Annotated in this window: 192 protein-coding genes, 1 tRNA gene, 2 pseudogenes and 7 riboswitches; of the genes and pseudogenes, 74 read left to right on the plus strand and 121 right to left on the minus strand. The window is 37.3% G+C overall.

The window, feature by feature from the left end:
- Positions 1-531 precede the first annotated feature (531 nt).
- Together ACHABU_RS09675 and nfsA are read left to right on the plus strand one after the other, a co-directional pair.
- On the plus strand, positions 532-1,254 hold the full coding sequence (locus tag ACHABU_RS09675; RefSeq protein WP_435764629.1) for a hypothetical protein: 723 nt from the start codon (positions 532-534) through the stop codon (positions 1,252-1,254).
- A 22-nt stretch (positions 1,255-1,276) separates the two neighbouring features.
- Positions 1,277-2,023 (plus strand): oxygen-insensitive NADPH nitroreductase, encoded by a 747-nt coding sequence (gene nfsA / locus ACHABU_RS09680; RefSeq protein ID WP_435764630.1) that lies wholly within the window; start codon positions 1,277-1,279, stop codon positions 2,021-2,023.
- 36 nt (positions 2,024-2,059) lie between these two features.
- Here nfsA and ACHABU_RS09685 read toward each other — a convergent pair whose 3' ends face one another.
- Entirely contained in the window at positions 2,060-2,554 is a 495-nt protein-coding gene (locus ACHABU_RS09685) for a hypothetical protein (protein ID WP_435764631.1), read from the minus strand.
- Between the two features lie 120 nt (positions 2,555-2,674).
- Here ACHABU_RS09685 and ACHABU_RS09690 point away from each other — a divergent pair, with 120 nt between their 5' ends.
- The 8 genes from ACHABU_RS09690 to ACHABU_RS09725 all read left to right on the plus strand — a co-directional run bounded on the left by ACHABU_RS09690 (position 2,675) and on the right by ACHABU_RS09725 (position 7,697).
- Positions 2,675-2,878: a DUF1657 domain-containing protein gene (locus tag ACHABU_RS09690; protein ID WP_379496778.1), complete on the plus strand. Its 204-nt coding sequence runs from the start codon at positions 2,675-2,677 to the stop codon at positions 2,876-2,878.
- Positions 2,879-2,970: 92 nt separating this feature from the next.
- Positions 2,971-3,438 (plus strand): YhcN/YlaJ family sporulation lipoprotein, encoded by a 468-nt coding sequence (locus tag ACHABU_RS09695; protein ID WP_435764632.1) that lies wholly within the window; start codon positions 2,971-2,973, stop codon positions 3,436-3,438.
- A gap of 19 nt (positions 3,439-3,457) precedes the next feature.
- Positions 3,458-3,937, plus strand: a complete 480-nt coding sequence (gene spoVAC / locus ACHABU_RS09700) for a stage V sporulation protein AC (RefSeq protein ID WP_435764633.1) — start codon at positions 3,458-3,460, stop codon at positions 3,935-3,937.
- Positions 3,938-4,954, plus strand: a complete 1,017-nt coding sequence (gene spoVAD / locus ACHABU_RS09705) for a stage V sporulation protein AD (protein WP_435764634.1) — start codon at positions 3,938-3,940, stop codon at positions 4,952-4,954.
- The gene (gene spoVAE, locus ACHABU_RS09710; RefSeq protein ID WP_379496782.1) at positions 4,951-5,301 is read left to right on the plus strand and encodes a stage V sporulation protein AE; all 351 of its coding nucleotides are present in this window, start codon (positions 4,951-4,953) and stop codon (positions 5,299-5,301) included. The genes spoVAD and spoVAE overlap by 4 nt, the downstream gene beginning before the upstream one ends.
- A gap of 15 nt (positions 5,302-5,316) precedes the next feature.
- On the plus strand, positions 5,317-5,517 hold the full coding sequence (locus ACHABU_RS09715) for a DUF1657 domain-containing protein (RefSeq protein WP_435764635.1): 201 nt from the start codon (positions 5,317-5,319) through the stop codon (positions 5,515-5,517).
- A gap of 15 nt (positions 5,518-5,532) precedes the next feature.
- Complete coding sequence (locus tag ACHABU_RS09720) at positions 5,533-6,390, plus strand: DUF421 domain-containing protein (protein WP_435764636.1); 858 nt, start codon at positions 5,533-5,535, stop codon at positions 6,388-6,390.
- A 77-nt stretch (positions 6,391-6,467) separates the two neighbouring features.
- Complete coding sequence (locus ACHABU_RS09725; RefSeq protein ID WP_435764637.1) at positions 6,468-7,697, plus strand: dicarboxylate/amino acid:cation symporter; 1,230 nt, start codon at positions 6,468-6,470, stop codon at positions 7,695-7,697.
- A 64-nt stretch (positions 7,698-7,761) separates the two neighbouring features.
- On the opposite strand, the gene ACHABU_RS09730 is transcribed toward ACHABU_RS09725, so the two are convergent.
- The 5 genes from ACHABU_RS09730 to ACHABU_RS09750 form a co-directional block, all read right to left on the minus strand.
- Positions 7,762-8,739 (minus strand): zinc-binding dehydrogenase, encoded by a 978-nt coding sequence (locus ACHABU_RS09730; RefSeq protein ID WP_435764638.1) that lies wholly within the window; start codon positions 8,737-8,739, stop codon positions 7,762-7,764.
- Positions 8,740-8,744: 5 nt separating this feature from the next.
- Positions 8,745-9,677 carry an ArsA family ATPase gene (locus ACHABU_RS09735; protein ID WP_435764639.1) on the minus strand — a complete coding sequence of 311 codons (933 nt, stop codon included), beginning with the start codon at positions 9,675-9,677 and terminating at the stop codon, positions 8,745-8,747.
- 29 nt (positions 9,678-9,706) lie between these two features.
- A complete protein-coding gene (locus ACHABU_RS09740) occupies positions 9,707-9,964 on the minus strand; it encodes a cory-CC-star protein (RefSeq protein WP_435764640.1) in 258 nt (85 codons plus the stop codon).
- Positions 9,965-10,037: 73 nt separating this feature from the next.
- Entirely contained in the window at positions 10,038-11,774 is a 1,737-nt protein-coding gene (locus tag ACHABU_RS09745; RefSeq protein WP_435764641.1) for a carbon starvation CstA family protein, read from the minus strand.
- Positions 11,775-11,962: 188 nt separating this feature from the next.
- Positions 11,963-13,378 (minus strand): hypothetical protein, encoded by a 1,416-nt coding sequence (locus tag ACHABU_RS09750; RefSeq protein ID WP_435764642.1) that lies wholly within the window; start codon positions 13,376-13,378, stop codon positions 11,963-11,965.
- 138 nt (positions 13,379-13,516) lie between these two features.
- Between ACHABU_RS09750 and ACHABU_RS09755 the strand changes: the two genes are divergently transcribed.
- The gene (locus ACHABU_RS09755) at positions 13,517-13,867 is read left to right on the plus strand and encodes a general stress protein (protein ID WP_435764643.1); all 351 of its coding nucleotides are present in this window, start codon (positions 13,517-13,519) and stop codon (positions 13,865-13,867) included.
- A gap of 1,009 nt (positions 13,868-14,876) precedes the next feature.
- On the opposite strand, the gene thiT is transcribed toward ACHABU_RS09755, so the two are convergent.
- A complete protein-coding gene (thiT, locus tag ACHABU_RS09760; protein ID WP_435764644.1) occupies positions 14,877-15,446 on the minus strand; it encodes an energy-coupled thiamine transporter ThiT in 570 nt (189 codons plus the stop codon).
- 94 nt (positions 15,447-15,540) lie between these two features.
- Positions 15,541-15,642, minus strand: a riboswitch (TPP riboswitch).
- Between the two features lie 299 nt (positions 15,643-15,941).
- On the opposite strand from thiT, the gene ACHABU_RS09765 reads away from it, so the two are divergent.
- On the plus strand, positions 15,942-16,478 hold the full coding sequence (locus tag ACHABU_RS09765; protein ID WP_435764645.1) for a YceI family protein: 537 nt from the start codon (positions 15,942-15,944) through the stop codon (positions 16,476-16,478).
- A 90-nt stretch (positions 16,479-16,568) separates the two neighbouring features.
- On the plus strand, positions 16,569-16,931 hold the full coding sequence (locus ACHABU_RS09770) for a thiol-disulfide oxidoreductase DCC family protein (protein WP_435764646.1): 363 nt from the start codon (positions 16,569-16,571) through the stop codon (positions 16,929-16,931).
- Here the strand turns inward: ACHABU_RS09770 and ACHABU_RS09775 are convergent.
- From ACHABU_RS09775 to ACHABU_RS09810, 8 genes are all read right to left on the minus strand, one after another.
- Positions 16,912-17,787 (minus strand): VanW family protein, encoded by an 876-nt coding sequence (locus ACHABU_RS09775; RefSeq protein ID WP_435764647.1) that lies wholly within the window; start codon positions 17,785-17,787, stop codon positions 16,912-16,914. The genes ACHABU_RS09770 and ACHABU_RS09775 overlap by 20 nt on opposite strands.
- A gap of 271 nt (positions 17,788-18,058) precedes the next feature.
- Positions 18,059-19,267, minus strand: a complete 1,209-nt coding sequence (locus ACHABU_RS09780) for an NAD(P)/FAD-dependent oxidoreductase (protein WP_435764648.1) — start codon at positions 19,265-19,267, stop codon at positions 18,059-18,061.
- Between the two features lie 244 nt (positions 19,268-19,511).
- On the minus strand, positions 19,512-20,216 hold the full coding sequence (locus tag ACHABU_RS09785; RefSeq protein ID WP_435764649.1) for an SDR family oxidoreductase: 705 nt from the start codon (positions 20,214-20,216) through the stop codon (positions 19,512-19,514).
- Between the two features lie 38 nt (positions 20,217-20,254).
- Entirely contained in the window at positions 20,255-21,004 is a 750-nt protein-coding gene (locus ACHABU_RS09790) for a hypothetical protein (RefSeq protein ID WP_435764650.1), read from the minus strand.
- Positions 21,005-21,185: 181 nt separating this feature from the next.
- On the minus strand, positions 21,186-21,617 hold the full coding sequence (locus ACHABU_RS09795; RefSeq protein WP_435764651.1) for a hypothetical protein: 432 nt from the start codon (positions 21,615-21,617) through the stop codon (positions 21,186-21,188).
- Between the two features lie 151 nt (positions 21,618-21,768).
- Positions 21,769-23,931 carry a DNA topoisomerase gene (locus tag ACHABU_RS09800; RefSeq protein ID WP_435764652.1) on the minus strand — a complete coding sequence of 721 codons (2,163 nt, stop codon included), beginning with the start codon at positions 23,929-23,931 and terminating at the stop codon, positions 21,769-21,771.
- A 178-nt stretch (positions 23,932-24,109) separates the two neighbouring features.
- Positions 24,110-25,099, minus strand: a complete 990-nt coding sequence (locus ACHABU_RS09805) for an LLM class flavin-dependent oxidoreductase (RefSeq protein WP_435764653.1) — start codon at positions 25,097-25,099, stop codon at positions 24,110-24,112.
- Between the two features lie 352 nt (positions 25,100-25,451).
- The gene (locus ACHABU_RS09810; RefSeq protein ID WP_435764654.1) at positions 25,452-26,312 is read right to left on the minus strand and encodes a manganese catalase family protein; all 861 of its coding nucleotides are present in this window, start codon (positions 26,310-26,312) and stop codon (positions 25,452-25,454) included.
- Positions 26,313-26,537: 225 nt separating this feature from the next.
- Positions 26,538-26,649, plus strand: a riboswitch (SAM riboswitch).
- A gap of 68 nt (positions 26,650-26,717) precedes the next feature.
- On the opposite strand from ACHABU_RS09810, the gene ACHABU_RS09815 reads away from it, so the two are divergent.
- Together ACHABU_RS09815 and metC are read left to right on the plus strand one after the other, a co-directional pair.
- Complete coding sequence (locus tag ACHABU_RS09815; RefSeq protein WP_435764655.1) at positions 26,718-27,821, plus strand: methionine biosynthesis PLP-dependent protein; 1,104 nt, start codon at positions 26,718-26,720, stop codon at positions 27,819-27,821.
- Between the two features lie 13 nt (positions 27,822-27,834).
- Complete coding sequence (gene metC / locus ACHABU_RS09820) at positions 27,835-29,022, plus strand: cystathionine beta-lyase (RefSeq protein WP_435764656.1); 1,188 nt, start codon at positions 27,835-27,837, stop codon at positions 29,020-29,022.
- Between the two features lie 61 nt (positions 29,023-29,083).
- On the opposite strand, the gene ACHABU_RS09825 is transcribed toward metC, so the two are convergent.
- The 4 genes from ACHABU_RS09825 to dacB all read right to left on the minus strand — a co-directional run bounded on the left by ACHABU_RS09825 (position 29,084) and on the right by dacB (position 33,120).
- Complete coding sequence (locus tag ACHABU_RS09825) at positions 29,084-30,028, minus strand: ATP-grasp domain-containing protein (RefSeq protein ID WP_435764657.1); 945 nt, start codon at positions 30,026-30,028, stop codon at positions 29,084-29,086.
- A 268-nt stretch (positions 30,029-30,296) separates the two neighbouring features.
- Positions 30,297-30,707 (minus strand): Spx/MgsR family RNA polymerase-binding regulatory protein, encoded by a 411-nt coding sequence (locus tag ACHABU_RS09830; RefSeq protein ID WP_435764658.1) that lies wholly within the window; start codon positions 30,705-30,707, stop codon positions 30,297-30,299.
- Between the two features lie 59 nt (positions 30,708-30,766).
- A complete protein-coding gene (locus tag ACHABU_RS09835) occupies positions 30,767-31,384 on the minus strand; it encodes a TetR/AcrR family transcriptional regulator (protein ID WP_435764659.1) in 618 nt (205 codons plus the stop codon).
- Positions 31,385-31,758: 374 nt separating this feature from the next.
- Positions 31,759-33,120 carry a D-alanyl-D-alanine carboxypeptidase/D-alanyl-D-alanine endopeptidase gene (gene dacB / locus ACHABU_RS09840; protein ID WP_435764660.1) on the minus strand — a complete coding sequence of 454 codons (1,362 nt, stop codon included), beginning with the start codon at positions 33,118-33,120 and terminating at the stop codon, positions 31,759-31,761.
- Positions 33,121-33,303: 183 nt separating this feature from the next.
- On the opposite strand from dacB, the gene ACHABU_RS09845 reads away from it, so the two are divergent.
- The 4 genes from ACHABU_RS09845 (at position 33,304) to ACHABU_RS09860 (ending at position 37,572) form a co-directional block, all read left to right on the plus strand.
- Entirely contained in the window at positions 33,304-33,423 is a 120-nt protein-coding gene (locus ACHABU_RS09845) for a YjcZ family sporulation protein (protein ID WP_435764661.1), read from the plus strand.
- Positions 33,424-33,651: 228 nt separating this feature from the next.
- Positions 33,652-34,902 (plus strand): DNA polymerase IV, encoded by a 1,251-nt coding sequence (locus tag ACHABU_RS09850; RefSeq protein ID WP_435764662.1) that lies wholly within the window; start codon positions 33,652-33,654, stop codon positions 34,900-34,902.
- A 116-nt stretch (positions 34,903-35,018) separates the two neighbouring features.
- On the plus strand, positions 35,019-35,687 hold the full coding sequence (locus ACHABU_RS09855; RefSeq protein ID WP_435764663.1) for a peptidylprolyl isomerase: 669 nt from the start codon (positions 35,019-35,021) through the stop codon (positions 35,685-35,687).
- A 190-nt stretch (positions 35,688-35,877) separates the two neighbouring features.
- Positions 35,878-37,572, plus strand: coding sequence for a sensor domain-containing protein (locus ACHABU_RS09860; RefSeq protein WP_435764664.1), 1,695 nt, complete (start codon positions 35,878-35,880; stop codon positions 37,570-37,572).
- Positions 37,573-37,618: 46 nt separating this feature from the next.
- Here ACHABU_RS09860 and tatA read toward each other — a convergent pair whose 3' ends face one another.
- Entirely contained in the window at positions 37,619-37,840 is a 222-nt protein-coding gene (tatA, locus tag ACHABU_RS09865) for a twin-arginine translocase TatA/TatE family subunit (protein ID WP_435764665.1), read from the minus strand.
- A gap of 281 nt (positions 37,841-38,121) precedes the next feature.
- On the opposite strand from tatA, the gene ACHABU_RS09870 reads away from it, so the two are divergent.
- Positions 38,122-39,489: an FAD-binding oxidoreductase gene (locus ACHABU_RS09870; protein ID WP_435764821.1), complete on the plus strand. Its 1,368-nt coding sequence runs from the start codon at positions 38,122-38,124 to the stop codon at positions 39,487-39,489.
- A gap of 61 nt (positions 39,490-39,550) precedes the next feature.
- Here the strand turns inward: ACHABU_RS09870 and cysC are convergent, their stop codons facing one another.
- The 10 genes from cysC to ACHABU_RS09920 all read right to left on the minus strand — a co-directional run bounded on the left by cysC (position 39,551) and on the right by ACHABU_RS09920 (position 51,888).
- A complete protein-coding gene (gene cysC, locus ACHABU_RS09875) occupies positions 39,551-40,162 on the minus strand; it encodes an adenylyl-sulfate kinase (protein WP_435764666.1) in 612 nt (203 codons plus the stop codon).
- Positions 40,163-40,172: 10 nt separating this feature from the next.
- Positions 40,173-41,951, minus strand: coding sequence for an SLC13 family permease (locus tag ACHABU_RS09880; RefSeq protein WP_435764667.1), 1,779 nt, complete (start codon positions 41,949-41,951; stop codon positions 40,173-40,175).
- A 93-nt stretch (positions 41,952-42,044) separates the two neighbouring features.
- Positions 42,045-43,223, minus strand: a complete 1,179-nt coding sequence (gene sat / locus ACHABU_RS09885) for a sulfate adenylyltransferase (RefSeq protein ID WP_435764668.1) — start codon at positions 43,221-43,223, stop codon at positions 42,045-42,047.
- Between the two features lie 26 nt (positions 43,224-43,249).
- A complete protein-coding gene (locus ACHABU_RS09890; RefSeq protein ID WP_435764669.1) occupies positions 43,250-43,879 on the minus strand; it encodes an NAD(P)-binding protein in 630 nt (209 codons plus the stop codon).
- A 51-nt stretch (positions 43,880-43,930) separates the two neighbouring features.
- Complete coding sequence (locus tag ACHABU_RS09895) at positions 43,931-44,659, minus strand: sirohydrochlorin chelatase (protein ID WP_435764670.1); 729 nt, start codon at positions 44,657-44,659, stop codon at positions 43,931-43,933.
- Between the two features lie 18 nt (positions 44,660-44,677).
- Positions 44,678-45,454, minus strand: a complete 777-nt coding sequence (gene cobA / locus ACHABU_RS09900) for a uroporphyrinogen-III C-methyltransferase (protein WP_435764671.1) — start codon at positions 45,452-45,454, stop codon at positions 44,678-44,680.
- Between the two features lie 29 nt (positions 45,455-45,483).
- Positions 45,484-47,211, minus strand: a complete 1,728-nt coding sequence (cysI, locus tag ACHABU_RS09905) for an assimilatory sulfite reductase (NADPH) hemoprotein subunit (RefSeq protein ID WP_435764672.1) — start codon at positions 47,209-47,211, stop codon at positions 45,484-45,486.
- Positions 47,212-47,245: 34 nt separating this feature from the next.
- Complete coding sequence (locus ACHABU_RS09910; protein ID WP_435764673.1) at positions 47,246-49,081, minus strand: assimilatory sulfite reductase (NADPH) flavoprotein subunit; 1,836 nt, start codon at positions 49,079-49,081, stop codon at positions 47,246-47,248.
- A gap of 147 nt (positions 49,082-49,228) precedes the next feature.
- Positions 49,229-49,948 carry a phosphoadenylyl-sulfate reductase gene (locus ACHABU_RS09915; protein WP_435764674.1) on the minus strand — a complete coding sequence of 240 codons (720 nt, stop codon included), beginning with the start codon at positions 49,946-49,948 and terminating at the stop codon, positions 49,229-49,231.
- A 111-nt stretch (positions 49,949-50,059) separates the two neighbouring features.
- A riboswitch (SAM riboswitch) is annotated at positions 50,060-50,163 on the minus strand.
- 114 nt (positions 50,164-50,277) lie between these two features.
- On the minus strand, positions 50,278-51,888 hold the full coding sequence (locus tag ACHABU_RS09920) for a M20/M25/M40 family metallo-hydrolase (protein WP_435764675.1): 1,611 nt from the start codon (positions 51,886-51,888) through the stop codon (positions 50,278-50,280).
- Between the two features lie 226 nt (positions 51,889-52,114).
- Between ACHABU_RS09920 and ACHABU_RS09925 the strand changes: the two genes are divergently transcribed.
- Positions 52,115-52,690, plus strand: coding sequence for a sigma-70 family RNA polymerase sigma factor (locus ACHABU_RS09925; RefSeq protein WP_435764676.1), 576 nt, complete (start codon positions 52,115-52,117; stop codon positions 52,688-52,690).
- A 67-nt stretch (positions 52,691-52,757) separates the two neighbouring features.
- On the opposite strand, the gene ACHABU_RS09930 is transcribed toward ACHABU_RS09925, so the two are convergent.
- Positions 52,758-53,618 (minus strand): DUF421 domain-containing protein, encoded by an 861-nt coding sequence (locus ACHABU_RS09930; RefSeq protein WP_435764677.1) that lies wholly within the window; start codon positions 53,616-53,618, stop codon positions 52,758-52,760.
- 93 nt (positions 53,619-53,711) lie between these two features.
- On the opposite strand from ACHABU_RS09930, the gene ACHABU_RS09935 reads away from it, so the two are divergent.
- Positions 53,712-54,050, plus strand: coding sequence for a DUF4363 family protein (locus tag ACHABU_RS09935; protein ID WP_435764678.1), 339 nt, complete (start codon positions 53,712-53,714; stop codon positions 54,048-54,050).
- 119 nt (positions 54,051-54,169) lie between these two features.
- Here the strand turns inward: ACHABU_RS09935 and ACHABU_RS09940 are convergent, their stop codons facing one another.
- Positions 54,170-54,676 carry a hypothetical protein gene (locus ACHABU_RS09940; RefSeq protein ID WP_435764679.1) on the minus strand — a complete coding sequence of 169 codons (507 nt, stop codon included), beginning with the start codon at positions 54,674-54,676 and terminating at the stop codon, positions 54,170-54,172.
- 321 nt (positions 54,677-54,997) lie between these two features.
- Between ACHABU_RS09940 and ACHABU_RS09945 the strand changes: the two genes are divergently transcribed.
- On the plus strand, positions 54,998-55,918 hold the full coding sequence (locus ACHABU_RS09945) for an ABC transporter ATP-binding protein (RefSeq protein WP_435764680.1): 921 nt from the start codon (positions 54,998-55,000) through the stop codon (positions 55,916-55,918).
- On the plus strand, positions 55,911-56,864 hold the full coding sequence (locus ACHABU_RS09950; protein ID WP_435764681.1) for an ABC transporter permease: 954 nt from the start codon (positions 55,911-55,913) through the stop codon (positions 56,862-56,864). Before ACHABU_RS09945 ends, ACHABU_RS09950 begins: the two co-directional genes overlap by 8 nt.
- Before the next feature lie 82 nt (positions 56,865-56,946).
- Here ACHABU_RS09950 and ACHABU_RS09955 read toward each other — a convergent pair whose 3' ends face one another.
- Positions 56,947-57,963, minus strand: a complete 1,017-nt coding sequence (locus ACHABU_RS09955; protein ID WP_435764682.1) for a proline dehydrogenase family protein — start codon at positions 57,961-57,963, stop codon at positions 56,947-56,949.
- A 118-nt stretch (positions 57,964-58,081) separates the two neighbouring features.
- Entirely contained in the window at positions 58,082-59,629 is a 1,548-nt protein-coding gene (gene pruA, locus ACHABU_RS09960) for an L-glutamate gamma-semialdehyde dehydrogenase (RefSeq protein ID WP_435764683.1), read from the minus strand.
- A gap of 280 nt (positions 59,630-59,909) precedes the next feature.
- On the opposite strand from pruA, the gene ACHABU_RS09965 reads away from it, so the two are divergent.
- Positions 59,910-61,283: a sigma-54 interaction domain-containing protein gene (locus tag ACHABU_RS09965; RefSeq protein ID WP_435764684.1), complete on the plus strand. Its 1,374-nt coding sequence runs from the start codon at positions 59,910-59,912 to the stop codon at positions 61,281-61,283.
- 122 nt (positions 61,284-61,405) lie between these two features.
- Here ACHABU_RS09965 and ACHABU_RS09970 read toward each other — a convergent pair whose 3' ends face one another.
- Complete coding sequence (locus ACHABU_RS09970) at positions 61,406-62,155, minus strand: hypothetical protein (RefSeq protein WP_435764685.1); 750 nt, start codon at positions 62,153-62,155, stop codon at positions 61,406-61,408.
- 255 nt (positions 62,156-62,410) lie between these two features.
- Between ACHABU_RS09970 and ACHABU_RS09975 the strand changes: the two genes are divergently transcribed.
- Together ACHABU_RS09975 and ACHABU_RS09980 are read left to right on the plus strand one after the other, a co-directional pair.
- Positions 62,411-62,956, plus strand: coding sequence for a hypothetical protein (locus ACHABU_RS09975; RefSeq protein ID WP_435764686.1), 546 nt, complete (start codon positions 62,411-62,413; stop codon positions 62,954-62,956).
- 55 nt (positions 62,957-63,011) lie between these two features.
- Positions 63,012-64,541, plus strand: a complete 1,530-nt coding sequence (locus tag ACHABU_RS09980) for a flotillin family protein (protein WP_435764687.1) — start codon at positions 63,012-63,014, stop codon at positions 64,539-64,541.
- Positions 64,542-64,582: 41 nt separating this feature from the next.
- Here the strand turns inward: ACHABU_RS09980 and cyoE are convergent, their stop codons facing one another.
- The 4 genes and pseudogenes from cyoE to ACHABU_RS10000 all read right to left on the minus strand — a co-directional run bounded on the left by cyoE (position 64,583) and on the right by ACHABU_RS10000 (position 67,721).
- Positions 64,583-65,521 (minus strand): heme o synthase, encoded by a 939-nt coding sequence (gene cyoE, locus ACHABU_RS09985; protein WP_435764688.1) that lies wholly within the window; start codon positions 65,519-65,521, stop codon positions 64,583-64,585.
- Positions 65,522-65,723: 202 nt separating this feature from the next.
- Positions 65,724-66,850 (minus strand): annotated as a pseudogene (locus ACHABU_RS09990) (TIGR04053 family radical SAM/SPASM domain-containing protein).
- Between the two features lie 129 nt (positions 66,851-66,979).
- The gene (locus ACHABU_RS09995; protein ID WP_435764689.1) at positions 66,980-67,219 is read right to left on the minus strand and encodes a DUF2249 domain-containing protein; all 240 of its coding nucleotides are present in this window, start codon (positions 67,217-67,219) and stop codon (positions 66,980-66,982) included.
- 79 nt (positions 67,220-67,298) lie between these two features.
- Positions 67,299-67,721 (minus strand): cytochrome C oxidase subunit II, encoded by a 423-nt coding sequence (locus tag ACHABU_RS10000; RefSeq protein WP_435764690.1) that lies wholly within the window; start codon positions 67,719-67,721, stop codon positions 67,299-67,301.
- Positions 67,722-67,894: 173 nt separating this feature from the next.
- Between ACHABU_RS10000 and ACHABU_RS10005 the strand changes: the two genes are divergently transcribed.
- A complete protein-coding gene (locus ACHABU_RS10005) occupies positions 67,895-68,587 on the plus strand; it encodes a Crp/Fnr family transcriptional regulator (RefSeq protein ID WP_435764691.1) in 693 nt (230 codons plus the stop codon).
- 564 nt (positions 68,588-69,151) lie between these two features.
- On the opposite strand, the gene ACHABU_RS10010 is transcribed toward ACHABU_RS10005, so the two are convergent.
- From ACHABU_RS10010 to ACHABU_RS10050, 9 genes and pseudogenes are all read right to left on the minus strand, one after another.
- Positions 69,152-69,709, minus strand: a complete 558-nt coding sequence (locus ACHABU_RS10010; RefSeq protein ID WP_435764692.1) for a hypothetical protein — start codon at positions 69,707-69,709, stop codon at positions 69,152-69,154.
- A 3-nt stretch (positions 69,710-69,712) separates the two neighbouring features.
- Positions 69,713-70,345 carry an SCO family protein gene (locus ACHABU_RS10015; RefSeq protein WP_435764693.1) on the minus strand — a complete coding sequence of 211 codons (633 nt, stop codon included), beginning with the start codon at positions 70,343-70,345 and terminating at the stop codon, positions 69,713-69,715.
- A 112-nt stretch (positions 70,346-70,457) separates the two neighbouring features.
- Positions 70,458-72,134, minus strand: a complete 1,677-nt coding sequence (locus ACHABU_RS10020; RefSeq protein ID WP_435764694.1) for a cbb3-type cytochrome c oxidase subunit I — start codon at positions 72,132-72,134, stop codon at positions 70,458-70,460.
- A gap of 17 nt (positions 72,135-72,151) precedes the next feature.
- A complete protein-coding gene (locus ACHABU_RS10025) occupies positions 72,152-72,619 on the minus strand; it encodes a cytochrome c oxidase subunit II (RefSeq protein WP_435764695.1) in 468 nt (155 codons plus the stop codon).
- A gap of 13 nt (positions 72,620-72,632) precedes the next feature.
- Positions 72,633-72,788, minus strand: coding sequence for a hypothetical protein (locus tag ACHABU_RS10030; RefSeq protein ID WP_435764696.1), 156 nt, complete (start codon positions 72,786-72,788; stop codon positions 72,633-72,635).
- 231 nt (positions 72,789-73,019) lie between these two features.
- The gene (locus ACHABU_RS10035; RefSeq protein WP_435764697.1) at positions 73,020-73,391 is read right to left on the minus strand and encodes a cupin domain-containing protein; all 372 of its coding nucleotides are present in this window, start codon (positions 73,389-73,391) and stop codon (positions 73,020-73,022) included.
- 3 nt (positions 73,392-73,394) lie between these two features.
- A pseudogene (locus ACHABU_RS10040) lies at positions 73,395-73,580 on the minus strand (helix-turn-helix domain-containing protein); the annotation flags it as partial.
- Positions 73,581-73,789: 209 nt separating this feature from the next.
- Positions 73,790-74,695, minus strand: coding sequence for a hydroxymethylglutaryl-CoA lyase (locus tag ACHABU_RS10045; RefSeq protein WP_435764698.1), 906 nt, complete (start codon positions 74,693-74,695; stop codon positions 73,790-73,792).
- Between the two features lie 336 nt (positions 74,696-75,031).
- Positions 75,032-76,243 carry a D-alanyl-D-alanine carboxypeptidase family protein gene (locus ACHABU_RS10050; protein WP_435764699.1) on the minus strand — a complete coding sequence of 404 codons (1,212 nt, stop codon included), beginning with the start codon at positions 76,241-76,243 and terminating at the stop codon, positions 75,032-75,034.
- Positions 76,244-76,519: 276 nt separating this feature from the next.
- Here ACHABU_RS10050 and ACHABU_RS10055 point away from each other — a divergent pair, with 276 nt between their 5' ends.
- The 3 genes from ACHABU_RS10055 to ACHABU_RS10065 all read left to right on the plus strand — a co-directional run bounded on the left by ACHABU_RS10055 (position 76,520) and on the right by ACHABU_RS10065 (position 80,770).
- A complete protein-coding gene (locus ACHABU_RS10055) occupies positions 76,520-77,092 on the plus strand; it encodes a hypothetical protein (protein ID WP_435764700.1) in 573 nt (190 codons plus the stop codon).
- Positions 77,093-77,223: 131 nt separating this feature from the next.
- Positions 77,224-77,401: riboswitch (Lysine riboswitch) on the plus strand.
- A gap of 276 nt (positions 77,402-77,677) precedes the next feature.
- Complete coding sequence (locus tag ACHABU_RS10060; RefSeq protein WP_435764701.1) at positions 77,678-79,276, plus strand: amidohydrolase; 1,599 nt, start codon at positions 77,678-77,680, stop codon at positions 79,274-79,276.
- Between the two features lie 27 nt (positions 79,277-79,303).
- On the plus strand, positions 79,304-80,770 hold the full coding sequence (locus tag ACHABU_RS10065; protein ID WP_435764702.1) for an alanine/glycine:cation symporter family protein: 1,467 nt from the start codon (positions 79,304-79,306) through the stop codon (positions 80,768-80,770).
- A 67-nt stretch (positions 80,771-80,837) separates the two neighbouring features.
- On the opposite strand, the gene ACHABU_RS10070 is transcribed toward ACHABU_RS10065, so the two are convergent.
- The 5 genes from ACHABU_RS10070 to ACHABU_RS10090 all read right to left on the minus strand — a co-directional run bounded on the left by ACHABU_RS10070 (position 80,838) and on the right by ACHABU_RS10090 (position 86,597).
- Positions 80,838-82,853, minus strand: a complete 2,016-nt coding sequence (locus ACHABU_RS10070) for an iron ABC transporter permease (RefSeq protein ID WP_435764703.1) — start codon at positions 82,851-82,853, stop codon at positions 80,838-80,840.
- 14 nt (positions 82,854-82,867) lie between these two features.
- Positions 82,868-83,854 (minus strand): ABC transporter substrate-binding protein, encoded by a 987-nt coding sequence (locus ACHABU_RS10075; RefSeq protein WP_435764704.1) that lies wholly within the window; start codon positions 83,852-83,854, stop codon positions 82,868-82,870.
- Between the two features lie 11 nt (positions 83,855-83,865).
- A complete protein-coding gene (locus tag ACHABU_RS10080) occupies positions 83,866-84,441 on the minus strand; it encodes a nitroreductase family protein (protein WP_435764705.1) in 576 nt (191 codons plus the stop codon).
- A gap of 175 nt (positions 84,442-84,616) precedes the next feature.
- On the minus strand, positions 84,617-85,441 hold the full coding sequence (locus ACHABU_RS10085) for an ABC transporter ATP-binding protein (protein WP_435764706.1): 825 nt from the start codon (positions 85,439-85,441) through the stop codon (positions 84,617-84,619).
- 196 nt (positions 85,442-85,637) lie between these two features.
- Entirely contained in the window at positions 85,638-86,597 is a 960-nt protein-coding gene (locus ACHABU_RS10090) for an MBL fold metallo-hydrolase (RefSeq protein ID WP_435764707.1), read from the minus strand.
- Positions 86,598-86,954: 357 nt separating this feature from the next.
- Between ACHABU_RS10090 and guaC the strand changes: the two genes are divergently transcribed.
- A complete protein-coding gene (gene guaC, locus ACHABU_RS10095) occupies positions 86,955-87,938 on the plus strand; it encodes a GMP reductase (RefSeq protein WP_435764708.1) in 984 nt (327 codons plus the stop codon).
- Positions 87,939-88,439: 501 nt separating this feature from the next.
- Positions 88,440-90,014, plus strand: a complete 1,575-nt coding sequence (locus ACHABU_RS10100; RefSeq protein ID WP_435764709.1) for an alkaline phosphatase family protein — start codon at positions 88,440-88,442, stop codon at positions 90,012-90,014.
- 147 nt (positions 90,015-90,161) lie between these two features.
- On the opposite strand, the gene ACHABU_RS10105 is transcribed toward ACHABU_RS10100, so the two are convergent.
- A complete protein-coding gene (locus ACHABU_RS10105) occupies positions 90,162-91,202 on the minus strand; it encodes a M14 family zinc carboxypeptidase (RefSeq protein WP_435764710.1) in 1,041 nt (346 codons plus the stop codon).
- Between the two features lie 228 nt (positions 91,203-91,430).
- Between ACHABU_RS10105 and ACHABU_RS10110 the strand changes: the two genes are divergently transcribed.
- Positions 91,431-92,150, plus strand: a complete 720-nt coding sequence (locus ACHABU_RS10110) for a PRC-barrel domain-containing protein (RefSeq protein ID WP_435764711.1) — start codon at positions 91,431-91,433, stop codon at positions 92,148-92,150.
- Between the two features lie 71 nt (positions 92,151-92,221).
- Here the strand turns inward: ACHABU_RS10110 and ACHABU_RS10115 are convergent, their stop codons facing one another.
- The 3 genes from ACHABU_RS10115 to ectA are packed head-to-tail and all read right to left on the minus strand — an operon-like array spanning position 92,222 to position 94,452.
- Complete coding sequence (locus tag ACHABU_RS10115; RefSeq protein WP_435764712.1) at positions 92,222-92,608, minus strand: ectoine synthase; 387 nt, start codon at positions 92,606-92,608, stop codon at positions 92,222-92,224.
- Positions 92,609-92,646: 38 nt separating this feature from the next.
- Positions 92,647-93,924, minus strand: a complete 1,278-nt coding sequence (ectB, locus tag ACHABU_RS10120; RefSeq protein WP_435764713.1) for a diaminobutyrate--2-oxoglutarate transaminase — start codon at positions 93,922-93,924, stop codon at positions 92,647-92,649.
- Positions 93,925-93,945: 21 nt separating this feature from the next.
- Entirely contained in the window at positions 93,946-94,452 is a 507-nt protein-coding gene (gene ectA / locus ACHABU_RS10125; protein WP_435764714.1) for a diaminobutyrate acetyltransferase, read from the minus strand.
- 518 nt (positions 94,453-94,970) lie between these two features.
- Here ectA and ACHABU_RS10130 point away from each other — a divergent pair.
- Positions 94,971-95,630, plus strand: a complete 660-nt coding sequence (locus tag ACHABU_RS10130) for a DUF3889 domain-containing protein (protein WP_435764715.1) — start codon at positions 94,971-94,973, stop codon at positions 95,628-95,630.
- Between the two features lie 180 nt (positions 95,631-95,810).
- Here ACHABU_RS10130 and ACHABU_RS10135 read toward each other — a convergent pair whose 3' ends face one another.
- The 8 genes from ACHABU_RS10135 to serC form a co-directional block, all read right to left on the minus strand.
- Positions 95,811-96,695: a hypothetical protein gene (locus ACHABU_RS10135; protein WP_435764716.1), complete on the minus strand. Its 885-nt coding sequence runs from the start codon at positions 96,693-96,695 to the stop codon at positions 95,811-95,813.
- 56 nt (positions 96,696-96,751) lie between these two features.
- Positions 96,752-97,054, minus strand: a complete 303-nt coding sequence (locus tag ACHABU_RS10140; protein WP_435764717.1) for a hypothetical protein — start codon at positions 97,052-97,054, stop codon at positions 96,752-96,754.
- Between the two features lie 239 nt (positions 97,055-97,293).
- Positions 97,294-97,614, minus strand: a complete 321-nt coding sequence (locus tag ACHABU_RS10145; RefSeq protein WP_435764718.1) for a YolD-like family protein — start codon at positions 97,612-97,614, stop codon at positions 97,294-97,296.
- 1 nt (position 97,615) lies between these two features.
- Positions 97,616-97,831, minus strand: coding sequence for a hypothetical protein (locus ACHABU_RS10150; RefSeq protein ID WP_435764719.1), 216 nt, complete (start codon positions 97,829-97,831; stop codon positions 97,616-97,618).
- A 93-nt stretch (positions 97,832-97,924) separates the two neighbouring features.
- Positions 97,925-98,179 carry a hypothetical protein gene (locus tag ACHABU_RS10155; protein WP_435764720.1) on the minus strand — a complete coding sequence of 85 codons (255 nt, stop codon included), beginning with the start codon at positions 98,177-98,179 and terminating at the stop codon, positions 97,925-97,927.
- A gap of 126 nt (positions 98,180-98,305) precedes the next feature.
- A complete protein-coding gene (locus tag ACHABU_RS10160) occupies positions 98,306-98,629 on the minus strand; it encodes a hypothetical protein (protein WP_435764721.1) in 324 nt (107 codons plus the stop codon).
- Between the two features lie 254 nt (positions 98,630-98,883).
- Positions 98,884-100,083, minus strand: a complete 1,200-nt coding sequence (locus ACHABU_RS10165) for a phosphoglycerate dehydrogenase (protein WP_435764722.1) — start codon at positions 100,081-100,083, stop codon at positions 98,884-98,886.
- Positions 100,080-101,180, minus strand: a complete 1,101-nt coding sequence (gene serC, locus ACHABU_RS10170; RefSeq protein ID WP_435764723.1) for a 3-phosphoserine/phosphohydroxythreonine transaminase — start codon at positions 101,178-101,180, stop codon at positions 100,080-100,082. The genes ACHABU_RS10165 and serC overlap by 4 nt, the downstream gene beginning before the upstream one ends.
- A gap of 97 nt (positions 101,181-101,277) precedes the next feature.
- A riboswitch (glycine riboswitch) is annotated at positions 101,278-101,359 on the minus strand.
- A gap of 105 nt (positions 101,360-101,464) precedes the next feature.
- Positions 101,465-101,545, minus strand: a riboswitch (ZMP/ZTP riboswitch).
- A gap of 423 nt (positions 101,546-101,968) precedes the next feature.
- Between serC and ACHABU_RS10175 the strand changes: the two genes are divergently transcribed.
- Positions 101,969-102,949 carry a TIGR00341 family protein gene (locus ACHABU_RS10175; RefSeq protein WP_435764724.1) on the plus strand — a complete coding sequence of 327 codons (981 nt, stop codon included), beginning with the start codon at positions 101,969-101,971 and terminating at the stop codon, positions 102,947-102,949.
- 70 nt (positions 102,950-103,019) lie between these two features.
- On the opposite strand, the gene ACHABU_RS10180 is transcribed toward ACHABU_RS10175, so the two are convergent.
- The 11 genes from ACHABU_RS10180 to ACHABU_RS10230 form a co-directional block, all read right to left on the minus strand.
- Positions 103,020-103,199: a hypothetical protein gene (locus ACHABU_RS10180; RefSeq protein WP_435764725.1), complete on the minus strand. Its 180-nt coding sequence runs from the start codon at positions 103,197-103,199 to the stop codon at positions 103,020-103,022.
- A 45-nt stretch (positions 103,200-103,244) separates the two neighbouring features.
- Positions 103,245-104,222, minus strand: a complete 978-nt coding sequence (locus ACHABU_RS10185) for a TRM11 family SAM-dependent methyltransferase (protein WP_435764726.1) — start codon at positions 104,220-104,222, stop codon at positions 103,245-103,247.
- 108 nt (positions 104,223-104,330) lie between these two features.
- Positions 104,331-104,693: a nucleotide excision repair endonuclease gene (locus ACHABU_RS10190; protein ID WP_435764727.1), complete on the minus strand. Its 363-nt coding sequence runs from the start codon at positions 104,691-104,693 to the stop codon at positions 104,331-104,333.
- Between the two features lie 102 nt (positions 104,694-104,795).
- Complete coding sequence (locus tag ACHABU_RS10195) at positions 104,796-105,236, minus strand: small multi-drug export protein (RefSeq protein ID WP_435764728.1); 441 nt, start codon at positions 105,234-105,236, stop codon at positions 104,796-104,798.
- A 421-nt stretch (positions 105,237-105,657) separates the two neighbouring features.
- The gene (locus ACHABU_RS10200; RefSeq protein WP_435764729.1) at positions 105,658-105,891 is read right to left on the minus strand and encodes an indolepyruvate ferredoxin oxidoreductase subunit alpha; all 234 of its coding nucleotides are present in this window, start codon (positions 105,889-105,891) and stop codon (positions 105,658-105,660) included.
- Between the two features lie 15 nt (positions 105,892-105,906).
- Complete coding sequence (locus ACHABU_RS10205) at positions 105,907-106,941, minus strand: amidohydrolase family protein (protein ID WP_435764730.1); 1,035 nt, start codon at positions 106,939-106,941, stop codon at positions 105,907-105,909.
- Between the two features lie 119 nt (positions 106,942-107,060).
- Positions 107,061-108,071: a VOC family protein gene (locus ACHABU_RS10210; protein WP_435764731.1), complete on the minus strand. Its 1,011-nt coding sequence runs from the start codon at positions 108,069-108,071 to the stop codon at positions 107,061-107,063.
- 76 nt (positions 108,072-108,147) lie between these two features.
- A complete protein-coding gene (locus tag ACHABU_RS10215) occupies positions 108,148-109,176 on the minus strand; it encodes an NAD(P)/FAD-dependent oxidoreductase (protein ID WP_435764732.1) in 1,029 nt (342 codons plus the stop codon).
- A gap of 34 nt (positions 109,177-109,210) precedes the next feature.
- The gene (locus ACHABU_RS10220; RefSeq protein WP_435764733.1) at positions 109,211-109,699 is read right to left on the minus strand and encodes an aromatic-ring-hydroxylating dioxygenase subunit beta; all 489 of its coding nucleotides are present in this window, start codon (positions 109,697-109,699) and stop codon (positions 109,211-109,213) included.
- Positions 109,696-110,973 carry an aromatic ring-hydroxylating oxygenase subunit alpha gene (locus tag ACHABU_RS10225; protein ID WP_435764734.1) on the minus strand — a complete coding sequence of 426 codons (1,278 nt, stop codon included), beginning with the start codon at positions 110,971-110,973 and terminating at the stop codon, positions 109,696-109,698. The genes ACHABU_RS10220 and ACHABU_RS10225 overlap by 4 nt, the downstream gene beginning before the upstream one ends.
- Positions 110,974-111,015: 42 nt before the next feature.
- Complete coding sequence (locus ACHABU_RS10230; RefSeq protein WP_435764735.1) at positions 111,016-111,777, minus strand: SDR family NAD(P)-dependent oxidoreductase; 762 nt, start codon at positions 111,775-111,777, stop codon at positions 111,016-111,018.
- Positions 111,778-112,148: 371 nt separating this feature from the next.
- Between ACHABU_RS10230 and ACHABU_RS10235 the strand changes: the two genes are divergently transcribed.
- Positions 112,149-113,030 carry a LysR family transcriptional regulator gene (locus tag ACHABU_RS10235; protein WP_435764736.1) on the plus strand — a complete coding sequence of 294 codons (882 nt, stop codon included), beginning with the start codon at positions 112,149-112,151 and terminating at the stop codon, positions 113,028-113,030.
- Between the two features lie 77 nt (positions 113,031-113,107).
- On the opposite strand, the gene ACHABU_RS10240 is transcribed toward ACHABU_RS10235, so the two are convergent.
- The 6 genes from ACHABU_RS10240 to ACHABU_RS10265 form a co-directional block, all read right to left on the minus strand.
- Positions 113,108-113,299 (minus strand): 4-oxalocrotonate tautomerase, encoded by a 192-nt coding sequence (locus tag ACHABU_RS10240; protein ID WP_435764737.1) that lies wholly within the window; start codon positions 113,297-113,299, stop codon positions 113,108-113,110.
- A gap of 43 nt (positions 113,300-113,342) precedes the next feature.
- Positions 113,343-114,131 (minus strand): 2-keto-4-pentenoate hydratase, encoded by a 789-nt coding sequence (locus tag ACHABU_RS10245; protein WP_435764738.1) that lies wholly within the window; start codon positions 114,129-114,131, stop codon positions 113,343-113,345.
- 78 nt (positions 114,132-114,209) lie between these two features.
- Positions 114,210-115,235 (minus strand): 4-hydroxy-2-oxovalerate aldolase, encoded by a 1,026-nt coding sequence (gene dmpG / locus ACHABU_RS10250; protein WP_435764739.1) that lies wholly within the window; start codon positions 115,233-115,235, stop codon positions 114,210-114,212.
- A 15-nt stretch (positions 115,236-115,250) separates the two neighbouring features.
- Positions 115,251-116,141 (minus strand): acetaldehyde dehydrogenase (acetylating), encoded by an 891-nt coding sequence (locus ACHABU_RS10255; RefSeq protein WP_435764740.1) that lies wholly within the window; start codon positions 116,139-116,141, stop codon positions 115,251-115,253.
- A gap of 16 nt (positions 116,142-116,157) precedes the next feature.
- Positions 116,158-116,952: a 2-keto-4-pentenoate hydratase gene (locus tag ACHABU_RS10260; protein ID WP_435764741.1), complete on the minus strand. Its 795-nt coding sequence runs from the start codon at positions 116,950-116,952 to the stop codon at positions 116,158-116,160.
- A 10-nt stretch (positions 116,953-116,962) separates the two neighbouring features.
- Positions 116,963-118,423, minus strand: a complete 1,461-nt coding sequence (locus tag ACHABU_RS10265) for an aldehyde dehydrogenase (protein ID WP_435764742.1) — start codon at positions 118,421-118,423, stop codon at positions 116,963-116,965.
- Between the two features lie 300 nt (positions 118,424-118,723).
- Between ACHABU_RS10265 and ACHABU_RS10270 the strand changes: the two genes are divergently transcribed.
- Positions 118,724-119,539 carry an IclR family transcriptional regulator gene (locus ACHABU_RS10270; protein ID WP_435764743.1) on the plus strand — a complete coding sequence of 272 codons (816 nt, stop codon included), beginning with the start codon at positions 118,724-118,726 and terminating at the stop codon, positions 119,537-119,539.
- 69 nt (positions 119,540-119,608) lie between these two features.
- Here ACHABU_RS10270 and ACHABU_RS10275 read toward each other — a convergent pair whose 3' ends face one another.
- The 3 genes from ACHABU_RS10275 to ACHABU_RS10285 all read right to left on the minus strand — a co-directional run bounded on the left by ACHABU_RS10275 (position 119,609) and on the right by ACHABU_RS10285 (position 121,853).
- The gene (locus ACHABU_RS10275; RefSeq protein ID WP_435764744.1) at positions 119,609-120,448 is read right to left on the minus strand and encodes an endonuclease I family protein; all 840 of its coding nucleotides are present in this window, start codon (positions 120,446-120,448) and stop codon (positions 119,609-119,611) included.
- Between the two features lie 248 nt (positions 120,449-120,696).
- Positions 120,697-121,227, minus strand: coding sequence for a nitroreductase family protein (locus tag ACHABU_RS10280; RefSeq protein ID WP_435764745.1), 531 nt, complete (start codon positions 121,225-121,227; stop codon positions 120,697-120,699).
- A gap of 47 nt (positions 121,228-121,274) precedes the next feature.
- Entirely contained in the window at positions 121,275-121,853 is a 579-nt protein-coding gene (locus tag ACHABU_RS10285) for a histidine phosphatase family protein (protein ID WP_435764746.1), read from the minus strand.
- Positions 121,854-122,093: 240 nt separating this feature from the next.
- Here ACHABU_RS10285 and ACHABU_RS10290 point away from each other — a divergent pair, with 240 nt between their 5' ends.
- Complete coding sequence (locus ACHABU_RS10290) at positions 122,094-122,558, plus strand: hypothetical protein (protein ID WP_435764747.1); 465 nt, start codon at positions 122,094-122,096, stop codon at positions 122,556-122,558.
- A gap of 154 nt (positions 122,559-122,712) precedes the next feature.
- On the opposite strand, the gene gdhA is transcribed toward ACHABU_RS10290, so the two are convergent.
- Entirely contained in the window at positions 122,713-124,095 is a 1,383-nt protein-coding gene (gene gdhA / locus ACHABU_RS10295) for an NADP-specific glutamate dehydrogenase (protein WP_435764748.1), read from the minus strand.
- Between the two features lie 139 nt (positions 124,096-124,234).
- Between gdhA and ACHABU_RS10300 the strand changes: the two genes are divergently transcribed.
- Positions 124,235-125,146 (plus strand): LysR family transcriptional regulator, encoded by a 912-nt coding sequence (locus ACHABU_RS10300; RefSeq protein WP_435764749.1) that lies wholly within the window; start codon positions 124,235-124,237, stop codon positions 125,144-125,146.
- Between the two features lie 50 nt (positions 125,147-125,196).
- Here the strand turns inward: ACHABU_RS10300 and ACHABU_RS10305 are convergent, their stop codons facing one another.
- Positions 125,197-125,670, minus strand: a complete 474-nt coding sequence (locus ACHABU_RS10305) for an SRPBCC family protein (RefSeq protein WP_435764750.1) — start codon at positions 125,668-125,670, stop codon at positions 125,197-125,199.
- Between the two features lie 376 nt (positions 125,671-126,046).
- On the opposite strand from ACHABU_RS10305, the gene panB reads away from it, so the two are divergent.
- Positions 126,047-126,841 (plus strand): 3-methyl-2-oxobutanoate hydroxymethyltransferase, encoded by a 795-nt coding sequence (gene panB / locus ACHABU_RS10310; protein WP_435764751.1) that lies wholly within the window; start codon positions 126,047-126,049, stop codon positions 126,839-126,841.
- 121 nt (positions 126,842-126,962) lie between these two features.
- Here the strand turns inward: panB and ACHABU_RS10315 are convergent, their stop codons facing one another.
- The 3 genes from ACHABU_RS10315 to ACHABU_RS10325 all read right to left on the minus strand — a co-directional run bounded on the left by ACHABU_RS10315 (position 126,963) and on the right by ACHABU_RS10325 (position 128,804).
- Positions 126,963-127,679: an HAD family hydrolase gene (locus ACHABU_RS10315; RefSeq protein WP_435764752.1), complete on the minus strand. Its 717-nt coding sequence runs from the start codon at positions 127,677-127,679 to the stop codon at positions 126,963-126,965.
- A gap of 83 nt (positions 127,680-127,762) precedes the next feature.
- The gene (locus ACHABU_RS10320; protein ID WP_435764753.1) at positions 127,763-128,509 is read right to left on the minus strand and encodes a pirin family protein; all 747 of its coding nucleotides are present in this window, start codon (positions 128,507-128,509) and stop codon (positions 127,763-127,765) included.
- 193 nt (positions 128,510-128,702) lie between these two features.
- On the minus strand, positions 128,703-128,804 hold the full coding sequence (locus ACHABU_RS10325; RefSeq protein ID WP_435764822.1) for a TetR-like C-terminal domain-containing protein: 102 nt from the start codon (positions 128,802-128,804) through the stop codon (positions 128,703-128,705).
- Between the two features lie 160 nt (positions 128,805-128,964).
- On the opposite strand from ACHABU_RS10325, the gene ACHABU_RS10330 reads away from it, so the two are divergent.
- Positions 128,965-130,365, plus strand: coding sequence for a purine-cytosine permease family protein (locus tag ACHABU_RS10330; RefSeq protein WP_435764754.1), 1,401 nt, complete (start codon positions 128,965-128,967; stop codon positions 130,363-130,365).
- A gap of 131 nt (positions 130,366-130,496) precedes the next feature.
- Here the strand turns inward: ACHABU_RS10330 and ACHABU_RS10335 are convergent, their stop codons facing one another.
- Complete coding sequence (locus ACHABU_RS10335) at positions 130,497-131,411, minus strand: LysR family transcriptional regulator (RefSeq protein WP_435764755.1); 915 nt, start codon at positions 131,409-131,411, stop codon at positions 130,497-130,499.
- 190 nt (positions 131,412-131,601) lie between these two features.
- Between ACHABU_RS10335 and ACHABU_RS10340 the strand changes: the two genes are divergently transcribed.
- From ACHABU_RS10340 to ACHABU_RS10350, 3 genes are all read left to right on the plus strand, one after another.
- Entirely contained in the window at positions 131,602-132,192 is a 591-nt protein-coding gene (locus tag ACHABU_RS10340) for a Maf family protein (protein ID WP_435764756.1), read from the plus strand.
- Between the two features lie 33 nt (positions 132,193-132,225).
- Entirely contained in the window at positions 132,226-133,197 is a 972-nt protein-coding gene (locus tag ACHABU_RS10345) for an AEC family transporter (RefSeq protein WP_435764757.1), read from the plus strand.
- Positions 133,198-133,840: 643 nt separating this feature from the next.
- Positions 133,841-134,119: a hypothetical protein gene (locus tag ACHABU_RS10350; RefSeq protein WP_435764758.1), complete on the plus strand. Its 279-nt coding sequence runs from the start codon at positions 133,841-133,843 to the stop codon at positions 134,117-134,119.
- A gap of 191 nt (positions 134,120-134,310) precedes the next feature.
- Here ACHABU_RS10350 and ACHABU_RS10355 read toward each other — a convergent pair whose 3' ends face one another.
- Positions 134,311-135,159, minus strand: a complete 849-nt coding sequence (locus ACHABU_RS10355; RefSeq protein WP_435764759.1) for a pyridoxamine kinase — start codon at positions 135,157-135,159, stop codon at positions 134,311-134,313.
- Between the two features lie 204 nt (positions 135,160-135,363).
- Between ACHABU_RS10355 and ACHABU_RS10360 the strand changes: the two genes are divergently transcribed.
- Positions 135,364-135,906 carry an ECF transporter S component gene (locus ACHABU_RS10360; protein WP_435764760.1) on the plus strand — a complete coding sequence of 181 codons (543 nt, stop codon included), beginning with the start codon at positions 135,364-135,366 and terminating at the stop codon, positions 135,904-135,906.
- 129 nt (positions 135,907-136,035) lie between these two features.
- Here ACHABU_RS10360 and ACHABU_RS10365 read toward each other — a convergent pair whose 3' ends face one another.
- From ACHABU_RS10365 to ACHABU_RS10390, 6 genes are all read right to left on the minus strand, one after another.
- Entirely contained in the window at positions 136,036-136,338 is a 303-nt protein-coding gene (locus ACHABU_RS10365) for a small nuclear ribonucleoprotein (RefSeq protein ID WP_435764761.1), read from the minus strand.
- A 313-nt stretch (positions 136,339-136,651) separates the two neighbouring features.
- Positions 136,652-136,825: an aspartyl-phosphate phosphatase Spo0E family protein gene (locus tag ACHABU_RS10370; protein WP_435764762.1), complete on the minus strand. Its 174-nt coding sequence runs from the start codon at positions 136,823-136,825 to the stop codon at positions 136,652-136,654.
- A gap of 920 nt (positions 136,826-137,745) precedes the next feature.
- A complete protein-coding gene (locus tag ACHABU_RS10375; protein WP_435764763.1) occupies positions 137,746-138,300 on the minus strand; it encodes a GNAT family N-acetyltransferase in 555 nt (184 codons plus the stop codon).
- Between the two features lie 59 nt (positions 138,301-138,359).
- Positions 138,360-138,623 (minus strand): hypothetical protein, encoded by a 264-nt coding sequence (locus ACHABU_RS10380; protein ID WP_435764764.1) that lies wholly within the window; start codon positions 138,621-138,623, stop codon positions 138,360-138,362.
- A 188-nt stretch (positions 138,624-138,811) separates the two neighbouring features.
- Complete coding sequence (locus ACHABU_RS10385; protein ID WP_435764765.1) at positions 138,812-138,952, minus strand: hypothetical protein; 141 nt, start codon at positions 138,950-138,952, stop codon at positions 138,812-138,814.
- A gap of 237 nt (positions 138,953-139,189) precedes the next feature.
- Complete coding sequence (locus ACHABU_RS10390; protein WP_435764766.1) at positions 139,190-139,384, minus strand: signal peptidase II; 195 nt, start codon at positions 139,382-139,384, stop codon at positions 139,190-139,192.
- A 125-nt stretch (positions 139,385-139,509) separates the two neighbouring features.
- On the opposite strand from ACHABU_RS10390, the gene ACHABU_RS10395 reads away from it, so the two are divergent.
- Complete coding sequence (locus ACHABU_RS10395) at positions 139,510-140,013, plus strand: peroxiredoxin family protein (RefSeq protein ID WP_435764767.1); 504 nt, start codon at positions 139,510-139,512, stop codon at positions 140,011-140,013.
- Positions 140,014-140,092: 79 nt separating this feature from the next.
- Here the strand turns inward: ACHABU_RS10395 and ACHABU_RS10400 are convergent, their stop codons facing one another.
- The gene (locus tag ACHABU_RS10400; RefSeq protein WP_435764768.1) at positions 140,093-140,527 is read right to left on the minus strand and encodes a glutamate synthase-related protein; all 435 of its coding nucleotides are present in this window, start codon (positions 140,525-140,527) and stop codon (positions 140,093-140,095) included.
- 347 nt (positions 140,528-140,874) lie between these two features.
- Complete coding sequence (locus ACHABU_RS10405; RefSeq protein ID WP_435764769.1) at positions 140,875-141,048, minus strand: aspartyl-phosphate phosphatase Spo0E family protein; 174 nt, start codon at positions 141,046-141,048, stop codon at positions 140,875-140,877.
- Between the two features lie 288 nt (positions 141,049-141,336).
- Here ACHABU_RS10405 and ACHABU_RS10410 point away from each other — a divergent pair, with 288 nt between their 5' ends.
- Entirely contained in the window at positions 141,337-141,546 is a 210-nt protein-coding gene (locus tag ACHABU_RS10410; protein WP_435764770.1) for a hypothetical protein, read from the plus strand.
- A 78-nt stretch (positions 141,547-141,624) separates the two neighbouring features.
- Positions 141,625-142,071 carry a nucleoside deaminase gene (locus ACHABU_RS10415; protein ID WP_435764771.1) on the plus strand — a complete coding sequence of 149 codons (447 nt, stop codon included), beginning with the start codon at positions 141,625-141,627 and terminating at the stop codon, positions 142,069-142,071.
- A gap of 297 nt (positions 142,072-142,368) precedes the next feature.
- Here ACHABU_RS10415 and ACHABU_RS10420 read toward each other — a convergent pair whose 3' ends face one another.
- Positions 142,369-142,497, minus strand: coding sequence for a hypothetical protein (locus ACHABU_RS10420; RefSeq protein ID WP_435764772.1), 129 nt, complete (start codon positions 142,495-142,497; stop codon positions 142,369-142,371).
- Positions 142,498-142,718: 221 nt separating this feature from the next.
- Between ACHABU_RS10420 and ACHABU_RS10425 the strand changes: the two genes are divergently transcribed.
- The 4 genes from ACHABU_RS10425 to ACHABU_RS10440 all read left to right on the plus strand — a co-directional run bounded on the left by ACHABU_RS10425 (position 142,719) and on the right by ACHABU_RS10440 (position 146,493).
- Positions 142,719-143,171, plus strand: a complete 453-nt coding sequence (locus ACHABU_RS10425) for a hemerythrin domain-containing protein (protein ID WP_435764773.1) — start codon at positions 142,719-142,721, stop codon at positions 143,169-143,171.
- 129 nt (positions 143,172-143,300) lie between these two features.
- Positions 143,301-144,467, plus strand: coding sequence for an AI-2E family transporter (locus tag ACHABU_RS10430; protein WP_435764774.1), 1,167 nt, complete (start codon positions 143,301-143,303; stop codon positions 144,465-144,467).
- Between the two features lie 478 nt (positions 144,468-144,945).
- The gene (locus tag ACHABU_RS10435; RefSeq protein WP_435764775.1) at positions 144,946-145,797 is read left to right on the plus strand and encodes a VOC family protein; all 852 of its coding nucleotides are present in this window, start codon (positions 144,946-144,948) and stop codon (positions 145,795-145,797) included.
- Positions 145,798-145,854: 57 nt separating this feature from the next.
- Positions 145,855-146,493 (plus strand): NAD(P)-dependent oxidoreductase, encoded by a 639-nt coding sequence (locus tag ACHABU_RS10440; protein WP_435764777.1) that lies wholly within the window; start codon positions 145,855-145,857, stop codon positions 146,491-146,493.
- A 50-nt stretch (positions 146,494-146,543) separates the two neighbouring features.
- Here ACHABU_RS10440 and ACHABU_RS10445 read toward each other — a convergent pair whose 3' ends face one another.
- The 4 genes from ACHABU_RS10445 to ACHABU_RS10460 form a co-directional block, all read right to left on the minus strand.
- Positions 146,544-147,473 (minus strand): hypothetical protein, encoded by a 930-nt coding sequence (locus ACHABU_RS10445; RefSeq protein WP_435764778.1) that lies wholly within the window; start codon positions 147,471-147,473, stop codon positions 146,544-146,546.
- Positions 147,474-147,724: 251 nt separating this feature from the next.
- On the minus strand, positions 147,725-148,252 hold the full coding sequence (locus tag ACHABU_RS10450; RefSeq protein ID WP_435764779.1) for a DUF1456 family protein: 528 nt from the start codon (positions 148,250-148,252) through the stop codon (positions 147,725-147,727).
- Positions 148,253-148,289: 37 nt separating this feature from the next.
- Entirely contained in the window at positions 148,290-148,637 is a 348-nt protein-coding gene (locus tag ACHABU_RS10455) for a zinc ribbon domain-containing protein YjdM (RefSeq protein ID WP_435764780.1), read from the minus strand.
- 133 nt (positions 148,638-148,770) lie between these two features.
- A complete protein-coding gene (locus ACHABU_RS10460; protein WP_435764781.1) occupies positions 148,771-149,331 on the minus strand; it encodes a DUF6155 family protein in 561 nt (186 codons plus the stop codon).
- Between the two features lie 206 nt (positions 149,332-149,537).
- Here ACHABU_RS10460 and ACHABU_RS10465 point away from each other — a divergent pair, with 206 nt between their 5' ends.
- From ACHABU_RS10465 to ACHABU_RS10475, 3 genes are all read left to right on the plus strand, one after another.
- Positions 149,538-151,289 carry a class I adenylate-forming enzyme family protein gene (locus tag ACHABU_RS10465; protein ID WP_435764782.1) on the plus strand — a complete coding sequence of 584 codons (1,752 nt, stop codon included), beginning with the start codon at positions 149,538-149,540 and terminating at the stop codon, positions 151,287-151,289.
- Positions 151,290-151,383: 94 nt separating this feature from the next.
- Positions 151,384-151,866: an acyl-CoA thioesterase gene (locus tag ACHABU_RS10470; RefSeq protein ID WP_435764783.1), complete on the plus strand. Its 483-nt coding sequence runs from the start codon at positions 151,384-151,386 to the stop codon at positions 151,864-151,866.
- A gap of 23 nt (positions 151,867-151,889) precedes the next feature.
- A complete protein-coding gene (locus ACHABU_RS10475) occupies positions 151,890-153,155 on the plus strand; it encodes a beta-ketoacyl-[acyl-carrier-protein] synthase family protein (protein ID WP_435764784.1) in 1,266 nt (421 codons plus the stop codon).
- Between the two features lie 105 nt (positions 153,156-153,260).
- On the opposite strand, the gene ACHABU_RS10480 is transcribed toward ACHABU_RS10475, so the two are convergent.
- Together ACHABU_RS10480 and ACHABU_RS10485 are read right to left on the minus strand one after the other, a co-directional pair.
- A complete protein-coding gene (locus ACHABU_RS10480; RefSeq protein ID WP_435764785.1) occupies positions 153,261-153,926 on the minus strand; it encodes a hypothetical protein in 666 nt (221 codons plus the stop codon).
- Positions 153,927-154,167: 241 nt separating this feature from the next.
- A complete protein-coding gene (locus tag ACHABU_RS10485; protein WP_435764786.1) occupies positions 154,168-154,809 on the minus strand; it encodes a hypothetical protein in 642 nt (213 codons plus the stop codon).
- Positions 154,810-155,408: 599 nt separating this feature from the next.
- Between ACHABU_RS10485 and ACHABU_RS10490 the strand changes: the two genes are divergently transcribed.
- Both ACHABU_RS10490 and ACHABU_RS10495 read left to right on the plus strand, forming a co-directional pair.
- The gene (locus ACHABU_RS10490; RefSeq protein WP_435764787.1) at positions 155,409-155,825 is read left to right on the plus strand and encodes a helix-turn-helix domain-containing protein; all 417 of its coding nucleotides are present in this window, start codon (positions 155,409-155,411) and stop codon (positions 155,823-155,825) included.
- A 175-nt stretch (positions 155,826-156,000) separates the two neighbouring features.
- The gene (locus ACHABU_RS10495) at positions 156,001-156,081 is read left to right on the plus strand and encodes a putative holin-like toxin (protein ID WP_435764823.1); all 81 of its coding nucleotides are present in this window, start codon (positions 156,001-156,003) and stop codon (positions 156,079-156,081) included.
- Here the strand turns inward: ACHABU_RS10495 and ACHABU_RS10500 are convergent.
- The 3 genes from ACHABU_RS10500 to queF form a co-directional block, all read right to left on the minus strand.
- A complete protein-coding gene (locus ACHABU_RS10500) occupies positions 156,069-156,461 on the minus strand; it encodes a recombinase family protein (protein ID WP_435764788.1) in 393 nt (130 codons plus the stop codon). The two genes, ACHABU_RS10495 and ACHABU_RS10500, sit on opposite strands and share 13 nt — an antisense overlap.
- 176 nt (positions 156,462-156,637) lie before the next feature.
- Positions 156,638-157,666 carry a hypothetical protein gene (locus ACHABU_RS10505; protein ID WP_435764789.1) on the minus strand — a complete coding sequence of 343 codons (1,029 nt, stop codon included), beginning with the start codon at positions 157,664-157,666 and terminating at the stop codon, positions 156,638-156,640.
- A gap of 88 nt (positions 157,667-157,754) precedes the next feature.
- Positions 157,755-158,255, minus strand: coding sequence for a preQ(1) synthase (queF, locus tag ACHABU_RS10510; protein WP_435764790.1), 501 nt, complete (start codon positions 158,253-158,255; stop codon positions 157,755-157,757).
- A 125-nt stretch (positions 158,256-158,380) separates the two neighbouring features.
- A riboswitch (PreQ1 riboswitch) is annotated at positions 158,381-158,427 on the minus strand.
- 211 nt (positions 158,428-158,638) lie between these two features.
- Here queF and ACHABU_RS10515 point away from each other — a divergent pair.
- The gene (locus tag ACHABU_RS10515) at positions 158,639-158,851 is read left to right on the plus strand and encodes a hypothetical protein (RefSeq protein WP_435764791.1); all 213 of its coding nucleotides are present in this window, start codon (positions 158,639-158,641) and stop codon (positions 158,849-158,851) included.
- Between the two features lie 169 nt (positions 158,852-159,020).
- Here ACHABU_RS10515 and ACHABU_RS10520 read toward each other — a convergent pair.
- Positions 159,021-159,093, minus strand: a tRNA-Val gene (locus ACHABU_RS10520).
- A 246-nt stretch (positions 159,094-159,339) separates the two neighbouring features.
- Between ACHABU_RS10520 and ACHABU_RS10525 the strand changes: the two genes are divergently transcribed.
- The 7 genes from ACHABU_RS10525 (at position 159,340) to ACHABU_RS10555 (ending at position 167,021) form a co-directional block, all read left to right on the plus strand.
- A complete protein-coding gene (locus ACHABU_RS10525) occupies positions 159,340-160,560 on the plus strand; it encodes a hemolysin family protein (RefSeq protein WP_435764792.1) in 1,221 nt (406 codons plus the stop codon).
- A gap of 173 nt (positions 160,561-160,733) precedes the next feature.
- Positions 160,734-162,464, plus strand: a complete 1,731-nt coding sequence (locus ACHABU_RS10530; RefSeq protein ID WP_435764793.1) for an ABC transporter ATP-binding protein — start codon at positions 160,734-160,736, stop codon at positions 162,462-162,464.
- The gene (locus ACHABU_RS10535) at positions 162,454-164,271 is read left to right on the plus strand and encodes an ABC transporter ATP-binding protein (protein WP_435764794.1); all 1,818 of its coding nucleotides are present in this window, start codon (positions 162,454-162,456) and stop codon (positions 164,269-164,271) included. Before ACHABU_RS10530 ends, ACHABU_RS10535 begins: the two co-directional genes overlap by 11 nt.
- Before the next feature lie 155 nt (positions 164,272-164,426).
- The gene (locus ACHABU_RS10540; protein WP_435764796.1) at positions 164,427-165,155 is read left to right on the plus strand and encodes an alpha/beta hydrolase; all 729 of its coding nucleotides are present in this window, start codon (positions 164,427-164,429) and stop codon (positions 165,153-165,155) included.
- A 67-nt stretch (positions 165,156-165,222) separates the two neighbouring features.
- On the plus strand, positions 165,223-165,735 hold the full coding sequence (locus tag ACHABU_RS10545; RefSeq protein ID WP_435764798.1) for a YjcG family protein: 513 nt from the start codon (positions 165,223-165,225) through the stop codon (positions 165,733-165,735).
- A gap of 7 nt (positions 165,736-165,742) precedes the next feature.
- A complete protein-coding gene (locus tag ACHABU_RS10550; protein ID WP_435764799.1) occupies positions 165,743-166,165 on the plus strand; it encodes a GNAT family N-acetyltransferase in 423 nt (140 codons plus the stop codon).
- Positions 166,166-166,310: 145 nt separating this feature from the next.
- Complete coding sequence (locus tag ACHABU_RS10555) at positions 166,311-167,021, plus strand: YetF domain-containing protein (protein WP_435764800.1); 711 nt, start codon at positions 166,311-166,313, stop codon at positions 167,019-167,021.
- 57 nt (positions 167,022-167,078) lie between these two features.
- On the opposite strand, the gene ACHABU_RS10560 is transcribed toward ACHABU_RS10555, so the two are convergent.
- Positions 167,079-167,330, minus strand: a complete 252-nt coding sequence (locus ACHABU_RS10560) for a hypothetical protein (protein ID WP_435764801.1) — start codon at positions 167,328-167,330, stop codon at positions 167,079-167,081.
- 276 nt (positions 167,331-167,606) lie between these two features.
- Here ACHABU_RS10560 and ACHABU_RS10565 point away from each other — a divergent pair, with 276 nt between their 5' ends.
- A complete protein-coding gene (locus ACHABU_RS10565; RefSeq protein ID WP_435764802.1) occupies positions 167,607-168,077 on the plus strand; it encodes a CotY/CotZ family spore coat protein in 471 nt (156 codons plus the stop codon).
- A 116-nt stretch (positions 168,078-168,193) separates the two neighbouring features.
- Here ACHABU_RS10565 and ACHABU_RS10570 read toward each other — a convergent pair whose 3' ends face one another.
- Positions 168,194-168,667, minus strand: coding sequence for a CotO family spore coat protein (locus ACHABU_RS10570; RefSeq protein WP_435764803.1), 474 nt, complete (start codon positions 168,665-168,667; stop codon positions 168,194-168,196).
- Positions 168,668-168,799: 132 nt separating this feature from the next.
- A complete protein-coding gene (gene mgtE / locus ACHABU_RS10575; RefSeq protein WP_435764804.1) occupies positions 168,800-170,179 on the minus strand; it encodes a magnesium transporter in 1,380 nt (459 codons plus the stop codon).
- A gap of 229 nt (positions 170,180-170,408) precedes the next feature.
- Between mgtE and prpE the strand changes: the two genes are divergently transcribed.
- On the plus strand, positions 170,409-171,149 hold the full coding sequence (gene prpE, locus ACHABU_RS10580; protein ID WP_435764805.1) for a bis(5'-nucleosyl)-tetraphosphatase PrpE: 741 nt from the start codon (positions 170,409-170,411) through the stop codon (positions 171,147-171,149).
- On the opposite strand, the gene ACHABU_RS10585 is transcribed toward prpE, so the two are convergent.
- The 3 genes from ACHABU_RS10585 to ACHABU_RS10595 are packed head-to-tail and all read right to left on the minus strand — an operon-like array spanning position 171,133 to position 173,498.
- On the minus strand, positions 171,133-172,035 hold the full coding sequence (locus tag ACHABU_RS10585; RefSeq protein WP_435764807.1) for an RluA family pseudouridine synthase: 903 nt from the start codon (positions 172,033-172,035) through the stop codon (positions 171,133-171,135). The two genes, prpE and ACHABU_RS10585, sit on opposite strands and share 17 nt — an antisense overlap.
- 19 nt (positions 172,036-172,054) lie before the next feature.
- Positions 172,055-172,861: an NAD kinase gene (locus tag ACHABU_RS10590; RefSeq protein ID WP_435764808.1), complete on the minus strand. Its 807-nt coding sequence runs from the start codon at positions 172,859-172,861 to the stop codon at positions 172,055-172,057.
- A gap of 28 nt (positions 172,862-172,889) precedes the next feature.
- A complete protein-coding gene (locus ACHABU_RS10595) occupies positions 172,890-173,498 on the minus strand; it encodes a GTP pyrophosphokinase (protein ID WP_435764809.1) in 609 nt (202 codons plus the stop codon).
- A 139-nt stretch (positions 173,499-173,637) separates the two neighbouring features.
- Between ACHABU_RS10595 and ACHABU_RS10600 the strand changes: the two genes are divergently transcribed.
- From ACHABU_RS10600 to ACHABU_RS10615, 4 genes are all read left to right on the plus strand, one after another.
- Positions 173,638-174,210, plus strand: coding sequence for a CYTH domain-containing protein (locus tag ACHABU_RS10600; protein WP_435764810.1), 573 nt, complete (start codon positions 173,638-173,640; stop codon positions 174,208-174,210).
- Positions 174,211-174,292: 82 nt separating this feature from the next.
- Positions 174,293-174,679 carry a globin gene (locus ACHABU_RS10605; RefSeq protein ID WP_435764811.1) on the plus strand — a complete coding sequence of 129 codons (387 nt, stop codon included), beginning with the start codon at positions 174,293-174,295 and terminating at the stop codon, positions 174,677-174,679.
- An 18-nt stretch (positions 174,680-174,697) separates the two neighbouring features.
- On the plus strand, positions 174,698-175,591 hold the full coding sequence (locus ACHABU_RS10610) for a ClpXP adapter SpxH family protein (protein ID WP_435764812.1): 894 nt from the start codon (positions 174,698-174,700) through the stop codon (positions 175,589-175,591).
- 578 nt (positions 175,592-176,169) lie between these two features.
- Positions 176,170-176,346, plus strand: coding sequence for a hypothetical protein (locus ACHABU_RS10615; RefSeq protein WP_435764813.1), 177 nt, complete (start codon positions 176,170-176,172; stop codon positions 176,344-176,346).
- Between the two features lie 50 nt (positions 176,347-176,396).
- Here ACHABU_RS10615 and pepF read toward each other — a convergent pair whose 3' ends face one another.
- From pepF to spxA, 4 genes are all read right to left on the minus strand, one after another.
- Positions 176,397-178,208 carry an oligoendopeptidase F gene (gene pepF / locus ACHABU_RS10620; protein WP_435764814.1) on the minus strand — a complete coding sequence of 604 codons (1,812 nt, stop codon included), beginning with the start codon at positions 178,206-178,208 and terminating at the stop codon, positions 176,397-176,399.
- 102 nt (positions 178,209-178,310) lie between these two features.
- Positions 178,311-179,504, minus strand: coding sequence for a competence protein CoiA (locus tag ACHABU_RS10625; RefSeq protein WP_435764815.1), 1,194 nt, complete (start codon positions 179,502-179,504; stop codon positions 178,311-178,313).
- Between the two features lie 83 nt (positions 179,505-179,587).
- Positions 179,588-180,280, minus strand: coding sequence for an adaptor protein MecA (mecA, locus tag ACHABU_RS10630; RefSeq protein WP_435764816.1), 693 nt, complete (start codon positions 180,278-180,280; stop codon positions 179,588-179,590).
- Between the two features lie 446 nt (positions 180,281-180,726).
- Entirely contained in the window at positions 180,727-181,122 is a 396-nt protein-coding gene (gene spxA / locus ACHABU_RS10635; RefSeq protein WP_087973298.1) for a transcriptional regulator SpxA, read from the minus strand.
- 394 nt (positions 181,123-181,516) lie between these two features.
- Between spxA and ACHABU_RS10640 the strand changes: the two genes are divergently transcribed.
- Both ACHABU_RS10640 and ACHABU_RS10645 read left to right on the plus strand, forming a co-directional pair.
- Positions 181,517-181,858: a P-II family nitrogen regulator gene (locus ACHABU_RS10640; RefSeq protein WP_435764818.1), complete on the plus strand. Its 342-nt coding sequence runs from the start codon at positions 181,517-181,519 to the stop codon at positions 181,856-181,858.
- 21 nt (positions 181,859-181,879) lie between these two features.
- Complete coding sequence (locus ACHABU_RS10645; protein WP_435764819.1) at positions 181,880-183,253, plus strand: ammonium transporter; 1,374 nt, start codon at positions 181,880-181,882, stop codon at positions 183,251-183,253.
- The last annotated feature ends 196 nt before the right edge of the window (positions 183,254-183,449 follow it).

Genomic DNA, 183,449 nt, shown 5'->3' on the forward strand with positions numbered 1-183,449 from the left:
TCTTTTCTATTTTATCCTTCAAAATGTTTAGTACTTATTTACCCAGGGTATTTATTAGCAAATAATAAAAAATAAAAACTGGGGTGTTCGTATGGATATAATTGAATCCTATAAAATTCAACTCAACGATACGTTGCATATGAAAGAAATTATGGATTTCCATCAGCTTGCTTCCGACTGTAAAGCTAAATATTTATTTATACCGTAAACATATGATAGCAGATGCACAAAATCTTCCCAAACTATTATCCTTTTTTTAACTACTAAAAGAGAAGAAACTTTCACAATAATTAATGATCGGGATCCAGAAGAACAAAATAATCTAACTACTTTTCTCCAACAAAAACCTGTACACGTGTTGCTAAAAGTTGATTATAATACAAGTCAAAACGAATCTTTTGTAATCTAAATCTATATTTTTAACGAAAGAGATCGATGGGGTCTCTTTTTATTTTGTGAAAAAATGAAAATATCTGCTAAATTATTGTATAATTAGATGTATTCACAAAAAAATAATTTGGAGACTTATATATGATTAAAAAATTTATCCTGATTAGTACACTCCTCCTTATTACAGGGTGCTCGAATTCTTCATCAAACGTTATTGAAAAATTGGATACGGATTTAAATGAAGTAAACCAGCAACCGACACTGTTTGAGCAAAAGAAGGAAGAAAAAGTTGAACAATTCATCGAATTTCCCCTAGAGGATGAACAAGTTCTCATTAATTTAGAAATGGTTCCTATCCTGAGAGAATATCTCAATGGAGTTAAAAGTCGCAACGATTCCATAAATGAAATGAAATTGGAAAAGTTGCCATTGAATAATCATCAAATTTATCTGCTTGAGTTTTCCTGCTTTCATGATGCTTGTTCCTATTTAGTATTTAATCAAACTGGTGAAAATCCTGCTTACTTAGTTGCCGATTTAGCTAAGTCAACAAATTTATTTGTTTCTCCGGACCAATCTAAAGTCGCACTGCAGTTTAGTCGTTTAAACGGGCAGAACATGCAATTAAATCACCTTGTTGTAATTGATTTAACGAATTGGCAAGTTCTCTCTTTGAAAAATGAAACAAGTGATGCTAATATCTTAAATTATACATGGCCATATGTTACAGTTGAATGGATCGATGAAGAGAAATTGACAATAAGTACACCAGATATACTTGAACCAACCAACCAGCATATTTCAGAGTGGTATGGAATGGATACTAAAATACGATTCCATACGACTTTATCTGTTGGGAATTAAAATAAGGAGGGCCTTCATAGCAATGAACCAAGTTATTCAAACATTACTTAATCACCGTTCTATACGAAAATTCACAGACCGAAAGCTTTCTCAGGAACAAATTCATACAATTGTAAAATCAGCACAGCAAGCTTCCACCTCCAGTAATGTTATGGCATATTCTATTATCGGAGTAACAGATCAAAATTTAAAAAACGAGCTTTATAAAGTGTCTGGACATACGCATGTTAAAAATAATGCACATATGCTTTTATTTTGTGGGGATTTGCATCGCATCAATCAACTCGCTAATACCGAAGAAAAACAATACATGGAAAGCAATTTGGAGAGTACCGAGCAATTAATAGTCGCAACCATCGATGCAGCTCTTGCAGCCCAGAATGCCACTATTGCTGCGGAATCAATGGGGCTAGGTATTTGTTATATTGGAAGCCTCCGAAATGACATTAATCGGGTAAATGAACTGCTAGAACTTCCGGGTCATGTTATTCCATTATTTGGACTCGTTATAGGCTATCCAGATCATAATCCTGAAATCAAACCGAGACTTCCAATCGATTCCATTTATCATGAAAATAAATACAAACCATTTGCTGAACAGGAACAATTTATTGAAGCATATGATAACGAAATGAGAAGCTATTATGGAAATCGCTCTTCTAATACAAAAGTAGATACTTGGACAGACCAAATGATTCGCAAATTCAGTACACCAACACGCATGGATGTAACCCCATTTGTAAAAAGTAAAAATCTGAATAAGAGATGATAAAAACTGGCGCCTATTGTAAATAGGCGCCAGTTTTTATTGAAATGACAATTCTTCATTATGATCTATATGTATTTGGTTTCCATTCGCTTTAAATGTCGCATTAATATAGATATTCGTATCACCAGCTTCGGGAAAAGGCAATATTTCTGTTGGCAGATAATAAATACCCCCACTCCCCAATTCCTGTGAAATAAAACGATTACCTTCTTTAAAATTATGATTCGTATTTGTATAAGATACAGATACGAATGGTAATTGATGTTCAATTAAAGTTCTGTCTTCACCAATATATTGGAGCGAACATTTTACTTGAACGCCCTGGTTAGATTCTTCAATTCTTATATGAAGTAAAAAATCCTCTACTTTACTTAGCGTGGACGTTGCAGTTACTAGCGACTCCTGCCCCCTATCAAAATAAACACTAAACCCAACAAAAATTAGAAATAAAATAAAAACAGACCCGACTACTTTTAATTTGATGGTTGCCCCTCCCCACTTTTTTAATCGATATCTATAAGACGAATTCATTTTAAAAAAGTTTCATATTTACCATATATTTATTTTTATTACAATTAATGGTAATGGCTATACCGTATATTTACCTCTTTTTTCTGCAAAATAATTAATGTATTTATGAGGAGGGATGAAATGACAGTAGCCACTCAGGTCAAACAAACGATAGCAGGATTAAAAAGTGCTCAGGCAAGTTTCGAACAATTCGCACTCGAAACTGAAAATAAACAAGCTAAACAACTATATCAAGATGCTGCACAACAAACAATGGCAATACTAAACAACGTTGAACCAAGAGTTACCCAAATAGAACAAGAAGAACCACAATACAAACAATAATCAGAAGTGAAGGCAACCAGTTAGATACAGGTGAAGGGGCGGATTTTAATGCCCCCCTTACATACCTCAAACGATAGAGATGGGTGTGAGATATGCGAAAAACCACAATGATTTTTTACTGTTGCATTGCTCTTATCTTGACCGCTTGTGGTAATGCACCACCAACGGAACAAGGAAAAATAAATAATGATGATTCCATTGATATTACAAAGATTTCTAATAATAAACTAGTGAGTCAGCAGCCATCGAACCAGGCGAAAGATATTTTAAGCAATCATGAAGAAATTACTGCCGTAAAAGCTGTGAATACGGAGGACACCCTATTTGTCGCAATAGAAGTTGAACATCATGAACGATTTACATTGTCACAGCTCGAAAAGAAATACAAAAAAGAAATGAAAGATAAATTTAAAGACTTGAAGGTCGAATTTTCAACTGACAAAAAGATTGTCCTTGAACTGAATAAGCTTGAGCAAGACATCAATAATAACAATATCTCAAAAAAAGAAATGGAGAAAAAATTAAAACAGCTTGTTAAATTGGCAAAGGAACAGACCTAAGAGAAAGAGTGAATACGTTATGGCTGATCAGAAAAAGAAAAACTTACCACCCGAAGCACAGAAATATCAAGAATTCCAGTCAAAGCGCGAAGTAAAAAGACCCTTGCTGAAAAACTGCATAAAAGCTTTTTTAGTTGGCGGAATCATTTGCTTTATTGGACAAATCATTACTACATTCTATATATACAATTTTAATTTCACTGAACAAACAGCCGGCAACCCTACAGTGGCAACACTTATTTTCATTACCATGCTTTTAACAGGTTTTGGTGTTTATGACCGAATCGGCCAGTTTGCTGGAGCAGGTTCGGCAGTTCCCGTAACAGGATTTGGGAATGCCGTCATAGCATCTGCAATCGAGTACCGTACAGAGGGATTTGTACTTGGAGTTGGCAGTAATATGCTTAAATTAGCGGGTCCCGTTATTGTGTATGGTGTATTTTCAGCTTTCGTAGTTGCTTTAATAAAAACAATTCTCGTTCAATGGGGTGGCTTATAAATGCTAGCAGGACATCAAACTTGGATATTTAATAAAAAGCCAGTTATTCTAACCACTGGTACTGTCGGTGGTCCCTTTGAAGCTAATGGTAATATCCCAGAAGCATTCGATACACTGCATGATGATATGTGGTTGAAACAAGCTTCCTTTGAAAAGGCCCAGCAGAAAATGATGGAAGAAGCTTGTCAGATAGCTATTAAAAAAAGTGCGATTGAAAAAGAACAAGTCGAATTTTTTATTAGTGGGGACCTAATTAATCAAATCACTCCGACTAGTTTTGCAGCAAGTACAATGGGTCTTCCCTATTTCGGATTATTTAGTGCTTGTGCCACCTCTATGGAAAGTCTGGCTTTATCTGCTGCTATTATTAATGGGGATGGTGCCAATTATATATTAAGTGGATCTTCCAGTCACAATGCTGCCACAGAAAAGCAGTTTCGTTATCCTACTGAGTATGGTGGCCAGAAACCTCCAACCTCCCAGTGGACTGTAACGGGTGCTGGCTGTGCATTGGTAGCCAAAGAAGGTGTTGGTCCAAAAGTAACTTCAGCTACCATCGGAAAAGTTGTCGATATGGGTATGACTGACCCTTTCAATATGGGTGGCGCGATGGCTGCTGCAGCTGCCGATACAATCGAAATTCATTTAAGAGAAAGAAATGTTGATCCCTCTTACTATGATCTAATTATAACCGGAGACCTCGGTCATATCGGCAGAGAGGTCTCATTGGATTATATGCATAAGCAAAATATTCCGATAGACGAAAAAAAATATGTGGATTGCGGACTTACGATATATCGAGAAGGTCAGCCAGTTCTTGCAGGTGCAAGTGGTTCTGCTTGTTCTGCAGTAGTAACTTATGGACACTTTCTCAAACAAATGGCGCAAGGCGAAATTAAGAAAATACTAGTAGTTGCCACTGGATCTTTACACTCAACATTAAGTGTACAGCAAACTGATCCTATACCGTGCATCGCACATGCTGTATCAATTGAATCGGGAAGTGATACGATATGATATTTTTCTGGGCATTCGTCGTAGGGGGACTTATTTGTGTTATCGGCCAAATTATGTTTGATGTTTTCAAACTGTCCCCCGCACATACATTGACGATTTTAGTTGTCAGTGGCGCCATACTCGATGGATTTGGCTTGTATGAACCCCTTATTGACTTTGCAGGAGCAGGCGCCACCGTACCGATTACAAGCTTCGGAAATTCGCTTGTTCATGGTGCAATGCAGGAAGCAGAGAAACATGGGATTATTGGGGTGGTCACTGGGATGTTTGAAGTAACAAGTTCCGGTATTTCTTCCGCTATTATTTTTGGTGTAATAGGAGCCTTAATTTTCAAACCAAAAGGATAAATGGAGTTGATTTGTATGACTGTCGGGTCACAGGTTAAAGGATGTTATTCATCGATTAAAAGTATAGAAGCAAGTCTCGAGATTTTAACAAACAAAGCACAGGAAGTAGAGTCTAAACAAGCATTTGAAAATGTTGGACAAATTATGGAAGAAATTAAGAATGACCTTCAAAAACAAGTGGTAGAGCTTTCAAAAGAAGAGCCCCAATATAAATAGAGAGGAAGATTTGCTGTGCCGGATTGGATTAATGTTGTACTCAGATCTTTAACATTAATAGCCTTGTTATTTTTCCTCGTCAAATGGCTGGGTACAAAACAACTATCACAATTAAATATTTTTGAGACTATATCCGGAATTGTCCTAGGTGGCATTGCGGCCATCCATACGATTGATCCGAATTCTAATTTCAGCTATGCCCTTATAGCTATGGTCATTTGGTTCGTTATTCCTTTCGGAGTGGAAAAAATATCATTAAAAAGTAAAACATTTCGGGATTTTACAGAAGGAAAAAGCACCGTATTTATTCAGGACGGGAAAATTATGGAAGATAATTTGAAGAAAGAAGGATATTCGACAGATGACCTTCTGGAAAAACTTCGTGATAATAATGTATTTCTTGCGTCAGATGTTGAGTTTGCTGTCCTTGAACCATCTGGTACATTAAGCGTACTGCCTAAACGGGAAAATCGTCCACTTACTGCGAAAGATTTAGGCATTAAGCTTGCCCCTGCAAAGGAACCACAAACAGTCGTAATGGATGGCAATGTATTACTGGAACCATTAGCAAACCTATCTCTGAATCCGAATTGGTTGGAAACAGAACTTGATAAAATGAACGTCAGTATTGAAAATGTCTTTCTGGCACAGGCAGATAGTGATGGCCAGCTGACTATTGACTTATATGATGACATGATTGCAGTTCCTGAACCGACAGAAAAGCCATTGCTTCTGGCAACGATGAAGAAGTGCCAAGCTGATTTGGAACTATTTGCTCTTTCTACGGAAAATCCACAATCAAAGGGTATGTACCAACGAAATAGCAAAAAAATGCAAAATGCCATTGATACGGTCTCCCCTTATTTAAGTTAATTTTCTTTTTTATCATTCACCTTTCGTGTACTATAATAGAGTCATTATAAATTAAACACGAAAAGGACTGAATACATGTGAAAGAAAAATTAAAAGCATATCGATTTCCTATTATTCTTCTCTCATCCATTATTATTGGCTCCATTATTGGCCTTATTTTTGGTGAAGAAGCCACCGTTATCAAACCGTTAGGCGATATCTTTATTAATCTGTTATTTATGATTGTTGTACCACTGGTTTTCTTTACAATTTCTTCGGCTATTGCCAGCATGAACAGTATGAAAAGGCTTGGAAAAATTATGGGATCCATGATGACCGTATTTATTGTCACAGCTATTATATCTTCCGTATTTATGTTAGTAGCAACGGTTATTTTCCAACCTGGCTCAGGAGTTGATATTCCATTGACTACTCCTGAGGAAGTCGAGGAGGTTAGTCTTGGAGATCAGCTTGTAAATACATTTACAGTTCCTGATTTTGTTGATTTGTTTTCCAAATCTAACATGCTCGCATTAATCATTTTTTCGGTATTAGTAGGTGTTGCAACGGGCTTAACTGGTGAACAAGGCCGGCCATTTGCAAGATTTTTGACTAGCGCTTCCGACGTATTCATGAAAATTATTCAGCTTATTATGTATTACGCACCAATCGGACTAGGAGCTTATTTTGCATCATTAATTGGTGAATTTGGTACAGCACTTATCGGTGATTATGCAAAAGCCATAATCATTTATTACCCGGTTGCTGTTTTATACTTTGCAATCGGTTTTACATTGTATGCATTTATAGCTGGTGGAAAAGAAGGGGTTACCCGCTTTTGGAAAAACATTCTCTCGCCTGCCGCTACCGCGCTTGGGACGGGCAGTAGTGTAGCTTCTCTTCCTGTCAATTTACAAGCTGCAAAAAGAATTGGAGTTCCAAAAGATATCCGGGAAACCGTGTTGCCACTTGGAGCAACGATTCATATGGATGGTTCCTGCCTCTCTGCTATGTTGAAAATTGCTTTTGTATTCGGGGTATTCAATATGGACTTCAGTGGAATTGACACATTCTTAACAGCGATTGTTGTTTGCTTACTATCTGGTATCGTAATGAGTGGTGTCCCTGGTGGAGGCTTTATTGGTGAATTGATGATTGTTACATTATATGGATTACCAATCGAAGCCTTGCCTATCATAACTGCAATTGGGGTTGTCGTTGACCCACCTGCTACAATGATTAACGCAACAGGGGATACAGTTTCCAGCATGCTTGTTACCAGGCAGATAGAAGGTAAAGATTGGATGAAAACAACTGAAGTTAACTAACTATTAACGTAAGATCTAGATCTTCGTAATAGCAAGAGCCAGCAGATATCTGCTGGCTCTTGTCTTATATTCGAAGTGCAACCTTTCCAAATTGCGCTCCTTCTTTTAAATAATCCATTGCCGCCTGTGCATCATCAAGTGAAAAGGTCTTGTCGACAACCGGTTTCATATCAAAATTAACAACATGATCCAAAGCAGCCTGGAGTTCCTGTCTACTTCCCATTGTTGTACCAATCAGTTGATACTGGCCATAAAAAAAGCGACGTAAATCGAATTCTACCTGATCATCTGTAGTGGCGCCAAAGATTACGATGCGTCCACCTTTCTTTAATACATCCAAGGATCGATTGAATGTCGCCTCTCCAACACTATCAATCACAAGATCCACAGTTTCATTCGCTAATGCTTCTTCCCAGTTACTATTCGTATCAAGTACGACATCTGCTCCTAGTTCTCTCGCCTTATTTCGTTTATCTTCACTGCGAGAAGTAACGATAACTCGGGCCCCTACATTTTTAGCAAAAGAAATTAAATATGTTGCGACACCACTTCCAGCCCCAGGTATAAATATAGTCTCTCCACTTTTAATCTGACCTTTTGTAAAAAGAGCACGGTAACCGGTTAATGCCGCAAGAGCAAATACACCGGCTTCATCCCAGGTGAAGTTTTCCGGTTTTCTTTCTACTTGTTGCTCAGACAAAACTATTTTTTCAGCAAAGGTACCATTTCCTGGCATTCCTAATATATCAAAACCTTTTGGAGGAGCATCACTATTTTCGTACCAGCGAAGCGCAGGATTAATAATTACCTCGTCACCTACGTTAAATCGGGTAACACCTTGCCCAACGGATTCAATAATACCTGCACCGTCCGATCCTAGAATTAATGCTTCTTTATCATTACCTCTTCGATTTGGAATAGACAAATCCCTTCTATTCAGTCCTGCAGCACGTATCGCCACAACAACCTCCTGTTTCCCTGCAGAAGGCTCATCCATTTCTTTCACTTCTAATTTACCATTTTCCAGTACAAATGCTTTCATTTTTTTCATCCTTTCGAGTAATACATACTCATAGATTCCAATTCCTGTTTACTAGTAATATCCCCAGAAAAGAGAGGCACATAAATTAGCTCCTGTTTCCTAAATGTTTCTTCAATCATTACGATATATCTTTTTTCATGGGCTTTTCTTTTGTCGAAGAATTCTCCAGCAGCATCGTCCGGCAATATTTTATTTACAATTAAAGTTTTAACATGTAAATGATATTTATCAAGTAATTCAATTGCTTTTTTTGTTTCTAGTATAGGCAGCCTCTCCGGGTTCAATACGAAAATAAAACCTGTTTGATGATGATCAAGAAGCACTTCTCTAGCTCTGGAGAACTTTTCCTGTCTTTCTTTTAAAACATCATAAATAGGATCTTCTATCGGTTCTCCGTCATTTAATAATTGTGTGTAATTTTCATTGGTTTTCTGTCTCTTCTGCAAAAGCCCCTCTATCCAGATACCCATTAATTCAGGAAGCGTCAAAAGTCTAATCGTATGACCTGTTGGAGCAGTATCAAATATAAGTCTATCAAAATTACTTCGCTCTTCCAAAATAATAGCTATTAATTTATCAAATAACGCAGCCTCATCTGCACCAGGTGATGCTTTTGCAGTATCCAATTGGCGATGTACTTCCTCCATCATACTCGAATGTACAATTCCCTTGATGTTTTCTTTTACACCATTCATATATTTCTCTGTTTCCGTATCAGGGTCGATTTCAAGAGCGAACAGATTCTCCGCTACTTGTTTCGTCTTTCCACCAATATTTTGATCAAATATATCTCCAATATTATGTGCCGGATCTGTTGAGATTAATAATGTCTTAAGACCAGTCTGGGCAGATTTCCAAGCTATTGCTGCAGCAGTAGTAGACTTACCAACGCCTCCCTTACCACCTATAAAAAGAATTTTTTTATCTATATCCTGCATTATTTTACTTCCTTTCCTATCAGTTTCACTTAACAGCAGCGAATCCCTGTCATTGGGGACTTTTCCATTCCCATACGTAAATGCCAATCGTGGAAGCTTTCTATCATATATGGATATAATTCAAGCGTATAATAATATACTGGATTTGGAATACCAATCATTTCGGAATAGAGTAATAAAAGGAAGAAATCATCTTCATTCCTCAGTTCCCTAGCTACTTCCTGACGATGCGGCATACTTAATACTTCTTCATAAAATGCGATTAGTTGCTTAATTCTAGCCAACATATTTTCTCTCCCCTTCTCTATCAGACTATGTAGAGAAGGGGCCATCAAATACATGACCCCTTCTATTACCTATTTATTTATCTTTATCAAGTGGGTCTTCATACTTCTTTGTTAGCGCCGAGAACGCTGTTAGACTAATCCAAATTGCAAATACAAATATAATTGCTCCAAGGACGAATAATAGTGTACTGGAGTTATTCCCAAACCACGACCATTCGAATATGACCTGCTGGAACATGGCATACATGGTCATAAACATCAGGAAGATCATCGGGATTAACGCAACTGCATAATTTCTTCCTAATCGTTTAAGCCAAATTGCAATTAACATTAAACTGATTCCTGCAAGTAACTGATTCGCAGTACCAAAGAGTGGCCAGATTAAGTATCCACCGGAGCCAAATCCATTTGGCCCTTCAGGTATTAATACGAGTGCTGCACTCGAAACAACTGCAATCGTTGTTGCTACATGTGTTTTAGTAAGCGCAGGCACCTTGTATTCCACTCCTAGTTCAGCAATAATATAACGCATTAAACGAACGGATGTATCAAGTGTCGTAGCCGCAAAGCTAACAACAATAATTGAAACGATTGTTGTAGCTATGTCTGGGGGAATAGCAATTCCTTCTGCCAATTTTGCTGCGCCTTCTACAAAGGTGCCAAGCCCAACAGCATTTGCTTGTGTGAAACTTGAGTATGTTGCCATAAACGCATCTGTGTTGGCAAAAAACGTTGCTACAGCAATTATAGATACCAAAGCTAAGATACCTTCACCAACAGCTCCAAAATATCCAACAAATCTGGCATCCGTTTCTTTATCCAACTGTTTGGAAGTTGTACCTGATGATACTAATCCGTGGAACCCGGAAATTGCACCACAGGCAATGGTTATAAATAAAAGCGGGAGCCAATTCCGATCTGGGTTTTCATTTACCAAAGGAGCTGTCATTTCAGGATTCAAGAAAATTAAACCTAAATATAAAATTCCAAGTCCGACGACAAGCTGATGGGAGTTAATGAAATCCCTTGGTTGAAGCAGCTTCCATACCGGCAGTGTTGATGCTATATATACATAGACCATTAAAATTACAATCCAAATTAAAAATGCAGTGGATACCGCACCTAAACCAAATAAACCTGCAGCCTCCTCACCGCCCATATACTGCACCAGATTAATTTGTAAAAACTCAAACCTGCTCGCAAAAATAGCAGTAATATACATGATTGCCAAGGCAATCAATGAAGGAATAAGCATTTTCGTATTACGTTTATAGGCAGCATATCCAATCCAGATTGCCAATGGAATCTGAATAAATACTGGAATTACACTTGCTGGATAATTAATGAATAAATTAGAAATGACCCATGCGAAAACAGCATTTACCATGAGTACTAATATTAAAATAATAAATAGAAACAATACTTTTGCTCGGTTTCCAATTAATTTATCAGCTATTGTACCAACGGATTGCCCTTTATTCCTAACAGACAATGCAAGTGTTCCAAAATCATGAACACCCGCAGCGAAGACTGTTCCTAGAATTACCCAAAGAAAAGCTGGCAGCCATCCCCAATACACAGCTATTGCAGGCCCAAGAATCGGTGCTGCTCCTGCAACTGAAGTAAAATGATGTCCCCATAGTACAAATTTGTTCGTTGGCACAAAATCAACACCATCTTTGTACTTATGAGCGGGTGTTACATAATTTGGATCAAGTCTAAAGATTTTTTCTGCTATAAATTTTGAATAATATCGATAACCCAATGCAAATACGACCATCCCAATCAGTGCTACCAAAATACCACTCATCTTTTCTACCTCCTCTTATATAATGGAATAATGATTTCTCTTACAAGCTATGTAAAAACGCTTTAAATTAGTACAATTACATTCTATCTACTGTTTATGAAAAAGTAAAATATTAAGAATTTTATATTAACATTTCATAAATAAAAAGAAGAGAGACAAATTGTCCCTCTTCTTTTTATTTATTTCGTTTAGAGAAAAAATACAGCAATAAGCGTTGCAATAATTAAACCTGATATTACTGGAAGAAAATTCTTTCTCACTAAATCCATAACCGATACACCACAGAAACCTGCTATTGCAATCAAGGATGACCAGGCAACAAGGGTACCTCCACCTGTCCAGATAGCCCCCATTTGACCAATTGCAGCGAGGGTTGCAGCATCAATAGATGTTGTTTCCAATGAAGCAGCAAGTGCGCCTGTAAGTGGTAATCCGGAAAAACCAGAGCCATCAAGCCCCGTAATAACACCAATAATTAGTACACTTAAAGCTGCAAGCAATGCACTTTGTGGCAAGTAGTCCTGCGTGGATGCAACGAGATCGAATAATAATGCAGGTCCCTCTTCTACCCCTAAAATAATTCCGGAGAAATCAGGACTCCCTAAAAAGAAGAAGCCAGCAATTGGTATTACAGGTCCCATTGCTTTAAATGCAAATACAAATCCATCTGTTATGTGATTCGTAACATAATCCAGAGCATGATGTTTACCAAAAGCGATGGTGGAGAGTAATAATAAGATTACTGCAACACCACCGACAAATGCTGCTCCATCCCCTCCAACCAGACCACCGTCTCCAGAAAAGAGCTTACTGTACATCATGAAAATTACAACACCAAGTAGTGAGATTGGGACAGCAATTGCAAAGACTTTGCTCCAAGTATTAAGATGAGCCGTTTGTACTTTATTTTTTGATCCTTCAGCAGTCTGGAGCGTTTGTAGTTCGATTTCATTTAGAGGATCATTTATTGAACGAATCGATTTCCGATAGAATAGATAGGCTAAAAGAATAGCCACCCCTCCGGCAATCAAGGATAGTACCAATGCTTTATCAGCAACAGAACCAACATCGATTCCAGCCGATGCAGCAGACAAGCTCGGCGCAACCTGGACAATATAATCTGATGACAGCGCCATTCCTTGTCCTGCTATTGCAATTGCAACTGCTGCGGTCATTGCTGGTAATCCTGCTCTTACTGCTGCAGGTACAAGCAATGCACAAATCAATGGAACTGCTGGTGTCGGCCAGAAAAACAAGGAAATAACATACGTTACAATGATTAGGATAAAAAAGGACACATGCCCATTTACCATCATCTTTTGGATAGGTTGAATCATTCTGACATCTGCCCCTAAATCACGTAGCGAATGCAAGAGTGCCAGCATAAACGTTATGATTAAAAAGATACTGAATAATTCTTGAGCAGCAACTAAATTCGCATTAAATATTGCGGTAAAACCATCAATAATATTTCCTTTATATACAAAAGCGATTACGAATGTGCCAAGTAATGTTGGTAAAACAACTCCTTTGCGGAAGACCATTGTAACAATAATAATTAAAGTAAATAATCCATACAACAGATGGGGTATTGTTAAATCCATTCATCCTCTTCCTTTCTTCGGTTGTGCTATAGCCTATGCATAATCGAAGAGGAACGCTACCAGATTCCAAAGCCGTATGATGTTTATTTCTATAAGGAGCGGGAATAAGACTAGTAACAACAAAGGAGGAATTACTTTATGAAACCTTTTATTAGAGAATATATAAATGAAGAACAATTAAAAACGGATGTAAACAAACTACAAGTTCGTGGAGTAAAGAAGGATGACATCTATCTACTCACACATGATGATGAGCGAACTGGCCGTTTAGCCGACGGATCAGAAACAAATACGATCGGCATGAAAGAAATGGATTTTAGTAGTGCTGTAGGAAATATGTTCAACAGCCAAGGGGACGAATTACGAACAAAACTAGAAGAAATGGGCTTCTCCAAAGCAGAGGCGGAGAATTACGAAGAGGACCTGGACGACGGAAAGATTCTGTTAATGGTTACTAATCATGACAACGTAGAAAACTTTATATTATAATGCCACAGGGATAACCTAATCAACAAGGTTGTCCCTTTCTCATGTATTCAAAAATAAGATACTCAACTTTCGCACCATTAAAATAAGTTCGAACAGTAAACTGGGTTAAACTTAGAATGTTTCTAATAATCCCCTTGCTAAACTTGATTAAAACAAGGCTGTTTTTCGTACTGTTTATAGCCTTTTAATCGTCGCAGAGTTGAGATAAACTGCGAAGTAACTTATCTCGCCGTCCGAGATCGCTCTGGGCGGAAGCTTTCCGCGGGCACGGCCTCAGCCCTGAAGAGAAAACCACTCTTCTGGTCTTCGGACACGTGCTGTTCCCGCAGGAGTCACCGCCCGCCGCTCACCCGGACTGGTGAAGCTGTTTGATGAGATTTTTATAGCAATCACTAATGCAGTTAATAGTTTGTAAACGTCTAATCAGCTCTGGGAAATACACGGAGACTTCTGCGGGAGGAAAGGCATAGGTGAGACTCTGAAATGCGTCAGCATGAAGAGGCTCAACAGCCGCCCGCGAAAAGCGCAGTGTATTTCCCAGAGCGGTCGCCGAAGTTTCTGCATACCGATAGAAACCACCAGCAGTTACTTCGTAGTTTATATAAAATCGGACGATAAAAGAGGGAAATTAACGAAAAAATCCTTGAGTATAGATGTATCCAGACTGCTCAGCGCAAACAGTTAATCCAAACCAAAGTCAACTTAAACAGTGTAGCTCCAGTCCTCCTAATTCTATCAAGGCTTATTTATCCATTTCATTCTGCGAAAGTTGAATAAGATAGAAAACAAGAATTGGAAGACTATTTCTTTTCTTTCCTATTCACACAGTCATTACATATTAACTTCCCATTTTCTTGAATACCATTAAAAAAACCACTTTCACAATATATATTTTTCTTACATGATGTACACTTCCCTATTAATTCACGTATACGATCAGCCTCCAATAAATATAAGGTAACCTCATTGATTATGAGGTTACCTTATTGTGAGCGAATATACAATACTTCTAAGCTACGTTCAATAACGTTCTAGGTTGTTTATGGAACAAGAAGAACACAATAACCGTACATAAAATAAAGGATGGAACCATGTAAGAACCATTATAAATTAATGAATATAACCATGCAGGTTGCCCCTCAATTGCGGAGCCAAAGAACACGAGCCCTGCTACATAGTGAGCAATAAATCGTAATGTAGACCCTAATAATACCCCAAGCGTGATATAAGTAAGATATTTCTTTGTTTCACCTGACTTTACTGCCTGTTGAATTCGATTGGCAAAAATACCGGCAAAGCCTATGACTGTAAAGGCTAACGCGTAATCAATAAATCCTTGTAATGGTGTTAAAACATATGCTGTTCCGGTTGCAACCTGTAATACTCCCCACAAAAACCCAGAAAGCAGACCACCTTTTAACCCCCAGCGAAATGCAACTATAAATACGGGAATCATCGCAAAGGAAATCGATCCACCCTGAGCCCATATTTTAAATGATAATGGTAAAATATCCAAAAGTAATGCCAACGCAGTAAAAATTGATACTTCAACTAAGAATAAAATTCGTTTTGACCTCAACTGTATTACCTCCCTTTTTAAATTTCCACGCAAAAAAAGCAATGCCGAGGGGAAGCTTCCTGATGGGGGAATCCGCTCACATTGCTTTTTAATCCATCAAAAAAACCACCAATCCCTACGCTAGTACTAACTAACAGGTTCAAAGGGTCTGAACAAAATGTTCACTCTCAGCCAAATGGCTCCCCCTGTAGGCTTTTATTCTATATGCTTCATTTGTTATGTGTATTGTACCTTATTATAAAGAAAATAACAATCTCTTATAACCCAAAAAACTTTTGGTTCAGCATTTTATTCCTTGCATCTCGGAATGGAAAATTTATGTTTCAATTCGAAGAGTAAGGGAACATTAAAGTAGTCCTACCTTTTATTAAATTAAATTTAAACTTAATTCATTTATTTTTAATTAAAAACACTTGACTTTAAACACGTATCAATTTATACTAGGTAACAGAAAGTAACTACCGGGTTACAGAAAATTATTTGGAGGGATTTATAATGACAAAAACAGTTTGGACAGTTGACCAAGTACACAGTGAAGTCGGTTTCTCAGTAAAACACATGATGATTTCAAAAGCTAAAGGCACATTCGATTCATTTGATGCTGTAATTGAAGCAGACGTAGAAGATCTAACAGATTCTAAAGTAGAATTAACTGTAGATATAGCAAGTGTGAATACACGTAATGAAGATCGCGATAATCATTTACGCTCAGGAGATTTCTTTGATGCAGAAAACTACCCTAAAATGACTTTCGTCGCTACAGATATCAAGAAAAAATCATCTCATGACTATGAAGTAATTGGTGATTTAACGATTAAAGAAACTACGAAGCCTGTTACACTTGATGTTACATTTGAAGGTCAAAGTAAAGATCCGATGGGCGGAGCTACTGTAGCTGGTTTCAGTGGCAATACATCCATTAACCGTAAAGATTTCGGCCTTACTTGGAACGCAGCAGTTGAAACTGGTGGCGTACTTGTTGGTGAAGATGTTAAAATCAATTTTGAGCTTGAGCTTCATAAACAAGCGTAATAACCGACCATATCAAAAAGCTGTATTTCCTTTGTGAAATACAGCTTTTTGTATAGAATTGACTTAAATTATTAGTGGAGGTATATGAATATGATTGTCTATTATGATAGTTACTGCAAAATTTGTACAAATTCTTCAACCATTTGGAAAAGACTCGATTGGCGAAATAAGCTTACATTCGATTCATTTCGGAATATGAAAGATTATCCACTTGAAATGGAAAAGAGTCTTCATGTTAAATATAATAATCGATGGTACAAAGGTTATTCAGCAATTATTCAAATAGCAAAAGTGCTCCCACTCTTATGGATTCTCGTTCCATTCATGTATATTTTCAAGTTCATAGGACTCGGAGACACTATTTATAAACTGGTTGCTAATAATAGAAAACTTGTCCCTGTTAATCAGTGTGCAGACGGAGAATCGTGTCAAATCAATCCTCACTCCCGTTAAAGTACTCCACAGTATCTGAGGAGTGTACTGTAACATTCATTTGGCCATTCTCTGATTTGGCACGAATTAAAATCGGCTCGTTATACAGGTTCTTAAAAACAAAATCAGGCCCCCACCAGCTTACGGTTGCGTCTCTTCCTGGTGGAACATAGGGAACTTGTCTGCTATGGGCATATCTTTCCACTATTTGAACTCCTTTTAGATCTACTGCATTATAAAGCGTAGAAGAAACCTGACAAATACCACCACCAATATCCTCGGACAGTTCTCCCTTTACAATGACCGGCGCTTGTTTATATCCTCTTTCTGTTGTTCTTTCACCTACTACACCATTAAAGGAAAATGTCTCCCCTGGAAATACAACCGTGTTATTAATAGCTTCTGCAGCTAAAGCTATATTGTGAGACCTTTCTGAATTGCTTTGTTTATAGAAGGTGACATATCTCCCAAGCTCTTTCATACTAATTTCTCTTAAGAGTCCCTGATCTACTTTTGGATAAACAGAGGTTTTCGGAACTTTTAGCTTTCCTTTGTTATCACTATAATATAATTCTCTGAATAAACGATTGAATTCTCTCCTATCTAAAGTAACTCCCAATTTTTCCTTTATTATTGTACCGTCTTTATTAAATTGCGCATCCTGTGCTTCTTGATAGATGACTTCATCCAGGCTGTCCATTAAATTTATTAGTTTATATTCATCAATTAAAGCGTGATCAATCAAATCTAATCCGTATTGTTGAATTTCGACGGTATCCAATGTAATTTCATTATTATTAATATTAACATTGGCATCTTCGACATTCACCGTAAGGCTTGCTACCAGTATAACTGACAAAAAAGTAAGCACGTTCACACCTCCTACCAATAGTATGAAACAAACCTGATAATTCCATTCTAGAGTAGATAAAATTCGTTAATTCTACCCTAATTAAAAATAAACACCATCCATATTGGATGATGTTTATTCTTTATCTGAAATCTCTATTGTCTTCTAAATAATCACTTGCAAGACGGTATCCTACGAGAGATGCCAGTACAAGTATTAATCCGTATAAAGTCTTTTTCATTAATTAGTTACCTCCTTAGTTCTGGAGCTTATTTAAATTCTAATTTACTTCAATTTCTTAGAAAGGACGGAATTTTCCTTTTTTAAGTACTGCTTTCGCTCCGCCGACCATAAATAGGGAACGATCATCAACTACTTTCTTCATTGCTGCTGCTGATTTTCCTCGTATTTTATTACCATCAAGGATATTTCCAATTCCATCCGTAAATCCAAGAGATGCAACCGTTCCTTTGTTTTGGAATACAAAATCTTGTAAAGGTTGATTGCGTATTAATGCTGCAATATTATCCGCAGCTACTGCACCTTCTTGTGTAGCCAATTGGCCTGTTGGTGGATATGGACGACCCGACTCTTTATCCATAACCCATGAACAGTCTCCGAGAATGAAGATATTTTCTTCTCCTGATACTCTTAAATCTGCATCTACATTTACTTTACCTTTAACTAATTCGAAACCGGATTTAGCCAGAACTGGGTTACCAGTAACACCGCCAGTCCAAATAACGGTACCAGCCTTAATTAACTCTTTATCATCTCCAACAATAAAACCTTCTGGAGTAGCTTCTTTAATCGGTGTTCCAATTCTGAACTCCACACCACGATCTTCAAGCGATTTTTTCGCATATGTAACAAGATCTTCGTCAAACATCGGTAAAATAGATGGTGCTGCTTCGACATTGATGATACGTGCTTTACTGCGGTCAATATCATACTTTTTGCAAAGTTGAGGAACTTTTTCAGCTAATTCCCCTGCGAATTCGATACCAGTGAAACCACCGCCACCAACAAGAATGGTCAGATCATCATCATTTGGGTTTTCTTCTGAAGCATACTTGGCAAATTGATATTCAATATGCTCAGCAATTAAGCGACTTGAATCAATATCAGTGATTGCAAATGCATGTTCATCCATTCCTGGGATACCAAACGTATTCGATACGAACCCAAGAGCAATTACTAAATAATCATATGAAACTTCACTATTTTCCAGCACTACACGTTGCTCGTCTCTTTTCACTTCAAGTACACTATCATAAATTAAACGAACCTTTTTCGGATTAACCGCATCCGTAAGCATAAAACGCGCCTGATTTGGATTGATTGTTCCTGCAGCCACTTCATGTAACCAAGTACTTTCATAGTGATAATTATGTTTGTTAATTAATACAATTTCTGCTTCTTCCGGTGATAGTTTTTGTGATAAACGTCTGGATGTAACAAGGCCAGCATAACCAGCACCGAGTACAACTATTTTTGGTTTACTCATAAATATTTTCCATCCTTTCTTTTCCCCTTGAAATCCAGGGATTACAAGCGCTTTCAACAATTAATCATACTATAAAGTCATAAATCGCTTAAGCCAATTAAAATTTTAGTCATTACTTCATTATAATATCAAACTTTTTGTGAATACGCTAATAAACGAAACTTTTTTCATCAAAAATTTTTTTGAACTTTGCCCCTAGCCGCTACCCTTTTCTCTGAACACGTAAAAACTCCGCATAATTCGACTAAATAGGCCTAACCGTTATTTCATTTACATTCACATAACTTGGTTGGGTAGCTGCATAAACAACTGCTCTAGCTATATCGTCTGTTTGTAAGGGTTCCCGATCTGTAGGAAGTCTTTCCGAATTACGCTCCGTTTCAACCATACCTGGTGATATATTTGTTATTCTCACACCTGTTCTAGCCAATTCTTTTTCAAGACCAGATGAAATTGCCCGTACTGCGAATTTCGTAGCACTGTAGACCGTACTTTTCTTTGTAACTTCATGACCAGAAACCGAGGAAATATTAACAATGTGACCAGTAGACTTTTCAATCATACCCGGCAATACTGCATGTATACCATACAATACACCTTTAATATTAACATCAATCATTTGATCCCATTCTTCTACGTTCGCTTCTCTTACAACACCATTACCTACTAATCCTGCATTATTCACATAAATATCGATGTCCCCAAAAGCTTCTCTTGCTTTCTTCACCATGGATTCAACGTCTTCTTGATTGGAAACATCGGTAGGAACACTAACTGCTTTCCCTTTGCCGCCATTGTTTATCTGATTTACTATTGCATCTAGCTTGTCCTTTCTGCGTGCCGCAACAACGACATTTGCACCTTCTTCCGCCAAATGCTTGGCAATTGCTGTTCCAATTCCACTGCTTGCTCCGGTTACGATTGCATTTTTCCCTTTAAGTTTTAACAATGAGCATCCTCCTTCAATCTATTTAATTTAAGTTTAAGTTACCCTTGAGGTGGTAATTCTGCTTTCGCCTGTTCTTTAGATCTATTTTCAGGTCCTGGTTTCTGCTTTGTTTCTGATTCTTCATCTGGATCGGGTTCTGGATTTGGATCTGGATCTGGTTCTGGATCCGGTTCTGGATTTGGTTCCGGATTTGGCTCTGGTTCTAAATCTGGTTCTGGAGCTGATTCTTGTTTCTCTTCTTCCTCTTTTTGATTTTCTTCTTTGACTTGTTCAACTGGCTCTTCTTTAGTTTTGTCTTCCTTCTTACTTTCCTTAGGTTGTGTAGTTATTACCTGCTTTTTTTCAACCTTTTTAATTTCATTATTTCCAGTTGATTTGCTGCTTGACTTCCATGTGCTGCTTTCAGAACTTTCTGTAGAAAAATGGGTAGTGTTTTCTTCTTCATTTTCCACTACTTCCGTCAATTCCTCTTCTTTCTCTTCTGACACTTCCACCGATTCTTCTTGAATGGAAAACCGATCCATATTCTGCAATGCGATAGATCCCGCATTTTCTCTTTTTACAAAAACTGTTGGAGTAAATATCTCCACATTTTCATTATTGGGGCTGAGCTCCTGTACTTCCGTTTCCGTCTCAGTGATAACAACATTCCTTATTTCTTCGTCTTCCTTGTCGCTTTTTTCATATTCATTTTTTGTAGCTTCAGCACGATGAATACCGGCACTCACAACTATAAAGAAAGCAACCAATGTCAACACATTAATGATTATCAGTTTTTTATTCTTCATTTTTCAGCTCCTATATCGTTTTTGTCTGTTATTACCGATATTTAGTATTTATCCTATTGTAAGCCTTAATTGGTATATTTTTCAAACCTTTTCAGCTATTTAATCCCATTTAAAGTTTAGTAAAATAAAAAAACTGCCCAATGCAGGTTCAAGACCTACTGGGACAGTTCTTTTATAAGCTTTATATCGTTTTTTTCTTGCTGGAAAAAGCTTTTCCTCTTTCCATCCACTTTTGTTTTGCTTCAATTTTGTTATTTTGTCGAGTTTCAGCAAGGACTGGGAAATCATTTTCAGCAAATTCCTGAACATCTTCCCAGTTTGGGAAAAATAAAACCTTTACATCTTTTGACCCATTATCAAGACGTCGATTATTTAAACAAACACCGAAAATTCTATCTGATTTTGCAAGCATACGGTTAAAAAGTGCGGGTTGCTTTTCCTGATTTCGATAAAGCTCGTGGACTTTCCCCATATAATGTGAATCGTAATCACTGAATGCTGCATCACCATCAATGCACCTACTGCTGTGATATACTTTTTTATTACTCGCATAGATCCATATAAGTGTGCCGTAAACTAGGTTTTCCTTCGTACTTACGATAACTTTTTTCATGTGTATCATCCTTCTGTTTCGAGGAAAATTAGCATCGTAAATATAATTCTTCAAGATATCCGTTTAATGAATTATGCTACCTCTACTTCTTAGTATACACCATTTGGCAACTAAAAGCTTGAAAAAATATTCCATGCGCTCATACCCTTTATTATTTTGAGAAATCCATTTTCCAACTGTAATAGTCATTTTCTGCATTCTCTTCATAGCTTAAATAAGCATTGAATTTTTTTCCGTTTTTGCTTGTTAGTCCCCTTACGTGGGTTTTATTATTCTTCAGCAAATCCTTTACCATTGTTTTGGTTGGTTTCTTTTTCATTGTTGCTAAAAACTTATCATTTTTCCAAATGACAAATTTACAGCCCTTTTTCCAATTACTGCAACCAAAGCTTTTATATCCGTCTGTTATTTTCCCACCACATTGTGGGCAAATCCCTAATACTTCATTAGTAGCTCTAGATGAGCTTACTTCTTTAATAATAATTGCTTCCCCATTTTTAATCGTTTCTACTGAATTATTCGTAAAATGAAAAACATGATTAAGGAATTCCTTTTTGCTTGCTTTTCCTTTTTGAATATCCGACAATGCTTTCTCCAGTCGCCCGGTAAATTCCAGGTCAAACAAATCATGTACAGGGAAAGTTTCAACAAGTCGCTTGCCAAGATCAGAGCATAGCAGATTTTTACTATCTGTCGTAATATAACCAACGTCTTTTAGTTTCTTGATTGTTTCTGCCCTTGTTGCCGGTGTTCCTATACTAAACCCTGTTAAAATGCTTCCCATTAATTCTTCACTGTCATCTTCTTCTTTGAAGCTTTTTCCACATGTTTCCATTACACGTAGTAAGGTTTGCTCTGTATGGTGTTTTGGCGGCTTGGTAACATGAGAAGTCACCTCGGAATCTATTAAACGAACACGGTCTTTCTCTTCAACCAATGGTAATAATGTATCCTTGGATTGGATCTTCTCGACTTTTTTCCAACCCTCCACAAGCTGTACCTTCCCTTTGGAAACAAAAACTCCACGCAGATCATTTCCATCGATTTTCGTGATTAGCTTCGTTTCTTCATATTCGGCAATTGGCATAAATTGCATGATAAAACGGTTTTTAATTGCTGTATAAACAATATTTTCATCCGCAGAAAGTCGTTTTGGCTTTAAGTAAGTTGGAATAATGGCACTATGGCTTTCCACTTTTGCATTATTAAAGACTCTTTTTGATTTTATAAACTTTATTTCGTTCCTATATGGCAAATCTTCGGAATGCGTCTTTAATACAGTAGCTGTTTTACCAACAATACTTTCTTCCAAGGCCATACTGGATGTTCGTGGATATGTAATATATTTTTTTTCATAAAGCGCTTGGGCCACTTTCAATACTTTATCCGATGTCCAGCCTCTGAATTTATTCGTGATATACCCTTGAAGATTGGAAAGGTTGAATAAGAATGGAGGAAACTCTTTCTTTTTCTCCACCTGTTTATCAATGATTTCAGCTTGCTTATTTTGTATAGCATCATGAATCGCATTCAAAGTTTCCCTTTTCTTAAATTTTTCCTCCTTGCCTTCCATATATGTACCTTCATATTCATGATTATTCTGGGTCTGAAATGTTGCTTTCAGCTTAAAATAATCTTCCGGCTTAAAATTTTCAATTTCTTTATCACGATCATAGATTATTTTGAGTGTGGGTAATAAGACCCTGCCAATGTTTAATGCTTTCCCTTTTCCTTTTTGATATTTTAAGGTTGCTACAGAAGTTAAATTAATGCCAATCACCCAGTCGGCCCACTGCCTGCTGATTCCAGCATCCCGAAGCGGCTTCATAGCAGTATTTGGTTTTATTGTTTCCAAACCATGTAAAACTTCATTTTGCGTCCATTCATTTAACAAAAGACGATAAACTTCAGCTTTTGGCTTCACACCACCGCGGTAAATAATACTGTCTCCGATTAACTGACCTTCTCGATCATAATCACATGCAGAAATAATTGCATCTACATCCTGTCGTTTCATTAGAGATTGAATTGTTTTGAGCTGCTTGGCTGCTCCAGCATCAGACTTTGCTCTATTTAGCGGACTGCTCTTCACTTTATATTTAAAATCAGATGGGATAAAAGGAAAGTTATCCATTTTCCAGCTTTTCATCTTACTGTCATAATCCTTAGCATCATAAAGTTCAACGAGATGACCGAAAGCCCATGTAATAATATGGCCGTTTCCTTCAAAATAGCCGTCTTTTTTCGTTTTAATTTTTAATGCGTCTGCAATGTTTTTTGCAACGGATGGTTTTTCAGCTAGTATTAATTTCATAAGTCAACCTCCAAATAAAAACACACGTTCGTTCATTTCATTATAAACGATGGCGTGTGTTTTTGAAATAGCATTTCCCTATATTTCTTACTAAGGCTACAAAGGAACACTGTGTGAATAAACATTGCGCAGATGAAAAAAGAATTGATCTAAGTCAATTCTTTTTTCTTTTTCCTATTTAAAACAGTTCCCTTGCCAATAAACGATAAACTTCCAATCGTTTTTCCTGCGAGTGCGGGATACTGCAAATCATTGCTTCATCAAATCCGTATTGTGCTTGTTCTTCTTGTAATTGTGTTGCCACTTCTTTAGCTGATCCTACTAAATGCAATTTGCGATCTTTTTGGATGGTCATTCGATCGATTTCAGTCAACGGGTAGTCTTCGGCGGCTTCAGGTGTTAATGTTTGTCCTATGCGCCCTTTCGAAAGCCATAATCGGGATATATCTTGTGGTAGCGCCTCAAATTCAGCTTCTTCTTTTGTTTCAGCAGTGGTAACCATGTATGCCACATTAATTTCCGGTTTCTCCATAAATACGGATGGCTGAAAATGATGCTTGTATGTGTCTAAAATCTCTTTTGACATCTCCCCATTAAAAAATTGCGCAAAAGAATAGCCAACACCCATTTGTGCCGTTTTTAATGCACTGTTACCGCTTGATCCCAGCATCCATGCTTCTGGCAAGGTTATTTGGGATGGTGTTGCAACCATTTTGTACAAGCTATCTTCCGGTACTTCATCATTGATTAATTTTAATGTTGTCGCAAATTTTTCATACATATTGTTTAACATCGGCTGACGCCCTTCGGATAGCGCATATATAGCATCTCTATCGCCACCCGGTGCACGACCGACGCCAAAATCAATCCGCCCAGGAGAAAAGGCACTAAGTGTTTTGAACACCTCGGCTAGTTTTAAAGGCGAATAATGCATCATCATAATGCCACCAGTTCCGATGCGTATACTTTTTGTTTTAGCAGCCAAACGGGCAATCGTTACTTCTGGCGCTGAGCTAACATGAGTTTCTGTCCCATGGTGCTCAGCCATCCACAATCGGTGATAGCCTAACTCATCTGCCAAGATAGCCAATTCTTCTGCTTTTCTCAATGCATCTACAGCTGTATTTCCACTCGTTACAGGTGCTTGATCGAGTACACTTAATTTCATATGTAACCATCCCTTTCTTCTATTCTAATTTACTCTTTATATGCTTTTTGATCTTTCCGGATTTTTAAAACACGATTTGAATAATTCTACAACAGTCGATTTTTATGGGAATATATTCATTGTAAGGTGAATTTTTTCACTTGTCTATTCAGACCAAGCAGTGTTGTGGGGAAACTAGTACAATTGTTTAAATAGAGGAACTAAAGGAGTATTATTCTATCATTATATCTCATCAAATGATTTCATCCGATTGTAGTTATAACAAGAATTAATCTGGTAACAGTCTCCTTCCCTTACCTTGGGGTAAAATGAAAGTGGACTGTCTATAATAATAGACAGTCCACTTTGTATGTTATTTCATATCCGGTTCCGGCAGATCGTCGGACTTTCTCAACGCCCATAATGGTGTATCAAAAATGTACGGTGGAGCTGGGGGAAGTTTCGGTGCTGGTGCCAATGGAACTGGGTCCTCAACATAATTAAACGTTCCACAGCCATCCATACTTGGGCCGTGCGCCCATCTTCCAGTAGCACTTTCATTCCCCATGGAAAAGTTGAATAATGTGTAGGCTACTTCCTCCTTTTCCAATTCCCTTGGGAACGTACTCGGCACAACGATATTTTCTTTTTCTTCCAGTTCTCTGATTGCGGCATACCACTGATTTTGATGCATGGTATCTCTTGCAAGTAACCAGGAAAGCATATCTTTGACACCACGATCATTTGTCATCTCATATAGACGTGCAACTTGAAGACGTCCTTGTGATTCAGCAGTCAGATTCATTCGAAAATCTGCAAGCAGGTTTCCACTTGCAATAATATAATTTGCTGTCCAGCGATTCCCCATACTATCCGCCGGCATGGCACCTAAACCGGACACAATTGCATGTTGTGGATTCATTCCTCCTAAAATTGCTGCCACCATCGGATCCTTTGCAGCATCTTCCAATTCAATATCAGGAGCACCGTCCAAAAGTCTTGCAATCATGGTTGCAAGCATTTCCACATGGGCAAGTTCTTCTGCACCGGTATCCATCAATAAATCTTTATATTTTCCATCGCCGCGCGTGTTCCAACCCTGGAATAAATATTGCATAGCTACTGACATCTCACCCCATTGACCCCCGAGTACTTCTTGCAGTCTCCCAGCAAACACGGGATCTGGACGTTCCGGCTTTGCGTGGTATTGCAATTCTTTGACATGATAAAACAATAGAGTCACTTCCTTTAAATTAATTGCATATCTGGTAAGTCTATAGGCAATAAACCACCCTCTTTATTAGGTATTCATATAGCATCCTAAAAGTGCTTGCTTCTTTCCTTTACCTTTCCATATATGCAATATATTCAGGAGAAATATTATATTCTTCTTGCTTTTTTTAATTTTATATTGTAAGCTGAAAGTATTATTTAGAAAAATTACATAAATTAGTTTAATCTCTTATCAAGAGAGACGGAGGGACTGGCCCTTTGATGTCTCAGCAACCAAACCATGCAGGTTAAGGTGCTAATTCCAGTAGGCGTTTGTATTTCTGCCTAGAAGATAAGAAGAATGCATACATATTAGGGCCTTCTTCTTAGTTGAAGAAGGCCCTTATTTACATTTGGAGGTTGAAAAATGTCAAACAAAAGTATTGAAACAAAATTAGCTCAGTTAGGAAATAAAAGCGATGAGAAAACCGGAGCAATCAATCCACCCATTTATTTATCAACAGCTTATCAGCATAAGGGACTTGGACAATCCACTGGCTATGACTATACGCGAACAAAAAATCCTACTCGTAACATTTTGGAAGCAGGGATTGCTGAATTAGAAGCCGGTGATACAGGTTACGCCTGTAGCTCCGGGATGGCAGCTATCCAATTAGTCCTCTCCCTTTTCCGGTCTGGTGACCATTTAATTGCACCCGAGGATTTATATGGTGGAACATACCGTATGCTGGAACAATATGCAGATATCTATGATATTAAAACAACCTATGATACATTTGACGATATTGAAAAAACAGAGCAACTAATAACACCCAATACGAAGGCAATATTTATCGAAACGCCAACAAATCCATCGATGCAGGAAATCAATATCAGCCTGTATGCAACGTTGGCAAAACAACATGATCTACTATTAATTGTGGACAATACATTTTTAACGCCTTACTTGCAGCAGCCAATCAGTCTCGGTGCTGATATTGTCATTCACAGTGCCACAAAATATATTGGGGGTCACAATGATGTTTTAGCAGGGTTAGTCGTGGCTAAAGGTGAAGCGATTTGTGCAAAATTATCTCTGAATCATAACGCAAATGGTGCCGTTCTCTCCCCATTTGATTCCTGGTTGCTAATCCGGGGCTTAAAAACATTGTCCCTCCGAATGGATAGACATGAGGAAAATGCTAGAATCATTGCTGGATATCTAAAAGAACACCCCGCCGTTACAAAAGTTCTTTATCCCAACAAAGGCGGCATGCTCTCATTCTGCCTAAAAAAGAGCAAATATGTCGATCCTTTCTTATTGAAGCTACAATTGATTGTTTTTGCCGAAAGCCTTGGTGGTGTCGAAAGTTTTATTACGTATCCAACCACACAGACCCATGCAGATATGCCAGAAGACGAGCGATTAAGACGGGGCATCAGCAACGAACTACTACGTTTTTCCGTAGGTATTGAGAATGTGGAAGATTTAAAAGCGGACTTACAACAAGCACTATCAATTTTGGAATAGGAGGATGTTAAAAATGAGTCAACATAATAATCATTTAGAAACAAAATTAATTCATGGCGCACAAAGAGGAGAAACACAGACAGGGGCGGTGAATGTTCCTATCTATCTTTCTTCCACTTTCCATCAAAATAGTTTTGAAGAATTTGGACCCTTCGATTACAGCAGATCTGGAAATCCTACCCGCCAGGCGCTCGAGGAAAAAATCGCTGAACTCGAAGGCGGAACACATGGCTTGGCATTCTCTTCTGGGATGGCTGCCATCTCGTCCGCACTATTACTCTTATCTGCTGGTGACCATGTAGTAGTGACAAAAGATGTGTATGGTGGAACTTTCCGATTTGTATCAGAAGTTTTAAAACGATTTAATATCGATCATACGTTTGTGGATTTAACGGATCTTAATGAAGTGTCAAGTGCAATCAAACCGAATACAAAAGTGATCTATGCGGAGACCCCTTCCAATCCTTGTATGAACATTACTGATTTACCAGGACTTATAAAAGTTGCTAAAGCAAATAACTGTCTGACTTTTGTTGATAATACATTTATGACACCACTTTATCAGAATCCACTTGATCTTGGTGCAGATATTGTGTTGCATAGTGCAACTAAGTTCCTTTCCGGACATAGTGATGTGATTGCTGGATTGGCAGTAACAAGAAATCAAGAACTCGGCGAAAAATTAGCTTTTATCCAAAATTCATTTGGATCCATTCTTGGTGCACAGGATTCGTATCTCTTACTTCAAGGGATTAAGACACTCGGCGCTAGGTTGAATCAATCCAGTAATTCTGCCGGGCGTATTGCTGAATACTTCAATAAGCATTCCTTTATTGAAGAAGTCTATTATCCAGGTCTTCCTTCCCATCCTGGATACGAACTGCATAAAGAGCAATCGACAAGTAGCGGAGCCGTTCTTTCTTTCCGATTGCCAAATAAGGCTGCTGCCAAAGCATTTGTTGATCATGTCCGTATTCCAGTTTTTGCTGTAAGTCTTGGTGCAGTTGAATCAATTTTATCATATCCAGCTACAATGTCTCATGCTGCAATGCCTAAGGAAGAACGCGAATTGCGTGGAATCACAGATGGACTGCTTAGATTCTCTGTAGGTCTTGAGAATGTTGATGATTTAATAGCAGATTTTGCCCAAGCACTTAAAGTTGCTGAAAAAGAAGCAAGTGCTGGAGTTACCGTTTCTTAATATCGTATTAAACCCGAACTACCTAAAAAAGCCCCGACTTTCTAAGTCAGGGCTTTTCCTATTAAACTTCAGCGGCCTCAGGCAATCTTCCACCTAAATAATTTGCTATTTCCAGCATACCGTATTTTCCGCTTTTTGCTTCAGCGTCACTATTATAGTTTGTGTTTGTATTAATATCGTACGTAAAGATATTTCCGTCTTTATCCTCGATAAATTCAATTCCGGCTATTTGAATATCGTTGGCTGCAAGCATTTGCTCATATTTTTCCAAAACTGGGTGGGTGAATCCTTCTCTGATTTCGAACATATCCGGTATTGATGCTTCTTCGCCAACTGGGCAGAACATGTCATCGATTCTACATGCGTCTGCCGGACATAGTTCAAATCCCTCAGATGTGTCGACTCGAACAGCATAAACAAATTTTCCACCAACGAATTCACAACGTGTAATGAATGATTCCGGTGATTCGATATATTCCTGGATTAGAGTGATTCCGTCTACAGGCTCCTCGAAAGTTGGTCCCTCTACATAGTTCCGCAATGCTTCCAATGAATCGAAAAGCTGAACTCCAAGTCCTTTCCCTGCACGATTATGCTTTGTAATAAATTTCTTTCCTTCAAATCCTTTAGCTGCCTTTAATATTTCACCTTTACCGACTGCTGCTACCGTTTTCGGCGTTTTAATTCCATATTTCTCAAGTTCTAAATACTGCAATACTTTGCTTACTTCCAACTGAAGAGCACGACTGCCATTGATGACCGTTCTCCCATGATGTTCCAACCAAGAGAGTATTGCGCTTGTTAATTCCGGAGAGAAACGGTGGCCACGTGTATGTGATGATGCACTCATTCGGTTATAGAAAATTCCTTCCGGTGGTACAGATGTAAGGTCAACCATTCCATTTTCAAGCAGCCAATCTTCATACGGTAGTCCTAATTCTTCCAGTCTATTATTTAAATGCTCTGTCCATTCATTATTTTCGTGAATTACATATATTTTACTCAACTTTTAATCAATTAAAACCAAGTAATTCAATATATATTAGGTGATATAGTTTATAGTATAGTACTGCACCGAAAACCGTGTTTGATAAGTAATGCAGAAACTGCGCCAAAATAGCAGGGATGAATAGTTGTGGGGAAAAAGAGGTTGCTCCTGAATTTATAGATTTTGTATTTATGAAAGGCACTTTAAAACTCTAAATTCACGTCCAGCAATAACTTGTAGGCATGTATTGCCGGACGTGCTGCTAACTAATATAGAAAATATCAAATTAGCCTTCAATCAATCTAAGGTTATTCACCCGCCATTTTAGCCATTGATATTCACGTGTTTTTCTTGGGAGAAATTGACGTATATCGTCTTCATGATACCCAACCTGAAGTCTCTTTTCATCAATAATAATTGGACTTCTAAGTAATCTTGGGTAATTATGAATGATTTCAAGCAATACCTGCAACGAAAGATCATCCAAATTCAAATTAAGATCTTTATAAATCTTTGATCGGGTCGAAATAATTTCGTCTGTACCCTCGACTGTCATACGAAGAATCCCCTGGAGTTCACTTACGGTTAATGGATCTCGTAGAATATTCCGTTCTACATAAGGAATCTCATTCTTTGCAAACCATTGTCTTGCTTTCCTAGTTGATGAACATGCTGCTCCATATATTGTAGCAATCATATATCCTGCTCCTTCGTTTCATATTTTTGCACTTTAATTTTCTTTGCTTCATTTAGAATTCATTCTCGTTTGTAAAGTCCATGTTTTAATAGATTCATCTCAATATTAAAGTTTTCAATAGCCTCCTCATCGGATAATTCCTTAGAGAACTTTTCAACGAAATTGCGAAAAGCTACCGCTGTAATAATTTGCATAATATGAAATAAATCTTTGTCTTCTTTAATATTTAAACGGTCCTTATTAACCAGTTCCTTCATTTCATTTAGATGCTCCGCGCCATGAGCAGTATCGAATACATCCGTAAAGGTATTTTCAACTTTATGTGTTACATTTAACATTGCATTTTTTAAAAATTTATGTTCTTCCTCATCCGGCATTTGTACAAGAAAGTCATAGTACATTTCAATTGTCGCTTCAATAATATCTCCATTATGCTTTTTTAATAAGGATATAAAATTATTTTTTCTCTCTTTTGTCTCTTCGCTCAATAAAAAGTAATAAAGATCCTCTTTGTTTTCAAAATACTGATAAAAACTTCCTCTTGGAATTTCAGCTGATTTAATAATATTGGCAATGGATGCTTGAGATAATGGTACTCTTGCAAACTCTTTTTCAGCTGCTTCCAATAATGTTTTTCTTTTATGATCAGGAAGGTTAAAAAATGTTTGTTTCGGCAATGGTCTTCCTCCAACCTCTCATGAAGTGACATGATGTCATATATTTATAATTATATAATAAGAGACGCCGTGTCACTTGTCAAAGAATATGATGACATTGTGTCACTTCACTATATTTACCTTAGCATTTAATTGTGGGATAAATATGGGAAACCATAAAAAAAATAATGAATTACCTAAACAGGAAAGTAGCTAAAGAATAGAATCGGCCAATACGTTTATTGCATAAAAAGAAATTAAACAGACATTTAATAACTCCTAGCAATTCTGTAAATCAAATTGTAAAAAGGAGACATCGCAATTTACTTTTGCGATGTCTCCTCGGTTTCTAATAGGGGTTATGTTCACTCGTAATCTTTGCTAATAACCTTGCTTCAACCTTGCTTCGCTACAATTTCTATAATTTCGTCCTCAATCACTTTCCCGGCATCTTCATCGAGCAGATTATTTACCATGAGAGAAATAATCAACTTTTCTCCACTTTTTGTTTCCATGTACCCTGATAACGTGCTCACACCTTCGATGGTTCCTGTCTTCGCTTTTACTGTAAGACCTTTCATCCGATCCCTTAGTGTGCCGCCAACCATTCGATCTTCTGCTCCGGCGATTGGGAGTGCATGCAAAAATACTGGAAACCAGTCGCTTTTTTGCACTTCATATAAGAGATGTGAAATTTCATTAGCCGGAATCAAATTGCTATGGGATATTCCGGATCCGTCTTTGATTATGATACTTTTCATTTTCATACCAAATTGGGTCATTTCGTTTTTCAATACGTCTAGTCCTTTTTCCCAGCTCCCCTCCCCATGCCTTTTTTTACCCATTTCCTTAACCAAAATTTCACCGATCCCATTATTGCTTAACTTCATGAATGGAACCATCAACTCAGCAAGCGGCTTTGTACTGTATGATAAAAGTAATTTTGCATGTTCTGAAGCCTGACCTTGTTTTATGAACCCATTCCACGTAATGCCCTGCTTTTCTAAAGATTGTTCAAATAGCTTCATGGCATATTCAGTTGCTCCCCATATTGCCATCCATTCCTTTACTGGTTCTGAGTGAACGGAAATGTTGCCTTTAATTGTTATTAGGTTACCTCCATGTTCACGTTCGATAACCAGCTCGTCCTTAACATTTTCATTGATCGTTACAGCTTCGTTTCGGATTGTTATGTAATCGGTGCTAGGCAATATAGTAAGCGATGGCTTTTCTCCAACCTTTGCAGGACACACTTCGATCATGACAGAACCTGTATCATAATCATCATTCGGTGATGCCGTCAAAGCAGAAACCTGCGCTCCATAATAATACTGTTCGTCTGTCCACACTAAATCACGGGAAAGTCGAACGTCATCATACCACGTGTCATCTCCAACAATGTTACCTGTGATTTTTTCGATACCCTTTGCTTTTAGTTTTTCTGAAAATGCTTCGAAATCTTTCAGTTGTAACGTTGGGTCCCCTTTTCCAATGAGATAAAGATTTCCTTCAAGTGTATTGCCGTTTATTTCCCCATCCATTCTAATTTCCGTAGTGAATCTATAGTCAGCACCGAGCACATTAAGTGCAGCTGCACCAGTTAAGAGCTTCATATTAGAAGCTGGATGAAGACGAATGTAACTGTTATATTCGTACAATACTTCCCCAGTTGTTGCTGATCGAATACTCATTCCAATTAATCCGCCTTTTAGTTTTTCATCATTTTCTATGTAATATTTAATCGCATTCTTCATCATTGCTTTTCCTCCCTGCTGAGTGCACCGTTTTTTTAAAAGCCTTTTACATCATTCTACATCCTTTATTCGAATTCCTTTGACTACAAAGATTTAAATTCTTTTTTTCAACTTTAGTTTTAATGCCCTTCCTATTTATATCCATCTCCATATACTGTGTGTATACGAATATGGGAGGTGAAATTTATGGGTGACTATGTTGGTGGCCAATACGGCGGCAAAAAATTCGATAACAGTTTTGCTCTGATTGTCGTTCTATTCATCTTATTAATTATTGTAGGAACTTCCTTTGGAAAATCCTATTAAGATGGATGTCTGACTTTATCAGCTTTCCTCCTCTCACTAATAAACGGAATTTTTAAGGATGCATATGGCATCCTTAAAAGCTGTCCAGACTTGGGCAGCTTATTTTTATTGAATAGTAATTCAAATGGTTGGCTGCTTCTGCTTAACCTGCATTAAATTTCCAATTGATATTTTCTACAAAACTGCATATAATAGGAACAAACGTTCTTAATAGAGGGGTGTATTGATTTGGATTATTCTTCTTATCCTCGTAATGATGTACTTTGTATCGACATGCGTTCATTTTATGCAAGTGTGGAGGCAGTAAAGCTGGGCCTGGATCCTATGAAAACCTTGCTGGCAGTAGTAGGCGATCCAAATAGATCAGGGAGCATTGTACTCGCGGCCTCTCCGCAATTAAAACAAAAGTATGGCATTAGCAATGTCAGTCGTTTTTTTGAATTGCCGGACGACCCGGATATCCATATCGTCCCCGCCCATATGGCCGATTATCTTCATGTTTCCGTGGAAATAACGAAACTTATCAATCAATATGTACCTAAGGAAGCGATTCATCAATACTCCGTTGATGAAGTATGGGTAACGGTAAATGGTCTTCAGAAACTTTTTGGAAACCGCTTTGAAGTTGCAACTAAAATCAAAAGCGATATTTTAGAAAACTTTGGGATTACTTCTTCGGTCGGGATTGGGGATAATAAATTTCTGGCAAAAGTCGTGATGGATCTGCACGCTAAAAAGGTTGGGATTGCCGAATGCACTTATGAAGATGTGGAGGGAAAACTTTGGCCGTTTCCCATCGAAGACATCTGGGGCATCGGCGGGAGAATGAAACGCAACCTGAACCGCATGGGAATTGTCACCCTTGGCCAGCTTGCAAATTATAATCTAGAACATTTGAAAAAGCGGTACGGAATTATGGGGGAACAATTATATTGGCATGCATGGGGGATTGATTTAAGCCCTGTTTTCGGTAACTTCACAAAGCAGGAGCAAAAAGGTTATGGCCATGGAATTGCTCTGCTTCGTGACTACACCGAAGATGAAGTTGCCTATTGTATTCTCGATCTTTGTGAAGAAGTATGCCGCAGAGCTCGAACAGCACATAAAACAGGTAGAACCATTCATCTTGGCATTTCCTATTCGAAAGAAACCGGTGGCGGATTTTCCCGTTCCAAATCCATTGAGATCCCTACAAACGTGACCATGGACGTCTATCATGTATGTATGGAATTATTCAACGAATTTTATGACGGAAAAAGCAACATACGGCATGTATATGTCACCCTGACCAAATTAGTGGAAAAAGGGGAAACCCAGCTTGATTTATTTGAAGACCGCACAAAGAAAAACGATATCGGCTATGTCATGGATGCGATTCGTGATAAATATGGATCCACTGCAATTCTCCGTGCGTCCAGCTATACCGATGCAGGCGTTACATTGGATCGGAGTAAGAAGATTGGTGGTCATTATGCGTGAGAAAAAAGAAGGATATCGACCAAAAGGCCCGGAATCGCCCAGAGCTTTTTCATGTGTTAACAGGAATCGTTTACATGCTATACTATATTCATCACTGACAAATGAGGGGGTTTATGATGAGAAAGACAAAACAAGGTATACTTATTTTCGCATCCATACTATTCTGTTTATTTTTAGCTGCTTGTGGAAATCAGTCCGAAAATGAAACAGCAGACGATTCCGGTGAACCATCTGGTGAGGAAACAGAATACCCGGAAGTAGAAGAAAATCCAACTGTCACCATAGCAATGGAAAATGATGAGACAATCATGATAGAGCTGTACCCGGACATTGCTCCAAATACAGTAGCTAACTTTATTTCCTTAACAGAAGATGGCTATTATGATGGATTGAATTTTCACCGAGTAATTCCAGGCTTTATGATTCAAGGTGGAGACCCGAGTGGAGATGGCACTGGCGGACCTGGTTATTCCATCCCAGGAGAATTCAGTTCGAATGACTTTAAAAATGAGCTCGTACATGAACGTGGTGTTCTTTCTATGGCAAGATCCAATCAGCCCGATTCAGCTGGGTCCCAATTCTTTATTATGGCAGAGGATTCCCCACATCTTGATGGAGAATACGCTGCTTTTGGACAAGTTACAGAAGGAATGGATGTAGTCGATGCCATTGTTGCCGGGGAACGGGACGCATCAGATAAACCGCTGGAAGATCAAACAATGAAGACCGTGGAAGTAGACACAAAAGGATACGACTATCCAGAACCTGAGAAGATCAATAACTAAACATTATATAGTAAGGGCAGCTGAGAAACTTATTGTTTTCCAGCTGCCCCTCTTATTTTCCGGCATCAACAGTGCGTTCGTTTATATTAGTATAAAATTTTGTATTATATTGCGATATTTGTCACAAATAGTATAATAGAAATCTAGTACAATATAAGCAGGTCATATGTATGTGAGAGAGGTAAATCCAATGAGCTATACAACTAAGTTAGACGAGGCACATCAAAAACTGAAGGATATCGAATTTGCCCTGGATGCGTCATCTATTGTTGCAATAACGGACAGTAAAGGGATTATTCAGCATGCAAATGATAAATTTTGCGAAATCTCAAAATACACCCTTGAAGAACTAATTGGAAGCAACCAAAGCATCGTCAACTCCGGGTTTCATCCAAAGTCTTTCTTTAAAGACATGTGGAAAACGATAGGTACTGGCAATGTGTGGCGTGGTGAAATTAAAAATAAAGCTAAAGATGGCGATTATTATTGGGTGGATACCACCATTGTCCCATTCTTGAATGCGGATGGTAAACCATACCAGTATATTGCAATCCGCTATAATATTACGACACGAAAAAAATATGAAGCGTATATCGAAGTAATGGCATACACAGACCCACTAACGAAACTGCCAAACAGAAATCAATTCAGTAAATGGGTAGATAACCAACAAAAAGAACCAAATGAAACCGCAACAGCATTGTTTCTTGACTTGGACCGATTTAAATCAATTAATGATAACTTTGGACATGCTACAGGAGATATCGTACTCACAGCTGTTGCAGATCGCTTAAGAGCTTGCCTACGTGAATCAGACTTCATTTCTCGACAAGGTGGCGATGAATTCATTATCATCTTGAGAAATGATGATTGTGAAGAGGCGATTGAACAGATTGCTGATAACATATTGCAGCAGCTAAGTTTGCCTTACCAAGTTGGCGAAACGCAACTATTTACTACAGCAAGTATAGGTATAAGTAGAGCTATTGTTCCTACTGAAGGTTCAAGAGTAGATTTCGTGGATAAATTAATTAAAAATGCCGACACCGCCATGTATCACGCCAAAAGGCATGGCGGGAATCAGTACTGCTTCAATACAGCCCATCAAAACATTGTGCTTGAAAGAAATTATCAAATCGATTTAGAAATTAAACAAGCGCTTCTTAGAAACGAATTTACGGTTGTTTATCAACCAATCGTTAATCTAAAAAATAATAAGATCGTTGGTGCTGAAGCACTAATCCGCTGGAATAATCGCAAATTGGGATTCGTCGGACCAAGTGAATTCATCCCTGTTTTAGAGGCAAATAGCTTAATAATTCCCATTGGAAAATGGATTATGGCTACCGTATGCAGCCAAATGAAATTCTGGCAGGAAAAAGGGAAATTAATGCAGCGAATTTGTGTGAATGTATCCCCGATTCAATTCAAAGACCGAAATTTCATTCTTGATTTGAAAGAAATTTTAAATGAAACGATGCTGGATGCATCTTATTTGGAAATTGAAATAACAGAAGGAACCATTCTCGATATAGAGAACTCTTCCAAAACAATTCGTGAACTGAAAGATTTAGGTATTAAAGTTTCCATTGACGATTTCGGGACGGGGTATTCCTCATTAAGCTACTTAAAACAGCTGCCGATTGATACACTTAAAATTGATAAGTCATTCATTGATGACCTTGACAGAGACGGGGAAATTATCGCGAATACAATTATCAATATGGGGAAAAATCTGAATTTCCGAGTAATCGCAGAAGGAATCGAAAGCGAAGCTCAACTGAAATACCTTGTAAATCAAAAATGTCATGAAGGACAAGGATATTATTTCAGCAAACCAATCACGAACAGTCAAATGATGGATCTGTTCAATGAATTGGGATAACTAAAAAAGACACCTGAATCAGATTGAACTGACTCAGGTGTTTGTTTTATGCTTTTTTTGGCTCTTTATCTGAATCCTTTTTGGTTTTCTCTTTATCCGCATCTGAAGTCTCATTATCATCCATCAAATTATTAGCAGAAGTCTTAAACTCACGAAGCGTCTGTCCAGCTGCTTTACCAATCTCAGGCAATTTCTTTGGTCCGAAAATGATTAAAGCCAAAATTACGATAAGTATTAAACCAGGAATTCCTATATTTGCAAAACCCATAAGGTGTCACCTCCAAGCTTTAATTCATTATACTCTACTTTAAGAGAGATTTTAAGTATTTTGGGTTATTTTTTACAACTAACACCATCTTCAGAAATTCTATCATCTCATCTTGTTCTCTAATTATAACTTCAGAATTTACAAGTACAAAGGTCACACAATTAATATTCCATAGACTTTAACCCTAAATTCCTATATACTACATCTGTAAAATAAATAGTTTTAATAGTTTAAATTATTGAAATGAAGGGGAGATATGGATGGATCGAGCCGTTTCAAATATGATTTCCGAATTGCGTAAAATACTGAATGATCGTCAAATTAGTACCAATGAAACGATATTGGATTTACATAGTAAAGATGAATCCTATCACATACCAAGTAAGCCGGATGTAGTTGTTTATCCCGAAACTTCCGAGCAAGTCAGTGCAATTTTAAAGTTTGCGAATGAACATAAAGTTCCGGTTCAGCCTTTCGGGATGGGTACAAGCCTGGAAGGTCATATCATCCCGTATGACCGGGGAATAACGATAGATTTTTCATTGATGAATAAGATTATTGAAATTAAAGAAAAGGACTTTCTCGTTAAGATCGAACCAGGTGTGACCCGAACACAATTGAATAAAGAGTTGAGTAAATATGGACTCTTCTTCCCAGTCGATCCCGGTGCAGATGCTACGCTTGGCGGGATGGCAGCCACCAATGCAAGTGGTACACTTTCCGTAAAATACGGAACAATGCGGGATAATGTCCGCGATATGGAAGTTGTTCTGGCAGATGGCACAACAATTCATACTGGCACATTAGCAGCGAAGACATCTTCCGGTTATCATTTAAATGGCATTTTTGTCGGATCAGAAGGTACACTTGGATGTATTACTGAATTGACGTTGAAGATATTCGGAATTCCGGAATTTATCTCAGCAGCGAGAGCTACATTTAAAACGGTAGATGATGCAGTTGAAGCTGTTGTAGCAGTATTACAGGCAGGTATTCCAATTGGAAGAATAGAAATTGTGGATGAAACTTCTGTAAAACAAGTCAATCATTTCAGTGAGTCAACTTATGAAGAAGTTCCAACCCTGTTCCTTGAATTTCACGGAAATGAAGCAGGATTGAATCAGGATGTTGCATTTACACAGGAGATTTTTAAGGACTTTAACTGCCTGGACATTCAGTTTGAAACAGATACCGCTGCCCGTAACCAACTCTGGGATGCAAGACATAACCTGGCATATGCCTATATTCACAGTTATCCAGGCAGAAAAATGATGGTAACAGATGTATGTGTGCCAATCTCTGAATTGGCAGGTGCAATCCGCCATGCAAGAGTAATAATTAATCAACTCGGACTCCCGGGAGGAATAACCGGTCATGTAGGTGATGGTAATTACCATATCATTCTTATGATTGATATGAATAATCCAGAAGAAATACAGAAGTCCGAGAAATTAAATGAACAAATCGTAGAATATGCATTAGCTCGTGGTGGTACATGTACCGGTGAGCATGGGGTAGGTTTTGGAAAGCAGAAATATCAAGAGAAAGAACACGGTGAGGCACTGGAAGTGATGCGTAAGATTAAACAGGTGCTTGATCCAAACGCTATTCTTAACCCGAATAAACTTTTAAATAATAAAAATAGCTGAATATAACGATCCGAAAATAAAAAACACCTCCAAGACTAAATAGTTGGAGGTGTTTTTGCATTTATTTCCCTGCATCAATATACTGGTTCTCTTTTAAATAATTAACGATTACTTGAACCGATTCTTCTAACGATTGATTTTCCGTGTCTACTGTAATTTCCGGATGATTGGGCTCTTCATAAGGTGCATCAATCCCGGTAAAACTTTTAATTTCACCAGCACGAGCTTTTTTGTACAGACCTTTAGGATCACGAGTCTCACATGCTTCTAGACTGCATTTTACGTAAATTTCAAGAAATTCATTCTCATTAAGCAACGCTCGCACATTATCGCGATCTGTACGGTAAGGTGAGATAAAAGCGGTTAATGTCAGTAATCCAGCATCAACCATTAAATTTGCTACCTCTCCTATGCGACGAATATTTTCTGTGCGATCTTCCGGGCTAAAGCCTAAATTTTTGTTCAATCCATGGCGTACATTATCGCCATCCAAACGATACGTATGTATTCCCAGAGCGTGAAGCTCTTTCTCCAATGCTACAGATAAAGTGGATTTTCCGGAACCTGATAAACCCGTAAACCATAAAACAGCACTTTTATGTTGATTCAAGTTTACTCTTTCTTCTTTTGTAACATGGGATTCATGCCATACAATATTTGTAGATTGACTCATATTTATCCTCCTAAAACCACCAAAAGTAAACAATTGTGACAGTGATAGCCATTACGATTACACTGAGTGGCGTTCCTATTTTAATATAATCAGTAAACTTGTATCCTCCTGGACCATATACAATAAGATTGGTTTGGTAGCCAATTGGTGTGATGAAACTCGCTGAGGAAGCAATTGCAATTGTAACAGCAAAACCTATTGGATCCAGTTGCAGACTCTCTGCCATTTCTAACCCGATTGGAATCATTAATATAGCAGCAGCACTGTTCGTAATTAATTCTGTGAAAATATTTGTTAATACATAGATCAATAATAGAATTGCAAATAATCCCAATGGCTTGCCAACAGCTAATAATCCCTCTGCAATCCACCCTGCCAGACCTGTTTTCGACATAGCAAGCCCGATACCAAAGGAACAGGAAATTAACAGCAATACATCAAAATGGATATATCGCTTAGCTTCTTCAGCTGTGATTATTCTCGTTAAAAGTAACAGCACGACAGCCATTGCCATACCTTTTAACATACTTAATACACCAAAAGTGACCATCAAAATCATGCCAATAAATATAATAATGGAAAGCTTTCCTTTTTTAGTATTGCGCTTTAGTGACTCAGGTGTAGGCAGGGGTGTGAGAACATAGAAATCATTGGATTGATTAAATTTTTCCACAAAATCTGTACCAGCCAGCAACAGTAAAGAATCACCTGGTTTTAAAACGATATCACCAATTTTGCTTGCAATTCGTTCGTTTTTACGGTGGACTGCAATTACACCAGCATCATATCTCGATCGGAATTTTGATTGTTTAATCGACTTTGATTGTAAGGAAGATTGATGCGAGATAACCGCTTCCACAATCTCTGTATTGCCATTTTTTAATTCATCAATATCCAAATGAGTACCCGTTCTTAATGTTAACCCTTTCGTCATTTGAACATCTGTTAGTGTAGAAATTAACCCGGTAAAAATCAATCGATCAGCTGCTTGGATAGTCGTTGTTGATCGTACAGGTGAGATACGTTCCTTTCCACGGATAATTTCAATCAGATATAAGCCTTTAAGTTCTCTTAACCCAGCTTGCTTGACACTCTGATTTATATATGGAAAAGTTGCTTCAACAACTAACTCTGCAATGTATTCCCTCGAATCCTCTTTTACCTGTTGCTGAAAACCCTTATGTTCCGGCAGTAATTTATAACCTATCGTAAAAATATAGAGGAGACCGACTATCGTTATCGGTATCCCAACGATTGCCAGCTCGAATAACGAAAATCCCTCATAACCATAATCAACTAACATACCATGGACGACTAAATTTGTAGATGTCCCTATAACGGTAATCGTTCCACCAAGAATGGTGGCATAGGAGAGCGGAATTAAAAACTTTGAAGGAGCAATCCCTCTCTCCTCGCACCACCTTTTGAGCATTGGTGTAAAGGTAACAACGATTGGTGTATTATTTAAAAATCCAGAAAGCAATGAGACAGGTACAAAAAAGCGAATCATCGAACCTAGTAAACTGCTACTGCCAGCGAGCCAGGCTTTCATCATGTTTTCAATAATACCGCTTTTCTGCACTGCTCCGGCCACAATAAAAAGAAGAGCAATGGTAAGCATTCCTTCATTGGAAAATCCACTCAGCGCTTCTTGGGGACTGAGTATGTCAGTGATTAGAAAAATAATAAGTACAGAAAAAACGACGAAAGCAGGACTGGCAATTTCAAAAAGCAGTGCACAAAACATGGCTACAACCATGACAAGAACAAATATCGTTTCAACTGACATGGGAAACACCCTTTAGAGGTTGTTCAAAATTCCGGTGAAAATGGCCAACGAATTTCTTGGTCCTTTTACCTTCCTCTTGAACTACACCTTTAGTTAATTTTGTTTCATTCCTTTAATAAGCACTGCTGCAACTTCCGGACGGGAAAATTCTTTAGGAAGTTCCTCTCCATTACGAAGCTTTTCACGTACTTTCGTACCACTGAGATGAACATGGGATTCTTTACCATGTGGGCATGTTTTTTCCGTACCCATGTTTTCGCATGTTGTACAATAAAATGCATGCTCAAATTTGAAAATTTGAATACCGAGTTCTTCTTCAAATTCTGTTATTAATTCCTGTGCTTCATAGGTGCCATAGTAATCACCTACACCTGCATGGTCTCTGCCGACAATAAAATGTGTGCAGCCATAATTTTTACGGACAATGGCGTGCAGGATTGCCTCTTTCGGCCCAGCATAACGCATTGCTGCAGGATAAACGACAAGCCGAGTACGATTTACAGGATAATAGTTCTTTAAAATAACCTGATAGCTTTCCATTCGAATTTCAGCTGATATATCATCCGACTTCGTTTCGCCTACCAATGGATTCAACAATAATCCGTCTACGGACTCGAGTGCACACTTTTGAATATATTCATGGGCGCGGTGGACAGGATTGCGTGTCTGAAAACCAACAACGGTTTTCCATCCGAGATCAGCAAATAATTTCCTTGTCTCAGATGGATCAAAATAAAAATCTTCAAAATTACCATGACTTGGTCGATTCAACAAATAAATCGGTCCAGCCAGATACACTTCTCCTCTTTCATAAAGCTTCTTTACACCAGGATGAGCGGGGTCAGTTGTACCATATACAAGACTGGCTTCCTTTTCTTTGTTATATGTATACTTTTCATCCAATTCAAGTACACCATAGAAAACATCATCTTCTCCAATAAGTGCAATCGTTGAACCAACTTCATAAGAATCTGCTTGATCCTCAGTTACTGGAAGCGTAATGGGGATACTCCAAATGGTCCCATCTTCCAGGCGAGTTTCTTCAATAACACGTGTATAATCTGCCTGCCCCATAAATCCAGTTAACGGGCTAAATCCACCGATTGCAATCAGTTCCAAATCAGATAAGCTCCAGGCATCTAATTGGAGAGATTGCAATGAATTGAATTTATTTAAATAGGATTGCTTCTGTGCACCAATTAATTCCCTATTTACAAGCTTACCACCGTGTGGCAAGATCGTTTCTGGTTGCTTTTGTTTAGTCACTGCCATCGTTTAAAACCTCCATATAAATATAGTTATCCCATTATCTCGTTTTTGGGCAATTTCCCGAACCAATTCATTGCTTTCATCTGTTTGTTTTTATCTAGAAAGCTATCGGAAAGAAGTTCTTTTAATAGTAGCTTTTGATGCATTTTATCAAAAGTAGATTTTTTAATAAGTTGCCGACTTTCAAACAAAAAGTCCAGATAATCTTCATACTTCTCACTATATAAAGTTTGAAGCTCTCTTTTTATTTTGGTAGAAAGCTGTGGACTTGCTCCGTTGGTTGAGATACCAATAGTTAACTTACCCCGTCTAAAGAAGGAAGGAAATTCTACATTTCCTTTGTCTGCTTCTGCTACAGCATTTATCAGGGAATTCGGAGGTGAGGCCACTATAACAGATTGATTCACAATCGAGTCATTTGTAGCGACGACGATTAGAAATGCTCCGTCAACATCATGGGATTCAAAATATTTTTTCTCCCACTTTAAATTCCCTTTTTCCCATTGCAAACGAATTCCTTCTTCGATCACCGGACTGATTACGGTTATGGAAGCTCCACCCTGCAATAGAGAATGGATTCTTCGCTCCGCTACATGACCGCCTCCGACAATAACAACATTTCGTTCACGTAATTCAACCATAAGAGGTACTGCTGTCATATTGAACATTCCTTTACTTGAGAAAAAATACTCTATCTTAGATTTTTATTGTTAGTTAATAGATTCATAGACACGTTCTTTTAGTGCAGTTTTCATCGCAGGATGATCACCAAGTTGCCGGCAGAGGACGAAACCTTTTTCCGTCTCATTCAACTCATTTACTTTATTTTCCAGAGAATGCATGAGTACCCCTGTGAACCAAAGATAAGGTACGATGAAAACCTGTGATCGCTTTTCTCTTAAAGAAGAATGTATCCCTTGTTCAAAAGAAGGCTCACATGCAGCCAGAAAACAACTATCTACCGGAATATTTATTAATGCTTGTAATTTATTCGCTACATTTTCGATATCTATCTTTGTTTGAGGATTCCGGCTACCACGACCAACAAGCAGTATTTTTGCATCTGGATTGATTGGAATATTAGTCTCCTCAATTCGTTCTCCCAAAATAGTAGTAAATCGATCCTGTACTCCTAGTGGTTGACCATAGGTGAACGTAACTCCAGGATATTTCAGTTTAGAACGGTTCACTTCTTCAGGGATGTCCTTGAAGTAATGCCCTGCACTTAGTAGCAGGACAGGTACAATGGATATCCTGGTAGCTCCTTGCTTTACCAGACGGTCAATACCTTGTGAGACATCTGGCTCAGCAAGTTCCAGAAAACAAATCTCCTGGAGGGGAACGTTGACCAGTTCCTTTACAGATGTAATACAGGCAATTGCCTCGGTTGTCGCTTCCCTTATGCGGCTTCCATGACTAACATATAGAATTCCTTGCAACTCTTCTCCCCTCCTTATTCAACCTAAAATAGCCTCAGCTGTGAGCGCATTTTCTATAGAATCCGTTTCAAACCATTTAATTTGATCTCTAAGGCGGACGACCTCACCGATAATAATCATAGACGGATTCTTGAATGTATGGGATTTATTTAAAATATTCGCCAATGTTCCAGTAACCGTTTGCTGTTTCTCTGTTGTACCCCAATGAATCAAGGCTATTGGAGTATCTGGATGACGACCATATCGGATAAGTCTTTCGCAAATATTAGGAAGGTTTTTTACTCCCATATAAATGCATAGCGTATCAGAGCCTTGTGCAAGATTTTCCCAGTATTTTTCATAGGACTCACCACTTTTACTAACTCCCGAGACAAAAGATACCGAAGAGCTGTAATCCCGATGAGTTAATGGAATGCCTGCATAAGCGGGAGCTGCAGAACCAGAAGTGATTCCCGGGACAATTTCATAGAAGATGCCGTTTTTCTTGAGTAATTCAGCTTCCTCGCCACCTCTACCAAAAATAAATGGGTCTCCGCCTTTTAGTCGTGTAACCACTTTCCCTTGGTTCGCAAATTTACAGAGTAAGAAATTTATTTCGTCTTGCGTAAGCGAATGATGATCGGGACTTTTTCCACAATAAATCAAGTCTGCTTTATCTGAAGCATAACTCAGTAATTCTTCATTAACTAAACGGTCATATAAAATAACATCTGCTTTCTGAATCGTTTTCATACCTTTAACCGTAATCAAGTCTGGATCACCTGGACCAGCACCTACTAAATAAACTTTCCCCATTCTTTCACTTCCTCTCTGTAGTCCCAACCTTAACTTTTGGCACTACTTGCTGTATGAAAATCTAGTCCTGAAAGCACTTCTTCAACATATCCAGCACGAACTACAAAGTCACCGAAATGTTCTCCTTGCTGCCGCTCCTTCGCAAACCGCAAAAAGATGGGACGCAGGGCGTTCAGAATCTCTTCTTCTCCGATATTTTCAAGATAGAGTTTGTTCAAACGACTTCCATTGAATGCACCACCAAGGTACATATTGTATTTACCTGGGGCTTTTCCAATAAAGGCAATCTCGGCCAAAGCGGGACGGGAACACCCATTAGGACAACCCGACATGCGGATGACAATCTCTTCTTCAGTTAACCCAGCCTCATCTAGGATGACATCCATCTTATCCAACAAAGCAGGAAGATACCGTTCCGATTCTGCCATAGCTAGCCCACAAGTTGGAAATGCAACACATGCCATGGAGTTTCTTCTCAAACCAGAATAATGCTTTCCTTCTGTAAGCTTGTATTTCTCAACCAATTCATTGATCTGTTTCTTATTTTTGCTCGTAACATTTGCGATAATCAGATTCTGATTCGGGGTGAGTCGAAAATCTCCCTTATGTACCTTAGCGATTTCACGTAAACCAGTGCGAAGAGAATAGTCTTCAAAGTCTTTAATTCGACCGTTTTGAATAAAGAGAGTCAAATGCCATTTGCCTTCTCCCTTCACCCAACCATAACGATCACCATTCGACTCAAAATGATACGAACGGGGCTCATCAAGATCCCATTCTAATCTTTCATTCAATTCATCTTTGAACCAATCAATCCCTCTAGCATCTATCGTATATTTGAAACGCGCATTCTTTCTGTTTGAACGGTTACCAAAGTCCCGCTGAATAGTAACGACCTTTTCTGCTACCTCAGTTATTTTTTCCGGTGTACAGAATCCAATCACACGGGAAACTTGTGGATATGTTTTTGTATCACCATGTGTCATTCCCATGCCACCGCCAACAGCTACATTAAATCCTATTAGTTTTTCATCTTCCAAGATCGCTATAAACCCAAGATCCTGTGAGAAAATATCTACGTCATTGGATGGCGGAACCGCGATGCCAATTTTGAATTTACGTGGTAAATAGGTATCTCCATAAATGGGTTCATTTTCTTCACGGCTATCGATCACTTTTTTATCATCCAGCCAGATTTCATGATATGCATTCGTTTCAGGTAATAAGTGATCACTCAGTTTCTTGGAACATTCATAAACCTCAGCGTGAACTTCTGATTGCTCAGGATTAACATTACACATTACATTCCGGTTGATATCACCACAAGCAGCAATCGTCGTCATCAAAGCCTCATTCATTTCCTGCATTGTTTTCTTGAGATTCCATTTCAGTATTCCGTGCATTTGAAATGTCTGCCTCGTAGTGAGTCGCAATGATTCATTTCCATATTTATGTGCAAGATCATCCATTTTCAGCCACTGTTCTGGTGTCGATACGCCACCTGGCAAACGCACACGAATCATGAATTGGTAAGCAGGTTCAAGCTTCTTACGACGCCGTTCATCCCTTTGATCCCTATCATCCTGCTGGTAACTACCATGAAACTTTAATAGCTTATTATCGGTTTCTGAAATAGCTCCTGTAATCCTGTCCTCGAGTCCTTCTGCAATTGTTCCACGTAGGTAATTGCTGTCCTTCTTAATGTGTTCCGTTTCATCTAACGGTCCAACTTGCTCTGGAATTTTATTTTTATCCATGCCTTTATTCTCCTTTCCGTATACCTTCTTATTGTTAATATACGTCACGTTGATAGCGTTTCTGTTTGCGCATGTCACTCAAGAATGCTTCTGCTTCTTCATGGCTGAAGCCGCCCTCTTGTTCGATAATTGTGGTTAGTGTAGCATGCACATCATTAGCCATATGTTGTTCGTCACCACATACATAAACATGTGCTCCTTCATCCAGCCATTGATAGATTTCCTTGCTCTTTTCAAGCATCCGGTGCTGAACATATACCTTCTCTGCTGTATCACGGGAGAAAGCCACATCCATTTTCGTAAGTACACCTTCATTGAGCCAGTTCTGCCATTCCGTCTGATAAAGAAAATCTGATTCAAAGTGCTGGTCACCGAAGAATAACCATGTTTTCACCTTAATATCTTCCTCTTCTAGTTCTTCTAAGTAAGATCGATATGGAGCCACACCAGTGCCAGGTCCAATCATGATTACAGGTGTTTCTGTATCAAATGGAAATTTAAAATTAGGGTTAGGGTGGACATATACTGGCATAAGTTCTCCTGGTTGAATACGTTCCGCAATCTGCTCAGTGCATACACCCGCCCGATCACGTCCATGCGCATGATATCTTACTGTTCCTACTGTTAGTTGCACCTCATCTGGATTCGCTTTATAACTACTTGCTATCGAATATAGTCGAGCTGGAATCTTTCTCAGAATCTGAATAAATTCACTAGGTGCAAACGTTTTTGGTGGATAGTCCTTTACCAAATCGAGTAAATCTCTCCCATCGATATAAGCCTTTCGCGCCTCTTCCTGTCCTGATTGTACAAGTACATGTAACGCTTCATTATCGAAAAGCACTGCCGCTTGCTCCAGTAATGGCTTCGTAAGTCTAGTAATCTCGAAATTAGAAAGCAATGCTTCTCTTAACGAACGGATTTCTCCCTGTTTGTTCACTTGAACGGTCTCATCCGGATTCCAGTTCATTTCCTTAATTAACTGGTCTACAAGTTCAGGATTATTTTGCGGTAATATTCCAAGGCTGTCCCCGGGTTCAAATACCAGATTCGATCCTTCAAGAGATAACTCAAGATGACGATTTTCTTTGTTTGATCCTTGCCCACTCAAATTTAAATTATCTAAGATTTCAGCCATATATGGGTTGGTCCTTGTAAAGACCTGTCGTTCCTCCAAAATAGTTCCAGCAGCTTCCTGTACTGCAAGGGAGGATTCACTTTCTTGTGCCTCATATAATACTCCTAAGACGCCCTCTGTCCATTCTGATGCAGGTTCATCAAAATCCAAGTCACAATCGACCCTTGGATACAGTCTTTCTCCTCCAAGTTCCTCTAGACGCTTATCGAAATCCTTGCCAGTCTGACAAAAAAATTCATAGGACTGGTCTCCGAGGGATAATACGGAAAAGCGAACGTCCGTAAGTTTAGGTGCTTTTCTACTATGAAGAAATTCATAAAAAGAAATCGCATTATCTGGTGGTTCCCCTTCTCCATGGGTAGCAGATATAATCAGTAAATCCTCAACTTTTTTTAGATCCTTTGTTTTAAAATCATCTAATGCAGCTATTTTCACCTTTAAATTTTTCTCTTCCAATTTCCGAATTGCTTCTTCAGCAAGTCTTTGGCCACTACCCGTTTCAGATCCATAAAGCACCGTCACTTCCCTGGAAGCAATCTGAACAGCAGGTGGAGATGCTACCGCAATACCATTGGAAGCAGTCTCTCCATTTGGTATCGATTCCGTTACCTGTGTAGCTGCAAGATATCCACCAAGCCAATTTCTTTGTGCTTCTGTTAACGTTGGCAACAGGACATTCAGATTTTCTGTTTGCTCTTGACTAAAAGGACTATTCATTACATTTAACTGCAAAGCTTTTCACCCCATATAAATTTCATTTTTTCCATCCTAACTGTATAACTATTATTTTAGGTACAAAGTATTGTATCCTAAGTTGTTTACTTGGTTTTAAATATAAAAATTTTTCTTCTAAAAAAAGGAAGCTAATTAATCGATTTTTCAGCTTGTATGAAGGCCACATTCCGTTTTATTGAATCCTGACCATCTTCCTGCACGCGAATCCGTAGAATCCGTTACTTTTGATGTACATGGGATACAACCAATACTAGGATAACCTTGATCGTGCAATTCATTATATGGCAGGTTATTTTCCTTGATATAATCCCATACGTCATCCCAGGTCCAATGGATTAACGGGCAAACTTTAATCGATTTAAATTTTTCATCTTTATTAACAAAATCAGTTTTGCTCCTTGATGGCGATTGTTCTCTTCGTAATCCGGAAATCCAAGCAGGTGCCCCACTTAGCGCTTCTTCAAGAGGCTTTATTTTTCGAATGTAACAACATTGATCAGGCTGGCGTTTCCACAGTGCCGAACCATGCTGATTAGCCTGTTCTTCCACTGTCAGGTCAGGTTTTTTTAGTTGAATGCGAAGTTCAGGATACTTTTCCTTTGCTTTATCAATTAAGTCATAGGTTTCCTGAAAATGAAGATCTGTATCCAAAAATACAATTTCAGCATCCTTTTGTACTTTGGAAATTAAATCAACTAATACTACTCCTTCCGCACCAAAACTGCAGGCATAAACAATATCGTCACCGTATGTTTCGTATGCCCATTGGAGAATTTTTGAAGCACCTTTTGTTTGGTCTGTCGGAATCCAGTCTTTATACGGGTCACCAGTAAAATCACTGTACGTAACCGAATAGTTATTCATACTTCATCCCTCCAAGAAAAATAGTTATCGGTTAAATAAAAATAAATCCTCGTTCTATATTATAAGAAGAGGATTTGCTAACTTTACCTTTTAACAGGCTCGTTTTTTCTCTTCTTATCTTTCAGGTAATTCACCTGAAGGAATTGGCACAGTATTAAATCGAACCTGTTGCCGAGGTTTCATAGGGCCCTTCCCTCCACCTCTCGGGATAAGAAATATTAATACAAGTAATTTGATATGAATTATTTGTATTGTATCTTTTAAAAACATGAAAGTCAACAGTTATTTTGTAAAAAATTAATTAATTATAAATATTTAACTAAATTATTTTAGTTTGCATTACTAATCATATGAATCAATTCTTCCATGATAATTGGATATTCTTCAAAGGCATTTTTGATATTCAGACGCTCTGTTCGTTTATGCGCATCGTGTCCATATGGTCCCACGTTTATAACAGGTGCATTTAGCTTCTGCATTTCTTTAAATGGTAAAATATAGCTGTCACCCCAGACCGGTGTGTTTTCTTCAAATGCATTCCAGCCTTCTGCAGTGCCGGAATAACTTACATAGCTGAGATCACATATCCCATTTAAGTAATGAATCCGTTTAATAGGCAAGTTAAATTTTTCTTGTGCAATTTTTGTTACAAACGAAGTACACGCTTCGATTAGTTCATTTCCAGTGGAGTTGACAGCCGGATAGTATGGCGGTGCCAGCAATACAATAATTGCCGGGGCAAGTTCCTGGCATTGAATCATTAGTTTATCGGTAATGCGTAGCGACTTTTCCCGATCATCCCAAGCTTCATTGTAATGAATATCTGCTTTAACATCATTTACATATTCCTTACCCAGTTTATTGGTAGCATAGGTTACTAAATCTTTATAACGAATCACTTTTACTTTTCCAATTGGTTCAACATGATGCCTCTTGCAAATTCGTTCATAGGCTTCATTACACTTTTCTGCAGCCGTTTGCGCTACCTTCTCAAACAAATCAAAGGCCTCTGACGCGCTCCGCTTCATAAGAAATATATTATACAAGGCAGACGAACGGTACGGAGTCTGTGTAGAATAATGCAACCGCAAATCCGTTTGCTGCAAGGTTACAGGAAGTGGTGTCGTCTCCCCGAGAACGGTTTCCTCAAATAAATCATTCCACTCCATCTCTCTTGTCATGAAAGAAGAAATATAAGGGGAAGTCATCCCACTGAGTGGCTCACCTGCATGTGTTTCTTTTCCATAAAATAAAGAAGCAGCGAGTAATTTTCCAATGGATCCTGTGTACATATAATGGGATATATCTGTGGGATCCTGACGAAAAGTAGGTTCACTGTTTAAAAATATTTTATATGTGAATTGATGTTTTTCCTGAAGTTTATCCAGAATAGGAACAGCAAAACGCATTCCCGCTGAGTTTACTTCTTCGTCAGGAACGGTTAACAACAGTAGATTAATTGGCCATTTTTCCACACTTGCTTTTTCAATGAGACTCATATGCATGACAAGCCCCATCTTCATATCCATTGTGCCACGTCCAAATAGAAATTCTCCTGATTCCAAATCTTTTCGTACTTCTTCTTGAAACTCATCCTGTCTCTCCAATAATACTTTCGTAAGTTCCTCTGGTTGCGTAGCCAAAGGTTCCAAAACGCCATATTCTTCTGTATTCACCGTATCAAAATGACTTATTAGACAAATTGTCTCTTTTGCATCGGGGTGTTTATATAATGCCGTTAAAAATTTACGTCTCAAATCAGCAGCATGTGTGGAAAGATAATCCGGGAACTGCTGGAAATACTCCAAGTTCTGAAGCTTGGCACGTAATTTCGCAGGAAATTGTCTCTCCCCTTCTGATAATGTCATACTTTTCCAGCTTACAATTTCATCCAACAAGGTCCGAAGCTTGTCCGGGCGATCCCATCTTAATTCTGCCATATAAATATCCCCCTTTTACAGTTCTCTCTAAGAAGTCGATATTTATTAATTATAACAATAAATATTCTGAATATAAATATATTTTTATGAAGAGCGAAATCTTCTATTATCCAGAAAATAAACTTTTTAATTTTTTTACCCCCTAATACCAACTTTTTTCGATTATTAATATAGAAGAATGCTTTGTTCTGGAAAAATTAATTTTAAGAAAATGGAGATGAGCTAAATGAAGGATAATCAAAAATTTACGTTTGAAGAGGTTTTCAGTCAAAACGAAAAAAGAATACACTATTATATCAATCGCCTTCAGATTCGTGATACTAATGAAGACTTCTATGAAGAAGGACTTTTTGCATTGTGGAAAGCCTATGAAACATACGAGCCGGACAAAGGACCCATGGCAACTTATTTTAATTATTCAATCAAAAACCGATTAATCGATCGAATCCGTAAAGAAAATAATGCGCTAGAAAAGATGGATCATTTTATACGTAATAATAAATATCTTTATGATGATGGTAACTATGCATGTGGATTAGACTCCAATACTTCTATTAAAAATAATAGGGAATTCTTTTCAGCCAATGATCAGTTGTGGGAGCGGTTGAAGAAGCATCTATCTGTGAATCAATGGAAATGGGTTAAATACTATATCATAGAAGATCTTTCTGTTAAGAAAATTGCTGTTCAAGAAAACACATCGACCGAAGCAGTTAAAAGCTGGGGAAAAGAAGTTAGAAAAAAATTAAGAGATAGGGCATTTCGGGAGAAGATCGGCTGGCATATTGATGACAAAAATTGACTTTTGTTAACTGGATTTAAGCATAAATCAAGGAATAACCTTTAGAAGATTAGCAATTCCAAGGCCCTTACTTCAAATAAGGCAATATCGAATCAAGCGTTTTTTGGAGTTCGGTTGCGTGTTTGGCATATAACTGTTTAGCTTCTGGATTATCTGTCTGCAAGGCAAAGTTCTCCATATCTGCTTGTATCTTTTTAAGCGTTGCTGCAAGTAGGGGGCGTTCATTAGGTAGATGCGGTTTCTTCTTACCTTCATATAAATCCACAAAAAGATTGCCACGCGAATCGATTTGAGCTAGAAAAACATTTCTAATATCTTCTGCTCCCTGTTTTTGCACCTCGCCTGATAACCATTCTTTCGAATAACCTAATTTTTCAAGGCTATTTTCAAGTAGCTGTCCATCCATAATCAGGATGCTTGGTCCATGTTCCTGTTCTAATGTAAGACCTAATACGTGCGGCGTTACTGGCTGTTGCTCTGTCTTGAGCATAACACTTAGCTCTCCATTTGTTTCCAATACAGCCATTTCAACATCGGAAAATTTAAAGATTCCCTTCTCTCTTAACAATAGAATTAATTCATTAATTGTCAAAAGATTCTTTTTCAAATCTTTCTCTAGAACTTCACCGTTTTGAATGACAATTGTTGCCTTCCCATCCGTTAAATTAGAAAACATCCGTGACTTCAATCCTGCATATGCGAGGATAATTGGAAAGAGTCCCCAAATAAATAATGACATCAGTCCATTCGAGATTTTAACGTTTTGGTCTACTGACATCGTTGCAGCTATTGAACCGATAGTAATTCCAACACAATAATCAAAAAAAGTAAGCTGTGAAATCTGTTTCTTTCCCATGATCCGTGCCATAACCAACAATAAAAGAAATGAACTTACCGAGCGAATAAGAATTAAAACAAGTTCTGGCACGACACAATCACCTTCCGATTTTTGATATGTAAACTTTTTATATTATAGGACAATCTAGGTATATCCATGCATTTATACAAGGAGATCGGAAAAATGATTAAAAAAGCCAGTATTTATATGATAGTGATACTCCTACTTTCAGGTTGTAGCAACAAAGTCGGTGGTGATTACTTCTTTAACCATATCGATGAAATGGAACAAGCCTTGAGTCAGCCAGAATGGACCGTTATTACACAACAAGCGGAAGAGTTAAAATATATGTATAAAGATAACAAATGGAAGCTACAGCTTATTGGCGATGAAGGTGAGTATGAGTCATTAGATGAAAGTATCGGTAAACTGATTGAAGCAATTAAAGAAGAAGATATCCTAAATGTTCGAATGGAATTAGCAACTATTAAATCATATTTGAATGGAATTTATTCACTATAGTTAGGACACGACAAAAGGCCCAGCAAACCTAATCTATAAGAGCCTACGAAATAAATAAAAAAACTGTTCCATAAGCCTGTACAGGTTTATGGAACAGTTTTAAACAGATAGAGAGATATTTAGTTAACTGGATTCTTTGTAAAGGTATGGTCTGTTGTTAATCCTGATTTACTCCGATTACCGGATGATGTGTTAAACTTTACATCGTCTTTTGCGGACAGTAATTCATCTTTTGCGTCTACTGCTTTATCTTTCACATCCATTACGTCCCCTTGTGCATCCTTCACGGAGGACATAATTTCTTTCGATTCATCCGCTACATTTTTTGATGTCTGTTTGATATCTTTTACTTGAGTATCCAATATGGCCTGGATTTTGTTAATTGCTTCTTTGGAAATATCGGTTGCATTTTGAACTCGGGTAATAAGTGCTGCTCTTGTACCGTTTGGATCTTCTTTAATTGTTGTAGCATACTTGCCAACGGAATCCTTCATTGTTTTGGACGTATCCTTTACTTTCGTACGTGCATTGCTATTAAGAAGAACGAGTGAAGAAGCTCCTGCAACTACTCCTGCAACGATTAATCCTGTTTTGGCTTTCTTTTGTTTTTCTACTGTTGTATTCAATGAAAAAACTCCTCTCAATAATATAATTGTTTTGTGTATTAATGGTTAATTTCCCGTTATGAAGTAAAATAAACATAAATTAAAAAAGAGCTGACGTATTCTTATCAGCTCACATGACAACTATTTAATTCCCCAAACAGCAGCTCTCGACTGCGTTCCTTACATCATATGTTCCGGAATCCCTATTTGAGCAGGCTACTTATGAAACTCATACCCCGTAGCCATGGACATTTCTTTAATATAATTAATTTAAAATATATGAAACATTTCCATTTTGAGTCCGTATGAATGAATAGAGTCTTAGGAATGGAGGTATTTTACATGTCAGAAACAGCGATGGAACTGATAGATGTCAAAAAAAGGATTGGAAAAAAGGAAATTATTAAAGGGTTGTCTTTCACTATCAACAAAGGAGAAGTATTTGGCCTAATCGGACCAAATGGTGCAGGTAAAACAACGACAATACGGATGATGGTTGGATTAATGAAACTCTCTGAAGGCGATGTTCAAATACTTGGTAAAAGTATAAAGACGAACTATAAAGAAGCGGTTCGGGAAGTCGGGGCGATTGTTGAGAATCCGGAAATGTATCCGTTTATGACAGGAGCACAGAATTTAGCTCATTATGTACGCATGATACCAGGAATAACAAAGGAACGTATCAACGAAGTAGTTGCCATTGTAGGTCTTGAAAAAGCAATGAAGGAAAAGGTTGGCAGATATTCTTTAGGAATGCGCCAACGTCTTGGCATTGCCCAGGCCTTATTACATAATCCATCTGTATTAATTTTGGATGAGCCAACAAACGGACTGGATCCAGCAGGCATCAGAGAAATCCGCATGTACATTCGCAAACTGGCAATAGAAGAAAATGTGGCCATTATCATATCTAGCCATTTATTATCTGAAATAGAACTGATGTGTGACCGAATTGGAGTGATTAAAAACGGTGAGCTAGTTGCGATTCAGCAAGTTAATGATAAAACGGAGAAAGATAACTTAAAACAAGTTCAAATCGAAGTCACACCAATTGATCAAGCTATTGCACTATTAAAGAAGCACCATGAAATTGATGCAGTCCAGGATAATAAGCAGTTGACCTTCCAAAGTGAAAAGGAAAAAATTCCTGAACTAATTCAAACGTTAGTAAAAAATGAGGTTGCAGTTTACCAAGTAGGGGTAACCAAGTCTACACTAGAAGATAAATTTTTTGATTTGATTGGAGAGAATACGATTGAGTAATTTTTTTAACCTTGTTTATAATGAACTGACTAAAATTTATATTCAAAAATCAACATGGTTCATGTACATTATCCTTGCTGTAATCATTTTAGGACTTGGTATCATAGCTAACATCTATGGAGAATTCGATGAAGCATATGAACAGGAAAATTGGCGGGAAGCATTACAAGAAGAAAATGAAGTATTAACAAAAGAAATGGAAAAGGAAGAGTTTCTGCAAGTTATTAACTCCAGTTTCATTGAAACGAATAATTATTACTTGGAAAATGATATTCAACCTGCAGGCTATGGTGCTTGGCAGTATGTAATGGAAAATGAGATGTTATTATCCATCGTTAGTCTACTTACGATTATTGTCGCTGCTGGTATTGTAGCAAACGAATTTAGATGGGGGACCATCAAACTTTTACTTATTCGTCCCATTTCCCGGACAAAAATATTAGCTTCAAAGTATGCAGCAGTTCTATGTTTCTCTTTATTTACCCTTTTATTCGTATTGCTGTTTTCATGGATTGTTGGTGCCATTTTCTTTGGAGTCGAAGGATTAAATCCGTATATCGTACTGGAAAAGAGTACTGGTTTGGAATACGTATCGGTAATTGGTGAAATTGTTTCCGGCTATGGATTTCAGCTCGTAACCCTTGTCATGATGGCTACATTCGCCTTTATGATCTCCTCTGTATTTCGAAACAGTGCACTCGCAATCGGTACGGCTATTTTCCTAATGTTGGTCGGAAATCAAATCGTTTTCTTTTTCATGGAGCGGTCATGGGCAAAATATATTCTTTTTGCAAACACAAATTTGAACCAATATACAAGTGGAAATACACCATTAATTGAAGAAATGACGTTGGGCTTTTCTGTTACAGTTTTAATTGTTTACTATGCTGTATTTTTACTACTTTCCTGGTTATTTTTTACAAAGAGAGACGTAGCGGGTCAATAAAATCTCCCATTCCAAATTAAAAAGCGACTTCTGCTTCAACAGGTGTCGCTTTATTTTTTTGTCGAGAGAATAATCACACTGGTCAGCTTATTACTTTGTCCTTTTTATTACGCTTTTTCTTCCATACCAATACAGAAGTAACTGCAAGTGTTCCTAAAATAATCGGTTCCTTTTTAATCTTGTTATTTTTACCATAGATAATATCTTTAACAACGAGATTCATATTTTGTGGACGTTCTGCTAGCCGTCGCATGAAATAACCGAACCAGTCGTCACCAAAAGGAATATAGGTACAGAAGTTATACCCTTCTTCAACCAGTTCATCGTGCATTTCTGTCCGAAAACCATAAAGCATTTGGAATTCAAACTTATCTTTGCTAAAATTATTCTCCTTCACAAAGCCTTTTAGTTCCTCAATGATATTGTGATCATGAGTAGCAATGGAAGTGAAAGCATCTCCAAGCAATCGTTTTTTAGCTAGTTTGATAAAATTACGATCAATCTCTTCTTTGGAATAGAAAGCCACTTCATCACTTTCTTTATATGCACCTTTTACTAGACGCAGTCTGACATCTTTAAGTTGTTCAAGATCATTTTCAGCTCGATATAGATAGGACTGGATGACGGTCCCCACATTTTTGTATTCATTACGTAGCGTTTTTAGAATTTCTAGCGTCTTCGAATAATGAATATATTTTTCCATATCAATATTGATAAATATATGATAAGCACTCGCAGCATCCAAAATCTCTTTCATATTACCAATACAAAACTCTTGATCGATATCCAAACCAAGCTGTGTCAACTTCACGGATACATGACAATCGAGATTCTCTTCGTTAATTTTTTCTAAAATCCGAATGATCTCTGTTTTTGCCAAGCTTGCTTCCGATTTATCGGATACGAATTCCCCAAGGTTATCAAGGGTTCCACTAATCCCCCTGCTGTTCAGCTCTTTGAGCGTATCAATCACATTATCCATATTTGTACCGGCAACGAACTTTTCAGCACCAAGACGGAATCCCCATTTTTTTGCATTTGCATTTAGTAATTTATTATTTGATAAACCGATAAAGAAATCTTTTGTTAGACTTGTCATGTCAGTTTCTCCTTTAAAATGCGACTTATCTTACGCGTTATTAATCACATTTCTTAAATGAATAGCAGTGAACTTTATGCGGCAAGCAATTTGTACTCGCCGCATATAATCAGTAAAATTAGAATGTTTCAGATACAACTTTAGCTTCCAGAAAATGTTGCAAATAATCCGGTCCTCCAGCTTTTGAATCTGTGCCAGACATTTTAAAACCTCCAAAAGGCTGGTAACCAACAATAGCCGCTGTACAACCACGGTTGAAATATAGATTGCCTACATGGAATTCATGACGGGCACGATTTAAATGTTTACGATTATTGGAAATAACGGCACCTGTAAGACCATATTCTGTATTGTTGGCAATTTCCAATAGCTCATCAAAGTCCCCCGCTTTCGTAAACCCAACAACTGGTCCAAATATTTCCTCCTGCATAATTCTAGCTTTCGGATCGAGATCTTTGAAAATAGTTGGAGAAATAAAGAAACCTTTTGAATCATCAGTTTCCCCACCATATACAAGTTCTCCTTCGTTTTTACCAATCTCTATATAGTCTTTAATTTTTTCAAATTGTTTTTGATTTACTACTGCACCCATATAGAAATTTTCTTCTGATGGGTTACCAACAGTTAATTCTTTCGTCAGTTCAATTGATTTTTCAAGTACTTCATCATAAACATCTTTATGAATAACGGCTCTAGAGCAGGCAGAACATTTCTGACCGGAGAAGCCGAACGCAGAATTTACAATTGCATCTGCTGCCAAATCAAGATCTGCATCCTGATCCACAATAATGGTATCTTTTCCACCCATTTCAGCAACAACCCGTTTCAGGAACTGCTGACCTTCTTGGACTTTTGCAGCCCTTTCAATAATACGTGTACCTGTTGCACGTGAACCAGTAAAATTGATGAAGTGTGTGTCCTTATGATCAACAAGATAATCTCCAATTTCTGCTGGGTCACCAGGGACAAAGTTAAGGACACCTTTTGGTAAACCTGCTTCTTCCAGTACCTCAACCAATTTATATGCAATAACCGGTGTATTTTCAGATGGCTTCAATAGTACTGGATTACCAGCTACGATTGGAGCAGCTACCGTACCAGCTACGATTGCAAATGCAAAGTTCCATGGTGGAATGGTTACACCTGGTCCCATAGGTTGATAGAAATAGTCATTATGTTCAGCTTCATGGTCAACCAATTTTTTCCCTTGTCCAAGTTCAATCATTTGGCGTGCATAATATTCAAGAAAATCAATACCTTCTGCTGTATCACCATCAGCCTGGTTCCAAGGTTTCCCAGCGTCATAAACAAGCCATGCTGAAAATTCATGTTTACGACGACGAATGATTCCCGCTGCACGATACAAAACATCCGCACGTTCTTTCGGAGTCCATTTTTTCCATGTCTTAAAAGCCTCAAGTGCTGATTCAAATGCTTGATCAACATGTTCCTTCGTTGCTTTAGAAACTTTCCCAACAACTTGCTCTTTATTGGAAGGGCTTACAGAAACAAGTTTATCATCCGTAAAAATTTTCTCACCATTGATCACCAATGGATATTCCTTGCCTAGATCTCCCTTAACGAGTTCCAGTGCTGCTTCAAATTCTTTACGGTTCCTATCATCATTAAAATCTGTAAATGGTTCATGCTTAAATGGCAATACCAATATAAAAACCTCCTTGATTATCTTCGTTTGCGAATGTAGTACAGTTACAACTTATAAAACCTTTCACTCTTATATAGCAAAAGTCATGCCAACATTTATATGAACCACAAAAAAGGATTCTATAAGTCTGATCACTCCCCTGAAAAAAAGTTTTAGCAATATCAAAGTAGAAAAAATCGTGTAAAAAGTCTGATAATATGTGTAAAGTTTGTTTACATTATTGTAAAACGCCTATACAATTATATTTACAGAAGTTTTTACACTTTGTGAGGTGAACATCATGCTTAATAACCTATATTATTTAGAAGCCGTACTAGCTGCAGAAGATGATGCAATTACAATAGTTAGTAGTAATATGGAAGTAATCTTCTGGAATGAAGCAGCTGTTCAAACGTATAATATCGATCGAGTCGATATTATCAATAAACCAATAAATGAATTCTTTCATAACGATGATTTAATGGTTTTCAAGGTTCTTAAAACAAAAGAGCCTGTTAAAAATGTTTACCACCGGCCTCGTAAAGATAAACATGTTGTCGTTAACGCGGTTCCCATTATCGATCATAAAGGTCAGTTAATTGGCGCCTTATCAGTAGAAAGGGATATTACACAAATTGTAAAACTAAACAATAACCTGGAAACTACTTCCGCTGAATTGGATGAATTAAGACAAAAGGTCTACACAAATACAGAGGAAACTCCTTTTACGAAATTAGTAGGAAACAGTCTTCCATTAAAGCAAACGGTCCGAATTGCACATAAAGCTGCTAAATCTGATGCCACAACCTTAATACTTGGAGAAAGCGGCACAGGAAAGGAAGTATGTGCCAGAGCCATTCATGAAACGAGCGACCGCAGCATAGGGCCGTTTATACCTGTTAACTGTGGAGCTATACCAAGTGCCTTATTTGAAAGTGAACTTTTTGGCTATGAAGGTGGATCATTCACCGGTGCAGAGAAGAGAGGAAAAGCTGGAAAAATTGAAATGGCAGATGGCGGCACCCTTTTTTTGGACGAAGTTGGCGAACTACCACTGGAGATGCAGGTGAAATTACTGCGTGTACTGCAGGAAAATAGTGTTTACCGAATTGGTGACTCCAAAGGAAAGACCATCAATGTGCGGTTTATCGCGGCTACTAACCAAAACCTTGAGCAACTTATGGAAGGAAAAAGTTTCAGATCGGATTTATTTTATCGATTAAATGTAATTCAACTGACAATGCCACCTCTCCGAGACAGAATTGACGATATAAATGAACTATCAGAAATGTTCCTAAAGCAGTTTGCTTCCAAGTACCAAGTTCCCATTCCAGAAATTGACCCGGATGCATTTAACATGCTCCTTCAATATAATTGGCCAGGCAATATTCGGGAACTACGCAATTTAATGGAGCGTATCATCATTCTTACCGATGAGGCGAAGATTACGAAAGAAGATCTTTTAAGTTATCTACCTAGTGCTTCTCCCACCTGGAAAAATGCAGAGCCAGAACAAAGCAATACCATTCCTAACGAAAAGAAAAATTTGGAAATACAGCTAATTGAGAAAACCTTGAAAGAAACAAATGGGAATAAATCAGACGCCGCTAAAAGATTAGGAATATCCAGGGTGACGCTTTACAATAAAATGAGGAAGTATGGAATTTGGAAATAAAGAGAGCTGAATGGAGCTCTTTTTATTTCCAAGTAAGAAAGTATAAAACTTTCTTACTTGCATAAGTGCAACTAAAGCATTCGCCCAAAGGCTTAGGCAGTTGCCAAGTTTTCTAATAATTATTATTTTGGATAAGGTGGTACATCCCCTCCATTCCCAGCCGCTGACAAGACCCCTCGTTCCACTTCGTACGAAAGATACCAGGTACCCGCCTCTTCTCCTTTTTCCCAGCTTTCCGTAAAAACAATTAGATACTCTTCTTTTGCAATTTCTTCTGCGCTCGTTTCTCTTATTACTTGATAACCGTTAATCACGCCCTGCCATTTTCCAATTTCTTTTGGAAAGGAATCCGTTGCAGTCCCTTCCCCCTGTGTTGCAAATTCAACTGCATCCTCCACTTTAAATGGTGGTTCCGGCGGGGTGATTATTTCTAAGAATGCCCACGGTATCGCATACAATAGGACAAGCGAAACAGTAACTGTAATCAGTGACTTCTCTTTAAATTGCTTTTTATCTAATATCCTGTCTACCGCTCCATACATTAATGCTGCGAGCGCCCCAAATAGCCCCATCATCCAACTTAACGTAAACAATCCAAACAGCAGTCCAAAAATCCCATGTATACCGATGTATAGACTTGTTGACTGTTTAAACCATTTTAAGTGAACATATTCCAAGACACCTGAAATGAATCCACCATATATAAGAATGATCATACCGGAATAGATTATGTATACGACAGACCACCCCAGAAAATCATTTCCCATGTGATAACTTTGCTCAAACCTTGTCACACCAATAAAGCTTAAAATGAGGGAAATAACTAATGTTGAAACAATTGTAGAAATCAATTTTCTGTAAATAAATCTCATAAACACACCCTATTTCATACATAATATTTTACAAGTAGTTGATATCAAGAAAGATTTCGAATATATTTAATATGTATGATTTTTTATCTATTTGCAACACTTACTTAATTTTAGATATTCAACACCTCATCACGAACACTTTCACAGTATCGTTCACTAAAAATTAAAATTATCCTAATTTTATGAAACCATTTACATGAAAAAATCGTATGTAAGTTAGAAGGCCCTTTAATTACATGTAAAGGATGGATGCATATGACAATTTTCGGTTATCCAGTGGAGAGCCTTTATTTAATAATGCTTGTTATCGCTGGACTCTTAACTGTTCTGTATATTTTTTTTGGTGATATCGCTGAAGGAATTGGCGGAGTTTTTAGTTTTCTGAATCCTGCTCTTATTCTAGCATTTATTACAATCTTCTCAGCATCCGGTTATGTGCTAGAATTTATTACTTCCTTTTCCAGTGTTACGATTATCCTTATTTCCATCTTGATCGCCTTTATTTTAGATGCTCTATTGAATGTTTTTGTCCTCATTCCGATGTCTTCTGCCGAGGAATCGCTTAGCTATACAGAGGAATCATTAAAAGGTCGAGTAGGAAAAATTATTATTCCTGTCCCCCAAAACGGCTTTGGAGAAATCGTAATTGAAAGTAATAGCGGTAGGATTTCAAAAACTGCTGCAAGCTATGAAAATAAAATAATCAAAGAGGGTCAACACGTTTTGGTGATAGAGGTAGAGAATAGTGTATTATACGTCGTACCTTATGAAAATGATTTGGATTATAAATACTCTGGTTAAACACTTATCAAATGATAAGTATTTTAATAAAAAAGTAGAATAAGGGGGAAACAAAATGACGGTAATATGGATTGTTATTGGGATTGCAGTATTTTTATTAATTGCACTTATTGGTGTTTTTGTTACAAAATATCGTACTGCAGGTCCTGACGAAGCACTAATCGTAACAGGCAGCTATCTCGGTGGAAAAAATGTCCATGTGGATGAATCTGGAAATAAAATTAAAATAATTCGGGGTGGCGGTACATTCGTCCTACCGGTTTTCCAGCAGGCAGAACCATTAAGTTTACTATCTAGCAAGTTAGAGGTAACCACACCTGAAGTCTATACGGAACAAGGTGTTCCAGTGATGGCGGACGGAACAGCAATTATTAAAATCGGTGGTTCCATCAGTGAAATTGCAACTGCTGCAGAACAATTTCTGGGAAAATCAAAAGCAGATCGTGAAAACGAAGCAAAAGAAGTACTTGAAGGCCATCTTCGTTCCATTCTTGGTTCAATGACTGTCGAAGAAATCTATAAGAATCGCGACAAATTTTCTCAGGAAGTACAACGTGTTGCTTCCCAGGACTTAGCTAAAATGGGGCTTATTATTGTTTCCTTCACCATTAAGGACGTAAAGGATAAGAATGGTTATCTGGATTCCTTAGGTAAACCAAGAATTGCTCAAGTAAAACGAGATGCGGACATCGCTACCGCTGAAGCTGATAAAGAAACACGAATTAAACGAGCTCAAGCGGCAAAAGAAGCACAAAAGTCAGAACTGGAACGCGCAACTGAAATTGCAGAAGCTGAAAAAGAGAATCAACTAAAAACAGCAGAATATCGTCGGGAACAGGATATCGCAAAGGCACGTGCCGATCAGGCATACGACTATGAAACCGCCCGCGCCAAACAACAAGTAACAGAACAGGAAATGCAAATTAAAATCATTGAACGTCAAAAACAAATTGAATTGGAAGAAAAAGAGATTCTTCGCCGTGAGAAACAATATGACTCAGAAGTTAAAAAGAAAGCAGATGCCGATCGTTATGCGGTGGAACAGGCAGCTGTAGCTGATAAAGCGAAGCAATTTGCTGCTGCTGATGCGAACCAATACAGAATTGAAGCAGAAGCAAGAGCAGAAGCGGAACAAGTACGTGCTGCTGGTCTTGCCAAGGCAGATTCTACAAGGGCTCAAGGTGAATCCGAAGCAGAAATTATTCGCCTGACTGGTCTTGCCGAAGCAGAAGCAAAAGAAAAAATTGCCGAAGCATTTGACCAATTTGGGCAAGCAGCAATTCTGGATATGGTAATGAAGATGCTCCCTGAATATGCGAAAGAAGTGGCAAGTCCACTTGCAAATATTGACAAAATTACTGTTGTTGACACCGGAAGCAGTGGGACAGATGGTGGAGCCAATAAAGTTACCGGCTACGCAACCAATCTTATGTCCACCTTACAGGAATCATTAAAAGCTTCCTCAGGAATTGATGTAAAAGAATTACTTGAAAACATAACAGGTAAAGATCAATTACCTAACGATTTTGACTCTAACCGTATAAAGTATGAAAATGAGAAAGATACAGAAGTGGAAAGCAAATAAAATGAAGGAACAATCCTGTTACTATGGATTGTTCCTTTCCATTAATTTCCAAATAATGGTGATGTCAATATTACCATCAGAAAAAATAGTATATTTAAATAATTAACCGAATAAAGAAAGTTCATATGTGCCCATTTCCAATTATCTTCTATAAAAAACCCTCTCACACATAATACTATCCAACCGATAGTTAATAATGAGCTAATTACAATAAAAACAATACCAAGCGGATAAAGAAGAAACGGCAATGGTAGAAGGCATGTAATATAAATCAGCATCTGCCGTTTCGTGATTGCTATACCGTGTACGACAGGCAACATCGCCACTCCCGCTGCTTTATATTCATCGTATTTTTTTATGGCAATTGCGAAGGTATGTGGAATCTGCCAAATAAATAACAACAAGAATAAAACAATTGGAACCGGATGGATTGCTGTATCTAATGCTGCCCAGCCAATCAGCGGTGTTACTGCACCAGAGACACTTCCAATCACAGTATTCAACGTATATCTTCGTTTGGACCACATGGAGTATAGAACGACATACGTAAACCAACCAATAACACCATATAATGTAGCTTCCATCGTTGTAAAAAGTAATAAAATGAACCCAATTACAGAAGTTGCAATCCCCGCATTTAAGACAGCTTTAAGCGAAAAATTTCCAGTTACAGTAGGGCGTCCCTTTGTCCGTTCCATCACTTTATCAATATCTGCATCATACCAATTATTGAGAATCAGTGCTCCAGCCATAATAAAAGTTCCCCCTGCCATGGTAAGAAGGAAAAGTCCCCAATGTTCAGCAAATGAACGATCATTGAAATAAAGCGCAAGCCAGAAACCGACAAACACGGGAAGAACATTTGCAATTAAAACACGGAGTTTGATAAGGGATGTTACATCCGAGATTAGCTTTGAACTCTGTTTGGGAGTATTATTTTTTGGTAGCTTCTGTGAAGAAGCTATTTCTTTACTTTTCAATCTTTACCACCCTTTGTAACTATTCATTCGAGATGATTTACTATTCATCAAAAAATCCTCTAATTTTCTCTATACTCTAACACAATACGTACTTAATTTCTTTTCATTCCAGTAATTTTGGGTTTTTATTTATACATTCAGATCGCCGATTATTAAGAAAAGCCAAGCAACTGATGCCTGGCTTTTCGTATTATATTACGATTTATATCGTTTGCTTCTTCCCGCGCATTGCTCTAGGAATATACACACAATACGGTTCACTTTCCATGTAATCTCCTGTAACATTATAGGCTCTTGATCTTGAACCTCCACATACATTTCGGAATTCACATACTCCACATTTCCCTTTATATTTATCAGGATCTCGTAAATTCTTAAATATTTCAGATTCACGGTAAATATTTGCTAATGGTGTTTGACGAACGTTTCCCGCCTTGATTGGTAATAACCCACTCGGAAACACATCACCAGTATGAGAAATAAACACAAACCCATTGCCATCGTTTACTCCTTTTGGTGCTCGTCCGAGTCCATCAATCTGACCGGTCTTCCCATTATCCAAAGCATCTTGGTAAAAGATATGCTCTTTATCACTCATTCCCTTATGTTCGCGCATTTTATTCTGAATGACAACTCGGCGGTAATGTTGTCCAGCAGTAGTTTTGATATCAAAGAGTACCCTTTTAGATAATTGATATAACCATCTGAAAACACGCTCATGCTCGACGGCTGATATCATATCCGTTTCTTTTCCTCTTCCTGTTGGAACGAGAAAAAATAAACTCCACAATACACAATTAAGCTTTTCCACCATTTCAGCCATTTCATCTAAGTATTCATAATTATATCTAGAAATTACGGTATTGATTTGTAATGGCATCTCTAATTCATGTAAGTAATTTATGGCATTCATCGTTAAATCAAAGGAACCTTCTGTACCGCGGAAGTGATCATGTATCTCTTTGCAATGGCCATCAATACTAATGCCCATCTAGAAAGCCCAATATCCTTTGCCTTCTTCATTGCATCTTTCGTCACATTCGGAGTAGCAGAAGGAGTCATGGAAACACGGACACCTTTTTTAACAGCATACTCTGCAATTTCAAATACATCCGGACGCTCCAGTGGATCTCCACCAGTAAAAACAAGCATTGGATTATCCATTTCATATATATCATCGATTAACGTTTTTCCTTCTTCAAAAGTTAACTCCAATGGATGACGATGATGCTGTGCCTCAGCTCTGCAATGCAGGCATTGTAATTGACATGCACGGGTTAATTCCCAAATTACGATAAATGGATTTTCATTATAATCTCGGTGAAACATATAATTCCTCCATTTCTACATCTACTTTACATTTTAAATTTCTTCCGTGAAAATAGATGATGTGATATTTTTAATTAATTAAAGGATAAAAAAATCCTTAAACATTGCATTTAAGGATTTTCCTTCGTATCACTTTTTACCTATTGCAACACGCCAACGTTCAGGACCTTCCTCAAGATATTCCCAGGAAAATGTACTTTCCCTTTCCATCATAAACTGATATTGCAATGGTTTTGGATCATGGTCATTGGATAGGTGCATATACTCTCCAGGATTTAACCTATCAAAAACTTCAAAAATTCGCGGATGACGGATTCTTGGTTCTATATCTGGTGCATGTAATTTTGTGGTGAACTCAATATCGTTCATTATGTTAACCCCCTGTATTTTTGATATTTGTTCTAGATTTCTATTTTTAAAATATAATATAGTCGTGATCGTCCATAGATTATAGAACTACGATTGTTGCAGTCATTTCTTCATGTCCATCGCCACAGAAAACATTGCAGTATATAACATATTCCCCTGGTTCTTCCGGCACAAAGACCGCCTCTCCATCACCTTGAATATTTACATCCAACTCATCAATGGAAATACCATGGTTACCTTCTTCATTCACAAGTGTTATCGTAACTTCCTCACCAGACTGTACAACATATTCTTGCTTGTCGAAATCAAAATTAGTTAATGTCATAACTACATCATTATTGGTTTCTGTTTCAGTGCTTTCTCCAGAAGCTTCCGTCTGTTCTGTAGTTTCTGTATCTGTATTATCTGTCGTATCATTTTCCGTGCTATTGTCCTCTCCTCCACAAGCTGCAAGCAGTAACATAAAACCTACTAAAATACTAACCAATAAACTTTTTTTCATAATAAGTACCCTCCTGGTTTCTTTTTTTGCTAACACATATATCATAATGCTATTATAAAGCTGTGTATGTGAGCGTGAGCATAGATTGCTGTGATTTTCGTCACACTACCTACTTATTAGAAATGATAGAATTGCATTATAGAACATATACATAATTCAAAGGAGTGATCTCCATGTATCCAGGTTCAATAAAGGAGCTTCTACAGCGCTTTACTTTGTTTAAAAATTTAACAGATTTTGAAATGGAACCTATTATAGACTTAGCAAAAAATCGAATGTTTCGTCAAGGTACACATATTTTTATGCAAGGAGATCCATTAACAAATGTATACTTTATCCATCAAGGTAAAGTAAAAATATATCGATCAGATATGCATGGGAAAGAACAAATCGTCAATATCCTTAATGTAGGAGAAATGTTTCCACATCAAGGCTTTTTCCGCAAAGATAATTATCCTGCACATGCTGAAGTATTGGAAGATGCCATTTTAATATATATTCCTATCCATTTGTTTGAAAACTTCCTTATAACAAATCCAGAAATCTGTATTAAATTATTTAAAGTTTTGGGAGATAGAATTGTAGACTTGCAAAACCGGCTAGAAGAAAAGATTCTACATAATACGTACGAACAAATCATATTGCTTTTACTCCGTCTGGCAAAGTCCAATGGAAAGGAAATTGCCATCAATCAAATCTCTATAACTTCACAGTTTACCAATAAAGAGTTAGCAAATATGATAGGTTCTAGTCGTGAAACGGTCAGCAGAACACTGACACAGTTGAAAAAGAACAACTTAATTAAAAATGATAAAGGCGGAAATATCATTGTGAATATGAAGGAATTACAAGAAGAATTGTTTTAACCATTTGAAGAAAAACCGAATGATAAAGTAGCTTATCATTCGGTTTTTCTTGTACGGGCTGAGATTTCTACAAATAAAGCGGAAAACCATATGTGCACAACTAATATCATTTGACGAATTTCCCAGACCATGCTGATCAGTCCTTTTCAAAAAATACCTTTTGTGAATCTACTGCGTTATTCTTAAAAAGTAGACCTTGTTCCGTTATATCCACTATTTGTTATTTTCCTAGGTGTCTTATGTGTCTTCTCAAGAATAAGTGAATAATTATAATCAATAGCCTTTTTATATACAAAGGGGAAGAAACAAATTTCATTGTGCCATATGGAAAAGAGGCAATGATTAGTTATAAAGTCTATCAACTAAAAAACGGTCATGTTGACAACCAATTTTTAATTGACTTTTATAATTCGATTGAGGTAAGTACGTATGGAGGAAATTAGAAACAAACCTATTACGAAGGAGATTCCATTGGATACGGTAACATACAATACTGTATAAATCATTATGACTCTAAAGCCAAAACGCTCAGGATTATTTTTTAAAAAAGTAGTAAGGAATCTCCTATTCATATTCTGTTTCATCAATAAATAGCGTTTGGATAAAGTAGATAAGGATACATGCTGCAAGGAATACAAATCCCCAACCTAATGTTTTTTGCTCAATGATCAGGTAGTTATTGCATAGTTGATTTGGTGAAGCTATATATAACCAAGCCATAAAGCCAAAAACAATGCTTAAGCTAACATAGATACTATTTTTACCGCGGGCTCCGAGTTTCTTCCAACTATCCCGTAACGGTACTCCCGCTAAAAATGGCAGACTTATAAACTTAAAGATTTCTACTGCAGGTATAGTCAGTGCTTCATCCATTGTTCTAGGCATCATCCAGTATAGTACGATAATCATGAATAATAGGATTCCAGGAACTCCATTACTGTTCCATTTTGTAAATAGATTTGGAAACTTCTTTTGGAAAAATGGTGTCATGAGCATACCTGCTATAACAAACAAAGGCATCTGCATATGCATGTGAATAGCCATAATAGACTCTGCCAGTGCAGTAACTGGGGGGAGCATTAGAAAAATATATAATACGAGACCATAAACTGCCTGTTTCATCATCTATTCCCCCACTTCTGTTTCCAAGATTGATATAATTTTTTCTGTTGCACCTTCAATTTCTGTATAGTCCATTACTTCAACTAAAATACCATTGGGATCTACTAAATAAAATGCGGAATTATGCTGGAAATTTCCATTTTTATCAGGAATAACGATTACACCAAATTCGTCCAATAAATCATCGAGTTCGTTCTGGTCTTCGATTCTGGCCATCCTCCATATCTCCCCACCACTATTAAAGTACGAACGGTACTTTTCTAATGTAGCTGGATCATCTCTTTCCGGATCGAAGCTGATACTAAGAAATACAATATCTTCACCTATATATTGTTCTGGAATATTGTTAAAAACCTGTGCCATATTTAATTCAAGTTCCGGACATACATCCGTACATGCTGTGTAAATAAAGGTTAGCATGACATATTTTCCTTCGAACTCTGTAAATGGATATACCCTCTCTTTACTATCTTCCAAGGTTACTTCAGGGAAGACTGGATTTTCTTCCATTAATTTATTAATCCTGGCTGTTTCCACAGTGTAGGCTTGAAATCCGTCCGTACCAATGAAAAATAAAGCAACACCAAAAATAATAACAATACTAATTGCTAAGCTATTTGGATTATTTTTGATCATTGTAATCACGTCCTAGATTTGATTTGCTCCCTTTTTAAACAGAAGAGATAGTCAGTCACTAAGGGTGAGACTATCTCTAACTTGTGGTGTTTAAATCAGTACGCTTTCTCGCTTACCAAGTTCTAAATGGTGGGGAACCAGGAGGCGCATTTAAAATTAAATCCACTAAAGGTATTACATAGCCCATTGAGATAACTGCTATTGCTATGATTACCCAAAGTCCCCAACGTTCCGTCCATTTTGGTGTTACGGAAGCGTTATCCTCTGGTTCTGCAATCGGAAATTCCGTATTCCCTTTAGGTGCGAAGAACATGAGATTGAAAACAATATATACCATGAGGATAACTCCTAAGAATAATAGGGAACCTCCTATTGCCAGGAAGAACAGGTATGGATCCCAACTAAGTGCTGTTGCATTATCTCCATAGGTTGTATAGGAAGTTCTTCTCGGAGAGCCCATAACTCCAACCCAATGCATTGATCCAGACATAAACAGCATACCTACTGTCCAGACAATCGTTTGGATAATACCTAATCGATTCATCTTTGGTGTTAACTCACGTTTTGTTAAATGTGGAATTAACCAGTACATTACTCCAAAGAAGGTTACTGCAACTGTAGTTCCGACTGTTAAATGGAAGTGACCGACAACCCATAATGAATTGTGGACAACCTGGTTTAATTGGTTGTTTGTTTGTGCAATTCCACCTGCTCCTGCTGGAATAAATGCGATCATCGCAATCATTGGCGCAAGGAATCTTACATCTTTCCATGGTAATTTTTTAACCCATCCTAACAAACCTTTTGCACCTTTCTTTCTTCCAGCACGTTCAAATACGGCAAACATGAAAAATGCTGTCATAAGGGATGGTAGTGAGATAGATAAACTCATAAATACGTGCATGAATTTTAGTCCTTCCGCAAATCCGGGATCTACGATTTGGTGATGGAATCCACCAGGAACATTCAATACTACAGATAAAATAACGACGAGACGAGCTAATGTATCACTGAACAATCTTCCACCGATTATCTTAGGTACAGTGACATACCATGCTGAAACAGCGATTAAATACCACACGTTAACGATGGTGTGACCAAAGCTCCAGAACAATGTTCTACTTAGCATGACATTAATTGTCTCTGTCCAGCCGAAAGCCCAAGGGATTAACATAAGCACTTCAGCGGTAACACCAAGACTACCAAGCAGTGTTAAAACGAATGCACCAACAGCAAAGTACGTCAATAAGGGCAAATGCTGGCCGCGGTTTCTTTTTTTCCAGTTAGCTGCATTCATAAATAAGCCTATTCCTGCTACCCAAATTCCTGCTACAAGAAATACCAATCCGATATAAAACCAAGGAGATGCTTGCATTGGCGGATAAAAGGTATACATAACGGACGCTTCACCCATTACAATGGTTGTCACTACGAATACAGTACCTGTTACGAGTAGTCCAAATGAAACCCAACCCATTTTTCTTACTTTAGGCAAGAGTCCTCCAAGGGTATGGGATAGTGCCGCATAGAAATAACCAATCATAAATAGTGTTGTAAATACCAGTACCAACAGTACTCCGTGTGCGGTTAAAATTTGATAATAATTAAGCCATGCAGGTAATTCTAGAAGCCCAGCTCTGTTAAGTCCTTGAAGCAATCCTAGTGTTCCTCCAATAAATAACACAATGAATGCCAACGAAAAATAAGTTAAAGAAAGACGTGAATCTTCTGTGTTTACACCTAAGGATTTATTTGTTTTCTCTATAAATGTGTTCTTCATTGCTTCCATGGTATTGCCTCCTTTCTTTATTTAACGGTTACTGTAGTTGCCATCATTTGATGTCCTGCACCACAATACTCATTACATAGAACTAAATATTCACCCGGTTCATCAAAAGTTTCCGTGATTTTTTGAATATGACCTGGTACTACCATTGCATTTACATTTGTTCCTGCAATTTGAAAACCATGAATAACATCTTTAGAAGTCATAGTAAAAGTTACCTCAGATCCAACAGGTACTTCGATTTTATCAGGCGTAAAACTGAATATTTGCAGTGTCATCACAACTTCATATTCATTTTCTCCTGTCTTGAAGACACCTGGATTATCAAATGGTGCTGTTTCATCTACTTTCTGTGGATCAATTGTTTCCGTATTACTTGGTGGCCCCATTCCCATAGCAAATGTTTGATATCCAGTAACTACCATGGAGAGAACAAGGATTCCGACTCCAAGAATTAGCCAAATCTCTTCGAAACGATGCATTTTCATATAATTACCTCCCTTAGACTCTTACCATATACGTAATGAATAGTAATAAAATAAAACCTACAATTCCGCCTCCAACAAAAACAATAGAAGAAAATAGTGCCCCTTTTAGTGAATTTACATCATCTTTATCTACGTTTTCTTCTTGAATTATTTTTTTTGTTGTCTCCATTTGATACTCACTCCTTTATGTTATTTCTTACTCTTATTCTATTCCTGAATTCGTTTTCACCTAGTGATGTAAATCACATCAAGCCTGTGACCTTCAACACAAAACCAAACACATATGACAAAAAAGTGAACAGTACCGAACACTGTCACTCCCCGGTTTTTGTCATTATTTGTCGAACACAAAAAGACAGCATACATAAATTATGTATGCTGTCTTTTCTACCTGCTTCATTTAAACCCGGTCGATAAAACAGGTTAATACCTGTGCTTCTTCATCATTTATTGGGATAAAAAGATGAGGTTTGGAACCTTGAAAATAGGCGCTATCCCCTTTTTCCATAAAGTGCTTTTCTCCATCATAGAGCAAGTGAATCGTACCTTCGAGTATGTAGATAAATTCATCCTGTGAATGCGTATAGGTTTTCTCCTGCCGTTGGTTGATCGTTTTTGGTGTTACATGGACAATGGTAGGTTCAATGCCACTATACTTCGAACGGTTAGCCAACAGCTCATAGGAATACCCCATACTTTCATCCCCGATTTTGGATTGCCGGTTTGAACCTTGCTGCAGCACCAGATCCTGTTCTGGATTGTCATCAAGCACCCAGGACAGCTGAACACCCAAGGCTTCACTAATTTTTGATAACGTCGCAATGGCAGATGCCGTTTGTCCATTTTCAATTTTTGATAATAAACTTTTGGAAATACCACATTCATCAGCAACTTGCTGCTGCGTTTTTTTGTTTCGTAAACGAATTTGCTTTATCTTTTTTCCGATATAATGAAGATCGATTGGAACTCAGTCCTTCCATCTAAAAATCATATGTATATTTTTTAATCATAGATTAGGCGCTGAATGTAGTCAAGAGAAGGTTTTTAAACAATACTTGAAAAATAGCAAGAGAACAATCCTATATGTAGAATTGTTCTCTAATCTGATTTTCTGCCCAAACATATCATTAACGAAAAGACCCATAAGCCAATATAACGTTTTTAAATTTTTTACTGCGCATTTGCAAAATAAGCGAGCGACCTACTAGGTAGAATTTTCCCTAGCTTGTTTTGGATATATATCCCTGCATCCTGAATCTTTTTCTCTTCGATACCTGTTTCGATTCCCAGTCCATGCAGGAGGTAAAGCACATCATTAGTTGCCACATTTCCTGCTGCTCCAGGCGCATATGGACAGCCTCCTAACCCACCGACAGTACTGTCAAAACGGTTTATACCATAATGCATGGATGTCATGATATTCGCAATTGCCATCCCTCTTGTATCATGAAAATGAAGGATTAGTTTTTCTTTTGGATAGTGTTTCATTAATACTTCCAGCAATTGTTCTACTTGTGTAGGTACAGCAGTCCCAATTGTATCTCCTAGCGAAAGGTCATCCACTCCTGATTCAAGCAATTTTTCACATACGCGAAGAACTTGTTCCGGCGAAATCCTTCCTTCATATGGACAATCAAACACCGTTGAAATATAACCCGTTACTCTTTTCCTGGTATTTTTTGCTTCTTTAACTACTTCATCGAGAACAGGAAACGTTTCATTTATTGTTTTATTTATGTTTTTTTGGTTATGCATTTCACTGGCCGACATAAAAACCGATGCACCATCAATACCTGCTTCCAACGCATATTCCAGCCCTTTCATATTTGGAACAAGCGCTGAATAAAGTACTTTCGGATTACGTCTTATTTTTTTCCCTACTTCTCTGGCATCCGATAAGGCCGGAATCATTTTCGGATTGACAAAGGATGTATATTCAATTTCACTTAAACCAGACTCTGAAAGCATATTAATCCAAGCAACTTTATCAGCTGAGGAAATCCACTTTTTTTCATTTTGTAATCCGTCACGGGCTCCAACTTCTTTAATTTGAACATACTCAGGTAATCGCGCCACTTTAAACCCTCCGTTCAATTTAGAAAATATTCTTACCAGTGTTGCAGTTTTTTCTATTGCAAGGAATGAATCCGTTTACATAATAATTTCTTAACGTTGCACTTTAGCAATATCTGCTTCATATACGCTAGATTTTTGCTATATATCTAGTGTATTCAATTATGTTTATTATAATTCAACTTTGTTGAATTAAGTATATAACAAATATTCAAACAATGTCAATGAAGTTAAAACATAATCTTTCCACGAAAAAACCTTCCTGATAGTATATGTATCAAGAAGGTTAACCTGTGTATGGCAATATTGAATTGTGTTATTCCTTGTACTATTTAGTAGTTAGAAATAATATCTTTTATTATTTCTAACTACATATTTTTTTCTGGATTTTTTTCGAATCCTGTTGAAGAAAACCACAATCAAGCCGACACCAAAAAGAATTAATATGTATGGTAGAACAGAGAATAACTTATCAAGTAGGCTTGTCTTTGTTTGATCGGAGGCTAATTGAGTTTCAACCTCTACACTTTCCTTATTTATTTCTTCTAGTTGAAAAGATGCTATTGTATCATTCTGACCTACAATCTTTAATGTTCCACTCTCATCAACTGTTTCACGAAACTTGTCATCCGGCGAATGCGTATAGGACAATCTCTTAGGTGCTACGTACTCCTGTTCATCAACAGTAAAAACAGATCCCTTTTCGATACTCGATGTGCTGAAATTTTCAAAACCGTAATCTAATAGTTCGATTGTATCTTTATAAGCTTCCTCATTGTAACTGCTCTTTAATGTTACAGCAACTAAATTTAAATCATCGTTTTCTGCTGTTGTAACAAGTGTGTAGCCCGAAAGAGATACAAATCCATTTTTCCCACCAGTTATACCATCATAGGGAATTTCATCTTTCACTAATTTATGATGTGTTCGGAGAGTAGTATCCCAGGTTTTACCATCCCATTCCATTTCCTTTGTACCAAAAATTTTCATAAATGCATCGTTTTTCATTGCATGTTGGGTTATTTTTGCCATATCTTCAGCTGTAGTAACATGTTCTTCGTCAAATAACCCATGTGGATTCTCAAAATTAGTTTGTTCCGTACCAATTACATTTGTTAAGTATACATTTAGATCATCAGAAAACTGTTCCACACTTCCACTCAAATGTTCGGCAATCGCAATTCCTGCATCATTGCCGGAATTAATTACTAATCCCTGAATCAACTTCTTTAATGTAACTTGCTCTCCTTCTTCCAAAAAGACAGTAGTCCCTTCCACATTTCGGGCACTGGCATTGCTACTAACCGTTACAATATCTTCCAGGTCTCCGTTCTCAATTGCAAAAATGGCTGTAGCGATTTTAGTTACACTTGCTGGATACATACGTTCATTTGCATTTTTTTCAAAAAGTATTTGACCCGAATTTGCCTCTAGCAGAATAGCAGCCTCACTATGTATTGTCGGAGATCCTGGCGATTCACCATGGACTTTCAAAGCGTTTATCATATTAACTGCTAGTATAACCGTGATTAATAGAACGATTTTTTTCATTATAACTACTCCATCTAAGATTTTTAAAGTACGTTCTATTTTAGAATAAAGGTACGGAATAAATATGTAAATACGATTGAAAACTTGTAATAAACACCTAACATTCCAGGTAATATATGGTAGATTAAAGGTTACATATACTTCGTAAATTTATCCTTTTCTACCATTTTTCTAGTAAAATTCAAATTTGTTAATTAAATTTTCATACAATTTTAAATATTACTCTGGTATAATTATGTTATAACGCTATAATTAACAAAAAGGGGGAAAGAATGGATGAAAATATATAACCCTGCAGATATAGCTAACTTATTAGGGGTAAAGGAATCAACACTAAGGAAGTATAGTATTCTATTAGAAAATGCAGGTTATAAATTTAATAGGAATAATCAAAATCAACGATGGTACAATGAGAATGACGTTATTGCACTGCAGAAACTTGTAACGTTTAAAAATAGCGGCGATATGAGTCTTAAAGAGTGTGCAGAAGCTGTATGTTTATGGGTTAAAGGTGATGATGTATCACAGGAATTAACTGTTATAGATAACGTCACAGAACGTTATAACAACGATCTAACGGAATTAAAAGACATGGTTCATCATCAAAATGAATTATTGGAAAACTACAATAAAGAACTGCATATGCAAAATGAATTGATTAAGGAATTGGTACAGCGACTGAATCAGCAGCAGGATTATATAGAATTAAGACTGAAGGAACGTGACAAGATGTTAATGCAGACTATAAATGATCGACTCGAAACACAAAAACAAATTGCAGCGGCAAAAGAAGCTGAAGCGGAAGTACAACAAAAACAGGGTTTCTTTATCAGACTCTTCAAAAGATAAAGGTGCCTGTCACTCCCCGAATTTTGTCGAATACACTCCGCAACGCAGCATTATTTTCAAAATCAACGCTTGTAAGTTAATCAGAAATTTGATAACATTACTCTAAATTGAATAAACAAACCTTATCAGATCGGTGAGGTAGAGGCGCATTTAATATGAGTAACCAGTCGGAGGATGACATCTATGATGATTGATGAAAGGATTATTTGCCGAAGCGTAGTAAGGGTCAAGCTTATTATAGCTGGTATGTTTTTGAATAGGAAACTTACTGTCATGCAATGTAATTGTGCATGGAGAACTACTGATCGAAATGGAGGATAACGTATATTGTATAAACAATGGTAGGTTATTTTCTATCGTTGTTTTTTTGTGCACTTAAAAAGGTGTTTATACCTTGTGTACATAAAACACCTTCCCTCCATTCATTATGTTTTCTCCAAATATTTACGTAGAAAAACGCTATGTAAATCTAATTAACTACTACATATATGAGACAGTAACACTCCTATTTCATAACCAGATCATTCCCTTTAACTATCCCATTGTTTATTTCCCTAAATTATTTACCGAGGAGATAGTTACATCATGAAAAAAATCTTTACCAATGGACAATTTTATACTTTTAATCCAGTAAGGCCAACTGTGCAATCAGTTGTCGTAGAAAATGGCCGTTTTATAGATATGGGAGCAACCAAGGATATGCTCATCCAATGGGGAAACTCCGATATTGAAGTTATTAATCTGGAAGGGAATACGGTGACACCTGGATTGGTAGACAGTCACCTTCATATGTCCATGATTGCCACGAAATTTATCGATTTGGATTTAACAGGAATTACGACGAAACACGAAGCACTGAATCACATCCAAAATCAGGCAAAAACACTTCAACCAGGTGAATGGCTACTTGGTGGAGGATGGGATGAAAACCTCTTTACCGATGGAGGAATTCCTTTAATTCATGAACTTGATCATGTAGCTCCACACAACCCATTATATTTAACGCGAATCTGTGAACATGCCGCTATAGTTAATCGCAAAGCATTGGAAATATGTAATTACCATCCTACCATGACAGTACCCGTAGGTGGAAAGATCGTATTGGATGAATCGACAAATAAGCCAACAGGATTACTATTGGAATCTGCTTCCGATCTAATAACGCAGCATATTCCTGAAAAATCGTATGAAACGTTGAAAAATGCAATGAGGAAAGCAATCAACTTCGCTATGGAAAAAGGTCTAACAAGTGTTCATTCAAACGATCCCCTTTACTTAGGCGGTTTACGTCAAACGTATCAGATTTATGACGAATTACTGAACCAGGAGCATCTTGGATTACGTTCCAATCTTTTAATCAATCATGAATTTCTCGATGACTTAAGAGACCTAGGAATGTATGCGGGCTACGGAAATGAAACACTACAAATTGGTGCAGTAAAACTATTTGCAGATGGTGCATTTGGAAGAAGAACTGCTTTATTATCAGAGCCTTACAATGATGACCCAGGAAACTATGGTAAAGCTATGTTTGATCAGCATGCAATATATGACATCATCAAACGTGCACGTGAATTATCTATGCCGATAGCTGTTCATACAATAGGCGACCAAGCACTGGAAAATGTATTGGATATAATGGATCAGTTTCCTACCGTAACGCACCGGGACCGGCTGATTCACGTACAGGTGCTGCGTGAAGATTTAATTGAGCGTCTTGCACAACCAAGCAGAATTGCAGATATTCAACCACGATTTTTAGCGAGTGATTACCCATGGGTTGAGGAGAGGCTTGGGGAAAAACGAATGAAGCTTTCCTATGCTTGGAAAACGCTGCAGGAGGCCGGAGTAATATGTGCAGGAGGATCAGATTCACCTGTCGAACCAGTCGATCCATTAATGGGAATTCATGCTGCTGTGACAAGAAGGTCACCAGGGCAAACACATAATGGTTGGTATCCTGATCAAAAATTAACGATGCATGAAGCATTTAGGTTATTCACTGAAATGGGAGCATATCCAACAAATGAAGAAGCAATCAAAGGAACCATTGACACAGGTAAATTGGCTGACATGACAGTTTATTCCAAGAATCCATTTAAAATGGAAGATGCTGACGAATTATTAACCACATCCATTGAAATGACAATCATTGGTGGTGACATTAAATATCAAAGCAATTAAACACTACTACTTTGAGGAGATACATCTATGGAAAATATATTAAAAGAATTGTCAGCATTTTTATGGGGGGTTCCCCTTATTTTAACTATTGTATTTGTGGGATTGTACTTTACCGTTGGAAGTAAATTCTTTCAATTCGTTCATATATCACATATTTTAAAAGAAACATTGATGAGCCTTTTTAAAGAGAAAAAAAAAGGTCATGACGAAAAAGGAATATTATCCTCCTTTGAGGCTGTCAGTACTGCCATCGGCGGTTCTGTTGGGGTAGCTAACATCGGAGGGGTTGCAACCGCTATTGCAGTTGGTGGACCTGGAGCCATCTTTTGGATGTGGCTTTGTGCATTGATTGGTATGATTATTAAAACGGTTGAGGTAACACTTTCTGTCTATTACCGGAATACGGATGAAAACGGCGATCCATATGGTGGGCCGACCTATTATATGGAAAAAGGACTTGGAGAAGAAAGAAATTTTAAATATTGGATGTTCCCTGCAATCATTTTTGGGTTCGGGATTTTCTCCACCTTCTTTATCACAATGCAAAACTATACGATTTCAGAAGCAATGAGTTCAACCTTTAACATTGGCATGATTCCAGCTTCGATTCTATTTTCCATCTTAATTTACCTTGTTGTCTATGGTGGAATAAAACGGATTGGAAAAATTGCATCAAAAATTGTTCCAATTATGGTTCTCTTTTATGTGTTGGCAGGCCTCTATATTATCCTAAGTAACTTCAGCCAAATTGGCCATGTCTTTTCTTTAATTCTAACAGGCGCTTTCGGAGGTACAGCCGCAGTAGGTGGGTTCGCTGGCGCAGCTGTTGCGATGGTGATCCGTATGGGAATGGCAAGATCAGTATACAGTAATGAGGCCGGATGGGGTACCTCCCCGATGGTCCACTCAACTGCAAAAGTTGATCACCCTGTTAAACAAGGTGTCTGGGGAGCTTTCGAAGTATTTGTAGATACGATTATTGTCAGTTCCATTACAGCTTTTACCATCATCATCACAGGAGCATGGTCATCCGGGTTATCCGGAGCAGAGCTTACACTTGCGGCATTTGAAATCGGAATCGGTGAAACTGGAAGAACGATTATTGCCTTATCTATTTTATTATTTGGATTAACTACATTGAGTGGATGGTTTTTATATTACGAAATTCTGCTTCGCCACTTATTCAAAAACAGAAAACCAAAGATTAAAAATGCACTACTAAAATCTTTTATTTGGTTATACCCCATTCCTGGTACTCTTATGGTTGTATACGCTGTAAGCTTTGGTATACCAGGGCAAACGGTTTGGTATTTTGCAGATATCTCATCCGCTATCCCTACCTTTATCAATATTGTTGTTATTCTAATCCTAAGTAAGCAGTTCTTCGTTTTGCTGAGTGATTATAAAGCAAGATATTTAGGTATTGGTGAAGTAGATCCAGAGATCGTTTTATTTTATGAGGAGAAGGAAACAAAATTGTCGGAGAAAAAATAAATATAGTTAAAAAGCAGATATACCTAGTAACATGGTATATCTGCTTTTTTATGAGAGATTAAAAGAATTATGCTCGCTTCTTCATTAACCACAGGAAATATGGTGCACCAATTATTGCTACTAAAATACCTGATGGAATTTCATTTGGTGCTAACAATGTCCTGCTGAGCAAATCAGCAATTACTAATAGTAGTCCACCTATTAAGGCTGTAACGGGAAATAACCGCTGATTAGATGGTCCGACAAGTAATCTGGAGAAATGTGGCGCGATTAAACCAATAAAACCAATTGCTCCAACTGCAGCTACACTGAACGCTGCCAAGACGGTTGCCAAAAGCGCTAATTGAAATCGACTGGACATCACTTTAAGCCCCAGCCCTTTTGCTGTATCATCACCTAATGCCAACGTATCCATTTCCTTAATTTTTAAAAACAGGATGGGGAGTAGTATGAATGCCGGCCATATCAAATAATTAAATAGCTCCGACCACCCTCTCGCGTAAGTTGTGCCTGAGAGCCAGGTTAATGCAGATGAAACTCCAAGGTCAGCTTGTACAACTAATATTTGAATGATCGCTGAGCCAAAAGCAGATACACCAATTCCAAGAAGCGCTAAAATAGTTGGCTGAAACTGGGCCCGAACTGCAAGTACCATGACAATAACAAAAAATACAAATGAACCTATCATTGCCCCAATTGGAATCCACACTGCAGATACACCGAATACATACATCATTAAGAGAGCACCAACCCCTGCACCGGAAGTGATTCCAATAACGGATGGATCTGCCAGCGGATTACGCAGGACACCTTGGAAAATTAAGCCACATACTGCCAATAGCAACCCACTTAATAAGGCAACAAGGGAACGAGGCAAACGAAGATCTAAAATAAGATTTTTCATAAATTCATTTCCATCACCGAAAAAAACCTGATATGCCACAAGCGGTTCGAAACCATAATTCCCTGAGGCTAGACTGATTAGCAACGTAATTAAAATTGCAGCAACTAAGACCGGCACAATTACTTTTAACGGCATTCCAATTGTTACCTTACCTGCTAAAACAGAAGTATTTTCTTCTCCATACTTCCTCCTTTTCATGCGTAACACTAAATAGATTAACCAAGGAGCCCCAATTAAAGCAGTGATCGAACCAACAGGAAGCTCTGAGAATGATGGATCAATAATCCTCGCTAAAACATCGGCAAAAACTAATACATTTGCACCCCATATAAAAGAGGCAATAATTAAAGGAAAATGCTTGCGGTAACCAATTAACTTGATAATATGGGGTGCAATTAGTCCAACAAAGCCGATTGGCCCCACTATGCTAACCGTCACAGATGTCAATAAAACGGCAACAAGAATCGCAATTAACTTAACACTCGATACATTTTGCCCAAGGGCAATCGCTATATCATCGCCCAATGTTAACGTGTCCAACTTATGAGTCATGATCAAGATAACGATTAATCCAGCAACTATAATTGGTAAGGAAAATTGTACGCCACTCCAATCATTTTGAACGAGCGTACCAGAACCCCATAAAAATAATCCAGCTACTTCATTTTCATAAAAAATTTGAAGAACACTTGTCAGCGAGGAAAATAAAAGCGTTACAATCATTCCTGCTAAGACCATTCTCACTGGTGTTGCTTTATTACCACCTGACAATAAAAATACGGTTAAAAATGTTAGAATACCCCCTAAAAATGCAACGATAATTCCATTTCCAACTAAAGCTGCCGGGAATAATACCGTACTGAGTACTACTGCAAAATAGGTTCCTGAATGGATTCCTAATGTACTGGCAGACGCAAGCGGATTTTTAGTAACGGTTTGTAAGATAACTCCAGAAACAGCTAGTGCTCCACCTGCAATAATGCCCATAATAGCCCTTGGCATCCGCAGATATCGAACGGTATGATGTTCCAACAAATCCTGGGGTGCAAAAATCGCATCCAAAACAGTACTAAATGGGATCGCTACACTCCCCTGATTAATATGTATAAAAATTAAAATGCATAAAAGGGCGGTCCCACCCCCAAAGGTCAGAACCGCTTTTATTGATTTTCGAAGCATTATATCCACCCGAATCACTCATTTACCATAGCATTAACTAATTCTTCTGTTAGTACTTCCGCTGATAATACCCCACCAAAAGTCCACGTATCACCTGGTAATGCATGTGTATTCCCTTCCAGAACAAAGCTCAAATTTTCCCAGACAGGATTACCTTTTAACTGATTAGCAAACACATTATCGTCTTCCTGAACAATATATAAAAATTCAAGATTCTCGTTCTGGAAGTTTTGTAGCGCTTCGATTGTTACTTCAGTATATCCATACGTTTCAACTGTGTCAGACTCATATGCATTTACAAAACCTAAGTTACTCATCACTTGGGAAACAATGGAGTTTTCTGTAAACAATCTAAGTACAGGCGTGTTTTGAGCGGTAAAAGCCTGGGTCGCAATATAGGTTGAACCCTCCAGCCCTGCATCTGAAACACGTGCTACTTGCTCTTCTGTAAAATCTGCTAAATCTGCTAATACTTGTTCTGCTTCCGCTTCTTTATCAACTATTTTTGCAACCGTTTGGAACTCATTGATCATATTTTGATAATGATCCTCAATTGCTTCTTCCCCATAAGGTGCGAATGTAACAACTGGAGCAATATCCTTTAAGCTGTTTAAATGTTGTTCATGTCTAAAATCCACACCGATGATTAAATCTGGATTCAAGCGGGCGATTGCTTCAAGATTAGGTTCCTGCCTGGTACCTACGTCTTCTACACTTTCATCAAACGCTGCATCTATATTTACCCACTGATTAAATCCATCTAAATCTGCAACACCTGCAGGTTGAATTCCTAATGCAAGTAAATCTTCTGCATAGGACCATTCCAATACGACGATATTTTCAGGTATCCCTTCAATTGTTTGTTCACCCATTGCATCTTCAATTGTAATCGTTCGTTCATCCGTATTTGTTTCTGATTCATTAGCTGTTTCATTTGAGCCCCCACAAGCGGTTAGTATTAATACAATAAATAATGCTAAAAGTAATCCTAGTTTCTTCATTAGTCCATCTCCTATCTAATTTTTTCAGTATTGATCCAATCAATTTTCCCCTCTAACGGTGTACGTTCCTTTGCTTTCGGTACCTTATTAGGATAGCCAACCTGGACGACCGCTATTAATTTATGTTTCTCAGGTAAAAGTCCAATATCACGAATAAACACTTCATCCAATAGTGTTTTCTTTGCAGTCCACATCGTTCCTATTCCATTTTCCCAAGCTACCAGCTGGAAGTTTTGGATAAATGCACAGACAGCCGCAAAATTTTCTTCGTCCACATAGCCACCATCATCCTCTTTATCTATGTAAAAAAGTACATGATGTGGGATAGAAGTGAAGAAGCGGTCATAGGATTGACGCGCTTTCATTAATTTCTCTTCATTAGATGTTTTTAATAGACCAAGCCTTATGTAACTATCTACAATCTTTTTCCCAAACACAGATTTGGCATCATCCTCATATATTTTTATCTTCCACGGTTCCTTCATATGATGATTGGGGGCGTATGCTGCGTTATTAAACAGTTTCAACAGCAAAGCTTTATTGACCTTTTCTGATTTATAATCAAGAATCGTTCGTCGACCCCGCATCGCCGTTATTAACTCGATAGTATTTCCCCACCTTTAATTGAAAATGATTATCATTATCATGAATTTTATATGATTATTTTTATACTGTCAATACTACTAGGAAAATAAAGTAAGAAAAACAGACGGTGCAAATCCGTCTGTTTTCTATTTGTTCTTATATCGTATATTAAATCAATTAAATTTCAAGATATTTGGATTGTTGTTCCGCAAACACACTACGTCCTTTTCCATGAGGTATACACATAGGTGTTCCATAGTTAGGATCAAAGAAGATGTCACACTTCATTTGGAACACTTTCTCAACTAGGTTACATGTAATAATTTCTTCTGGTTTACCTTGTTGAAAAACCTTTTTATCTTTGATGGAAATAATGTGGTGAGCGTAGCGACATGCCAGATTTAAATCATGCAAAACCATGACAACTGTCCGCCCTTCCTTCTCGTTCAACTCAAATAATAAATCAAGAACCTCGATTTGGTGAGTCATATCTAAATAGGTTGTTGGTTCATCTAGCAAAATGATGTCTGTTTGTTGTGCTAATGTCATGGCAATCCATGCACGTTGTCGTTGACCACCTGATAGTGAATCAACGGATCTATCTTTTAAGTTGGTCACATGTGTTAGTTCAAGTGCATGATTAACAGCATTCTCATCATCTGTAGACCATTGTTTTAGAAAGCCGCGATACGGATTTCTACCTTGTTTCACAAGTTCAAAAACGGTTAGACCTTCAGGAGTCACAGGACTTTGTGGTAAGATGGACAACCTTTTAGCAACTTCTTTTGTTTGAATTTTTGCAATATCATGACCATCTAGAACGACATGACCAGTCTTTGGTTTCAACAAACGTGCCATCGATCGTAATAATGTAGATTTTCCACAACCATTCGCTCCAATTAAAACAGTAATTTCACCCTTTGGAACCGTTATATTAAGATTATCTATAATAATATCTTCCCCATAACTTAGCGTTAAGTCATTTGCAGTTAATTCTTGCATGGAATTCACTCCCTACAACATACATAAAAACGATATTTTAATGTATGAACTTTTTCCCAAAAACCTATCTATAGTCTATTTGCTTTTAGGACAATAGTCAATGATAATCATTTTCAATTATACGGACACTTGATTAACAAAAGTAAGAGGATGGAAAGGAACCAACACCATGCAGATGACCTGTTCCCTTTATTTATCAAACCGAATAATGCCAAACCCCATTCAGCATTTCCTTTTTTACTTGACCGACATCCTCCAAATAATCGAGATGCCCGATAACTTCAGACATTACGAGCGAAAATTGGGTAGAATACAGTTTTTTATAATAGGTCTTGGCAAGCTCATCACCTGTTGTAATACCCCCTTGAATAAGAATTTTCAAACGCTCTGCCTTTCTCTCAATTCCCGCTAATCTATTTTTGATTAAAGCTTTAGGTTCATTAATTAAAATCCCGTGGCCCGGGAAAACCAGGTCTACCGACAAAGCATATATTTTTTCCAGTGAATGCTTATGCTGTATTAATGTTGGCAAGCGTTTCCCTGTAATGTCAGGTTCGATTAAAGCATTGCTTGAAATATGCTGAATCAGTAAGTCACCCGCTATAAGGATCTGATCTGATTCGTGATACAAGGCAACTTGGTCCTCAGCATGCCCAGGCACATGAATAACCTTAAAGCCCAAATGATTGTTGCCTATTGGAGAAATGTCTGGATGTATTGCACTTTTACTTCCTTTTAACATTGCTTGCTTCAAATATTCCACTTGCTTGTTACCTGCTTCTCCACAACCCATTTGCTTATAAATATCAGCAAAAAATGCAACCCTCATCCTAAAGAAGTCATGGTCTCTCTTCAAACGAGGAACTGCATCCCCATGTGCATAGACGGGTATAGGATGCATTGCAGTGATACGATTTACTAACCCGACATGATCACCATGGTTGTGGGTTAAGACGATTTCTGTTATATCTTGAACCGTAAAACCATTTTCACATAATGTATTTTGGAGCGCTGTCCAACAATCATCATTGTCCAGACCTGCATCAACCAGGACTAAAGAATTCTCCATTTTGATTAAATAGAAATTAATTGTTTTTAAATTAGATGCTACATCAACAATAACAGGAATAATTTTATAGCTTGCATAATCCTTCAATTGTCCTCACCCCTTTTTTCAAATATATCTGATTAGTTTCCTCGTTGCTCAATTAACAATTTCACACGAAGTCCCCAATAAATTTAATTTTAATTATTATTCAGTTTTAGTATACCTATATTATTATGAAAATGGGTATTTACAACCTTAAATATTTTTAAAAAATGATATTTTATTCTTTCTTTATTTGAGACGTTACAATAAATAATAGGGGATTATTTTCTAAGAGGTTGCAAGATTTATGATTACGTCTAAATCTGCAAAAACATTGACTGCCACTTAAAAATAAGTTAAATTACTAAAGGCGAACGATTTACCATAAATTTTATTTAATATTCGTTTTTAGGAGTGTATAACATGGAAAATGTATTTGATTATGAAGATATTCAATTAATTCCAGCAAAATGCGTAGTAAACAGCCGTTCAGAATGTGATACAACGGTTACCTTCGGCGGGCGAACATTCAAATTGCCTGTAGTACCTGCAAATATGCAGACCATTATAGATGAAAAAATTGCAACCTATTTAGCAGAAAATGATTATTTCTATATCATGCACCGATTTAATCCAGAGAAACGTTTATCTTTCGTTCAAGATATGCAGTCACGTGGATTATTTGCTTCTATTAGTGTTGGTGTTAAAGAAGAAGAGTATGATTTTGTAAATCAATTAGCAACAGAAAATCTCACACCTGAATACATTACCATTGATATCGCGCATGGTCATTCCAATGCGGTGATTGAAATGATAAAGCATATAAAAAAACAAATCCCAGAGAGCTTTGTAATTGCAGGAAATGTTGGAACTCCTGAAGCAGTAAGAGAATTGGAACATGCCGGTGCAGATGCAACGAAGGTCGGCATTGGTCCTGGGAAAGTATGTATAACAAAAATTAAAACCGGATTCGGTACTGGTGGCTGGCAATTGGCGGCGCTTCGCTGGTGTGCAAAAGCAGCAAGCAAGCCAATCATTGCTGACGGTGGGATTCGTACCCATGGAGATATAGCTAAGTCCGTTCGTTTCGGTGCTTCCATGGTTATGATTGGTTCCCTTTTCGCGGGTCATGAAGAATCACCTGGAGAAACCTTTGAAAAAGACGGGAAGCTTCTTAAAGAATACTTTGGTTCAGCATCCGAATTCCAAAAAGGCGAGAAGAAAAACGTAGAAGGCAAGAAAATGTACGTGGAGCATAAAGGTTCACTAAAAGATACATTGACTGAAATGGAGCAAGATCTTCAATCCTCTATTTCCTATGCTGGTGGAGATAAACTGGAGGCAATCCGCACTGTAGATTATGTTGTTGTTAAAAATTCTATTTTTAATGGCGATAAGGTTTATTAAGGTTTATAAATTGTACTACCAAGATGAGCGAGATACTTATGTATTCGCTCGTCTTTTTATTTTGATTAGATGAGGCTGCACCTACCCTCACTGATCGCAGCTCGCTCTTGCTTCCACCCCCGAATTGTGAACTTAGCTTTTTAATTTGTGAACTTCAGCCATTTTGTCTTGAACTTCAGCCATTCCTCTGTGAACTTCAGCATTTTACCTATTTTTTCGCCTCGTTATGCTTGATATTCTCTTTCCACAACTAATAAGAGTATAGTGTCACACCCTATGCCTCTCTTCCCGTAGTATTCGTGTATTTCCCAGAGCTGGTTAGAAGATTGCTGACAATACTTCATATGCACATCATACAGCTACACTAGTCCGGGATAGCTCTGGGCGGATGCACACCTTAGGATTATAAATAGACTAATAAATAAAAAAGCTATTTTGAACCAAACTACTACTGAACCACAATAATAAACTTAAAAGTACATCTAAAAGGATGATACATATATGATAAAAAAATTACTATTCGTTCTGATCGGTCTTGCTCTAATTTTAGCCATAATCATTTGGTATGGATTTTCTACACCGACAAAAGATGTAACTGATTTAGAGATTACTTCCTCTTCCAAACCAGTCGTTTTCTTACTTATCGATTCTCTTATGCATGAACCATTACAACAAGCTATTGAAGAAGGTCGAGCTCCTGCTTTAGCTTTTTTAGCTGGCAATGGACAGTATTTTCCTCAAATTGTAAGTTCTTATCCGACCATGTCCGTTACCATTGACAGCACTCTTTTAACAGGAACCTACGCTGATCAGCATCGAATTCCAGCACTTGCCTGGTTTAATAATAAAGAAAATCGACTGGTGAACTATGGAAGTAGTGCCATGGAAATTTATCAACTCGGGATAAAACAAGTTCTTCATGATAATATTTATCAGTTAAATCAGGAGCATTTAAGCAAACAAACAAGCACCATTTTTGAGGACCTTGCTAACCGGAAAGATGATTCTGCCTCGATTAATGGGATGCTCTATCGTGGAAATAATCAACATGATCTCCATATACCAAAACTCATTTCTATGTTTAACCTATTACCCGATACAGCTCAAATAGATGGACCAACCCTATTATCTTTAGGAAGTTTGTCACAATTCAGTTCGAAAAATAACAAGCATAATAATGTTTGGCAAAAACTTGGAATGAACGATCCATTTACTAGTAATGAACTTAAAAAACTTATCCAAGACGATAAGCTGCCTTCTTTTACGCTGGCTTATTTCCCACGGCTGGATAAGCAGGTTCATAAAAATGGACCCATGACGATGGAAGGGATTGAAGCAGTTGATCAGGAGCTGCAATCTATTTTAAATGAATTTCCATCTTGGGAGAAAGCAACGGAACAGATGTCAGTGATTGTGTATGGTGACAGTGGTCAAGCTGTGATTGGCGAAGATAAAGAGACAGCTCTCATTGATCTTAAAAAACTTTTTGAAACATACAGACTTTCAAAACTTGGAGAACCAATTCAAAAGGAAGATCAGATTGTTTTAGCTGTCAATTCCCGTATGACCTATATCAATTTACTTGATAAGAATATTAGTTACAAAGAAATGATTTCCCACCTTGTTAAAGACCCGAGAATTGGTTTTATAGCATGGAAAGACGATAATGGAAATCACGTAATATCCGAAGAATCCGGTGACGTACTTACGTTTAAACCGAACGGAAAATATACCGATCAATATGAGCAAGATTGGGAATTGGATGGGGATATCTCCATCTTAGACCTTTTTGTGGATGAAGAAAACAAGATCACTTACTGGGACTATCCAGATGCACTGGCACGACTCTATGGAGCACTACATTCACATCAGGGACGTTACATTATCGTTGATGCAAAACCCGGTTACGAATTCATCGGAGAACATTCCCCCACTCACCTTGGAGGAGCCGGACACGGTTCTCTTTATAAGGATGATTCACTTACCCCAATGATTATAACCGGCACCGACGCCACACCCAAATACGAACGAGCCATCGATATAAAAGACTGGATCATGAAACTAACAGACAAATAGAAGGAAGCATGGGGACGGTTCTCCTGCTTCCTTAAGGGTTTTTGAACATTCGTAATTCGGAAATTAATATACTTTACTATTAAGGTTGGTTAGCTGTAAGAGTTATAAAAACACCGCTTCGACTATGTCCAAGCGGTGTTTTATGATTTATTCTGAAGGTCGTGTATTTTGATAAGAAAGTGTATCCCAAAATGAAATATCTTGCTCTTCGATAGATCCATCAGAAATTGCCTCAGCTGATGCAGTCAATGTGTTCACAGTTTGTTTGATTAGGTATCCATTACTTTTCTGTCCTAACACATAGGACTCATAATAGTGATCAGACATACCACGCATCTCAAACAGTAGTGTGGAAATTCCGTACTCTACTGCAATGCCGTTTCTACTGATTGTTTCCGCAGAACCACCATTATATTTACCTAAATGCCCCCAGCCTGTTGGGTCAATCTCGTTGAATACAACTGCACCCAATTGTTTAGACTTTTCTACAACCTCTGGATCAGCATTTTCTGTGGTTGGATAAAGAATAGATCCGGATACAAGCTCCCCGTCACGCTCGCTCTGTGCTCCCTGATGATGTAAGTCGATCATATAATCAATATCATACTGACTTAAAACATTATTATGCAGGGCCTGTGTTTCCGGCTGAATTCGATCAACATGATCACGATTTAAATCGACTTCATCTGCATTATAGCGAGTCAAATTACGGTCGCCACTTGCAACATAATCATCCAATGAAAAATTAACGTCTCCCATAGCTCCGTCTGCATTAAGCATTGGTACAATTAGAATATTTACACCCTCCAATATCCCTTTTGTTTTGCCGGTACCAAGATGTTTAATAAATTCCAGTGTTCCTTCCGTTGTTAACTGTTCATTACCATGTTGCTGTGTCAAATAAAGAATGGTTGGATTATCTGGATCTGCCATATATTTCACCAGATGTATATCCCTCCCTTTTACTGTTTGTCCAATGACTTCAAGCTCCATCTGTTCCTGTTTTACCTCCTGTTTTTCAAGGAAGTCCACCATTTCATCATAGGTGGTAAGAATGGATGTATTAACGGTTTCATTTCCTCCATACTCAGGGCCGTTTCCAACAGCACTTACGGTAGGAGAGCCAATAGAAATCCCTCCTAAGACCAGTGTTCCTGCAACAGTTAACGTGATTAATTTTCCCTTCAAAAAATCCCTCCATTTTATAAAAATGTATGTATACATCTTCGGTTTTTATATAGATAATTCCTGCAAGATTTTCAAAAATAAGAAAGAATACTCAGAGAAATTACATTTATAAACGTGAAGTCCTGGTTCTATTCAACAGAGGATTGTTGAATAGGGTATTAAGTATCTATTGTTTAATCCATTACCGAAACAGGGTATAGATATATAAACAACCTAAGGAGAGATATGATGTTATTCTATACGTCTCAATTAAAAGATTACAATATTGCTGCCACCGATGGCGAACTGGGAAAGATTAAAGATCTGTATGTTGACGAACAAAATTGGTCTATACGTTATGTAAGTTTAGACACTAGAAAATGGCTTCCTGGTAAAAGGGTGATTTTATCCCCTTCTTCTTTCAATCGGACTAACAAAGAAGAGCAAACTCTAGAAGTAAAATATGATAAGCAAACTGTCCGAAATAGTCCCGACGTATCTGAGAATTCGCAATTGTCAAGGGAGACCAAGCAACGATTGGACGAGTACTACGGTTGGGGACCAAATTTATCAGATCCAGTTATGTTTGGTGGTGGGCAAATCGCAACCATAAATCTAATTCAACCACCAGAATCTTATACAACCGCACCACTTCCAGATCCAGGTGAACCTGAACAAGACTTAAGAAGTGAAGATGAGGTAGTCGGATTTAGAGTTCATGCAAATGATGGAAAGCTTGGAAAAGTTGCTGATTTTATCTATGATGATAAACATTGGCAAATCCTATATATTGTCGTTGAAAGCAGAGAAAGTACTTTAAATCCAAAATACTATGCTTACAGCACGGATAAGATTGAGTCTGCCGACTGGCATGAAGGCGATCTGTATATGAAAGAGCCACTAACTATACTGGAAAAAGAAGCGCTTTATAAACATAAAGAGGATATCATTGGTTCCTTATCTGTTTAAATTAATCTTAAAAAGCATACGCTTCATAAAAGAATCCCAGGTGAAATTTCCCCTGGGATTCTTCATATCTTCTATTCTGTTAATAAAGGATAATATCCTTCTTCGTTATGTGTTTCTGTACCTACTAGTGGTGGATTAAATACACATACCATGCGCATTTGAGTTTCCGCACGTAGTTTATGTTTATCATGGTTGTCTAAGAGATACATGGATCCTGGTTTAAGCGACCAAACTTCACCAGTTTCTACGCTTTCAATTTCACCTTCACCTTCAATACAATATACCGCTTCAATATGGTTTTTGTACCAGAAATAACTTTCTGTTCCCGCTTTAATAATTGTATCATTTAAGCTAAAACCAACTTTATCTTTATTTAAGATAAATCTTCTGCTCTCCCATGTGTTTCCTTTTGTGTGGTCTTCTGTTCCAATAATTTCATCAAGTGATTTTACGATCATTTTCGTTTCCCCTTTTCAAGTAAGTTTTTCTATTATTATTATTTTGATAGTACGTGTTCAATACTATCAACTAAAATTCCAAGCCCTTTGTTTAAGCCTTCTTCATCGATAATAAGTGGTGGCAGGAATTTAACTACTTCATCTTTTGCTCCTGACGTTTCTACAATTAGTCCACGTTTAAATGCTTCTGCACATATCTCATTTGCTAGGTCCTCAACATGTACGCCAATACCCTGCATAAGGCCTCGCCCACGGGCTTCTCCTTTTAATTCTGGATATTTCTCAATAATCATGTCGATCGTATTTCTTAATAGACTCGCATTCTTATTTATTTCCTTTTCAAATTCATCCGTTTCCCAAAAGCTTAAAGCTTCTGTGGCAGCAAGAAATGCTAAATTATTTCCACGGAATGTTCCGTTATGTTCACCAGGTCCCCATTGATCATACTCCGGTTTAATAAGCGTAATTGCCATTGGTAAACCTGCACCACCAATAGATTTCGAGAGACAAACAACATCCGGCTTTATGCCAGCAGGTTCAAAGCTAAAGAACGTACCTGTTCTTCCACAACCTGCTTGCACATCATCAATAATCAATAGAATATCCCAACGTCTGCAAATACTTTCTATTTTCTTCAACCAATCCATACGAGCAGCATTAATGCCACCTTCACCTTGCACCGTTTCCAGAATAATTGCTGCGGGTAGTGCAACACCGCTTCCATTATCTTCAAGGAATTTTTCAATATATGCGATGGAATCCTGGTCTTCTACATAATCATCAAAAGGCATTGTTGATGTATGATGAAGTGGAATTCCTGCTCCATGACGTTTAAATGAATTACCAGTCACAGACAACGACCCGATTGTCATACCATGGAACGCATTTGTAAAGTTAATTACGGTATCTCGACCTGTTACCTTTCTGGCAATTTTCAATGCACTTTCAACAGTATTCGTTCCTGTTGGTCCGGGAAACATAATTTTATAATCGAGGTTTCGAGGTGTTAGAATAGTATCTCGGAACTTCTCAAGAAAAGCTTTTCTTGGTGTCGTTCCCATGTCGAGGCTGTGCAAAATCCCATCTTCTTTAATATATTCAATCATTTTTTCTTGCATCGCAGTATTGTTATGACCATAATTTAATGCACCTGCTCCAGCAAAGAAATCAATATATTCCTTACCATCTACATCCCATAGTTTATATCCTTTAGCCCTTTCAAAAACAGTAGGCCAACTACGGCTATAACTTCTTACTGCAGATTCCACTTCTTCAAACGTTTTCATTTTGTCATTGTTAATTACTGCAGTTGTCATCGACTCATCCTTTAATTTAATTTATTTTCGAAGCGGTCCAATTTTATATAACAGCTCATTTTCGTGCCCTGTTTGAGGAAAATCCTCAGCTGTAAAATAATCGCTAACTTTCCAATTTGTATTAAATTTCCTTGCAAGTCCAAAGAATAGACGTTTTGAGGGTTCATTTGACGGTGACACAGTCGCTTCCACATAGTGAACCTCTCCACATGTAGTACGTTCCAGTAACTGAAGCAACATTCTCGTTGCCAATCCATTTCCTCTCTCAGACTCATGAACAGCTACCTGCCAAATAAATAATGTATCTGTTTTTTCTGGATGAATGAATCCAGATATGAAACCGACAACCTTTTGCGTCTCTTTACTAATAACTACAATCGATGTATCCGCAAAAATTTCGCACCACATCAAATAGCTATAAGACGAATTTAGATCCAGATTGCCAATATGTTTAACAAGTTCGTATACCGGAGCCCCGTCATCTTTAGTTGGCTTGCGGAAAAGATATTCCGTTTTACTTATATTCAACTTTTCTGCTACTTCCGAAATATTGATGATGTCACCTCCTAATTTGTTTTTTTCGTATAATCAATTACCTTTAATAGCCTATAAGGAATACTTCATTTCGTCAAAATGAATTAAGCTTGATATAGCGTGTTTAATCGTGACTACTCGTGCTTAAGTGGAAATAGATGCCATTGTCTATAGAATGCTACCAAATAGTAAGGTATAATCCAAAATTTAAAAAATTTAGTAAAGTAAAACATAGTTAAACCCCTGATATAAAGCGATTTTCCAGTTTTTTCAGAAATAAGATATTGTTAGGGAATCTAACATTAATTTCTATGATAAAAAATTGTATAACAGCTTGCTAAATGCCTACTTATCAGCTGATTGCTAGAAATTTTACCAGAAAATAATAGTTTCATTTATTTTTTATGTAAATCTGTCATGTTAACTAAAATTCCATGTTTCTGTCACAAGCCAACCTTAAAATGTCATATAGTATCAGGAATATTTTTTAGTTTATTTTAGGAGGAAGAGATATGTATCCGTATTATCCGAATTACCGGTATCATCCACAACATCATTATTCAGCAACCCCTTCTGTGCATCCTGATTACGACTATAATAATGGATATCCACCCTACCCGTATGATCGTCAACAATCCATTAGAGGTCAGGCTACTTGGACAGATGGTGGACAAGTAACAAAATGTGAAATTCCTTGGTCAGATGATGAATTTATGACAGCTGCAGTTGGTGATACTTCACCTTACCAGTGCGGAGATACGCTGAAAATTAGAAATGTTTCTGCACCTGTTGGGAGAGAAATTATTGTTAAAGTAGTTGATCAAGTGGAAGGCTACCCGCCTAACCGAATCAACTTGCATCGAAGAGCTTTTCAAGCACTTGGCGTAAGTCCAAATGTTGGTGTTATTAATATTGAAATCATTCCCTCACCGGAGTTAGAGTTGGAAAAGTGGGGAAAATGTTTATTAGGAGTGACACAAACGGCATATCCGGAATATGATATTACAGACTACAGATCATCAGGAAAATCGATACTCTCTTCTACACAAACAAAAGAAACGTATGAATTTATCTTGCAATCTCCCCAGGAAACAATTAGAGTACAAGGAAATGTAATCTACAATCCTAATACCGACCGCATCATTTCTTTCGATATAAAAGAACTCTATTAAAGGTGAAAGGAGCCTGGAAATAATTATCCATGCTCCTTTGTTTTGTGTTCCACATTCTAGACAGATGCATCTCCCAATATTGCTTCCTTTCCTAACACTATTCTTTGTCAAGATTCGTCATGATTCGCCAAACTTTACACCCAAAAAGGCCTCCATCTGGAAGCCCAATTTTGTCTGCTATTAATTTTCCAATACAAGTGAAAGACTATCTACAAAAATACCGAAAGCACCATCATCATCTGTTGCTATAATAATTTGTGCTCCTTTTGTTTCATCTGGTGCTTTGTCAGTTAATAATTGATGGAAATTCCAGTCACCTTCTCCGTTCACCGGCTGCGTGAACCTTTCTACTGAAAAACTTTGTGCTGTGCCAATAGGATTTCCATTAGAATTAAGAAATTGAACACTTACTTCTGTTCTTGAATTATTTGGGTTGTCAATACTTGTATTAGGAGATGCTAAAGCAACGTTTAGACGATAAACTTTATCTTCACAAACGCCTGGTTTAATCTTTTGCGTAATGCTTGAACCTGGGCTCAAATTAGCTAGATACGCACCTTCATGTGGGTTAAAACCCTGTGGAACAATAGGATCGAATGTTTCCACCTGTGCAGTACCATTAACCATATATCCTGTAAAATCTCCTGTTTCAAAACTACCATTCGTTACAAGTTGAGTACGAACACATTTTTTCTCTTTCTTTCCTTTTTTCTCTTTATCTGTTTTACAATCACTTGCATGATTGATTACATAGACAGTGGAATTACCACTATTTTTAATTTTATTAGCATCCTCAATTTTTGCTTTACCTACATCCGTAATGATATCTAAGTCACTTTGAGATTGTTCTGAATCCTGTTTTGTTTTTTGAGTTTGCTCCTGCTTCTGTTCTTGTTCTTGTTCTTGTTCTTGTTCTTGTTCTTGTTCTTGTTCTTGTTCTTGGTTTTGTTGTTGAAGTTGAAGCTGAATATCTTTTAAGATAGATAATGTTGTGTTTAGACTATCTTCCAATTTTATTTTATTTTCCAGTTTATTTTTAATAAGAATTTCTAGTAGAGATGACATAATTCTCCTCCCTTCTTTACTAAATTCTTGAGGCACACGAAAAGCTGATTAGTAGGTTACCAACCACAGCAACAATCATGACGACGGTCACGGTCACGGTCACGGTCACGGTCGTCTCTTACAAATACATCGTCTGCAAGAATAGTCACTTCATCTGCATTGATTACTAATCTTCTGTTACGATGATCATCACATCTTCTTCGATCATCATCAAATCGATTTCTGCGTCTTCTATCATCATCACGTCTACGTCTGTCATCCACATCTATAACGTTTACTTTGTCTGTGCGAATAAGAACTTCATCTACATCGAACCTATCATCATCTCGACGGTTTCGTCTGCTTTGATATACTGACATTTAATTTCCCTCCCTTCTTGCCTTTACTACACCATATGTTAGTAAAAATACAATGAATAGACAGAAGCATCTACTTTCTATAAATGTGCTCTTTCATCTCCTTCGAACGCACAATAAAAAATAGATTGATATAACAGGGAAAATAACAAAAAAAAGACAATTCGAGTTAATCAGGTCGAATTGTCTTAGCTTTATATATTGTATAGCCAATTATAGGTATATTCTTATACGTATTTCGTTTAGTCAATTTTAATATCCAAGATATCATGCAGGTTAATTTTGGTCCGTTCATCATTATCAATTTTTATAAAACCTTGCCTTGTATCGATCTTAAATAGCTTCCCGTTCCTAATTTTAAAATCGTGTTCAGCATAATATGTAATCTCTGCTGTTAAATTATTGTGAATTGCCAAATGCAATTTCATATTTATTTCTTCGAGCTGCTGCTCATCCAGAATAGGCTTTTCTTTATATTCCTTCTGTTCCCACATATCCTTTAGAAGTTGAATATGCTCAGGCAGCATCATAGCAGTCCATTTTATACTTCCGCGATCATTCATTTTAAGCCCCTACCCTTCTTTTCACCGGACCACATGAAAGGATATTGTCTAATCGAAACGATCGCACTTTTTTTCGGTAATAACAATAGGCCAGAACCGAATTATCGTGAATACTTTTTATTCGTATAAATCGTTGTGTCACCGTATTTTCCTGGTCTATGTAGAAAATAACTATCTTCTCTTTATTCTCCATCGAACGTATAAGCAACCCTTTCATGCTGAACCCTCCGTTTAGGAACAATTGTTCTGAACACCTGTTCTTATTTTATCATAAAAGAGAGTTATGTACACAGTGAAAATTTGCTAATTCTTATTCACTTTCCTCATCTTCATCCATGTCAACATCTTCAAGTTCAAGCCAGGAAAGCATTTCACCTACAACCGTATTAATTTTTTCATCAACCATTTTTGTAACATATTTTTTTTTAGCGCGCTTTATGTTCGTAAAAACTTCCTCACTAAAGTCAATAATTTGTGTATCACTTTCAAGATTATTAAACAGCTCCAAAATTTCATCCAGTGCCTTATCGAATCGTTTACTTTCCAATTCCGTTGCTTTCATCATTTATCACCCGTTCTTAATATATCCAGAAACTTATTAAACATATGTAAAAGGATCTAAATTAAATAATCACTCATAATAATAGAATAAAAAACAGGCCTCAATCAGAGACCTGTTTATATGGACCAATTACATTTCATCGTCTTCTTCATCGTCAGTATCCGTTTCGGTATCTGATTCAGGGTCTGTTTCTGTTTCTGTTTCTGTCTCGGTATCTTCATCCATATCTGTTTCTGTTTCCGTATTTGTATCTGCTTCGCCATTTGTATCCGTTTCGGTATCTGTTTCTGTTTCTACTTCAGTTTCTGTACCGCCATCCGTTCCATCACTTGGTTCTTCTACTGGTGTTTCTACTGGATCTTCTACATCAACGTCACCGCCATCACCACCGCAAGCCGCTAGAACTACTGATGCAAATAACATTGGCGCTACCCATTTAATACCTTTTTTCATACTATCAATCCTTTCTAGTTGGTTGTACGATACCTATTTCCTAAATGAGCAGTTATAAAACCTTTTTTTATTCTACTTGATCACGGCTCTTTTCTAGAAGATTATTGTCTTTATCTAACAATCTATATACTGCTTGGTTTATAAAGCAACAAACAAAAGAGCCTTGATGATTAAAAGAAAGAAAAATACCAGTCGCACACTATTAATAAATAGCGGGAGACTGGCACAGGCATTTTATTCTCTTTTATAAAGATTTATATCACACGGATGGTAATCATGCCTTCAATCTGTTTAATTTCTTCCTCTAAGCCAGGAATAACATCCCCATTTACTTCATTGTCAATATCAATCATTGTGTATGCATAATCTCCACGGCTTCTATTAATCATATCAGCAATGTTCAAATTATGGTGGGAGAACGCTGAACTGATTTGACCAACCATGTTTGGAACATTACGATGGAAGGCTGCCACACGGCTCTTTCCTGTATATGGGATCGAAGCATTAGGGAAATTCACTGAGTTTTTAATATTTCCCGTTTCAAGATATTCCTTTACTTGTCGGGTAGCCATAATTGCACAGTTCTCTTCTGATTCTCTTGTAGAAGCACCAAGATGTGGAACTGGTACGGCATTTTTCATATTCAATATGTTTTCGTTAGGAAAATCCGTAATATATTTACCTACTTTTCCACTTTCAAGTGCTTCGGCCATATCTGTTTCATTCGCAAGCCCACCTCTGGAGAAGTTTAAAATATGTACTCCAGGTTTCATTAGATTAAATGCTTTTTCATTAAACATTTCACTTGTATCGTCCGTCAAAGGAACGTGTACTGTAATATAATCAGCTTCTGCAAATAATTGTTCCATCGTCATCGCTCGCTCCACGTTACGAGAAAGCTCCCAAGCTGTATTGATGGAGATGAATGGGTCAAAGCCAATAACATCCATATCCAAGTCCAATGCATCGTTTGCTACAAGTGCACCAACCGCCCCCAGACCAATAACCCCTAATTTCTTTCCTTTAATTTCATTACCGACGAACTGTTTTTTCCCTGCTTCAACAAGACTTGGAACTTGATCACCTTTACCTTGTAGCGTTTTTGCCCATTCAATTCCAGCAAATAAATTACGTGATGAAGCCATTAATGTGGTTAGTACGATTTCTTTTACAGCATTTGCATTGGCTCCTGGCGTGTTGAAAACAACAATTCCGTCTTCCGTACACTTGTCGACCGGAATATTATTAACACCTGCTCCAGCGCGTGCAATTGCCTTCAAATTAGTGTCGAATTCCATCGAATGCATATTAAAACTACGAACAACAATTGCGTCCGGATGTTCAGATTCATTATCAATTGCATAATCACCGTTTTTGAAAACATTTAGCCCGTTGTCTGCGATATTATTCAATGTCTTTATTGTTTTAACTTTATCTAATGTTAGTGTGCTCATTTTCTCTCCTCTTTCTGTTCGTAGTTAGTTTCAAAATCGTTCATAAATGTAACCAATGCTTGAACTCCCTCTATTGGCATTGCATTATAAATGCTAGCACGCATACCTCCAACAGAACGATGCCCTTTTAACGTCTCAAGTCCCTTAGATTGTGCTTCCTTTATAAAGGCAGCATCCAATTCAGTAGAATCGGAAACAAAGGGAATGTTCATTAGCGAACGACTATCCTTACGCACCGGTGATTTAAATATAGAAGATTCTTCAAGCGCATGATATAGCATTTGTGCTTTCTTTCGGTTAATTTTTTCCATTTCCTTTAAACCACCGAGATTTTTTAGCCACTCAAAAACAAGCTTGGCCATATATATCCCGTATGTGGGTGGTGTATTATACAATGAACCACTCTCACTATGTGTTTTATAATCAAGCATAGCCGGGCAATTTTCCGGTGCGCGACCAATTAAATCTTCCCGAATAATAACAACAGTCAATCCAGCAGGGCCGATGTTCTTCTGTGCTCCTGCATAAATTAAACCAAATTTCGATACATCGATTTCTTCAGATAAAATATTGGATGACATATCCGCTACAAGTGGAACGTCCCCTGTATCTGGAATCTTTGAATAAGCAGTTCCTTCTATTGTATTATTTGTTGTAATATGCACATAATCTGCTTCTGGATCAATCATACTCTGGTCAACAGCAGGTATATATGTAAAGTTATCATTCTCTGATGAGGCGATGACACGAATAGTTCCAAATTTCTTAGCTTCTTTGATTGCTTTCTTTGACCATGATCCGGTATTAACGTAGTCTGCTTTTCCACTTTTACCAAGCAGGTTCATTGGGACAGTTGCAAATTGCTGTGAAGCTCCTCCTTGAATAAAAAGCACTTTATACCCTTCAGGAATAGCCATTAATTCTCTCAGCAGTTTTTCAGCTTCTGTTATAATATCCGTAAATAGTCCGGAACGATGACTTAATTCCATTACAGACATACCTGAATTTCTATAATTGACTACTTCTTCTTGAGCTTTTTCCAATACTTGCAGCGGGAGCATAGATGGACCTGCTGAAAAATTATATACTCGTTTCATGTTAACACCTCATCCTTATTATTCTTTCACCAAGAGATATAAAAAAAAGAGACTGGTCTCCCCAATCTCATTAAACATCAAATAACATAAAAGTAAGTGTTATTCTTCTGTCCTTTTGCCTGAGATCTTGAACCCTTCGGCGTTGCAATTATTCTTGCATCCTCTCCAGAAGCTGCTCCTGTTATAGTCTGACCCACAACAATCATAGCTTTTTAAACTATTCAATTATATAAGAATGTCATCGCCTCCTAATAGCACAAAGAGGTAAGGGGAAATTCTCCCCTTACCTCTGCCCAGGCGAACGACATTTCGATATCATATGCTCCCTCGCGGTTATCCGCGTTTCGCCAGTTGCATATGACCTTTAATTTGTTATAATCCTATCAAATTTTCCACTAAATTACAACCTATAAAATGAATTTCCTCCTAATCAGTCAAAATTTCTATTATGTATTTTAAAGTAGATCAATTATAAACACTATATAACAATAAATTTAATTTGCTTCTATGACAGCACGATTAGCCCTATTTACTTCATTGTGAATATCTTCCATAGTTTATTAGGTTACAAAAGTGTTTTCTTATGAATATCAAAAAGGACGTTATGGTATAGAAATATCATAGGAAGCCTCATTTTTAGTAAACGGATTAGCAATCAATTGAGGATATGTTTAAACAGCAGAAGTTTTCAGGTTAAAAAAGCGGATTAGTATGATTATTCATTATGAAAAGAGAAAGAATGGCAACAATAAGGTGTAATATTTCTTTGTATATGGGAGACGAAAATTATGTCATTACAGTTGCTTGAAATTTATGCCCCTAAGAACTTTTTAAATATAGAAGAAATAAAGGATCATTTTTCTGTTATTTCCTATTGGAACTCTGAGGAAGAGAAAGAAAAGTATTTAACACGGATTCTATTAGAGACCAATGATGTAGAACAAATGCTTGATTATTTGGAAAGGTTGCCTGGTGGTGAAGACGTTTATCAAGTTATGTTGCTGCCGGTACAAACATATCTACCTAGAAAAAAAGAGAAAGAAGAGGATGAAAAAAAGGACTTGCAGCGAGCAAGTCGGCACGAATTATATACGACAGTTCAAGGGTCAAGCCGTATAAGTGTCAGTTATATTTTGTTTATTATTTTCTCCGCTATCGTTGCTACGGTTGGCATTATAAAAAGCAGTCCAGCAATCGTCATCGGTGCTATGGTAATTGCCCCACTTATTGGTCCCGTAACAGCTATTTCATTTGCTTCCGTTCTCGGTGATTTTAAATTAATACGTCAGTCCATTATTACATCTCTAGTTGGAATAGGAATTCCAATAGTAATTGCCGCTATATTTAGTTTTTCCTTCGATCCACCCGTTTACAGCGATGAATTCCTTTCACGGACAGACATTCAAATTATTGATGTGATTGCAGCGCTCGTATCTGGTGCTGCAGGCGCACTTTCTTTTGTCAAAAGAAATACAGGCGCTCTTGTAGGTGTTATGGTTTCAGTAGCCTTGCTCCCGCCTGCTGTTGTATTCGGTATGATTCTCGGAACTGGAAATTGGGCTGCAGCTCTTGTCCCGTTTATTCTATTAATGGTCAACGTTTACTCGATACTTTTATCGGCTGTAATTGTTTTTTGGTTAAGTGGTATTAAACCAAACAATTGGCAGGATCTGCAAAAGGCGAATATATCCCGGAAACGTTCTCTCCTATTTATATTAACGATCACGGTCATACTTATAACAGCAATTCTTTTTATCAATTTTGTCTGATACAGGGGACTAGGGACAGGTTCATCATCGCTGTTTTACCGACTAACTAAAGACAAGGACCACCTTGTCCCTAATCAAGTTCTTGATATGCTGTTTGATATTTCCCACCAGCAGCAACTTCAGAATGGTACAATGCCTTAAGGGCGAAGCTTTTCTCTAAATCGTGTTCCTCCATCAATTGTTTTAATCGCTTTTGTAATTCCTCATTGTTGCTAACCAATTTTTTCATTTGAGATTTCGTGTACTTCATCGATTCTAACTCCCTTCCATATAAAATATGTTAAGCTAGTCAATATCACTCGCATACGATTACTTCACGAGTAAATAAACCTGATATGTCTTTTTTAGCTACTGCTCGGTCCGTAATCATAAATCCAGCTGCCTTTAGAACTTCATCAATCGGCTCAACCGTTACTACGACTAATTTATTTGCAAATCTCCGAGCACTTTGGAGCATTTCCAGTTGCTCTTCATCTGAGATAACCGAACATAAATTATAAGGCAAATCAATAATTGCGACATCATAGTGCTCCGTGACATCCCGAATATCTGCTAAGTTTACTTCTCCCTCAAGACCAAAATATTCGATGTTTTCTCTTACGCCATTGATGATTAGACGATTTCGGTCACTTCCTACGATATCAATCCCCATGGAAAGGGCTTCAACTAGTACTGTCCCAATTCCACAACAGGGATCAATTGCTTTGATGTCGTGTGGAATTGGAATAGCAATATTTGCAACCGCCCTTGCCACACGTGTATTGAGCGCAGTCGAATATTCATGCGGCTTCTTCTGATGTTGAAACCAGACAGGCTCACTTTTCGCATAGTCGCCGAATACCCATCTCCCGTTCACGTTCGTTACGCCAAAAAGTCGATCGGCATGATGTAAATCCGCTTCCCCATAAACATGCATTCCGATTTCTTTCTCAACCATACGCCGTCTCTTGTAGCCTTCCTTCTCCTCTTTTACAAGGCCACTATTTTTCACATAATTCACTTTGAATGTTGCCCCGTCTAAATCCAACGTTTCTGCTTGCTTGAGAAGATCCTGAAAGTTCTCCTCTTCAAAAATCACACGGATTCTTTCTTTCATAAATGGGCTTCTGGAAGGATCAACTTCCACAAAACTTTCCAGTACTTTATTGTCCGTATCCTTTCCAAAAAAGGCGCGCATTTCCAGAGCACATAAAGAGCGTTCTTCCTCTGGGTAGGAGTACATATATACATAGGTTGATACATCTTGATTCGTAAATTCCAAGTTCGTTTTCATCCTTTAATCCTGAATTCTTATGCTTCAAATTAGCCATTATATATTTTTATGGAATAAAAAAAGCAATAGGCATCGTCTAACATGAGTGTCCGTATTGCTTTTTATTCATTAGGTTTGCTTATAGAATACTTTTTCTACATTGTATTTCGCCTGAAGTTTATTAATGATATACGTTTCATAGATCTCTCTGTCGGCTGGTTCTTCAACCAAACAAAGCTCAATTTTCGTAACTTCATCACGATGCATCTTCATTGGCGATACAGTATCCTGAAAATGTTTTTTAATTCTTGGTCTTAACTTTCTAGCTTTTCCGACAAATAATAACTCATTATTGTCGTTATAAAACATGAAAATACCGCCCTTCTCTCTTGTGATCAAGTGAAAATCGGTAAATCCATAAATATTACTTACCTCCGGATTATTCTGTTTCGTAATGGTAACATCTGGCTTTGGAATGGTTATATCTATCACTTAAGCTTCACTTCCTCTTTCTACATTAATGTATAGAATATCATAATTCGGGATAAAGGGATAGTTTATCGTCCCACTTAGAATACCCCATGCCTTATCTATTTATAAGAAAATATCTAAGCCTAGTACAGTCGCTATTCCAATAATTAATGTCCAAATACCGATACTAATCGTCAACCAGAGTGTAACCCACTTTTTTTCAGCGCCAAGGGACATGCCAATAAATGCAGCAATATGCGTCCCCGTTAATATTGGACCTAACATAGCAAGACCAGGGAGTCCATACATGTTCCAAATCCTTTTACCACGATCTGTACGTTTCGAAGGTTCTTTCCCTTTTTTTTGTTGACGCTTTTCGTACCAAGTCTTCACTTTTTCATATCCATAAATAACAGGGATAACCGTAAGTAAATTACCAGTAAATGCCATAATCATTACCCAAAATGGCGATAAATCTCTTATTATACCCAATGGGATGACGACTGCAATTTCCAGCCAAGGAATAGCAGCTCCTATAAAAACTAATATATATTCGTAATTCATCGTATCCTCCTTTACGAACGAAATCCCAATCCATTAAATACAACACAAATACTGTTAAAATCCTACCATTTCCTGTAAGTAAAGGAAAGAACGAAGCTTTGTTAGCAAGCCATTAGGGACATGGAGGGTTATCCTCCCGCTTAAGATTCAAAATTAAAGCGCCAGCTCCCAAAAAGGTGAGTGCTGACGCTTTACTTTTTAGCAACGGGACAAAGAACGATTCCATTGTTTTGTTTCTAAGGGGATCACGATGAAAAAAAGCAGTTGGGTGCTGCATCAAGATAGAGCAAATTTTTGGTAATTAAAGGAAAATGGGAATGTTGTTTACACTACAACATTCCCAAAAATATCTATAGAAGAGACACCTAATCGTTAAAGGAAGCATGAGAACCGTCCCCACGCTTCCCTTATTCCCTACATTCTATCCAAAGAAGCTTTCGGCTTTTTCTAAATATTTTTCTTGTTGGCCTGTTAAATCATGTTCATCAACGATTGCATCAACTGGACAAGCAGCAACACAAGCACCACAATCAATACATATATTTGGATCAATAAAAAATTGATCGGGACCTTCTTCAATACAATCGACTGGGCAAATACTGACACATTCGCCTGCCTTTTCACCCGTACATGGACTCGTTATTACAAAAGCCAAATTTATCCTCTCCCTCTACTGCTGTTTCAATAGACTTTTGGTATATTGCTCTTTATTCAAATTTAAAAAGTCTAAAGCATTAAAACCATGTATCTTTGCCTTTTCTTCCTCATTTAATGTTGTTAATTTATCCACTACTTTACCAGATGGAGTTTCTCGCAATAAAAATGGATAGTCTGAACCGGCTATGATTTGATCTACTCCGAATCGATCAATCATAAACTGTAAATTATTTTCGTCATAAACAAGAGAATCAAAATAAAGTAGTTTCGCGTAATGACTAGGTGGTTTCTCCGTCTTTCTTATTTGCGGCCATACGTACCAACCTTTATCCATTCTTGGTAACAAATATGGTAAGGATCCTCCACCATGTGCAAAGCATATTTTTAAATTGGGATACTTATCCAGCATTCCACTCATAATAATACTTCCAGCTGCTAGCGCTGTTTCTGATGGCATTCCAACCATATACATAAAGTTATGACGTGGCATTCTTGCACCACCCAATGTTGCCCAAGGATGAACAAATAGTGGTACCCCCAATTCATTGGCAGCTTGGAAAAAACGATCTAATGATTCATCATCCAAATTTTTCCCATTCACATTACTTCCAATTTGGAGCCCTTTTAATCCTAATTCATTTACTGCTCTTTCCATTTCTGTTATTGCTAAATCAATATCTTGTAATGGAACCGTGCCTAAGCCGATAAACCGCTTTGGGTGTTCCTTTGTAATAGATGCAATAAAATCATTTTGGAACTGTGCCATTTCTAACCCATGTTCAGGTTCTGCCCAATAACTGAGCGTAACAGGAATAGGCGATAACACTTGAATATCGATTCCTTCTTTATCCATTTCCTTGATCCGCTCTTCTACAGCCCAAGCATTACTCGTTAAGTCCCTGAATTTATTACCCTTAATCATAATCTTGGCGCCGCAGTCACATGTTTTTTCTAAAACAGGAAAGCGATCATCGCCATATTTTTCAGCTAAATTCAGAAATTCCTCCGAAATAATATGTGTATGGAAATCAACTTTTAATTGCTGCACAAATTCCCACTCCTAGCATCGTATTTTTTTAGAAAATGAAGGCGTATGTCTAAGCCTTTAGGCGAATGACTTCATTGCACTTATGCAAGCAAGAAATTTTTTATGTTTTCTTCCTTTTTTTATTCGCCAATTTTCGTTCCGTAAGTAAAGTAGGATTCTGGTGGTGTACTACCCCACATTTCCAGACCTAATTGACCTTTACCTGCAGACCATTCGATTGCTTCCCAATCTGGAGAGAACATCAAGAATCCGCCTGTCCAAATTTCCACTCGATGACCAGAAGGCTCAAAAACATAAATGAATTGTGCGCCACTTGTTCCATGCTTACCAGGTCCCCACTCAATTTTAATGTCATTTTCTACCATGATATTTGCTGCGCGAATTAATTCATCTGGAGAATCTAGGTAATATGCTAGGTGATGGAACTTGGAACCATCTTGTTTGGAGTTTCTCATTAATGCAATTTCATGGGCAATATTAGTTCTACTCAACCATGAACCTAAACGTACATCCTCTTTGTTCTGTATATAATAACGATGATGGATACCAAGTAGTTCTGTCCACCATTGTTGTTCCTTTATCACATCATCAACCAAGATGTTAACATGGTCAAAACGACGAGGGGAAACTCCTTTCATCATATACTTACTAGGATGACTCGGTAGTTTAGAAATCAATTTTGGATCATTCGTTACAAACTTTTCTTTTTCCCAATACAATTCAACTGGTAAACCTGTAGGTGATTTAAAATGAAGCAAATCTCCTAACCCTTTCTTTTGCCCACCTTCAACCCAATCGTATTCAATGTTCATTTCTTTAAATAGTTTTTCAAATAATAGTAGTGATTCTTTCGAGCTTACACGCCAGCCAATTCGATTTACTTCTGATTTATCGGATGCTTTCAATACTAATGTGTGATGATCAAAGTCTTGCCATGCGCGTAAATAAGCACGATCTCCATCTGTTTCTGTTAATACAAGACCCAATACTTCTGTATAAAACCATAATGACTTTTCAAAATTATCGACACTGATTTCTACATGTCCTAGATGTGCAACCGTTCGTAGATAGGTTTCTAACCTTTCTTGTGCTGTTTCTTTACTGATTATTTCCTCTGATAATTTTGACATTTATATAGCCTCCGTTTAAATTGTTATTTAATATCGAACATTATAGTGAAAGTACATCGCAGAAGGGAAGGGATCCCTATCCTGCGACAACTTTATTTTTCTTTTGCTTCTTTTCCCTACTCATAATGGACGTACTATGAGCAGTGTGTAAGGATTCATCCGGATCAATGTAAACCTTTGCATTACTCACCGCGATTGGAGCTTCACCAAAACCAGTTGCCATTAATTTAACCTTACCTTCATATGATGATATATCTCCAACTGCATAGATACCCGGTATATTCGTTTCCGCTTTTGAATTTACTACAATGGAATTTTTGTTTATAGCTAATCCCCAGTCATTAATTGGGCCTAAATTAGATATAAAACCATAATTCAGGATATAATCATCTACTTTTAGTTCCGTAATCTCGTCACCTTTTGCTTCTTTCAACTTTATGGATTCGATTTTATCCTCTCCCACTAATTCTGTAGGAGTATATGGTGTTAGGACATTAACCGAAGACTCCTTTAGTAGTTTCACACTATAATCATGTGCTCTAAAGCGATCCCTTCGATGAACAATAGTAACGCTTGATGCGATATTCTCTAACATTAAAGCCCAATCCACTGCAGAATCCCCACCACCAAAAACAGCTACATCTCTATTTTTAAAATCATTGAGATCTTTAATATGATAATGAAGGTTCTCTCCTTCATATTTATCTTCATTCTCCAAGTTCATTTTCCTTGGTTTAAAAGCGCCGTTTCCAGCAGTAATGATAATGGTTCTCGAATAATGTGTTTGCTTACTCGTTTTTATAGTGAAAATATCGTCTTCCTTTGTAACCTCCAATACTTCTTCGTCCAAGCAGATATCATTTTCGAATTGACTCATTTGCTCTGTCAAACCATCGACCAAATCACTTGCTTTAACCTTTGGAAATCCAGCAACATCATACACGTATTTATCTGGATATAGTGCTGCAAGTTGACCACCTAATTCTGGCAAACTCTCAATAATTTTCACACTAGCTTGTCGCATACCTGCATAAAAGGCCGTAAATAACCCTACTGGACCTCCACCTATAATGGTCATATCAAATATTTCTTCTTCGGTACTCACTCCATCCACCACCTTCTAAAGTCTGATACGACTCCTATAAAATTAAGCTAATCTTTCCATGGGGTCTTAAACTATCTAAATTTAAAATCACCTTTTTACTTTTGATAGCAAATCCATTATTCTCTAAAACGATTTCATACTCATTTCTTCCAATAAATGTATCTACTACTTCTCGCTTTGTTCGGTGTGTTGTAAAATTGCACTCCACGGTAATCACATCCGAATCCAGATTACTGACGATTATATTATGAACATTTCTGGTCGTGGTAGAGTGTGGGTATTCGACATGTGCTTCTTTCTTTAATAGCCTTTCTGCTCGTTCTTGCAGTCGAGATCGATTATCATGAACGAAGTATAAAGATTTTGTTGCATCAGCATTCGGATCACCCAAAGGAGGCACAGTATAGATGGCATCATCCGTAAACAATGCAGCCCATTCATTTAATTGCCACTCATCCAATAACTTTGCTTCCCTATATAGAAAATCAACTACATCTTGACGTATTACCGTTGTGACAGTCATTTTAAAGCAGCCTCCTTTTCCAAAGATTCTTGAATTCTGGCATTATATTTTCTCCAAAAATTCCTCATTTGGACCTCATCTGTTGCCAGCGCGTTACCTTCTCCTCTTACCATTCCTTTGGAAATATCATTCCACTCAACCTCTTGGTTATTGTTATATGCTTCCTGACATAATTCCAATGCTTCATTATCATCAGGTGTCGCGAAGCCGCCTGGGCCTAAAAATTCTAAGAAGTTATCATTTCTCGCCATTCGATGTTTCTCATCCTCTCCCTTAGGAGCTAGTGAATATCCGGATACTTCCATGTAACCAGGAGATGTAGGGTAAAAGGTTCTTGCTGTGACAGCCATGATGTCATTAATGACTAAGTTAGGGAATATCACAATGTTTCGATTATAATTCGCGATACGATCTGCACGTTCCTCGCCAAATCGTTCCGCAAGTCTAGCTTTCATTCCTTCCATATCTTTCTTAAATTCCTCATCCCATATTGGAGTCCATTGTGCAACAGGTCTCCCCCATGGAGCGACATATTCAATAACACCATGACCATTGTCCAATTCAGTCCCTTTTCCTTCTAATTTCACGCGTTTTAAATTAGGATCTTGTGCTTGCTTAATGTCAAAATACGTTTTATGGGTTGGCATACCATGGTATAAGTCAACACTATTTTCTGCTAACAACTTCCAGTTTGCTCTCACACTGTATTCTTGTACGCCACCTAGAGCTTCTAATCCATGTTCCGATTGATCCACTACCAGATCAATGTATTCTTTCGCATTTCCTAAATATTCATCTAAAGAGATAGCATTTTCATCAAAGTTAACAAACATGAATCCACGATAGTTTTCTATTCGGTTAACCGCTTTCATGTTCTTCGTACCTTCATCATTAAAATCATCAGGAAAACCATCTTTTCCAGGCATTCCTACTAATTCACCATCATTTTTAAAACTCCAAGCATGGTAGAAACAACGGAATACCCTTGAATTACCTTCGTTTTCCCTACAAATCATTGCACCGCGATGTGGACATGTATTGTATAAAGCTCTTATTTCGCCATCCTGACTGTGTACGAACAACAAGTTACGCCCGCCTACTTTTTTTCGTTTATAATCACCTAATTCAGGAATCTCTGTCTCATGTCCAATAAACAACCAGCACTTACTGAAAATTTCAGCTCGCTCTCTTGCTAATATTTCTTTATCCGAAAATACACTTCGATGAACAAGAAACTCATGTTTTTCTACATTGTCTTGTATAAGTTGCTCCATTTGATAACCTCCACTTTTATTTAGCGTTTATGTTCTTAACTTTTAAAGCATATTACTTCCACCATTCACACTAATAACCTGACCTGTAATAAAACTTGCCCCATCCGTTGACAGATACCACACTGCATCTGCTACTTCTTCGACCGTTGCGGCTCTTCCTTTTGGGATAATGTCAATATATTTATCAGTTAGCTCGGAATCTCTTTCTGCTATCTTATCTAATAATTCACCATCAACAGCCGGTGGTGCAACCGTATTTACCGTAATATCATCTTTCGCAAATTCTCTTGCTAACCCAGTAGTCATTGCATGTACGCCACCTTTTGCAGCGTTATATGCGGCATGATCCCATAACCCGTTTCTTACTGAATCAGCACCTACATTAATAATTCGTCCATAACCAGACTTTACCATGTGTGGCAGAACTTTATAGCACGACCAAATCGTTGTCCATAGATTTCTATCAATCGTTGTTTTCAATGTATCTGGAGTTTGTTCTAGAAAAGGTAGAATCACTCCTCCACCTGCGTTATTGACTAAAATATCTACCTTGCCAAAGGTGTTTATGGTATATCCGACCATTTCCTCCACATTTTCTTCTATGGAAAGATCTCCTGCGTAGTATCCAATTTTTGAATTTGTTAGCGCTTGCAATTCTTCAGCTGCTTTTTTTGTTCGCTCTTCATTTGTACCACTTATAACTACGCTCGCACCTGAATTAGCTAACTTTAATGCAATACCATTACCAATACCTCTAGCAGATCCTGTTACAATAGCAACTTTTCCTTCTAATGTTTCACTCATTCGCTTATCTTCCAAAATTAAATTCTTCCTTTCCTTAATACATTTTATAAATACTTATAGCAGAATCAATCCTTAACTATTAATCTAACCCGTGATTTGTTTGTTTGCTTACTATTCATTATAAGAGCCTGATTATTTAGATTCCAATTGAATTTTTTTTAGTTTTACCACCAATTTCAAAAAATAATATATATTGTTACTTTTCCGTCAATAATGTTGACATACTGTAGTTTTCTGTTTTATCATAAACATATATTTATGCATCCGTTTTATTTGAGGTTGCGGGATTACTTTCTACAGTTAATGCACCATTGCAACTACACTTGTAAACGCTTTCTAAATTTAAAGCAAGTGATTTCAGGAGGAATTAGATGAATGAAAGTCAATTACAAACCTTTCTTACTATAGCCGAATATAAGAGCTATTCAAAAGCTGCGGTTGTCCTTAATGTTACGCAACCAACCATTACATCCCGAATAAAGGCTCTAGAAGATATCTTACGATGCGAGCTTTTTAAAAGAGTTGGCCACGAAATTTTCTTAACACAAGAAGGTAATATGTTTATCGATTACGCAGAAAATATTCTAGTATATATGAAACATTCAAAAGAAATTACAAACTTGATTAAAGATCCGATCATAAAGGTCGGTTTCTCCCCCGGATACTCGTATTCATTTATTATAGAGCTTTTAAAAACAATCAAATTAATAGGCAAAATAGATATTCAGGTGATTGAATCTGATTCAGTCAGTTTAAATGAATTGGCTCTCTCAGGAGAAGTAGACTTAATATTCACTAGAGATGTTCAATTAAATAATCATGACATTATTTCAGAATATCTATTTGATAATAACCTTGTGATTGTCCTGCCAGAAAATCATCATCTATGTGAAAAACAAACGATTTTCATAGAAGACTTAAGTGAAGAAACGATTATCAGTTATAAACGAAATTCACATTTATGGAAATTAATTGATAAACAACTCATAGGTGCACAAAATTTAACTCGCATCGATGTTGCTAATAATGAAATGCTTTTAAAAGCAGTTGCAAGTGAAATAGGAATTGGAATCATCCCCATCCTTGGTATTGATAAACAGTATGAAACAGAAGTGAAAATCCGAGAAATAAGTGAGGTTTCTAAGATCCCGAATAAGGTTTATGTGCAATACCGAAAAAATGACCAAATAAAGAATCTTGCTAAAAAGATCATTTACTCTATCATCAATCATAAATATAAAGAAGTCTATTGAAGCGGAAGTGTAAGGGAGGTTCTTCTGCGTCCATAATTAAAATAAGCTGGAAGCAGGAAAACCGACCTTATTCCCTCCTATTTCCCCAAATTTTTTGCTGTTTTACCACCAACAGACCAATGCGTTTTGGGTACTTCGTTAACAATAACTCGTACATTTTCTATCGGTGCATCCAGTGATTCACTAACCGTATTGCTAACATTCTTCATCAATGCTTCAATTTTTTCTGGAGACCTTCCTTCCAAAACTTGTATATTTATAAGTGGCAATTTATTTCCCTCCCTCTATACCAGGGTTATCCAAGAATTTCTATTATTCTTTTACAAAAAATGACACATCGCCTAAACCGCCGTATTTTGCATTGACAAAATCACCAGGAGATAAACGGACCGCTGATGTGATACCACCTGTCAAAATAGGTTGGCCTGCTTTTACCTTTTCTCCTTTTTTACTTAACATATTAGCAAGTCTTGCAACAGATTTAGCTGGATGTCCCAATACGGCAGCACCAGCTCCCAATGACCTGATCTCTCCATTTATCGATAATGTTACACCAACGACATCCAATTCTAATTCCTCAGGTTTTCTTAAATACGTTCCAAACACTGCCCCTGCTGCAGAAGTGTTATCCGCAATAACATCTGGAAGTGTAAAGTTGAAGTTCTCATATCGACTATCAATAATCTCAATCGCCGGAAAAACATATTCTGTCGCCCGCAATACATCTAGAGAAGTAATGCCAGGTCCTTCCAAATCTCTTCCTAAGATAAACCCAATCTCTGGTTCTACTTTTGGATGAATATAATCAGAAATAGAAATGGAATCTCCTTCTTCGACAACCATATTATCGAATACATAGCCATATATCGGATCATCTACATCCATTTGTTTCATTTTAGCTTCACTTGTTATTCCCATCTTCGGGCCAATAATTTTATGCCCTTCTTCTAATTTCTGGCGAATCAGTTCTTCTTGAACAAGATATGCTTCATCAATGGAAAGTTCCGGATATAAATCCGCCGTAATTTTTGTTATTTCTTGTTTTTCTTTTTCCGCGTTGTGTACATAATTAGCTAGTTCTTTGATTTGATTGGTATCCATATTGTCATATCACTCCAGTTACAATTGTTTATTTTTATATCAACGAACGATTTTAATTGCCCTCTTTTAATGATTAATTTAAAATTGTAGTTGCTTTTTCTTTTTTGCTAGTTCAGCCGCAACATCTATAATCATATCTTCTTGGCCGCCAATAATTTCCCTCTTACCTAATTCTATCAAGATATCACGGGAATCTACGGAAAATTTCTCAGCCGCTCGGTTGGCATGTAATAGAAAACTAGAATATACTCCTGCATAACCTAATGTTAAGCTATCACGGTTGATTTCTTGCGGTTTTGGTAAGATTGGCGCAACAATTTCTTCGGCAATATCCATCATCTTGTACATATCAACACCTGTATGGATGCCCATTCTTTCTAAAACTGCAACTAATACTTCTGTTTGGGTATTCCCTGCACCTGCACCCAAACAACGAATACTACCATCGATTCGAGTAGCGCCTTCTTCTATTGCCACTAATGTATTAGCCATTGCAAGGGACAAATTGTTATGACCATGGAATCCAATATTTACTGTTAACTCTTGGCGAAGTGCCTTTATTCTTTCCTTCACTTCATGTGGAAGTAGTGCACCTGCAGAGTCTACAACATAGATCGTATCAGCGCCATAGCTTTCCATTAATTTTGCTTGTTCTACTAATTTTTCAACTGGAGCCATATGACTCATCATTAGGAATCCAACCGTTTCCAGTCCTAATGTTTTTGCCGTTTGGATATGCTGTTTAGAAACATCCGCTTCTGTAACATGTGTTGCGATTCTTGCCATTTTTGCTCCAAGACCCGCTGCCACTTTCAGATCCTCAATTGTTCCAATACCTGGAAGCAATAATACCGCAATCTTCGAAAAATCGGTAACAGACACTGCTGCTTCAATTAATTTCAATTCATCTGTTCCAGATAATCCATATTGTAATGAAGAACCACCTAATCCATCACCATGGGTAACCTCAATATACGGAACTTTTGCCTCATTTAGCGCTTTTGCAACGGATGTTACTTGATCAACTGTAAATTGATGACTAACAGCATGACTTCCATCGCGTAATGCAACTTCAGTAAGTTTAATATCTATTTGATTGGACATATTCTTCCTCCTTTCTTAAGCTCTATTAGCTGATAAATTCGCACGGTTTTTCGCAAATTCTTCTGCAACTTTAACTGCTGCAGCTGTCATAATATCAAGATTTCCAGCATATTTGGGTAAGTAATGTCCTGCCCCTTCGATTTCAAGGAATACAGTCACTTTATTGCCTTCAAAGATCGGTTCTGTACGCACCTTATATCCAGGTACATAGGATTGAACTTTTCCCACCATTTCTAAGATAGAATTCGTAATTTTCGCTTGATCCATCGTACCTTCTTCAACAACTGCATGGACAGTATCACGCATCAAAATTGGCGGTTCAGCAGGATTTAGGATGATGATTGCCTTTCCTTTTTTAGCACCACCAACTTCTTCAATTGCCTTTGCAGTCGTTTCGGTAAATTCATCAATATTTGCTCTTGTTCCTGGTCCAGCACTTTTACTTGAAATGGTCGCAACAATTTCTCCATATTCTACATTCGCAACTTGATTAATGGCATGGATAATTGGAATTGTTGCCTGTCCACCACATGTAATTAGGTTGACATTATCTGCATCTAAATGTTCGCCCAGGTTTACTGTAGGTGCCACAAATGGTCCGATAGCAGCTGGTGTTAGATCAAGCATTTGTTTGCCCAGTTTTTTGGCTACTTCTGCATTATGAATATGTGCTCCAGCACTTGTCGCATCAAAAAGAATATCTACTAATTCAGGTTGCTCGAATAAACCGTCCACTCCATTGTCAAATGTTTGAAGTCCTAATTTTTTGGCATGTTGCATCCCCCTCGACTCTGCATCAATCCCCATAACGGCCGTTAATTCCAGTACATCCGAGTTCGTTAATTTCACCATTAGGTCTGAACCAATGTTTCCCGTCCCGATAATTCCAACTTTTACTTTATCCACGGTTATCCCCCTTTAACTATTCTGTAAATGAAACATGTACTTCCCCTAATTCAGCAAATTTAGCATAGAAATGGTCTCCAGGTTCTGCTTCTATAGCAGCTGATAATGCGCCAGATAGAATAACTTCCCCTTTTTTCAATGTAATCCCATAGGTTGCTAACTTATTAGCCAGCCATGCAACACATTTTGCTGGGTCACCTAAAGCTGCTGCACCAACACCTGTGTTTAGCAATTCACCATTTTTGTAGAGAGCCATCCCAATTTGTTTTAGGTCCACGTCTCCAACTTTTTTTGGTCTGCCCCCAAGTACATACAATCCGGATGAAGCATTATCTGCAACCGTGTCCGCTAATGTAATCTTCCAATCTTTAATACGACTGTCTACGATTTCCAGTGCCGGAACGATTGCATCTGTTGCTTTTAGTACATCTAATGACGTTACATTTGGTCCAACTAAGTCTTCTTTTAAAATAAAAGCAAGTTCTCCTTCTACTTTTGGTTGTAAAACAAGATCAGATGATATCGTTCCACCATTTTCAAATTCCATTTGATCTAATAAGTGGCCATAATCCGGTTCACCTACACCTAACATTTCTTGCATCGCCTTGGATGTTAGCCCAATCTTTTTACCTGTGATTCGTTGTCCGTTTTTTACATATTGATCAATGGTGTGCAACTGTACTTGATAGGCCTCATCGACAGAGAGGTCAGGATCCAGCACGGTAACTGGCTGAACCCCTTCTTTTATACTCCAAGCATGGCTTAAGTGTTTTGCATGACTTTCCGTTTTTGTTGTATTTTCCGTTTTCATTGGTATCCTCCTACATTTTAAGAGTGATATTTGTTAATTCAGAGTAGAAATCAAAACTATGTGCTCCACCTTCACGACCAATACCACTACGTTTCATCCCACCGAATGGTGTACGCAAATCACGTAAGAACCATGTGTTTACCCAAACGATACCGGCTTCGATTTGTCCACTAAAACGGGTAGCACGTTTAACATTACCGGTCCAGACACTTGCACTTAAACCATAATGTGTATCATTAACTTGTTCCAGTACCTCTTCTTCTGTATCAAAAGGAATTACGGTTACAACCGGCCCAAAAATTTCTTCACGTACACATCTTGATTCTTTACCTAAACCTGTGATAATGGTTGGTTCCACGAAATATCCTTTATCAAATCCTTCCGCAGCCTTACCACCTGTCAAGAATGTTCCGTTTTCTTCTTTTGCAATATCCAAGTAGCTAAGCACTTTATTATAGTGCTCCTCACTTACTAGCGCTCCAACGTTTGTATTTGGATCAAAAGGATCACCAACAACTAGCTCTTTCGTCTTCGCCGCAAATCGTTCTAGAAATTCGTCATAGACTGGACGCTCTACATAAATTCTTGAACCGCATAGACAAACTTCACCTTGATTAATAAAACTAGAACGAATTGTCGTTTCAATCACATCTTCCATATCCGCATCTGCGAAGATAACATTTGGATTTTTACCACCAAGTTCAAAGGATAATTTTTTCAATGTTGGTGCAGCAGCCTTCATAATTGTAGATCCTGTTACCGTTTCACCCGTAAAAGCAATAGCATCCACATCATCATGTGAAGAAAGTGCTGCTCCAGTTTCCCCAAATCCATGAACAACATTTACTACACCGTCCGGCACACCAGCATCCTTACAAATTTGAGCCAGTACGGTTGCTGTAGTTGGTGTTACTTCAGATGGTTTCATTACAGCTGTATTTCCTGCCGCAAGAGCTGGAGCCAACTTCCAAGTCATAAGAAATAATGGTAAGTTCCATGGATTAATGAGTCCTACAACTCCAACTGGCTTACGAACAGCATAATGGATGGCTATATCATCTTGTTGATATGCCTCCGTTCCTACTGTTGTCATATAGTCCGCAAAGAAGTAGAAATTATTTGCTGCCCGGTCAATATCAACATTGGTGGAAAGCCATACTGGTTTACCAGTATCCAAGGATTCGAGTCTTGCTAATTCGTCTTTTCTTTCCAAAATCAAATCACCAATTTTACGAATAATGTTGGATCGTTTTTTTAAAGGCATTTTCCCCCATTCACCTTTAAGTGCCTTTCTTGCAGCACGGACTGCTTGATCAACTTCTTCTTTTCCGCCTTCTGCAACGTTTCCTAATAACTCTTCTGTTGCTGGATTACTATTTTCAAATGTTTTTCCGTTATTTGACTGTACATAGCTGCCATCAATGAAATGAGAACAATTCATTCTTTCTGTTTTGTTTGTAGTAGTTTGCATGTAATTCCTCCTAATATTTTTTTTGGAAACGTATACATGACTTCCAATTTTTAACTTGAATGATCAACAATGCTGAAAACATTTCTTATGTTCTCAACATATTTTTATTATAGATCTGATATAAAGATCTAAAAAGGGCTCCGTTCCTCTATACGCAACAAAACAGAAAGTAATTAATAATTTTTTCTGAAATCCATTTAGAAATCGTTTACAATCTTGTATAATTAACCTATTAACGAAATAAAGTTTAGATTAATTTGTTCTTTTATATAAAACATCATTTGAAAGAGGATGAAATACATGACAAAGAAAAAAAGCGAACCCCACGTTCTTTCATCGGTTAAAAATGCGTTACTTATTCTAAAAAGCTTCTCTACATTTGAACCGACAAAAAGGGTTAGCGATCTAGCTGAATCATTAGGTTTAGCGAAGAGCACTGTAAGTCGATTACTATCAACACTTGCCAGTGAAGGGTTTGTTATAAAAGATCAAAAAACTAGTGCATATCGGTTAGGAATATCTGTTCTCACACTTGCGGGGATTGTTACGAATAATTTAGAAATTCATAAAGAAGCTGCACCAGTCTTACATAAACTAGTAAGTGATACTGGTGAAACCGCACATTTAGCTGTCATGGATGGGCTTGATACAATTTACATTCATAAAGAAGAGTGCAGTCATCCCGTTCGCATCTTAACACATCTCGGTAGGAGGAATCCTTCTTATTGCACAAGTTCAGGTAAAGTACTCCTTGCCTATAGTGATGAGCAGGTTGTGGCAGATGTTATTAATAAAGGGTTAATTTCACATACAAAGAATAGTATTACCGACCCTAATTTATTTCGAAAGGAACTAGAAACGATTCGTGAACAGAGATATGCTGTCAGTACAGAGGAATTAACAGAAGGAACGAAATCGGTTGCTGCACCAATTCGAGATTATACAGGAAAAGTCGTTAGTGCTATTACTGTTGTTGGACCTATCCAGCGCATGCTGGATTATAAAATACCTGATATAGCAAAAAAGGTAACCGAAGCCGGGAAAGATGCTTCAGCACGATTAGGATATGATGAACGATATTTCCTAAATTCAAAGCGCCAGCTCCCCAAAAGGTGAGTGCTGACGCTTTACTTTTTAGCAACGAGACAGAGAACGATCCCCTTGCTGTAATTCCGTTTGAAACCATCATTCCCAAATCTCCACTGCCCACTCTGGATGATCAATGAATGGGTTACGGTTATGTTGGTAATCGTTGTATATAATTTCATTTCTTCTTCTTTCAAAATCGTCAACCGGGTCCGCTTCATGCCATTCCAGCAATACAGAGAGCCTGCCATGATATGGTGCAGAACCGTTGTTGACCTGATTGTTTAATTCCAAATCCAGTTCTCCACGATCTCCTTCATATCGCACGTCCATATAGAAAAGCATTCGCGCAACATCACCTTTTACATGATCCCTTGGTTCCCAAGAATCTGAGTCATAATAGTTTCCATCTGCTTCTATATGTTCCCTGCCACCCTCATCAAAGTCAAAATTACTTCTTGCACTGTTTATGGAAACATCTGTTGGCCGCAAATGGTGGAGGTCTGTACCAGCGCCCTTTGCGTTTCCAAAATCTCCATGCGATTTTGCCCAAACATGTTCCCGGTTCCAGTTATCCGTATTTCCGCCATTTTCATATTCTCCCTGGGACCTGCCCGTATAAAGAAGAATGACATTAGAAGCATTGCTTGGATCTTCATCTGTTTCACGAAGTGCTTCCCAAACATTTGAATAGGATATTTCAGTATGATCATCAATAATATTATGTAGTGCTGCTTTTAACTCTTCGCCACTTTTGCCGGATGCCGCCTCGTAATAACCATCTGTTGGTGGTGTTTCCGGATCAGCTTCAAGTAGGGACAATGGGATCTCTCCCGTTGAAACATTTATAAATGTCGTATAAAGTGGTTTTGAAAATAGTAGAACAAGAATAATAAATAAGATCAATAACAATAGTATTCTTTTCATGTTTTTCGGCATGGGATTCTCCTCCTTTTGCTTCGTTCTACTGAATGGCAAGGATTGTATATGTTGTTTAAATTAATATACCATTAAAATGCAGTATCAAAAACCACCGATAAGTCGTGTGTCTAAAGTATGGCTGTTTAGGTGTGTGAATTAATTGCTGTCAGATTTATATGCTTTCTTATCTACTAAAAAGTGCCTGATTCCAACCGTTTAATACATTAACGGCGGGAATCAGACACCCTATAATTTCATTTCAGTTTTTAATATATTTTAAATGCTTCGTAATGAACCACTTCTTCTCTTGGTACATGTTTCTTTGGTTTTGGAGTTTCGTTCGGATAACCTAGGCCTAACGCAGCAACCACACGGCATTCTTCAGGTATTCCTAAAAGATTTCTAGCATGATTTTCTCGTTCCACTGATTCCTCTTCATCTTCTGCATTGTATATTGCGCCAAATGCTGATCCCAGACCAACCTCTACAGCCTCTAACCAGATATATGCACAGGCAAAGGATGCATCCTGAAGCCAATATTTACTTACCTGTGGTTTTCCAGTGACCACGATTGCTGCCTGAGCTTCCATCAGCCATTTCATGTATGGTGTCGTTTCAGCCAATTGATCCAATGTGTTTCGATCTTTTACTACAATCAAGTTTTTGGAAGGCAGGTTATTACCCGTAGGTGCAAAAACACCTGCATCCACCACCTTACTTAAAATATCATCAGATATCGGATCATCTTTGTACTTCGTAATTTCGCGTCGTGCTTGAATCGCTTGAAAAACATCCATTACTTTCACCTCTCGAGTTGAGTCTTTGCATTGATAAATAGCACTTTTTAGCTTTCAACTATATGTTTCGTACAATTATATAAGTTGCAATCCCATTGTTTATCGGCTCTTACCAAAGAAGTAACCGACGTATTTTTCAATGATTCTTCAAAGTTAAAATGAGGAACGATATTCTTTAATAGTCGTCTTAAAAAAGCTCCATGGCTGACGATTAAAATTTTTTGATTCTCATGCTTTTCCATGATGTCTTCCATAAATGAAGTACCTCTGGCAATTAAGCTTTCCGATGTTTCCATATCAAGATCCAGGCTCCGCCATTCGCTACCCCATTTACGGATTCGTTCTTCCTCCGTCGTTCCTTCGATCAATCCTCCACCTAGTTCACGAAGCCTGGAATCCACCTGCACTGGTATTCCAGTTTTAATCGCTATTGCTTCTGCAGTCTGTCGCGCTCTTGATAAGTCACTGGAATAGATAACATTCCATTTTTCTGAATTTAATCGCTCAGCAACCTGCTTCGCCTGCATTAAACCTTCTTCATCAAGCGGAATATCAGAACTTCCCTGGGCTCTTAGCTCTTTATTCCATGCAGTAGTGCCGTGACGAATTAACCCAATTTCAGTCATAGACGGACCCTCTCTCATATATTATTTATTTAGATATAAGTATATCAACTTTTCTGATATTGTATATTAATTTTATACATTATCCTCTAACTATTAGAAAATAACATTAGACCAATGAATCATTGAGACTGAGTTATAAGGAGCAATTAAATTATTTAACAGTGAGCTATTTAGCAAATAAAGTGCTAAAATAAAAAGGGAAGTAGTGAATTGAACTTTTTAAATACGAGGTGGCAAATAATGAAATTAAAAGAACTTCTTATTTTTATTTTAGGTATTTTTATTGCAATTTTTGGGTTTATAATGATTTCGGGTATACTTATCGGTATTGCAAGCAATGATTATTCATTCGGGGAAACAATATTCGGTGATATTATAGGAGGGATTATACTTGGTGTTTTACCGTTACTATTTGGGATATTTTTATGTGTCAAGATGAAGAAGAAAACCAAAAAAACAGAAGAAAACAAACTCGAAAATGAGATTTTAAAATTAGCGATTCATTTTAATAGTAAACTAACAACATCCGAATTAGCAGCTCATACAACATTATCACTAACAGATGCTAAGCAAAAATTGGAAGAATACGTCCATTTGGGTGTTGCTGAAAGAAATATTTCTGATAGCGGCATATTTGTATATGTTTTTACAAATATCATTTCAGAAAATGAAAAAGACGAAGCTAAAAATTTAAATAATATCTAATGAGACGTGGGGACGGGTTAATTTCCTAAAAAGGTAAAACCAGTCTCCATGTTGCCTTCCAACCTATTCCATCAATTATCCACTTCCATGAAACACAAATAGTGTGGAGCTCAACTACCATACAGTTGAACTCCACACGAATTAAAATTTCCGTTTAAATAATCCCTTGCTCAATCATGGCATCCGCTACTCTAACGAATCCAGCTATATTGGCACCCACCACGAAATTGCCTGGTGCATCATATGCTTTTGATTGCTCTAAACTATTACGGTAAATATTTTTCATGATATCATGTAATCTTCCATCCACTTCTTCTTCGGTCCATGCAAGCCTAGCACTATTTTGCGCCATTTCTAGTGCTGAGACGGCAACCCCGCCTGCATTAGCTGCTTTAGCCGGAGCGAATAAAACTTCATTATCCAAGAAAATATCGATGGCTTCTTGTGTAGAAGGCATATTTGCCCCTTCCCCAACAGCCTTTACACCGTTTGAAACTAACATCTCTGCAGCCTCTTTATCCAGCTCATTTTGGGTTGCGCATGGTAAAGCAATATCGCAAGGGACAGACCAGATGCCGGAACAACCGATTTCAAAAGAAGCATCCGGATGTTCTTTCACATATTCGTGAATCCGTTGGTCATCTACTTCTTTTAATTGTTTCACCGTATCCAAGTTAATGCCATTAGGATCATAAATATAACCGCTTGAATCACTACATGCTACTACTTTTGCTCCTAACTGCATAGCTTTTTCCATCGCATATATAGAAACATTTCCGGAACCGGATACGACCACAGTACTTTGATCAAAGCTAAATCCTTTATCCTTTATCATCTCATCTACAAAGTAAACTGTACCATACCCTGTCGCTTCTTTTCGGCCTAAACTCCCACCGTAACCAATGCCTTTTCCTGTTAACACGCCGGCTTCGTATGCACCTTTTAATTTCTTATATTGCCCAAACATATAACCAATTTCTTTTGCTCCAACCCCAATATCACCAGCTGGAACATCAATATCTGGTCCGATATGCTTGCTAAGTTCTGTCATAAAACTCTGACAAAAGCGCATTATTTCCATATCGGATTTTCCTTTTGGATCGAAATCAGAACCACCTTTACCCCCGCCAATTGGTTGCCCTGTTAAAGAGTTTTTAAGGATTTGTTCAAACCCTAAAAATTTAATAATACTCGCGTTTACGGAAGGATGAAAGCGGAGGCCACCCTTATAGGGGCCAAGTGCACTATTGAACTGAACACGAAATCCACGATTTACGTTTACTTTTCCATTGTCATCTACCCACGGTACTCGAAACGTAATTAAACGCTCCGGTTCGATCATTCTTTCTAAAACTCCTTGTTGAATATATGTTGGATTTTTCACAAGTACAGGAATTAAAGAATCAAGTACTTCTTTCACAGCTTGTTGAAATTCCAATTCATTCGGATTACGATCTTCCACTGTTTTAAATAATTGATTCACATATTCTTTGGCGTGTTGCGTTTGTGTCATTTGTACTTCTTCTAGTACTTTCATACAATTCAGCCCCTAATTTATTTCAATTAATTTTTATTTTTGTCATATATTTATTTTATAGTATAATAAATGATAGTTTCAATATGAATAAACGATGAAATCAATGCGTTTAATGCATGATACGATGGAGTGATGAAATATGGAAACGAGACAAATTCAATATTTTATGGAAGTTGCCAAAAGAGAGCACGTGACAGAGGCTGCTGATGCCATGCATGTTGCGCAATCTTCTGTCAGCAGACAAATTTTCAATTTAGAAGATGAATTAGGTGTTGCGCTTTTCATACGTGAAGGGAGAAGGGTGAAATTAACTCCTATTGGCAGAATATTTTTTGAACGCATGAAACAAGTGACAAACCTGATGGAACAAGCAAAGCGCGAAGTAAAAGAATATTTGAACCCCGAAAAAGGAACGGTTCGAATCGCTTTTCCAATTAGTATGGCCGCCCATACCTTGCCTTCGATTATTTATGCCTTTCGTACAAGATATCCAGAAGCGAAATTCGAGATGAGTAATGCTCTCTACGATGATTTAATTGATGGTGTGATAAAAGGTGAATTCAATCTAGCTATGATTGCTCCGATGCCCCATAAAGATAAAGAGAAAAAAATTATGGGAACAACATTATTTTCGGAAAATATCGTTGCACTCCTTCCCTTCCACCATCCATTAGCAAATAAGACTTCCATCATGTTACAAGACTTGAACCACGACTCGTTTGTTGTGTTACCGGAAGGATTTATATTTCGTGAACAGGTCGTCGACGCTTGCAAACAAGCAGGATTCACACCACAAATTGCTTTTGAAGGGAAAGATATTGATGCTTTAAAAGGATTAGTCTCTGCTGGGTTAGGAGTGGCATTGATGCCGGAGATGACATTAGTGGATAATACACCGCGTTCCACTGTAGTCGTTCCATTAACAGACGCCAGACTGATGCGAACTGTTGGTGTCATCTACCCCACACAACGCAAACTGCTCCCAACGGAAGAATTGTTTTACGATTTCCTACTCGAGACCTATAAAAGGTTGAATGAGTTCAGGAAGTAGGGACGGAGGGACAGGTTTTTGTCCCGATTCCCATAAGGCTTCCACAAAAATTAAACACCAATAGTTTCCGTGTAAATTTTACGCAGCTTTGCACCATTATCAGGCCAGGTTGCTGCCTTACCGTTAACTAACATGCCCAGTGCATCAAGACAACGATGCCACCCTGCAGCAGTCATAACTGCCATCGATTGATCAGCAAAAGTATGCTTGAAAACCAAGCGACATCCCTTGCCTTCCGGTTGTAATTCCATAGAAAGCAAATCATCCACTTCCTGAAATGCAAAGACGTATGGATGTTCAAACTTCGTAATAATTCCTTTATATATTGACCCTTCCCCATCGTCAAATGCAATTCTTCCGCCCTCTTTATGTTCCATCTCACCCGTCGCAAACGGATACCATTGCGTAAAGTAATCTGGTTTAATCATTGTATTGTATACCTGCTCCGGTTGCTGAGTGAATAATCGTTCAAACTTCAACGTATATTTCCCGTTCGTTTCATGCAAAGTTCCGTTTTCAGTCAATACTATATCCTCCTTGTACGGTATGTTCTTTCAAGATTAATCAACAAGAAATAACACACTATTTGACTCAATAATAACAATAATTCCATAGATTTACACCTGTTTCATAGAAGGATATGTGTCAGGAACATCGTCCCAGGTTAAGTATACCCCAATAGCCATGATTTCATCAATTGGATTTCTCCTTCTACAAATTAAATAAAACGATATGGTGGATAGATTTAATAACTATTTTTATATCATTTATAAAAGATACAATTTTCCATCTTCTTATTGTATAATCAACATATACAGTCATTTGATTTGTAATTTTTAATAACAGTTCATATAGAATAACGGTAGTGTTTTCGCTGCTAATATTCTGAAAGGAGATAACATGTTAAGTAGTCTGGATTTAAAAAAGATGAAACAGAATGGTCAGAAGATAACAATGGTTACTGCATATGACTATCCATCATCAAAGCATGCAGAAGAGGCAGCTATCGATATGATTCTTGTGGGTGATTCGTTAGGAATGGTTGTACTTGGATACCAATCAACGGTAGAAGTTAAACCAGAAGATATGATTCATCATGGAAAAGCAGTAAAGCGTGGAGCACCAAATACATTTATCGTCGTAGATATGCCATTCATGTCCTATCACGTATCACTTGAGGAATCATTAAGAAACGCAAGGGCAATTTTCCAGGAAACGAATGCCCATAGCATAAAGGTGGAAGGTGCAACAGAGGAAACTTTACATTTTATGAAAAGACTAACAGAAGCAGGTATACCTGTTATATCTCATTTAGGATTAACTCCACAATCTGTAAACGTACTTGGTGGTTTTAAGGTCCAAGGTAAAGATAAAAATACAGCAGAAAAACTGCTTGAAGACGCAAAAAAGGTGGCGAATCAAGGGGCGATTGCACTCGTCTTGGAATGTATTCCAAAGGAGCTCGCTCAAATGATAACAGAATCAATAGACATCCCAACTATCGGGATTGGTGCTGGTATCCATTGTGATGGTCAAGTACTGGTCTATCATGACATCGTTAACTATGGTGTTGATCGTCTTCCTAAATTTGTTAAAACCTATGGGGACTTTAATACACAAGGGACAGAAGCCATTAAAACATACATTTCAGAAGTGAAACAAGGTATATTTCCTACAGACGACCACTCATTTTAAAGTAACAGGTTCTTCGTCACAGGCGGAAATTATTTCAACTACCGAATTTATTGATTTTTCTACTCTTGAAAATTCAAAAAGCAAGAGGTATCGTCTAAATCGTCCATACCTCTTGCTTCATCTATTTAATCGGTGAATCATCATTTCTAAATAAATCTAAAAGCTCGCTCGCACTATATACGATCTTTTCCGGTTTAAAAAGATTATCAACGCAATTTCTTTTGCGATGATTCATCCAAATTGCATGCCACCCTGCTTGTTTTGCACCCACGATATCATTATCAAATGAATCACCAATATAAACTGTTTTTGATTTGTCCAATTTTAGTTTATTTTCGATTATGTGAAAAACTTCTCGTGTTGGTTTAGCATGTCCGATGGCTCCAGAAATAAATATGTGTTCTTCAGGAATCCATCGATCCAATTTAAGTTGTTTTATTTTCATCGATTGATGACCCTTGGATCCATTTGTTAAGATGGCGAGTTGTTTATTTTCTTGATATAGCAATTCCAACAGTTCTTCTACTTCGTCGAATAAGGCAATTTGTTGTTGCTCAGCTACATACGCTTCCTGGAAATCCATTGCCTTTTCATCGCTAATCGTTATTCCAAACTCTTCTAATGCAGCTTTAATACGAAGAATGTGCATGTCCTTTATGGATATCTCTCCTGCAACACTTTTATCAAATAACGCATCACTATACTTTCGGCTCGTTATGTAAAGTTTATCTAATTGCTCATCTGTAAATGTTTCCTGAATCATTTTCGTGCAAGTCCGTTTAAATGATAATGCTTGATCGTACAATGTGTCATCCACATCAAAGATGATCGTATCCATTCTACCAACCTCCTTACCCTATATCATACCTTGAAAATGAGAAGCCGTACAGGGGACGCGGATCCTTGTCCCGGGATAGTGTCCTACTCCCGTCTAAGTCCCAACCCACTAATCGTTCCTTCCATCGACATCGGTGCATGCATATCAACGAAAAATAATACTATCGTGGTATCTTCATTGGCAGTTAGAAATGGTAGTGGATTTTCCAAATCAGTAATGGCTTCCTGATTAGTAATCTCCATGTCATTCATTGTGATTTTTCCATTTAGTACATATAAAAAAGGCTTAAGTCCTTTATAATGAGGTATTTCTAATTTGTCTCCTGCTTTCGGATGGGCATCAAATATATAGGTGTTTTGTCGGATATATAAAGGAGCTTGACTATCTTCCGGACCTACCATCAAATACCAATTTCGATTAACTGTTGGTTTGTCGTGAAATTGAATAGCAGGTTTAAGATCTGTCTTACCCGGTCGAATAAAAATTTGCAGCATTTCCACAGAATCTTTTTTTACTTTCTCCTCATGCCAAAAGCTAAATCCTGCATTCATCATCATTAGTTTACCTGCTTTAATCGGTGCTTCAAAACCTGCTGAGTCTTTATGGTAAGAAGTTCCTTTCCATACATAGCTCAAAATTTCATCATTGACATGCTCATGCATTTTTACTGTTAAGCCCTTTTTCATCACCGCATGGTCAATATTGCTTAAAGGGCCAAATGCTGAATCACCCGTTTCTTCTTTCAAAATATCACTTGGCTGAATGCGTGTAATGGAAAAAGGCCCTCTAAATGGTTGTGCATGATTTCCGGCTGAAAGTTTTTGTAACATGTGATGTCCCCTTCTTTCTAATTATTAATTATAGCAAGTTTGGTCCGTCTTTACTGTGATGGAGATCGGTTGGAAGTTTGGCATTGCCGGCTTTGTAGTTCCGTTCCAAGCTCTTTTAATTGTTTCATGCACCAATTAAAGGTATTAGTTGAAAACTCAGGTAATAAGAAGACTGCTTCTTTCTCCTGAACACCTATCCTTTCAGTCCGTTATTAGCAATATGGTTAATAATCAGGGCTATTTCTTTTGGCGTTTGGTCCATGTTGTTGGCAAGCCAGTGTTTGATGATATGGATACTTCCGCGAACTTGATTTCATCCTTGCTTTAAGGCACTTTTGCTTCATTTCATGAATAATGCTATACTTAAAAATGGTTGTAAAAATTGTGAACACAGTCACAAATCTAAAAATACAATCTTGTGAATGATTCACAAGAAGAATAGGGAGATGATATGTATGAGATCTGTTACGTCTACAGATCACAAAGTCGAGGATAATAAAAGTGATGATTACTCATTAGATCGAGTACCTCGTAGTAAAAGGAACATGGGGTGGTTAAGTATTACGAATATCACCTTTGGTATTGCAACAGCCATATTTTACTTTCAGATGGGAAGTGTAATGGCACTTCAATTTGGTGCGATTAATGCAATTATATCTGCCGTATATGCCATCATTGTTGCTGGTATTTTGGGAACGTTCATTGCTTATTTATCTGCTAAATCGGGAATGAATGTTAATTTATTATCCAGAGGTGGTGGGTTTGGCTATATTGGTGCATCTTTAACCTCATTTATTTACGCCACTAATTTTATTATGTACTGTGCGCTTGAAGGCATGATTTTGGTAACTGCCGTTCACGCATTTATACCCACTATCCCTGAATGGGTACTAATTATTTTCTTCGGTTCCATTGTCATTCCATTAAATTGGTTTGGAATCAAACAATTGGATAAACTGCAAAAGTGGTCATTACCACTATTCTTCATTTTCTTAATCGCAGCAATTGTTATGGCTACACGCACGCCTTCCTTATATGAGGGTAGCTTCTGGACTTATATGCCTGAGGGCGTTCAAGTCGGGGGAACAGCATTACTACTTTGTATTGGAATGCAGCACGGAATCATGGGGTTAACTCCGCTACTCGCTTCCGACTATGCACGTTTCCTTAAGCCTAAGGATATGAAGATCGGAATATTTGCCATTGGATTTATCCCACAAATTTTCTGTTTTGGTGTTATGGGTGGTCTTGGCATCTGGTTCGGTGTTCGTCTAGGAGAACCAAATCCTGGGGTATACATTGTACTATTGCTTGGTGTTTGGGGCGTATTGTTCACCTTGTTAACTCAAGTACGAATCAATGTTACGAATATTTATAGTGGTTCACTGTCCCTAGCCAGTTTCTTTGAAAATATTTTCAAATTTACACCTGGCCGACGATTCTGGGTTGTTGTTACGGGTGTATCCGCAATTATCTTGATGCTTGGGGGAATTGTAAATCACCTTCAAGCGGTGATGACCTTTCAAGGTGTCTTCCTCTTGACCTGGGCAGCAATTCTAGTTACCGATGCTGTTGTTGTCAAGCGAATATTGAAAATTGGTCCAGGCTATTATGAAGCAAGACAACTAAACCTGCATAAATGGAATCCAGTTGGTGTAGGATCTTTGATTATTTCAAGTGGCTTAGGAACCATTGCTGCATTGGGATTCTTAGGTGCCTTTCTACAGAGCACTGCCGCATTCTTTGCAGCGGTACTTGCATCTGTACTAACCGTGGTTATAGCAATTGCTACAAAAGGCAAATATTATATTAAGAGAGAAAACAAAGAAATAGACAGACGGGATCATATTGCATAATCCTTTTAACCCTCTATTGCAGCTGCAATAGAGGGTTTTTATTGGCGTTAATCTTTAACTATTTCTTGCATCCTATTTAATGAAAGAGAATATCGTCCTTCGTTATTACAGTGAATTACTATAGCTTTAAACTATAGCCTCGAACGTTCTTCTGCAATTGTTTCTTTTAAATAGTCAATATAGATATTGGCCAGTGTACTGTTCGTTACATTTTTGTGGGTAATATATCCAACAGTTATCCGCTCATCCACCTTCAAAGGAACCGCAATAATGTCATGGTTTAATTCTTGACTTATGACTCCTGTCGAAATTGTATAGCCATTTAAGCCAATGAGTAAATTAAATAACGTGGCCCGGTCACTAACCCGAATATTTTTTGGCCTGGAAAGCGTGCTCAAAATCTCCTCTGAAAAATAAAAGGAATTATAATCCCCTTGTTCATAAGAGAGATATGGATAGGGAAGTAAATCATTCAATGTCACATAATCCCGGTTCACAAGTGGGTTTCTTGAACTGATGAACACATGTGGTTTTGCTTCAAATAACTCAAAAAATTTTAAATCTCCTTCTCTAAGAAACTTATGGATAACCTTACTATTAAACTCATTTACATACAAAATACCAATTTCACTTCGCAGGTTTTTCACATCATCAATAATTTCGTATGTTCTCGTCTCCCGTAACGTAAACTCATATTCCTCCCGATCATACTCTTTTAACAGTCGTACAAAGGCACTAACCGCAAATGCATAGTGCTGGGCTGATACAGAGAAATGTTGCTGAGGCGATTGTGTATTGGAATAGCGATTTTCAAGAAGTTCTGACTGTTCAACCACCTGCCTTGCGTAACCTAAAAACTCCGTACCCTCAGAAGTAATCATAATTCCCTTATTGGTCCGCGAAAAAATTGTAATCCTCATTTCCTTCTCCAGCTCTTTTAGTGCGTTGGAAAGACTTGGCTGACTAATAAACAAATTCTGTGCCGCTTTGCTAATTGAACGACTTCTTGCCACTTCAATCACATATTTCAACTGTTGTAATGTCATCTTAAACCCTTCCTTCACATCGTTTACTATTCCGAATTATACACTTCTTCTATACTGTATTCTATTAACTTTTCTCATTATAGATATCTGTTACTATAACGCACGAAACGATCTACATTGAGAGAGGTAATAAATATTGCTATACTGCACTTATATGACATACAAGTGCACACTTAAGGAGAAATAACAGATGACAAAAAAACTAATCCTTGCATCATCTTCACCAAGAAGGCAGGAACTCTTAAACCAAGTCCGGATTCCCTTTACTATTCGTAAACCAAACATAGATGAATCACAAATCATTACCCATGATCCAGTAGAAAAAGTTAGACAGTTAGCTATTCTAAAAGGTCGAAACGTCACTATTGAACATGACGATGAAGTGATTTTGTCTGCTGATACGGTGGTTTCTTACAATCAAAATATATTTGAAAAGCCGAAAAATAAGGAAGACGCTTACCAAATGATTTCAGCTTTAAGCGGTAATGTTCACGAGGTATTTACCGGTGTACTGATTCGTTCATTAGATCAGGAAACGGTATTTGTTGAACGAACAGAAGTAGAATTTTGGCCATTATCAGAGGAAGAAACTGTTCCGTATATAGCTACGAAGGAACCGTATGATAAAGCGGGAGCTTATGGGATTCAGAGTGTTGGGGCTATATTTGTAAAGCAGATTAGTGGAGATTATTATAATGTGGTTGGGTTGCCGATTTCTCGAGCGGTGAGGGAACTTAGGGGATTTTCCGTGTATCCTGAAAATGATAAAAATCCTCTTTAGTCTATTGATTTAATACATAAAGGGAGTGTATGGATGTTCGTATTGTTCCAGGTGGTTATTCCGATTTTTGCTATCATTTTATGTGGGTTTTTAGCTGGAAGGCTTTCATTATTACCATTGAATGGAGTGCAATCCTTAAACTATTTTGTCTATTATTTTGCCCTTCCAGCATTACTATTCTCTTCTCTATCTACAGCACCAGTGGATCAAATTACAAATTGGAACTTTATTCTCACTAATCTATGCATTATTATAAGTTGCTTTGTTTTGACGATCATCCTATTTAAATTCATATTTAAAAAGAAGTTTCCTGAGTTAAGCATGTATGGGATGATTACGACATATGGAAATACTGGATTTCTTGGTATTCCACTATTAATCGCAGCATTCGGGCAGGAAGCTGCAGTACCAGCCGCAATCGTAACATTTATTTACGATTTAACCATCGTGACACTGGTTATTGTGTCATTTGAAATAGCAAAGGTAATGAATAAAAAACACGACGAACAAGAAAAAATCTTGCCGTTGTTCGGATTGATTGTAAAATCAGTTGTGTTAAACCCGATTAATGCTTCGTTATTATTAGGAATTATCGTAGCTATTTCACAGATCCCGATTCCTCCATCTGTTTATGTATTTACGGAAGTTCTTGGCCCAGCCGCTGGTCCTACTGCTTTATTTGCTTTAGGATTAGGGTTATCGAGTGAACGAAATGTCTTCAAAAATAAACACTATTACCTTTCTGAATTTATTGTGCTATTGAGCTTGAAGTTAATTATTCTGCCATTACTAGCTATTTTATTCGTATATTATATTTTCCCAGTGGAAGACAATTTATGGGCAGTTTCTGTTGTCATTTTATCAGCTTTACCAACGGGAGCGATTGTTTACGTTTTTGCTGAAAAATATAATACTTTAGTTAAACAAGTTCCTTTATACACACTTGCAACCACAGTAATCTCAATCATTACCATCTCTATTTTTCTTGTTGTAATGATAGAGTAATTAAGGTTTTACCAAGAAAAAGTGCCTGTTCCCTACTGCTGTCCCCAAATCGCTTTGGGAACTTAATCTTTCATGTCTTCTCTAAAATAGAACGAATATTCGATTTTTATTTAATGTTAATCTATCAAATATCGTGATAATATATAAGTAGCAACTACATAGCAATAGTGGGCGAATGACGGCATACGAAGCATTAAATCTAGTAGCGCAATTTAGTTTCACACTAATAGCAGCTCTTACTTTAATTGCATCCATTGTCGTTTATCTATACAAAAAGAAGTAACCGCCTGCCCGACCAAGGTTAGCGATTACTTCTTCAGTAAGACAACATAATTTTGAACAACCGCTCTTTATGCGGTTTTGTAGTTCCTAGTATTGAGTAGTTACCCGCTACTCAGTATCTTATTCTTATTATAGTATAAATTTATTTAATTATACTGTCAATTCAAATACACTACTTAGTATTATTTTTTATCTGTCATTCCCCCCATATCAGCAACACGATATGAAGAATCCCAGAAGACTTTATTGGATTATTTTTTATAAGTATGTTAGAGATAAAGAACATATCGTACCCATATTCGATAAATAATAAAAATAAGTAACTGGCAGTATGCTGGAAAAAAAGCTTGGAGGAATCACTATGGAAGAAGGCATTTCATTAAGCGCTATGAAAGCGTTGGTAGAAAAGAAAATAAATAAAAAAACAATCGTAAAGGTAATGTGGAATGACACCGAGAAAATGACCTTGTTACTTACACCAAATATGAAAATCAATTCCTTTATACATGACGAAAAAGAAGGATATTTATTTTTTGATAATGAAGGGAAACTTATTGAGTATGAAATCCCATGTATTCTGTCAGAAAGGGATTTGATCAATGGAAAAGTGATACTACGTGGAATAAATGATGGAAAATAGATGGTAAACTATATCGGGTAATCACAGAATAACAAAAAAAATAAGGGTAGCCATGCTTACCCTACTAAATGTTCAATTGGTGCTAGATTGATGAAAGATTAAAATTAAAATATTTAAATAATTCAACTTCCCGAGGATGGAGTTAACTAGTCGAATAATAGAGGATTTTATTTTATTAAAATTAGACCTTTTTATAATAACATTCCCAAATATTTCTCAAAGTTAACTCCTTCTACTTCAGGAATTTGTTCCAAGGAGGAATCATTGATGGCCTCTGTCAGGAATGATACTGCAAGCTGTACAGATTTTTCCAAGTTCTCTCCGTGCATCATACTTCCCATAATCACAGACGCAAATAAATCACCAGTGCCAGAATAGCTTTTTCCATTATACGGCATCGCACGATAGAAGGAATTATTTCCGTCTAAATACATATTTCCGATAACCATTCTATCTGAATCTGTTGAAGGTGGATTCACTCCAGTAATGATAACTTCAGCTCCGGTTTCTTGCTGCAATATATTCCCAGCTTCTTCTATTGCTTCCATATAGTCCTTCTCATTTGAATAGCTATGTAGTTTTTCATAAGACAATCCAGATAACAAACAGCTCTCCGTAACATTTGGTGTAATCACATCTGCTTGCATCACAAATTCTCTCATTTGCACCAGCAATTCATCGGTAAAATGTTTATAGACTTCTCCTGTATCCCCCATTACCGGATCAACAAGTAAAGTCGTTTCTTTTGTATAAAATTCATCTAAAAATTGATAAATATTATTGATTTGCTCACTACCTGTAACAAAACCGGTATAGATTCCATCAAAGGTTACATGAAGCTTACTCCATTCCTCTATGAAATATTTCATTTTAGATGTAAAATCTTCACAATAAAAACTTGGATAGCCGGTTTGCGCAGAGAGTACAGCCGTTGGTAAAGGACAAGCCTGCACGCCCATTACGGAAAGAACTGGAATTGCAGCTGTTAGCGAACATTTTCCAAAAGATGATAAATCCTGTAATACAGCAACTTTTTTCATAATAACCTAACCTCCATAATGCCTATTCATTAAACTTCATCCATATTACCATTAGAAAACTTGGTTGTCACGAAGCTTTTCGGTGACCATCTTAGTTGCACTTTCACAAACTGACCCTAACGTTTTTTATTAAATTGGCGCTTTTGAATATACCAAGCTTTTGCTAAAGTTAGATAAAAATTCTAGTTAGGAAGGTTTATACATATGCAAAATACACAAAGTCATTTAAAGTCACGTCAAAAAACATTAGATCTAATTTTAACATCAATGTTAATAGCACTTGTTTTCGTTTCAACCGTCTTTTTAAATATTAGACTACCTATTAGTGTAAATGGTGGTGGTTTAGTTCATCTAGGAACAGCTATGCTTTTTATTGCATCTATTTTATTTGGTCCTAAAAAAGGGGCAATTGCTGGTGCAATCGGAATGGGATTATTTGATATACTTGGAGGTTGGGTGTTGTGGGCGCCTATCACGATTGTGGCGCGTGGTTTGCAAGGATACATCGTTGGAAGAATTGCTTGGTTAAATGGGCACAAAGGTAATAGCATTGCCCTAAACTTAACTGCTACAATCGTTTCCATTCCATTTATGATTGCTGTTTATTACATTGGAGAAAGCATTTTATTCGCTAATTGGATTACACCCTTAGCTTCGATACCTGGAGACCTGCTTCAAAATGTATTAGGAATTATGATTGCTGTTCCAATTTGCGTTGCTTTAAAAAAATTCTCTTATTTTAAATAGATTGTTATAAGCATTTTTGATCACCTTTTTTAAAAATGGGCAATAAAAACAGTACCGTTTAAACAACGGTACTGCTTGTTAAAAATCTTCGCTCGTAACTTAGCACCCTTTAAAACGAATTGATATTCTTTAATAGTACGGGTAAGGGTACGGATAAGGGTAATAAGGATATGGAGTTGGAACAATATAAGGTAAAAGCGCTAAAGCAGCTAAGGACGCTAGTGGAAAACGTCGACGTCTAAAACGTCGGAAACTTCTTCTAGGACGTCCATACCCAGCGCCATAAAATTGTCGCGTATCCGATTCATTTTCGCTATCTCGCTCCATCACCTCTTCACCGACTAAAACATCGATATGATCCCTATCTACATTCTCGATAATACCCTCCATCGTAGTTCCATCTGCCATTGATAAAGTCACATGATGATTCATGAGTCTTTTACACTCATCATGTAAATTCCTTAAGTCATTATGATATTCAACGTTATTTTCTGTATTCACTTTTTACCTCATCTCCTTTTAAATACAGGATATTCACCTAGGAGAGGGATGTTACTTATTTTTCTCAATCGTAAACAAATCATATGTGGTTATTATATCAATTTTTCCTACCATCTTATGAAAAAACGCATAAAAATAGCACCATTGAATGAACAGTACGTACTGATACAATATTATTTACTGTTAGCATTGTTGATTTGAATGACAAAATATCTCCTTATCTGTCTAAGCTTTTTTGCATATGTTAATAGAGCTCACCATTGTTGTATTGGTTTAGAAGGCCATCTAGTTGCTGACTGCATTCTATTGTTCTATGATTTACCAATCCGTACTTCATTCCAAGTTGAATCATTTCTTCCTTCTTTTTTAAAATTGCTTTTAGTAAATTGGATTGAACTGGTTCTTGTACTTGTATCATCTATTTTCTTCTCCTCTTGAATTTAATCTAAATGTTGTTAGGTCATTAGTTCTATGACCTAACATAAGCTAGCACTATTATCACAACCTATTATAAAGATTACAATATACTCGACAAAACATGTCATTATTTTCTAGAATCATGCGTCACAAATTTGTAACATTTTTTGAATGTCCCTTTCACTCTAACTTTCCAGATTAACAGAATTCCCTTTATCTTTATACATATGTGGCGATAAGGAACATATCGTGCTTAAATTTGGCAAATAATAAAAGTAAATAATGGCAGTATGCCGGAAATATGAAGTCTTGGAGGAATCACTATGGAAGAAGGCATTTCATTAAGCGCTATGAAAGCGTTGGTAGAAAAAGAAAATAAATAAAAAACAATCGTAAAGGTTTGTGGAATGACACCGAGAAGATGACCTTAATTACACCAAATATGAAAATCAATTCCTTTATATATGACGGTAAAGAAGGATATTAATTTTTTGATAATGAAGGAAAACTTATTGAGTATGAAATCCCAAGTATTCTGTTAGAAAGGGATTTGATAAATGGAAAAGTGACACTGCGTGGAATAAATGATGGAAAATAAATGCCTAACCATAATCCCCTATCACGAAGAAATAATAAAACTTAAACAGTATAAGCATACCTATGCACGATTACGTCAACCTTAGTTTTTGGATATCAACCTTCAATAAAACAATTTAATATTTCAAAACCGTTAAGCCACTTGAACAAGCGTCCTTATACTTTCCAGCACTGTAACCAACTATTTCTCAATTAAACTAAAAACAGTTGAAATATAAAGTAGGCCCCGAAATTTAGGGCCTATCAAACTTATTTATATGGAACATAGTTGAAATAAGCTACTTAGTCCGTCTCCACTTTAATCCGTACTAAAATGTCTTCGTATTATTCATTATTAAATTTGTAATTTTTTTTTAGTAATGAAAAAACGAACACATCTTCGAAAGCTCCCTCTAAGAGCTGGTGTTCACGAAGTATTCCTTCTTGTTGAAAATCATGCCTTTTCATTAATTTTACAACATTGGTATTTTTAACATTGGTATATACGCAAATTTTATTTAAATACATTTTAGTAAAACCATATTCAATCATGAACCTTAATGTTTCTGTTCCAAATCCTTTACCCCAATACTCACTTAAAAAATTTCCCCCAATGTCTGCATGGTGTGATAACCTATCCCAATTTTTGAATCCACATGTTCCAATAATATTTTTAGAATCTTTTAATTCGATTCCCCAGCTTATAGAACTATGGTTACAATTAGACTGTTTAAAATCTCTAATTAATTCTTCAGCTTCCATAATATCTTTAAAAGGCTCACTGTGATCTAATCTAAGAACTTCAGGATCTGAATAAAGACAATATATGTCGTATTTATCATCCATAGTAAGATCTCTAAAAATTAAGTTTTCTGTTAATGATAACTCTCTCCCCGTCATATAAAGTGCACTTCCCTTAGTTACCTTTTAAAGTCTTCTCTATTGTCTAGTCAATTGTTTTAGTAAAAAGGTCCATGATGAAATGGCCTTCTTCGAAAGTGGAAGGCTGCGATTGATGCTAATGCAATCGCTGTTAATCCTACAGCAGCGAAAAAATACATTCCATGCCCGTGACCTGGTGAAGGCCCTATTGGACGAAGATAAACAACGTCACGGTCTACTTTTTCAATTGTTCCAACATATACTTTTCCATGATGATCTCTTATTTCAACTTCTGAACCTATATTATCTTTACATAAATGGAAATATTTTTCACAAGACATACATCTATTACCTCCTTTAATATTATTTAAATGGATTTCCTTCTTCATTAATTAAGGTATGTTAAAAGAAATAATTGGTATAGTGGGAACCCCTATTTCCTTGAAAATTTGTTATTATAAAATTGAAATGAATTTTAAAACAGGATCATTGCCCAGGAAGCAACCAGTAAGTGCTGTAATTAGTCAACTCAAAAATGAACTACTTTTTCCCCTTCTATAACACGTAACTCCTTTTTTGAAGCTATTTCTTGTATTTTATTAGAAGCACTAGAACCAAATGATTTTAAAAGATTATATGAACTAATTAAGGTCACATCATTATGAGTCATGTTTTTTTCTCCAAGCAAGTATTGAAAGAGCAAGTTCGATACCTGCTGCTCCACCACCTATGACATTGGGCATAGGTAACTTTTTAATATCTTCTATATGCACAGGAAATAAATAGTTTGGCTTCATTGTTAATACACGATTTTGAATAGATTGGTTCAATCCTGTTTGGAGCCAACAAATGAAAGTGATTAGTCGTTGCTACAATACACTTTTATAATGCTACCTAACTACTTCATCTAATCCTTTAGCAATTTAGGATAATCTTCAAGTAAACTAAGACTCATTCCTTCATTATATAGAAGAAGCCAAGATAAATACGGGACTACTGTTTCCTGATTTCCGCCAATTAGTAACGTAATTTCAGCCCAAATTTTTGTTGCTAAATCGATTGTGAGAAAGAACAGAGTTAACCAAATAAACATTCTATCCACTTTATCTCCTTTGTTTTTCTTTTAACTCTTCTTTATAATATGATATTTTCATTGTAAGCTAGCTTACATTATTAAGGTGTTTTAAAGGGTATTATATAAGAGAACGAAAAAAAGGAGGAATTTCTATGTCTGGATTTGAACTTGGTAAACCTGTACCTGATTTCTCACTTCCTGCAGTAAATGGTGAGGAATATAACTTTGAAAATTATCGCAAGCAAACAGGCGGATGGCAGTTAATCATCTTTTTCCGAGGTTCTTGGTGTCCTGCTTGCATGGGCGAATTGGAAGAACTCGAAAAAAGTAAAGGGTACTTTGAAGGGAAAAACATTCATCTCACCACGATTTCCACAGATGCCTTAGGTGCTTTAAAGAACATGGTGGAAGATCACAAGTATACCTTCCAGGTGCTTGCGGATGAAAATCTCGAAGTATTAGAAAAGTATCAAGTCCATTATCATGGTGAGAATGCACCTTATGAGGATCATGGTTTACATGGAGAACCGGCCTACTTCCTAGTTGGTGAGCAAGGAAACCTTTTGTATCAACAAAGGCAAACAAGTCCATTTGGAAGACCAACTCCAACAGAGTTAAGAAAAATTATTCAATACATTAGTAAAAATATAAAATAAAATTAGCGCATTTATAGAGAGTAAGGATGTACCAAATCTACTTCTGGTACATCCTTACTCATTAGGAGAAGTTATTTACTTATCGGCGATGTGATGCTCCATACCGTATTGTCATAAACTCGGCGAGATCTTTGTCCATGCTCACTAAGTCGTTCCGGTTTAATTCTGTTGTTGATTTTTTCCCTATGACTTGGATGGCATGTTTCATTTCAGTCGTACATGATTTTAGAAAGTTAGCTAAATTCTTCGACCCTTCTTCTACATCGAATTCATCTTTCAATTTTCCAGAATAAAGTGCTAATTGTGGTGGTGGATACTTAGGCATTGCTTTAGCCATTTGTGTCTGTAATGTTGCCATTAAGGCAATCGATCCTATGTACACAGCGTCTGTACCAATTGCCATTGCTTTTAGAAAATGTCCTGGTGTAGTTAATCCACCGGAAACTATTATTTGAAACTTATTTCTCATGTTGTTCTCAACCAACCAATCAACTGCCCTTACTAGTGAATGCAAAGTAGCGCTCTACAGATAAACTTACCCTTCTAAATATTGGTATATCTATTATGGATATATGGGTGCATATTTTAAATGAATAATGAAGATGTATTTTCTAAATTGTGGAATATCAGATTCATTCTGACTATCTCGCTCCATCACACTTATGTTGGTTAATTTTCTCTCAATTGTAAACCAAGTCATATGTGGTTATTATATCAATTTTCTCTACCATCTTATGAAAAAACGCATTAAAATAGCACCATTGAATGAACAGTACTTACTAATACAATATTATTTATTGTTAGCATTGTTGATTTGAAGGATAAAATATCTCCTTATCTGTCTAAGCTTTTTTGCATATGTTAATAGAGCTCACCATTGTTGTATTGGTTTAGAAGGCCATCTAGTTGCTGACTGCATTCTATTGTTCTATGATTTACCAATCCGTACTTCATTCCAAGTTGAATCATTTCTTCCTTCTTTATTAAAATTGCTTTTAGTAAATTGGATTGAACCGGTTCTTGTACTTGTATCATCTATTTTCTTCTCCTCTTAAATTCAATTTAAATGTTTTAGGTCATTAGTTCTATAACCCAATATAAGCTAGTACTATTATCACAACCTATTATAAAGATTACAATATACTCGACAAAACCTGTCATAACTTTTCAAGATCATGTGTCACAATTTTGTAACATTTATTGGAATACATCCTTTCCTCTTTTTTTTCAAGGGTTGTATATCTCTCATTTTCTTCATTTGTTTTACATTGATTATGGAGGAATAAATGATGAAAAGTAAATGGTTAAAGACTTCAAAATTACTTGGATGATCTTATACTAGTAGTTTCCGAGGAAGAGATTAAAACGGCACAAACTCTAGTGCTCGAACGAATGAAACAGCTTAATGAACCATCCGCTGCAGTGACAGTAGCAGCTGCTATGAATGGTAAATTGGGTGTCAAAAATAAAAATGTTGTCTGTGTGCTCTCAGGCGGAAATGTAGATATTGGGGATGAAGTGAATTTATTATAGCCTTTGTACAATCTAACTATTGAAGATTCCAGTAAATATAAGTACAGTAAGGGAAACAGTACATTATGGAGGTTTAGAATGGACAAATTCATGGAACGAGCTATTGAACTAGCTATAGAAAATGTGCATGATGGTGGGCAGCCATTTGGTGCAGTACTTGTAAAAGATAACAACATTGTAGCTGAAGGGGTCAATGAACTTCATAAAACGTTTGATGTTAGTGGTCATGCGGAATTATTAACTATTCGTCGAGCCCAAGAGAAATTACAAACGAACAATCTATCAAATTATATAATGTATGCAAGTGGAGAGCCTTGCCCAATGTGTCTCACAGCTATGTATTTTGCGGGAATTGATAAGGTGTTCTATTGTGCCTCGGTTGAGGATGCGGTTGAAGTGGGATTAGGAAAGTCGAAAGCTATATATGACGATTTAAAAAGACCAAAAACAGAACGTACACTTTCGATGATACAAATGTCATTAAGTGAAGATCAAGTAAATCCTATGAAACTATGGAGTGAGTGATGATAGCCTTGAGAAAGTAATACGAAGCTCTTCACTACCAATAGAGGATATGATTGTCTCTTCTCCTGGCTAAAAAATTTGGTGTCTAACCGGTGGATTATGACGTAACGATTTCCATTGAAGATGTAGCAACTGGGGAGGTATTTGATATAGTTGAATACCCGGAGGCATTGGAGAAATTTGAAGAATAAATCGTTTTTACTTTTGAGGTTATATTGAAGCTTTTATTAGAGTAATTAAAAAGACCATCTCTTCTATGTAAGTTACAAAAGAGATGGTTTTCCAAAAACAATCTTATTACTTTCTAACTGGCGTGCATACTGCATATAAATTATCCGATGAGTCAGACAGATTTACTTCAATAATTCTATATCCCCCACCATTTATCTCGTTTAATTTTGAGCTAATTATCCCATTGGTTTCCATAAGTCTACCTCCTTCCTAATAAATTTCTCACACAGAAGTTAATATATGCAAGAAGTTTCGAAGTGTGCATGAATATTTATAAAAAATTCCATTCCTCTACTGTTTGATTTTACTTTCCAAATAAGGATATACTCTTCTTAACAATGCTAAAGCTCCTAAACCTTCTCAATAACCCCTACCCCTCCCCTTTCTCCACACATTCCATAAAAGGAGGCACTTTAATGTCAAAACATAAGAGTATCAAACGTCATGAATCACTGAAACCTTTGTCACGCCACCATATGATTGGTCTGCACTTAGCACTGAAATTAAAAAGAGCTGGAAAAGAAGTAAGTCGATTAACGATAGATGAAATAAAACAAGAAGCCACAGATTTCTGGAATCCGAATGGACAACAACATTTCCGAGAAGAAGAGGAAATCCTCCTCCCCGCATACGCCCAGTATGCAGATGTTAATCAGTCAGAAATAGTAGAAATGCTTTTAGAACATGTAAAAATACGGGCCAGGATCAATGAACTCATACGTTCCGAAACGATTAACTTAGACCTGATGCACGAGTTGGGCAGCCTGTTGGAAACACATATTCGAAAAGAAGAACGTGTGATTTTCCCAATGATAGAAAAAGCACTGCCAGAAGATAAGCTTAAGGAACTTGCACCGTTCTTGCATTAAGGTGTAAAACTTATACCAATATCGGCGATTACTAAATCATAATTGTAATCGCCTATTTGGTTTAAGCTCCTTTCTAATAGAATATTCCCGCTAATTCATCTATAATTATATTAAAAAAGGAGTCTAAAGATGAAGCAGACGAGTAGATTTATGCGTTTTCTAGGTGGTCGTGATTTATTTTATATGTTGGCCCTATTATTACTAATTGGTATAACTATCTTTATTTACAATCAAATTTCATTTGTCTTTTATCCGTTGAATGTCATTCTTTCAACGATTGCACCCCCAGTTATCCTGGCATTTATTGTCTATTATTTATTAAATCCAATAGTAAACCTGTTGGAGCGAATGCGAATTAAACGTATTTGGGGAATTCTGATTATTATTTTGGGTATTAGTGGTCTATTAACCGGGATCATCCTGCTTTCAGCCCCTGCGATTCAAAGACAGGTGACAGACCTAGCTGAAAATTTCCCAACCTATTTAAACCAAATGGGTGAAGGAATAACAACCTGGTTGCAAAACTCATTTTTAGGTCCTTATTATGATGAAGGGTATAACTGGTTTATAACTCATTTCAGTGACATACCCGAAATGATCGGCGGCTATTTAGTTGATGCCTTTCAAAGTATTCAAAATGTAGCAAATACACTTACGACCGTTGTTGTTACTATCATTACATTTCCATTTATTCTCTTTTTCCTATTAAAAGATGGAGATAAATTCAAACATTTTTCTTTAAAATTATTGCCTCCAAAATATAGAAAAGATGTAAACCATATCTTACATAATATGGATACTCAAGTTGGTTCGTATATTCAAGGACAAATCATTGTTGCCTCTTGTATCGGTATTTTACTCTTTATTGGTTATTTAATCATTGGATTGGATTATGCGATCACGCTTGCAATCATTGCCGCTATAACGAGTGTCGTTCCCTATCTCGGACCAACCATTGCAATTATTCCGGCGATTATTATTGCTTTGGTTGATTCCCCATTTATGTTAGTAAAACTAGCAATCGTATGGGCAGCCGTACAATTTTTGGAAGAAAATTTTGTTTCACCAAATATTATGGGGAGAACAATGAAAATTCACCCGCTCACCATTATTATTGTTTTACTTGTTGCAGGAAATTTAATTGGAATTATTGGGGTAATACTTGGTATACCTGGTTATGCCATGTTAAAAGTAATCGTAACCTACTTATACAGCAAGTTTAAACAGCGCTACAATAAATACTATGGTGAAGATTATGGATCCTATCAACTATCAGATGAAAAGGAAACGGATTAATGCAATCGTAATAAGGAGGTCCTCTCACGGCAAGACGAAGGACAGGTTTGTGGTCCCAGACATTAACATCAATTACCATCTAAAAAGCAAAGCTTTTTAGATGTCTCCATAATTACAATCGAAATGAGATTTCGTTTGGTGGTGTGGGAGTGGCAATTATAATACGCTGTGAGGTTGTTTTATGGGTACAGAGGGTCCGGTTTGTTGTCCCACCAGCTCTGGGACTGTTTAGTGACCCTACATCCCTACTACTTTCAAATGTGTCGATTGAAATGTAAGACAATCCTTATGGTACAGTTTAACTATAACCTCGTTCCATTTTAATTCCTGCTGAAATAGCTAACTCGCCATTTCTTTTAACCATAAACAAGCTACTTGACGAAATGCTATTACACAAATATACTTACTTACATAAAGTAACAAATAATAGCTACTAAAAGCGGTAATAATATAATTAAACAGGTAAGGAGACAAAATAATGAATTTTCACAGTAAACCACATACTTTTGTGGGCCATGTACGAATTAAAGTTGAAAACATAGAGAAGTCTTTAAAATATTATCAAGAGGTTATTGGTTTTCAAATTTTAGAACAAAATCAAACATCAGCTATATTAACGACCGATGGAAAAACAAGCATCTTGTCATTGGAACAACCAGAAAACGCTATACCAAAGCAAGGAAAGTCGACAGGCCTATATCATTTCGCCATTCTCTTACCTCAACGGTCAGATTTGGCGAATATTGTCGATCACCTAAATGAAAAGGGTATTCGATTCGGGTCATCCGATCATCTTGTCAGTGAAGCACTTTACTTAAAAGACCCCGATGGAAATGGCATTGAAATTTATATCGATCGTGAGCCTTCTGTCTGGAACTGGAACAATGGAGAAGTAGCCATGACAGTAGATCCGCTAGATTTTGAAGATCTTTCTACGAGCTTGATTCCAGAGCAATCCTGGAGTGGTCTACCAGCTGGCACGGTCATGGGTCATATCCATTTACATGTATCCGAATTGGAGAAGACAGAACAGTTTTATCGAGAGGGACTTGGATTTGATGTTGTAAACCGCTATGGAGGACAAGCACTATTTATCTCTACTGGTAACTATCACCATCACATTGGATTAAATACATGGAATGGTTTAGATGCACCAACTCCTCCTGTTAATAGCCCTGGCCTGGAATCATTTACACTTACTTTTCCGAATTCGGAAGAGAGGAACCAAGTGGTGGGACACTTAATAAATATTGGTGCATCTGTTGCAGAAGAAAAAGATACGTTTATTACTCACGATCCTTCTGGGAATCGTATTGTTTTAGCAATTTAACATTCGTGGATATTAGGGATTTTCAAAGATAAAAAATAGCTATTGGAGGAAATAATAATGAATATTGCAGTTATTGGAGCAAGTGGAAAAGCAGGTAATCTTATTTTGAAAGAAACGGTTAATCGGGGACATCAGGTAACAGCAATAGTAAGAGATGCCTCAAAACTTACCGATAAAAATGTTACAGTTATTGAAAAAAATATTTTAGACCTTACAGCAGAGGATGTAAAACAATTTGAAGTAATTGTAAATGCCTTTGGTGCTCCAATTGGGGAAGAACAGGCACATGTGGATGCCGGTCATGCTTTGATCGGGGCTGCTAAAGGAACAGACACAAGAGTAATCGTTGTCGGAGGTGCGGGCAGCCTTTATGTCGACGAAGCTAAAACGGTTAAGGTTATCGATACTCCCGATTTTCCAGATGTAGTTAAAGCAACTGCAAAAGGACAAGGACGCAATCTGGAGGAACTACAGGAAACAAAAAATCTAAGTTGGACATTCATTAGCCCTTCTGCCATCTTTGATGCGGAAGGAAAGCGTACCGGTTCATATCAGTCAGGAAAAGATAATCTACTTGTTAATTCAAAGGGCGAAAGTTACATTAGCTACGCTGACTATGCAATCGCCGTTTTGGATGAAATTGAAAATCCAAAACATCTAAATGAAAGATTTACGGTGGTTGGCGAAGCTGAGTAAGGGACTGAGTTACAGAGGAACCTCGCACCAGAAGGTTCCTCTGTCTCCCCCTAATTTTCAAAGCTTATATATTTTTGAGCTATTTGAGGATAAACCCCCTCGATATGATACCACAGCCAATAAAAGGCATACTTCTTCCTACCAATTGTACCTTCAAGTAAGATTCCTGGACGGACATCTTCTGCAGGGAAATCTGTAACTTGATACGTTTTTGTTGAATCAATGTCACAGAGAGTAACTAAATTCCCAGCTATACTTTCTACTTCAAAAATGCTATTTATCGTGTCATCACAATCCTGTAATTCATTTTCAATTCTGGATATGTCTTCCATTGGGTTCCAATCTCCTGCATGTAATCGAGGAAATGAATGTAAATGTAGTTCATTTAATAACTGTTCGCAATTACGAAGTTCTGAAGCATTATTTTCCGCGTACTCCTTTACGACTGTGTAGCATGTTGTTCCGCTACGTTTATCAAGCCATTTAACAAATTTTATAAGCTGAGTGAGGAAAATTTCGGATTCGTTATGTTTGGTGGATAGTTTCATATATTGTGGATAACATGTGGAAATAAATTCTTCCCAAAATGTGGACTGACATTCATCCCAGGAAGAAGGACAATTATCTTCAAGATGATCTGTAAAAAATTTTGATAGAATATGAAGAAATTCATTTACGTGTTGACTTGCCATATTCTTCCGTTTATACGCAATTAAATCAGCTCCATAAAATTCAAGAAGACCACGGTAACGCATCTCAAATTGAGAAGCAATCTTAAATTTTTCCATAAATTCCTTATGTTCGTCAGGATGCGAAAACGTATGTACCCAAGTTTTCACTTCGGTTTGCTTCTGACGGTTATTTCCATCTTTCTGTTCACTTTCGAAATTATACTGTCTATGATTTGGCATAAACCCATCTCCTCGTAACATCACATGATAGATTCCACTACGACTGATCCTTCGTGGTTCTCTTGGCATATATTATCACCTTAATTAACTACAAGATAAGCTATTTAGAATCCAAAGTCAAGAACCCCTGTTCGCATAAAAAAGCTATTTCTACATGCTTATCACACTAAAAATAAAATTTATCTCGAATTACTTCCGATTACTATTTAAAAATCCCAGATAAAAAGGGAGGAAAAAGTGGAATTGGAGGAATTTAAAAAAGTTAGGAAAAAAATTCCCTAACCCATAAATGAATAGATAGGCAGACAAGTTTCCTCTCCCTAGTCCCTATATTTTATTGCTAGTCCTTTCAAGAAATTTCTAGCGTATCTGTCTCCGCATTTTCTATAATTAGTATGTCCTTCTTTTCTAAGTATGGCACTTAGTTCCCCTTTTGCAATAACAACTCCCGCTTCTTCCAATATTTCGAGCATATCCTCACTAGTTAATGTGAGTGCTATTTTCAATTTTTTCAATAATACATTATTCACACTAGCATTACTCTTGATTGTCATTGGAGGATTTTCAGGTTGCCCGGGTTTTGGATCTTTTTTTCCTCGTTTAAATATAATAAGCCCATTTAAAAATGACTCCAACATGAAATTATCACAGGGAATATGCTCCTCATCCATATCTTTATCGTCGACAATTTCTTCGTCGTAACGGTCCTTTGATTTTGTAAGAATCTTTAGCACATCTTCTTTTGTTACTTCGATGCCACCAAGTTTAAATATCTTTACCATATCCGTATTTTTTATATCTAAAGCATATCTTAATCTAATTAAGATATCATTATTATTCATATCCATGTTTAAATCCTCCTAGATAATGACTATTTGAACCAAACTACAGCTTCTTCACAAATTTTGATTTGATATAAAGCACTCCAAAACCGTCCACTTTACCTTCGAGGTCATGCCCTCCATCTACTTCATCAATAATTCGGATATTTTTCACTTTTGTTCCCATTTTAAGTGGATTAGAGCTACCTTTTACTTTCAGGTCCTTCATAATCGAAATGGTGTCACCATCTGCTAGCACATTTCCGTTGGCATCTCTTGTAGCCTTGTTTTCCTCGTTTTCGGCTTCCGCTTCAGCCGTCCACTCATGTCCACATTCGGGACAGATATATAGTGCCCCGTCTTCATATGTATATTCAGATTGACATTTCGGGCAATCAGGTAATTTGTGCATTTTTTTGGACTCCTTTTTTATTTTGTTGTATGTTAGTTATCGAATATCAATTTTATTACAGTTATAATGCGATAGCAACTGACAGTCCGGAATTTTTAAAGGCACAGTCCTGAAATTCCATCAATCCGTGTCACTACCTTCTTTTCCTATCATCTTCCCATCCAATGGAATCATAGAGTTCCTTTATCGAATCATGATATCCCCATCCAATAGAATCTGAGTTAATGACAACAGCATATAATCGTTCCTTGAGGTCATTAAATAAATCTTCATCCTTTTCACACGCTACTACTACTTTTTCGTACATGGACTCCATATCCGCATAAAATTTTCCATCGATATCCCCATATGTATTTGTGAATGTTGTACCAATTTCAACATAATACAACATTAAGTCAAGCGTTTTTTCATGATCTTTGGTGGCCTTTTTAAAGTTATTAATTGCCTTTTTCACTTTTGAAGAGCGCATCTTTCCAAACCCATTATCCGTATGGAACTCACTTTCTATCTCTTCCTTTGCTTCCTCATACAATTCCGGAATCGTCTCATTCCTACTTAATTTATCAGACAGATAATGCTGTACGTCATCATAGTGTTCATATAATTCAGCGATAAGATGAATAAGCTCTTTTTGATCGTAGTCCTTTAACTTGTTTTTTAGTTCTGGAATATCCAGTTGCGTTACCTTTGCCATTACTACTCCTCCTAGCCTAATCGTGCTGTTCTTCTATCTAACTATTAACCTCTATTATATCATTCCAGAGGTAACGATTTAACACTTACTAAAACATACCAAAATATGGTGTACAAGTAGAATTTTTTGTAGGTACACCATTAAAGCTATATAATAAACTTTAAATGTTCAATTTTTTCCACTAAATCAAGAGGAGGTCCTATTATATGCCAATAAGTACGAAAATAAATTCAAATATCCCAAGGCGCCAAGGTGTTGATGAAAGACGTAATGCACTTGAAAAGCAGTTTCCAGTCTGGCCAAGGGATACATTTGCTACTCATTTCTCAAAGGCTTGCGAAAAATATAACGAAAGACGTTTCATACACATGCCAGATGAGACAGCTACATATGGAGAGACTTGGCAAAATGCTTATCACTTTGCGAAAGCATTTTTGAATCTTGGAGTGAAAAGACGGGATCACATCGCCATATTAATGGAGAATCAACCAGTATACCCATCCCTCATGATTGCTTCTTCACTTATTGGTGCTGTTTTCATTCCCATTAATACAATGCTCAGTAAAGATGAACTGGCCTACATAATTAGTCAATCTGATTCTCGCTTTTTGATTACGCAACAATCCATTAAGGGAAATAAACACGGTGAATCCATCGCAAAATTACTGGATGATCCTGCTTTTCGCAAAGAGAGCCAATTACAACAGGTGATCTGCATTCCAGATGAAAAAGAGCCGCTGGATGAGCGTTTTCAATCGTGGGATGGATTTTGTAAAGGGACAGAATCCGTTCCAGACGAGGAGCTCGAACAAAGACGGAATGAATCCGACTATCCGGATGAGGTGGCAGCGATTATCTATACATCTGGGTCTACTGGAAAATCGAAAGGCGTTATGCTTACAAGTGAAATGCTATTGCGTTCAGCCTACAGTACCTGTATGAGTAGAGCAATTGAGGATGGACGTGTGACATATGCGCCTTTGCCCTACCATCATTGCTTTAATCTTATTGAGGGCATTTTGGCGATGTCCTTTGTCGGTGGGTCACTCGTATCGCCTCCGAATTTCTCGCCACTTGCTTCCTTGAAAATGATGGAGAAATTCAAAGCGAATGATTTTCTTTGTGTCTCGTCCATGCTCGTACCATTACTGAACCATCCACGTGTATCCGAGTTTGACTTGTCAAACCTGTTTGCAATGTGGTGCGGTGCTGCACCCACTCCAGTTCCTATATGGAAAAAAGCAGTAGATTTACTTGGCTTGACAGAAGTTATTACCGGTTATGGTCAAACAGAAGTGGCCTCATCCGGAGTTACCACAGAGATCGGTGATCCGATTGAACTTGTTTCATCAAGGGTTGGACGTCCAAAACTTGGTGGTATAAGTGCAGTACCAGAGTTTAATGGCAGTACCGTACAATACAAAACAATTAACCGGGACACAGGTGAAGCATTACCATATGGCTCAGTTGGTGAACTTGCAGTCAGAGGAACAACGGTCACACATGGTTATTATAAGAAACAAGAAGAAACTGCTGAAGTGATTGATAAAGACGGATGGTTACGTACAGGTGACGTTGGAAGAATTGATGAAAATGGTTACATCGAACTCCTTGGCAGAAGTAAAGATTTATATAAGGTTTCTGGAGAATTAGTCTCGCCTAACGAAGTCGAAGAAGTTATCTCAAGACATCCTGCAGTTAACCAGGTCTCAATTGTGGGGGTCCCAGATACTGTAACAACTGAATCTGGTGCTGCATTTATAGAGTTAAGAACAGGGGAATCCTGCTCACGGAAAGATATTATTAATTGGTGTTCTACCCGCATCGCTCGTTTTAAAACTCCGCGCCATGTTTGGTTTGTCGAGCCAACTGATTGGCCGATGACGAGTACTGGCAAGGTACAGAAATTTCGTTTAAGGGACATAGCAGAAAAAAGACTTTCAGGAGCAAAAGCATAAGCGCCGGTTAGCACGTGGGTGGACTAAAACCGCAGGAAATAAAGTTTTCTAAGCAACAAGGATGATGGAGTTAACACAGGAGGAGCGTTAAAAAATGAATAATACATGGCATCAACAAATAATGCGTGTACAGTATAAAGATACAGATCAGATGGGTGTCGTTCATCATGCCAATTATGTAAGCTTATTTGAAGTTGGGCGTACCGAATGGATGCGTAATGCTGGGTTTGCCTACAGCAAGATGGAAAGCATGGGACTTTTGTTGCCAGTCGTTGACCTAAATATTAATTTTATCAAACCTGGTCGCTATGATGATGTCATTGCTATGTTTACAAAAGTAAGCGAATTTTCCAAAGTGCGTTTACAGTTTGACTATGAGGCCAGAAGGATTGGCGATGCGTCGTCTTTCTCTACTCAATTGCCTCCATCCGGCCAAATTGACGCACCACATGGCGAACTTCTTGCTAGTGGAACGACGCTGCATACATGGGTCAATCAGGAATGGAAGCCAGCTCGGATTGACAGGGTAGCTCCTGAAGTGTATGCGTTGCTTCAATCGGAAGAGTTTTCAAAATAAGTCAATTTAAAGGGGAATTTATTATGAATGAACCAATGAAAATAGCAGTGACTGGAATGGGGACTGTGACCCCCTATGGTGTTGGACTTTCGACATTTTGGGATAATTTGATAGCCAACCGTACAGCGGTAGGTCCAGTTGAAGATGAGCATCTTCGACAATGGTCACCTGTGGGAGCACGTGTGCCAAATTTCACACCTTCCGATTTCTTACCAAAGAAACTCATTAAAAATACAGATCGATTTACACAGCTTGCACTTATTGCAGCAGCTGAAGCACTCACAAATGCAGGTATTCTCCAAAAGGATGGCGTAACACTCGCACCAGGCATCGACCCAGAGCGAATTGGAACATCGCTTGGTTCTGCCTTTGGAGGCATTCAGTCTCTTGAAGAAGGATCCGGAAAATTAGCTACGGGCGCATCAAAACGTGTTGGACCACGTATGATTTCAAAATGCATCCCGAATTCTGCAGCCGCAACGATTGCGATGCAATATGGATTCCAAGGCCCTTCTGTCACACATGTTACAGCTTGTGCAGCTTCTGCAAATTCAATTGGAGAATCCACTTTCTGGTTTTGGCGTGACGATGTGGACTTTGTCCTTGCAGGTGGTGTAGACAGTTTATGGTCTCCTGCCTTCTTATCCGGATTACGTGATATGGGAGCACTTGCGACAACGGGACCAGAAGACGAAACGACCTGGTCCCGTCCTTTTGATGAAAATCGGAATGGTATGCTTATGGGGGAAGGTTCAGCATTGTTTGTTCTGGAGCCATTAGAAAAAGCCAAAAAACGGGGAGCACATATACATGCTGTGTTGGCTGGATATGGTGCTTCCAATGATGCGTATCATGATACAGCTCCACATCCAGAAGGCACAGGTGCTGCATTAGCTATTAAACGTGCCCTACGCTCCGCCAATTTAGAAGCATCGGATATCGATTATATCAATGCACATGCAACATCAACCAAGGCAGGTGACATTGCCGAGACGAAAGCGCTTCGTACAATATTCGGTGAGCGATTGGATACGATTCCTGTCAGTTCGATTAAGGGTGCCATCGGCCATCTTCTTGGTGCCTCTGGTGCGATTGAAAGTGTCGCTAGCATTAAGGCAATAGAAACCGGTATTCTACCTGCCACATTACATTGTGATGTGCGAGACAAGCAGGCACCAATTGATGTGGTCCCAAATGTCAGCCGTAAGCAAAACATTCGAACAGCACTCAGTAATTCATTTGGTTTTGGCGGACAAAACGGGGTATTAATCTGGCAGGCACAACGATAGATCTACACACTTACAGGTACGAAGTAGTTACTGCTACTTCGTATCGCTTTTTTTCCTCAAACTAGAAAAAGCCACCCAACTTCAGGCAGCTCTCCCCTTATTTATCTATGCATGATTTTCCATCGTATTCAGTGACCCCATATGACTCGCAATCATGGCTATCAGTGTACTTGCTTCTTCTTTACTAAACGTAATGATTGTTTCATCCTCTACCATATCTTCATCACCTGTAGATATACGGTTGATTCGCTTTATGACACCTTCACCAGAATCTTGCGCAATCCCAAACTGATAAGATACTTGTGCTTCATCTTCTTTGTAATAAGCAGTTACCTCTGGAGTTTCCCAATCTACATCTATTTCTTCTAAAAATAATTCATCTTCTTCCATTTCATCTGATTCATCTAACTCATCAAAATTTGTCTCATCAACTATGATTTCTTCTTCAGTAAGGTTATCATCATCCATATAATGATGGAAACTTTCATGAACGACATCAATAATGTCCTCTATATCCTTAAGAACTACCTTACTGACATGACCATAATAGGGGTCGATGGACTGAATATAAAACTCTTCATTTGGTGCATCAAAAAATAGCGTACAAAAATAATCCCTATCCTCTTCCCCACTATCGGTAAAAAAGTCGATTCTCGGATGTCTTGCCCCACGCTCAATTAACAACCTGCCATTTTCATCATATTTTTCACACATTGAATTTAGACTATCCTGTAACTCTCCACAGACTCTGTCAAACCATTCCAAATGCATACAAGCTCCCACCTTTCAAGTAATCCTTATTAAGCTCGAAATAAAATTCAATTTCAAAATGATTTTTAAATTTCTAATATACATACAAAACCATGGGGATTTTTACCTTAAGGATAGGATGTGTTTCCTTTCCTGTTTTATACGAATCATCGAAGTGCACCAAACTAATAGATTGCCATATCAACTTAAACCGTTTTCAAGAATTTTTTTCACCCAATTTTAGGTAGTCCCTTTTTCATATCTATTCCTGATAATCCATCGGACTCAATGCGTCCATATGACTCGCAATCATCGCTATTATGGTACTTGCTTCATCCCTACTGAAAATAAAGTGTTGTTCATCTTTTATTAAATCCTCATCCTCTGTCCAGATACGGTTGGTTCTTTTTAACACACCATCACCCGTTTCCTGAACGATTCCGAATTGATACGATACTTCCACTTCTTCATCTTCCTCTATATAAGCAGTCACCTCTGGAGTTTCCCATTCTACGTCGAATTCTCCTACGACTATTTCGTCTGAATCGCCAATAGTAGTTTCATCATCAATCCGTTCATCTTCGGTAAAATCGTCATCCATATAATTATGGAAACTTTCATGAACGGCATCAATAATATCCTCTATATCAGCCAGCACTACTTTACTAACATGACCAAGTTCCGGTTCATAAGACGGAATATAGAATTCCTCATTATGTGGATCAAAGAAAAGTGAGCAGAAATAATCTCTATCAACCTCATCCGTCTCCACAAAAAAGTCAATTCTCGGATGTCTTGCCCCACGCTCAATTGACATCCTTCCAGTTTCATCATATTTCTCACAAATTGAATTAAGACTATCCTGCAGCTCACCACAAACTCTGTCAAACCATTCTAAATGCATACAAATTCCCACCTTTCTTTAGTCGGTATCTTTATTATGACCCTCTAGTGAAAAATATCTCTGTATTTCTGATAAAATTTTATAAAATATTTTCATCTCTCAATTTAAATTGAAAAGGATGATAGTACTCTTTTATCTTCTATTTAATGTTGACATTCTTTTAGTGAGCGAGTAATGAGGAGGAACAATTATGAATAGATGGTTAAACAAATATAAAAGATTATATTGAATAAAAAGTATCTGAAGAAACCCATCAATCGAATGACTGTTGGGTTTCTTCATTCAGGAGGCCATATTTTATTACTGCAAAAGTCGAAAGAGCCTTGAATCCAGTAAGAAAATTTACCTAAATGGAATTTTTGGACAAGGTAACGAATATGTAACTAAGAGGAGTATCTTCTCCTCTGGAATGATGCATCTATGTGCTGCAACTAATTTTTAGGCTTGTCCTATAAGAACTTAATTTAAAAAACCATTTCTGCCTTTATCAAAGGTATCATGGATAATTTCGATAACCTCATCTTTATCATTATGTTTATCATTTGTCATTTTTATCATCCTTTCAGTTATAAAATTTCCAATTCTGAGGTGATTTATACGTGAAGGAAATAACAATTAAGCTAAAAGACGAGACATACGAACAGATAAGAGAAATAACGGAACTGGAAAATTTAATCAACCGCCACCGTGATAAAAATCGAAGTGACAATTATAAAATTGAGGAATTTATCGTCGGTAGTATCATTGATAAAATGGAACAAATTAAACATTTTGATTTAATCAATCCATTTAGTGAAAATCAACGACAACCTTGCATAAAAAATCGATTTAAAGAAATAGCGAAACAAAAGAAGATTTATATTAAAGATATTGCTGATCAGTTAAACATGCAGCCGCCAAATATTAGTAAAATATTCAATAACGTGTCTCAACCCCGCCTCGAACTATTTATCAAAATTTGGTTTGTCCTTGGATGTCCACCCTTACATCAATGCATTTATTTAGAAGAAGATTAAGTTTAATGACTTAATCTTTTTTGTTTTTGTAATTAAATGGAATAGGACATGCACACCGTCACATATCATTAAACATAATAAAATCCTAACTAACATATCAAAAACATTATGGCTAGCTTTTAAATCCAAATAGGAATAATTTGTCTCCGACTTTGAAGGAAAGGGGGGACGACAAATGACAGTATTCGAATCGCTGGTCCTAATGATTTCATTTGGAACATTATTGGTTGCGGTATTGTCAGATCACACAAAATAACTTATTTCACTTCCCTCTCTTGTTTCTTCATCCATTTCTGACCTGTCAGGGAAATTTTTAATATAGATAACGTCTTCTACAGATTTCTTCAATCTAGGCATAACAAAATTAATTCTTCTCTTCTCTCTTTCTAACCGATCAAAAGAATAGAATACAACAATATCAATATTCTCTTCTGTATTGGCAAGGTATTTCAAAAGTTCATTCAGTCCAGGTCTCATTATGTTGGAATAACCAATATCACTAAAGGTTTTTAACCGTTCGATGTTGCTTATTTTAAGGAATCTTTCTATTCTGGCCTCTATGTTAACGATATTCTCTACTGGTTGAATTGTTCTCTGGGTGTACAATAATCCCGTCCTGGGCTTTTTTGTATTCACTATTGCTTCCCACCTACCTTCAATTCAAATATTGCCGCTCTATGTATCCTAGTTATTATCAAAAAGTATAAAGCCTATACATCCTCGAACTGAAAAAAGGGCCAGTCGCCCACTGCTTTACTTGCTAAAACAGTGGGCGACTAACCCTTCTTATTTTTGACTTTCTATTTACATAGTCAAACTGCCCTATCTTTTCTACTTCTTTCAAAAAAGTGAAATTGCGATTCAGCCCATAATATAATCTCACCTATGAGCATTACGAATACAATCCACGCCCACAGTGTTAAGAAAAATTCGTGAAAGCCATACATCATATTCATATAATTAGGAGTCTCATGGATTGTCATCGTAAAGGCATAGAACATACCAAAGGTAAAATTTCTTGACCATTGACTAATGTTGTACGTGAAAATTCCCTTTTCCCAACCAAATTCCTTGACTCGCTTTATTGCCCTTGTAATTTCGATAGCTTCGATAATTATCAGTAATATAAACACAAACAGCCAAAAAAACATAATAAATAAAGGCGACATTACTTTTGATAAAACAATCGCCAAGCCAGTAATCGACAAAGCACCATGAATAATACAATTTGTGTTTGTCCAATCCTCTGTGAGCGACCAATTTTTTTGATTACTATAACGGATCCAGATCAGTAATGTACCACACAAATAAAATAATAAGCCCAGAGATATAACAGAAATGACTAACCCACTTGAAAGAAACGAAAACTGTTCTATCCATACAATAACGATGGATTGTGTTGAAACAGTTGACAGCAAGACTACTCCATGAATCGAATGTTTCGTTGGCTTCCCCCATAGCTGTTTAAAATTATAGATACAACACACGAGGAAAAGTAACCAAAGAAAAGTATTTATCATCGCAATAACTTGAAGTACTGCGTCTAATTCAGGGAAATATTTCGCAATGACATTACACAAAACCGAGATACCGGCAATCCATGCTCCCATCACAAAAGAGTTCACTGGATTATTTAAAAAAGGAAACAAGAAGCCCTTATGAAAAAATTGACGAATAAGTGCTGTATAAATAACAATTCCAATTATCGTAAGACCAACCGTTAATACTTCTCCCAATGCTTGATCTAAAAAAGGGAAAGCTTCAATTGTACCATAAAGAAAAATCCCCAGCGCCATTACGATGGCACCGGAAGCGGGATTAATTATTTTTAAATTAACCATAAATATTTCACCATTTTCAATCATAATACGTACTTACTTTCATTACTAAAGCAAGCGTTAAGTTGTACATTAATTCCATATAAGTCCCTTACCGATTATCAATTTTTTCCGGATACATATCATGATTCATTAAACGATGATTTGCCATTTCTTCGTATTTGGTTCCGGATTTCCCATAGTTACACCACGGGTCAATTGAAATGCCTCCACGGGGCGTAAATTTCCCCCAAACCTCTATATACCTTGGATCCAATAATTTAATTAAATCATTCATAATAATATTGACACAGTCTTCATGAAAGTCCCCATGATTACGGAAGCTGAATAAATATAATTTCAATGATTTGCTCTCCACAATTTTCTCATTTGGTATATAAGAGATATACATCGTCGCAAAGTCCGGCTGGTTTGTTATTGGACAAAGACTGGTGAACTCCGGACAATTGAATTTTACAAAATAGTCACGATCTGAATGCAGATTATCAACCGATTCCAGAACTTCGGGTGCATAATCAAATGAGTAATTTACTTCCTGATTTCCAAGCAAAGTTAAATCCTTTAATCCTTCTTTATCAATACGGCCAGACATATAAAAATCCCCCTAATATAAAATGTTTGCTCACGTTTTACGGGGATTGGTCTCCCCCTAAGCTTAACAAAACAACGGATCAATAAAAAAAGCCACATCCGATATGGACATGGCATTATAGTCAAGTATCCATAGTTTTTTATAGAGGGTATCAGCTATGAACCTCTTCCGCAAACGTATACTATATAACAACTATCATACCACAAATCACACCCAAAAAGGAAGCACGGGGACGGTTCTCTTGCTTCCTATATTTTGAATTGTATAGGAGGATAGTTACATAAGAAACAATAAAATGGTAATATTTACATTTTCGAACCTCTTTTTTATTTGCTACAATTATCACTAAAGTAATCACGTACATAGATTAAGGAGACAAATAAATGAACTACTTAGAAATCGCAAAAGAACATAAACTTAATCTTATTGAAGTAAGCATACTTGTTCAACTACAACAGAGATACCCAGCAGCAGTATCCATGGAGGAACTGACAACCGATGAAAAGGTATATCGGCAAGTCATGAAAAACGTCAATACATTAGTAAAAAAAGATATTGTAGAAAAGGATGAGCATAAATACAGACTGAAGAAATAAAACTTTTGCTGAGTTGTTACCAAACCTCACTTCAAAAATCTAATTCCAATTTTAGATCATACAGCTACTTAATAATGGCTAGGCAAATACGCCTAGCCATTATTAATATCGCCAAACATAAAAAAAGCCTGTAGCTCCAAAAAAAAGAGTACAGACCTTTGTAATAGTATGATTCCGATTGGGCTCGAACCAACGACCTCTACCCTGTCAAGGTAGCGCTCTCCCAGCTGAGCTACGGAATCGAATATAATGGATAATTAAAACTATAACTTCCTTGAATCAAACTGTCAATATTAAATCTTCAATATTTTGGACAGGAATGGATATTTCATGAATAATGAAGGATAAATATTATTATCAGATTGTATATTATGCTTTAGAAATTTTTATTCGCAGTTATGGCACTTCAATTGCTATCATCATTCTTCTATCTAAGAGAGTAGAAATTGTGTATACTTAATTGATGTAAAATCAAGGAGGAAACATTTGTGATCATCGCGATCATCCTATTATTATTCGTTTCATCTTTCTTTTCAGGAAGTGAAACCGCACTAACGGCAACAAATAAAATGAGGTTACAAACCAAGGCTAACAATGGAGATAAAAAATCTGCAAAGTTGTTAAAACTGGTATCGAAGCCGAGTGAATTTATTACATCCATTTTAATTGGAAATAATATAGCAAACATTGTATTACCGACACTTGTTACCACACTGGCTTTTCAGTATGGTATCGATGTAGCTCTGGCAACCGCTGTTTTGACTATCATCATCATTATCTTTTCTGAGGTAATTCCGAAATCGATTGCTGCAGCTTTTCCTAATAAGATTGCATATCTTGTTTATCCAATTATACGAGTTGCTATCTTTATTTTGAAACCGATAACGATTGTTTTGAATTGGTTAACTGGAGTGATTACCAAGACGCTTTCAAAAGGACAAACGAGCACGGTATCCATTTCGAAAGAAGATTTCCATGCAATGATTGACATTGCCGGCTTAGAGGGAACTTTCCGAAAAGAAGAAACTTTTCGTATTAAAGGTGTACTTGACTTTCAGAATCTAAATGTAAAAGATGTTCTACAAACACCAAGGAGAGAAATTATTTCTCTGCCAAGTACAGCTACATATGATGAAGTCAGGGAAATTGTCATGCATCATCCGTTCACAAGATATCCTGTTCACAGAAAGAATATTGATAACATCATTGCTGTATTTCATTCCAAGTATTTAATACAATGGTCTACAGAACCCGAAAAATCACTTAAAACTTTCAGTGATAACGATCCGCTTCTTTTATATGAGTTTCATTCCATGGAATGGGTTTTAAAGAAAATGACAATTGACCAAAAGCATATGGCTATCGTGTTGGATGAATACGGTGGAACAGAAGGTATATTAACGCATGAAAATGTAATTGAAGCAATGATTGGACTGGAAATTGAAGATGAAATAGATATTGAGATTGATCAGATGGTTGATAAGCTAACAGAAACAGAAATTATATGTGAAGGTAAAATTACGTTGCACCGTCTAAACACCATTTTTCATATAGATTTGCCCGAAGAAGAAGATGTGCTCGCAGGATATTTATTAAAGGAATTTAATGATTTCCCTGAAAAGGAAGAAACGATTGAGAGAGAGAATTTGACTTTTAAAATAATGGAACTAGAAGGTAGAACCATTCGGAAAGTGCAGATTATTAAATAAACCTGAAACTCACCTATTCAAGGGGTGAGTTTCTTTTATTTTCTGAGTGGGAAAATCTTGCTATCTACTCCCAAATACACTTCGATACACGAAATAGAATACTGGATAAAATCCCGGGATGCCCTTATAATAGTAGAAAATTGTCTGTATCTGAGAATGGGGGTCGATCGTTTTTGAGAAATGTCTTTTCCTTTTTAAAACCCTATAAACTCCAGGCTGTTATAGCCTTTTTACTGATGCTTGTAGAACTGTCGGTGGAATTACTTCTTCCCTTGTTTCTAGGGTTGATGATAGATCAGGGAGTGATGAACAAGGATATTAATAATATTGTTATGTGGGGAAGCATCATGATTGGCCTCGCATTTGTTTCCTTAATTGCTGGTGTATTAAATTCATTTTTCTCCTCGCATGTAAGTTTCGCGTTCGGGTATGATATTCGTCAGAAGTTATTTGAAAAGATCCAGGAATTTTCCTTCGCCAACTTAAATCAGTATCCAACTTCAGGACTGGTAACTAGATTTACCAATGATATTAGGCAAATTCAGAATACGGTATTTATGGCGTTACGTATTATGGCAAAATCGCCACTGACAGTAGTTGGTGGCGTCATCATGGCCTTTGTGGTTAATGCAAGCTTGGCAGTAGTCTTTCTAGTAACGGTACCACTGCTCGTCTTGTTTTTATTATGGGTCCTTAAAATTGCCAGTAAACTTTTTACCAAAGTCCAGGGAAAAGTTGATGATGTGAACCGAGTCATGCAGGAGAATCTTGCAGGGATGCGCTTGATTAAGGCGTTTACAAGACGTGATTATGAAGCGACTCGTTTTACGGAAGCAAATGCCGGCTTGGCAGACACAACCCGTAAAACATTCCGTTTTGTAGAATCCTCGACACCTGTTCTACTCTTTGTGATGAATATGAGTATTATTTTCATTATCTGGTTTGGAAATACCCAATCGATCTCCGGGCAAGCAAATGTTGGTGAAGTTGTTACAATGGTGAATTATGCGCTTCGTGTTGCCATGGCCATTTCCATGTTTTCCTTTATTATAATGGCCCTTTCCAGAACAAAGGCATCGGCATATCGTGTTGATGAAGTGCTATCACTTGATGTAGACCTATTGGATAACCTGGAAGCAGATCAGGAAATGGCAGTTAAAAATGGTAAAGTTAAATACAAAAATGTATCCTTCCATTATCCAGGAGCTGACAACCCGACATTAAAGGATATTTCATTCACTGTTAACGGTGGAGAAAAACTTGCAGTTATTGGTGCGACAGGTTCTGGTAAAACGTCGATGTTCCAACTTATGCCACGTTTGTATGATGTCGATAACGGGGAAATATTCGTGGACGACCAACCAATTACTTCTTATTCATTTGAACAGATTCGAGGGAGTATTGGCTATGTTCCGCAAAGCCCTCTCTTATTCTCCGGTACAATAACAGATAATATTGCATGGGGTAAAAAAGATGCGATGACCGAAGAGATTATTCAAGCTGCAAAGGATGCCCAAATTCACGAGACCATTATGGATCTGCCCAATCAGTATGAAACAAGAGTTGGCCAAAAGGGTGTTAACTTATCTGGTGGGCAGAAACAGCGTATATCCATCGCCCGTGCATTAATCAGAAAACCGAAAATTTTAATGTTGGACGATAGTACAAGTGCACTTGATTTAGCTACAGAATCACGATTACTCGATGCGCTTGAAAAATACAACTGTACCATTTTTATTATTACGCAAAAAGTTTCCACAGCAAGTAGTGCCAATCGAATTTTACTTCTCGATGAAGGTGAAATTCTTAATATTGGTACACATGATGAATTACTAAAAACGTCACAACTCTATAAAACGATTGTTGAATCCCAATTCGGAAAGGAGTATGAACATGTCAAATAGTTCCTTAAAAGCTCCTTTTCAATATGAAAGAATTCCAATTGAGAATATAACAACAGATAATAAGAAAAAAGCCAAAAATATGGGTGCGACACTAAAACGGATATGGAATTATTTAGCAGTGGAAAAAGCAAAGCTCACGCTTGTCATCCTCATGGTAATGGCTAGCTCCGGTTTAGCTCTTCTCGGTCCTTTCTTAGTCGGTATGGCCATTGATGATTTTATCGTAATGCAACAAACCGCAGGCCTTGGCATGCTATTAATCAGTTTAATCGTTATCTATTTATTTCATTCTCTATCGATTTTCTTGCAGAACTTTTGGATGATTGGCATTGCCCAAAATACGGTATACACGTTACGTAAGGATCTGTTTAAACAATTCCATCGTTTGCCAATTTCCTATTTTGATAAGCGGCAGCATGGTGAACTGATGAGCCGATTAACCAATGATATTGATAATGTCAATAATACATTGAATCAATCCGTTATACAGATTTTTTCCAGTGTCCTCACCTTGGTTGGGACAATTGCTGTCATGCTTTATTTAAGTCCTATCCTGACTGTAGTAACAATGTCCGTCGTTCCGGTTATGTTCTTTGCGATGAAGTGGATTACGAAACGTACGGGTCCATTATATAAATTGCAGCAAAGGAAGTTAGGGGAAGTCAACGGTTATGTGGAAGAAATAGTTTCAGGTCAGCATGTAGTTAAAACCTATTCACAGGAAGATAAGGTTATTGGACAGTTTGAACAACGAAATAACGAACTGAAGAATACCGGTTTCTGGGCACTTGCCATTTCTGGTTTAATTCCAAAGGTCATGAATATGTTAAACTTCCTTAGTTTTGGATTAATTGCATTAGTTGGTGGTATTCTCGTCATTGTCTACGATCAGCAGCTGGTCACTGTTGGTACGATCGTTATTTTCACCGAATATGCCCGTCAGTTCACTCGTCCGCTTAATGAATTATCCAATCAGTTTAATGTCCTCTTGTCAGCAATTGCTGGTGCAGAGCGCGTATTTAATGTCATGGATGAGACACAGGAAGAAATAGACGAAACGAAAGCAATTGAGATTTCCAGTACAAATGGGAATATTAAATTTGAAGATGTTTCATTCGGTTACGAGGAGACGAAAATACTGAATAATATCAGTTTTGAAGCGCAAACCGGTGAGACGGTTGCTTTTGTTGGTCATACAGGAGCAGGTAAAACAACAATCATCAACTTGATCTCCCGCTTTTATAATTACGATGAGGGGAAAATCACCTTAGATGGGGTTGATATAAAAGATATTAAGCGTAGCAGCCTTCGTCAGCAAATGGCCTTTGTTTTACAGGACTCCTTCCTTTTTCATGGAACGATCTGGGATAATATCCGGTATGGTCGATTGGAAGCGACGGATAAAGAAGTTGAAAATGCCGCAAAGGATGCCAATGCACATGACTTCATTGTGAAGTTGCCTAATGGGTATGACACGATCCTTGATCAGGATGGCAGTGGTATCAGTCAGGGTCAGAAACAATTGCTTACAATTGCCAGAGCGTTGCTAGCAGAGCCTTCCATTCTCATTCTGGATGAAGCAACAAGTAATATTGATACGATTACTGAATTGAAAATCCAGGATGCATTAGAACGACTGATGGCTGGTAGAACAAGTTTTGTCATTGCCCACCGGTTAAATACCATCCAGGAAGCAAATACAATCATTATGCTCGAACATGGAGAAATCATAGAAAAAGGCAACCATGAACAACTCATTAAACAAAAAGGCCAATACTACCAACTCTATAAAGGCCAACTGAATTAAGCTGCCACTATGGTGCCTGTCACTTCCCGGATTTTGTCATATTTTGTCGACCTATACTACCCTTCCCCATTCTTGTCGAGCGTGACAGGCATAACTTTTTAATGATAGACTAAGGGTAAGCATGTACACAGATAATCAAAATGAGGTGGATACGTTTGGGCAGAAAAGGTACGATGGTAGAGAAAGAAATCGAAAGTAAATACTTACAGGAAACAATGACTTTAAAGATATATCAGCCAGAGGCATTCTCCCCTCTGTATAAATATAATATCTGTATGATGCAAGATGGAAATGACTACTTTCAAATGGGAAGGGTTGCTACATTAAGCGACAAACTTCATGACAGTCACGAAATAACGAATACGGTATTTGCGGGTATTCATTACCAGGATAAACATGACCGTCGAAAAAAATATCATCCGAGTGGGGAACAAAATGAAGCCTATACGAAATTTCTCGTTAATGAAGTCGTACCTTTATTGGATGAACTCATTCCAACCTATCATATGGGACAATCAAGAGCGTTAATGGGAGACTCCCTGGCAGGCACATTAGCATTGATGACTGCAATCAAATACCCAAACACGTTTGGTAAAGTCATTATGCAATCCCCTTACGTTGACGAGAAAGTATTAAATTTGGTCAAAAACAACACGGACAATCTGCACGCCATTGATATTTACCACACCATTGGCGAACAGGAAACCAAAGTAAATATGACGGATGGAAATACAGCTGATTTTCTCAAGCCTAACCGTGAGTTAAATGACCTTTTGAATGCAAAAGGTTCTACGTATCATTATTATGAAATAGAATCCGGAGAGCATACTTGGAAATATTGGCAAAAAGATATGCCCTGTGTATTAACAACGATGTTTAATTAATTTTTTTCTAATACAATTTTTGCTATACTGATTGTAAATCATATCCTATTTTACAGGAGGTTTTCTCATGAATTATGGTATTGCTATTTTCCCATCGAAACCAATTCAGGATCAGGCAAATGCATTCAGAAAACGTTATGACCCACACTACTCATGGATTCCGCCCCATATTACACTGAAGGAGAAATTTGAGGCAGACGATAATAAACTTAATGAATTAATTTCTGAGCTCAAGACCATTGCAAACTCGATAGAACCATTCACGATCAATATTGATAAAGTTCGATCATTTGCGCCGATAACGAATACGATCTATTTCAAGGTAGAACCGATTCAGGTTTTGCTCGATTTACACGAAAAAATGAATACAGGTAAATTTAAGGACACAAATAAGCATCCATTCGTTCCACATATAACAATTGCACAGGATCTTTTGGATGATGAGTATTCAGATGTTTTCGGCAGATTGGAAATGGAAGAATTTCATCTTGAAGATCAAGTAGATCGCTTCCAATTGCTATATCAGCTTGACAACGGTTCCTGGACCGTTTATGAAACATTTGTATTTGGAAAGGAATAAATAAGCTATGAACACGAAGAAAGTAAACACGAGAGAAGAACTTGAACACGCATATAAAGTAAGAATGAAAGTATTCGTCGAAGAACAAAACGTCCCCCCGGAAGAAGAACTGGATGAGCATGATGCATCGGCAACACACTTCTTAACTTATGATAATAATCATCCTATTGCTGCAAGCCGCCTCCGTTTTGTTGACGAATACGGAAAGCTTGAGCGAATTTGCGTGCTCAAAGATTACCGCGGGAAATCCTACGGTAAACAAATCATTCTTGAAATGGAGAAAGTCATTACAGAAAAAGGTTATAAAAAAGCAAAACTAAATGCACAGACGCATGCAGAAGCGTTTTATAAAAAACTAGGGTATGAAACAGTATCAGACGAGTTTCTTGATGCAGGAATACCACATGTAACAATGATTAAAAAACTATAAGAACAAAAGTGTGCCATCCTATGTGGCGCGCTTTTTTCTTGCCCTTCCATTTCATTTCAATCAATTTACAACCATCTTCATACATGTTTCTAGAAATCTCGGTTACCCTAAAACTTGAATGTAAATTGTAAGGGGACTGGATCATATGTCTGGATATTTGTCGATGTTTTTTGAAACAATTTTTGGCTTTTTTGCTTTATTTTTAATCACAAAAATTTTGGGGAAATCACAAATCAATCAGATTACTCCTTTTGATTTTATTTCTGCCTTATTATTGGGAGAACTCGTAGGGAATGCATTATTCGATGAGAAAGCTGGTATTCCTGAAATTGCTTTCGTAGTTGCTGTATATGGAACATTATTATACGGTACGGAAATCATTACTCAGAAATTTAAAGGTACACGACATTTAATTGAAGGCAATCCAGCAATTGTTATTTATAACGGGAAGCTTATTCGTGATACGATGAAAAAAAACAAACTCGATTTAAATCAACTTCAACATTTGCTCCGCACAAAAGATATATTCTCTTTACAGGAAGTTGAATTTGGAATTTTAGAAGCAAATGGAACCATTTCTGTGATGAAAAAATCTGACTATCAGACGCCGAGTAGAAAAGATATGAAGCTCTCTCCACATGATGTAAGTTTACCGACAACATTAGTCAATGATGGCGAGATTATTTACGATAATCTGAAAGAGAAAAATCTTACAGAGGAATGGTTGATCGAAAAATTAAAGGAACAAGGTTACGACCATCTTGAGGAAATTTTTTATGTGGAATACGTAAAGAACACGGATCTGTTGGTGCACCCCATCCTAAATAGAAATCATCAAAAATGGGACTTGGATTAAAACATGTTGGCATGAAAAAAACACTCATTACTTAAAATGAGTGTTTTTTAGTTTTGATTAAACAAAGTCACTAAAATGCCTCCCCTTACCCGTCAACAATCCGATTAATTCTTCTGATGCATTCCGAGGTTGTAATTTTTGGTCGGTGCTTCTATTTAATGCGTCATACTTGCTTGAGAATTCCTGATGCTGTCTATCCAGAACCACTTTAAATGGCCCTTCAATAAAATGATTATTTTTCTGTTGTTGCACAACTCGTTTTTGATAATCATTATATTGATAATGGTCTACAGGCAATATATACCCCATTCTCCTCACCCCTATCAGATTATTCAAAATATAATACGTATAAATATATCATTTTATGGCTGTTGTTTTGTGGCTTATCTACTTCTATACCCCTATTTTTATTAAAATAACCGTTATTTCAAATATTTTTGAGCTTCTATATATTATATGTGACTGTCTTTTCGATTCTCCTTACCCTTGATTAGGGCTAAAAACATACATATGCCCACACCATCCAAGACATGACACATATCCTATAAGGAAAGTAAAATCATTTTTTGAAAGGAGTTATTTTTCATGGGTTGTGGAAAAAAATTCGATACAGGTAACTGTGTAGCAGATATTTTAAAAGACATCGTAGAAGCACAAAATGATATCGTGGAAAATTGCTGTGACACGAGTTGTGAGCAGTCAATCAGTGAGTTACTTGGTGAGACTGACGCGGTTAATGGTTTAGATACAGTACCAGTTATTTTATATTGCAAAGACTGTAAACCGTTTAAAGGATTCGGTGCTCCAAGACACAACGGTGGTATTGGTGAAATCGTTGCAAGCTTTATATTCAGAGTTAAAAAAGTAGACGATGATAACTGTGCGGTTCTTGAATTACTGTTGAAAGACGGCGAAACTTGTGGGCATGATCATCTTAAAGATCCTACAGACCAAGACACGCATAACTTGGAAGCTACTGGAATCTGCCTAACTGTTGATCTTGATTGCTTCTGTCATGTAACTTGTCTTCCAGCAATTAGTGCATTCAACAACTAATAAGCAAATTAAAAACACCATTGAAGGAGAAATACTCCTCAATGGTGCTTTTCTTTAGGCTATTTCTAGCAGATTAATACTTTTGCCACAAAATCTATAAACTGTAAGAACTTACCTTAAAAGCCAAGTAGTTGCACATCACTTATTTCATCCATTGCAATTTGTACAGCTGTTTTTCGGTTCGTTGGTTTTATAAATACATTATTCTCCTCAAAGCCTGTTACAATTCCCCGATAGTTTTTCCCATTTGACTTTATTTCACATCTTACCTGTGGTGCAAAATCCGGACGGTTTAAAAAATAATTAATCTTTTCGGGAATATCCATTTCCTTAAAGTTCTTTCTTTTAGGTGCTTCTTCTTTATCTTTCACCTGATGAGGTTCTTCCGTTTTTAATTCCTTTTGAAAAGAAGTTTGCCGTCTGTTCACTTTTTTGGGTACCGTCACCACCTCATCTGCGGTAGAACGTTCTTGCTTAGCCTTTTTCCTGCTGCTCAAATAACTATGTTGCATCGGAGCCTGTGCATTCCCAATATTCGGTTGATGAATATAAAGCAGCGGATCATTGGCGTATTTTTTTTTCTCACGCATGTATAAATCTCTCCTTCCTTCTTTCCTCAACCCATTATATGAACCCATTAAATAAAATGTTATGATTACTTAACTTATCTGGTAGCAAAAAAGCACCTTTTCCAATCTGGAAAGATGCCCCCTTCGTCAAAATTATACCAAATATCCCATAAACGTTGTTGCCAATCCAAAGTAAATTAAGATGGAGATAATATCATTGATCGTTGTAATAAATGGTCCGGATGCTACTGCCGGGTCGATATGGAGTCTATGCATCATCATAGGAATTAATGCTCCTGCAAGGGTGGCTACTACCAACGAAGCCATGATCGAAAAACCGACCAGCAAGCCGAGAAAGAGATTTCCCTGCCATACATAAATAACAATGGCGATCAGTACACCACATATACTGCCAGTGATTAGCCCGGTAGCCGCTTCACGCATAATTAACTTCATTTTCCCCTGATTCCCGTACTCCCCTGTTGCAAGCCCTCTAACTGCAACCGCCAATGCCTGGGTACCCGTATTTCCTGCCATCCCTGCGATTAAAGGAATGAAGATAGCAAGTACTGCGACCTGGTTCAATGTAGCTTCAAATCTTCCAATCAAACTGGCAGTGAAAAGTCCTAGAAACAATAATATAATAAGCCATGGGAGTCTTTTCTTCGCTGATGTAAATGCCGAGTCATCTTTTCTGTCTGTATCGGACATCGCAGCTAATCTCGTGTAATCCTCACTTGCCTCTTCTTCCATAACATCCAAAATATCATCGACTGTAATAATCCCTAATAGATGATCTTGAAAATCCACAACAGGTAATGCAAGAAAGTCATAATCTCTGAACATTTGAGCGACATCTTCCTGATTTTTGGCAACAGAAACAGCGACGACCTGGGAACTCATGATTTCATTAATAATGACGTCATCATCGGCAACAATTAAGTCCCTGATCGATACTACTCCAACAAGACGTTTATCCTCATCAAGTACGAATAAGTAATAAATCGTTTCAGCGTCCGGCGCTTCTTTTTTGAGCAGCTGCATTGTTTCTCTCACTGTCTGATCTTTAAAAATCGCGACATACTCGGTAGTCATAATACTACCAGCTGTTTTCTCCTCATAATGAAGCAATTGTTTTATTTCATCAGCAGCTTCTTTATCCATAATGGTTAAGAAACTGGCCACTTGTTCTTTATCCAATTCATTTAAAACATCCACCGCATCATCGGCAGGCATTTCCGAAAAGACCATTGCTGCATAGCGTGGATCCATTTCGGTGAAAAAATCGGCTACATCATCCAATTCAATATTGATCATCACTTCAGACATTTCTTCAGGTGATAAATAACTATATATACTTTCTCTTTTTGGTTTTTCCTGTTCTTTGAAAAACATTGCTTGATCATATGGATGCATTTCCAGAAAATCTACCCTGAAATCTTCCATATTTTCTTCGTTTAAAGATGTTTGGACAATTTGAAAAAGTTCTTTATATTTCTCTTCGTATTGTTCATCATAGCTGTCTTGCTTCATTCTCTTTCCCCTACTTTCTTCTTTGGCATATACAACAATGCTCCTACATATTTTCCCTTCATGTCGCTATTTCAAACGAATTTCATTTTCTCTCATTGTAAAATAAAATAATATCCTGTAAATTGGATAACAATATTGATATATATTATGTGGAGATTGTTTGCTTTTCTACCGGAACTATAATAAATAAAATCGAATCAGAATGCAACTGAACGAAAGGGGTTATCGTATGAAAATGGATGTGATTGGGGATATTCATGGTTGCGTGGATGAACTTCATGAACTGTTTTTGGAATTGGGATACATGCTTGAACAGGATAGTTATATTCATCCAGAGGGAAGAATCCCTGCTTTCGTTGGCGATATTACGGACCGTGGCCCTGACTCATTGGCTGTTATCAGGCTTGTATATAACATGGTTGTGAACCGGCAAAAAGCTTATTATGTACCGGGTAATCACTGCAATAAATTATATCGCTTTTTCCTTGGTAATAAAGTTCAGGAGAAACACGGACTGGAAACAACCGCTGCCGAATACCGTGCATTGAATACGCGGGATCAGAAGTTTATTAGTAAACAGTTTATCACATTGTACGAACAGGCTCCCCTTTACCAGCATGTTCCCGAACTGAATGTTATTGTAGCACATGCTGGAATTAAAGAAAATCTGATTGGACGTACGGACAAAAAAGTAAAAACGTTCGTATTGTATGGAGATATTTCAGGAGAGTTTGATACTGATGGGCGACCGATTCGGGGAGACTGGGCAAAGCACTATCATGGAGAAACTTGGATTGTATATGGACATACCCCAGTAAAAGAGCCAAGAATGGTCAATAAAACCATTAATATTGATACAGGTTGTGTATTTGGAAATCAATTGACAGCATTCCGTCTACCAGAGGAGAAAACAGTGACCGTTCCATCGAAACAGCCACTTCTGGAAGAGAAATTTAATGATTTCCCCTAAACTTAACACGTGATACCGCGTCTTGCATATCTTTTGGTAGATCTGTTTGGAGTTGGATTCTTTGCTTTGTTATCGGATGCTCGAAGCTGAGCTCACAGCAATGCAAGGCTTGTCTTGTCATTAACGTTAAAGAACCTCCATACAGGTCATCCCCTACCAATGGATGCCCCAAATAGGAAAAATGCACCCGAATCTGATGGGTTCTACCTGTTTCCAATTCAATAGCAACTACGGTATGGTCGCCAATACCTTTTTGTTTCGAGTAATGGGTTACGGCTTGTTTACCCGTTTCATTTACTTCCCGTTCAATTATCGACCCTGGTTTCCTGGCGATGGGCTCATTGATCGTCCCGGATTCCGTATTCAACATACCTTCCACGATCGCCGTATACGTACGTTTTACTTTTCCGGATTTCTGAGAAACAGCAAGTAGTGAATGACTGTATCTGTCTTTCGCAATTAAGACCAATCCGGAAGTATCCGCATCTAGTCTCGTAACTACATGAACGGTATTAGATTCGTTATGATGATGCTCATAATGAGCAAGCAACCCATTGGCCATTGTGCCGGATAAATGATTTTGAGAAGGCATCGTCGCCATTCCTGCAGGTTTATCCAGAACAATAACGGCATCATCTTCATATACAATATTCAAATTCATTTTCTCACGCTTTAGCGCCCCACTAACCTTCTCTTTCGGAAACTCAATCTCTAGTACATCGCCCTCAACCAATTCATAGCGGACATTCTGTTTGATTCCATTCACTTGAATACTTCCACCATCATGTTTTACTGCGATAATGATTCGTCTCGAAAAACCGTGAACATTTTGCAGATATTCCCGGATAATCATTCCTGTATGCTGCTTATCGATTACCCATTTCATCATGATAACTCCTTACATTCTACCTGTCTTCTTCTGCTACGAAGGAATCACGTACCCTGTTCCAGAAAGGAAACTGACGGAATCGGGCAAAACGAACCCTTTCTTGTGCCACACGGCATTGGATTGATTTTACATTTTGATAATTTTTCGTAAAATGATCAATTTGAATTAGAAAACTACTATCCACCATTGGCTTAAGAAAACACGTATGATGCTTTGGCAAAATTAATGGGGAACCAATTGTACGGAATACCCGATTATTAATCGATGCATTTTCCGTTATTTGGATTGCCTCCAGTGATGGATGGAGAATCGCCCCGCCTAGAGCTTTGTTATACGCTGTACTACCAGACGGTGTCGAGATACAGATACCATCTCCACGGAACGTTTCAAAATGCTCTCCCTTGATCTCTACATCAAAAACCACAGAAGACCCATCAGCAGTCTTTATCATCGCTTCATTCAAAGCAAGATAACGATCTTCTTTTCCGCCTGTTTTTGCGCGGATAATAACTTCTAGCAAAGGATATTCCACCGTTTGGAAAGGTGTTTTTGCGATTTCGATGATTAATTTCTCCACTTCATCCGGTGTCCAATCTGTATAGAATCCTAAATGCCCCGTATGTACACCGATAAAGGCAGTTGATTCCAAGCGATGAACATATCGGTGGAATGCTTCAAGAAAAGTCCCGTCACCGCCTACAGAGATAACAAGATCAGGTTCCTCTCGATCGTATATTAGATCGAAATCGGATAAATAATGCTTCATCGTTGCTTTAATCTTATTTGAACGTTCATCACCTTTTGAAACAATTTTAAACTTCATCTATGATCTCTCCCCTAACAATACAATTCTATTTCCGACGAAAAATTCGTTGTGCTTCCTGTATTTCACTTCTTATTTTGGACATCTCCTCGTCCAGCTTAAAAGCCGCTTCAGATGCTCGCTGAAGTCTAGATTGAACTTGTACTGGTAATTTGCCTTCGTATTTATAATTTAATGAGTGCTCATTCGTTGCCCAGAAGTTCATGGCCAATGTACGTATCTGTATCTCTGCCAAAATAATCTTTTTACCGTGTATCGTTTCTACCGGGTATTCTATGATCATATGATAAGAACGGTATCCACTGTCTTTTTTATTTGCAATGTAGTCTTTTTCTTCAATAATGGAAAAATCACTGCGACTATGCAACATGTCCACGATGGTATAAATATCATCAACGAATTGACAAACAACGCGAACCCCTGCAAGATCTTGTATTTCCGACTCAATTGCATCCGTTGCAATATTTCTTAATTCTGCTTTTTCAATAATGCTTTGAATCGGCTTTACACGTCCAGTAACAAATTCAATTGGCGAATGACTGGACTCGAATTCAAATTGCAATCGCATTCCCCTCAGTTTTACTTTTAATTCCTCAACAGCTTGTTTATAAGGTGCAAGGATAGCTTCCCAATTCATTTAAATCATCCTTATATTTTTCAAATAGTAACCATCCCTATTTTACCATATAGGATGAAAATGGCTAATCTTTGCATTGACGTTATTATTTAGCCATAATAAATAATAACCTATTTTTTCAACTTGGGGGACATAAAAAATGACACAAGAAATAGAAATTGAATATAAGAACTTATTAACGAAAGCTGAATTTGAACGATTGCTTTATAGTCTTCCCTTTCCACTTTCCGGAATAAAACAAACAAACCATTACTTTGAAACGAAAGATTTCTTACTCAAAGAAAATGGCTGTGCATTAAGAATAAGGGAAAAGGAAGGAAAATATCAATTAACTCTAAAAGAACCACATCCGGAAGGGCTGTTGGAAACACATGATTGGCTAACAGATCAAGAGGCAAACAGCTGGCTCGACGGTCATATCATCCCAAAAGAAAATACAGAAAAACAGCTGCTAGAAAAAGGCATTGCCTTAAAAAAACTTGTTTATTGTGGACAGCTAACTACCGTACGTAGAGAAATACAGTACCTGGATGTATTACTTGTGTTGGATAACAGCACCTATCACGATCAAGAAGATTTTGAATTTGAACTGGAAGCAAAAACTAGGGAAACCGGACTCCAAATGTTTCAACATATATTATCGGAACATCATATACAAAATAGAGAAACACCAAATAAAATTGAGAGATTTTTCTATTCCATGAAAGATTAGGTATAATTAACTATACCTTCCTAAATCAGATTTGTTGCCCTAGCATCCATCCGTTGCTACAATATAATGAAGGAGAGTTGTTATGGAACAGATTACACATGGAACAATTTACGAAGCCATTGGCGGATTCGATACAATAGACAAACTCGTACATGCATTTTATAAACGAGTTGGAAATCACCCAAAATTAATCCCTATTTTCCCAGAAGATCTTACAGAAACGGCTCGTAAACAGAGCCTGTTTTTAACCCAATTTTTGGGTGGTCCAAGACTCTATGAAGAAGAACGTGGTCACCCAATGATGAGAAGGCGACATTTGCCGTTTGAAATTACGCCATCAAGAAGAGATGCCTGGCTTGCATGTATGGCAGAAGCATTAATTGAAGCCGAAATTGAAGAACCCTATCGCACAGCTATATTTGAAAAATTGACCCTTACTGCAAACCACATGATGAACACGCCGGAATAGGAGAAAGGAGAATTCGATGTGAGTTGGAATCAAACTGGGCTGACAAGCTCAAATCACACAAACACATCGGCCAATTATAGCTATATTGATTATGTACAAAAACCGATAGAGATTTATGTATTTATTGACCCACTTTGCGCAGAGTGCTGGTCACTTGAACCTTATTTGAAAAAGCTGTCTGTTGAATATGGGCGATTTTTCACCATACGTCAAATTGTCAGCGGACACTTAACTTCATTAAATACAGATGCATTTGATAAACCGAGAAAATTGAAAGAAATTTGGGAAAAGACAGCAAAACGCACAGGAATGAGCTGTGACGGAGATTTATGGGTAGATAATCCTGTCACCTATCCATGGATCGCATCACTTGCAATCAAAGCTGCGGAACTGCAGGGTAAAAAGGCTGGAAAATTATTTTATCGTAAACTACAGGAAAATTTATTCCTAAAAAAACAGGATATCTCTACAGAAGAGGTACTCACTCAATGTGCACAGGAAGCTAAACTGGATATTGAAGAATTTGAAAAAGATCTTTTCTCACCATCTGCCCAAAAGGCTCTCCAATGTGATCTAAAATTGACCAGGGAAATGGATGTTGACTATATCCCAACTATTGTCTTTTTTAATCAAATTATTGAAGAAGAAGGAATTAAAATTTCCGGACTTTATCCGTACGATATATATGAACTTGTTTTAAAAGAGATGTTGCAGCGCACACCAATCCCTTCTGTAAAACCACCATTAGAACAATTCCTGGAGCATTATGAAATTGTGGCGACAAAGGAAATTTCAGTCGTATATGACTGGTCACTTACAAAAACAGAAAAAGAGATGAAAAAACTTCAATTCCAGCAAATCGTCGAAAGGATCCCAGCAAAATATGGATCATTCTGGAAATATATAAGTTAATTAAAGCCTTCAGGAGGGCTTATTTTTTTTGAATTTTTGGATTCACTTCACTATGTGGTGAGAATCGAGCCGGTTTTCTAAAGATTGGTTGGTGATTATAAGTAAGAATACTTATATCAAAGAGTATAAAAAAGACAAAAAGAAAGGATATACGGGGCAGCGTATATCCTTATTCCGTCTTTGTATATATACAAAGGGGGATGGGAGAAAGTTTCATGATCAAACAAAAGGGGTTTTTGTTTGTATTTAACTTACACTATTATAATAGCAAGAATATCTTATCTTTTCAAGAGTTATGTGCATACATTCACAAAAAGTTCACTTCTAATACGCAGTTTATTAACATATATTAGCTATTAATAGCGGTGATGATAGTCTAGAGGTTGGAGTTGGGTGGTGGATTGAAGGCAGGCGATTGATTTGTTACTGCTCGGATAAGAGGCAACTGCTTAAGGATTGGGATTCCGTAGTTCCAGGCTGTTTTTCCCGCGGATATTATTATATTTCTGCGAATTCAAGTGGTTTTCTTTATTTAACCGTGATTCTAGAGTTTATTATCTTATACTGGAGTGATTTCAATGCGTGATTTTTATCCTGTATTTTTTCTGATACTGACTTTTGTTGCATTTTTCCTAAATATACTTGGATTAATGAAACTCATTCCGCTTTATATTACGTTGCCATTGTTTTTTGTATCCATCTATCTAACCTTATACTCCATGACAAACCGAAAGGTCTACAGAAGATCAAGATAGGGGAACCGGATTACTCCGGCTCCCCTATCTTTTATTAGCACTGCTTTTATTTATCCTAATAATAATTTTTCCATTTCATTTAACTTTTCTTCAAATACATCGAGTGCATCTAGAATCGGTTGTTTGGATGTCATGTCGACGCCAGCTTTTTTCAGGACTTCTATCGGATAGTCACTGCTTCCAGATTTCAGGAAGTCAAGATAACTTTCTATCGATCCTTCGTTGTCTTCAAGAATGTTATTTGCAAGTGCAGTTGCAGCCGAATATCCGGTTGCATACTGATACACATAGTAATTGTAGTAGAAATGAGGGATTCTTGCCCACTCCAGTCCAATCTCTTCATCTGAAACAACAGCATCTCCGAAATATTTTTTGTTCAGCTCGTAATAAACTTCTGTCAGCTTATCCGCTGTCAATGCTTCGCCATTTTGAGCTCTAACATGAATATCATGTTCAAATTCAGCAAACATTGTTTGACGGAAGACCGTTCCACGGAAACCTTCCAGAAAATGATTTAAGATATAAAGTTTCTGTTTCTCATCATCCAGATTTTTCAGCAGGTAATCATTTAACAATGCTTCATTTGTAGTTGAAGCAACTTCTGCTACAAAGATCGAGTAATTCCCATATCGGTAAGGCTGATGTTTTCTTGTATAATAACTGTGAACAGAGTGCCCTAATTCATGTGCCAATGTAAATGTATTATTAACATTATCTTGCCAGTTCATAAGGATATATGGGTTTGTGCCGTATGCACCAGATGAATAAGCTCCACTGCGCTTCCCTTTGTTTTCTTCCACATCAATCCAGCGGTTTTCAAAGCCTTCTTGAAGAATTTCTGCATAGTCACTTCCCAATGGTGCTAAACCTTTTGTAACATGCTCTTTAGCTTCTTCATAAGTTACCTTCATTTCAACGTCTTTTACAAGCGGCGTGTAAAGGTCATACATATGAAGTTCATCAACACCCAACACTTTTTTGCGCAACTCTGTATATCTGTGAAGTAACGGTAATTTTTCATTTACTGCTTCCACCAAATTATCGTAAACCTGTTCAGGAATATTATTATTATCCAATGCAGATTGGCGGGCAGATTCATAATTGCGGATTTTTGCATCGAAATTATGTGCTTTTACATTACCTGTCAATGTCGAAGCAAATGTATTTTTAAATTTACCATATGTTTCATACATAGCTTTGAAAGCATCTTCCCTCACACGACGGTCTTTTGATTCTAGGAACGTGGAGTATCTTCCATGTGTCAAATCCACTTCTTCTCCATCTTCATTCTTAACGGACGGGAAAGTCAAGTCTGCATTATTCAGCATACCGAATGTTTGTGCAGAACTTCCCATTGGTTCAGAAGCTTCAGCAAGCAGGGATTCTTCTTTTTCGCTCAACACATGTGGACGCTGGCGATTGATTTCATCCAAAACTTTTTTATACATTTGCAACGCTTCTTTTTCTTTCAAAAAGCTTTTGATTTTGTCTTCATCCATACGAAGTACTTCCGGCACAATATAGCTCATTGAACTACCCGCCGATGTTAGAACCATTTCAGCTTGTGAGTTTAACCCTTGGTAATGGGAATTCGTTGTATCCTGATCATATCGCATATGTGAATATGTATATAACCTACCGAGACGTTCCGAAAGCTCATCCTGAAGCTTTAGCAATTCATATAAGCTATCGGCGGATTCGGATAACTTCCCTTTGTATTGTTCTACTTTTGGAATATCCTGTTGTAATTTCTTTAATTCCTCTACCCATGCTTCATCTGTTGTGAAGATATCTTCCAATCTCCAAGTGGAATACAATGGTACCTCACTTCGTTTAGGTAATTCCTTTGTTGATTTTGTCATGAAAAATTCCTCCTTTATCTCTATATACTATTATTTCTAGATTTCTGTAAAAATTCCTTTAAAATACAGCGTATATATTTAGTATAACGAAATACTTTGGATTCATGCTTGTATTTTGCCCAAGTTTTGGAAAGTTAATTTTCCAAGAAGCTGTTCATCACCTTTTATTGCATCTTCAACATTTTTATAAAAATGGAATTGTCGCTTTTTTTGATAGATGCCAGTAGAGACGCTTTGTACGTAATTTAGTTGTTCCAATAGATTCAAATATTGTTCTATGGGATTTGTACTTGTAGCAATCAGCGGGAATGCAGCATTGCTAATGATCTGATTTTTTAATAAATGTATGCACAGATCGATACTAAATGTTGCATCAATAGGCAAAGGAACAATGATTTCTAGAACGATTTTACTCTGCCAATTCCATAATGGGGATTTCATGAGATGTTGAGAGTGAACTGGAAGATGAATTGCAGATGGTATAATCTGAGGATGGAGCCCTTTATAATATAACCATTTACTCCAGGTGAGTTCATCACCATATAACTTATTTCTTGGTCTCAACCTGAATTGTCGCTTCTCTTTCAACCATAACTTTAATTTTTCCTTAGCCGAGAATATATTCAAGTGAAATAAATCAGGAAATTTCATTTTATGAAGTGCTGTGACAGTTATCTTGCCAACAGCCGTCGTATTTTTGACTATAAAAATATCTTGAATCGTTGAAAACTGCGAAGTGTAGGGGTGAAAGTAATATAATACCGATGGAGTTTCTGAAGTGTGCTGGTGGATGAATTGCCTTGTGAATTGATCCAATTTGAAGCTATTTGCACTGTAACGTCTAAAGTGATTCGCACCGACAATCCAAATCGGAAAAATCCCGGCGGCTTTATACCCTCTGTTCCGTTTTTGTATTTCTTCCGTCGCTATTCGTGCACATTGATATTCGATAGCAATTTGCTTGTTATTTACAGATAACAGGATATCTGGCCGTTGCTGAATTTCCCGTAAATATGCTTCAAGTCTGACGTCCATGTTATGTCTTCTGAGCCATTCATATAGCTGCAATTTCCCATGCTCATGTTCTATGCCTTCTCCTCCTTCACGTGAGAGGCAATCTAAGCTTGATTGATGAGCAAAATGCGCAATCATTTGATTTCCTGCCTTTATAATTACAGGACTTTTACATACAGGACAATAAAATCTTTCTCCTCCCTTTCTAAGATTCTGAACAACTTCACGTTTCATTGTGGCAAGCGTGATATACCTTCCATTTTTATTTACTGCTTGCAGCATAATAACCACCTCCGTCTACATAAGTTATTCGACAGAAATATATAAAATCCTGCAAAAAAAATAGACATTCTTTTCTAGAATGTCTACACTTCAACCGGAAAATAGGTTCTCACTTGTGAAAATGTATCTGTTTCGAAGATTTTCTTGCCGTATTCTTCTAACAGATGAACCGATACATCAGAATCATTAGCAAATTCAAGCACCTGGCTGATTACATCTTCCTGCTTATGATCATCAAGCACATCGTGAGAAAATTCCATATACAAATAGTACGTTTCCTTATAATGGTATAGCGTCTCTTCTCCATAGTCAGATAGTTCGTGGAAATAGTGACTTAGTTGAATCACATCTTCAAAGTCTTGGAATTCAACAATAACCCACAAGTTATCATCATCTAACATTTCATTATCATCACTCTCAGCAGCAACATTTTTACCAAATTTGTCTTCGAGTAAACTTTCGATTTTCTCATCAACTGGGAGTTCAAGACTATTACCGTCCTCTGTATCCAGTTCAAGATTTTCTCCGTTTTTCGATACCTTCGCTTTTGTAACTACTATTTCCAGCCCCTTATCCATTGCCTGAACCTGAATCCATAAAGGGCCATCCGGATTAAAATCTTCTTTATAATTAACTTCGTCCATCATTTGCCAGAAAAGTTGTTCACTGCGTTCACGATTATACCAGATTTCTTCACGTTCAAAACCGAGATCTTCTATATCCATATACGAAATATAAAATTTAATTGTATTTTCATTAATTCTTTCTATTTCCATTTTTAATTCTCTCCCTTCAAATTAAAAAATAGCTGTTTCGTCCTTCCAAGCATCTCTTGACGTTATTTTTAAGGAAAAACAGTTTAGATGGAAGAGACAACTTCACCATTATTATCTGTTAAAAACAGTATCTCTTTATAGTTATTTCTTACCCTTAATCATATAACTCTAACCATCTCTACTTATCTTCTTACCACTATTGTATGATAGTGTACTGCACCTTGGAAATTAATATGCCTATAAAAGTGGATTAAAAAATCACCTTTTTTTTCTTACGAATATATAGGAAGAGTTAGTAAGATATTGTAAACCATTCCCACGGATTTGTCACCCTAAAAATCTAATATAATAAATGGAAATCTATTTACAAAAAAAGGAAAAGACGCAGTTCCATTAGGAACATGCGTCTTATTATGTTAATTTTAGATACGTTTTCAAAGAAACGGTTAGTTAACCATCCTTTGAGCTTCGCGCAACTGAAAAGTACGTACAGTTCTAGGTAGAAATCTGCGAATCTCATCTTCGTTATAACCAACTTGCAGACGTTTCTCATCCAAAATAATTGGACGTCTAAGTAACCCTGGATTCTTTTGAATCAGACTGAACAGATCTTTCATCGGTAATTGTTCAATATTGACATCCAGTTTTTGGAAAACCTTTGATCTTGTTGAAATGATCTCATCCGTACCATCTTCAGTCATACGCAATATTTCTTTAATTTCGTCAAGTGTCAATGGTTCCGAGAAAATATTACGCTCTGTAAACGGAATGTCGTGTTCTTCCAACCATGCTTTTGCCTTCCTGCAAGAAGTACAACTAGGTGAGGTATAAAGTGTTACCATGGAACTTCACTCCTCATTTTTTAAGTGTGTTATGTTGATTTTAGAGCACCTCATTTAGCTTATTAAATTAAAATAAGTTTAAATTACCCATATGTATAATTATACTACATTTGTCAATCAAAAGGTAGAGGATATTCTAGAATAATAAGGTAATTTAATAATTTTTTATATATCTTATCACCATTTACTATGTAAGATACCCCACTTTAATTTCAATTAAACCTTCTAAATGAAAAAAATCCGAAGAAAAAATCGTCCACCTTTGTAAACGTTTACTTCTGAATTTTCTAAAAATATGCAAAAAAAGCTTGCAAATAATTAAATTAACTATTATGATAATTAACATAACTAAAGATGTTAGGAAAACTAACATGAATGAAAGGGTGGAATATTAATGAAAAAGATTGAGGCAATTATCCGACCGGAGAAATTCCAGACATTAAGAAATAATCTTTCTGCAATCGGAATTGGCGGTCTAACAGTAACTGAAGTAGCTGGTACAGGAAAGCAAAAAGGACAAACAGGTGTTTACCGATCCACCGAATTCCATATCCAACTACTTCCTAAGCTAAAAGTAGAAATGGTCGTGGAAGATACGAGGTTGGATGAAATTATCGATATCATCATCGAAAGTTGTAAAACAGGTAATATCGGGGATGGAAAAATATTTGTTTATCCTATTGAAGAAACAATTCGTATTCGAACTGGAGAACGTGGAATGGAAGCAGTTTTATAAAAAATTGAGGGGGAAATTTTTATGTTAAAGAAAAGTTTATTGATATTCTTCGTTATGTCCCTTATTGCGACACCTGTTTATGCTGCTGCACCGACAGTAGAATCGTTGGAACTATCCATTAATATGGTATGGGTGATGCTTGGAGCAGTGCTCGTATTCTTTATGCATGCTGGATTTGCTATGGTAGAATCAGGTTTCACAAGGTCGAAAAATACACTTAATATTTTAATGAAAAATTTTATAACAATTAGTCTGGCAGCATTGCTCTTCTTTATTGTTGGGTATGGAATTATGTTCGGAACTTCTGCTGGCTCATTTGTCGGTGTTGATGGTTTCCTTCTTAGCGGAGTGGAGGACATCGGATTCTTTGTCTTTCAGGCAATGTTTGTAGCTACTTGTGCGACAATTATCTCTGGTGCTGTTGCAGAGAGAATTAAATTAGGCAGCTACGTACTAATTGTTGCAGCAATGACTGCTGTTATTTATCCATTCGTTGGACATTGGATTTGGCAAGGCGATGGTTGGTTAACCGCTATCGGTTTCAGTGACTTTGCAGGATCAACTGTCGTGCATTTAACTGGTGCTATTGGAGCAGTTATGGTCGTTCTAATTCTTGGACCTCGCCTTGGTAAGTACAACGGCAAAAAAGTTAACGTTATCCAAGGGCATAACATTCCACTAGGTGCACTTGGTGTATTCATTCTATGGTTAGGTTGGTTCGGGTTTAATGGTGGTAGTACACTTGCTGCTAATCCTTCACTTGTACCGATGGTTATCGGAACAACTTTACTTTCCACATCAGCTGCACTAATTTCTTCAGCCTTGTATACAAAGCTGCGTTTTAAAAAAGTTGATGCTTCTTTATCCATGAACGGTGTTCTAGGTGGACTCGTCGGTATTACCGCAGGATGTGCAGAAATCTCACTTGGGGGATCAATTATAGTCGGACTTATTTCTGGTGTCGTGTTGGTTGAAGGCATTCGTTTCTTAGACACAAAATTAAGAATTGATGATCCAGTAGGTGCTATCGCAGTACACGGAATTTGTGGTATTTGGGGAACATTAGCGGTTGGATTATTCTCTACTTCAACAGGATTGTTTTATGGTAATGGTTTATCCCAATTAGGTATACAGGCTACAGGGGTAATTGCAATAATTGCGTGGGTTTCTCTTACTATCGGAAGTTTCACTTACCTACTTAATAAAGTCTCTCCGATACGTGTATCTGAAGAAGAAGAAATTTCAGGTTTGGACTTTGCAGAGCATGGATCAAATGCATACAACTTCAAAGATAGCCTATTGGATAGTGACGACATGACAACTTCAAGAAGTATTCCGTTAGCTGATCGTTTAAATAGTGACATTCCATTGGTTAATGCTAAGAAAACTTCTTAATGTAATCTAACCTGGGTAGAAATAAGGCTGTTTTCATAATGTTTATTGCTTTTTAAGCATTGCAGAGTTGAGATAAAATGCGAAGTAGTATAAGTAACTTCGGCGACCGCTCTGGGAAATACACTGCGCTTTCCACGGGCGGCTGGTGAGCCCCTTCATGCTGACGCATTTCAGTGTCTCACCTATGCCTCTCTTC

Source organism: Oceanobacillus sp. CF4.6, assembly GCF_051262635.1.
In the GTDB taxonomy this organism is placed as follows: Bacteria; Bacillota; Bacilli; order Bacillales; family Amphibacillaceae; genus Oceanobacillus.

Bases quoted from the DNA above. Each gene is read 5' to 3' on its own strand.
- ACHABU_RS09675 (WP_435764629.1), top strand. From the start codon at position 532: ATGATTAAAAAATTTATCCTGATTAGTACACTCCTCCTTATTACAGGG.
- nfsA (WP_435764630.1), top strand. From the start codon at position 1,277: ATGAACCAAGTTATTCAAACATTACTTAATCACCGTTCTATACGAAAA.
- ACHABU_RS09685 (WP_435764631.1), bottom strand. From the start codon at position 2,554: ATGAATTCGTCTTATAGATATCGATTAAAAAAGTGGGGAGGGGCAACC.
- ACHABU_RS09690 (WP_379496778.1), top strand. From the start codon at position 2,675: ATGACAGTAGCCACTCAGGTCAAACAAACGATAGCAGGATTAAAAAGT.
- ACHABU_RS09695 (WP_435764632.1), top strand. From the start codon at position 2,971: ATGCGAAAAACCACAATGATTTTTTACTGTTGCATTGCTCTTATCTTG.
- spoVAC (WP_435764633.1), top strand. From the start codon at position 3,458: ATGGCTGATCAGAAAAAGAAAAACTTACCACCCGAAGCACAGAAATAT.
- spoVAD (WP_435764634.1), top strand. From the start codon at position 3,938: ATGCTAGCAGGACATCAAACTTGGATATTTAATAAAAAGCCAGTTATT.
- spoVAE (WP_379496782.1), top strand. From the start codon at position 4,951: ATGATATTTTTCTGGGCATTCGTCGTAGGGGGACTTATTTGTGTTATC.
- ACHABU_RS09715 (WP_435764635.1), top strand. From the start codon at position 5,317: ATGACTGTCGGGTCACAGGTTAAAGGATGTTATTCATCGATTAAAAGT.
- ACHABU_RS09730 (WP_435764638.1), bottom strand. From the start codon at position 8,739: ATGAAAGCATTTGTACTGGAAAATGGTAAATTAGAAGTGAAAGAAATG.
- ACHABU_RS09735 (WP_435764639.1), bottom strand. From the start codon at position 9,677: ATGCAGGATATAGATAAAAAAATTCTTTTTATAGGTGGTAAGGGAGGC.
- ACHABU_RS09740 (WP_435764640.1), bottom strand. From the start codon at position 9,964: ATGTTGGCTAGAATTAAGCAACTAATCGCATTTTATGAAGAAGTATTA.
- ACHABU_RS09745 (WP_435764641.1), bottom strand. From the start codon at position 11,774: ATGAGTGGTATTTTGGTAGCACTGATTGGGATGGTCGTATTTGCATTG.
- ACHABU_RS09750 (WP_435764642.1), bottom strand. From the start codon at position 13,378: ATGGATTTAACAATACCCCATCTGTTGTATGGATTATTTACTTTAATT.
- ACHABU_RS09755 (WP_435764643.1), top strand. From the start codon at position 13,517: ATGAAACCTTTTATTAGAGAATATATAAATGAAGAACAATTAAAAACG.
- ACHABU_RS09765 (WP_435764645.1), top strand. From the start codon at position 15,942: ATGACAAAAACAGTTTGGACAGTTGACCAAGTACACAGTGAAGTCGGT.
- ACHABU_RS09770 (WP_435764646.1), top strand. From the start codon at position 16,569: ATGATTGTCTATTATGATAGTTACTGCAAAATTTGTACAAATTCTTCA.
- ACHABU_RS09780 (WP_435764648.1), bottom strand. From the start codon at position 19,267: ATGAGTAAACCAAAAATAGTTGTACTCGGTGCTGGTTATGCTGGCCTT.
- ACHABU_RS09790 (WP_435764650.1), bottom strand. From the start codon at position 21,004: ATGAAGAATAAAAAACTGATAATCATTAATGTGTTGACATTGGTTGCT.
- ACHABU_RS09795 (WP_435764651.1), bottom strand. From the start codon at position 21,617: ATGAAAAAAGTTATCGTAAGTACGAAGGAAAACCTAGTTTACGGCACA.
- ACHABU_RS09800 (WP_435764652.1), bottom strand. From the start codon at position 23,931: ATGAAATTAATACTAGCTGAAAAACCATCCGTTGCAAAAAACATTGCA.
- ACHABU_RS09805 (WP_435764653.1), bottom strand. From the start codon at position 25,099: ATGAAATTAAGTGTACTCGATCAAGCACCTGTAACGAGTGGAAATACA.
- ACHABU_RS09815 (WP_435764655.1), top strand. From the start codon at position 26,718: ATGTCAAACAAAAGTATTGAAACAAAATTAGCTCAGTTAGGAAATAAA.
- metC (WP_435764656.1), top strand. From the start codon at position 27,835: ATGAGTCAACATAATAATCATTTAGAAACAAAATTAATTCATGGCGCA.
- ACHABU_RS09830 (WP_435764658.1), bottom strand. From the start codon at position 30,707: ATGATTGCTACAATATATGGAGCAGCATGTTCATCAACTAGGAAAGCA.
- dacB (WP_435764660.1), bottom strand. From the start codon at position 33,120: ATGATGAAGAATGCGATTAAATATTACATAGAAAATGATGAAAAACTA.
- ACHABU_RS09845 (WP_435764661.1), top strand. From the start codon at position 33,304: ATGGGTGACTATGTTGGTGGCCAATACGGCGGCAAAAAATTCGATAAC.
- ACHABU_RS09855 (WP_435764663.1), top strand. From the start codon at position 35,019: ATGAGAAAGACAAAACAAGGTATACTTATTTTCGCATCCATACTATTC.
- ACHABU_RS09860 (WP_435764664.1), top strand. From the start codon at position 35,878: ATGAGCTATACAACTAAGTTAGACGAGGCACATCAAAAACTGAAGGAT.
- tatA (WP_435764665.1), bottom strand. From the start codon at position 37,840: ATGGGTTTTGCAAATATAGGAATTCCTGGTTTAATACTTATCGTAATT.
- ACHABU_RS09870 (WP_435764821.1), top strand. From the start codon at position 38,122: ATGATTTCCGAATTGCGTAAAATACTGAATGATCGTCAAATTAGTACC.
- cysC (WP_435764666.1), bottom strand. From the start codon at position 40,162: ATGAGTCAATCTACAAATATTGTATGGCATGAATCCCATGTTACAAAA.
- ACHABU_RS09880 (WP_435764667.1), bottom strand. From the start codon at position 41,951: ATGTCAGTTGAAACGATATTTGTTCTTGTCATGGTTGTAGCCATGTTT.
- sat (WP_435764668.1), bottom strand. From the start codon at position 43,223: ATGGCAGTGACTAAACAAAAGCAACCAGAAACGATCTTGCCACACGGT.
- ACHABU_RS09890 (WP_435764669.1), bottom strand. From the start codon at position 43,879: ATGACAGCAGTACCTCTTATGGTTGAATTACGTGAACGAAATGTTGTT.
- cobA (WP_435764671.1), bottom strand. From the start codon at position 45,454: ATGGGGAAAGTTTATTTAGTAGGTGCTGGTCCAGGTGATCCAGACTTG.
- cysI (WP_435764672.1), bottom strand. From the start codon at position 47,211: ATGGATAAAAATAAAATTCCAGAGCAAGTTGGACCGTTAGATGAAACG.
- ACHABU_RS09915 (WP_435764674.1), bottom strand. From the start codon at position 49,948: ATGAATAACTATTCGGTTACGTACAGTGATTTTACTGGTGACCCGTAT.
- ACHABU_RS09920 (WP_435764675.1), bottom strand. From the start codon at position 51,888: ATGGCAGAATTAAGATGGGATCGCCCGGACAAGCTTCGGACCTTGTTG.
- ACHABU_RS09925 (WP_435764676.1), top strand. From the start codon at position 52,115: ATGAAGGATAATCAAAAATTTACGTTTGAAGAGGTTTTCAGTCAAAAC.
- ACHABU_RS09935 (WP_435764678.1), top strand. From the start codon at position 53,712: ATGATTAAAAAAGCCAGTATTTATATGATAGTGATACTCCTACTTTCA.
- ACHABU_RS09945 (WP_435764680.1), top strand. From the start codon at position 54,998: ATGTCAGAAACAGCGATGGAACTGATAGATGTCAAAAAAAGGATTGGA.
- ACHABU_RS09955 (WP_435764682.1), bottom strand. From the start codon at position 57,963: ATGACAAGTCTAACAAAAGATTTCTTTATCGGTTTATCAAATAATAAA.
- ACHABU_RS09965 (WP_435764684.1), top strand. From the start codon at position 59,910: ATGCTTAATAACCTATATTATTTAGAAGCCGTACTAGCTGCAGAAGAT.
- ACHABU_RS09970 (WP_435764685.1), bottom strand. From the start codon at position 62,155: ATGAGATTTATTTACAGAAAATTGATTTCTACAATTGTTTCAACATTA.
- ACHABU_RS09975 (WP_435764686.1), top strand. From the start codon at position 62,411: ATGACAATTTTCGGTTATCCAGTGGAGAGCCTTTATTTAATAATGCTT.
- ACHABU_RS09980 (WP_435764687.1), top strand. From the start codon at position 63,012: ATGACGGTAATATGGATTGTTATTGGGATTGCAGTATTTTTATTAATT.
- ACHABU_RS09995 (WP_435764689.1), bottom strand. From the start codon at position 67,219: ATGAACGATATTGAGTTCACCACAAAATTACATGCACCAGATATAGAA.
- ACHABU_RS10000 (WP_435764690.1), bottom strand. From the start codon at position 67,721: ATGAAAAAAAGTTTATTGGTTAGTATTTTAGTAGGTTTTATGTTACTG.
- ACHABU_RS10005 (WP_435764691.1), top strand. From the start codon at position 67,895: ATGTATCCAGGTTCAATAAAGGAGCTTCTACAGCGCTTTACTTTGTTT.
- ACHABU_RS10010 (WP_435764692.1), bottom strand. From the start codon at position 69,709: ATGAAACAGGCAGTTTATGGTCTCGTATTATATATTTTTCTAATGCTC.
- ACHABU_RS10015 (WP_435764693.1), bottom strand. From the start codon at position 70,345: ATGATCAAAAATAATCCAAATAGCTTAGCAATTAGTATTGTTATTATT.
- ACHABU_RS10020 (WP_435764694.1), bottom strand. From the start codon at position 72,134: ATGGAAGCAATGAAGAACACATTTATAGAGAAAACAAATAAATCCTTA.
- ACHABU_RS10025 (WP_435764695.1), bottom strand. From the start codon at position 72,619: ATGAAAATGCATCGTTTCGAAGAGATTTGGCTAATTCTTGGAGTCGGA.
- ACHABU_RS10030 (WP_435764696.1), bottom strand. From the start codon at position 72,788: ATGGAGACAACAAAAAAAATAATTCAAGAAGAAAACGTAGATAAAGAT.
- ACHABU_RS10050 (WP_435764699.1), bottom strand. From the start codon at position 76,243: ATGAAAAAAATCGTTCTATTAATCACGGTTATACTAGCAGTTAATATG.
- ACHABU_RS10055 (WP_435764700.1), top strand. From the start codon at position 76,520: ATGAAAATATATAACCCTGCAGATATAGCTAACTTATTAGGGGTAAAG.
- ACHABU_RS10060 (WP_435764701.1), top strand. From the start codon at position 77,678: ATGAAAAAAATCTTTACCAATGGACAATTTTATACTTTTAATCCAGTA.
- ACHABU_RS10065 (WP_435764702.1), top strand. From the start codon at position 79,304: ATGGAAAATATATTAAAAGAATTGTCAGCATTTTTATGGGGGGTTCCC.
- ACHABU_RS10070 (WP_435764703.1), bottom strand. From the start codon at position 82,853: ATGCTTCGAAAATCAATAAAAGCGGTTCTGACCTTTGGGGGTGGGACC.
- ACHABU_RS10075 (WP_435764704.1), bottom strand. From the start codon at position 83,854: ATGAAGAAACTAGGATTACTTTTAGCATTATTTATTGTATTAATACTA.
- ACHABU_RS10080 (WP_435764705.1), bottom strand. From the start codon at position 84,441: ATGCGGGGTCGACGAACGATTCTTGATTATAAATCAGAAAAGGTCAAT.
- ACHABU_RS10085 (WP_435764706.1), bottom strand. From the start codon at position 85,441: ATGCAAGAATTAACTGCAAATGACTTAACGCTAAGTTATGGGGAAGAT.
- guaC (WP_435764708.1), top strand. From the start codon at position 86,955: ATGGAAAATGTATTTGATTATGAAGATATTCAATTAATTCCAGCAAAA.
- ACHABU_RS10100 (WP_435764709.1), top strand. From the start codon at position 88,440: ATGATAAAAAAATTACTATTCGTTCTGATCGGTCTTGCTCTAATTTTA.
- ACHABU_RS10110 (WP_435764711.1), top strand. From the start codon at position 91,431: ATGTTATTCTATACGTCTCAATTAAAAGATTACAATATTGCTGCCACC.
- ACHABU_RS10115 (WP_435764712.1), bottom strand. From the start codon at position 92,608: ATGATCGTAAAATCACTTGATGAAATTATTGGAACAGAAGACCACACA.
- ectB (WP_435764713.1), bottom strand. From the start codon at position 93,924: ATGACAACTGCAGTAATTAACAATGACAAAATGAAAACGTTTGAAGAA.
- ACHABU_RS10130 (WP_435764715.1), top strand. From the start codon at position 94,971: ATGTATCCGTATTATCCGAATTACCGGTATCATCCACAACATCATTAT.
- ACHABU_RS10135 (WP_435764716.1), bottom strand. From the start codon at position 96,695: ATGTCATCTCTACTAGAAATTCTTATTAAAAATAAACTGGAAAATAAA.
- ACHABU_RS10140 (WP_435764717.1), bottom strand. From the start codon at position 97,054: ATGTCAGTATATCAAAGCAGACGAAACCGTCGAGATGATGATAGGTTC.
- ACHABU_RS10145 (WP_435764718.1), bottom strand. From the start codon at position 97,614: ATGAATGATCGCGGAAGTATAAAATGGACTGCTATGATGCTGCCTGAG.
- ACHABU_RS10150 (WP_435764719.1), bottom strand. From the start codon at position 97,831: ATGAAAGGGTTGCTTATACGTTCGATGGAGAATAAAGAGAAGATAGTT.
- ACHABU_RS10155 (WP_435764720.1), bottom strand. From the start codon at position 98,179: ATGATGAAAGCAACGGAATTGGAAAGTAAACGATTCGATAAGGCACTG.
- ACHABU_RS10160 (WP_435764721.1), bottom strand. From the start codon at position 98,629: ATGAAAAAAGGTATTAAATGGGTAGCGCCAATGTTATTTGCATCAGTA.
- ACHABU_RS10165 (WP_435764722.1), bottom strand. From the start codon at position 100,083: ATGAGCACACTAACATTAGATAAAGTTAAAACAATAAAGACATTGAAT.
- serC (WP_435764723.1), bottom strand. From the start codon at position 101,180: ATGAAACGAGTATATAATTTTTCAGCAGGTCCATCTATGCTCCCGCTG.
- ACHABU_RS10175 (WP_435764724.1), top strand. From the start codon at position 101,969: ATGTCATTACAGTTGCTTGAAATTTATGCCCCTAAGAACTTTTTAAAT.
- ACHABU_RS10180 (WP_435764725.1), bottom strand. From the start codon at position 103,199: ATGAAGTACACGAAATCTCAAATGAAAAAATTGGTTAGCAACAATGAG.
- ACHABU_RS10185 (WP_435764726.1), bottom strand. From the start codon at position 104,222: ATGAAAACGAACTTGGAATTTACGAATCAAGATGTATCAACCTATGTA.
- ACHABU_RS10195 (WP_435764728.1), bottom strand. From the start codon at position 105,236: ATGAATTACGAATATATATTAGTTTTTATAGGAGCTGCTATTCCTTGG.
- ACHABU_RS10210 (WP_435764731.1), bottom strand. From the start codon at position 108,071: ATGTCAAAATTATCAGAGGAAATAATCAGTAAAGAAACAGCACAAGAA.
- ACHABU_RS10220 (WP_435764733.1), bottom strand. From the start codon at position 109,699: ATGACTGTCACAACGGTAATACGTCAAGATGTAGTTGATTTTCTATAT.
- ACHABU_RS10225 (WP_435764734.1), bottom strand. From the start codon at position 110,973: ATGGAGCAACTTATACAAGACAATGTAGAAAAACATGAGTTTCTTGTT.
- ACHABU_RS10230 (WP_435764735.1), bottom strand. From the start codon at position 111,777: ATGAGTGAAACATTAGAAGGAAAAGTTGCTATTGTAACAGGATCTGCT.
- ACHABU_RS10235 (WP_435764736.1), top strand. From the start codon at position 112,149: ATGAATGAAAGTCAATTACAAACCTTTCTTACTATAGCCGAATATAAG.
- ACHABU_RS10245 (WP_435764738.1), bottom strand. From the start codon at position 114,131: ATGGATACCAATCAAATCAAAGAACTAGCTAATTATGTACACAACGCG.
- dmpG (WP_435764739.1), bottom strand. From the start codon at position 115,235: ATGTCCAATCAAATAGATATTAAACTTACTGAAGTTGCATTACGCGAT.
- ACHABU_RS10260 (WP_435764741.1), bottom strand. From the start codon at position 116,952: ATGAAAACGGAAAATACAACAAAAACGGAAAGTCATGCAAAACACTTA.
- ACHABU_RS10265 (WP_435764742.1), bottom strand. From the start codon at position 118,423: ATGCAAACTACTACAAACAAAACAGAAAGAATGAATTGTTCTCATTTC.
- ACHABU_RS10270 (WP_435764743.1), top strand. From the start codon at position 118,724: ATGACAAAGAAAAAAAGCGAACCCCACGTTCTTTCATCGGTTAAAAAT.
- ACHABU_RS10275 (WP_435764744.1), bottom strand. From the start codon at position 120,448: ATGCCGAAAAACATGAAAAGAATACTATTGTTATTGATCTTATTTATT.
- ACHABU_RS10280 (WP_435764745.1), bottom strand. From the start codon at position 121,227: ATGGATGTTTTTCAAGCGATTCAAGCACGACGCGAAATTACGAAGTAC.
- ACHABU_RS10285 (WP_435764746.1), bottom strand. From the start codon at position 121,853: ATGACTGAAATTGGGTTAATTCGTCACGGCACTACTGCATGGAATAAA.
- ACHABU_RS10290 (WP_435764747.1), top strand. From the start codon at position 122,094: ATGAAATTAAAAGAACTTCTTATTTTTATTTTAGGTATTTTTATTGCA.
- gdhA (WP_435764748.1), bottom strand. From the start codon at position 124,095: ATGAAAGTACTAGAAGAAGTACAAATGACACAAACGCAACACGCCAAA.
- ACHABU_RS10300 (WP_435764749.1), top strand. From the start codon at position 124,235: ATGGAAACGAGACAAATTCAATATTTTATGGAAGTTGCCAAAAGAGAG.
- panB (WP_435764751.1), top strand. From the start codon at position 126,047: ATGTTAAGTAGTCTGGATTTAAAAAAGATGAAACAGAATGGTCAGAAG.
- ACHABU_RS10315 (WP_435764752.1), bottom strand. From the start codon at position 127,679: ATGGATACGATCATCTTTGATGTGGATGACACATTGTACGATCAAGCA.
- ACHABU_RS10320 (WP_435764753.1), bottom strand. From the start codon at position 128,509: ATGTTACAAAAACTTTCAGCCGGAAATCATGCACAACCATTTAGAGGG.
- ACHABU_RS10330 (WP_435764754.1), top strand. From the start codon at position 128,965: ATGAGATCTGTTACGTCTACAGATCACAAAGTCGAGGATAATAAAAGT.
- ACHABU_RS10335 (WP_435764755.1), bottom strand. From the start codon at position 131,411: ATGACATTACAACAGTTGAAATATGTGATTGAAGTGGCAAGAAGTCGT.
- ACHABU_RS10340 (WP_435764756.1), top strand. From the start codon at position 131,602: ATGACAAAAAAACTAATCCTTGCATCATCTTCACCAAGAAGGCAGGAA.
- ACHABU_RS10345 (WP_435764757.1), top strand. From the start codon at position 132,226: ATGTTCGTATTGTTCCAGGTGGTTATTCCGATTTTTGCTATCATTTTA.
- ACHABU_RS10350 (WP_435764758.1), top strand. From the start codon at position 133,841: ATGGAAGAAGGCATTTCATTAAGCGCTATGAAAGCGTTGGTAGAAAAG.
- ACHABU_RS10355 (WP_435764759.1), bottom strand. From the start codon at position 135,159: ATGAAAAAAGTTGCTGTATTACAGGATTTATCATCTTTTGGAAAATGT.
- ACHABU_RS10360 (WP_435764760.1), top strand. From the start codon at position 135,364: ATGCAAAATACACAAAGTCATTTAAAGTCACGTCAAAAAACATTAGAT.
- ACHABU_RS10365 (WP_435764761.1), bottom strand. From the start codon at position 136,338: ATGAATCATCATGTGACTTTATCAATGGCAGATGGAACTACGATGGAG.
- ACHABU_RS10370 (WP_435764762.1), bottom strand. From the start codon at position 136,825: ATGATACAAGTACAAGAACCAGTTCAATCCAATTTACTAAAAGCAATT.
- ACHABU_RS10375 (WP_435764763.1), bottom strand. From the start codon at position 138,300: ATGACGGGGAGAGAGTTATCATTAACAGAAAACTTAATTTTTAGAGAT.
- ACHABU_RS10380 (WP_435764764.1), bottom strand. From the start codon at position 138,623: ATGTCTTGTGAAAAATATTTCCATTTATGTAAAGATAATATAGGTTCA.
- ACHABU_RS10385 (WP_435764765.1), bottom strand. From the start codon at position 138,952: ATGACTCATAATGATGTGACCTTAATTAGTTCATATAATCTTTTAAAA.
- ACHABU_RS10395 (WP_435764767.1), top strand. From the start codon at position 139,510: ATGTCTGGATTTGAACTTGGTAAACCTGTACCTGATTTCTCACTTCCT.
- ACHABU_RS10405 (WP_435764769.1), bottom strand. From the start codon at position 141,048: ATGATACAAGTACAAGAACCGGTTCAATCCAATTTACTAAAAGCAATT.
- ACHABU_RS10415 (WP_435764771.1), top strand. From the start codon at position 141,625: ATGGACAAATTCATGGAACGAGCTATTGAACTAGCTATAGAAAATGTG.
- ACHABU_RS10420 (WP_435764772.1), bottom strand. From the start codon at position 142,497: ATGGAAACCAATGGGATAATTAGCTCAAAATTAAACGAGATAAATGGT.
- ACHABU_RS10425 (WP_435764773.1), top strand. From the start codon at position 142,719: ATGTCAAAACATAAGAGTATCAAACGTCATGAATCACTGAAACCTTTG.
- ACHABU_RS10430 (WP_435764774.1), top strand. From the start codon at position 143,301: ATGAAGCAGACGAGTAGATTTATGCGTTTTCTAGGTGGTCGTGATTTA.
- ACHABU_RS10435 (WP_435764775.1), top strand. From the start codon at position 144,946: ATGAATTTTCACAGTAAACCACATACTTTTGTGGGCCATGTACGAATT.
- ACHABU_RS10440 (WP_435764777.1), top strand. From the start codon at position 145,855: ATGAATATTGCAGTTATTGGAGCAAGTGGAAAAGCAGGTAATCTTATT.
- ACHABU_RS10445 (WP_435764778.1), bottom strand. From the start codon at position 147,473: ATGCCAAGAGAACCACGAAGGATCAGTCGTAGTGGAATCTATCATGTG.
- ACHABU_RS10450 (WP_435764779.1), bottom strand. From the start codon at position 148,252: ATGGATATGAATAATAATGATATCTTAATTAGATTAAGATATGCTTTA.
- ACHABU_RS10455 (WP_435764780.1), bottom strand. From the start codon at position 148,637: ATGCACAAATTACCTGATTGCCCGAAATGTCAATCTGAATATACATAT.
- ACHABU_RS10460 (WP_435764781.1), bottom strand. From the start codon at position 149,331: ATGGCAAAGGTAACGCAACTGGATATTCCAGAACTAAAAAACAAGTTA.
- ACHABU_RS10465 (WP_435764782.1), top strand. From the start codon at position 149,538: ATGCCAATAAGTACGAAAATAAATTCAAATATCCCAAGGCGCCAAGGT.
- ACHABU_RS10470 (WP_435764783.1), top strand. From the start codon at position 151,384: ATGAATAATACATGGCATCAACAAATAATGCGTGTACAGTATAAAGAT.
- ACHABU_RS10475 (WP_435764784.1), top strand. From the start codon at position 151,890: ATGAATGAACCAATGAAAATAGCAGTGACTGGAATGGGGACTGTGACC.
- ACHABU_RS10480 (WP_435764785.1), bottom strand. From the start codon at position 153,926: ATGCATTTGGAATGGTTTGACAGAGTCTGTGGAGAGTTACAGGATAGT.
- ACHABU_RS10485 (WP_435764786.1), bottom strand. From the start codon at position 154,809: ATGCATTTAGAATGGTTTGACAGAGTTTGTGGTGAGCTGCAGGATAGT.
- ACHABU_RS10495 (WP_435764823.1), top strand. From the start codon at position 156,001: ATGACAGTATTCGAATCGCTGGTCCTAATGATTTCATTTGGAACATTA.
- ACHABU_RS10505 (WP_435764789.1), bottom strand. From the start codon at position 157,666: ATGGTTAATTTAAAAATAATTAATCCCGCTTCCGGTGCCATCGTAATG.
- queF (WP_435764790.1), bottom strand. From the start codon at position 158,255: ATGTCTGGCCGTATTGATAAAGAAGGATTAAAGGATTTAACTTTGCTT.
- ACHABU_RS10515 (WP_435764791.1), top strand. From the start codon at position 158,639: ATGAACTACTTAGAAATCGCAAAAGAACATAAACTTAATCTTATTGAA.
- ACHABU_RS10535 (WP_435764794.1), top strand. From the start codon at position 162,454: ATGTCAAATAGTTCCTTAAAAGCTCCTTTTCAATATGAAAGAATTCCA.
- ACHABU_RS10545 (WP_435764798.1), top strand. From the start codon at position 165,223: ATGAATTATGGTATTGCTATTTTCCCATCGAAACCAATTCAGGATCAG.
- ACHABU_RS10550 (WP_435764799.1), top strand. From the start codon at position 165,743: ATGAACACGAAGAAAGTAAACACGAGAGAAGAACTTGAACACGCATAT.
- ACHABU_RS10555 (WP_435764800.1), top strand. From the start codon at position 166,311: ATGTCTGGATATTTGTCGATGTTTTTTGAAACAATTTTTGGCTTTTTT.
- ACHABU_RS10560 (WP_435764801.1), bottom strand. From the start codon at position 167,330: ATGGGGTATATATTGCCTGTAGACCATTATCAATATAATGATTATCAA.
- ACHABU_RS10565 (WP_435764802.1), top strand. From the start codon at position 167,607: ATGGGTTGTGGAAAAAAATTCGATACAGGTAACTGTGTAGCAGATATT.
- ACHABU_RS10570 (WP_435764803.1), bottom strand. From the start codon at position 168,667: ATGCGTGAGAAAAAAAAATACGCCAATGATCCGCTGCTTTATATTCAT.
- mgtE (WP_435764804.1), bottom strand. From the start codon at position 170,179: ATGAAGCAAGACAGCTATGATGAACAATACGAAGAGAAATATAAAGAA.
- prpE (WP_435764805.1), top strand. From the start codon at position 170,409: ATGAAAATGGATGTGATTGGGGATATTCATGGTTGCGTGGATGAACTT.
- ACHABU_RS10585 (WP_435764807.1), bottom strand. From the start codon at position 172,035: ATGAAATGGGTAATCGATAAGCAGCATACAGGAATGATTATCCGGGAA.
- ACHABU_RS10590 (WP_435764808.1), bottom strand. From the start codon at position 172,861: ATGAAGTTTAAAATTGTTTCAAAAGGTGATGAACGTTCAAATAAGATT.
- ACHABU_RS10595 (WP_435764809.1), bottom strand. From the start codon at position 173,498: ATGAATTGGGAAGCTATCCTTGCACCTTATAAACAAGCTGTTGAGGAA.
- ACHABU_RS10600 (WP_435764810.1), top strand. From the start codon at position 173,638: ATGACACAAGAAATAGAAATTGAATATAAGAACTTATTAACGAAAGCT.
- ACHABU_RS10605 (WP_435764811.1), top strand. From the start codon at position 174,293: ATGGAACAGATTACACATGGAACAATTTACGAAGCCATTGGCGGATTC.
- ACHABU_RS10615 (WP_435764813.1), top strand. From the start codon at position 176,170: ATGCGTGATTTTTATCCTGTATTTTTTCTGATACTGACTTTTGTTGCA.
- pepF (WP_435764814.1), bottom strand. From the start codon at position 178,208: ATGACAAAATCAACAAAGGAATTACCTAAACGAAGTGAGGTACCATTG.
- ACHABU_RS10625 (WP_435764815.1), bottom strand. From the start codon at position 179,504: ATGCTGCAAGCAGTAAATAAAAATGGAAGGTATATCACGCTTGCCACA.
- mecA (WP_435764816.1), bottom strand. From the start codon at position 180,280: ATGGAAATAGAAAGAATTAATGAAAATACAATTAAATTTTATATTTCG.
- spxA (WP_087973298.1), bottom strand. From the start codon at position 181,122: ATGGTAACACTTTATACCTCACCTAGTTGTACTTCTTGCAGGAAGGCA.
- ACHABU_RS10640 (WP_435764818.1), top strand. From the start codon at position 181,517: ATGAAAAAGATTGAGGCAATTATCCGACCGGAGAAATTCCAGACATTA.
- ACHABU_RS10645 (WP_435764819.1), top strand. From the start codon at position 181,880: ATGTTAAAGAAAAGTTTATTGATATTCTTCGTTATGTCCCTTATTGCG.